At 28.6% G+C, this 230,686-nt stretch carries 212 protein-coding genes, 4 tRNA genes, 2 other RNA genes and 6 pseudogenes (2 of these 224 only partly in view); 76 read left to right on the top strand and 148 right to left on the bottom strand.

Annotated elements, in window-relative coordinates; all coding sequences use genetic code 11:
* Together psc1_RS03335 and psc1_RS03330 are read left to right on the top strand one after the other, a co-directional pair.
* Positions 1-600: the 3' portion of a replication-associated recombination protein A gene (locus tag psc1_RS03335; protein WP_023161211.1), read on the top strand. Its footprint begins 645 nt before the window's first position; the window shows 600 of its 1,245 coding nt (coding positions 646-1,245); its start codon lies off the left edge, out of view; it ends in the stop codon at positions 598-600.
* Between the two features lie 145 nt (positions 601-745).
* The gene (locus psc1_RS03330) at positions 746-1,678 is read left to right on the top strand and encodes a hypothetical protein (protein ID WP_373375590.1); all 933 of its coding nucleotides are present in this window, start codon (positions 746-748) and stop codon (positions 1,676-1,678) included.
* Positions 1,679-2,383: 705 nt separating this feature from the next.
* On the opposite strand, the gene rnpB is transcribed toward psc1_RS03330, so the two are convergent.
* The 3 genes from rnpB to psc1_RS03315 all read right to left on the bottom strand — a co-directional run bounded on the left by rnpB (position 2,384) and on the right by psc1_RS03315 (position 7,217).
* Positions 2,384-2,765: RNase P RNA component class B (gene rnpB / locus psc1_RS03325), an RNA gene on the bottom strand.
* 336 nt (positions 2,766-3,101) lie between these two features.
* Positions 3,102-3,776 carry a hypothetical protein gene (locus psc1_RS03320; RefSeq protein ID WP_373400974.1) on the bottom strand — a complete coding sequence of 225 codons (675 nt, stop codon included), beginning with the start codon at positions 3,774-3,776 and terminating at the stop codon, positions 3,102-3,104.
* An 831-nt stretch (positions 3,777-4,607) separates the two neighbouring features.
* A complete protein-coding gene (locus psc1_RS03315) occupies positions 4,608-7,217 on the bottom strand; it encodes a DUF2963 domain-containing protein (RefSeq protein WP_373375588.1) in 2,610 nt (869 codons plus the stop codon).
* 977 nt (positions 7,218-8,194) lie between these two features.
* Here psc1_RS03315 and ltrA (psc1_RS03310) point away from each other — a divergent pair.
* Positions 8,195-9,937, top strand: a complete 1,743-nt coding sequence (gene ltrA / locus psc1_RS03310; RefSeq protein WP_373375587.1) for a group II intron reverse transcriptase/maturase — start codon at positions 8,195-8,197, stop codon at positions 9,935-9,937.
* A 235-nt stretch (positions 9,938-10,172) separates the two neighbouring features.
* Here ltrA (psc1_RS03310) and dnaJ read toward each other — a convergent pair whose 3' ends face one another.
* The 4 genes from dnaJ to hrcA form a co-directional block, all read right to left on the bottom strand.
* Entirely contained in the window at positions 10,173-11,213 is a 1,041-nt protein-coding gene (dnaJ, locus tag psc1_RS03305) for a molecular chaperone DnaJ (protein WP_373375586.1), read from the bottom strand.
* A gap of 64 nt (positions 11,214-11,277) precedes the next feature.
* A complete protein-coding gene (gene dnaK, locus psc1_RS03300) occupies positions 11,278-13,119 on the bottom strand; it encodes a molecular chaperone DnaK (RefSeq protein ID WP_122225407.1) in 1,842 nt (613 codons plus the stop codon).
* On the bottom strand, positions 13,106-13,963 hold the full coding sequence (locus psc1_RS03295) for a nucleotide exchange factor GrpE (protein WP_373375584.1): 858 nt from the start codon (positions 13,961-13,963) through the stop codon (positions 13,106-13,108). Before psc1_RS03295 ends, dnaK begins: the two co-directional genes overlap by 14 nt.
* A 38-nt stretch (positions 13,964-14,001) precedes the next feature.
* Positions 14,002-15,024 (bottom strand): heat-inducible transcriptional repressor HrcA, encoded by a 1,023-nt coding sequence (gene hrcA, locus psc1_RS03290; protein ID WP_023161373.1) that lies wholly within the window; start codon positions 15,022-15,024, stop codon positions 14,002-14,004.
* A gap of 801 nt (positions 15,025-15,825) precedes the next feature.
* Here hrcA and psc1_RS03285 point away from each other — a divergent pair.
* From psc1_RS03285 to psc1_RS03245, 9 genes are all read left to right on the top strand, one after another.
* A complete protein-coding gene (locus tag psc1_RS03285; RefSeq protein ID WP_373375583.1) occupies positions 15,826-18,849 on the top strand; it encodes a cytadherence high molecular weight protein 2 in 3,024 nt (1,007 codons plus the stop codon).
* A 39-nt stretch (positions 18,850-18,888) separates the two neighbouring features.
* Positions 18,889-19,869 carry an oligopeptide/dipeptide ABC transporter ATP-binding protein gene (locus psc1_RS03280; protein ID WP_122225442.1) on the top strand — a complete coding sequence of 327 codons (981 nt, stop codon included), beginning with the start codon at positions 18,889-18,891 and terminating at the stop codon, positions 19,867-19,869.
* The gene (locus tag psc1_RS03275; RefSeq protein WP_373375582.1) at positions 19,866-20,669 is read left to right on the top strand and encodes an ABC transporter ATP-binding protein; all 804 of its coding nucleotides are present in this window, start codon (positions 19,866-19,868) and stop codon (positions 20,667-20,669) included. Before psc1_RS03280 ends, psc1_RS03275 begins: the two co-directional genes overlap by 4 nt.
* Positions 20,670-20,968: 299 nt before the next feature.
* Positions 20,969-22,513: an ABC transporter substrate-binding protein gene (locus tag psc1_RS03270; protein ID WP_373375581.1), complete on the top strand. Its 1,545-nt coding sequence runs from the start codon at positions 20,969-20,971 to the stop codon at positions 22,511-22,513.
* A gap of 415 nt (positions 22,514-22,928) precedes the next feature.
* Positions 22,929-23,861, top strand: coding sequence for an ABC transporter permease (locus tag psc1_RS03265; protein ID WP_373375580.1), 933 nt, complete (start codon positions 22,929-22,931; stop codon positions 23,859-23,861).
* Positions 23,862-23,891: 30 nt separating this feature from the next.
* A complete protein-coding gene (locus psc1_RS03260; RefSeq protein WP_373400972.1) occupies positions 23,892-24,755 on the top strand; it encodes an ABC transporter permease in 864 nt (287 codons plus the stop codon).
* Positions 24,756-25,222: 467 nt separating this feature from the next.
* Positions 25,223-27,115 carry a DUF6119 family protein gene (locus psc1_RS03255; protein WP_373375578.1) on the top strand — a complete coding sequence of 631 codons (1,893 nt, stop codon included), beginning with the start codon at positions 25,223-25,225 and terminating at the stop codon, positions 27,113-27,115.
* Positions 27,116-28,230: 1,115 nt separating this feature from the next.
* A complete protein-coding gene (locus psc1_RS03250) occupies positions 28,231-28,503 on the top strand; it encodes a hypothetical protein (protein WP_122225414.1) in 273 nt (90 codons plus the stop codon).
* 25 nt (positions 28,504-28,528) lie between these two features.
* A complete protein-coding gene (locus tag psc1_RS03245) occupies positions 28,529-29,146 on the top strand; it encodes a hypothetical protein (RefSeq protein ID WP_122225415.1) in 618 nt (205 codons plus the stop codon).
* On the opposite strand, the gene psc1_RS03240 is transcribed toward psc1_RS03245, so the two are convergent.
* Positions 29,039-29,737: a hypothetical protein gene (locus tag psc1_RS03240; protein WP_373400970.1), complete on the bottom strand. Its 699-nt coding sequence runs from the start codon at positions 29,735-29,737 to the stop codon at positions 29,039-29,041. The genes psc1_RS03245 and psc1_RS03240 overlap by 108 nt on opposite strands.
* 841 nt (positions 29,738-30,578) lie before the next feature.
* On the opposite strand from psc1_RS03240, the gene psc1_RS03235 reads away from it, so the two are divergent.
* From psc1_RS03235 to psc1_RS03205, 7 genes are all read left to right on the top strand, one after another.
* Positions 30,579-30,740 (top strand): hypothetical protein, encoded by a 162-nt coding sequence (locus psc1_RS03235; RefSeq protein WP_373375575.1) that lies wholly within the window; start codon positions 30,579-30,581, stop codon positions 30,738-30,740.
* A 714-nt stretch (positions 30,741-31,454) separates the two neighbouring features.
* Positions 31,455-31,721 (top strand): co-chaperone GroES, encoded by a 267-nt coding sequence (locus psc1_RS03230; RefSeq protein WP_023161416.1) that lies wholly within the window; start codon positions 31,455-31,457, stop codon positions 31,719-31,721.
* A gap of 28 nt (positions 31,722-31,749) precedes the next feature.
* Positions 31,750-33,354, top strand: coding sequence for a chaperonin GroEL (gene groL / locus psc1_RS03225; protein WP_373375574.1), 1,605 nt, complete (start codon positions 31,750-31,752; stop codon positions 33,352-33,354).
* Between the two features lie 141 nt (positions 33,355-33,495).
* Positions 33,496-33,975: a hypothetical protein gene (locus psc1_RS03220; protein WP_373375573.1), complete on the top strand. Its 480-nt coding sequence runs from the start codon at positions 33,496-33,498 to the stop codon at positions 33,973-33,975.
* A 287-nt stretch (positions 33,976-34,262) separates the two neighbouring features.
* Entirely contained in the window at positions 34,263-35,999 is a 1,737-nt protein-coding gene (locus psc1_RS03215) for a nitrilase-related carbon-nitrogen hydrolase (protein ID WP_023161419.1), read from the top strand.
* Positions 36,000-36,023: 24 nt separating this feature from the next.
* Positions 36,024-37,154, top strand: a complete 1,131-nt coding sequence (mnmA, locus tag psc1_RS03210) for a tRNA 2-thiouridine(34) synthase MnmA (RefSeq protein WP_023161420.1) — start codon at positions 36,024-36,026, stop codon at positions 37,152-37,154.
* Between the two features lie 40 nt (positions 37,155-37,194).
* Positions 37,195-39,396 carry a bifunctional (p)ppGpp synthetase/guanosine-3',5'-bis(diphosphate) 3'-pyrophosphohydrolase gene (locus psc1_RS03205; RefSeq protein WP_122225419.1) on the top strand — a complete coding sequence of 734 codons (2,202 nt, stop codon included), beginning with the start codon at positions 37,195-37,197 and terminating at the stop codon, positions 39,394-39,396.
* An 889-nt stretch (positions 39,397-40,285) separates the two neighbouring features.
* On the opposite strand, the gene psc1_RS03200 is transcribed toward psc1_RS03205, so the two are convergent.
* The 12 genes from psc1_RS03200 to psc1_RS03145 form a co-directional block, all read right to left on the bottom strand.
* Positions 40,286-41,395: a hypothetical protein gene (locus psc1_RS03200; RefSeq protein ID WP_373375572.1), complete on the bottom strand. Its 1,110-nt coding sequence runs from the start codon at positions 41,393-41,395 to the stop codon at positions 40,286-40,288.
* Between the two features lie 232 nt (positions 41,396-41,627).
* Positions 41,628-42,884, bottom strand: coding sequence for a serine hydroxymethyltransferase (gene glyA, locus psc1_RS03195; protein WP_023161446.1), 1,257 nt, complete (start codon positions 42,882-42,884; stop codon positions 41,628-41,630).
* A 23-nt stretch (positions 42,885-42,907) separates the two neighbouring features.
* Positions 42,908-43,930 carry an energy-coupling factor transporter transmembrane protein EcfT gene (locus psc1_RS03190; protein WP_373375571.1) on the bottom strand — a complete coding sequence of 341 codons (1,023 nt, stop codon included), beginning with the start codon at positions 43,928-43,930 and terminating at the stop codon, positions 42,908-42,910.
* Complete coding sequence (locus psc1_RS03185) at positions 43,927-44,787, bottom strand: ATP-binding cassette domain-containing protein (RefSeq protein ID WP_373375570.1); 861 nt, start codon at positions 44,785-44,787, stop codon at positions 43,927-43,929. The genes psc1_RS03190 and psc1_RS03185 overlap by 4 nt, the downstream gene beginning before the upstream one ends.
* Positions 44,763-45,569, bottom strand: coding sequence for an ATP-binding cassette domain-containing protein (locus psc1_RS03180; RefSeq protein ID WP_023161443.1), 807 nt, complete (start codon positions 45,567-45,569; stop codon positions 44,763-44,765). Before psc1_RS03180 ends, psc1_RS03185 begins: the two co-directional genes overlap by 25 nt.
* Before the next feature lie 37 nt (positions 45,570-45,606).
* Complete coding sequence (locus psc1_RS03175) at positions 45,607-47,292, bottom strand: M3 family oligoendopeptidase (RefSeq protein ID WP_023161442.1); 1,686 nt, start codon at positions 47,290-47,292, stop codon at positions 45,607-45,609.
* A 21-nt stretch (positions 47,293-47,313) separates the two neighbouring features.
* Entirely contained in the window at positions 47,314-47,955 is a 642-nt protein-coding gene (locus psc1_RS03170) for a hypothetical protein (RefSeq protein WP_373375569.1), read from the bottom strand.
* Positions 47,956-47,967: 12 nt separating this feature from the next.
* On the bottom strand, positions 47,968-48,636 hold the full coding sequence (locus psc1_RS03165) for a hypothetical protein (protein ID WP_023161440.1): 669 nt from the start codon (positions 48,634-48,636) through the stop codon (positions 47,968-47,970).
* 1,033 nt (positions 48,637-49,669) lie between these two features.
* Positions 49,670-52,222, bottom strand: coding sequence for a class 1b ribonucleoside-diphosphate reductase subunit alpha (gene nrdE / locus psc1_RS03160; RefSeq protein WP_023161439.1), 2,553 nt, complete (start codon positions 52,220-52,222; stop codon positions 49,670-49,672).
* 457 nt (positions 52,223-52,679) lie between these two features.
* On the bottom strand, positions 52,680-53,840 hold the full coding sequence (locus psc1_RS03155) for a restriction endonuclease subunit S (protein ID WP_122225423.1): 1,161 nt from the start codon (positions 53,838-53,840) through the stop codon (positions 52,680-52,682).
* Between the two features lie 101 nt (positions 53,841-53,941).
* A complete protein-coding gene (locus psc1_RS03150) occupies positions 53,942-55,525 on the bottom strand; it encodes a type I restriction-modification system subunit M (RefSeq protein ID WP_373375568.1) in 1,584 nt (527 codons plus the stop codon).
* A 9-nt stretch (positions 55,526-55,534) separates the two neighbouring features.
* Positions 55,535-58,678, bottom strand: coding sequence for a type I restriction endonuclease subunit R (locus tag psc1_RS03145; protein WP_373375567.1), 3,144 nt, complete (start codon positions 58,676-58,678; stop codon positions 55,535-55,537).
* 1,001 nt (positions 58,679-59,679) lie between these two features.
* Between psc1_RS03145 and psc1_RS03140 the strand changes: the two genes are divergently transcribed.
* On the top strand, positions 59,680-61,413 hold the full coding sequence (locus psc1_RS03140; protein ID WP_373375566.1) for a reverse transcriptase domain-containing protein: 1,734 nt from the start codon (positions 59,680-59,682) through the stop codon (positions 61,411-61,413).
* 680 nt (positions 61,414-62,093) lie between these two features.
* Here the strand turns inward: psc1_RS03140 and rplQ are convergent.
* The 44 genes and pseudogenes from rplQ to psc1_RS02920 form a co-directional block, all read right to left on the bottom strand.
* Positions 62,094-62,450: a 50S ribosomal protein L17 gene (gene rplQ, locus psc1_RS03135; protein ID WP_023161287.1), complete on the bottom strand. Its 357-nt coding sequence runs from the start codon at positions 62,448-62,450 to the stop codon at positions 62,094-62,096.
* Positions 62,451-62,477: 27 nt separating this feature from the next.
* Positions 62,478-63,461, bottom strand: a complete 984-nt coding sequence (locus psc1_RS03130; protein WP_023161286.1) for a DNA-directed RNA polymerase subunit alpha — start codon at positions 63,459-63,461, stop codon at positions 62,478-62,480.
* A 16-nt stretch (positions 63,462-63,477) separates the two neighbouring features.
* Entirely contained in the window at positions 63,478-63,864 is a 387-nt protein-coding gene (rpsK, locus tag psc1_RS03125; RefSeq protein ID WP_023161285.1) for a 30S ribosomal protein S11, read from the bottom strand.
* Between the two features lie 15 nt (positions 63,865-63,879).
* Positions 63,880-64,245 (bottom strand): 30S ribosomal protein S13, encoded by a 366-nt coding sequence (gene rpsM / locus psc1_RS03120; protein ID WP_023161284.1) that lies wholly within the window; start codon positions 64,243-64,245, stop codon positions 63,880-63,882.
* A gap of 12 nt (positions 64,246-64,257) precedes the next feature.
* Positions 64,258-64,374: a 50S ribosomal protein L36 gene (gene rpmJ, locus psc1_RS03115; RefSeq protein WP_012359035.1), complete on the bottom strand. Its 117-nt coding sequence runs from the start codon at positions 64,372-64,374 to the stop codon at positions 64,258-64,260.
* 11 nt (positions 64,375-64,385) lie between these two features.
* A complete protein-coding gene (gene infA, locus psc1_RS03110; RefSeq protein WP_023161283.1) occupies positions 64,386-64,604 on the bottom strand; it encodes a translation initiation factor IF-1 in 219 nt (72 codons plus the stop codon).
* Between the two features lie 39 nt (positions 64,605-64,643).
* Positions 64,644-65,384 carry a type I methionyl aminopeptidase gene (gene map / locus psc1_RS03105; RefSeq protein ID WP_023161282.1) on the bottom strand — a complete coding sequence of 247 codons (741 nt, stop codon included), beginning with the start codon at positions 65,382-65,384 and terminating at the stop codon, positions 64,644-64,646.
* Positions 65,381-66,034: an adenylate kinase gene (locus psc1_RS03100; protein WP_023161281.1), complete on the bottom strand. Its 654-nt coding sequence runs from the start codon at positions 66,032-66,034 to the stop codon at positions 65,381-65,383. Before psc1_RS03100 ends, map begins: the two co-directional genes overlap by 4 nt.
* A gap of 19 nt (positions 66,035-66,053) precedes the next feature.
* Positions 66,054-67,277 (bottom strand): preprotein translocase subunit SecY, encoded by a 1,224-nt coding sequence (gene secY, locus psc1_RS03095; RefSeq protein WP_023161280.1) that lies wholly within the window; start codon positions 67,275-67,277, stop codon positions 66,054-66,056.
* A gap of 1 nt (position 67,278) precedes the next feature.
* A complete protein-coding gene (rplO, locus tag psc1_RS03090; protein ID WP_023161279.1) occupies positions 67,279-67,716 on the bottom strand; it encodes a 50S ribosomal protein L15 in 438 nt (145 codons plus the stop codon).
* Positions 67,716-67,913: a 50S ribosomal protein L30 gene (rpmD, locus tag psc1_RS03085; protein ID WP_023161278.1), complete on the bottom strand. Its 198-nt coding sequence runs from the start codon at positions 67,911-67,913 to the stop codon at positions 67,716-67,718. Before rpmD ends, rplO begins: the two co-directional genes overlap by 1 nt.
* The gene (rpsE, locus tag psc1_RS03080) at positions 67,910-68,425 is read right to left on the bottom strand and encodes a 30S ribosomal protein S5 (RefSeq protein ID WP_023161277.1); all 516 of its coding nucleotides are present in this window, start codon (positions 68,423-68,425) and stop codon (positions 67,910-67,912) included. Before rpsE ends, rpmD begins: the two co-directional genes overlap by 4 nt.
* A 14-nt stretch (positions 68,426-68,439) precedes the next feature.
* Positions 68,440-68,793: a 50S ribosomal protein L18 gene (gene rplR / locus psc1_RS03075; protein WP_023161276.1), complete on the bottom strand. Its 354-nt coding sequence runs from the start codon at positions 68,791-68,793 to the stop codon at positions 68,440-68,442.
* Between the two features lie 19 nt (positions 68,794-68,812).
* Positions 68,813-69,358 carry a 50S ribosomal protein L6 gene (gene rplF, locus psc1_RS03070; RefSeq protein ID WP_023161275.1) on the bottom strand — a complete coding sequence of 182 codons (546 nt, stop codon included), beginning with the start codon at positions 69,356-69,358 and terminating at the stop codon, positions 68,813-68,815.
* A gap of 28 nt (positions 69,359-69,386) precedes the next feature.
* Positions 69,387-69,779 (bottom strand): 30S ribosomal protein S8, encoded by a 393-nt coding sequence (rpsH, locus tag psc1_RS03065; RefSeq protein ID WP_023161274.1) that lies wholly within the window; start codon positions 69,777-69,779, stop codon positions 69,387-69,389.
* Positions 69,780-69,794: 15 nt separating this feature from the next.
* Positions 69,795-70,064: a 30S ribosomal protein S14 gene (gene rpsN / locus psc1_RS03060; protein ID WP_023161273.1), complete on the bottom strand. Its 270-nt coding sequence runs from the start codon at positions 70,062-70,064 to the stop codon at positions 69,795-69,797.
* A 14-nt stretch (positions 70,065-70,078) separates the two neighbouring features.
* The gene (gene rplE, locus psc1_RS03055) at positions 70,079-70,627 is read right to left on the bottom strand and encodes a 50S ribosomal protein L5 (protein WP_023161272.1); all 549 of its coding nucleotides are present in this window, start codon (positions 70,625-70,627) and stop codon (positions 70,079-70,081) included.
* A gap of 15 nt (positions 70,628-70,642) precedes the next feature.
* Complete coding sequence (gene rplX / locus psc1_RS03050) at positions 70,643-70,990, bottom strand: 50S ribosomal protein L24 (RefSeq protein ID WP_023161271.1); 348 nt, start codon at positions 70,988-70,990, stop codon at positions 70,643-70,645.
* Between the two features lie 14 nt (positions 70,991-71,004).
* Complete coding sequence (gene rplN / locus psc1_RS03045; RefSeq protein WP_023161270.1) at positions 71,005-71,367, bottom strand: 50S ribosomal protein L14; 363 nt, start codon at positions 71,365-71,367, stop codon at positions 71,005-71,007.
* On the bottom strand, positions 71,364-71,630 hold the full coding sequence (rpsQ, locus tag psc1_RS03040) for a 30S ribosomal protein S17 (RefSeq protein ID WP_023161269.1): 267 nt from the start codon (positions 71,628-71,630) through the stop codon (positions 71,364-71,366). Before rpsQ ends, rplN begins: the two co-directional genes overlap by 4 nt.
* A 218-nt stretch (positions 71,631-71,848) precedes the next feature.
* A pseudogene (gene rpmC / locus psc1_RS03035) lies at positions 71,849-72,028 on the bottom strand (50S ribosomal protein L29); the annotation flags it as partial.
* Positions 72,025-72,447, bottom strand: coding sequence for a 50S ribosomal protein L16 (rplP, locus tag psc1_RS03030; RefSeq protein WP_023161267.1), 423 nt, complete (start codon positions 72,445-72,447; stop codon positions 72,025-72,027). The pseudogene rpmC and the gene rplP, both read right to left, overlap by 4 nt.
* Positions 72,425-73,175, bottom strand: a pseudogene (gene rpsC / locus psc1_RS03025) (30S ribosomal protein S3). The gene rplP and the pseudogene rpsC overlap by 23 nt, the downstream one beginning before the upstream one ends.
* Positions 73,159-73,542: a 50S ribosomal protein L22 gene (gene rplV / locus psc1_RS03020; RefSeq protein WP_023161265.1), complete on the bottom strand. Its 384-nt coding sequence runs from the start codon at positions 73,540-73,542 to the stop codon at positions 73,159-73,161. The pseudogene rpsC and the gene rplV overlap by 17 nt, the downstream one beginning before the upstream one ends.
* Before the next feature lie 20 nt (positions 73,543-73,562).
* Positions 73,563-73,844 carry a 30S ribosomal protein S19 gene (gene rpsS / locus psc1_RS03015; protein WP_023161264.1) on the bottom strand — a complete coding sequence of 94 codons (282 nt, stop codon included), beginning with the start codon at positions 73,842-73,844 and terminating at the stop codon, positions 73,563-73,565.
* 13 nt (positions 73,845-73,857) lie between these two features.
* On the bottom strand, positions 73,858-74,688 hold the full coding sequence (rplB, locus tag psc1_RS03010; protein WP_122225428.1) for a 50S ribosomal protein L2: 831 nt from the start codon (positions 74,686-74,688) through the stop codon (positions 73,858-73,860).
* A 28-nt stretch (positions 74,689-74,716) separates the two neighbouring features.
* Positions 74,717-75,007: a 50S ribosomal protein L23 gene (gene rplW, locus psc1_RS03005; protein WP_023161262.1), complete on the bottom strand. Its 291-nt coding sequence runs from the start codon at positions 75,005-75,007 to the stop codon at positions 74,717-74,719.
* Between the two features lie 3 nt (positions 75,008-75,010).
* On the bottom strand, positions 75,011-75,634 hold the full coding sequence (gene rplD, locus psc1_RS03000; protein ID WP_122225429.1) for a 50S ribosomal protein L4: 624 nt from the start codon (positions 75,632-75,634) through the stop codon (positions 75,011-75,013).
* Entirely contained in the window at positions 75,621-76,286 is a 666-nt protein-coding gene (gene rplC / locus psc1_RS02995) for a 50S ribosomal protein L3 (RefSeq protein ID WP_023161260.1), read from the bottom strand. Before rplC ends, rplD begins: the two co-directional genes overlap by 14 nt.
* An 84-nt stretch (positions 76,287-76,370) precedes the next feature.
* The gene (gene rpsJ, locus psc1_RS02990; RefSeq protein ID WP_023161259.1) at positions 76,371-76,688 is read right to left on the bottom strand and encodes a 30S ribosomal protein S10; all 318 of its coding nucleotides are present in this window, start codon (positions 76,686-76,688) and stop codon (positions 76,371-76,373) included.
* Positions 76,689-76,901: 213 nt separating this feature from the next.
* Positions 76,902-77,105 (bottom strand): 50S ribosomal protein L32, encoded by a 204-nt coding sequence (rpmF, locus tag psc1_RS02985; protein WP_023161258.1) that lies wholly within the window; start codon positions 77,103-77,105, stop codon positions 76,902-76,904.
* A gap of 708 nt (positions 77,106-77,813) precedes the next feature.
* Positions 77,814-77,885, bottom strand: a pseudogene (locus psc1_RS02980) (DUF2963 domain-containing protein); the annotation flags it as partial.
* 1,220 nt (positions 77,886-79,105) lie between these two features.
* Positions 79,106-80,368, bottom strand: a complete 1,263-nt coding sequence (gene obgE / locus psc1_RS02975; protein ID WP_122225431.1) for a GTPase ObgE — start codon at positions 80,366-80,368, stop codon at positions 79,106-79,108.
* A gap of 28 nt (positions 80,369-80,396) precedes the next feature.
* Entirely contained in the window at positions 80,397-80,678 is a 282-nt protein-coding gene (gene rpmA, locus psc1_RS02970; RefSeq protein ID WP_023161256.1) for a 50S ribosomal protein L27, read from the bottom strand.
* A 1-nt stretch (position 80,679) separates the two neighbouring features.
* Entirely contained in the window at positions 80,680-81,030 is a 351-nt protein-coding gene (locus psc1_RS02965) for a ribosomal-processing cysteine protease Prp (RefSeq protein ID WP_023161255.1), read from the bottom strand.
* An 8-nt stretch (positions 81,031-81,038) separates the two neighbouring features.
* On the bottom strand, positions 81,039-81,347 hold the full coding sequence (gene rplU / locus psc1_RS02960; RefSeq protein WP_023161254.1) for a 50S ribosomal protein L21: 309 nt from the start codon (positions 81,345-81,347) through the stop codon (positions 81,039-81,041).
* 212 nt (positions 81,348-81,559) lie between these two features.
* The gene (locus tag psc1_RS02955) at positions 81,560-82,510 is read right to left on the bottom strand and encodes a rhodanese-related sulfurtransferase (RefSeq protein ID WP_122225432.1); all 951 of its coding nucleotides are present in this window, start codon (positions 82,508-82,510) and stop codon (positions 81,560-81,562) included.
* A gap of 350 nt (positions 82,511-82,860) precedes the next feature.
* Complete coding sequence (gene serS, locus psc1_RS02950) at positions 82,861-84,132, bottom strand: serine--tRNA ligase (protein ID WP_023161252.1); 1,272 nt, start codon at positions 84,130-84,132, stop codon at positions 82,861-82,863.
* A gap of 60 nt (positions 84,133-84,192) precedes the next feature.
* Complete coding sequence (locus psc1_RS02945; protein WP_122225434.1) at positions 84,193-84,537, bottom strand: hypothetical protein; 345 nt, start codon at positions 84,535-84,537, stop codon at positions 84,193-84,195.
* A 147-nt stretch (positions 84,538-84,684) separates the two neighbouring features.
* Positions 84,685-84,888, bottom strand: coding sequence for a hypothetical protein (locus psc1_RS02940; protein WP_373375565.1), 204 nt, complete (start codon positions 84,886-84,888; stop codon positions 84,685-84,687).
* A 17-nt stretch (positions 84,889-84,905) separates the two neighbouring features.
* A complete protein-coding gene (gene rpsT / locus psc1_RS02935; RefSeq protein ID WP_023161250.1) occupies positions 84,906-85,169 on the bottom strand; it encodes a 30S ribosomal protein S20 in 264 nt (87 codons plus the stop codon).
* A 1,231-nt stretch (positions 85,170-86,400) separates the two neighbouring features.
* Positions 86,401-89,052, bottom strand: coding sequence for a hypothetical protein (locus psc1_RS02930; RefSeq protein WP_373375564.1), 2,652 nt, complete (start codon positions 89,050-89,052; stop codon positions 86,401-86,403).
* Between the two features lie 937 nt (positions 89,053-89,989).
* Positions 89,990-90,871 (bottom strand): deoxyribonuclease IV, encoded by an 882-nt coding sequence (locus psc1_RS02925; protein ID WP_023161531.1) that lies wholly within the window; start codon positions 90,869-90,871, stop codon positions 89,990-89,992.
* 42 nt (positions 90,872-90,913) lie between these two features.
* Positions 90,914-92,314 carry a DEAD/DEAH box helicase gene (locus tag psc1_RS02920; protein WP_373375563.1) on the bottom strand — a complete coding sequence of 467 codons (1,401 nt, stop codon included), beginning with the start codon at positions 92,312-92,314 and terminating at the stop codon, positions 90,914-90,916.
* Between the two features lie 206 nt (positions 92,315-92,520).
* Here psc1_RS02920 and psc1_RS02915 point away from each other — a divergent pair, with 206 nt between their 5' ends.
* Positions 92,521-92,709: a hypothetical protein gene (locus tag psc1_RS02915; RefSeq protein ID WP_122225546.1), complete on the top strand. Its 189-nt coding sequence runs from the start codon at positions 92,521-92,523 to the stop codon at positions 92,707-92,709.
* Between the two features lie 7 nt (positions 92,710-92,716).
* Here psc1_RS02915 and psc1_RS02910 read toward each other — a convergent pair whose 3' ends face one another.
* The 7 genes from psc1_RS02910 to ribF form a co-directional block, all read right to left on the bottom strand.
* Entirely contained in the window at positions 92,717-93,472 is a 756-nt protein-coding gene (locus psc1_RS02910; RefSeq protein ID WP_373375562.1) for an ABC transporter permease subunit, read from the bottom strand.
* A 40-nt stretch (positions 93,473-93,512) separates the two neighbouring features.
* Positions 93,513-93,770, bottom strand: coding sequence for a hypothetical protein (locus psc1_RS02905; RefSeq protein WP_373375561.1), 258 nt, complete (start codon positions 93,768-93,770; stop codon positions 93,513-93,515).
* A gap of 315 nt (positions 93,771-94,085) precedes the next feature.
* On the bottom strand, positions 94,086-95,801 hold the full coding sequence (locus tag psc1_RS02900) for an AAA family ATPase (protein ID WP_373375560.1): 1,716 nt from the start codon (positions 95,799-95,801) through the stop codon (positions 94,086-94,088).
* A gap of 91 nt (positions 95,802-95,892) precedes the next feature.
* On the bottom strand, positions 95,893-97,326 hold the full coding sequence (locus psc1_RS02895) for a hypothetical protein (RefSeq protein WP_373375559.1): 1,434 nt from the start codon (positions 97,324-97,326) through the stop codon (positions 95,893-95,895).
* Positions 97,327-97,559: 233 nt separating this feature from the next.
* Positions 97,560-97,796, bottom strand: coding sequence for a hypothetical protein (locus tag psc1_RS02890; RefSeq protein WP_023161499.1), 237 nt, complete (start codon positions 97,794-97,796; stop codon positions 97,560-97,562).
* A gap of 136 nt (positions 97,797-97,932) precedes the next feature.
* Positions 97,933-99,138: a hypothetical protein gene (locus tag psc1_RS02885; protein WP_373375558.1), complete on the bottom strand. Its 1,206-nt coding sequence runs from the start codon at positions 99,136-99,138 to the stop codon at positions 97,933-97,935.
* Positions 99,139-99,406: 268 nt separating this feature from the next.
* A complete protein-coding gene (ribF, locus tag psc1_RS02880; protein ID WP_023161497.1) occupies positions 99,407-100,306 on the bottom strand; it encodes a riboflavin biosynthesis protein RibF in 900 nt (299 codons plus the stop codon).
* A gap of 210 nt (positions 100,307-100,516) precedes the next feature.
* On the opposite strand from ribF, the gene uvrC reads away from it, so the two are divergent.
* Both uvrC and uvrB read left to right on the top strand, forming a co-directional pair.
* Positions 100,517-102,298 carry an excinuclease ABC subunit UvrC gene (gene uvrC, locus psc1_RS02875; RefSeq protein WP_373375557.1) on the top strand — a complete coding sequence of 594 codons (1,782 nt, stop codon included), beginning with the start codon at positions 100,517-100,519 and terminating at the stop codon, positions 102,296-102,298.
* Positions 102,299-102,328: 30 nt separating this feature from the next.
* Positions 102,329-104,299, top strand: a complete 1,971-nt coding sequence (gene uvrB, locus psc1_RS02870; protein WP_023161495.1) for an excinuclease ABC subunit UvrB — start codon at positions 102,329-102,331, stop codon at positions 104,297-104,299.
* A 620-nt stretch (positions 104,300-104,919) separates the two neighbouring features.
* On the opposite strand, the gene psc1_RS02865 is transcribed toward uvrB, so the two are convergent.
* From psc1_RS02865 to psc1_RS02820, 10 genes and pseudogenes are all read right to left on the bottom strand, one after another.
* Positions 104,920-105,249 carry an HIT family protein gene (locus psc1_RS02865; RefSeq protein WP_023161494.1) on the bottom strand — a complete coding sequence of 110 codons (330 nt, stop codon included), beginning with the start codon at positions 105,247-105,249 and terminating at the stop codon, positions 104,920-104,922.
* Positions 105,250-105,986: 737 nt separating this feature from the next.
* Positions 105,987-106,118 (bottom strand): annotated as a pseudogene (locus psc1_RS02860) (HIT domain-containing protein); the annotation flags it as partial.
* 90 nt (positions 106,119-106,208) lie between these two features.
* Positions 106,209-107,144, bottom strand: coding sequence for a ribonuclease HIII (rnhC, locus tag psc1_RS02855; protein ID WP_023161543.1), 936 nt, complete (start codon positions 107,142-107,144; stop codon positions 106,209-106,211).
* Positions 107,145-107,183: 39 nt separating this feature from the next.
* The gene (locus psc1_RS02850; protein WP_023161544.1) at positions 107,184-108,128 is read right to left on the bottom strand and encodes an HD domain-containing protein; all 945 of its coding nucleotides are present in this window, start codon (positions 108,126-108,128) and stop codon (positions 107,184-107,186) included.
* 48 nt (positions 108,129-108,176) lie between these two features.
* Positions 108,177-109,421: a tRNA adenylyl-/cytidylyl-transferase gene (locus tag psc1_RS02845; RefSeq protein ID WP_023161545.1), complete on the bottom strand. Its 1,245-nt coding sequence runs from the start codon at positions 109,419-109,421 to the stop codon at positions 108,177-108,179.
* Positions 109,422-109,532: 111 nt separating this feature from the next.
* Positions 109,533-109,994: a nucleoside deaminase gene (locus psc1_RS02840; RefSeq protein WP_122225550.1), complete on the bottom strand. Its 462-nt coding sequence runs from the start codon at positions 109,992-109,994 to the stop codon at positions 109,533-109,535.
* A gap of 25 nt (positions 109,995-110,019) precedes the next feature.
* Positions 110,020-110,625: a thymidine kinase gene (locus psc1_RS02835; protein WP_023161547.1), complete on the bottom strand. Its 606-nt coding sequence runs from the start codon at positions 110,623-110,625 to the stop codon at positions 110,020-110,022.
* Between the two features lie 47 nt (positions 110,626-110,672).
* Positions 110,673-110,897: a 50S ribosomal protein L31 gene (rpmE, locus tag psc1_RS02830; protein WP_023161548.1), complete on the bottom strand. Its 225-nt coding sequence runs from the start codon at positions 110,895-110,897 to the stop codon at positions 110,673-110,675.
* 55 nt (positions 110,898-110,952) lie between these two features.
* Positions 110,953-111,141 carry a 50S ribosomal protein L28 gene (gene rpmB, locus psc1_RS02825; protein ID WP_023161549.1) on the bottom strand — a complete coding sequence of 63 codons (189 nt, stop codon included), beginning with the start codon at positions 111,139-111,141 and terminating at the stop codon, positions 110,953-110,955.
* Positions 111,142-111,272: 131 nt separating this feature from the next.
* Positions 111,273-112,379: a hypothetical protein gene (locus psc1_RS02820; RefSeq protein WP_122225551.1), complete on the bottom strand. Its 1,107-nt coding sequence runs from the start codon at positions 112,377-112,379 to the stop codon at positions 111,273-111,275.
* A gap of 1,023 nt (positions 112,380-113,402) precedes the next feature.
* Between psc1_RS02820 and psc1_RS02815 the strand changes: the two genes are divergently transcribed.
* Complete coding sequence (locus psc1_RS02815; protein WP_373375556.1) at positions 113,403-115,091, top strand: DAK2 domain-containing protein; 1,689 nt, start codon at positions 113,403-113,405, stop codon at positions 115,089-115,091.
* 31 nt (positions 115,092-115,122) lie between these two features.
* Positions 115,123-115,208, top strand: a tRNA-Leu gene (locus psc1_RS02810).
* Positions 115,209-115,377: 169 nt separating this feature from the next.
* Here the strand turns inward: psc1_RS02810 and psc1_RS02805 are convergent.
* Positions 115,378-115,452, bottom strand: a tRNA-Gly gene (locus tag psc1_RS02805).
* A 20-nt stretch (positions 115,453-115,472) separates the two neighbouring features.
* Positions 115,473-115,546, bottom strand: a tRNA-Thr gene (locus psc1_RS02800).
* A gap of 213 nt (positions 115,547-115,759) precedes the next feature.
* Here psc1_RS02800 and psc1_RS02795 point away from each other — a divergent pair.
* Both psc1_RS02795 and ssrA read left to right on the top strand, forming a co-directional pair.
* Complete coding sequence (locus tag psc1_RS02795) at positions 115,760-115,984, top strand: cold-shock protein (RefSeq protein ID WP_023161199.1); 225 nt, start codon at positions 115,760-115,762, stop codon at positions 115,982-115,984.
* 61 nt (positions 115,985-116,045) lie between these two features.
* Positions 116,046-116,469, top strand: a transfer-messenger RNA (tmRNA) gene (gene ssrA / locus psc1_RS02790).
* 53 nt (positions 116,470-116,522) lie between these two features.
* Here ssrA and psc1_RS02785 read toward each other — a convergent pair.
* The 7 genes from psc1_RS02785 to psc1_RS02755 form a co-directional block, all read right to left on the bottom strand.
* Positions 116,523-117,335, bottom strand: coding sequence for a DnaA ATPase domain-containing protein (locus psc1_RS02785; protein ID WP_122225553.1), 813 nt, complete (start codon positions 117,333-117,335; stop codon positions 116,523-116,525).
* Positions 117,336-117,426: 91 nt separating this feature from the next.
* Positions 117,427-118,602: a DnaD domain protein gene (locus tag psc1_RS02780; protein ID WP_023161379.1), complete on the bottom strand. Its 1,176-nt coding sequence runs from the start codon at positions 118,600-118,602 to the stop codon at positions 117,427-117,429.
* Positions 118,603-118,648: 46 nt separating this feature from the next.
* Positions 118,649-119,467 (bottom strand): DNA-formamidopyrimidine glycosylase, encoded by an 819-nt coding sequence (gene mutM / locus psc1_RS02775; protein WP_023161378.1) that lies wholly within the window; start codon positions 119,465-119,467, stop codon positions 118,649-118,651.
* A 70-nt stretch (positions 119,468-119,537) separates the two neighbouring features.
* Positions 119,538-121,814: a 5'-3' exonuclease H3TH domain-containing protein gene (locus psc1_RS02770; RefSeq protein WP_373375555.1), complete on the bottom strand. Its 2,277-nt coding sequence runs from the start codon at positions 121,812-121,814 to the stop codon at positions 119,538-119,540.
* Positions 121,815-121,949: 135 nt separating this feature from the next.
* Entirely contained in the window at positions 121,950-123,311 is a 1,362-nt protein-coding gene (ffh, locus tag psc1_RS02765) for a signal recognition particle protein (protein WP_023161376.1), read from the bottom strand.
* Between the two features lie 66 nt (positions 123,312-123,377).
* A complete protein-coding gene (ftsY, locus tag psc1_RS02760; RefSeq protein ID WP_023161375.1) occupies positions 123,378-124,406 on the bottom strand; it encodes a signal recognition particle-docking protein FtsY in 1,029 nt (342 codons plus the stop codon).
* A 600-nt stretch (positions 124,407-125,006) separates the two neighbouring features.
* On the bottom strand, positions 125,007-125,627 hold the full coding sequence (locus psc1_RS02755; RefSeq protein WP_373375554.1) for an ABC transporter ATP-binding protein: 621 nt from the start codon (positions 125,625-125,627) through the stop codon (positions 125,007-125,009).
* A gap of 175 nt (positions 125,628-125,802) precedes the next feature.
* Here psc1_RS02755 and psc1_RS02750 point away from each other — a divergent pair, with 175 nt between their 5' ends.
* Entirely contained in the window at positions 125,803-125,934 is a 132-nt protein-coding gene (locus psc1_RS02750; protein WP_373375553.1) for a hypothetical protein, read from the top strand.
* Between the two features lie 1,165 nt (positions 125,935-127,099).
* Here psc1_RS02750 and psc1_RS02745 read toward each other — a convergent pair.
* On the bottom strand, positions 127,100-127,627 hold the full coding sequence (locus psc1_RS02745; RefSeq protein ID WP_023161616.1) for a hypothetical protein: 528 nt from the start codon (positions 127,625-127,627) through the stop codon (positions 127,100-127,102).
* Between the two features lie 644 nt (positions 127,628-128,271).
* On the opposite strand from psc1_RS02745, the gene psc1_RS02740 reads away from it, so the two are divergent.
* Positions 128,272-128,502, top strand: a complete 231-nt coding sequence (locus psc1_RS02740; protein ID WP_208936815.1) for a hypothetical protein — start codon at positions 128,272-128,274, stop codon at positions 128,500-128,502.
* A 971-nt stretch (positions 128,503-129,473) separates the two neighbouring features.
* Here psc1_RS02740 and psc1_RS02735 read toward each other — a convergent pair.
* The 27 genes from psc1_RS02735 to dnaB all read right to left on the bottom strand — a co-directional run bounded on the left by psc1_RS02735 (position 129,474) and on the right by dnaB (position 148,955).
* Positions 129,474-129,815 carry a hypothetical protein gene (locus tag psc1_RS02735; RefSeq protein ID WP_373375552.1) on the bottom strand — a complete coding sequence of 114 codons (342 nt, stop codon included), beginning with the start codon at positions 129,813-129,815 and terminating at the stop codon, positions 129,474-129,476.
* A 4-nt stretch (positions 129,816-129,819) separates the two neighbouring features.
* Positions 129,820-130,287 carry a Panacea domain-containing protein gene (locus psc1_RS02730; RefSeq protein ID WP_373400969.1) on the bottom strand — a complete coding sequence of 156 codons (468 nt, stop codon included), beginning with the start codon at positions 130,285-130,287 and terminating at the stop codon, positions 129,820-129,822.
* Between the two features lie 275 nt (positions 130,288-130,562).
* Entirely contained in the window at positions 130,563-131,732 is a 1,170-nt protein-coding gene (locus psc1_RS02725) for an IS3 family transposase (RefSeq protein ID WP_373375549.1), read from the bottom strand.
* A 219-nt stretch (positions 131,733-131,951) separates the two neighbouring features.
* A complete protein-coding gene (locus psc1_RS02720) occupies positions 131,952-132,920 on the bottom strand; it encodes an SVM family protein (protein ID WP_373375548.1) in 969 nt (322 codons plus the stop codon).
* Between the two features lie 24 nt (positions 132,921-132,944).
* Positions 132,945-133,748 (bottom strand): hypothetical protein, encoded by an 804-nt coding sequence (locus psc1_RS02715; protein ID WP_373375547.1) that lies wholly within the window; start codon positions 133,746-133,748, stop codon positions 132,945-132,947.
* Between the two features lie 87 nt (positions 133,749-133,835).
* On the bottom strand, positions 133,836-135,566 hold the full coding sequence (locus tag psc1_RS02710) for a hypothetical protein (RefSeq protein WP_373375546.1): 1,731 nt from the start codon (positions 135,564-135,566) through the stop codon (positions 133,836-133,838).
* Positions 135,567-135,595: 29 nt separating this feature from the next.
* Complete coding sequence (locus psc1_RS02705; protein ID WP_373375545.1) at positions 135,596-136,396, bottom strand: hypothetical protein; 801 nt, start codon at positions 136,394-136,396, stop codon at positions 135,596-135,598.
* Between the two features lie 151 nt (positions 136,397-136,547).
* Positions 136,548-138,686, bottom strand: coding sequence for an AAA family ATPase (locus tag psc1_RS02700; protein WP_373375544.1), 2,139 nt, complete (start codon positions 138,684-138,686; stop codon positions 136,548-136,550).
* Between the two features lie 117 nt (positions 138,687-138,803).
* Positions 138,804-139,436, bottom strand: coding sequence for a YqaJ viral recombinase family protein (locus psc1_RS02695; protein ID WP_373375543.1), 633 nt, complete (start codon positions 139,434-139,436; stop codon positions 138,804-138,806).
* Between the two features lie 5 nt (positions 139,437-139,441).
* Complete coding sequence (locus psc1_RS02690; protein ID WP_373375542.1) at positions 139,442-139,693, bottom strand: hypothetical protein; 252 nt, start codon at positions 139,691-139,693, stop codon at positions 139,442-139,444.
* Positions 139,686-140,129: a hypothetical protein gene (locus tag psc1_RS02685; RefSeq protein ID WP_122225582.1), complete on the bottom strand. Its 444-nt coding sequence runs from the start codon at positions 140,127-140,129 to the stop codon at positions 139,686-139,688. Before psc1_RS02685 ends, psc1_RS02690 begins: the two co-directional genes overlap by 8 nt.
* A 3-nt stretch (positions 140,130-140,132) precedes the next feature.
* The gene (locus psc1_RS02680; protein ID WP_122225581.1) at positions 140,133-140,321 is read right to left on the bottom strand and encodes a hypothetical protein; all 189 of its coding nucleotides are present in this window, start codon (positions 140,319-140,321) and stop codon (positions 140,133-140,135) included.
* A 297-nt stretch (positions 140,322-140,618) separates the two neighbouring features.
* Positions 140,619-140,816, bottom strand: coding sequence for a hypothetical protein (locus psc1_RS02675; RefSeq protein ID WP_122225579.1), 198 nt, complete (start codon positions 140,814-140,816; stop codon positions 140,619-140,621).
* A gap of 18 nt (positions 140,817-140,834) precedes the next feature.
* Positions 140,835-141,125 carry an HU family DNA-binding protein gene (locus psc1_RS02670; protein WP_122225578.1) on the bottom strand — a complete coding sequence of 97 codons (291 nt, stop codon included), beginning with the start codon at positions 141,123-141,125 and terminating at the stop codon, positions 140,835-140,837.
* Between the two features lie 37 nt (positions 141,126-141,162).
* Positions 141,163-141,468 carry a hypothetical protein gene (locus psc1_RS02665; RefSeq protein ID WP_023161306.1) on the bottom strand — a complete coding sequence of 102 codons (306 nt, stop codon included), beginning with the start codon at positions 141,466-141,468 and terminating at the stop codon, positions 141,163-141,165.
* A 63-nt stretch (positions 141,469-141,531) separates the two neighbouring features.
* Complete coding sequence (locus psc1_RS02660; RefSeq protein WP_122225577.1) at positions 141,532-141,840, bottom strand: DUF2963 domain-containing protein; 309 nt, start codon at positions 141,838-141,840, stop codon at positions 141,532-141,534.
* Positions 141,841-141,954: 114 nt separating this feature from the next.
* Positions 141,955-142,656, bottom strand: a complete 702-nt coding sequence (locus tag psc1_RS02655; RefSeq protein ID WP_373375541.1) for a DUF2963 domain-containing protein — start codon at positions 142,654-142,656, stop codon at positions 141,955-141,957.
* 18 nt (positions 142,657-142,674) lie between these two features.
* Positions 142,675-142,965, bottom strand: coding sequence for an HU family DNA-binding protein (locus psc1_RS02650; RefSeq protein WP_373375540.1), 291 nt, complete (start codon positions 142,963-142,965; stop codon positions 142,675-142,677).
* An 85-nt stretch (positions 142,966-143,050) separates the two neighbouring features.
* Positions 143,051-144,106 carry a DUF2963 domain-containing protein gene (locus tag psc1_RS02645; RefSeq protein ID WP_373400967.1) on the bottom strand — a complete coding sequence of 352 codons (1,056 nt, stop codon included), beginning with the start codon at positions 144,104-144,106 and terminating at the stop codon, positions 143,051-143,053.
* 85 nt (positions 144,107-144,191) lie between these two features.
* The gene (locus psc1_RS02640; protein WP_373375538.1) at positions 144,192-144,686 is read right to left on the bottom strand and encodes a DUF2963 domain-containing protein; all 495 of its coding nucleotides are present in this window, start codon (positions 144,684-144,686) and stop codon (positions 144,192-144,194) included.
* Entirely contained in the window at positions 144,686-145,393 is a 708-nt protein-coding gene (locus psc1_RS02635) for a DUF2963 domain-containing protein (protein WP_122225688.1), read from the bottom strand. The genes psc1_RS02640 and psc1_RS02635 overlap by 1 nt, the downstream gene beginning before the upstream one ends.
* Positions 145,394-145,411: 18 nt before the next feature.
* On the bottom strand, positions 145,412-145,702 hold the full coding sequence (locus psc1_RS02630) for an HU family DNA-binding protein (RefSeq protein ID WP_373375537.1): 291 nt from the start codon (positions 145,700-145,702) through the stop codon (positions 145,412-145,414).
* Positions 145,703-145,739: 37 nt separating this feature from the next.
* Positions 145,740-146,045: a hypothetical protein gene (locus psc1_RS02625; RefSeq protein WP_023161306.1), complete on the bottom strand. Its 306-nt coding sequence runs from the start codon at positions 146,043-146,045 to the stop codon at positions 145,740-145,742.
* A gap of 1 nt (position 146,046) precedes the next feature.
* Positions 146,047-146,355, bottom strand: coding sequence for a hypothetical protein (locus psc1_RS02620; protein WP_122225686.1), 309 nt, complete (start codon positions 146,353-146,355; stop codon positions 146,047-146,049).
* 22 nt (positions 146,356-146,377) lie between these two features.
* Positions 146,378-147,028: a dTMP kinase gene (gene tmk / locus psc1_RS02615; protein WP_023161182.1), complete on the bottom strand. Its 651-nt coding sequence runs from the start codon at positions 147,026-147,028 to the stop codon at positions 146,378-146,380.
* Complete coding sequence (locus psc1_RS02610; RefSeq protein WP_122225685.1) at positions 147,018-147,650, bottom strand: hypothetical protein; 633 nt, start codon at positions 147,648-147,650, stop codon at positions 147,018-147,020. Before psc1_RS02610 ends, tmk (psc1_RS02615) begins: the two co-directional genes overlap by 11 nt.
* A 15-nt stretch (positions 147,651-147,665) precedes the next feature.
* Positions 147,666-148,955, bottom strand: coding sequence for a replicative DNA helicase (dnaB, locus tag psc1_RS02605; RefSeq protein ID WP_373375536.1), 1,290 nt, complete (start codon positions 148,953-148,955; stop codon positions 147,666-147,668).
* A 1,064-nt stretch (positions 148,956-150,019) separates the two neighbouring features.
* On the opposite strand from dnaB, the gene psc1_RS02600 reads away from it, so the two are divergent.
* From psc1_RS02600 to psc1_RS02585, 4 genes are all read left to right on the top strand, one after another.
* Positions 150,020-150,163, top strand: coding sequence for a hypothetical protein (locus psc1_RS02600; RefSeq protein ID WP_161954767.1), 144 nt, complete (start codon positions 150,020-150,022; stop codon positions 150,161-150,163).
* Between the two features lie 771 nt (positions 150,164-150,934).
* Positions 150,935-151,480, top strand: coding sequence for a hypothetical protein (locus psc1_RS02595; RefSeq protein ID WP_373375535.1), 546 nt, complete (start codon positions 150,935-150,937; stop codon positions 151,478-151,480).
* A 126-nt stretch (positions 151,481-151,606) separates the two neighbouring features.
* Entirely contained in the window at positions 151,607-151,738 is a 132-nt protein-coding gene (locus tag psc1_RS02590; RefSeq protein ID WP_373375534.1) for a hypothetical protein, read from the top strand.
* Positions 151,739-151,757: 19 nt separating this feature from the next.
* Entirely contained in the window at positions 151,758-151,928 is a 171-nt protein-coding gene (locus tag psc1_RS02585; RefSeq protein ID WP_208936792.1) for a hypothetical protein, read from the top strand.
* Between the two features lie 443 nt (positions 151,929-152,371).
* Here the strand turns inward: psc1_RS02585 and psc1_RS02580 are convergent, their stop codons facing one another.
* From psc1_RS02580 to psc1_RS02555, 6 genes are all read right to left on the bottom strand, one after another.
* Positions 152,372-153,940 (bottom strand): ABC transporter substrate-binding protein/permease, encoded by a 1,569-nt coding sequence (locus psc1_RS02580; protein WP_023161239.1) that lies wholly within the window; start codon positions 153,938-153,940, stop codon positions 152,372-152,374.
* Positions 153,941-154,050: 110 nt separating this feature from the next.
* The gene (locus psc1_RS02575) at positions 154,051-154,791 is read right to left on the bottom strand and encodes an amino acid ABC transporter ATP-binding protein (protein ID WP_373375533.1); all 741 of its coding nucleotides are present in this window, start codon (positions 154,789-154,791) and stop codon (positions 154,051-154,053) included.
* Positions 154,784-155,497 carry an amino acid ABC transporter permease gene (locus psc1_RS02570; protein WP_373375532.1) on the bottom strand — a complete coding sequence of 238 codons (714 nt, stop codon included), beginning with the start codon at positions 155,495-155,497 and terminating at the stop codon, positions 154,784-154,786. Before psc1_RS02570 ends, psc1_RS02575 begins: the two co-directional genes overlap by 8 nt.
* A gap of 6 nt (positions 155,498-155,503) precedes the next feature.
* On the bottom strand, positions 155,504-156,397 hold the full coding sequence (locus tag psc1_RS02565; RefSeq protein WP_373375531.1) for a transporter substrate-binding domain-containing protein: 894 nt from the start codon (positions 156,395-156,397) through the stop codon (positions 155,504-155,506).
* A gap of 1,370 nt (positions 156,398-157,767) precedes the next feature.
* Complete coding sequence (locus tag psc1_RS02560) at positions 157,768-158,697, bottom strand: ABC transporter (protein WP_023161525.1); 930 nt, start codon at positions 158,695-158,697, stop codon at positions 157,768-157,770.
* Positions 158,698-158,743: 46 nt separating this feature from the next.
* A complete protein-coding gene (locus psc1_RS02555) occupies positions 158,744-159,622 on the bottom strand; it encodes a MetQ/NlpA family ABC transporter substrate-binding protein (RefSeq protein WP_122225532.1) in 879 nt (292 codons plus the stop codon).
* Positions 159,623-160,421: 799 nt separating this feature from the next.
* Between psc1_RS02555 and ltrA (psc1_RS02550) the strand changes: the two genes are divergently transcribed.
* From ltrA (psc1_RS02550) to sufU, 10 genes are all read left to right on the top strand, one after another.
* The gene (gene ltrA, locus psc1_RS02550; RefSeq protein WP_373375530.1) at positions 160,422-162,167 is read left to right on the top strand and encodes a group II intron reverse transcriptase/maturase; all 1,746 of its coding nucleotides are present in this window, start codon (positions 160,422-160,424) and stop codon (positions 162,165-162,167) included.
* 1,028 nt (positions 162,168-163,195) lie between these two features.
* Positions 163,196-164,824, top strand: coding sequence for a hypothetical protein (locus psc1_RS02545; protein WP_122225534.1), 1,629 nt, complete (start codon positions 163,196-163,198; stop codon positions 164,822-164,824).
* A 272-nt stretch (positions 164,825-165,096) separates the two neighbouring features.
* Positions 165,097-167,595: a preprotein translocase subunit SecA gene (gene secA / locus psc1_RS02540; RefSeq protein WP_373375529.1), complete on the top strand. Its 2,499-nt coding sequence runs from the start codon at positions 165,097-165,099 to the stop codon at positions 167,593-167,595.
* A gap of 3 nt (positions 167,596-167,598) precedes the next feature.
* Positions 167,599-168,711 (top strand): peptide chain release factor 2, encoded by a 1,113-nt coding sequence (prfB, locus tag psc1_RS02535; RefSeq protein ID WP_023161573.1) that lies wholly within the window; start codon positions 167,599-167,601, stop codon positions 168,709-168,711.
* A gap of 123 nt (positions 168,712-168,834) precedes the next feature.
* Positions 168,835-169,095: a 30S ribosomal protein S16 gene (rpsP, locus tag psc1_RS02530; protein ID WP_023161574.1), complete on the top strand. Its 261-nt coding sequence runs from the start codon at positions 168,835-168,837 to the stop codon at positions 169,093-169,095.
* 40 nt (positions 169,096-169,135) lie between these two features.
* The gene (gene trmD, locus psc1_RS02525) at positions 169,136-169,870 is read left to right on the top strand and encodes a tRNA (guanosine(37)-N1)-methyltransferase TrmD (protein ID WP_023161575.1); all 735 of its coding nucleotides are present in this window, start codon (positions 169,136-169,138) and stop codon (positions 169,868-169,870) included.
* Between the two features lie 22 nt (positions 169,871-169,892).
* Positions 169,893-170,249 carry a 50S ribosomal protein L19 gene (gene rplS / locus psc1_RS02520; protein ID WP_023161576.1) on the top strand — a complete coding sequence of 119 codons (357 nt, stop codon included), beginning with the start codon at positions 169,893-169,895 and terminating at the stop codon, positions 170,247-170,249.
* Between the two features lie 65 nt (positions 170,250-170,314).
* A complete protein-coding gene (tyrS, locus tag psc1_RS02515) occupies positions 170,315-171,559 on the top strand; it encodes a tyrosine--tRNA ligase (protein ID WP_373375528.1) in 1,245 nt (414 codons plus the stop codon).
* A 59-nt stretch (positions 171,560-171,618) separates the two neighbouring features.
* Positions 171,619-172,803 (top strand): aminotransferase class V-fold PLP-dependent enzyme, encoded by a 1,185-nt coding sequence (locus psc1_RS02510; RefSeq protein WP_122225536.1) that lies wholly within the window; start codon positions 171,619-171,621, stop codon positions 172,801-172,803.
* 20 nt (positions 172,804-172,823) lie between these two features.
* On the top strand, positions 172,824-173,252 hold the full coding sequence (gene sufU / locus psc1_RS02505; protein ID WP_023161539.1) for a Fe-S cluster assembly sulfur transfer protein SufU: 429 nt from the start codon (positions 172,824-172,826) through the stop codon (positions 173,250-173,252).
* Between the two features lie 40 nt (positions 173,253-173,292).
* Here the strand turns inward: sufU and trpS are convergent, their stop codons facing one another.
* The 4 genes from trpS to psc1_RS02485 form a co-directional block, all read right to left on the bottom strand.
* Positions 173,293-174,297: a tryptophan--tRNA ligase gene (gene trpS, locus psc1_RS02500; RefSeq protein ID WP_373375762.1), complete on the bottom strand. Its 1,005-nt coding sequence runs from the start codon at positions 174,295-174,297 to the stop codon at positions 173,293-173,295.
* The gene (locus tag psc1_RS02495) at positions 174,297-174,752 is read right to left on the bottom strand and encodes a hypothetical protein (RefSeq protein ID WP_373400965.1); all 456 of its coding nucleotides are present in this window, start codon (positions 174,750-174,752) and stop codon (positions 174,297-174,299) included. The genes trpS and psc1_RS02495 overlap by 1 nt, the downstream gene beginning before the upstream one ends.
* Before the next feature lie 25 nt (positions 174,753-174,777).
* Positions 174,778-179,334 (bottom strand): PolC-type DNA polymerase III, encoded by a 4,557-nt coding sequence (locus psc1_RS02490; RefSeq protein ID WP_373375526.1) that lies wholly within the window; start codon positions 179,332-179,334, stop codon positions 174,778-174,780.
* Between the two features lie 125 nt (positions 179,335-179,459).
* Positions 179,460-179,544: transfer RNA gene (locus tag psc1_RS02485), tRNA-Leu, on the bottom strand.
* Between the two features lie 1,491 nt (positions 179,545-181,035).
* Between psc1_RS02485 and psc1_RS02480 the strand changes: the two genes are divergently transcribed.
* Together psc1_RS02480 and psc1_RS02475 are read left to right on the top strand one after the other, a co-directional pair.
* A complete protein-coding gene (locus psc1_RS02480) occupies positions 181,036-181,656 on the top strand; it encodes a hypothetical protein (protein ID WP_373375525.1) in 621 nt (206 codons plus the stop codon).
* A gap of 257 nt (positions 181,657-181,913) precedes the next feature.
* Positions 181,914-182,534, top strand: a complete 621-nt coding sequence (locus psc1_RS02475; RefSeq protein ID WP_373375524.1) for a hypothetical protein — start codon at positions 181,914-181,916, stop codon at positions 182,532-182,534.
* Positions 182,535-182,601: 67 nt separating this feature from the next.
* On the opposite strand, the gene psc1_RS02470 is transcribed toward psc1_RS02475, so the two are convergent.
* Complete coding sequence (locus psc1_RS02470; RefSeq protein ID WP_373375523.1) at positions 182,602-182,844, bottom strand: hypothetical protein; 243 nt, start codon at positions 182,842-182,844, stop codon at positions 182,602-182,604.
* Positions 182,845-183,653: 809 nt separating this feature from the next.
* Here psc1_RS02470 and psc1_RS02465 point away from each other — a divergent pair.
* Positions 183,654-183,818: a hypothetical protein gene (locus psc1_RS02465; RefSeq protein WP_373375576.1), complete on the top strand. Its 165-nt coding sequence runs from the start codon at positions 183,654-183,656 to the stop codon at positions 183,816-183,818.
* A 29-nt stretch (positions 183,819-183,847) separates the two neighbouring features.
* Positions 183,848-184,327: a hypothetical protein gene (locus psc1_RS02460; RefSeq protein ID WP_373400964.1), complete on the top strand. Its 480-nt coding sequence runs from the start codon at positions 183,848-183,850 to the stop codon at positions 184,325-184,327.
* Between the two features lie 604 nt (positions 184,328-184,931).
* Here psc1_RS02460 and tsaB read toward each other — a convergent pair.
* From tsaB to psc1_RS02380, 16 genes and pseudogenes are all read right to left on the bottom strand, one after another.
* The gene (gene tsaB / locus psc1_RS02455) at positions 184,932-185,522 is read right to left on the bottom strand and encodes a tRNA (adenosine(37)-N6)-threonylcarbamoyltransferase complex dimerization subunit type 1 TsaB (protein WP_373375521.1); all 591 of its coding nucleotides are present in this window, start codon (positions 185,520-185,522) and stop codon (positions 184,932-184,934) included.
* Positions 185,523-185,539: 17 nt separating this feature from the next.
* Complete coding sequence (tsaE, locus tag psc1_RS02450) at positions 185,540-185,989, bottom strand: tRNA (adenosine(37)-N6)-threonylcarbamoyltransferase complex ATPase subunit type 1 TsaE (protein WP_023161324.1); 450 nt, start codon at positions 185,987-185,989, stop codon at positions 185,540-185,542.
* A gap of 30 nt (positions 185,990-186,019) precedes the next feature.
* Positions 186,020-188,509, bottom strand: coding sequence for a DNA gyrase subunit A (gyrA, locus tag psc1_RS02445; protein ID WP_023161323.1), 2,490 nt, complete (start codon positions 188,507-188,509; stop codon positions 186,020-186,022).
* A 63-nt stretch (positions 188,510-188,572) separates the two neighbouring features.
* The gene (locus psc1_RS02440) at positions 188,573-190,558 is read right to left on the bottom strand and encodes a DNA topoisomerase subunit B (protein WP_023161322.1); all 1,986 of its coding nucleotides are present in this window, start codon (positions 190,556-190,558) and stop codon (positions 188,573-188,575) included.
* Between the two features lie 244 nt (positions 190,559-190,802).
* Complete coding sequence (locus psc1_RS02435) at positions 190,803-191,246, bottom strand: class I SAM-dependent methyltransferase (protein WP_023161321.1); 444 nt, start codon at positions 191,244-191,246, stop codon at positions 190,803-190,805.
* A gap of 4 nt (positions 191,247-191,250) precedes the next feature.
* Positions 191,251-192,654, bottom strand: coding sequence for an RNA polymerase sigma factor RpoD (rpoD, locus tag psc1_RS02430; protein ID WP_023161320.1), 1,404 nt, complete (start codon positions 192,652-192,654; stop codon positions 191,251-191,253).
* A 59-nt stretch (positions 192,655-192,713) separates the two neighbouring features.
* On the bottom strand, positions 192,714-194,522 hold the full coding sequence (gene dnaG / locus psc1_RS02425; RefSeq protein WP_023161319.1) for a DNA primase: 1,809 nt from the start codon (positions 194,520-194,522) through the stop codon (positions 192,714-192,716).
* 4 nt (positions 194,523-194,526) lie between these two features.
* Positions 194,527-195,888, bottom strand: a complete 1,362-nt coding sequence (locus psc1_RS02420) for a glycine--tRNA ligase (protein ID WP_023161318.1) — start codon at positions 195,886-195,888, stop codon at positions 194,527-194,529.
* A 64-nt stretch (positions 195,889-195,952) separates the two neighbouring features.
* The gene (era, locus tag psc1_RS02415; protein WP_023161317.1) at positions 195,953-196,831 is read right to left on the bottom strand and encodes a GTPase Era; all 879 of its coding nucleotides are present in this window, start codon (positions 196,829-196,831) and stop codon (positions 195,953-195,955) included.
* An 8-nt stretch (positions 196,832-196,839) separates the two neighbouring features.
* The gene (ybeY, locus tag psc1_RS02410) at positions 196,840-197,295 is read right to left on the bottom strand and encodes an rRNA maturation RNase YbeY (RefSeq protein ID WP_023161316.1); all 456 of its coding nucleotides are present in this window, start codon (positions 197,293-197,295) and stop codon (positions 196,840-196,842) included.
* Between the two features lie 115 nt (positions 197,296-197,410).
* Positions 197,411-197,584, bottom strand: a complete 174-nt coding sequence (gene rpsU / locus psc1_RS02405; RefSeq protein ID WP_023161315.1) for a 30S ribosomal protein S21 — start codon at positions 197,582-197,584, stop codon at positions 197,411-197,413.
* A 175-nt stretch (positions 197,585-197,759) separates the two neighbouring features.
* Positions 197,760-198,347, bottom strand: a complete 588-nt coding sequence (locus tag psc1_RS02400) for a lambda-exonuclease family protein (RefSeq protein WP_373375520.1) — start codon at positions 198,345-198,347, stop codon at positions 197,760-197,762.
* Positions 198,348-198,514: 167 nt separating this feature from the next.
* Positions 198,515-198,760: a hypothetical protein gene (locus psc1_RS02395; protein ID WP_373375519.1), complete on the bottom strand. Its 246-nt coding sequence runs from the start codon at positions 198,758-198,760 to the stop codon at positions 198,515-198,517.
* A gap of 93 nt (positions 198,761-198,853) precedes the next feature.
* Positions 198,854-199,441: an SVM family protein gene (locus tag psc1_RS02390; RefSeq protein WP_023161309.1), complete on the bottom strand. Its 588-nt coding sequence runs from the start codon at positions 199,439-199,441 to the stop codon at positions 198,854-198,856.
* Positions 199,442-199,476: 35 nt separating this feature from the next.
* Positions 199,477-199,647 (bottom strand): annotated as a pseudogene (locus psc1_RS02385) (effector); the annotation flags it as partial.
* A gap of 431 nt (positions 199,648-200,078) precedes the next feature.
* Complete coding sequence (locus tag psc1_RS02380) at positions 200,079-201,143, bottom strand: IS3 family transposase (RefSeq protein WP_373400962.1); 1,065 nt, start codon at positions 201,141-201,143, stop codon at positions 200,079-200,081.
* Here psc1_RS02380 and psc1_RS02375 point away from each other — a divergent pair.
* The 28 genes and pseudogenes from psc1_RS02375 (at position 201,143) to psc1_RS02240 (ending at position 224,526) form a co-directional block, all read left to right on the top strand.
* Positions 201,143-201,313 carry a hypothetical protein gene (locus psc1_RS02375; RefSeq protein WP_373375517.1) on the top strand — a complete coding sequence of 57 codons (171 nt, stop codon included), beginning with the start codon at positions 201,143-201,145 and terminating at the stop codon, positions 201,311-201,313. The two genes, psc1_RS02380 and psc1_RS02375, sit on opposite strands and share 1 nt — an antisense overlap.
* A 254-nt stretch (positions 201,314-201,567) precedes the next feature.
* Positions 201,568-202,143, top strand: a complete 576-nt coding sequence (locus psc1_RS02370; RefSeq protein ID WP_373375516.1) for a DUF2963 domain-containing protein — start codon at positions 201,568-201,570, stop codon at positions 202,141-202,143.
* 30 nt (positions 202,144-202,173) lie between these two features.
* Positions 202,174-202,479: a hypothetical protein gene (locus psc1_RS02365; protein WP_373375515.1), complete on the top strand. Its 306-nt coding sequence runs from the start codon at positions 202,174-202,176 to the stop codon at positions 202,477-202,479.
* A 147-nt stretch (positions 202,480-202,626) separates the two neighbouring features.
* On the top strand, positions 202,627-202,929 hold the full coding sequence (locus psc1_RS02360; protein WP_122225438.1) for a hypothetical protein: 303 nt from the start codon (positions 202,627-202,629) through the stop codon (positions 202,927-202,929).
* Positions 202,930-203,241: 312 nt separating this feature from the next.
* The gene (locus tag psc1_RS02355) at positions 203,242-203,472 is read left to right on the top strand and encodes a DUF2963 domain-containing protein (protein ID WP_373375514.1); all 231 of its coding nucleotides are present in this window, start codon (positions 203,242-203,244) and stop codon (positions 203,470-203,472) included.
* A 25-nt stretch (positions 203,473-203,497) separates the two neighbouring features.
* A complete protein-coding gene (locus tag psc1_RS02350) occupies positions 203,498-203,692 on the top strand; it encodes a hypothetical protein (protein WP_122225440.1) in 195 nt (64 codons plus the stop codon).
* A complete protein-coding gene (locus psc1_RS02345) occupies positions 203,683-204,117 on the top strand; it encodes a hypothetical protein (RefSeq protein WP_122225441.1) in 435 nt (144 codons plus the stop codon). The genes psc1_RS02350 and psc1_RS02345 overlap by 10 nt, the downstream gene beginning before the upstream one ends.
* A gap of 22 nt (positions 204,118-204,139) precedes the next feature.
* On the top strand, positions 204,140-205,165 hold the full coding sequence (locus psc1_RS02340; protein ID WP_122225616.1) for a DNA primase: 1,026 nt from the start codon (positions 204,140-204,142) through the stop codon (positions 205,163-205,165).
* A gap of 10 nt (positions 205,166-205,175) precedes the next feature.
* On the top strand, positions 205,176-205,364 hold the full coding sequence (locus psc1_RS02335) for a hypothetical protein (protein WP_122225617.1): 189 nt from the start codon (positions 205,176-205,178) through the stop codon (positions 205,362-205,364).
* Between the two features lie 29 nt (positions 205,365-205,393).
* On the top strand, positions 205,394-206,656 hold the full coding sequence (locus psc1_RS02330) for a hypothetical protein (protein ID WP_373375513.1): 1,263 nt from the start codon (positions 205,394-205,396) through the stop codon (positions 206,654-206,656).
* A gap of 25 nt (positions 206,657-206,681) precedes the next feature.
* Positions 206,682-207,011, top strand: a complete 330-nt coding sequence (locus tag psc1_RS02325) for a hypothetical protein (RefSeq protein WP_122225619.1) — start codon at positions 206,682-206,684, stop codon at positions 207,009-207,011.
* 10 nt (positions 207,012-207,021) lie between these two features.
* The gene (locus psc1_RS02320) at positions 207,022-208,521 is read left to right on the top strand and encodes an RHS repeat domain-containing protein (protein ID WP_373375512.1); all 1,500 of its coding nucleotides are present in this window, start codon (positions 207,022-207,024) and stop codon (positions 208,519-208,521) included.
* On the top strand, positions 208,518-209,732 hold the full coding sequence (locus psc1_RS02315; RefSeq protein ID WP_373375511.1) for a collagen-like protein: 1,215 nt from the start codon (positions 208,518-208,520) through the stop codon (positions 209,730-209,732). Before psc1_RS02320 ends, psc1_RS02315 begins: the two co-directional genes overlap by 4 nt.
* A 186-nt stretch (positions 209,733-209,918) precedes the next feature.
* Positions 209,919-210,749, top strand: a complete 831-nt coding sequence (locus tag psc1_RS02310) for a hypothetical protein (RefSeq protein ID WP_373400961.1) — start codon at positions 209,919-209,921, stop codon at positions 210,747-210,749.
* A 133-nt stretch (positions 210,750-210,882) separates the two neighbouring features.
* Positions 210,883-213,657: a UvrD-helicase domain-containing protein gene (locus psc1_RS02305; RefSeq protein WP_373375509.1), complete on the top strand. Its 2,775-nt coding sequence runs from the start codon at positions 210,883-210,885 to the stop codon at positions 213,655-213,657.
* 568 nt (positions 213,658-214,225) lie between these two features.
* Positions 214,226-214,669: a hypothetical protein gene (locus psc1_RS02300; RefSeq protein ID WP_373375508.1), complete on the top strand. Its 444-nt coding sequence runs from the start codon at positions 214,226-214,228 to the stop codon at positions 214,667-214,669.
* A 128-nt stretch (positions 214,670-214,797) separates the two neighbouring features.
* On the top strand, positions 214,798-215,649 hold the full coding sequence (locus tag psc1_RS02295; protein WP_373375507.1) for a hypothetical protein: 852 nt from the start codon (positions 214,798-214,800) through the stop codon (positions 215,647-215,649).
* A 24-nt stretch (positions 215,650-215,673) separates the two neighbouring features.
* Positions 215,674-216,027, top strand: coding sequence for an SVM family protein (locus psc1_RS02290; protein ID WP_023161571.1), 354 nt, complete (start codon positions 215,674-215,676; stop codon positions 216,025-216,027).
* 414 nt (positions 216,028-216,441) lie between these two features.
* Positions 216,442-216,681 (top strand): hypothetical protein, encoded by a 240-nt coding sequence (locus tag psc1_RS02285; protein WP_122225337.1) that lies wholly within the window; start codon positions 216,442-216,444, stop codon positions 216,679-216,681.
* 265 nt (positions 216,682-216,946) lie between these two features.
* The gene (locus psc1_RS02280; protein ID WP_373375506.1) at positions 216,947-218,236 is read left to right on the top strand and encodes a hypothetical protein; all 1,290 of its coding nucleotides are present in this window, start codon (positions 216,947-216,949) and stop codon (positions 218,234-218,236) included.
* 175 nt (positions 218,237-218,411) lie between these two features.
* Complete coding sequence (locus psc1_RS02275) at positions 218,412-218,963, top strand: hypothetical protein (RefSeq protein ID WP_373375505.1); 552 nt, start codon at positions 218,412-218,414, stop codon at positions 218,961-218,963.
* 10 nt (positions 218,964-218,973) lie between these two features.
* Positions 218,974-219,163, top strand: a pseudogene (locus psc1_RS02270) (hypothetical protein); the annotation flags it as partial.
* Between the two features lie 19 nt (positions 219,164-219,182).
* Positions 219,183-219,443, top strand: a complete 261-nt coding sequence (locus psc1_RS02265) for an SVM family protein (protein ID WP_373375504.1) — start codon at positions 219,183-219,185, stop codon at positions 219,441-219,443.
* A gap of 266 nt (positions 219,444-219,709) precedes the next feature.
* Positions 219,710-219,853, top strand: coding sequence for a hypothetical protein (locus psc1_RS02260; RefSeq protein WP_373375503.1), 144 nt, complete (start codon positions 219,710-219,712; stop codon positions 219,851-219,853).
* Positions 219,854-219,972: 119 nt separating this feature from the next.
* Positions 219,973-220,254: a hypothetical protein gene (locus psc1_RS02255; protein ID WP_373375502.1), complete on the top strand. Its 282-nt coding sequence runs from the start codon at positions 219,973-219,975 to the stop codon at positions 220,252-220,254.
* Between the two features lie 75 nt (positions 220,255-220,329).
* A complete protein-coding gene (tmk, locus tag psc1_RS02250; protein ID WP_373375501.1) occupies positions 220,330-220,962 on the top strand; it encodes a dTMP kinase in 633 nt (210 codons plus the stop codon).
* A gap of 869 nt (positions 220,963-221,831) precedes the next feature.
* The gene (ltrA, locus tag psc1_RS02245) at positions 221,832-223,565 is read left to right on the top strand and encodes a group II intron reverse transcriptase/maturase (protein WP_373375500.1); all 1,734 of its coding nucleotides are present in this window, start codon (positions 221,832-221,834) and stop codon (positions 223,563-223,565) included.
* Positions 223,566-223,890: 325 nt separating this feature from the next.
* Positions 223,891-224,526, top strand: a complete 636-nt coding sequence (locus tag psc1_RS02240) for a hypothetical protein (RefSeq protein WP_122225662.1) — start codon at positions 223,891-223,893, stop codon at positions 224,524-224,526.
* 832 nt (positions 224,527-225,358) lie between these two features.
* Here the strand turns inward: psc1_RS02240 and psc1_RS02235 are convergent.
* The 3 genes from psc1_RS02235 to argS form a co-directional block, all read right to left on the bottom strand.
* Complete coding sequence (locus psc1_RS02235; RefSeq protein WP_373375499.1) at positions 225,359-226,177, bottom strand: hypothetical protein; 819 nt, start codon at positions 226,175-226,177, stop codon at positions 225,359-225,361.
* Positions 226,178-226,279: 102 nt separating this feature from the next.
* A complete protein-coding gene (locus psc1_RS02230) occupies positions 226,280-228,175 on the bottom strand; it encodes a hypothetical protein (RefSeq protein WP_373375498.1) in 1,896 nt (631 codons plus the stop codon).
* 493 nt (positions 228,176-228,668) lie between these two features.
* Positions 228,669-230,342 carry an arginine--tRNA ligase gene (argS, locus tag psc1_RS02225; RefSeq protein WP_122225562.1) on the bottom strand — a complete coding sequence of 558 codons (1,674 nt, stop codon included), beginning with the start codon at positions 230,340-230,342 and terminating at the stop codon, positions 228,669-228,671.
* A 336-nt stretch (positions 230,343-230,678) separates the two neighbouring features.
* On the opposite strand from argS, the gene psc1_RS02220 reads away from it, so the two are divergent.
* Positions 230,679-230,686: the 5' end (the start) of an rRNA adenine N-6-methyltransferase family protein gene (locus psc1_RS02220; RefSeq protein WP_373375497.1), read on the top strand. Its footprint extends 1,294 nt past the window's final position; the window shows 8 of its 1,302 coding nt (coding positions 1-8); its start codon is at positions 230,679-230,681; its stop codon lies off the right edge, out of view.

Raw genomic sequence — 230,686 nt, 5'->3', positions numbered from 1 at the left:
TTTTTCCCCTTTGCTAATTTGGTTAATTTCAAAGATGCAGATGAACATCATAACTTAAAATCAGCTTTGCAAAAATCAATTCGCGGTAGTGATGTTGATGCGGCTTTGCATTATTTTGTCAGATTATTACTAAGTGGCGACCATGAAGCGTTATTACGGAGAATGTTGATTACTGCTTATGAAGATGTGGGTTTAGCTAATCCTGCCGTTATTTTACATGTCAAAACTGCTATTGATGCTTTTCGTCAAATCGGATTACCAGAAGGTCGTATTCCGTTGGGTTTGGCAATTGTAGAAATGTGTTTGAGTGAAAAATCCAATAGTGCTTATTTAGCCACCAATCAAGCTTATAAAGATGTTTTAAACGGTAAAGTCCCGCCAATTCCTAGTCATTTACACGACACTAGTTATGCTTCGGCCAAAAAATTAAATAATGGGGTTGGTTATCGATATCCTCATCATTTCGAAAATGATTACGTCAAACAACAATATCTTCCGAAAGAATTGCAAGGATCGATTTATTACCGACCAAAATTACACAATGAATACGAAAAACGCATTAATGAGTTATATAAACGATTTAAACAAAATACTAAATGATGTTTTTAATAGATTATTATTCGTAACCAAAAAATAACAAAATAACTTGACTTTTGGAAGCAAAAAGATTACAATATATAACTGTAGGAATGTTTTTTCATCTCCTATGATTTAATATATTTTATAAGAAAGAATTCAAACAACAATGCAAGGAAACCGATTACGAGTTTCTCAAACATTCATTGTTTTTAATTTGTTAGTATTAATTTTTACCTTTTTTTTAAACAACATTAACCTATTCGCCCAAAGAACAATAAAATCAAGCGATAAGAAAAAAATAACTATAACAAACGATCAAAACCCTTTAAACAATGGTGTTTGGGTTAAAAAAAACGGTGAAGATTTCAAAGAAACTCAAGAACAACTTGATGCTTTAAATTTGCAAGATTTAAAAAAACTAAAAGATTTAACTCTCATATTTCCCCAAAACAAAAGACATATTGCAAAATTTAGATATTATAAACAAAATCAACAATTATCAAAAGAAGATATCATTAAAGCTTTAAATCAATTAATTAAAGATAACAATCTTTCAACAACGATTGAAGCAGATGATTTTCTAATAGAAAACAGCGCCTTTAAAGAAGTTTATTACGAAGATGACGAAGGAGAACAATGGGAAGGTCTTTTTAGAGTAGAAGATTTGATGGGTAATAGTCTTGAATTTACTTTCACCAAAGATATCTTGAATTTAGATGATATTATTGATAACACCGATTTAGGAGTTATTTCTATTAAAAAAGATATTAACCTTGAAGAAAGAAAAAACTTAGTTTATCAAGCAATTATAGCTAAAAATCCTAATTTAAAAGATAAATTTTTGCCTAAAGATTTCGAATTTGAACCTCAAAATAAAACTTTTAATCATATCCAAAACTCAATTAGTCAAATTGAACACAATGAATATGATGGCGAACTTTTATTAGAAATAAATTATCAAACCATAAAACAGATAAAATCAGAAACATTTAAGGTTTATAAAAACATCTTAATCGTTATTTCTTTTTTGGTGTTGACTTTAATCATTTTTCTTTTTAACCCAAAAAAAACAAAAAAACCAATAAATACAACATCTTAGCCAAATTATGTTTTTACAAAACACTAACAAAAAAATTTATCACAATAAAAAAAAGAATCCAAATTGTTTATTAACAGTTTGGATTTTTTTATTTATAGTTCTTTGGACAACAAAAAAAGCTTAAATTTTTAAGTTTTTGTGCTTTTGCAACGATGGAAAGTATTTTTTTATTTCTTATTTTAATTTTCGGTTTTTGCTAGTTTTTAACTTGTTTTTTTGATTATTTTTTGATTTTATCATGCTTTTGGTACTAATTTTGATTTGGATGCCCATTATTAAACTATTTAAAAAAATTTAATTTGAGTAATGTTTTTTGGTGTGATTTGGGCTTAGCTTTGATATTTTTGTAAGCATTAAAATGTATTTTGCATATCAGCAAGCAAAAAATCTCATAAACTAAAAAACTATTTTTTACCAATGGATGCTAATCGTTGATGTTGTAAAAGTGTTATTTTTGCAATTATCTAAACAATAATCTATTAATTAAATTTAGTAACAATTATGACAAATAAGAACCAATAGTTGCTTTTGTGATTAATTTTTTATTGTTTTTAATTAGATAACTTTTATATAAAAAATAAAATTTATTTACAGTTAAAAATGAGCAAAAAAGATAAAATTTGAGCCAAACTAAAAACAGTTTGACTTTTTTTAATATAAAAAATAAAAAAACTAATTAAGTATTCATAAAGAAAATTGGTCAATGTGCATAAGCCATGTTTTGTTCTTGTTAAAAACAAGTGTGATCATTTATCTTCTACTCAAAAAGTAGTGTAAAACTAATTTCATTTCATCGTTTTACATGCCCCTACCATTTTTTGGGTTGCTAGCTTGAGGGGTTTATCGCGTTTCACCTAATTATTTCTAATTAGCTCGTCTCTGTGACACTTTCAGTTTTTGTTTCATAGATTCAATAAGATAAATCCTTAGATATCAAAAAACGCCGTTACTTTTGAAACCAAAAATACTCTAAGTTATTTATTCCTTAGACACAAACACTACATACAATCGCAGCATGTGCTAGCATGGACTTTCCTAAGCTTAAAAAACAATTAATTTTTTCTTTAAACCTCAATCACCTTCCATTGACCTTCTTTATTTTATCAAATAATAACTATATTGATATAGTAAAAATAATGAATTAAAAAAAAGAAACAATAATAGCTGCTGTTATAAACAAAATCAAAGAAACCAATGATATTAAAATAATTTATAATGTAGAAGATGATTGGGAGGTTGGTTAGTTAGAAGGAGGCATTTTATGTGGTGCTAGAGTTTTTTAATTGTGTTGTTGTTAATTTTGTGTTTAATACTGTTGAAGTTTGTCAAGTTCTTTTAGTTTTTTTCTAATTTTTGATTTTAAATTTTTTTTAGAATGCAAAAACAATTAATTATTAAAAAAAAGAGACTTTAAAAGTCTCTTTTATTTTTGTTTTTTGGAATTATGAATGAATAATCCAATTAATACAGTTAAAGTAATAGTTAAAAAGATAGTTAAACAAATCAATATTGTTTTACTGTTGTTACTACTTTCTTCTGGTTTTGAAGTTCCTTCAGTTGTTTTAGTTTCTGGAGTTCCTTCAGTTGTTTTAGTTTCTGTATTTCCTACAGTTGTTTTAGTTTCTGTATTTCCTTCAGTTGTTTTAGTTTCTGGAGTTCCTTTATTTTCTTCTGCTTTTGGAGCTGTTTGATCTTCTGCTTTTGGAGCTGTTTGATCTTCTGCTTTTGGAGCTGTTTGATCTTCTGCTTTTGGAGCTGTTTGATCTTCTGCTTTTGGAGCTGTTTGATCTTCTGCTTTTGGAGCTGTTTGATCTTCTGCTTTTGGAGCTGTTTGATCTTCTGCTTTTGGAGCTGTTTGATCTTCTGCTTTTGGAGCTGTTTGATCTTCTGCTTTTGGAGCTGTTTGATCTTCTGCTTTTGGAGCTGTTTGATCTTCTGCTTTTGGAGCTGTTTGATCTTCTGCTTTTGGAGCTGTTTGATCTTCTGCTTTTGGAGCTGTTTGATCTTCTGCTTTTGGAGTTTCTAATTCAGTTTGGTCTGTTAGTCTATCATCAGAATGATTATCATTTTGCGCATGCACTATACTAAAAAAGAACATATTAAAAAAGAATAAAAAAAGAGGTAAAAGGCAACTTGTCAAAAATAAAAGTTGTCGCTTTTTGTTTTTAAAATTAGGCATAAAAAAATAATTTCTCCCTTGCAATTTATATTTTTAAAAATTAAAAAAAACAAAAAATGTAATCACTTTTTTTAGATGTTGCTAATCTTTGCCTACCTTTCCCAGTTTACCAACAATGAAAAAACAATCTCATTATTATTTCCATTATACATCACAAAAAAACAAGTTTTATGCTTGAAAAATGTTTTTTTATTTCATTTTAACTAGTTATTTTAGATTAGTATTGATTTTTAGTATTTTTTTAAATGAACTAATGTCTGCTTTGCTTTTTCATTTTTTTGTTTGTTGTTCTAAACCATTTGATTAAAAAATACTCCTTTCTTGTTTTTGACTTTAAAATATAGCACTACTATATTTACTATAATTATAACATCAAAATAAAAAAAATACAAATTAAACGCTTACCAAAACCCTATTTAATAAGTTTTTTTACTTGTTTTTATGATATTTTTTAGGTCTTTGAAATAACTTATTAAAATAAAAAAAGACTACCCTTTTAAGATAGTTTTTTTTATGAAATTACATTTAATAGTTGTTAGTGATTTCTATTTTTTTAATTTTGTAATTGATTTTAAAACCTTTATTGTGGTTTTTTTAAAATCATCTTACTTTACTTTTCTAATTGTGTTGTTGATTTTGAGTTTGTTAAGTTCTTTGAGTTTTTTTATAATTTTTTGATTTTAACAAAATCATTTTTTTAGAATACAAAAAAATTAATTATTAAAAAAAAGAGACTTTTAAAAGCCTCTTTTATTTTTGTTTTTTTTGTTTTTTGGAATTATGAATGAATAATCCAATTATTGATGAAATTACAATAATAATTAAAAAGACAGTTAAACAAATAAATGTTGTTTTGTTAACGTCATTTTTTTCTGTTTTTTGATTGTTTGTAGCTGGTTGATCTGTTGTGTCAGTTGCTGTATCTGGTGAAGTGGATTGAGGTGTTGTGTCAGTTGCTGTATCTGGTGAAGTGGATTGAGGTGGTGTGTGAGTTGATGCTAATTCTTTTTGAATTTCTGATATAATTTGTGATTTAATTTCTGATATAATTTGTGATTTTATTATATTTATTTGTTTTTCGGTTATTTGCCCTTGATCGCCCTTGTCTCCTTTTTCGCCTTGATCGCCCTTGTCTCCTTTGTCTCCTTTGTCTCCTTTGTCTCCTTTTTCACCTTTTGGTCCTGTTTCTCCTTGGATTCCTTGGTCTCCTCTTTCTCCTTGATCGCCTTTTTCACCTTGTGGGCCTCGTTCTCCTTGGATTCCTTGGTCTCCTCTTTCTCCTTGATCGCCCTTGTCTCCTTTTTCTCCTTGATCGCCCTTGTCGCCTTTTTCTCCTTGATCGCCTTTTTCACCTTGTGGGCCTCGTTCTCCTTGGTCTCCTTTTTCGCCTTGGTCTCCTTTTTCTCCTTGATCGCCCTTGTCTCCTTTTTCGCCTTGGTCGCCCTTGTCGCCTTTTTCTCCTTGTTCTCCTCTTTCTCCTTTTAGCAATTGTAATTCTTTGGATTTAGTTTGTGCTTCTACTGCTGCTATTCTTATTTGAGCTTCTTGAGTTTTTTGAGTTGCTTCTTTTGCTGCTTCTCTAACTATTTCTGGAGCTTTTGTTTTCTCTGAAGCTTTTGGAGGTCGTTCACTATCAAATTCGCCAGTGGATTTAAAATATTTTACCTTATCAATACTTCCTTCGGGTGTAAAATAAGTTGTTTTAGTTTTGCCAGTGGTTGATTTATGTTCTTCTATAGATTGAAGAGTTTTGCCGTCGGGGTGGTAATGAGTTTGTTTAACTTCTCTGCCAGTGTTTGGGTCAAAATCACTTATAAAATCAACTTTTATTCCGTCGGATTTAAAATTAGTTGTTTTAACTAGAATATCATTTTTTGGGTTAAATTCATTTATAGATTTAATTGTTTTTCCGTTAGGTCCAAAATTAGTTGTTTTAGCTAGTTTGCCGAATGAGTCAAAATCCTTTATAGAAATAATTGTTGTTTCGTCAGGTTGAAAATTAGTTGTTTTAGCTAGTTTGCCAGTGGTTGGGTTAAATTCATTTTTAATTATAGAATTAATTGTTCCGTCAGAGTTGTAGGTAGTTTGTCTAAAAGGGGTACCAGTGGTTTTGCTAAACTCAGTTATAGTATCAATTTTGTTGTTTCGGTGAAGAATAATTTTAGTAAATGTAGCTTCTACTTCGCCAGTAAAATCTTGATGTCTTACTTTTATTTTATTGCTCATCTGTTGATCAACAAGATTAATTTTGAATTTTTGTCGGTCTACTTGTCTTAAATCAGTATTTTTCTCTAACAATTTATTTATAATTATTTCAATTTGATTTGTATTTGTTATATTTAAATCTTCTAAATTGGTTTTTGTTAATTTTGTCTTTAATTCTTCGCTAAATGTAACTTCTACTTCACCAATAAAATTTGGATGTGTTATTTTTGCTTTGTCTTGGTTTTCAACAAATTGAACTGTTAATTTGGTTTTGTCTGTTAATTGAGTATTTTTATTTAACACTTTATCTTTAACTTTGCCTTCAGTTCTTGCATCTAAAGGCCCTAAATTAGTTATTTGTAATTTTGTGCCTAATGCTTTTTGAATACTAAATGAAACTTTTACTTTTCCCTGGAAATCATTAGATTTAACGTAGACATGTTTATTTGATGATCCACTAGTTGTAAATATCCTACCTGAGTTAGATGTTAAAGTATTTGAAACTACTTGTAAATCTTTATTTTTTAAATCAGGGTTCTTAGCTTTAATAGCTTTAATAATAGTTTCATTTAATGTGTTAGGTATTTTATCTAAATTAGTTTCTGTTAATTTTTGGCTTAATGCTGTTAAAGGTTCTTCTGACTCATCTTCAGCAAAATCGACATCAACATCCGTAATCTCTGTAATATCTCTTCCACTTGAGTTTGCACTAACCCCTGATGATAATGTGAAATAAAATGTGCATTCTCCTTGGTAATCATTAGATTTAACATTGACAGAATATTTAATTGATGGTCTTAGTTGTCCTATTTTCAATCCGCTTGTGTATCTTGAGTTTTGTTTTAATTCTCCTGAAAGTTCTAAATCTTTATCTTCTAAATTAGGGTGCTTTTTGCGAATAGCTGCAATAATAGTTTCATTTGATGTGTTAGGTATTTGACCTAAATCTTTATCATTTTTGTTATTTAAAATTGTGCTTAATTGGGGTCTATTATCAGCAGTTTCACTACTCCTACTAGGGCTACTATTAGAATTCCTACTAGGAGAGGGAGAATTCGATGCTCCATACACTGTAATAAAAAAGAATAAAAAAAGAGGTAAAAGGCAACTTGTCAAAAATAAAAGTTGTCGCTTTTTGTTTTTCAAATTAGGCATAAAAAAATAATTTCTCCCTTGCGATTTATATTTTTAAAAATTAAAAAAAGAAAAAATGTAATCGCTTTTTTTCGATGTTGCTAATTTAATGGGCTTTAAAAAAGCGATTAACCAATAAAGAAAAATCAATTTCATTATTACCTGATCATTATACATCAAAAAAAAAAAAAACCAAGTTTTATGCTTGACAAATGCCTTTTTATTTTAAATTAGTATTGATTTTTAGTATTTTTTTAAATGAGTTAATATCTGCTTTTTCATTTTTTTTTGTTTGTTATTGGTTACTTTCTTTTTGGATTTTAAAATAGTAATTTTTAAATATAATTAAATATAAATATAAAAAACTACTATACTTATAAGGGCGCCAAAGAGGCCTAAATATCGAGCTATCTAACCAATATGCCAGTGCCGATAAACACTGAATGGATATGGTCGGTCCGTTAAACGAAAGAATAATGGATTACAGCAGACTATAAAAGCGGATTGAGACGAAGTAGTTAGTCAAGAGGATACCGCCACCAAATTGTCCCATGGATAAGCCTGAAATGGTCTAAGAAGGAAAGCAGATGTAATCTTAGAACCTAATACGCAAACTACTGAAGCCGTATAGTCCAGAGTCTAACAGGATATATTATTTGTCTTGGTTAGTTTATCTAATTAACAGAAAGCCTGGAATCTCACCGACAGTCAGGAAAGACGTTAAAACATAAGCGGTTACTTCACCTAAAGGACAAAGGTAGATATTTAGAGTAACTTGGAGAATCCTAAAAGCTAGTTATTTAATTAACAAGTCAAGGAATAAATGCCGAGACGCTCAAGGATAAAGAAGCTATTTAATAGTCGTGGATAATTCAAAGTTAACATTGGAATATGCTAACACAATGACCCACCAGGGCGAAGGTTAATAACCTTTACAAGGCGAAAGTAGCTAGTAATTTACTATTTATTCACTGTAATCAAGGAAGGAGTTGATAAATATGTCAACAACTGTTTCAAATGAAACTAAGCTTTCGCGAACATTGAATAAGATCCTATATTGTTCTACAAATAACTATCCTCTAAAAAGAGAATTACAGCAAGGAATGAATAATCTACATAACACGTTAATTGCATTTAACAAAATTGCAACCAACAAAGGTGCGGGTACACCTGGAATTGATGGTAATACAATTGACAGTCTCAATCTTAAAAAATTAGAAAGATATCACAAGGAATACATCAGTAACAAGTACAATCCAAAGCCTGTTAAAAGAATATTCATTCCCAAAGACAACGATAAGGTTAGACCTCTTGGAATACCTACCATAAAAGATAGAATAGTCCAAAGAAGCCTTGAACAACTCTTAACTCCTTATCTTGAAAATCAATTCTTAGAATGGAGTTTTGGATTTAGAACTAAAAAATCCTGTCTTGATGCAATCAAACGCGTCAAACAGAGATTTAAGGGAATTGATTATATCATCAAAATTAACCTTAAAGGTTATTTTGACACAATCAATCATGAAACTCTTATGAAAACCTTGACGAAGTTTATACGCAAGAATAAAACTCTTTCAACCATTAACAAGTGGTTAAAAGCTGGGTTCATGAAAGATGGCATCAAATACGAATCTTTATCTGGTTCTCCACAAGGAGGAATCATCTCCCCATTACTTGCCAATGTATATTTACATTACATTGACATCAAAATGGACGAACTAATTAAAGAAGGAACACCAATAAGGAAAGCAAACCCAGGATATGGAAAAACATACCGTCAGGGAATGCATCATAAATTGGGGATTGATAGTCAAATTAACCTAAATCCAAAAACAAGAGTTGAATATATCCGATATGCCGATGATTTTATCATAGGAATTAAAGGGAAATATGACAAAGCTGAAACTATTAAAAACCAAGTGACTCAATGGCTAGAACAAGATTTAAAACTGACAGTTAGTAAAGATAAATCAAAAATTGTAAAAGCCAATAAGGGCACAAGGTTTCTATCCTACATGATTAGGGTAAATCCAACCAGTAGTAAACTCACCGAAAAAACCCACAAAAAATCCCTAAACGGTCGGGTACAAATCCAAGTTCCCAAAGCAAAAGCCAAGGAATATGGATATGAATACAATTGGTTAAGAAGAGGAAAGGTTAAGCATGATGAAACATTAGCAAATAGGGACGAATTAGAAATAATACGCACTTATAAGACAATCGTACGTGGAATCATCCAATACTTTTGTTTAGCTAACAATCTAAATGCATTAACCCATCTAACCTATCTAGCTGAGTATAGTTGTTTGAAAACTTTGGCAAGGAAACACAAAACGGCAATTGCCAAAGTGCGAAAAAAGTTTAATCGTAGCACAACTTGGTCAATTCCTTATTTAAACAAAGGGAAAACCAGATATGAGTCATGGATTGTTTACCCTTGGGATAAGATTAAGAAAATGCGTAGTTGTAAGAAAAATCCCGATATCATCATCAATCCTTATCTATTCCAAGGTCGTACGAATCTAACAGACCGCCTTAAAGCGGAAATATGTGAGAAATGCGGCAAAACAACCCAACTTCAAATCCATCACATTGGTACGGTTCGCAATGAAAACCGCAAAAGCGTGATGAATAAGAGTACAAAAGTGTTATGCATAGATTGTCATAGAAATATTACGAACCAACAAATGCATGATATCAGATTAAATAACAAAAGTAAAAGAACAAAAAAGAATAAATAGCTAATCAGCCGTAAGGCAAAATTAGTTCTCGAAAGAGAGTAAATTATGGAAAGCCGTATGCTTGGAAACTTGCTCGTACGGTTTGGACGGGGGCTGATTGTAAATAAAACAGCAAACGCAAATCGCTGAATAAGACGCAATTAATCTATCCGTATTAATTATACATCAAAAAAAAAAAAAACAAATCAAACTCTTAGTAAAATCATTTTACTAATTGTTTTCATTGTTTTTTAGTTTAATTATTTAATTGTAATAATTTTTGATAAAGTTTTTTTTCTTCCGAAGTAATTCTAGTAGGTGTTTTTAAATTAACAACTACATATTGATCACCTTTGCGATAAGAAGCATTCAGATAAGCAACCCCTTGATTTTTCATACGTAGTTTATTTCCTGATTGAATACCTGAAGGTATTTTTAAATTAACTTCACCATAAATAGTAGGAATTAACTTATTAACTCCTAAAACAGCTTCTGGTAAAGTAATAAAAATCTCTAAAATAATATCTTGTCCTTTTCTTATAAATACTTCATGAGAACGAATTTTAAAAATAACGTATAAATCACCTGCTTTTTTAGTTAAAGGAATAAAATTACCTTTACCACTAATTTGTAAAGACATTCCTTCTTCAATTCCTGCAGGTATTTTAAAACTAACTGACTGTTTTATTTTTTGGCGTTTTTGTCCGTGACAAGCATAACATTTATTTTTAATTTTTGAACCTTGTCCGCCACATCGAGGACATGTTTGTTGAGAACGAATATTACCTAAAAAGGTTCTTTGTTCAGTTATAATTTGGCCTAAACCGTTACAATAACTACATTCAACAATATCACTTGATAATAAAGCTCCTTTACCTTGACAAACTTGACAATCAGCTTCTACCATAATATCAATATTTTTAGAAGCCCCTAAAACTGAATCCATAAAACTGATTGTCATTTCAACTTTTTTATCATAATTAGCTTTTTTGTTACGCTTGCTAGTGCCAAAAAAATCTCCAAAAGAACTAAAAATGTCTTCTTCAAAACCTCCAAAACCAGAAAATCCTTGTGATCCTTGTGAATCGTGTCCAAAACGATCATAATTAGCTCTTTTGTTAGCATCACTCAAAACACTATAAGCTTCTTGAATTTCTTTAAACTTAGCTTCAGCATTAGTTTCTTTTGAAACGTCAGGATGATATTTTTTAGCAAGTCTAAGATAAGCTTTTTTAATTTCTGTAGGTGTTGCCTCTTTATTTAAACCCAAAATTTGATAATAATCTTTTTTTGTCATATTGTTGCTCCACCCCATAATTAAATCAAAGGGGTTTTACCCCTTTTTTAATTATTTTGATAGTTTATTTTTTTTCAAAATCTGCGTCTACCACTTCATCGACTTCATCTTTTTTATCAGAAGAAGCTGTTTTGTCTGAAGTGTTTGTTTTTTGTTGAGCTTGTTGAGCTTTTTGATAAGCTTTTACAGCGATATTTTGTGATTCTTTTGATAAACTAGCTGTTTTTTCTTTAATTAAAGCAATATCTTCGCCTTTTAAAGCAGTCTCTAATTCTTGGATTTCTTTTTCGATTTTTTCTTTTTCTTCGGAAGTTACTTCATCTTTTAAATCTTCTAAAGATTTTTTTGTTAAGAAAATCATATTATCAGCTTCGTTATGAACGTCAATTTTTTCTTTTTTAATACGATCAGCTTCAGCGTTTTCTTCTGCTTCTCGAATCATTTTTTTAATTTCTTCTTCGCTTAAACCACCACTACCTGAAATAGTAATTTTTTGTTCTTTTTGAGTACCTAAATCTTTAGCTTTAACAGAAACAATACCGTTTGCATCAATATCAAAAGTTACTTCAATTTGAGGAACTCCACGAGGAGCTGGTGGAATATCTGTTAAACGGAATTGTCCTAAAGTTTTGTTATCAGCTGCTAAAGGACGTTCCCCTTGTAAAACATGAATATCTACTGCTGATTGATTATCAGCTGCAGTGGAAAAGACTTGTTTTTGAGAAGTTGGAATTGTTGTATTTCTTTCAATCAACTTAGTAAAGACATTTCCCAAAGTTTCTATTCCTAAAGAAAGAGGAGTAACATCTAATAGTAAAATATCTTTAACATCTCCTGCTAAAATACCTCCTTGAATAGCAGCACCAATAGCAACTACTTCATCTGGGTTAATACTTTTATTAGGAGTTTTTTTCAATTCATTTTTCACTAAATCTTGAACAGCAGGAATACGAGTAGAACCACCAACTAAAAGAACTTGATCAATTTTTTCAACACTTAATTTTGCATCACTTAAAGCACGTTTTACTGGTACTAAACAACGGTCAACTAAATCTTTTGTTAATTCATTAAATTTAGCACGAGTCATATTATATTCTAAATGCAAAGGTCCTGCAGCACTCATAGTTAAGAAAGGTAAAGAAATTTGACTAGCAGTAACACCGCTTAATTCTTTTTTAGCTTTTTCAGCAACATCTTTTAAACGTTGCATCGCCATTTTGTCTTTGGATAAATCAACTCCATTATCTTTTTTAAATTCTTTAACTAAAAAATCAACAATTCTTAAGTCAAAATCATCACCACCTAAAGCGTTATCGCCTGCAGTAGAAAGCACTTCAAAAGTACCATCAGCTAAATTAAGAATAGAAACATCAAAAGTTCCGCCACCTAAGTCAAAAATTAAAATAGTTTGTTCTTTATTGGCTTTATCAACTCCATAAGCTAAGGCAGCAGCAGTTGGTTCATTAATAATACGTTTAACATCTAAACCAGCTATTTTACCAGCATCTTTAGTAGCTTGTCTTTGGGCATCATTAAAATAAGCAGGTACTGTAATAACAGCGCTACTTACTTCTGCTCCTAAATATTCTTCAGCTGTTTTTTTAAGATTAGATAAAATCATAGCACTAATTTCTTGCGGAGTATATTTTTTACCGTTAACATCAACAGTATAACTAGCTTCTCCCATGTGTCTTTTAATAGAACTAATTGTGTTAGGATTTGTAATCACTTGACGTTTAGCGATTTCTCCTACCATGATATCATTACCTTTAAAAGATACTACTGAAGGAGTTGTTCTTCCACCTTCAGCGTTAGGAATAACTTTTGCTTCTCCGCCATCCATGATAGCAACACAAGAATTAGTTGTTCCTAAGTCAATTCCAATAATTTTATTAGTTTTTGCCATTTTCATCACTCCATTCATTTACTTGAACCATTGCTGGTCTTAAAATTTTTTCTTTATATAAATAACCTTTTTGTAAAACCTTTAAATTAGTTTTATTAGGTTTTTTTCGATCAGAAATTGTTTCAATTGCATGATGCAAGGCAGGATCAAATATTTTATCTAATGCCTTAATTTCTTCGACTCCTTCGGTTTGTAAAACATTTTGAATTTGTTGCTGAATCATTCGAAAACCTGATAAATATTTTTTTAATAATTCGTTATCAGTTGAATATTCTAAAACTTTTTCTAATTGTTCTAAAGGCATCAATAAATCGCCAATAAAATTCATAGAAGCATATTTAACATCTTGGATATTTTGTTGTTTAGAACGTTTTTTAAAATTGATTAATTCAGCTTGATTTTTTAAAATTTGTTCATCAAACTCTTTTTTTTGTTGTTCTAATTGGAGTTTTAATTTATTGATTTCTTTTTCTAATTCTTTTTCTTGATTGTTTTCTTGATTATCGCAATTGCAGCAATTACAATTATTAGCTTGAGTTTGAGAATTAGATGTTTCTTTTTGTTTTAAATTTTTATTTTCTTTTTCTTTATTATTTTCTTGATTATCGCAATCACAACAATTACAACTATTAGCTTGAGTTTGAGAATTAGATGTTTCTTTTTGTTCTGATTGTTTTAATTCTTTTTCTTGATTATTTTCTTGATTATCGCAATTGCAGCAATTACAATTATTAGTTTTAAGATTGTCAGATTTATCAGCATTAATTTTTGATTCTGGTTGTTTTGGGATTTGGGTTTTGTCATTATTTTTTTCTGATGATTGTGTGTTTTTTTCGAAAAACATTTTGAACCTCTTTTCTAGATTAACATTCTAAATATTACTTATTCTTTGTTTAACTTCGATAAATGAACTGATAAATATTCTAAAAGGGGAATTATTTTCGGGTATTTCATCCAAGAAGGGCCTAAAATTGCAATTGTTCCTTTTTCCGAGGTGTTAATATCGAAAGGGATCGAAAGAATCATATAATCTTTGACAGGGGTTAATTGTAACTCATTCGAAAGTTTAAACGACAATCCTTCTTGATTGAGCATAATTTTGAGCAATTCTTTACGTTCTAAAAGGCTCATAAATTTTTTAATTAATTCGAGATTGCTAAATTCTTTTTTTTCAACCATTTTAGAAACGCCTGCAAAATACATATTCTTAGAAGCAAAACTACTAAAAGCTTCAATAAATAAGGCGATTAATTGCTCTTGAAAACGAATATATTTAGCAATGGTTTGTTTGACAAAATCGTTTTGGATAATCGCTACAGCTTCCGATAAATATTTTCCAGCAAGCAAATCACTGATAATTTTGACAACATCTTTTAAGTCATGGATGCTAATTTCTTTGGTTTGATCCAAAGAGATATTTTGATGTTGGACATTTCCTTTGTCAGTAATAATTAAAATTAAAGCTTGAACGTCACTTAAAGGAATAAAATCAATTTTTGTGATTTTACTACGATTAAAAACATCAGACCCAATTGCCATAGCAGTGTAACTAGTTAAATTATTTAACAAATTAAGTGCTTCTTTAATAACTTGGTCTTTGCCAAAACTTTTTTTTTGTACTACGCCATCAATCAAAGGAAACAAATTGGCTACATCGTTGTCTCTAGTTAATAAATGAGTCAAATAATAAGTATAGCCTTTAAACGAAGGGACTCTACCACTGGAAGTATGATTTTTTTTCAAAAACCCTTCTTGTTCTAATTGCATCATATCATAACGAACAGTAGCGCTACAAAATTTCATTTCTGTTAAATAAAGTAATGATTTAGAGCCTACTGGTTGTCCTTTTTGGGAATAGTTTTCAATGACAGCTTTTAAAATTAATTTTTTTCTATCTGAAAGCATAATCGACACCTCTTGGCACTCAAATTAACGATTGCCAATAATATTATATTCTTTTTTAATCATAATGTCAACTATATGTCAACTATTTTTTTAAATATCTTTTTTTGACTAGTTTTTTAAGTTGGTTTTTGGTTGTTTTTAGAAATTTTACTTTTAGTTTTTAAATCTAAGACATAAAAAGAGTTAGCAATTTAAGGCAAGCTAAAAAGGCTACCGAACCAAACAACAAAAAAATTAACTATAAAAGTTGATCTTCGTTGTTAAAAATAATTTAATTTGATATGACAGTTGATATAATATTCGGTTTTTAACACAATATTTTTTTAACATTATCAAAAAAACTAGAAAAAAACAAAATAACAATATGAAATCAATCTTTAATTCAACGAAAAGAACCCAAAATTAAAAATAGTACTGGCACTTGAAAAATAGTACAATTATTTATCTTTATTAAAAAAATTAAGGACTATATAGAACAACAATATCTGTTTTTCGTGTTTTAACACAAAACTTATATACTACATACATTTACGATAAGGTATAATAAGGCAAGTTGATCACAAATGTTTGTCGTTTGGTATCAAAATAATTAATAACCCTTTTTTTAGATACATTGATTATCGTTTAGAAAACTTATTTTTTGTTCTGGCAGTTATTTATTATTATTTGATGTTTTTGCTTTCAAAAGAAGTGTAATTATGATATACTAAAAGTAATGATACATGTTTTGAGAATCTAATTCTTTTAAAAATTTAAAAAAAATCAATTATTTCAAACTAAACTAGGATTAAAGGAAAATTTATGCTATTTTACAATAAATTGCTATCTTTGTTCAAAAAAAAGCGAGAAGAAAAAGATTTTTTTTCGCCTTTTTTGCAAGAATTTAAAAAAATATTGATGCAATTTAAACAATCAGCAATTAATGAATTTGATTCTCATAATAAACTTATTTATGACGAACAAACCTTGCAAACCGAGTACCAATCTTTAAAAAAAACTATTAATAAAAAATATTATAAAATGTTGCTTGTTTTCAATATCAAACTTACAAAATTAGTTCGTCACCAAAAAATTGTTTTACAACAAAAATTAAATAAAGAAACCAAAAAAACATCTTTTTTTCATCAAGAAATCAATTTACAAAAAATAAAAAATAAAGCCAAAATTAGTTATTTAATGAAAGCTTTTCAACGAGAAATTCAAAACATCAAAAAAAAATATCATCAGAAAGAAAAAAAAATTTTATCCCAAATAAGCCACAAAAACAAAGATATTGATGATTCATTAATTCATTTTGAACAACAAAAAAAGCAATTAGAAACTAAAAGAAAATCTGAGCATCAGTTGTTGCATCAAAATTTTTATACCACAGATTTTAATCTAAACCAAAAAAATAAAAACATCTATCAACAATTAGCTTTAGAATTAAAAACCATAGAAGTTAAAAAAAATAATAATTTAGCCAATATTGAGCAAATACATGCCCACAAAATGGAGCTATATCAAAAAAACATCAATAAAACCCATAAAATATATCAAATCAAATTAAACGATCACGATCAAGCCTTTGATGCAATTAAAGTCAAACACGAGCAAAAACAAACTTGGATAAAAACCCAAAAACAAATTTTTTTTCATAAGACAAGACCTATTTCTTTTTTGCATTCACCATTTGGTGGCCTTTATTTTCATTTGCCTGATTTAAACGCCCAAAAAGAAAAAAATAACCTTTATTATCAACACCAACAAAATGAATTATGGTTTTTAAAAGAAATAACTTTATGGAAAAAAAAATACAATTTAATTAATATCAACCATAAAAAAGCCATTAATTATTGGCGTTTAGAAAAACAAAAGCAAGAAGAAATTTATCAAAAATATCAAAACATTTTTAACCAAATTTATAGTTATCATACACAAAGAATCAATTATTTATTTGCTCAAAAAATAAACGATATCCAATTGCAAATAAAAACCTTCAAAACTATCTATGACAAAGATAATGCTATTTTTGATAACCAAAAAGATTATCAAGAAACTTTTTTTTCTTATCATCAAACCACTTTAACTTTAAGACGAGCCAACAATGATTTTCAAATGGAATATTATCGTGATTTTTTTCACAACCAAATAGCTTTTGAATTAAAAAATACAAGCATTATTTTACAATTGAAATTAGAAAAAATTAAAATACACTTAAATGATTTAATTAAAATCATAGATTTAAAAAAAGAAATTAGTTTTTTGGAAAATCAAATTAGTTATTATGAAACATTACAAGAAGATGATTTTATGGGTTATCAATTATATAGATCCAAAGACAAGCATTTTTTTTTGAAAGAACTTGATTTGCAAGAAGCATATATTCATTATCTTGCACAAAAACAACTTTTAAAACAACACCAGCTTTTAACGATTATTAAACAAATGCAAGATAAAAATTATCAAAAAACTACCATTTTAAAACACTTAAATCAAAAAATACTTGCTTTTAAGGCTTCTTTTGGTAATAAAATTTGTCTTTTAGAAGAAAATGTGCTTTTTGAGTTTCAACAAATGCTTAATTATGATATAATGAGTAATATAGAAACACAATTTACTCATTTTTGTTTTTTTCAAGAAAAAAAATATTTATTTAAAAAACAACAAATTTTAGATAAATTAGAAATTTTAGAACAACAAATCATTTTGTGCGACAAACAATTATCTTTTCTAAGTGAAAAAAGTCAAATTAAAAATATTAATGATAATTCTAAAGTTTTATGGCAGCAAGTTCCAGCACCTTTAGAACGAATTTATCACCAAATTAATCTTAAAAAGGAAAAATACAACAAACAAAGCAATTCTTTGTCTCAAAAAGAAATCAAAATAACTAATCATTATCATCAAAAAATAAAAAATTATACTCAAAAATATCAGCAAACAATTCATCAAATCCAAATATTACAACAAAAATTAGAAGTTTTGTGGAAACAATTGCCCTTTGACAATTATTTAATTCAATTGCACCCATTAATTGTTGTCAAAAAAATTTCTTCGTCATTTTTTTTCCAAACTTGGCAATGCATTTTCCAAAAAATTATGCAAGTTATGTTTTTTTTAAACTCTGATCAAAATAATTTTTGGCAAAAACATCAATCTTTTTTGAATTTTGGCATAAAACAAACACAAATTAAGCCTAAAAAACAATTCAGCAATCAAACTCAGATAGAACACATGTTAAAATTATTAGATATTTGGAACGAAAAAATATTTTATCAACAACGAAAAGTTTTGTTACAAAGTTTTAATCGAAAGAAAATCTACAAACAACAAGAATTAGAAAGAACCACTCATTTAATGAAGCAAAAAATTGAGTTGTTGAATGAAAACTTAAGCGATGCTCTAAGTAATTTAAAACATGTTTTTGACCAAAAACAAATGCATCTGCAAACAACATTGCATTTGTCGCAAAAAGAGTATTTGGAAAAAATGCAACAACAAAAGTTGTTTTTAGAAAACAAAAAAATAGCCATTAAACGAAAAAATAATGACATTTTTAAAAATTTTATTGCTAATAAAACAAAAATTTTAAAAATCTTTCATCAAAAAGAAAAAGATAATCAAAACCAAGTTGCCAAAATTAATCAAAAAATTAAAAATAGGCAAAATACTTTGTATCGAAACATTCAAACTTCTTTGTGGAAGCAAAAATTTAAAAACTTATTTTTGCAATGGTCCTTGTGGCGACAAAAATACAGAAAAACACAAGAAATTAATAGTCATTATAAAAAAATAAATAAGAAAATTAAACGAGAAATTGTCTTTGAAAAAAGCATTTCTTAAAACATGATTTGCATTTTTTGTTATCAAAAAGGAGAAAAAATGGCAGTTAAGAACCAAATTTTAATTGAAACTAAAAATTTATCAAAACACTTTGTAGTTAAAAAAAATTTTTTGCAAGAAGATACTTTGTTATACGCTAACCAAAACATCAATTTATCTATTTTTAAAGGTGAAACTTTGGCAGTTGTAGGGGGTTCTGGTTCTGGGAAATCCACTTTAGGACAAGTCCTTTTGCAATTACAAAAACCTTCTTCAGGGCACGTTTTTTATCACCAAAATAATACTATTAATATTGATTTAACTAAAATCAGCAACAAAGAAAAACGTTTTTTGCGTAAAGATTTACAAATTATTTTTCAAGATCCTTTTTCTTCGCTTGACCCTCTTTTTAAAATATCTGATATTATTGGCGAAGGTCTTTTGATTCATAAAATGGTTAAAAACAAAAAAGACCCTTTATATAAAAAAAAGGTTTTAGCGATTATGGAAAAATGTGGGGTTGACTTGTCTTTTTATGAACGCTATCCCCATCAATTATCAGGCGGCCAAAGACAAAGAATTGCTATTGCACGTGCTTTGATTCTTAAACCTAAATTTGTTGTTTGTGATGAAATAGTTTCTGCTTTAGATGTTTCAATTCAAGAACAAATCTTGCGTCTAGTTAATGATTTAAAAAAAGATTACAAGCTTACTTTTTTATTTATCACTCATGATTTAGGAGTTGCTCGTTATTTAAGTGATAGAATTTGTGTTATGTATTTAGGTAAAGTGATTGAAATTGCTAAAGTAGAAGATATTTTCCAAAACCCTTGTCATCCTTACACTAAGCAACTATTAAACGCTATTCCTAAATTAAAAACCCAAAATCAAGCTTTAAAGGAATATGAAGTCACTTACGAACAAAAAGACTTCCAGTTTTTATTTCAGACTGGGCAAGCAGATTTAGATTGGCATCAAGTTTCGCCTGATCATTTTGTTGCTTGTACTTTAAAAAATAATAAAGGAAAAACTAAAATATGAGTTTATTACAAATTAAAGACTTGCATACTTATTTTCAAACTCAAAAAGGGTTAATTAAAGCGGTTCGTGGAGTTTCTTTTGAAATTCAAAAAGGAAAAACCCTTGGCATAGTGGGAGAATCAGGAAGTGGTAAAAGTCAAACAGCGATGTCTATTTTGCAATTATTTGAAAAAAATCAAAAAATCTACCAAGGCAAGATTATTTTTGAACAAAAAATAATTTCTGAATTTAAAGAAAAAGAAATGCAAAAAATTCGTGGTAACAAAATAGCAATGATTTTTCAAGATCCAACCACTAGTTTGAACCCTGTTTTTAAAATTAAAAATCAAATTATAGAAGTTTTAATGTTGCACCGTAATATAAACAAAAATGAAGCTTATCAAAGAAGTTGTGAAATTTTAGAAAAAGTCAAAATACCTAATGTTAAAAGAATTATGGAATCTTATCCACATCAATTATCGGGCGGAATGTGTCAAAGAGTGATGATTGCGATGGCATTAGTTTGTCAACCTAAACTTTTAATTGCTGATGAAGCAACTACCGCTTTAGATGTAATTGTGCAAAAAGAAATTCTTAATTTAATTAAGGATTTGCAAAAAGAGCAAAATACTGCTGTTTTGTTTATCACTCATGATTTGGGAGTAGTCTCGCAAGTAGCTGATGATGTAATTGTAATGTATAAAGGTAAAGTAGTCGAAAGTGCTCCAACTCAACAAATTTTAACTAATCCGCAACATTCTTATACGAAAAATTTATTAGCTAATTTTTTGAAAACAGGGCTTAGTTATCAAAAAGTATAATAATCATGATAGTTGTAATGATTTTTTATTTAGAAAGAAGTTTTTAAAAAAACAGTAAATTTATCAAAATTTTTATCAATTATTCCCAAAATCAAAATATTTTTTTATTTTATTAAAAAATTAAATCTTCAAAATCTCCTTTTATCGTCAAAGATAACAAGTAAAATACTATTAAAATTATTTTGTCATGCATAAAACTTGTTTTTTATTTTTTTTTGGTGTATAATTATAATTAATAGTAAATTTCAAATTATTTCTAAAATTTGCTATTAGAGTTAAAAAAAGGAGCAAAAGAAAGTATGAATTTAACAAAATTCAAAAATTTTATTCAAAAAAATAAAAAACTATTAATTATAGCTAGTATTTTAGTTTTAGTGTTGTGTGGGATATTAGGATTTTTAATTTTTTTCCAAGAAAAAAAAGACACTAATCAACATGTTACTGAAGCTATTAATACTGATCTTCCAGGAATGGACCCAGGTAACAAAGACCACACTGGAAGTGTTAATGCAGATAGACTTTTTTGTGCAATACATGAAACCTTAATTTCTTTTGATCAAAATGGGAAAATACATCCTAAAGTAGCTTCAAAATGGGAAGAACAAGATAATGCTGTTATCTTTACTTTAAGAGATGATGTTTTGTTTAGTAATGAAAAAAAATTAACTGCTTCAGATATTAAATTTTCTTTTGAAAGAGCCAAAAACAAAGGCCATGATGAATATTTTTTTGAAAATATTGAGATTTTAGAAGATGGAAAAAAAATTCAACTTAAATTTGAATCTACTCCTATTTTTTTAATGGAAGCTATTTCTAAATTAAGAATTTTGAACCAAGCAGCTGTAGAAGCAAACGAACAAGAAGGTTTGAAAGTTGGTGCAGGACCTTTTAAATTCAAGGAATGGATCCCTGGAGATAAAATAGAATTAGAATTAAATGAAAACTATTATAAAAAAGAAGCTATTCAGGATAGTCCGAAAAAAATGACTTTTAAAATTATTCCTGACCCTGATACTGCTTTATTGCAATTAGGCGAAGGCAGTATTGATGCTGTTTTTGATTTTCCAGTAGATAAAATACAAAATGCTAAAAACCAAGAAGGAGTAAAAGTGGTAGAAAATAAAACTGCTAAATGTAGTTATTTATTTATGAATAACACTAAAACAAGTTTGGCAAAACGTAAGTTAATTGCAGCTGTTTTAAATATTCCTAAAATCATCGAAGAACTAGTTTTACCAGTGGAACAATTAAAAACTTTTGTGCCTGTCACTTCTATCGGTCATAATCCTGATATCCCGTCTCATTTTGTCCCGAATCAAATGGATGAAGTGAAAAGAAAAATTGAAGCTTTATCACAAGAAGATAAAGAAATAAAATTTGGCTTTTCTTTTAAAGAAAGTCAAGAAGTAATGAATAAAATCGCTGAACAATTAAGAAATGCTGGTTTTGCAGTTGAAACTGATAGACCAGATTTTAAATCATTTATTGCAAATGCCAAACAAGGGAATTATCATATGGCCTTTTTCTCAGATATGCATGAAATGTCATATGGTCATAAAGCCATGTTAGATTATATGTTCCCTGGTCAAACAATAGGAAGCAACCCGTCTCATATTCAACAAGACTCTGAGGTAACTTTACTTTTAAATGATGTCAAAGGGCAATTGAGTAAAGAAGATTATGTTTCCAAAGTGAAAAGACTGCAACAAATATTTCATGACCAAGTTTATGTAGTTCCTTTTTATACGCAAAATGCTTATTTCTTAACCAATGATAAAGTTACAAATTTTACTTGTGATAGCCTTACTAGAACTGATTTTACTCAAATTAGAAAAAGCAATTAAGTATTCAAATTATTAACTTTTTTTCCCGAAACCGGTTTCAACTATTAAGAGCAACTAAGCTACCTTGCTATACTTAAAATATAACCGGTTTGGGTAGGTAAAAACTTTATTAAGTATAATTAAAATATCACTTTTAGCATTCCAACTGTTATTTATTTTTGGGAATTTAAAAAATTATTTTTATTGCATCATTAGTTATTATCACAAATTAATTAAATGATTTTATTGATTATTATTTTTGATTTGTAATATTGTTTTTTTTTGGTTTTAACTATTTTACACCATTAAACTTTGGTTTGTTCGTTTTTTGTTGCGCTACAAACATCATTGTTTTTTTGTTATTCTGTGATAAACCATATCTTTTACTATTTAAAAAAACACCAAATTATATTCTAAATTTTTGAGGTACACTTTTTTGACGAAATATATTTTTAAAAAAATTTCTTATATTACCTTATTATTTATCACAGTGATATTTATCAGCTTTTTTATCTTGAAATTAATTCCTTGTGATCCTGTTTCTGCCATGTTTAGTCCAAGAAGTCCTACTAAAGAACAAAGGATTCAAAAAGAACAAGAATTAGGCCTTGACAAGCCTGTTCCAGAACAATTTTTGCTATATGTTAAAAATATTTTTTCAAAATGGGAATTTGGTAAGTCTTATTTTGGCAATAAAGATTCTGCTTTGAAATTGTTTGGTACAGCGTTTTTCTATACTTTTCAATTAGCTTTTTTGAGTTGTTTTTTTGGTTCTTTGTTAGGTGTTTTTTTTGGTGTTTTGGCAGCCTTTTATGTCGGCACTAAAAAAAGTTTTATCCTTGATTTTGTGGCTATGGTTTTAATTTCTGCTCCTACTTTTGTCATTGGTTTTTTTTTACAAATCATTTTAGCACATAAATTTAGACTTTTTCCTATCTCTGGCTTTGACACTTTTTCCCAAAAGATTTTGCCTGTGCTAACTTTATCTTTGGTAGTTAGTAGCTCGGTTTTTAAAACTACCCAAACAACTATGCTAGATTGTTTAGAACAACCCTATATTAAGGTTGCTTACGCTAAAGGACTTTCAAAATCTAAAATTATTTTTAAACATGCCTTAAAAAACGCTTTAATCCCGATTGTGGCTCATATTTGTTTGATTTTTAGTTTTTTAATCAGTGGTTCGTTCATTGTTGAAACTATTTACAACATTAAAGGCGTTGGAAACTTGGTGCTTCGTTCATTTGAAAACAGAGATTATCCTGTAATTCAATGTTGCATCATTTTATTAGCTTTATTTATTGCCATCTGGAATTTATTTTTGGATTTGATTTATGTTTGGCTAGATCCAAAAATCAATAAAAAAAGCTAAAAAGATGTTAGAAAGAAACTGTTATTAACTATGAAATATATTTCTAAAATGTTTATTAATTGCAAAACCACCTTAAAAACTTTAATCAAAAATAAAAATATTTGCTTTGGTAGTGTTTTTTTAATTCTTTTATGCCTTACTATTTGTGTGTGGCCTTATACCTCCTTTTATATTGACCCTTATAAGTCTTCTTTTGTCCGTTTGCAAAGTTTTAGTTTAAAACATTGGATGGGGACAGATTCTACCGGTTATGATTTGTTTGGGCGTGTGTTAGAAGGGGCTAAAATTTCTTTAACCATCAGCTTTTATGCTGTTGTTTTAGGTAGTTTTATTGGTAGTTTTTTAGGGATTATCTCGGGTTATTTTCGCGGGATAATTGATCATGTGATCAATTTTATCTGTGATATTTTAGTCATCTTTCCAGACATTATTTTAGCAATTGTGATTATGTTTTTTTTACAAGATAGCAAAAAATTATCGTTAGTAATTGCCTTAAGTATTTCTAATATCCCCAGCTTTATCCGCATTATCAGAGCTAATACTTTAAAAATTAAGCAAAAAGATTTTATCAAAGCTTCTAAAGCTTTGGGAGCCAATAATTTACGGATTATCGTTAAACACGTTATTCCTCATCTTTATGGTATCATAATTACTAGAATTACTATTGGGATGGCAACTGTAATTCTTAGTATTTCAGCATTAGGCTTTATGGGTTTAGGGCTTGATCCTACTAAGCCAGAATGGGGTAATATTTTAAGTTCTGAGAAAAGTAATATGCGTTTTCATTCTCATTTATTTTTTGGACCTTTCATTGTTATTCTTTTGACGAGTTTATCGTTTAATTTAATTGGTAAAGGTTTGATTCAGTTTTTTAATCCGAAAAAAGATAATTAAAATTTGATTGATAAAAAGAAAAGACTAACTTTTTAAGTTAGTCTTTTTTAATTACAAATACAAATAGTAAAGACAAAATAAAGGGAATTGCAAACAACACATAAAAAAAGCTAAACTGTTTGAGACAATTTAGCTTAAATTATTGGGTTTTTGCGGAATGAAAAAATATCATAAAAAAACAAGTAAAAACCTTATTAAATAAATTTTTGGTAAGCGTTAAACTTGTTTTTTTTGGATGTATAGTTATAATTAACAGTGGTTTTATAATTTTATTTTTAGTAATTGCTACCACTGGAATATAGGAAAGGAGTTTTTTTATTGATTATTATCATAAATAACAAAAAAGTGTTATAAAAAATGATGCATTATAAAGATCGCAACAAGATTATTATTGGTTTTACAATTATATTTTTAATTTTTATTAGTTTTTATTAACTATAATAAAATAAAGGTTAGGATTTGGAATATTGGACAAAAAATCAAAAGAAAAAAAATATTCTTTTAATGTTTTTTTGATTAAACCAGAGGAGGATAAAAAGGATAAAAAGCAATATTTGAAAAAGGAAGTTCAAGATCAATATAACTGTGCAACAGATAAAACTTCTTCAAAAAATATTTTTATTTTTTTCAAAAAACGAGATTGCAAAAAGAAATCATTTACTAAATGGTACGATTATTTTGTAACAACAAAAAAACAAAGAGAAGAAAATAACAAAAAAGAATGTAAATGCTGTTTAATATATGAAAGCGCTATTGTTTTTGTAGAAGGAAAAATAAATAAAAAAAAGTTTTTATTTGCAATAACTTTTGGCAGAGGGTTTAATGATTTAAAAAAAGACATTTTAACAAAAAATTTCGGTATAGTAATGGTTAAAAAAATAGTTGACCCTAATAAGATTAAAGAAGTAAATTATTTTTCTTTTAAAAATACTGAAGGTGTTTTTGAAAAAAAACAACAATTTTCCAAATTAATTCAAGTAAACGAATTTGTTTCTTATGAAGAAAATTCTCGTAGTGGTTTAAAAGAAATAAAAGGGGAAATACAAGAAGAAGAACCTTACAAATTGGAAGGTTTGGTAAGCGGAAAAGACAGTTTTAAATTCAATTCTGATAAAAAATTAGATCAATTAGTTCCTTTAATTAAATATATTTGGCAAATACATTTGAAAAGAAAAGAAAAAGAAGAATTCAAAAAAATTTGTGGTATATCTGAGGTGAAAAAAGATAAAATTGATTTTTATGATAATAAATTAATAAAAATGTTGATTAAAAAAATTAAAGAATATAATAACAAAAGTGGCTCAGAAGAATCAAACAATGAAATCGATGAATTAGCTATTGTTATTCCTGATTTTATCGAATATAACGATGAATATGCTATAGAATTGCGATATAATAAAAATAAAATAGTGGAGGAAGTTAATTTAGATAATTTAGATAAAATATTATCTACTTTTTTTTCACATTTTAAGGAAGAAATAAAAGAATTAGTTATTAATGAAGAGGAAAATAACGAAAATGATAAATTAATAGAAATGTTGATTCAAAAATTTGATGAATGTGAGGAAAAAGGAGGTGACTCAAATTTGAAGGACAACATTTTAGATTTTTTGAAAAAAAAATATAAATTAGTTATTAAAAAAGAAACAAACGTTGAAAACGATTATACTTTTTATAAATGTTTGAATTTTTGTTTTGTGAATGAGGGAAAAATAATCTCTTTATACGAAGGAAAATGGTATTTGCATAGTAATAGTTTAGAACAAATAGATAAACAGATTAAAAACCATTTTTTAGATGCGAATGCAACAGATGAAAAAAATAAAAAATATTTACTTCCTAGTTTTCAAACATTTAAAAATGAAAAAAAAGCAGTTCGTGAAGAAGATTATAATAAATGGGTTGTAGATAAAAAAGGCGAAAATTATTTTTTATTCGATCGAAAATGTATCAAGTTTAAAGACGAAGATAATTCTACATTTGAACTTTGTGATATATTGCAATATTATTCTGAAAATGAAAACCTAGACGAAATTATTTTACATCATGTTAAAAAATTTCATGGTTCAAGTTCTCTTTCGCATCTTTTTAATCAAGGACAAATTTTTATAAACATTTTATGTGATAGATATGAAGATTACAAAGAAAATATAAAAAGCAAAATATTAAAAATTTGTGAAGAAAACATAGGACAACAAATAATAGAATGTATAAATAAAAACGAAAGAATAAAAATAAAAACTGTATATCAAATAATTAAAACAAAAACCGAATTACCTATTTTTTCTAAGATTATTTTAAATGATGTATTAAAAAAAATGAATCATTTAGGTTTTGAGTTTTTTTATACTTTTATATAATGTTCATCCAAAAATAATCTAAATAATAATAAAAGAAAAAAGAAGAAGATAACAGGTAAATCTAAATAAATCACAGTTTATAACAGATAGATTAATTGCACCTTAATGGTTTTGGTTATTGATTAAATAACGTGCTATTCTCTGTCTTTTGAAGTGTGTATATAGATTAATTGCAACCTCAATAATTAGACTTATATAAGCCATATGTCTATACTACAATTCACCTCCCCGCTCAAATTCGTGCGAGTAAGATTTCCAAGCATTACGCTTTTCGCGAACTACGCAGATTTTCATCTATCAACATTAAATTTTTGAGGTTCTTAGGGTTATTGGAATTACTTTGTTTCATCTCCCAAACTGTAGTTTTTTATTTTGTAGCCTGTCAGTAGGTCTATTTTACTTACTTCATATTTTTTTTCAGTCAGTCTGCATTTGTTGAGGAACTTGCATCTGTTTCTATTCTGTTTTTTTGTCGAAGGTTTTCAATGACTTCTTTAATCTTATAAAGGTGGTTTGGACTGCACAATTTCATTAGTTTGCGTCCTAGATTTCATAATTACATTTGCTTTCTTTTCTTAGTCCATTTCAGGTTTATCCATGGGACAGTTTAGTTTCATTTCGTCTTGAACTTTCACTACTAACGGGGGTCTTAATTCGCTTTCATGGGTTGCTGTAATTTGTTATTCTTTCGAATAATTGACCGACCATATCCATTTAGCGTTTATCAGCGCTGGCTATTGGTTAGATAGCGCGATATTTAGGCATCTTTGGTACTTTTTTCTCTTGTAGTTATTCTTTAAGAAAAAAATTAACAAAAAGATATTTTAAATTAATAAAAAATATTTAAAAATGATTTTTTATAAACATAAAAAAATATTAATTGCCAACATTTTTAATTTATTAATAATTTTGAAAACAAAAAAATATAATAAAAAACAAGTAAAAACCTTATGAAATAAATTTTTGGTAAGCGTTAAACTTGTTTTTTTGAGGTATAATAACAATATAATTAAAAAAAAGAGAATTAAAAAATTAATAACAAAAAAAGTTCAGCACCAATCATTATAATTTTATTAATTTTAATAATTAGTGGTGGCATTGGTTTTTATTTTTGGATGCACAAAGCACCAAAACCAGAAACCGAATCAACCCCATCATCGACAACTGACACCAAAAAAACCTCAAATCAAAAAGCAATTGATGAATTAACTAAAACATACAACGAAAGTAGAAATTTTAAATTAAAATTAAAAACAGATTTAGAAAAAGAAATTAAATCTAAAGAAAAATATATTCAAGAATGTGATTTTGTTTTAAAATTTATTAAAGAAACACAACCTATTATTGAAATAAATATATTTAACGATCCACGCATGCGTAACCCCTAAATTCGATTCTATTCTTGAAGCCAAAATGGAAGAATATTTAGCGAAAAAAACAACTTTTTTAACCCAAGAAATTTCAATCCGCGTCGATGAAAAATTACAAGGACGTGAATTTAGTGTTTATGAATACTTCAATTTGCCAATCGAAAAAAAGAACGCACAAATAAAAAAACAAGGTTATTGGGATTTTGAAGACCTTGGTGAACGCGTTGACTATCAATCTTTTGTTAGAAAAACTTACCCATTGTGGCAAGAGTTCGTCTACAATATCAAAACAAAAGTACAAGAAGAAATCTCCACCAAACGCGCCAAAATCCAAAAACATGAAGAATCTTTAAATCATTTAGAAACAATTCATCAAAATAATTTAGCTATGATTAAAATTCCAAAAACCCCACAAACAACCCAGCCACAAACACCACATACACCAACTACAAACGGCACCCTAGCCCCCAAACCAGAAGAAACTGACACTACTTTGCTAAAACCAACCAACAAACCCAATGAAACACATAACCCAAACAAACAAAAAGCAGATTTAGAAATTAAAGAAGAAGAAAAACTTATCATCATCATCGAGTTGGTAATCGTAAAGGGTTTTAATCCCTGTCACCCCATCAGGCCAATATTGTTGCACGTGGGTTAATTGACCTAATTCGTTGTAACTATAGTTATATTTAAAATTATTACTATTTTGAGGGTTGTTTTCTTGTTTAACCATGATTTGTCCTAATAAGTTATATGTATATTTATAACTTCTGGCTTGGATTCCATCAGATTGATAACATTTTTTGTCAATAATTTGGCCGGCATAATTATAAATTAAATGACACTGATTAGCGTTAGTTCCATCTGGATTATAATATTGTAAAGAGGTGACTTTTCCGTCGTTATTATAAACATATTGTCGGTTGCCTTCTCTTTTGATCTCCGCTCGAGAGCCGTTAGAAAGATAATTTTGTTTTATTTTTGCTCCTCGTGGAAAAACATCAAAGATGATGTAATCATTGATAATCTGGGTGCTATTTTCTTTTGCGGTCAATTCTAGGTGGATGGTGCGAAGTTTTGTGTTTAATTTTTTTTTGGCTTTTTCGCGTTCTAAGGCAGTAGGATTGCTAGTTTTATTTTCTAATTGATAAATTGGTGCATTGACCCACCAAAACAAAGACCAAGTTATCAAAACCAAAAGAATCATTAAAATTAATTTAAAGTAAAAAAAGTATTTTTTGTTAGTCATTTAGTTCTTTCAAGGTGTTATTTGTAATAGTTACTATTACAATTTAATTATATAATTTTTTTCTCCCGATAATACTTGGATAATTAATAAAAGTAATTTTTTTCAACTACAAGAGTTAAAAAAGACTATCTTTGTAGATAGCCTTAATTTTTTGATGGACACAAAAATATCTTAAATTAGTTTTTTTTGTTTCACTTGATTGTATATTGTGAAAGTTTTTAGTTTTTTTGCGGTAATAAAAGTAATTTTTTCGTTTCTTATTTTAGGAGAATTAATAATTGAAATCATAGTGCCTTTTTTTTCAAATACAATTTAATACCCATAAATCAGTTTATCTACAGTCGCTTAGGTGGGAGTTTGAACTTTTTGTTTGTAGAATAAAAATGGCTTGAGTTTTAGTTTTTGTGCAAGTATTTAATGCTTCTTTTTTTGTTGGTAGTATCAATAATTCTAACATCATTGATTAATGATAAATTAGTTTAGTTTAAAATTATATTTAATGTTATTTAATTTAGGTTTTTACTTTCTTTACGCAAAAAAGCAATAGTTATCCTAGTTGCTTGAATCAAAATATTTAGCAGCAATGCTTTTCTGCTTGCCAGCCGCCAAATTAAAACTTATAAACGGTTAAAGTTATAGTCGAAATGCTTACGATAATAATTTGTTCTTTAATCCCCACCGGACCAAAAAACGAAACCACCTAAAAACAAAAAATAAATCCACAAAAAAACAAGCTAAATTGTTTATTAAATTAAAATAAACAGTTTAGCTTTTTTTGTTTTCTAAACTGTGGAAAGGAGAAAAAAATAATGAAAAATCAAATTGAAGAATTAGAAAAAATTTGCAAATCCTTACAGCCAAGGAGCGCGAAAACATAAATTATTCGAAAAAATTCGCACGTTGGGCGGAAGAATATAAATTCGAGGCACAAAAAGTCAAAATCAAGGCAAAAACAATAAAAACTAAAATAGAAGTATTAAAAAACCAATTAAACCAAGAATAAATAAAAATATCCAAAAAAGGGGTGCGCTGTTTCGTTTTTTTAGACAATTTTTTATTTTAAAATTGTTCTTTAAGACTAAAAAAAAGGTAATAATTTCATATCTTTTCAAACAAACAAATTATTAAAATTACAAATAAAAAGTGTCTAAACTTTTTTTCATAATTCTTTAGTTTCAAAAAATATTTTTTTAAATATTTTATCTTTACACTATATAGTTAGGTAAAAAAAGTGAAAAACTCGTCAACAAAATGAAAGAAAATGATATTTTTTTTAAATATTTTATCTTTACACTATATAGTTAGGTAAAAAAAGTGAAAAAAGTGCCAAGGAAATGAAATTAAAATTATTTTTTTACGCAATTATGATGTTTTTTGAAAAAAATGCGTAAAAAAGTGCGCTGTTTCGTTTTTTTAGACAATTGAACTATTTATTATTAAAATTATAAATATTGCACTTTTTTGCAAGTGATTTTTATATATTTGTAAAAACGGAGCAAAACATTCCAAAAACTAATAACAATCTAACAACACCTCAATTTAAATACATTTAAACACATGCCCAAGCTGCCTTAATTGTGGATTTCAAATGCTTGACAAATATAGCTATATTAAGTTATAATAGAATTGATTTGGCACTATCTTAATTTAAGTGCCAAAGTTATTTTTGACTTGCTTTTACTTAATAAAATTTTAATTCTAAAAAGGAGAATTTTAAATGCAAAAAAACATTATCCCTTTACATGATAACGTTGTTTTAAAATTAAAGATGGAAGAAACAACTACTCAAAGCGGTATTCTTTTAGCTTTAGCTGAAAAAGAAAAATCTTCGATCGGTATTATCATCGAAATCGGCTCTAAAGTTGAAGGACTAAAAAAAGATGACGAAGTGGTTTATAAAAGTTATTCTGGTAGCAAAATCACTTTAGGAGGACAAGAGTTTTTAATTGTTCCGGTCAAAGATATTTTAGCCAAAATCAGATAAAACAAAAAATTATAAGGAGTAAAATCAAATGAGTAAACAAATATTTTACGGCAAGGACGCAAGAAAAGCTTTGTTGCAAGGAGTTGATGCGATTGCCAACACTGTTAAAGTGACTTTAGGACCGAAAGGACGAAACGTTATTTTAGAAAAGCCTTATGAAAGTCCTGCGATTGTCAACGATGGCGTGTCAATTGCAAAAGAAATCGAATTAAAAAATCCTTACCAAAATATGGGAGCTAAATTAGTTTATGAAGTGGCAGCCAAAACTAACGATCGAGCAGGAGATGGTACTACGACAGCAACAGTATTAGCGCAAAGTATGATTCATCGTGGTTTTAAAGCGATTGACTCAGGAGCAAATCCGATGCTAGTTAAAGAAGGGATCGAACTTGCTGCTCAAACAGTTGCACAAAAACTTTTAACCAAATCCAAAAAAGTAGAAGGTCAAGAAGATATTCAAAATGTAGCCGCTATTTCTGCCGGTAGTGGAGAAATTGGTAAAATTATTGCTCAAGCGATGGAAAAAGTGGGCAAAAACGGCGTGATTAATGTCGATGAGTCCAAAAGTTTTGAAACCAATTTAGAAGTGGTACAAGGTTTGGAGTATGATAAAGGTTATGCTTCACCTTATTTTGTCTCCGACAGAGAAAGTATGACAATTGAATTAAATCAACCTTTAGTTTTAATAACTGATCATAAAATTAGCACGATCCAAGAAATTTTACCTCTTTTAGAAGGAGTGGTCAAAGAATCAAAAACTTTATTGATCATCGCTGAAGCAGTTGAAAACGAAGTTTTGGGAGTCTTAGTTGCTAATAAATTGAGAGGAACTTTTAATGTTGTAGTCACCAATGCCCCTGGTTTTGGCGATAACCAAAAAGAAATTTTACAAGATATCGCGATTTTAACGCAAGGAACTTTCATTTCCAAAGACCTTAATATGAAATTAACCAATGTTAAAACAAGCGATTTAGGCAACATTAACAAAGTTATTATCAAAAAAGATAACACTACTTTAGTAGGGGCTGCAACAAGTCAGGCTTTAGAACAACGCATTGCTTTGTTACAAACACAAATCAAAAATTCAACCGTTGATTATGAGACTAAAACCTTACAAGAAAGACTAGCCAAATTAACAGGCGGAATTGCTTTGATCAAGGTAGGAGCTACAACTGATACTGAATTAAAAGACAAAAAATTACGTTTAGAAGATGCTTTAAACGCTACTAAAGCGGCTATTACCGAAGGAACAGTTGTAGGCGGCGGTAAGGCATTAGTCGAAGTTTATCAAGAATTAAAAGACAATTTAGCTAGTGATAATAAAGAGGTACAAAAAGGGATTAATGTCGTTGTTGAAAGTCTTTTAACTCCGACTTATCAAATCGCTGAAAATGCTGGCTTTGATGGTGATCATATTGTTAGACAACAATTAAACCAAAAATTGAATTTTGGTTTTAATGCTAAAAGTGGTCAATACGTTGATTTATCGCAAGCAGGCATTATTGACCCTACTAAAGTCACTCGTCAAGCTATCTTAAATGCTGCTTCGATTTCGGCTTTGATGATTACGACCGAAGCTGCTGTTGTTAGTTTAAAAGACGATAAACAAAGTGATATGGGTATGTCAGAATAAAGTTTTTTTCTTTTCTTCTTTTTTTCTTTTTTCTTTTAATAATATGTTAGAATAATAGTAGGTTTTGGATGTTTTAAGTTATTTATTATTCTTTAAACACACCAAGACACTAATCAAAAGATATATAGAAAGGAAATAAAAATGCAAAACACAAAAAAATCTTTAGTTACTAAATTAACTACTTTATTTGTTGTTGCTTTTGTTAGTTTGTTTGCTGCGACTTCAGCTTTTGCTGCTTTCGGAGGTAAAGATTTACCAACAGGAACAGACACAAAAGAAGTTGCTATCAGCACAGATGATGTAACAAATCAAAATCAAAGTGAACTTGTAAAAGCTTTGAAAAAAATTGAAGCATTAAAAGATGTTACAGAAAAGGATTTTGATGCTGTATTAAGCACCGATAAAAGAGAGATAACTCTTAAATCTAAAGATGGCGGACAATTTAAAGCTGGTGAAATTAAAGTTAAACGCAGAGATCTTAATGATACAGAAAAAGCCGAAAAAGAAGCTGAAAAAGGTTCATTCTGGACATCAACTCTTTTTATCGTTCTTTACGTTGTAGCTGGTGTTTTAGTTGTAGCTGGAGTTGCTTTCTTTGTTATTAAAAAAAGAAGACAATAATTTTTTGTTTATATAATATTTCCAAAAAAAGCTAGATTAAATTCTGGCTTTTTTTCGTCTATACTTGTTCTTTTATTTAAAAATAAGTCATTATTAATTTAAAATAGTTTATTTTTATATAAAAATAAGGTATAACTTTTTACCAAGTATCTTAAAAAAATATATAATATATACAATGGTTTTATTTTTTTCATCAATAAAAAAACTAAAACCAGTCATAAAAAATTTTAGCAAGTTAAATGCAACTTGCTTAATTTATAAATAACTAAGGAAGCTAGAAAAAATAAATGTACAAAAACGGTTCAGTTAAAGTTCAATTATCAAGTCCCAATTTAACAGTGGGCAACCCTTTAAAAAATGCTTATAGCATCAATGAAGTACTTATGAAAAGTAAAGCAAGTTTCGTTGTTTTTCCGGAACTTTGTTTAAGTAGCTATACTGCTTCAGATCTTTTTTTTGAAACAACCTTCTTAAAAGAAAATTTATCCGCTCTAGCTTGGCTTTTGAAAAATAACACCTTTGCGGGGGTTTTTATTGTAGGAATGCCTTTAGCCTTGCATGAAGTTTTATTTAATGTGGCAGTCATCATTCAAAAAGATAAAATTTTAGGAATAGTGCCGAAAAAAACTATTCCTAATTATAAAGAATTTAGCGAAAAAAGATGGTTTCAATCAGGTAAAACCTGTGAATCGCAAGAAATTACCATTTTGGATCAAATAGTGCCTTTTGGTGATATTTTATTTATCAATTACAAATATGACGTTATTTTTGGCGTTGAGATTTGCCAAGATTTATGGACTGTTTTTTCTCCGAGCGACTTACTAACTTTAAACGGGGCTCATCTAATCTTTAACCTTTCTTCATCGACTGAGCATATAGGCAAAGTTGTGCCCCGACGAATCGCTGTTTTAGATCATTCTCGCAAACAAATCGGTGGTTATTTTTACACTTCGAGTGGGATTACTGAAATTTCGGAAGCAAATTTATTTTCCAATCACAAAATGGCAGCTGTGACTGGACAGATGATTGGTGAACTTGATTTATTTAACCAAAAAACCAGTTTAGTAGTTGATGTTGATCTTGATTTGATCAAATACCAAAGAAGGATTGATACTACTTATGGCGATCAAAGAATTGGACAAAATTTCCCTTTTTTAAAAGCTTTTTTTCAGATCCAAGAAAACGATGATTACGATTTTGAAAGACCCATCAGTCAAACACCTTTTATCAACAACGAAAGGTTATCGTATCAACTAAAATTAGCTAACGAAATTCAAACTTTGGCTTTGAAAACCAAATTAAATAATTGCGATTTCAAAATAGTGTTAGAGATGAATGAAAGTCTGAATAACTTTTTAAGTTTGAAAGTTGTTTGTCAGAGTTTAGCTCTTTTGCAAAAATCGTTGCAAGATTTAATAATTATTTTAAAACCACAAGCATTTACTAACCTAAATCATTATCAACTGTTAAAAGATTTTTTGCAAGAATATGGCATCAAAAATATTTATGAAAATAGTTTTCCAAACGACCAAAAACAACAAAAAGTCTTATTATTAGAAAGTGATAATTTTTCAGAACTTGCCTTGGGAAAAACTAGCACTCGCAATCATTACGATTATGTTTATAATGTAGTTTCTGGCTTGCCGAACGTCTTAATTAAGGAATTAAGCATGTATCACTTAGCTCAAGATTTTTGGTTCAATTACCCATTGTTAAAGGAAATATATATAGATAAAGCCCAAAATTTGCTGACAGAACAAAAGATTATTGAAGATTTTATTCTCTTGCATCATATCAAAAACGGCTTTGAGCCGCACAAAATCGCTTGGTTATTGCAAAAAGCTTTTCATTTTGAATTATCAAAAAGTCAAAAACTAGTAGAGACATGTTTAAAATTATTTCACCAAAGCCAATTTAAAAGACAAAATATGGCTCCAGGTCCAAAAATTTTAGAAAATAGTCTTTCTCCAAAAAGCGAATTGCGTTTACCGATCGACTTACAAAGGCAACTAAATGAGGTATAAAACAACAAAGAAACGAGGTAAAAATTGAAAAAAGTAGTAGTCGGTTTATCGGGTGGAGTTGACAGCGCAGTTGCTGCCTTACTTTTAAAACAACAAGGCTATGAGGTTGAAGCGGTTTTTATGCGTAATTGGGACAGCAATCTTAATTTTGATATCAAAGGTAATCCGACTTTAAACAATGATATTTGTTCACAAGAGTTAGATTATAATGACGCTTTAAAAGTATCTTTACAATTGGGTATCAAATTACATCGCATTGATTTTATCGAAGAATACTGGAAAAAAGTCTTTCTGTCTTTTATTGACGCTTTTAGCAACAATTTGACCCCTAACCCTGATATTTTATGTAATAACGAAATCAAATTTAAAGCTTTTATCGATTATGTGACAGATAAATTAAAACCAGATTATGTGGCGATGGGTCATTATGCCGATATTGTCACAAACCAAGACTTGACCAAAGCACTAGCTTGTGCCTTGGATCAAAAAAAAGATCAAACTTATTTTTTATCACAATTAACAACCTCGCAACTACAAAACATCATCTTTCCTTTAGCTAAACTAACCAAACCCGAAGTCAGACAAATCGCTTTAGATAATGGCTTGGTTAACGCTGTTAAAAAAGATTCAACCGGTATTTGTTTTATCGGAGAGAGAAACTTTGGCCAATTTTTAAGCAATTATATTCCAGCCCAAAAGGGAGAGATTCAAAGATTAGATGGCACTTTTCTTAAACACCATCGTGGTGTAATGTATTATACCATAGGACAACGCAAAAACTTAGGTTTAGGGGATGTGGCAAATGAAAAAGAGCCTTGGTTTGTGGTCGGCAAAAGCATCAAAACTAATATTTTGTATGTCGAACCAGGGGCAACACATCCTCATTTATATAGCGATAGGGCTAAAATTATTGATGTTGTCTGGCGCGGAAAAAAAGACAAAACTAAAATGCAAGCCAAAATGCGTTATCGTCAAACTAACAAAGACGTTACTTTAACTTGGCTCGATGAAACAACGTTAGAAATTGCTTATCCACAAAAAATCAAAGCGGTCACCCCAGGACAAATTTGTGCTTTTTATGATGATAATATTTGTTATGGGGCGGGGATGATTAAAGAAGTTTTCTATCACAATCAAAAACGCTTATATACGTAGTTCAAAAAAAACTTTTTAAAAAAACTAAAAAGAAGGTGATATGGTGACTAAAGATAATTTATTAGATGATTTGATGGATATTATTGCCAAAAATATTGGCGATGAAAAAATTTTAAATAATATTACTCAAGCTTATCTTTTTGCCAAAAAAAAACATAACAACCAGATGCGTTTAACAGGCGAACCTTATTTGACCCATCCTTGCGCAGTAACTAAAATTTTGGCACAATTAAACAGTGAACCGAACACTTTGATGGCAGGATTATTGCATGATGTGTTAGAAGATACACCTACTACGATAGAAGAATTAACTGAACTTTTCGGCCAAGATGTCGCTTATTTGGTTTATCGGGTGACTAAATTAACTGGTATTGCTTTTCACAAAAGTAAAGGACAAGCTGATAACCAACAAAAAATGTTTTTAGCGATGGCTTGTGATATCAGGGTAGTTATTATCAAAATTGCTGATCGATTACACAATATGCAAACTTTAGGAGCGATGCCGCGAGAAAAACAAATCCGTATCGCAAAAGAAACCTTAGAGATACATGCCCCTTTGACTCATCGTTTAGGGCTTTTCCAAATTAAATCCCAACTCGAAGATCTAGCCTTAAGATATAGTTTACCCGAAGAATACTATCGCATTTCGGACTTGATTAAGTTAAAAAAAGAGCAACGCGAACAATCAGTAGCAAATGTAATTAAAACCATCAAAACCATTTTTGCTAAACACCACCTTCAAAACGCAATCATAAAAGGACGCATCAAAAACATTTATAGCATCTATAAAAAAATTACCCAAAGGAAGGTGAAATTTGAAGAAATCTTTGATCTGTTAGCCATTCGGATTATTGTTGACAATGTTGATGAATGCTATCAATCTTTAGGAATTATTCATGGCTATTTTTCTCCATTGCCTTTAAGGTTTAAAGATTATATTGCCGTTCCTAAACCCAATCTTTATCAATCACTACATACAACTGTTTTAATGAAAGATGACTTTTTGTTTGAGATCCAAATTAGAACTAAAAAGATGGATGAAATAGCGGAAAAAGGAATTGCTGCTCACTGGGCTTATAAAGAAAATAAGGCTTATTCGCAAGAAGATAAGCAAATTGAAATTGCTAAAAAACTACGATGGTATCAAGAATTAGTCAAAATAACTAACGATTCACAAAATCATCCAGAAGAAACATCAAAAGAATTTGTAGATGCTATCAAAAATGATATTTTAAGTGATAATGTATATGTTTTTACTTCCAAACAAGAAGTCTTTGAGCTTCCCAAAGGTTCAACGCCGATTGACTTTGCTTTTCGGATTCATACCGAAGTTGGTAGCAAGATGATTGCAGCCATTATTAACGGTCAGATAGCCCCCCTTGATTACCAACTTAAAAATGGCGATATTATCAATATTAAGACCAATAAAAACCTTTTATCAGTTAACAAAGATTGGCTGAGGATTGTTAAAACTAGTCATGCCAAAAGAAAAATTAAAGCCTTTTTTAAAAAAGAGCAAAATGAAGTTGATTTAGCAGTCATTCAAAAGGGCAAAGACATTCTAGAAAAAGAATTAGCATTACATAAAATCGATATAGTGTTAGATCAAAACTTTATCCAAAAACATTTTGAACGTTACAACATCTCTTCTTTGAATGAATTTTATGAAGAAATTGGCAAAAAACAACTAAACATCAAAACCGTCATTAATAAAATATTATCTTTTACAACACAAAATACCAGTCAAGCTTATTTAGAAAAACAGATGGCAAGATCCAATCAAAAACTGACCCATCAAAATGACACCGGGATTATAATTGAAGGTTTGAAAAACCCACACTTAAAGTTAGCTAGTTGTTGTTCACCGGTTTGGGGCGATGAGGTCACTGGTTTTTTAACTAAAGGACGTGGAATTGTCATCCATCGTAAAGATTGTATTAACTTAAAAGCAGTTGATGATCAAAGAGTGATTCTAGCTACATGGACTTCGGCAACTAATGTTAAATATTCGGCTTGGATTTCTTTGATTGCCACTAGTAAAGATAATTTGACACAACAAGTAATTAATAAGATTAATGGTTTTAAAATTAGTATTTTAGAATTAAATGTTATCAATAATCAAAAATTAGAAACTATCATTAAATTACGTGTTTTGACAGCTAATATTAAAGAATTAAACACTTTGATTGTTAATTTATACAAGATTCCTCAGATTCATCAAATTCAAAGAGGTAATTATTAAAATAAGAGAGATTTTTTTAAGATTTTCTTTTTTTATATATAAAAGAAAAAAGAGACTTATGAAAGTCTCTTTTTATGCGAGAGGAGTTGGTCTTTTGGTGGTTTCTGATAACTAAAAAAGTACTACAATACACACCATCAACACTTAATTTAATCAATAAGTTAATAATAATATCAAAAGGAAAGAAAAAAGGTTGCTGCCTTAAACGTCTTGTTACTGAAATATTAGCTTCATTGTCCAATTATGTCAGTTGTTGTAACTTTTTTATTTGTAAATCAGGTTTGTTTTGCAGATTTTAGTTTGTAATTGTGTTTGAGTTAGTTTAGTGTCAAAATGAACTTAATTTTGTGTTTGCTAATGTTAACGGTCGGTTTAATTTTTATTCTTTACTAAAATCAGAAGAAGTAATAGTTTGTTGTGTTTTTTTAACCACTGTTTTTTTAATAAATCTTTTTTTGGTTTTTGCATCGTTTTTAAAGGCAACTCATCTAAATTTATGACAGTTAAGACGGTATTTAATTGAGGTTTAATTTGTTATTACTGTTTGAAAAAGTAAGTAAAACATAATCAAAAAAGCAATAAAAAGCAAAATAATAAATTAATTTATTTAATTTGTTAAAATTCGTTTTACTTGGTGATATGGTAATTGCTTTCTATTTTTTAAAAGTTAATAAAATATTGTATAGATAGAAAAAGAAAAATTTATCAAAGTTTCAAACAATACCTTTCCCCTTTTTTTGATTCACATTTTTTCTTGAAATTTTGAAAAATTTGTTTAAACATGTTTAATTTTTGAGAAAAAAAGTAAAAATACTATTATTTGAAAAGTATTATAGATCACAACAACAATCTTAAATTATCAAAAAAACTTTTTTTACAGTCTCCTTTTCTATCTAAAACCAGCCGCCTGAATTTCTTCTGAGGTAAAACCAACATCTTCTAAAGCTTGTTTGGTATACCCAGCTTGTCTAAACTCTGGCATTTCATCGAGTCTAAACCCCCCCTCTTTTATTGTTTGTAAGGAAAAACCTGCATTTTTGAATTCGTTAACATAAAAATAATCTTTTAATTGATGAATTGTAAAACCAGTATTTGTTAAATCTTTGACAGAATAGCCAAGTTTGATAAGGCTATAAAACGTTATACCTGCATCTTTTAATTCTTGGGCTGTATAGCCAGCCTCTTTTAAATCATACAGCGAAAAGCCATCCATTTGTAAAGTATTTATAGAATAATGATTTTTTAATTCTTGCAAGGAATAATTCATTTTTTTGAGTTGAAAAGCAGAAAAGCCAGCCTCTTTTAAGGCTGGTATATCATATCCAGCTTGTTTTAGTTTGTCTAAATGAACCCCTTCGTGGTGTAAAGTTTGAGCGCTATATCCAGCTTGTTTTAGATCGGCGACGGTGAAGCCTTCATTTATTAAAGCTTGGACGGCAAAATTTCCTTTTAGTTCTAGTAAGGTAAAACCAGCTAAAAGCATCTCTGAGGCGCTATATCCAGCTTGTTGTAATTCTTTGACAGTATAACTGTTTTTTAGTTCTAGTAAGGTAAAACCAGCCGTAATCATAGCTTGGAGTGAATAACCAACTGATTTTAATTCTTGGACTACACAACCGACATTTTTTAAATGTTTGACATCAAAACCTGCTTTTTGAAAATCAGATGGCAAAAAACCGACATTGATTAAATCTTTTAAAGTGGCGCCGAAATTTTGAAGTTCCGAGATGGTGGTATTTGGAAATCGATACCATTTGGTCAGGCCATTGGTTTTTGTGGTTTTGACTAATTGATGTTTTAAAAAATGATAATATTCTTTATCGCCGTTGTCGCGTATACCTTCATAAAGGTTGGTGGTTAAAGTGTAAAGTTTATTTTTTAATTTTTGGTTTTCTTTTTGAATATCTTTGGATTGTTGGAGAATATTAATTATTTTGTTTTGATTGTTTTGATGAGTTTGATAAAGATGATTACCGATTAAAAAAAAGACAAAAAACAAGCAACTACCATAAATTATAAAAGTTCTAAAAGGATGGCGTTTAGCTAACGTATTTTGATTAATAATTATTTTTTGCTCCCCTCGGAAAAAAATCAGCAGTAATTTTTGGTTTTGAAAGTTGATGACCTTTTGAGTCTACATAGATACATCATTACTATTATTAGTATATAATTTTTTTGTTTCTTTTGCTACACATAAAGTCAAATCGCAACTATATTTTTTTAAAAAATATTTACTTATTCGATTGATTAAAAGAGGTCATGAAAGTTAGTACTTCGGTTTTAAGTTTTTGCAAATGAACTTGATCATCAGCATGATTAATCACTTGATCAATCCATTCAGCGATTTGCATAAACTCTTTTTCTTTGAATCCTCTGGTAGTCATGGCAGGCGTTCCTAACCTAATTCCACTTGTTAACGTTGGGTTTTCTTGATCAAAGGGAATAGTATTTTTATTGACGATGATATTTATTTTTTCTAAAGCTTCAGCAATTTTGGCACCTGTCAAAGTTGGGTTTTTCTTTTTCAAATTAATCAAAAATAAATGATTATCAGTTCCATCGCTTACAATATGATAGCCTTTTGCTTGCAAAGAACTTGCAAAAGTTTGGGCGTTATTGATGACTTGTTGTTGATAATCTTTAAAGGCAGGACTTAAAGCTTCTTTGAAGGCAACTGCTTTAGCAGCGATTACATGCATCAAAGGTCCACCTTGAATTCCTGGAAAAACTGATCGATTAATTTTGGTAATAAGCTCTTCTTTGTTGGTTAAAATCAATCCTCCTCTCGGACCTCTAAGAGTTTTGTGGGTAGTTGAAGTTACGACATCTGCTTGATTAATTGGTGATGGATGTAAACCGCAAGCTACTAAACCTGCGATATGAGCGATATCAGCCATTAAATAAGCGTTAACTTCATTAGCAATTTCGCGGAATTTTTTAAAATTAATCTTTTTAGAATAAGCTGAATAGCCGGTAATAATTAATTTTGGTTTAATCTTTAAAGCCAATTTTCTGATTGCCTCATAATCAAGTTTTTCTGTTATTTTATCGACATTGTAAGAATAAGTGTCATAATTGATACCAGAAAAACTTAATTTATAACCATGAGTTAGATGACCGCCATCATTTAACGATAATCCTAAAATTTTGTCATGTGGTTGTAATAAAGCTTGAAAAACCGCCATATTAGCTTGAGAGCCTGAATGCGGTTGTACGTTGGCATATCGAACATTAAATAATTGGGTCACTCTTTGAATGGCTAAATTTTCAATTTGATCGACATTTTGACACCCACAATAATATCTTTTGTTTGGATAACCTTCGGCATATTTATTAGTTAAAATACTGCCTTGAGCCTCTAAAACGGCATTAGAGACAAAATTTTCTGAAGCAATTAATAAGATGTCTTTTTTTTGTCTTTTTTTTTCTGCTTCAATTAGATCAAAGATTTCTTGATCTTGAAATTCTAAACTTAGTTTTGTTTTCATGAAATAATATCATCCTTCTATTTTTATATTTTTAAATTTAATTTTTGGTTTATAAAGAAATTTAGACAAAACAATAGCAAAAAACTTGATATAATTAAAAAATCTCTTTTTTGTAAACGATAAACAATCATTTTGGTGCGTTTCGCTCCCAATACATAACCTCTAATTTCCATAGCATTAGATAAAATGATTGATCTTTTGAAAACTAAAACAAAGATAGGTACTAACAAAGATAAAAGATGATTGATTTTTTTAAAAATGTTTTTTTTATTTAAATCCATCCCTCTTGACATCTGGGCTTTTAAGATTTTATTAGTTTCTTGCAACAAAAAAGAGTTAGCCATAAAAACTAAAGATAACATCAAGGTAAAAGTTTCGACTGGTATTTTTAATTTTTTTAAAGGAGCCAAAAGTAATTCTATGCCGTCGTGTATTTCTTGAAAAGAAGCGATTTTATCGAATAAAAAAAAGAGCATTACAATCATCAAGAGCCGAAACATGATGAAAAAAATACGGAAAAAAGAAACTAATTTTAAGCAATAATAATTTTTTTTCGTTTCATCATTTAAAAAAGTAGGTAAAACAAAAAATAAAAATAATAAAAGCAGTAGATAAGATAATTGAAAGGGAGTTATTTTTTTAGTTATTTGATAAAAAATAAAACATAATACAAGCACTCCGAAAGCATAAATGTTATAATCAAATATTTGAATTTCAAATGTTAGCGGCAGATGAGAAGTATTTTTTTGCTGCAATTGCAATATTAAAGAAATTAAAAAGAAAAATCTCAAATGCTTAATTTTGGAGTAAAAATAAGCAAAAGTCAGTCCGAAACGAAAACAAAGCAAAAGTAAAGGCAAAAAGAAAGTCAAATAAAGAGCAATAATTTTTCCAATTTGGAAGTATGCTTTTTTTTCTGCTTGTTGGGTTACAGAAATATCGATCGGCAAACGAAGGACAAAAATCAATAACAAAATAAAAGTAATAATTTTTACCGAAGGATGAATTTTCTTAGTCAAAATTGGTTGTAAAGTTTCTTTTGTCATTGTAAAGACCTTAATTTTTTTAAATATTGCAATAAATCATCAAAACAATATTGCGGTTGAAAAGGGATGCCTAAGGTAGCATTTAGATGATGTAAAATTTTAAAAGTTTCTGGCAGGCCTAAATTAAAACTAGCAAAATCAGGGGTGCTTTCGAAAAAAGTTTTTTTGGAGCCGTCAAACATAATTTTACCTTGTTTTAAAGCTACTACCCTTTTGGCATAGCTAGCTACTAAATTCATATCGTGAGTAATCATGATAATAGTTTTACCAAGTTGATTTAAATTTTGCAAAAAATGCATAATACTGGTTTGACTGGATAAATCAAGGCCTCTAGTTGGTTCATCTAAGACTAAAATGTCAGGTTCCATCGCTAAAATACCTGCCAAAGCGACTTTTCTTTGTTGTCCATCACTAATTTGAAAAGGCGATTTGTGATATAATGTTGGTTTGATACCGATTGCATCTAATGTTTGGCTGGCTTTGGTTTGGGCGGCTTGCTGATTGTTTAAAAAATTTAAAGGAGCAAACATGACATCTTTTAAAATGGTAGCTTCAAAAAGTTGATATTCAGGAAACTGAAAAACTAAGCCTACTTTTTTTCTTAAAGCGGTTAAGAGGTTTTTTTTAGTTTTGGTGTTGATTTTTTGCCCAAAAATACTAATATTGCCATTATCTGTGGTTAATAAAGCGTTCATTAATTGTACCAAAGTAGACTTACCTGAACCAGTTTGTCCGACTAAAGCAATAAACTCATTTTTAGAAGCTATATTTAAGTCAATTTGCGACAAAGCCAGTGATGTTGGCGTATTGGTTTTTTTTGGATAATTAAAACTTACTTTTTCAAATTGTATTCCCATAAAACATCCTTTAATTTTTCCAAACTAACAGTCTTTTTTAAATTAGTATCTTTTGACAATTGATAATGAAGTTTTAAAGCTAAAGGGGGTTCAAAATGATATTTAGTTAAAAAAGCTTGGTTTTTAAAAAACACTTGCGGGCTTTCTTTTGCGATTAACTTACCTTTATCCAACACTATAATTTCATCACTTTTAGCAGCAAAATTAAGATTATGAGTGATTATGATTAATGTTTTATTTTGGATGTTTTTGATGATATTTTCGACTTCAATTGCCCCTTGTGGATCGAGAAAAGCAGTTACTTCATCAAAGACAATAATGTCTGGTTCCATCGCTAAAACTGAAGCAATGGCAACACGCTGTTTTTGTCCACCGGAAAGTTCAAAAACGTTTTGATCTAATAAATCTTTAACTCCAGTGATTAAAGCATATTTATTTATTTTTGCCATAATTTCATGGCGAGGTAAATTGTAATTTTCCAAACCAAAAGCAATATCTTCTCTGACAGTTAAACCTGTAAATTGATAATCAGGATTTTGAAAAACCATCCCTATTTGAGGACGAATTAAAGGCAAATTGTCATTATTAAGAGTCATTTGATTGATAGAAATTTCACCTTTTTGAGGAGTTAACAAACCTAACAAAATTTTTGCTAAAGTTGATTTACCTGAACCATTGTGTCCGATAATAGAAACCCATGAATTAGTTTTAATTGTTAAATTTAAATTTTGCAAAATGGGCTGATTTTCATAATAAAAACTTAAAGCTTTGATTTCTATCATATGTTCGAATAACTCTTTTCGTTGATTTTGTTTTTGTTTAATATTTGGTATCGTCACAGTTTTGTATAAAGTTAGTTAAAACTTCAACAATATTTTTTAAATGACTTTTATCAAAAGGACTTTTTAACCCGGTTTTTTGTAAAAGATTTAAAAAACTTTGTGATCCACCTAATTGACATAATTTAAGATAAATTTGCCAAGCTTGATTATAATCTTTTTGACTTAATGACCAAAGTTCAAGAGAACTAATTTGAGCTAGAGTGTAATCGATATAGTAAAAAGGGCTTGAAAAAATATGACTTTGTTTCAACCAAAAATTACCTTTTTCTAAAAAAGGATCGCCTTCGTAATTATATAGCAGTAGATATTGTTTTTCTAAATCGCGCCAAGTTTGCTTTCTTTGAGTTGGTGTCATTTCGGGATTTTGATAAATTTCATGTTGAAAATGATCGACCAAAGCGCCATAAAGTAAAAAATTAAGTGATTTTGTGAGATGTAAAAATTTATATTTTTCTTCGTCTGCACCAAAAAAATCTTTGATCCACGGGAAGGCTAAAAATTCCATTCCCATTGAACTAATTTCGGCAGCTTCCAAGGTGGGCCAACGATATTCAGGAATAAAATGACGACTTTGATACACTTGAAAAGCATGTCCAAATTCATGAGTTAAAACATCAATATCATGGCTGGTGCCATTAAAATTAGCAAAAATAAAAGGGGCTTTGAACTGAGGTAAATAGGTGCAATACCCACCCCCAGTTTTATTCGGTTTACTTTCTAAATCTAGAAGTTTTTTGTCTAATAAAAAATCAAAAAAAACAGCCGTTTGGGGCGAAATTTCGTGATACATTTTTTGGGCATGTCTTAATTTATCAGACAAGTTTCCTTGTGGTTTGGGGTTGCCTGTTAAAAAATGCAAAGTATCGTAACTTTCTAATTTAGAAACATTTAAACGCTTTTTTTTCCTAGTTTGAGTCATTTTAAAAAAAGGTAAAACATGTTTTAAAATATTTTGACGGTAAGTTTTGATTTGTTCAGGTGTGTAATCGGTTCTACCTAAAAGATCATAACCCAATTGGACAAAGTTTGTATACCCTAAAAGATGAGCCATTTTTGTTCTGATTTGTACTAATTCATTATAAATACGATCGTATTCTATTTCTTTTTGGGCAAAAAAATGAGAAATAGCTAGATGAGCTTCTTTTCTGATACTTCTTCGGGAAGACTCTAAAAAAGGCCCCATTTGACTTAAATTATAAAATTCTTGTTGAAACGAGACTAAAGGTTGAGAAATTAAATTTTGATATTCTGTTATTAAAGTGTTTTCTTGTTGTAATAAGGGAATAATTTTTGGATCAAAAGTTTTTAAAGCTAAATGGTTTTGTTGAAAAAATAATTCCCCAAACTCTTTTATTAACCCATAATAATGCTTGCTTTTAACTAGTTGTTCGATAAATTGATGATCTAAGGCTGTTATTAAAGGAGCATTTTTATCACAAAAAGCTTGCTCTTCTTTGTAAAAAGGGTCTTTGACATCTAAACTATTTCTAATACTTGCTAAGGTAAACATCGAATTGATATGATCTGAGATTTTGTGGAATTTACGAATGATTTTAATTTGTTCTGACAATGAAGATGATGAAAAAGATTGTATCATTGGCAAAACTTGTTTTTGAATTTGTTCAATATTGATTCTTTGATATTTAAAATCTTGAAATTGCATTGTGTTTTCCTTTCGGTGGATTTAAACATTTGCGATATTTAAATGATTTTGACTTTTTTGTTGGTTTTGGAATTGTTCCAATCTAGAAAATAATTTTTTTAAAATTAAAACTACTAGCAATGATGTTATTGACAAAAACGGTAACCGAATCAATAATGAAACCTTTAATATGTTTATAAACTTATAATTATATTGAGATTTATAATTAAATAAATCTATGCCAAAACGATATTTTAAGACTTGATGCCAACTGATAACTTGAAATAAAAACTGTGAAATAAGAATGACAATATAAAACTTTAGCAAATGATCTTCTTTTTTTAAAAGACAACTTGGAAGTAACACAAAACAAAGTACACAAACAAGTCCGGCAATAGGACTATAATTAGTTATTTTGTGTTTTGTAGTTATACAAAAAACAAGTGTTTCTGATAAAAAAGCACCCATACAAGCTAATATTTTTGAAACATAAAAAGACATAATTATTAAAGGCAAAAAAACTAAATAAGGAAGGTAGGATTTTGCAGGAATGGCGTAAAAAGAAATTCCATTAGAAATTTCATTGAAACATTTAGCTAAGACAACTGGAATATATGATAAAAAAGAGGCAAAGATGATTTGCCTTAAAAGTTCATTTTTATGATAAATATTTGGTTTTAACATAAATTTACTCGTTTATTTATTTTGTAAATAAATTTTAATTCTCGGATTTAAAAAACAAAGCAAAAACCCTACGATCAATAAATTAATGCAAACAGGAATAATATTGAAAGCTAAACACCAAAGATTAGGATTATCTAATGGAATAGGTAGAAAAGTGACATATTTGGAGTTGTTTTTGATTGTTTCAAACCAAATAAAACGTGAAGAGATAAATTTAAAAACTAAGACCACACTAAAAATCAGTATTATTTGAGTCCAAATTTTTTTATAATGTGTAATATGTTCTAAATTAGGTTTATAAAACAAACCCGATAGACTATAAGTTATATCGACTAAAAGATAATCTAAAAACACAGTGGCTATTATGTGAAATAAGTTAAAATTCATACTTTCCATATAACCGATTAAATTCCTAAAAAATAAGGCTTTTGATAAATGAAAACAAGCGTATAAAAAACAAAAAATAACACTATATTTTAACCCTAACAAAAAACCGATTAAAATCAAAGGAACAAGGGCGATTTTAAACCAAGAACCAATATTGCCACTAATTTTGGCGATTCCTAATTGATTGTAAAGTAATTCCAAAACGATTGCAAAGCCTAGCAACATTGAAGCTGTAACATATTTTTGCAAAGAAGACATAAAAATATTGGTTGCTTTGACTTGATTTGATGCCATAATTTATTATTTTTTCCTTTCTAAAAACAAAATCATGTTGATAGATGATTTGACTAAGAGTGTTATTTTATTGATTTCTGAAAGGAAAAGGTATAAATATAAAAATAACCATAATTATTATAACTTAATTTAAGTTGACTGAGGCATAAAAGGAAAAAGGAAAGAACAATCCTTTCTTTATTTTTAAAATGTTGCTCTTTTAATTGTTTAGCTAGTTTTTTCCAAATTAAATACTATCTTTACATTCGTTATAAACAAAATAGCTTCTTAAAATGAATCAGATAATACTTGCGATAACATAATTACAATAATTAAATTATTATAAAGATTGTTGAAAAATTTAAATCGATTTTTAATTTGTGTAATAATCAAAATAATAAATAGCAAAGATAATTTCAATATTTCAGAGTTTGTTCCAATAGTTTTTATCTAACTTTTTACACTCGACTTGCATTTTGGCTAGTTCTTTGTTTTTCTTTATAGATTTATTAGTAGGCAATTTAAGCCATAGATTAACTATTTTAAGGTTTATATTCATTTTTTTCTAAGTGAAAATATATTTAACTAAAAAAAGTAAGTGAGGTAAAAAAAATTTCAAGCCCAAAAAAAACTTGAAAAGGAGTGAAAAAATTTTTGGCTGGTGAAGCAAAACGCTATTAAGATGTCGCCGCTGCCAAAATTAGTAGTAACTAAAAGAAAATAAAAAAAGATTTTAATCTAGTTTTAGGTAATTTTTTTTTGTTTTAATTTTGTTACATCAAGGATTATAGCCAGAATGAAATAAAAACAAGAAAAAAATATAAATAAAGGCTCAAACAAGGTAAATGACAAACATTATGTTAGAATTTTGTACAAAATCTTTAAGCGGCGTTAATAAACACAAAAAGATAATAGAGGCATAAACGAAAGCATAAAAGCAAAAATAAAAAAAATAAATGTAATTTAGTTGTTTATTTTTTATTTTCATATTATATCTTTTAAAAAAAAGAAACTATCAATTAAGATAGTCCTTTTTTAAAAAAAGAGTAATTTTTTAAACACCGCAAGCTTCGCATTCATCAACTTTTAATTTTTGTGTTCTGGTGTAGTAAAGGGTTTTAATCCCTTTGTGATGAGCGTAAAGATAATATCTTTGCAATTCTCTAGTTGTAATGTCAGAAGTAATTCCTAATTCAAAAGAAATCCCTTGATCCACATGTTTTTGAGCAGTAGCAATGACATCAATTAATTTATATTTATTCATTTTATAAGCAGTAATGTACATAAAAGCAGCTTCTTTTAAACCTGGCATTGGACAATAGGTTTTAGAATTGCCATAAGTGCGTTCTTCAACTAATTGTTTTACAGGAGTTAAAGAAGGAGTTGTTCCCATAATATAACCAATTGAACCATTAGGTGCCACTGCTAATCGGTGCGAATTGAAAAGTCCATATTGTTTAACGTCTTTTTCCAATTGTTGCCAATCTTTTTGACTAGGTAAAGAAATTTTTGAAAAGATTTTTTTAATTTTTTGGGTTTTAGGTAAAATTTCGCCACGATTGCGAAAATAAGAACCATCTGCATAATGAGAATTTTGGAAACGATAAAATTTTTGACCTGTTTGACGGGCTTTATTGCAAGAATGCAACAAACTATAATAATTGATTGCATTAAAAAAAACATCTAATAAATCTTTGTTTTCTTCACTTCCAAAATCAATATAGTTTTTAACTAAAAAACTGTGATGTCCCATAATACCAAAACCAACACTGCGATTTAATCTATTAGCTTTAGCGACAGCAGGAACATAATCAATATTTGTTTTAGTAGAAACTGAATTCATTACTTCCATCGCCATAAAAACAGTTTCTTTAATGGTGTTATTATTAATCATGTTTTCCATATGACCTGATGATAAATTACAAGATACATCCATTCCAATTTGGTCTCCTTGAATGTGGTTATAATTAGCATAATGAGAAGTGATAGTTGGTTGGAGAATTTCAGTACATAAATTAGAAAACTTAATTTTTAAATCAAGTGGATTAGTTTTATTGACGTTATCGCAAAACATTAAATAAGGATAGCCTGACTCTCCTTGCATGTGTGCAATTAATTCTAATAATTGACGCGGATTAATTGCTTTTTTACGTACTTTAGGGTTTTTTACTAAAATATCATACCAATAATCCATATCAACTGCAATATCAGCAAAATTTTTCTTATATTCTAAAAAAACAGTGTGAGGGTAAAAAGTATACATAACTTCATTTTTTCGTGCTAATTCAATCATTTTATCAGGAATAATTACTCCCAAAGATAAAGTTTTGACACGAACATCTTCATCAGCATTTAGTTTTTTAGTGCTTAAAAAATCTTCAATATCAGCATGAAAAACATTTAAATATGTTGCCCCTGCGCCAGTACGTTGACCCATTTGATCGGCATAACGAAAACTATGATCCAACAATTTACAAACACCAACAACACCTTTACAAACGCCTTTTATTCCTTTGATAGATTCACCTTTGGCGCGTAAATTAGTAATATTAATAGAAACCCCGCCACCAATTTTAGAAAGTTGCATCGAAAATTCATTAATACGAGCGATGTCATTTAAAGAGTCGCTAGCTTCTAATAAAAAACAAGAAACAAATTCGCCACGATGTTTTTTGCCTGTGTTTAACAAAGTAGGGGTTGCTGGAGTAAAATCTTGATTAATTAAAGATTTAATTAAACCTTTAGCAATTTCAAAATTTCCTTGAGCGTGATATAAAGCGTTAACTGATAATCTGTCTTCATAAGTTTCTAAATAAAACTTTTTATCTCTAGTTTTTAAGGCATAATCATGATAAAACTTAAAAGCTCCCATAAAAGTAGAAAAACGAAATTTTTTTTGATAAGCGATTTGATAAATTGTTTTAATTTGATCATCGTTGTATTTACTTAAAAAAGTAGTTTCATAATATTCGTTAGTTTGTAAAAAATTTAATTTCTCTTTTAAAGTATCAAAACGTTTTAATTTTGGTTTTACTTCGTTTGATAAAAAACTTATTAAAGCTTCTTGGTCTTTATCTAAATCTTTAATATTCCCTTTTTCATCAATAATTTGATTGTTAAGAATAATCCAAGGTGGCAAAACTTTAGTTGGGTTAAAAGTTTTAATTGCTGGCTGGTGGGAAGTAAAATTATTTTGTGCCTGCAAAGAAGAAGGTTTTTTTGGTTCGTGATAAGAAGTAAGCCAGTCTTTTAAGAAATCTCTTTCTTCTTTTAAACCAGAGCCTTCAAATTTCAAAACTAAAGGAATGTTGTAAGTAGAAGCGATAATGTCGCCTGCTTTGCCATAGTTTGTGCCCCAAGTTTTATTTCCAGATACTGCAACGCCAATAACTTGCGAATTATTTTGTGCCAAAAAACTTTTCGCTTCTTCAGAAACTTCACCAAATTTAACACTACGAGTTAATAAAAAAAGCTTTTCATTAGGTTGAGAAGTTTTTTGATATTCTTTGATGTGGCAAAAAGCTAAATTAAGACTTTGAGCCATTTGATAAACTTGACCTTGCACAAGACCATCATAAACTACTTGGATTTTATTTTGTAATGACATAACGTAATAATTCTCCTTTTTTTGAATATTTCCGAAAATAACTTACAACCGAACTCCTTAAATAAAAGAGTTATTTGATAAAATTCCAACAACTAAATATACTCTTTTATTTAATTAGTTTTGTTCTATAATGCAAATTTATCATCTAATAATATTATATCAATTTTATAGGTTAGGATGATTTTAAATTTGCACTGTTATAAAAAAATTGTAAATAATTTTATTTTTAATACTTAAATAGGTTATAGTTTTAATAACTAGTTTTTTGGTTTTAAGATGGTTTTGTTTTTTAGTCTGGTAGTAATTTATGAGTTATTATTGTTAAAAAAGATAAAAAAAATACCCTTGAAAAAGGTATTTTTTATTTTAAGTTGTTTTTTTGGTATTAATAAAAAATTTATCTTTTTTTGATTCCATTTATATGGAAAAATAATTTTTTTGTTTTTAAAAGATTTGATTAAACAAACATTTGATGGAGATAATATTTTTTTTGGGTTTGATAAAGAGTCAATAATTCATTTTCTAATTTGATTTGTTGTTCTAGTAAAGATAAAAAATCAGCTATTTGGTTTTGATGTTCTAAATGAGGAGTAAGAGTAATTTTAAAATTAAGAAGCGTTGGTTTTTGAATGCCAGGAACAGAAGTTCCAGTTTTTAATTGTTGGAGTTGAGGTTCTTTCGCTTTTAACAGATAGTATAAATATAAGAGGTTAATTGAAACGGTACTATTAGGTTTGATATCTAGAAGAAAAGAATTATTGCTATACCACATTTTATCTTCATGATAAAAACATAACCCAATGCTACCTTTACGAATAATAGTAATAGCTGGTGGATCGGAATTATATTGATGATAATAACCTAAAGGATAAAGGCCGCCAGCTATAACTGGATAGGGATTGTTTTTCGTAGGTACAGGTGATAATTGTTTTTTGCTTAAAGGTTTACCAGTAATAATGTCTACTATCTCTTTTAAAGGAAGAAATTGACATGGAGTGGTTTTAAAGGCTTTGAATTTAAGTTGGGCAGTAATTAAGCGGTGGAGATAATATTTTTGTTGGGTTTGATAAAGGGTTAATATTTCATGTTCTAATTTAATTTGTTGTTCTAATAAAGATAAAAAAGTAGCGATTTGGTTTTGATGTTCTAAATAAGGAGTAAGAGTAATTTTAAAATTAAGAAGCGCTTGTTTTTGAATACCGGGAACAGAAGTTCCGGTTTTTAATTGTTTTAATTGCGGTTCTTTGGCTTTTAACAAATAGTATAAATATAAAAGGTTAAGAGAAAAGGAAGGATGAGGTTTGATTTTGAGAAGAAAAGAATTATTACTATACCACATTTTATCTTCATGATAAAAACATAACCCAACACTACCTTTACGAATAATAGTAATAGCTGGTGGATCCGAATTATATTGATGATAATAACCTAAAGGATAAAGGCCGCCAGCTATAACTGGATAGGGATTGTTTTTCGTAGGTACAGGAGATAATTGTTTTTTGCTTAAAGGTTTACCGGTAATAATATCTACTATCTCTTTTAAAGGAAGGGATTGACATGGAGTGGTTTTAAAGGCTTTAAAGCTTAAATGAGGGGTTTGAGGAGAGGAAGGATTCATTGTTAACTCCTTATAATTAATATTTTTAACAAACAACAAAAAAAGACTAGTTACTAAAAACAGTCTTTTAGATTAAAATAATTTTTTAATGTTAACAATTATTAGACTAATTCTTTTACATAAAGATTGATTTTGGCTTCTAATTGCTTTAACTCTTCTTTTTTGGATTGAATTTCTTTTGTAATTTGCTTAATGTCAATTTGTTCAAGTTCTTTTTGAGTTTCATTATTTTGAAGATAGCGATTAATACTTAAATTATAATTATTTTCTTTAATTTCGTCTAAAGAAGCTAAATAAGCAACTTGTTCTTGATTTTGACGTTGTTCATAAAGTTTTAAAATTGTTTGTATATTTTCTTTTGCAAGATAATTTTTTTTACCTTCTCTTTTGAATTCTTGGGAGGCATCAATAAACAAAATATGTTCATTTTTTTTACATTTGGTAAAAATAATAATACAAGTAGCAATGCTAGTCCCATAAAAAATATTTTCCGGTAAACTAATAATCGTATCAATATATTCTTTTTCAATTAAATGTTTTCTAATGAGATATTCGCTATTGCCTCTAAATAAAATACCATGAGGAACTACTACAGCGCATATACCATCGTCAGCTAATAAATATAACATATGTTGAATGAAAGCATAATCAGCAGCTTTAGCGGGAGCTAATTTTTCTACTCCTGAAAAACGTTCATCTTGTAATAAGTTTGAAGAAGGTTTCCATTTTAAACTATAAGGTGGATTAGCTACAATCACATCAAATTTTTGGTTCATATGTTCTTTATCGGGGTTTTTTAAAGTATCGCCATTTGCCAAATGACAATTCTCTAATTCAACAATATCACTATTTAAAATCATATTCATGCGGGCTAAATTATAAGTACTGAAATTAGAATCTTGACCATAAATGTTAATATATTCAATATTTTTTTTATTTTTAAGCTTCAATTCTTTGATGACTTTTAATAATAACGCCCCAGAGCCACAAGTAGGATCATAAATATTTTTAATTTTTTTAGTGGTTTTAAGAGTAACTAATCGTGCCATTAAAGTAGAAACCAAAGATGGAGTATAAAATTCACCGGCTTTTTTGCCGGCCGAAGCAGCGAATTCTCCAATTAAATATTCATAAATATCGCCTAAAACATTACTGCACAAACTTTTATAAGGACAAATATTATTGATTTGTGACATGATGGTCGTAAAAAGTTTATTTCTATCTTTTTCCATTTCGCCTAATTTAGTATCATAAAAATTAATATTAGTAAATAAATTATTAAAAATTTTTTTTGAAGCTTTACTTTGGGAAGAAGTATGAATACTTTGAAAAGCTTTATATAAATCTATAAAACTAAAATCTTTTTGCTTAGCTTTTTGAATTAAAGTAGACCACCAATATTGAGATTCTAAGAAAAAACCTAAATTTTTTAAAACGTCTGGCTTAAAAGTTGGTTTTTCTAGTTTGCTTTCGAAGTCTTTTTTATCATTTATTTTATATCTTTGCTCTAATAAATTTTCAAATTTTTCTGATAAATAACGAAAACATATAATAGGTAAAATATAATCTTTATATTCAATAGCTGTCATATTGCCTCTTAAATTATTTACCATTGACCACAAAGCTTTATATAAATCATTTTTTTGTTGATAATTATCCAAATTTGGTTCTTTTTGTTCTATCATTTGACCTTTTTATCCTTTTATTATCATTATTTTTTCTTTTTGAATAAAGTTTTTAATAAAATTTATTATTTTTTCTATCATTTGACCATTTAATTCCCATATTTCTTCCTTTTTTCCTCTTGTATATGCATCAAAAAAAGAAGAATTATTGTCTAAATAATTACGAATTTTTGTATGTTTAATGTAACCATAATATTTATAATCTTTAATTAATTCATCGATAAAAGTAACAAATTCTGGTTCTAAAGTAAATACATGACAAAAATCTTTTTTCTCTTGTTCTAATTGCTCTTCAACAAATTCATTCCATGTGGCATTAATATTATTGTTTTGAAAATATTTATGCAACATTTGCTTTTTTTCTTCTGGTACGTTCAAATCTTGAATATATTTTATTATTTCTTTTTCAGACATTTCGTTTTGATCTTTTAATCTTTTTAATCTTTTTAAAAAATTAAAATCAATAATTTCCGATGTAAAATCATCATCTGAATATGATGTTTGTTCGAAATTGGTATCGTCCTTAGTTTTTTCGTTTAGTGGTGGTGTTTGAGAACTCCAATAACCATTTATTTCAATCCAATCATCATCTTGAAAACTTAAAGTAGCTTTAGGATCGTTATTTTGATATAAATTATTATTTTGCACCGAAACAGATTTGAATTCGCTATTTTGATTATTAATCTTGAAAGATTTTAAAATTTTTTTTTCTGGATGATTACGATCGACAATATGAATAGCTTGATTTTCAATTTCATTACTAATAAATAAATGACTAAGATGTTTGGTTTTGGCTTTTAATTCTTGACCTGAATATATGCCTGGCTGTAATTCAGCTTGCTTTTGCCATTCTGATAATTGTCTTTTATATTTAGATTTTTTAGTAGGTTGAATACAATTTTTTTGAACTTCGATACGCATATCTTCATATTTTTGTTTAAATGCTTTAAATTGTTCTAAAGGCAAATGTTTATTAAAATCATTCCAATCAAATTCAGGCTTTTGGGTTTCGATGAATTCTTTAAAGTTTTGTAATTCTTTAAAAGCTTTTAAAAATTTTTTTTGTTGTTCGCAATCATCTAATTGTTCGGTAGCCATAGGATTTGGAGTTATTTGTAATAATTGTTGTATTCTTTGTTTCAATTTGGTTTCAATATCAACATTAAATTCTTGTTCACTTTGTATTATGTCTTTAAGTTGACTCTTTTGTTGGATAGCAAATAATTCAATAGCTTCATCGACATTTTTTTTAGTCGTTTGGTAACAAACTATTTTGCCTCTATCTTTACTAGGAGATGGACATACACGATTAACACGAGAAAAAGCTTGAATTAAAAAATGTTTTTCTAGTTGTCTATCGACATATAAAGTATTGGTGCGAGGAGAATCAAAACCAACTAAAAACATGTTTACAACAATTAAAAGATCAATTTCTTTCTTTTTGAATTTTTTAGCAAGATGACTAGCATAAGTTCGACTGTTAACTTTAGTGCCAAAAGTTTGATTATAATCGTTGATAATTTCTGCTAAATTTTTTTCATTTTTATGATTTTTTATTTGTTTTTGTTTGGTTGTGAAATTTAAATTATCTGTTTTATCCAAATCTTGAAGTTCAAGTTCATGAAAAATAGCAGCTATTTTAAAAGGAGGTTTTTTGTTTTTAAACAATTTATAATAAGACATTAAATCTTCTATTTTACTTACAGTCATTAAAGCGTTAAATTTAGCCTTATTAGTATTTTCATAATGTTTTTCTAAAATATCTGTGACAATTAGTTCATGATTAGATGTAATTTTATCATTGTTTTTAAGATAAAAGATTTCCCACGGAACAACATTATGATCTTTAATGGCGTTAATTAATAAATATTTATGACGACATTTCTCAAATAAATCATCAGTAGTTTTTAAATTAGCATTTTCTTGCTTTAAAATAGGTGTTCCTGTGAACCCTAAAAATTGTGCTCGAGGAAAAGATGATGTAATTTTTTGTCTCATTTCACCAGCTTGTGAACGATGACATTCATCAATAATAAAAATAATTTTCATATTTTTTAATTTATTCAAAACAGCATCTTTTTGTTGACAAAGAATATTTAATTTTTGAATAGTGGTAACAATTAAAGAATTACATCCTTTTTGAATAGTTTCTCTTAATTTTTTGGTATTTTCAATATCTTCTACTATATCGGCATTAAATTTATTAAATTCTTGAATGGTTTGTTCATCTAAATCTTTGCGGTCAACTAAAAAAAATATATATTTTTCTTCTAAATTTTCTTCTAAAATTTGACTTAATTTAAAAGAAGTAAGTGTTTTTCCTGACCCTGTAGCATGCCAAACATAACCATTATTATTAGTTTCTTCAACTAATTTCGTAAGTTTTTCGGCTGCATGAACTTGATAAGGTTTTAAAACAATTAATTTTTCTTCAGTTTCATTTAAAACAATAAAACGAGCAATCATTTTGCCTAAATGACATTTGTTTAAAAAAGAATCTACAAATTGATCTAAAGAATTAATAATTTCATTATTTTCTTTAGTCCAACTAAAAATTAATTCTTCAGATAAATCATCGGCTTTATTATTAACAAAATATTTAGTTGTATTTTTGTTAGAAATAACAAAAAGTTGAAGATAATTAAATAAACTTTTTAGACCTTCTGATTTATAATTTCTTTTAATTTGTTTAAAAGCTTTTCTATAATCTTCTCCTGGTTTTTTTAATTCCATCATAACTAGTGGCAAACCATTAATTAAAATAATAATATCATATCTAAAACTATTGTGATGATCTATTGATTCTGTTACTTGATTAGTGACTTGAAAATAATTAGAACACCATTTTTTGGTATCAAACAATCTTAAATTAATATAATTTTTTTCATCAGCATTTTGAATATCAATAGAATCTCTTAAACGTTGAGCACAATGAAAAACATCATTTTTTCTTTCTAATTCATACATTAATTGTTTAAATTGTTTATCTGTTATTTTTTTATTATTTAATGCATCTTTATTGAAATTTTCTATTTGGGTTCTAAAATTTTGTTCTAATTCCTCTTGATTATTGATTTTAATATATGAATAACCATTCTTCTTGCTTAATTGCTTAATAATTTCTTCTTCTAATATTTTTTCGTCTATAACCATTCTTAATTTTTTAACCTTTTTTAAATTTTTTAATAAAAAAATACAATTAAAAGACATTTCTTTTGTTACTATTTCGATTCTTTGAGGTGTTTTTAAACTTTAGAGGCTTTGTAATTTTGAAAAATTCTTTAAGACTATCGTTTTGTCTGCAAACCCAAAACAGAACCACCCAAAGAATCCTAATTTTGATAAAAATAGTCTTTTTTTTATTTTGATAAGATCATTAACTTTAAACTAATTTATTGATTTTTTCTTTATTAATAGTTTTTTGTTTTGGTATAATATTTAATTTTTGATTGGTTTTTGTGATTTTGGTTGCTTCTTTGTAACAACGATTTACTATTTTAAAGGGCGCCAAAGAGGCCTAAATATCGTGTTATCTAACCAATAGCCAGTGCCGATAAACACTGAATGGATACGTTCGGTTCGTTAAACGAAAGAATAACGGATTACAGCAGAATGTAAAAGCGCGATTGAGGGTCAGATAGTAGTGTGAACCCAAGAAGAAAGCGCAACCAAATTGTCCCATGGAAAAGCCTGAAATGGCCTAAGAAGACAAAGCAGATGTAATTAATAAACCTAACGGGTAAAACTACTGAAAGAATCCCCGTGAGTCCAAAGTCTAACAAGATATGTTTGAAGTCTTGGTTAGTTTATCTAATTAACAGAAAACTTGGAATCTCGCCAACCCCTCAGAAATACTACGGCAACGTATGAAACTGCACGGCTAAGTGTTGGCATACTTCACCTAAAGGACAAGGTAGATATTTAGAAGCAACTTGGATAATCCTAAAAGCAGTCATTAATTTAACAAAGTAGGAAATAAAAGCCCTACTGCTCAAGGATAAAGAAGCTATATAGTAGTCGCAGGAAATTCAAAGTGATGATTGGAATATCATCATGCACTGACCTGCCGTGGCGAAGGTTAACGACCTTTACAAGGCGAAAGTAGTTAGTCATTTATTGTTTATTCAATGTAATCGAGAAAGGAGTTGATATACGTGTCAACAATTGATTACAAATCTAAGCTCTCTCGAACATTGAATATAATTCAATATTGTTCAAAAAACAACTTAAAACTCAAAGATACATTACAATGGGGAATGAACAACATCGAAAACACCTTAGAGGCATTCAATGCGATTGCCAACAACAAAGGAGCAGGTACAAGTGGCGTTGACGGTCAAACCATAAATGGAATGACATTAAAAACAATAGATAAAATACACCATGAATACGTCAACGGCAAATACCATGCAACCCTAGTTAGAAGAGTTGTCATCCCAAAAAGCAACGGTAAAACTAGACCTTTGGGTATACCTACCATAAAGGATAGAATTATCCAAAAATCACTCGAACAACTCCTAACGCCATACTTCGAGGAAATATTCTCACCTCTAAGTTTTGGATTCAGGACTAATAAATCATGTCATGATGCAATAAAAGCAGTCAAAGCCAAATTTCAAGGCATCGACTACATAATAAAAATCGACATTGAAGGGTACTTTGATACCATCGATCACAACATCCTACACAAAATGTTAACCCAATACATCACAAAAAACAAAGTTCTAACCACAATCAATAATTGGTTAAAAGCTGGGATAATGAAAAACTGTATCAAGTTTAATACACTATCAGGCTCACCACAAGGTGGCATCATTTCACCTCTATTATCAAATATATACGCACATTACATTGATACAAAAATAGAAGAACTGGTAAAAATTGGAACACCTAAAAAGAAATGGAATCCTGAATATGAAAGATTACGCCGACTAGGACAACACAAAAACTCTAATGTAAATTCACAAATAAATATCAACCCAAACACTAGAGTTGAATACACACGATACGCAGATGATTTCATCATAGGAGTTGGAGGAAATTACAACAAAGCCCAACACATCATGGAACAAGTGATCAAATGGCTAACACAAGACTTAAACTTGAAAATAAGTAAAGATAAGTCAAAAATTGTGAAAGCCAACAAAGGAACAAAATTCTTATCATACATGGTAAAAGTAAACCCAACCAATAGTACTAAGGGTAATAAAACAACAAAGAACTCATTCAACGGGTGCACCAAAATCCAAGTTCCGAGACAAATAATCAAAGAATACGGACAAGAGTACAGTTGGACAAAAAGAGGAAAAATCAAACATGACGAATCACTCGCCAGCAGAGATAAATTAGAAATAATCAAAACCTACAAAACAATACTCAATGGAATTCTACACTATTTCTGCTACGGCAACAACATAGCAACACTAGGACACCTTGCATACATCGCAGAATACAGTTGTTTGAAAACACTGGCAAGAAAGGATAAAACCTCGATTGCCAGAGTTCGAAAGAAACACAAAATAAAATCCCAATGGGGCATCGAATATAAAGACAACAAAGGAAAGAACCATTGGGAATTATGGCCTAAATTCACTTGGGAAAACATCAAGAAAATGCGTAAATGGAATACAGAAAATGTAGACCAAAAACCAAACCCAATGATATACCAAGGTAGAACTAATCTAACCGATAGGTTAGCTGCCGAACAGTGCACAATTTGCGGACAAACATCAGAACTCGAATTACACCACACAAAAACACTCCGCAACACTAAAGGCAGAGCCATGAAAGACAAGAAGACAATTGTTTTATGTAGAACATGCCACAGGAAAAGAACAAACCAACAAATGCAGGACATACGTAAACACAACAAAACTAAAAACAGATAAACAAAACTAAAAACAGATAAACAAAACTAAGAACGATTGAATAAACAACTAGCTAGGGGCGACCCGAAACTAGTTCCCTAACAGGAATGAATGATGGAAAGCGTAGTGCTTGGAAACTTGCTCGCTACGTTTGGACGGGGGCTGATTGTAATACATACAATGGAAACGCAAATCCCATTGTTGAAACGCAATTAATCTATCCGTATTAGCTTCATTAATCGCTTTTTTATTAGAAAATTTTTGAATCTTGCGTTGGTTCTAATTAACTAATAATCTTTTGGCGATTTTATCATTTTTTTATAATACCTCAGATAATTATAATCAATAAATAAAAATTCCTTTCTTGTATTTTAGTAGTAGTCGTTACTAAAAATAAAACCACTATTAATTATAATTATACATCAAAAAAAAAAACAAGTTTAACGCTTACCAAAACTCCATTTAATAAGGTTTTTACTTGTTTTTTTTATGATATTTTTTTATTTTTAAAATTATTAGTTTTTAGGTCTTTGAAATAACTTATCCAAATAAACAAAAGACTACCCTTTTAAGATAGTCTTTTTTCATTATGATTGTCTAATTAGTTTTGTTGATATTGTAATAAGTTTCGTTTAGGCCTTTTTAGTACTCTATATAACAAAAAAAACTTCTTCAATAAATAAAAGAAGCTTATTTGATTATTAAATAAAAGCAATAATTGCCATCGGGGCTGCATCGCCACGACGTGGAACGGTTTTAATAACTCTAGTGTATCCGCCTTGACAATTGACGTATTGGGAAGCTATTTTTTGAAATAACTTTTGTAAAACAGTTGTCTCTTCATTGATTTTTTCATCGAAAAGATGTCTTGAGGCTTGACGTCTAGTGTGCAAGGTTCCTTTTTTAGCCAAAGTAACCATTTTATTAGCTAATTTTTGTAATTCCTTGGCTTTTGGTTCTGTTGTAATAATTTGTTCTTGGATAATTAAATCAGTCATTAAAGTTCTTAATAAAGCTCTTCTTTGTGATTTATTGCGTCCTAATTTGCTAAAAGACATAACAAGCAACTATCCTTTCTAATTTTATTATTTGTCCTCTTCGGTGCTGTGGTGGAGAGCTTCTTTTAGATAATCATTAAATTCTAAACCGTATTCAACAAATTTATCTTTTAATTCTTGGAAAGATTTACGACCTAAACTTTTTAGTTTCACCACTTCTTTTTCACTAAGTTTAACTAAAGCAGCAACTGTGTTAATGCCAGCCCTTTTAAGGCTATTAAAAAGTCTAACTGATAAGTCTAATTGTTCAATTTCTAAGTCAAGAACGTAATTATGAGCTTCTTCTTTAGTTTCGGGAATAAACTCAATATTAGCTACCTTTTGACTTAACTCAACTATCACATTGAAATGTTCTACTAAAATTTTAGCAGCAGTGACTAGGGCTTCTTTGGCAACTGCAGCTCCATTGGTAGTGATTTGAATAGTTAACTCATCTTTGTTTCCTAATTTTTTTTCAACTTGATAAGCTACATCTAAAACTGGGGTGAACAAAGAATCAATTGCGATAACACCAATTTGATTTTCGCTATGAATTTTATTGTCTTTAGCGCCCACATAACCAATCCCTTTCTTAATAGTAACTGTCATATGAAAGTTAATGTTATCTGAAATAGTAGCAATGTGATGTTTGGGGTTAATGATTGTAACGCCAGCAGGTAATTCAAAACAAGCAGCGGTAACTTTTTTTGGACCGGTTAGATTAATTTCTAATTGTTCTTCAAAATCATCTGATTCATCATCGACTTTAAAAACAATTTTTTTTAAGTTCAAAATGATAGTCATAACATCTTCATAAACACCAGGAATGGTAGTAAATTCTTGTTCTACCCCTTCAATTTTGACATTAACAATAGCAGCTCCAGGTAAAGAAGATAATAAAATCCTTCTTAAAGCGTTTCCAATGGTGATGCCATAACCTCTTTCTAAAGGTTGAATTATAAATTTGCCAGAAGTAAGGTTTTCATCTAGTTCTTCAACAAAAAAAGGTTTAATAAATTTAAGATTTTTCATAATTACTCCTTTTTTCTTATCCTCTCGGAGGTTTTGGGGGGCGACAACCATTGTGTGGAACTGCGGTTACGTCTTTGATGGCAGTAATTTCTAATCCTACTGCTTGCAAAGAACGAATAGCTGCTTCTCTACCTGGTCCAGGACCTGCAACGAAAGCTTCAATTTTAACCATTCCGTGTTCCATTGCGGATTTAGCTACTGCTTCGGCTGCTAATTGAGCTGCAAAAGGAGTTGATTTACGACTATTTTTAAAACCTAAGGCGCCAGCGCTACTCCAAGCGATAGCATTACCATAAACATCTGTAATAGTAATAATAGTGTTACTAAAAGTAGCATGAATATGAGCTATTCCCAAAGGAACATTTTTTTTAACTTTGCGTTTAATAGTTTTTTTTCTCGTCAATGTCTTTCTCCTTTGTTATTTTTTCTTTCCAGCAATCACTTTAGGTTTTTGTTTGATAGTATGAGCATTATTTCTGGTTTTTTGACCTCTAACAGGTAAACCTTTACGATGACGCAAGCCTCTATAAGCACCAATTTCCATCAAACGTTTAACATTAAGTGTAACTTCACGTCTAAGATCACCTTCAACAGTGTATTTAGTGATTTCACTTCTCAAAGAAGATAATTGCTGTTCTGTTAAATTTTTAGTTCTAATATCTTGATTGATATTTAATTCAGTTAAAATTTTTTGAGATAGTTTTTTGCCTAAGCCATAAATATAAGTTAAAGCAATGACTATTCTTTTATCACTAGGAATGTCTATCCCTGCAATTCGAGCCATAAAATTCTCCTTTTATCCTTGTCTTTGATTGTGTCTGCGATTTTTTTTATTAATAACATAAACTCGCCCTTTGCGACGAACAATGATATCATCTTCACTGCGTTTTTTTACTGATGCTTTAACTTTCATCATTTTTCTCCTTATTTAAAACGATATGTAATACGTGCGCTAGTTGGATCATATGGTGATAATTCAATTTTTACTTTATCACCAGGTAAAATACGTATATTGTTGATGCGTATTTTACCAGAAACATAAGCGGTAATCGTTTTTTTATTTGGAAGTTCTACTTTAAATTTAGTATTTGGCAATACTTCAACAATAATAGCTTCCGTTTCGATAATATTTATTTTGGACATTTAAATAATTCCTTTAATTCCTTAATTTAATTTCCGATATTAGGCTAAAATTTCATAACTTGAATTAGTTACTACTACTGTATGTTCAAAGTGAGCACTTAGGCTTTTATCGGTAGTTACAACAGTCCAATTGTCGACTAAAATTTCTATTTCCGGGCTTCCTAACGTTAGCATCGGTTCAACACAAAAAGTCATACCTTCTTTGAAGATAGCTCCTTGATGCGGTTGACCGAAATTTGGAATATAAGGTTCTTCGTGTAAAGATGTACCAATCCCGTGTCCAGTAAAATCTTTGACAATTCCTAAATTATGTTGATTGGCAAAAGTTTGAATAGCATAAGAAATATCAGAAAAATGATTGCCTGGTTTAATTTGGGTAAGTCCTTGCATTAAAGCGGTTTGTGTCAAAGTAATCAGTGGAGGAGTAAGAGTTTTATCGCCTACAAAATAGGTGCAAGCGCAATCGGCATAATAACCTTTATAATAGATTCCTAAATCTATTGTAATAATATCGCCTAGTTTTAAAATTGTTTTTGTAGTTGGGATGCCATGCACAACGACTTCGTTGACAGAAGTACAAATATGTTTCGGAAAACCATGGTAATTTTTAAAAGCAGAAGTGACATTATGTTTTAGATAAAAAGCTTTTGCCAAGGAATCAAGTTTTTGAGTTGTAGTCCCTGGAACAATAAAAGTTGCAAGCATTTTGTGGGTTTTTTGTAAAATTAATCCAGCGTGTTTCATCAAATTGATTTCGTGAGGGGTTTTAATAGAAATCATTTTTGCTCCGTTTCTAACACCTTTAGAATCAAATTAGTAACTTGACTGATATTTTGCATGCCATCAACTTCAAAAAGTTTATTTTTTTGACGATAATATTGTACTAAAGGTAAAGTTTCTTCTTTAAAGACTTTTAAACGTTTTAAAAAAGTGTCAGGTTTATCGTCTTGCCTTTGGATTAATTTTTGTCCGTCTTTATCACAAATTTCTGGTATTTTTGAAGGGTTGTTGTCAAGATGATAGACTTTGCCACAATTTGGACAAATTCTGCGACCAACAATTCGATTCATCAAATCTTGTGTGCCGGCGTTAAAATAAAAAACTTTAGTTAAAGTTAAATTTGATTTGGCAAAAAATTCTTCTAAAAAACAAGCTTGTAAAATGTTTCTCGGAAAACCATCTAATAAAAAATTCGACGAAATCGATGTTGTAGATAAATAATCGGCAACCATTTGATTAGTGATAGAATCAGGAACTAACTTCCCTTGAGCAATAAATTTTTTACTTTCTTTACCTAATTGGGTTTTTTCTTTAAAATTTTTGCGAAAAATATCACCTGTTGCAACATGATGCATTTTTAAAAGGTCTGATAAAAACGCCGCTTGAGTGCCTTTACCAATTCCTGGAGGTCCTAATAATATTAATATCATAGTTTTTTTGTCTACTGAATTAAAATAATTTTGCATATTCTTTTTGGTTAGCGGTAGTCATAATTCGTTGAATAGTTTCAATTGCAACACTAACGATAATTAGTAAACTAGTTCCTCCTAATTTCATATGTTTTAAATGAAAAACTTTATTCATCAAGTAAGGCATAGTGACGAGTGTAACTAAAAAAACAGCCCCTATAACGGTGATTTTGAACAAAAGAGAAGATAAGTATTTCGTTGTTTGTTCTCCTGGTCTAAAACCAACAATATAGGCATCTTGTTTGGATAAATGCTCGGAAATATCTTCAGGATTAACATTCATAAAAGTAGAGAAAAAAGAAAAAACAATAATTAATAAAATATGCAAGCTCAAAGCAAAATTAACGATGTCAATATTAGTTAAATAATTGACAAAATTCTCAAAACCTTGATTATTTTTAATTATTGGGATTAACATTTTGAAAGGTTGCATCAAGGCATTTGCCAAAATTACAGGCATTACTCCAGCAGTGTTAATTTTAAAAGGGATATAACTATTACTTTTTGATGGACTTTGATTGCGAGCGTATTGTACTGGTATTTTTAAAGAAGTAATTTGGACAATCACAGTTACAATTAAAAATAAAAGCAATACTAAGATAATTAAAATAAATTGTGTTAGCAATTTTGGGTCAAAATTGTTGGTAAATAAATTGTCGTAATAATTTTGTTTTATTTCTTTTAAAGAGTCAATTAAATTATTACTCATTGAGGCCATAATTAAAATAGAAGTTCCATTACCAATCCCTTGAGAGTTGATTAAATCAGCAAACCAAATTAAAATAGCACATCCAGCAGCGGCAATTAAAGGGATCAAAAAGCAAACTGCCAATGAATCACTTGTTTTTTGAATCATTCCAAAAGTTTGTCCAAAAACAAATAATAAAGCTAAAGCCCTAGTTAAAAGGTTAAGTTTACGTTTACCGATTTGGCCTTGTTCTTTCCACTCACGGCAAATAGGTAAAAGTTTTTGTAAAAATTGAACTACAATAGAAGCTGTAATATAAGGATAAATGCCTAAACCAAAAAGTTTTGATGGGGCAGCATCTATCAATCCTAAAATTTTTAAAAGTTTAAATTCTTTAGGAATAAAAGGCAAAGGCAAAGCAGAACCTAACTTAAAAAGAAAAATAATAAAAAAAGTAAATAAGATTTGAAAAATCAATTTTGGATTGCCTAAAATTAATTTTATTTTGCTTTTCATCTTAAATAACCTCTATTTTTCCACCAACTGCTAAAATACAAGCTTCCGCTTGACGAGAAAATTTAGAAGCTTTGATGACTAATCTTTTAGTTAAAGTCCCTTGAGCCAACACTTTAATACCAGCTAATTTATTTTTAATAATTTTTTGTTCTAATAACAACTGAGGAGTAATAATACTATCTTCTAAGAAATTTTGCAAAGTTTTTAAGTTAATAATAGCATATTTTTTTTGTGAAAAGTTATGAAATCCTCTTTTAGGAATTCTTTGAAAAAAAGGGATTTGCCCTCCTTCAAAACCAGGGCGAAGAGTTTTTCCTGAGCGAGCTAATTGACCTTTATGTCCTTTACCAGAAGTCTTACCAGTACCACTACCAGGACCACGACCTAAACGTTTAGTCGTTTTGCGAGCATTAAGAACGGGTTTGATGGTGTGTAACATTATGCTTCCTCCTTTGTATCAAAAACTTTTTGAACCGTAATAAGATGATTGATAGTTTTAATCATTCCATGGATGGCTGGATTGTCATCTTTGATTACTTGACTATTGATTTTTTTCAAACCTAAAGAATGAGCGGTTTTAATTTGATTACTGCGACAAGCAATCAAACTTTTAGTTAAAGTAATTTTTAGTTTCATTGTTCATTTTTTTCCAAAGTAAGACCTCTTAATTTGGCTACTTCTTCTTTTGTTCTTAAACTTTGTAATCCATCCATCACAGCTCTTATTATGTTAATTGAGGTACGAGAACCAAATGTTTTAGTCAAGACATCACTAATACCCACTAATTCTAAAATAGTTCTTGCAGCTGTTCCTCCAGCAACGATACCAGTACCTTTAGAAGCAGGTTTTAAAAAAAACTTAGAAGCTCCAAAACGACCAATAGTTTCGTGAGGAATAGTGGTTCCTACCAAAGGGATACGAACTAACTTTTTTTTAGCTTTTTCTAAAGCTTTTTTAATCGCTTCTAAAATATCTTGGGCTTTGGCGGTTGAAAAACCAATTTGCCCTTTTTTATCTCCGACTACTACTAACGCAGAAAAACGAAAACGACGTCCGCCTTTAACTACTTTAGTGATGCGATTAATTTTAACGACTTTTTCCTCGAAAGGAGATACTTTTTTTATAAATTCTTTTTTTATTGGTTTCATCTCGTTTTTCTCCCTTAAAACTGTAAGCCTGATTGACGACAAGCTTCAGCTAAAGCTTTTATTTTACCGTGGTACAAATAACCAGAGCTATCAAAGACGATGTGAGTAATTCCTTGAGCTAAAGCTTTTTGAGTGATTAAAGCACCAACTGCTTGAGCAGCTTTGATGTTTGAACCTAAAATATTAGTTTCTTTACTGTGAACACTGCATAAAGTATTTTTAGCATTATCATCAATTAATTGGACATAAATAAATTTATTAGATCTAAAAATATTTAAACGTGGACGTGAATTTGTGCCTTTAACGATTTTTCTGAGACGCAAATGACGTTTTTTGCGTAAAACATTTGAAGATTGTTTAGTTATCATGACTTATTTTTAGTCCTTTCTATTTTTTTTTAGCACTTTTACCAGCTTTTTGTCGAAAATATTGACCCACATAGCGAATACCTTTGCCTTTATAAGGTTCAGGTTTACGTAATTTAACTATTTTAGCAGCAAATTCTCCGACTAACTGTTTATCGATTCCTTTAATAACAATTTCTGTATTTTGATTAACTGTTACTTCTAAGTTATCAGGAATTGAAACGTTGACAGGGTGAGAAAAACCTAAAGATAAAATAATTTGTTGGTCTTTGATTGAAGCTCGGTAAGCTAATCCGACAATTTTTAAAGTTTTTTGGAAACCTTTACTGACTCCTTCAATCATATTAGCAAGCAAAGCTCTAGTGGTACCATGAATCTTTTTCATAAAAATTTCATCATTGGGACGAACAATTGCAATAACTTTATTTTCGTTAGTAATTTTTAATCGATAGTTAAATTGATATGCTAATTGCCCTTTAGGGCCTGAAACTTTAATAAAATTTCTGTCTTGAATATCAACTGTAACTGCATCGGAGATTTCAATTACTTTATTTCCTACACGTGACATAATTGTCTCCTTTAATTGTTTTGAGTTTTTACCAAATATAAGCTAAAACTTCGCCACCAACTCGAGAAAGACGCGCTTGAGCGTCAGTTAAAATCCCTTTAGAAGTAGACACTAAAGCAACGCCCAAACCATTTAGCACTTTAGGCATTTGTTCAGCGGTTGCATAAACTCTTAATCCTGGTTTAGAAACGCGTTTTAACCCTTTAATGACTTTTTCTTTGTTAGAAGCGTATTTTAAACTAACAATTATTTCTCGAGATGAATGAGGTAGATAAAAATCTTTAATAAAGCCTTCAGTTTTTAAAACTGATAAAATTTCTAATTTTAATTTTGAAGCAGGGATTAACACTTTTAAATGCGACATTTGATTAGCATTACGAATTCGTGTTAACATATCTGCAATCGGATCAGTCATAACCATGTTTTAGTCTCCTTTTTACCAACTAGTTTTTTTAACGCCCGGCAATTTTCCTTCGTGCGCTAACTGTCTAAATTTAATTCTAGAAATGCCAAATTTACGAATATATCCGCGTGGTCTACCATCGATAGAATCTCTATTTTTTAAACGGACAGGTGAGGCTTTAACAGGAATTTGAGATAAACCGACATAATCAGATTTTTTTTTAAGCTCTAAGCGTAATGCAGCATATTTTAAAACTAGTGCTCTTTGCTTAATATCTTTTGCTATTTTGGATTTTTTAGCCATAAACAATACTTCCTTTAATTTTTAAACGGCATACCATAAAGTTCTAATAGCTTTTTGGCTTGAACGTTGTTTTTGGCGGTAGTGACAATAATAATATCCATACCACGGATTTTTTTTACTTTATCAATGTTAATTTCGGGGAAAACGATTTGTTCTTTTAACCCTAAAGCATAATTGCCTCTGCCATCAAAAGATTTTCCTGAAATACCCCTAAAATCTCTTACACGAGGGAAAACAAGGCGAGTTAATTTATATAAAAAAGCTTCTTTACGAGCTCCTCTTAAAGTCACTTTTGCCCCGATTGGCATTCCTTCGCGTAATTTAAAATTAGAAATAGCTTTTTTAGCCTTAGTGATGACAGGACTTTGACCTGTTAATAACTTTAATTCTTCGACAACATCATCTAAAACTTTAACATTAAAAATAGCATCCCCTACACCCATATTAACAACTACTTTATCTATTTTGGGAACTTGCATTACTGTTTGATAATTGAAAGTTTCCATTAGGGTAGTAGTGATTTTTTTATGATCTAATTGGTATAAATTGTTTTCTTTTTTCATTTAATCAAACTCTCCTTAATTTAGATCATCTAGTTTATTGCCAGAAATTTTAGCAAAACGCACTTTTTTCCCCTCTTCAAAACAGATACCTATTTTAGTTGGTTTTTGAGTTGAAGGGTCAATTAAAGCGACGTTTGAAATGTGAATGGAAGCTTCTTGTTTAATTATGCTTCCTTGATCTTGATCTTTGGAAGGTGGTTGATGTTTAGTTTTAATATTAACCCCTTCAACAATAATTCTTTGTTTTTTGGTAAAAATTTTTAAAACTTTGCCTGTTTTAATTTTTTTTTGTCCGGATTCATCGATGAAAAAACGATCTTTTCCGGATAAAATAGCAACAGTTTCGCCTACTTTGATACGCATCCTTTGGTAACTCCTTATAAAACTAATTGAGCTAAAGAAACTATTTTTGGAAATTTCTTTTCGCTTAATTCACGAACTACTGGACCAAAAATACGAGTTCCAATAATATTTAAATCTTCTTTTAAAAGTACTAAGGCGTTGTCATCAAATTTTATATAAGAGCCGTTTTTACGTCTTAAACCTGTTTTTGAACGAACAATAACACCTTTTAGAACATCATGTTTCTTAACAGTTCCTGAACCAGATTTAACAGTTACAACTACAATATCACCAATGTTGGCATAACGACGACGAGTTCCACCTAAAATACCAATAACTAGAACTTCTTTAGCGCCACTATTGTCAGCAACAACTAACCTACTTTCTCGTTGTATCATTTTAGCTTCTCCTTTGTGTGAGTAAGAATTTTGAATAATCGAAATCTTTTAGTTTTAGATAAGGGTTTTGTTTCCATAAAGTTAACTAAATCACCAATTTTGGCAATTTGTTCTTCATCGTGAACATGGAATTTTTTCGATTGCTTCACTCTTTTACCATATAAAGGATCTTTTTTGTAAATATCAACAACAACAGTAATGGTTTTTTGCATTTTATCAGAAACTACTATTCCTGAAAATATTTTTCTAAAATTACGATTCATTAATTTTCCTCCTTGATGATTTCTTCGTTTTTGTCGGTATTAGTATCATCAGGTGATTGGATTTTTTTGTCTTCCGATTTAACATCAACTGACGGAAGAATATCTTTTGAAGGCTCTAAAACTTGATTATTAGTTTTAAGTTTAATTTTGGTTTTATGATTTTTTTGGGGTTTTTGGGAAGATAGGGCAATTAAAGTTGAGTTAATAAAATCAGTGTTTTGTTGTGTTAAGATAGTTTTCATGCGAGCAATGCTTTTTTTAAGTTTACGAATTTGAGCGGTATTGGTTAGTTTTCCTAGAGCCAATTGAAAACGCAAATCAAATAATTCCTGTTTTAAAGTTGCTACTTTGTTTTCTAAATCTTGTGAGTTCATTTTTAAAACATCTTTTATTTTCATACTTGAGTACCTTTTTTAATAATTTTGGTTTTAATTGGTAATTTATGAGAAGCCAATCTTAAAGCTTCTACTTCTATTTTTCCAGAATTAGAAGTATCTTTGACTTCAAATAAAATTTTACCAGTTTTAACAACTGCTACCCATTCTTCTGGCGACCCTTTACCAGAACCCATTCTTACTTCCAAAGGTTTTTTAGTTAAAGATAAATGAGGGAAAATATTGATCCAAACTTTCCCGGTTCTTTTCATATAACGAGTCATTGCAATACGAGCAGCTTCGATTTGTTTGTTAGTAACAAAAGCTCCTTCTTTAGCAATTAAGCCATAATTGCCATTAACAATGATGTTTTTCCCCTTAGCTTTGCCTTCGAAACTTACACGATGAGGACGACGATATTTAGTGCGTTTTGGCATCAACATAATTATTTACCTCCTTTAAAGTGACGAGGGTGTTTGGCAAATTTATTTTGCGAAACAAAAGGTTTACGAGTGTCTAGGATGGTTTGACCGGATAAAACTTCACCGTGAAAAATCCAGACTTTGATCCCTAAAACACCATAAGTGGTGTGTGCTTCGTAGGCAGCATAATCAATATCTGCTCTTAAAGTGTGCAAAGGAACACGACCTTCAGCATTGCCTTCGCTACGCGCTATTTCATTGCCATTAAGACGACCAGAAATTAAAATTTTAATCCCTTTAGCGCCAGATTTAAGGGCTCTTTGGATCGCCATTTTTTGAACACGACGAAATTTCATTCGGTTTTCTAATTGTTCAGCAATATTTTGTGCTACTAATAAAGCTATTTTATCTGGGATTTTAACTTCTATAATATTTAAGTTAATGTCTTTGCCAGTTAATGTTTTTAATTGCGCTACTATTTTATTGCGAGTTTCACCCTCTTTACCGATAATCATTCCTGGTTTGGCGGTATGAATTGAAATTGTGATCCGATTTTTGGTTTTTTCTTTTAAACGCTGTATTTCAATTTGACTAATAGCGCTTTTTTTACCAAATTGATTAATTATTTTGCGAATTAAAAATTCTTCTTTAATTAAAGCTGGTATTTCTTTGTCATTGACACACCATTGAGAATCCCAAGTTCTAATAATACCTAATCTTAAACCATTAGGATTAGTTTTTTGACCCACTGTTCGCCTCCTTTGATGTTTGCAAGTTTTTAGCAGCCACTACTAAAGTGATGTGACTAGTTCTTTTTTTAATCATATCACCAGACCCTTTAGCTCTCGGAAACATACGCTTTAAACGTATGCCTTCGTTGACAAAAACTTCTTTGACAAAAAGTTGTTCACGTTGTAATTTTAAATTATTTAAAGCATTTGCAACAGCACTATTTAAAAGTTTTAAAATAACGGGAGCAGCTACTTTAGGAGTAAAAGTTAAAATGGCTTGAGCTTGATCGATATTTTTTCCTCTAATTAAGTCAATCACTAAACGGGATTTTCGAGGGGCGATTGAAACTTTACGAACAATCGCTTTAGCGTTTTTAGTTTCCATAGTCATTCCTTCCCATTATTTTATTTTTTTTGAATTTTTTTGTCTTTTTTGTTATGTCCACGATAAGTGCGGGTAGGAGAAAACTCTCCTAATTTATGACCGACCATGTTTTCTGTAATGTAGACAGGAATATGTTCGCGTCCATTATAAACAGCGATTTTGTGACCTACAAAGACAGGAGTAATTGTGGAACTACGTGACCAAGTTTGAATCACTTTTTTATTTTTTAAATGTTTTTGTTTTTCTATTTTCGCCAATAAATGACTAGCGACAATAGGACCTTTTTTAATTGAACGTGGCATATGTATCTCCCGATTATTTTGTACGACGTCTAATGATTAAAGCATTAGATGCTTTTTTGCGATCACGAGTTTTAACACCGCGAGCTTTTTTACCCCAAGGAGTCATTGGCGATTTACGTCCAATTGGCGCTTTACCTTCTCCGCCGCCGTGAGGGTGATCATTTGGATTCATAGCAGAACCTCTAACTGTTGGTCGAATGCCTAAAAAACGTTTTTTCCCGGCTTTACCATAATTAATCAGTTTGTAAAATTCATTACCGATTTCACCAATAGTAGCACGACAAGTGCCGAGTACTTTACGAACTTCACTTGATTGTAAACGCAATAAGACATATTTATCTTCACGACTGATGATTTGTGCAGATGAACCAGCACTGCGGGCGATTTGTCCGCCTTTGCCTGGTTTTAATTCGATATTATGGATGGTTGTTCCTACTGGAATATTGATCAAAGGTAAGCAATTGCCTACTTTGATATCAGAATCTGATCCAGAGATGATTTTCATTCCAATTGTTAATCCTTTAGGGGCTAAAATGTATCTTTTTTCGCCATCAGCGTAAAAAATCAAAGCAATATTGGCGCTACGATTTGGATCGTATTCAATAGTGGTAACCTTGCCTGCAATATTATCTTTGTTTCTTTTAAAATCAATTAAACGATATTTTCTTTTAACACCACCACCACGATGCCTAACGGTTATTTTACCTTGATTATTGCGTCCAGCTTGATTTTGAAAAGGGACTAATAAACTTTTTTCAGGTGTTTGAGTAGTTAGTTCTGCAAAATTAGAAACACTCATGTTACGCAGTCCATTGGTGGTAGGTTTATATTTTTTGATCGCCATTATTTATACCTTTACCTTCTTTGTTTTTTTAATCGTTTGCCAATATATCAATTTTTTGTCCTGAAGCCACTTTGACAACGGCTTTTTTGTAACTAGCAGTGTAGCCTTCAAATCTACCTTTTCTTTTGAAACGCGGTAAAATGTTGCTAGTGTTCACCGACAAAACTTTTACTTGGAAAATGTGTTCTAAAGCTTTTTTAATTTCAATTTTGTTCGCTTTTTTAGACACTTTAAAAGTATATTTATTTTGTCTTTCGATTAATTTATTAGTTAACTCAGTGATAATCGGAGTTTTAATTAATTCGTAATATTTAGTCATAGTTTATTTTAAAACCTCCTCAAAATATGCGACAGTATCTAGTGTTAAGATTAGATTTTTACAATTAAGTATTTGATAAACACTAGTGTGAGCGGCTGTCTCTAAGGTGATAAAAGGTAAATTGCGAGTAGCTAAAGTTAATTTTTCAGTAAGCTTAGTTACTATAATTAAAGTTGTGGTTGTGATTTTTAATGATTGTAAAATTTGTTTAAAATCTTTAGTTTTGTGAGTTTCTAGGTTGAAATCATTAACTAAAATTAATTGTTTTTGTTGTGCTTGCAAAGATAAAGCTGATTTTAAGGCTAAATGACGCACTTTTTGGTTGACTTTAACTGAATAATCACGTGGAGAGGGTCCAAAAGCAACACCACCTCCGCGCCACAAAGGTGAACGAATAGAACCATGACGAGCTTTACCAGTCCCCTTTTGCTTCCAAGGTTTTTTACCTCCACCAGAAACTTTGGCACGTGTTTTAGCGGCGTGAGTCCCTTGTCTCATAGCAGCTCTTTGGGCATTAACAACATCATATAAGACTTGTTGATTAGGTTTAATATCAAAAATACGATTTTCTAATTCCTTAGTGGAAACTAAATTACCTGTTTGATCAATAATATTATATTTTGGCATGCATTTGCTCCTTAGTTAATTTTTTAACAGCAGATTTAATCATAACAAAACCTTTATTAGGTCCTGGAACGTTGCCTTTGATTAAAAACAAACTTTTATCATGATCAATAGAGACAATAACTAAGTTTTGGATAGTAACGGTTTTATGCCCCATTTGTCCTGGTAATTTCTTGCCTTTAATCTTGCCTTTAATAGGTCCCATAGAACCAGGACGACGATGGTAACGAGAACCGTGAGTTTCAGGGCCTCTACTTTGATTATGTCTTTTGACCGAACCTTGGAATCCTTTACCTTTTGAAGTTCCTGTCACATCAATAAAATCATCTACTTGAAATAAATTGCTAGTAATTTTATCACCTACTGCCAAATCGGATAACAAAGAGATGGCTTCTTTTTTGAATTTAATTTCTTGAATGAAGCGCTTAGGAGTTGTTGCAGCTTTTTTAAAATGTCCTAACATTGGCTTGGTTGTGATTTTTTCTCTTTTATCATCAAAACCTATTTGAGTAGCTGCATAACCATCAAGTTCAACATTTTTTTGCTGTAAAACAACATTAGCAGAAACTTCTACTATTGTTACTGGAATTAATTCTCCTTGTTTATTAAAAATTTGAGTCATTCCTATTTTTTTGCCTAAGATTCCTTGAGCCATTTCCTTCCTCTTTTCTATTTTTTTTACTTACAATAATTAATTTACAAATTTTATAAATGTTTTTAATAAAAACTGCTTGATATTTTATTTTTTTAATAAAATATCGATTGCAGGTGGTAAATTGATATGCATTAAAGATTCAATAGTTTTATTATTGGGGTTGATAATTTGAATTAAGCGTTTGTGAGTGCGACGTTCAAATTGTTCTCTAGAATCTTTATTTACAAAAGGGGAACGCAACACAGTAAAAACTTCTTTTTTAGTTGGAAGCGGGATTGGTCCTTCAATTTGTGCTCCAGTTTTGGTAACGATATCAATAATTTTTTTAGCAGCTTGATCAATTAAATGATGGTCATAAGCTCTTAAAAGTATTTTGATAATTTCTCTTTCTTTTTTGTTCACTAATATGCTCCTTTTTAAAATATATCCAATTACGATGTTTAAGATTTTCTACTTGTGTTTAACAAATATCTTCTAGACAACGGACATTGGTGTTTAGTTTTTTAATCAAAAAAATAAGTAAAAATAAGATTCAAAAGCACTTCATAAAGTTTTTTTGTTTCTTGATATTATTTTGATGATTACTAATTAAAAAATAAAATTATTTTGGTGATGTTAATTTAAATTGTTATTTTTAACTAGTTTATTGTTTTCAAAAAGAAGTTTCCCTTTGTAATAACCGCTATTTTTAGTCACTCGATGAGATAAAGTGAAGTTTTTTGTTTCTTGACAAACAACTAAAGCTGGATTACTTAGTTTATAATGGGTACGTCTTTTTCTTTTGGCAGTTTTACCGGTGCGTCTAAAAGGAACAGCCATTGTTTCATCCTTTCTTTTTTATCTTTTTTGTTTTTTGCATTGCAAAAACATCGTTTCAAAACTTAAAAATTAAAAAATAAAAAAATAATCAAGCTTAAATAATTAAAAATTTAATTTTAAACCTAAAAATATTTTAACTTAAAAAAGGTTTTTTGTCAACTTTAAAATAGCAAAAAAATGTTAAAAAGAAGTTTTTAAGTTATCAAAGTAATATCGAAGGTGTTTTAAGATAGTTTTAAAAAATTAACTAAATTTAAGTTGCGTTGCAAAATAACATCATTTGTTTAAGAAAAAATAAAATAAAAAACTTTCATCTGAAAGTTTAAAATTAAAAGATTAAATTTTAAAAGAAAGTAATTTAGTTGGCAGTTGTTTTAAATTTAAATATTGTAAATAATTGTCTAAATTGTAATTTTGAGTCATAAAAAAATCAAAAATACTTAAAACCAAAGAAAAAAAGTTTCTGAAGTACCGGTATGTCAAAACACTAACACACAAAAAAAATTTGTAAAATTAAAATATGTGTTTATTAAACCATTTATATTTTAACACGAAAAAATAAATCGCAACAAAAAAAGAAAAAAAGAACCAAAAAAGAAATACAAGATCTTTGTTTCCTGATATGTTTTTACTTTTTTAATAGTTTTTTTCGTCGAAGTGGTAATAAATGTCTTTAAACAAGTTTATTGGCGTCTGGATGGTAGGTAATCAATGTATTTTAACTTGTTTGCCAGTATCTTTATCATATTTAACTATAATATTAATAGTTTTTTCGTCGGAGTAGTACTGAGTTTTTTAATCATTTTGTCTGTTTTTTTTTTTTTTGATGATCATTTTAAAACTTAATTTAGTTTTTTCTCTTGGCTCTCTTTGATAATTTTTTTGATTATTAATTACGTTTAACACAATTTGTTTCCCTTTTTTTAGATAGATTTATTTAAAATAATTTTTTATTCTTTTTTTTCTGTGATTGCTATACTATTTTTCTTTTAGTTTTTGAATCTTAATTTTGATTTCTTGGATTTATCTTGTGCGTTTTTTGACTCATTTTGTGTATCTTTGATTCTCAGTTTTGTATTTTTGGACTTTTGTTTCTAGTTTTTTAATATTTTTGTTTCCCCTTTTGTCTTTCGTAATTTAGAAAAAAAGCTAAACTAATAAACAGTTTAGCTTGATTTTTTTATGGATTTATTTTTTGGTTTTAAGATGATTTTGTTTTTGGAGGTGGTCGTTTGTTTGATCGATAAAACTTTTTATAATGCTTTATATGTAACTTTTATTTATTTTTGTTAGTGTAAGTAATTGACATATAAAACATTTTGAATGGTTGTATTGCTCCTTTTTTATTGGCGTTTTTTAACTATTTAGCAAGTGACGCCACGTTATTTTTCTTCTCGTTTTGCCAAAAGAGATATAATAAATATTACTAATTTTTTGTCTTTTGATTCATGTTTTATGATGTCTTGCTAGTTTTCAATGTTTTTTTGTTTAAAAAAACAAGTTTAACGCTAGTTTTAAAAAATATAACTGGATTTTTTGGCAACTAAAAGAATAATGATGACATTTTTAACGCTCAAATACATATCGAAAAAAAGAAAATAACTTTAAATTTGTTCTGGAATTTCAAAATTTTTATCTTTAACTGCCACAGTGACAGTTGATTCTTTTTGTAAGAAAAAGAGCCAAAACAAAGGGGTAAAATAAAAAACTAAGAATAAAAAGAAATGTTTGCAAATGTCATTAGAATCAAAGAAAAGCAAAGTGGATAGAATTTTTATGTTTGTAGAGTCTACTATTTTAAGGATTTTTTTTGTTGTAAATAAAATTTATACCAAGTAAAAAGTTTGAAACAAAGATAAAGCGTTAAGACAATATAATAAGTGTTAATAATAAGTTTTTGTTTAATTTGACGCTTAGGGTTGTAATGTAAGATCATCAATGTGATTCATCCTTTCTTTAAAAGAAAGTTAAAAAATATTTGCTTAATAATAAGTTTTTAATTAAATAAAGTCGAATAAATAATCACAAATTTTAACTTGATCGCCTGGTTTGGCTCCTTGTTGTCTTAATGCTTCTTCGATACCAATTTTTTTTAATAAGCGGTCAAATCTTTTCACAGCTTCTTCATTGTTAAAGTTGGTGCGATGAAAAAAAAGTTCGACTTGGTTGCCGGTAATAACAAATTGTCTTTCGGCTTCTTTGGTGACGGTAAAAGTGTTTTTAGTGGTGTCCAAGTTATAAACTTTAAAATTATTGCTTTTTTCGGTTGTAAGAGGAGTTTTTTGCAATAAAGAACTCATTTCGTATTTTAATTTTTCAAGATTTTGAAAAGTAACTAAAGAAAGGGGTATGATGGGCTGATCGGGCAACTTAGTTTGTAAAGCAGCTAATTTTTGACTAGCATCTTTTAAATCAATCTTATTAGCTACAATGATTTGTTTTTTTTGTGTTAGTGAGGGATTGAATTGTTTTAATTCTTTGTTCAAAGTAATAAAATCATGATAGGGGTCAGAACTTTCCATGCTTATAATGTGAACTAAAACACGACATCTTTCAATATGTTTTAAAAACTGAATTCCTAACCCTTCTCCTAGGTGAGCGTTGGGAATTAAACCAGGTAAGTCAGCTACTACAAAATGAAAATCATCAACACCAACAACTCCTAAATGCGGTTGTAAAGTGGTGAAAGGATAAGGAGCTATTTTTGGTTGAGCTTTAGAAATGAAAGAAATTAAAGAGGACTTGCCAACACTAGGAAAACCTAATAAACCAATATCAGCTAAAACTTTAAGTTGAATTTTGATTTTAAGACGTTGTCCTAAATCACCTTTTTCAGCATAACTGGGCGCTTGATTTTTAAAAGTGGAAAGCGCTTTATTGCCTCGCCCGCCTTTGCCACCTTTGGCGATAACTAAAGTTTGTTTGTGGTGCAAAATTTCTCCCAAAAACTTACCTTCAATAGTATAAAAAACAGTTCCCAAAGGAACTTTAATATATAAATGAGGAGCGTTAGCGCCATTTTGATTTTTATTTTTGCCGTTAGCGCCGTGAAGAGCTTTGAGATGTTTTTGGTATTTGAGCTTTAATAAGGTAGTTTCTCCTTGTTCTCCTACAAAAATAACAGATCCACCATATCCACCAGAGCCGCCAGCAGGTCCGCCGAAAGCGACATATTTTTCTCGCCTGAAAGCAACAATACCATGACCGCCGTTGCCGGCAAAAACCTCATTAAAGGCTTCGTCAACAAAATGCAAACTAAACACCTTCTTTCATAAAATTGAGGTTAAAAAATTATTGAAGATAAACAGAGACTTTTTTACGGTTGCCTCTTTTTTTTTCGTATTTAATGATGCCACTAATTTTGGCAAACAAAGTGTCATCTCCACCAATGCCAACATTAGTGCCAGGATGAATTTTAGTTCCTCTTTGACGATAAATAATAGAGCCTGCTTTTGCAAATTGGCCATCAGATAGTTTAGCACCTAGTCTTTTGGAGTGAGAATCACGACCGTTTCTAGTGGAACCTGCTCCTTTTTTGGAGGCAAAAAGCTGAATTTTTAACTGTAATAACATTTTATTGAATCTCCTTTCTATTTGGGGTTTGAGATATTGATGATAATTTTTTGAAATGACTTGGATATTGAGTGCTTAAATTATCTAAACTGTACTTTAAATTTTTTAGCAAAAGAAACATATTGTTTTCTTTGAAAGTTTGGACTTCTAAATGAAAAAAGTTATCTTTCAAAATATAGGTGATATTTTTTTGAAATCCTAACATTTCTAAAGCATTAAGGGTAACAATAATGGCGGTTGAAACAGAAGCGCACACAATATCAAAACCTTTCGGAGCATATAAAGCATGTCCGGAAACTTCAGCAATAATAATATGATTATTTGCGTTTTTTTGAAAAAAATAGCTAATCATGTTAAAAACTATACAATTATTTTAGTAATTAAAAGTTTGGTGTAAGCTTGTCTATGACCTTGTTTAGAACGGTATTTTTTACGTTTTTTGAATTTAAAAACAATAATTTTTTTTGCACGGTCGTTTTTGATAACTTCAGCTTGAACTTTGGCATTAGGAACAAAAGGCTGTCCTAAAATAACTTTTTTTCCGCCGATAGCTAAAACTTCTTGAAATTCATAATTTTGTTGTGCTTCAACTGGTAATTTTTCGACAAACACTTCTTGTCCTTCGTAAACACGCAGTTGTTTTCCGCCGGTTTTAATGATTGCAAACATTTGATTGCCTCCTTTGAAAATGACATTTTCTTAAATATTTTAAGATTTTAAAAAATTTGACGTTGTGATGATCAAAAGAAATAATTTTATTTGATCGACTTTAAAAAGAGTTTTTGCTATTTTAACTTTCAATAAAATTCTTTTTTGAAATAATTAAGGAAAATTAAAAAGAAAAAACAATCAAATTATATTATAACATAACTATTAAGAAATTATTTTTTATTTTGTTCTAATTGTTGTTTCTTTTGTTTTAAAAGATATCGATTGCGAAGATTAAGACGACAATTTTGGCAACATGCCCCTAAATATTTGTGTTCATTATATTCATGACATAAAATTTGTTTGTTGCATTGAGGGTTGGAGCAATTAATATATCGTTCACAAGGTGTTTGGTCGAAATGATCTTTGCCGACAATAATATGTTCGGTTTGATTAACAAGAACAGCAATTCTTTGATCAAAAACATACATTTGACCATCCCACAAAGCTCCTTGAGTTTGAGGGTTTTGTCCGTAAGAAATAACACCGCCTTCTAATTGATAAACATCTTCAAAACCTTTTTTTTTAAGCAAAGAAGAAAATTTTTCACAACGAACACCACCAGTACAGTAAGTTAAAATCTTTTTGTTTTTTAATAATTCAGCGTTTTTTTCCACCCATTCAGGTAAATCGCGGAAGTGCTTAATGTTGGGGTTGTAAGCATTACGAAAATGCCCTAAATTATATTCATAATCGTTGCGAGCATCCAAAACAAGGGTATTTTCGTCTTGCATCATTTTTTTAAATTCTTCTGGCTTTAAATAAGTTCCTTTATCTTTTTGTAAATCAAGGGGAAAATTTAAATTAAGATTGACTATTTCCTTTTTTACTTTAACAGAAAGACGAGGGAAAAGATGTTTTTTAGCGGCATCAATTTTAAAAACGATGTCATTAAAACGAGGATCATTTTTTAAATTTTGCATATAGGTTTGCAGGTTGTCGGTTGTGCCTGATAAAGTACCATTAATTCCTTCCGGAGATACAATAATGCGCCCTAAAAGCCCTAAAGACCGACAATAATTAAACTGTTGTTTACGAAAAGTTTCGTAATCATCTATAGGGGTATATTGATAATACAAAATCACTTGATAAGAAATGTCTTGTGAATTGGCAAGGTTTGTCATAAAATGATTCATACCTCATTTCAATTTAATTTTAATAAAAAAAAGCAAATTTTTGAAAGTTAATTTAGTTTAAGATTTTTGCAAAAAAAAGATATGTGTTTTGGTTCTGTGAGTTATTTGTTTTATATTAATTTCGCTTTAGGAACAATTTTGAATCAAAACAAAAGACAAAAGAACATGCGACAGTAGTTTGATATTTTTGGATCTAAAATTATTTTGTTAAATCAAAATTTATCATCTTGAAAAAATCATTTAGAATACTTTTGATCAAAAGATTGCAACAATAAAAAGCCGAATCAAATATTTTTTTAATAAAAGATTCGACTTGATATGGAAAAAATCAACATTTATTATTTAATAATGTCAGTTCCTAAATAAGGAATTAAAACTTCAGGAACGCGAATAGTGCCATCTTGATTTTGATAATTTTCCAAAATAGCAATCATGGTGCGACCAATAGCAAGCCCAGAACCATTTAAGATATGTAAATATTCTTTTTTCTTGTTCTCGGGATTTAAAAATTTAATGTTGGCTCGACGAGCTTGAAAATTTTCCGAATTACTGATTGAACCAATTTCACGATAACTATTAGAACTAGGCAAAAAAACTTCTAAATCGTAAGTCTTAGCCATGCTAAAACCTAAATCACCAGTTGATAACACCACAACACGATAAGGGAGTTTTAAAAGATCTAAAACCGCTTGTGCATCATGTAACATTTGATCTAAAAAAAAATAAGAATCTTTTGGATTGCAAAACTGAATCAATTCAACTTTGTTAAATTGATGTTGACGAAAAATACCACGCGAATAAGCGCCAGCTGAACCAGCTTCTTGACGAAAAGCGGTGGTATAAGCCACGTATTTAAGCGGCAATGTTTGACTTTTTAAAACTTCATCACGATGTAAATTAATAGTTGGCACTTCAGCTGTTGGATTAAGATACCAATTATTTTTATGATGAGCTATTTGAAAAACTTCGTCAGCAAATTTAGGCAATTGTCCGGTTGCAAACATAGATTTTTCGTTGATTATATAAGGGGGGATGATTTCTTGATAACCTTTTTGACTGTGTAAATCCATCATAAACTGAATCAAAGCTCGTTCTAAACGTGCCCCTAGACCTTTACAAACAACAAAACGACTACCTGTAATTTTGGCAGCTCTTTGAAAATCTAAAATATCTAGTTTTTCTCCTAAAGTAACGTGATCTTGCGCTAGAAAATTAAATTTTGGAATAACGCCTTTGCGATATAATTCTTGATTGTCGGTTTCGTCTTTTCCAATTGGTAAGGTGTTATGAGGTAAATTAGGAGTATTGCTTAAAATCTCAAAAATTGCTTGTTCTATGGTTTTTAATTTTGTTTCTAATTGTTGTAATTCAGAACGTGCAAAAGTTTTTTGAGAAGTTAAAGGAAGATTTTTTGAAATCTTTGTTTGGTGGGCTATTTTTTTAGCAACTTGATTTTTATGACTTCTTAATTGCTGGATTTCCAAAAGTAAAGCTTTTCTTTGAGATGATAAAAAGGGGAGTTTTTGTAATTGAGTTACATCATAATTTCTTGTTTGCAATTTGACTATAACTGATGATAAATGATTAACTACAAAATTCAAATCTAACACGTAGCACTCCTTAAATTGATGAAAAACTGAGATTGAAAGGTAAATAAAAAGAAAGAGTTGTTATTTATTATTATTATTCCAAATCGAATTAAAAGTGTCTTTTATTTCTTGACTCATTTTTTGATTCACAACTTTTTTTAAAATGTTGTCATTTACAAATTCAAACCAAAAATGCAAAAATTTATCCTTAAGATCATTTTCTTCTTTAGTTTTATCAGCTTCTTCATTATTATCTGATTGTTTTTTTTTGCTTTCTTCTTGTTTTTCGTTGTGATTTGTTTCGTTTCTTTTTTGGTATTTTGGTTCATGGACAAGGCCTTGAAAATAAAACAAACAACCTAAAACAACTCCTACAACAAGTCCTAAAAGCAAATAAAAAAAATTAATAACTAATGTTTTTATCATTTAATCTCTTTCCCTTTTATTAGATTTATAATGATATAATATTAAAAATAAACAAATAAACAATTTAATTGACTAATGTTTGGAAATAATTACTTTTTGTTATAAATGAATTTGTTAAGTGAAAAAAAATCAAAATTTGGTTTAAGGTTATTTTTGGAATATTTTGTATATAGCGTCTCGGAAACGCCATATTAAAGCGCAAGCGACAGCTACAACAACGAAAATAGTTAAACAAATGAAAAGAGCTTTATTGCTTTTAGTAGTTGTTTTAACAACTTTAGTGGATTTAACAACTTTTTTACTTGTATTATTTTTATTAGGTTTGTTAGGTTTATTATTTTTATTTGCCATTTTTTTCTCCTTCTAATTTATTTGATGGAATTAACTAGTTTTTGTAAAACAGATTTATTTCTAGCAACAAAATTAAGATGATAGATTTTTTTGGAAGCGCCTTTGTCTAGTTTTTTGTAAGCTAAGTTTAAAAAATTTAATGCTTGCGTTTTGTCAGCGTTAGTGACTGCAATTTTAACTCGTTTGACGGTTGTTTTCACTGATGATTTAAAAGAAATGTTTCTAAGACGACGTTTTTCATCAGTTTTAATGCGTTTTTTTTGTTGTTTAATATTAGCCATGTATGAATTTAAAATCCTTTCTTTTGAATAATAATTTCATTATTAATTGTTATTAATAACTCTAATTAAAATTATATCAAAAGTAAAGAAAAAAAACAAGTTATTAATGACATAAAAAAATTAACTCTTTTTGTCGTAAGGGATAAGGGGGTTTTCAAAAAATAGTTTGGTTAATTGATTTTGGTGCAAAAAAAGTAGTAAAACATGCCACAGGAAAACAACAAATTAACAAATACATGACATATAATAAGACTAAACAAAGGAATCAATAAAGAACAGATTAGTATAAATAGCTAGTTAGGAACAATCCGAAATTAGTTTTTGAAAGGAAGCGAATTATAGAAAATTTAGTGTTTAGAAACTTGTTTGCTTCTTGCAGACGGAAGTAGATTGTAGTATGTGGTGTTTTTGCTGGTTCAGGGTGTGATTGTATCAGTTGATTTATGTTTGTAGGTATTTTTGGTTTGTTCTTGGTTTTTTTGTTTTTTTTAGTTGATTGGCTGAGGGCTGTGACGTGTGTGAGTGTGTAGTTAGTAGGTTGGTGGTGTTGTTGGGTGTAAAAATTTGTTTGTTTTTTTGTTATGAGGAGGGCAACTATCAATTATAGCTATTACAAGATTAGTTTTGGGATTAGCAGAAGTTTGTGTTGTATTTTTTGGCCACAATAAATAATTAATGAAGATAAGCGATAAGATTAAAAGTTAAAAAGACAATAGCATAAAATAATGGTGTCTGCTTTCTTTTTATAATTTAACTTTCTGCGTATAAAAAAATTAATTATCCTAGTCTTTGTTTTTTTTAAAAATGAAACTATGATTTAAACTTAACTATTAATTGTTATTATATACAAACAAAAGCAAAAAAATAAGTTTTATCATGAATAAAGTTAATTTTTAAGGTTATTTTTTCTTTTTGGTGGTATTATTTTGGGACGTGATTTGTTTTTTTGGTTTTAATTAGAAACAATAATAGCTGCTGTTATAAACAAAATCAAAGAAACTAATGATATTAAAATAATTTATAATGTAGAAGATGATTGGGAGGTTGGTTAGTTAGAAGGAGGCATTTTATGTGGTGCTAGAGTTTTTTAATTGTGTTGTTGTTAATTTTGTGTTTAATACTGTTGAAGTTTGTCAAGTTCTTTTAGTTTTTTTCTAATTTTTGATTTTAAATTTTTTTTAGAATGCAAAAACAATTAATTATTAAAAAAAAGAGACTTTAAAAGTCTCTTTTATTTTTGTTTTTTGGAATTATGAATGAATAATCCAATTAATACAGTTAAAGTAATAGTTAAAAAGATAGTTAAACAAATCAATATTGTTTTATTGTTGTTACTACTTTCTTCTGTGTTTTGATTGTTTGTAGGTGGTGTTTGAACTGATACTGGGTTTTGGGTTGGGTTTTCTACTGTTACATTAGTAAATACAACATTACCTTTTGCTTGAGTAGAATTTGGAGTCGCAGTAATAGTTGCTTTTTTGTTGGTAGTATCAAATTCAATTGTTGCATCAGTATTTACAGTTAATGAACCAGCTTGTTTTAAGAATTTATTTAAAGCATTTTGGTCTTTACTTGTAACTTCTGCTTGTGTAACAGTAATTGTTTCAGTTGTAGGTTTTGTGAAAGTGCTTAAATCTTGTTTTTCTACTGTTACATTAGTAAATACAACACTACCTTGTACTTTAGTAGAATTTGCAACAACAGCAAGGGTGGCTTTTCTTTCGTTAGCGTTAAATGTAATTGTTACATCAGTACCTACATTCAATGAACCATCTGTTTGTAATAACTTATTTACAGTCGCTTGGGTTGGATTTGTAGATTCTGCTTGTGTAACAGTAATTGTTTCAGTTGTAGGTTTTGTGAAAGTGCTTAAATCTTGTTTTTCTACTGTTACATTAGTAAATACAACACTACCTTTTGCTTGAGTAGAATTTGGAGTCGCAGTAATAGTTGCTTTTTTGTTGGTAGTATCAAATTCAATTGTTGCATCAGTATTTACAGTTAATGAACCAGCTTGTTTTAAGAATTTATTTAAAGCATTTTGGTCTTTACTTGTAACTTCTGCTTGTGTAACAGTAATTGTTTCAGTTGTAGGTTTTGTGAAAGTGCTTAAATCTTGTTTTTCTACTGTTACATTAGTAAATACAACATTATCACCTTGTGCTCTAGTAGAATTTGCAACAACAGCAAGGGTTGCTTTTCTTTCGTTAGCATTAAATGTAATTGTTACATCAGTATTTATAGTCAATGTGTCAGGTGTTTGTAAGAACTTATTTACAGTCGCTTGGGTTGGATTTGTAGATTCTGCTTGTGTAACAGTAATTGCTTGATCTGTTGGAGTTTTTGTGAAAGTGCTTAAATCTTGTTTTTCTACTGTTACATTAGTAAATACAACATTATCACCTTGTGCTCTAGTAGAATTTGCAACAACAGCAAGGGTTGCTTTTCTTTCGTTAGCATTAAATGTAATTGTTACATCAGTATTTATAGTCAATGTGTCAGGTGTTTGTAAGAACTTATTTACAGTCGCTTGGGTTGGATTTGTAGATTCTGCTTGTGTAACAGTAATTGCTTGATCTGTTGGAGTTTTTGTGAAAGTGCTTAAATCTTGTTTTTCTACTTTTACATTAGTAAATACAACACTACCTTTTGCTTGAGTAGAATTTGGAGTCGCAGTAATAGTTGCTTTTTTGTTGGTAGTATCAAATTCAATTGTTGCATCAGTATTTACAGTTAATGAACCAGCTTGTTTTAAGAATTTATTTAAAGCATTTTGGTCTTTACTTGTAACTTCTGCTTGTGTAACAGTAATTGTTTCAGTTGTAGGTTTTGTGAAAGTGCTTAAATCTTGTTTTTCTACTGTTACATTAGTAAATACAACACTACCTTGTGCTTTAGTAGAATTTGCAACAACAGCAAGGGTTGCTTTTCTTTCGTTAGCATTAAATGTAATTGTTACATCAGTATTTATAGTCAATGTGTCAGGTGTTTGTAAGAACTTATTTACAGTCGCTTGGGTTGGATTTGTAGATTCTGCTTGTGTAACAGTAATTGCTTTATTTTTATCATCGTGTGTGAAAGTGTTTAATTGTGGTTTTTCTACTGTTACATTAGTAAATACAACATTATCACCTTGTGCTCTAGTAGAATTTGCAACAACAGCAAGGGTTGCTTTTCTTTCGTTAGCATTAAATGTAATTGTTACATCAGTATTTATAGTCAATGTGTCAGGTGTTTGTAAGAACTTATTTACAGTCGCTTGGGTTGGATTTGTAGATTCTGCTTGTGTAACAGTAATTGCTTTATTTTTATCATCGTGTGTGAAAGTGTTTAATTGTGGTTTTTCTACTGTTACATTAGTAAATACAACATTATCACCTTGTGCTCTAGTAGAATTTGCAACAACAGCAAGGGTTGCTTTTCTTTCGTTAGCATTAAATGTAATTGTTACATCAGTACCTACAGTCAATGTGTCAGGTGTTTGTAAGAACTTATTTACAGTCGCTTGGGTTGGATTTGTAGATTCTGCTTGTGTAACAGTAATTGTTTCAGTTGTAGGTTTTGTGAAAGTGCTTAAATCTTGTTTTTCTACTGTTACATTAGTAAATACAACACTACCTTGTACTTTAGTAGAATCTGGAGCCGAAGCAAGGGTTGCTTTTCTTTCGTTAGCGTTAAATGTAATTGTTACATCAGTACCTACATTCAATGAACCATCTGTTTGTAATAACTTATTTACAGTCGCTTGGGTTGGATTTGTAGATTCTGCTTGTGTAACAGTAATTGCTTTATTTTTATCATCGTGTGTGAAAGTGCTTAATGCTTTTTTATATTCTGGCTTATAATAATGTTTAAGCGCATGCACTATATTAAAAAAGAACATATTAAAAAAGAATAAAAAAAGAGGTAAAAGGCAACTTGTCAAAAATAAAAGTTGTCGCTTTTTGTTTTTAAAATTAGGCATAAAAAAATAATTTCTCCCTTGCAATTTATATTTTTAAAAATTAAAAAAAACAAAAAATGTAATCACTTTTTTTAGATGTTGCTAATCTTTGCCTACCTTTCCCAGTTTACCAATAATGAAAAAACAATCTCATTATTATTTCCATTATACATCACAAAAAAAACAAGTTTTATGCTTGAAAAATGTTTTTTTATTTCATTTTAACTAGTTATTTTAGATTAGTATTGATTTTTAGTATTTTTTTAAATGAACTAACAATGTCTGCTTTTTTATCTTTCTGTCTGTTTATTGGTTACTTTCTTTTTTTGACTTTCAAATATAGTGATTTTTAAATATAAAATTAAAATATAAAAAATACTATATCAATTATAGACCAAAAAAACAAGTTTAACGCTTACCAAAACTCCATTTAATAAGGTTTTTACTTGTTTTTTATGATATTTTTTATTTTTAAAATTATTATTTTTTAGGTTTTTGAAAAATCATTTTTAAAATATCTTTTTGTTAATTTGAAAATTCATATAAAAAAAACTATCTTAAAATGATAGTCTTTTTTTCATTATGATTGTCTAATAGTTTTTTTGGAGTTGTCATAAGTTCCTTTATATGGATAGATCAATTGCTTCACCGATTTTTTTAAAGCGTACCGGTACCTTTTTTCATTCACTACTTTGTTTAATAGCTTTTATGAGTTGCTGTAATTTGTTATTCTTTCGAATAACTGACTTTATTAGTATGCTATTGAGGCTTTTTTGGCGCCTTGAATTTATTTATATTTTTTATAACAGTGCAAAAAAAAGACCAACTATAAAGTTATTCTTTTTTCAATAATATTTAATTTTTTTTGAAGTTCATTTTAATAAAACAAATTTTTTAGTTCAGGATTAAACCTTTTACTTTTAATCATTTTAATTTCTTCTAAATAAGGAGCTTGGCCGTTAATATAAGGGGTTTCTAAAATTTTTGGTATCTGCAAAAAAGCAGGATGATAGATAATTTGACTCAAAACCTTAAAGCCAATTTGACCAAAACCAATATTTTCATGGCGATCTTTGTGACTCTTGCAAGTGTTTTTAGAATCGTTGATGTGAATTGCAGAAATATTTTCAATCCCTAAAATGCTTTCAACATCTTCCCAAAAAGACATTAAATTATTTTTTAAATCATATCCAGCATCAAAAAGATGACAAGTATCAAGACAAAAAGAAATTCTTGTACGATTTTTAACTAAATTGCGGATTTGTCTAAGTTCTTCTAAGGTTTTCCCGATTTCAGTTCCTTTACCTGCCATTGTTTCTAAAGCAATTTTGATGTTTAAATCGCTTGTATTTTCTAAAATCAAATCTAACCCTTGAGCGACCCAAGTAATTGCTTGAGTAAGGTCACTTTTTAAAAAATTGCCCGAATGCAAAACCATTTTATTAATCTTCATAGCAGCAAAACGCCTTAATTCTGCTGTTAAAAATTCAACTGCAAAAGCTCTTTTTTGTGGATTGCTGTTAGCAAGATTAACAATATAAGGGGCATGACCAACGAAATTATTACAAGATAAATCATTGTCCAAAGACATTTTTAAAGCTTGATTAATTTGTAATTCGTCAAGTTGGGTTCTAATAGTATTTTGTGGGGCCCCACTATAAATCATTAAACTATTAGCTCCGTAAGATAAAGCTGTTTTGACAGCCCCTGCGTAATTATCTGGTTTTTTCATAGGAACATGACTTCCTAAAAGCAACATTTGCAATACTCCTTTGGTATGTTTTGATACATATTTTTAATTTTAGTGGCTTTTCTTATTGTTTTTTTTCGGTCTTGTAAGTTGGATTTTTTTTGGTAGTAGTTTGTGTGATGATTTAGTTTGTTTTTTGACTGAAAACGTAACAGATTGCAATCTTTTTTTGGGATAAAAAAGGTTATTTTTTAGTTGTTTTTGCTTGTAATTAGGCGTTACTTTAGGTTTAGTAGTTTTGCAATTTTTGGATTGAAGAAGAGATGAATTTTTTATTTGTTTGTTATTATATTTTTTTTGGGTTGTTGGGCGATCTTTGAAATTGATTTGGGAAATAGTTTTTTGTTGATTGTCTCTAAGTAAACTGTCTTTTCCTAACGCAATACTGTGAAAAACGACTCCCATATTAATTAATTTATTAATTTTTTCTTTTTGTTTGTTATCTTGAGGGTCATATAACACAATTACTTCGCCTTTTTTACCCATACGGGCAGTTCTTCCGCTGCGATGAAAGAAAAATTCTAATTGGGTCGGTAAATTATAATGGATCACACAAGAAGCATCAAAATCAATTCCTCGAGAGGCTAAATCGCTTGCAATAACGTATTGATATTTTAATTTATGGATCGCTTTTAATTCTTGTTTTCTTTGTTTTGTGTTCAAATTAGAATTATAATTCAATATCTTCAATTTATGATCGTTTAAGGCATGAAAGACTAATTCTTGTTCTTTTTTATCATTGATAAAAATCAAAGCTAAATAAGGATTTAATACTTTTGTGAGGCTAATTAATGTTTGCAGGCGACTAGTTTTAGTTTCTAACATAAAAAAAACGCATTTAGAACTACTTTGGTTACAAACGTCAATAAAGTTGGCTTTTCCAAAATAACGATTAATAAAAGGTTTCATTTGGGTAGTAATGGTTGCTGAAAATAATAAAATTTTTGCTTTAAGATGATTTACCAAAGGATCTAGGGTGGTTAAAAAAGCTTGATCGAACATCATATCGGCTTCATCTAAGACTAAATAAGAGACGTATTTTAAATTGATTTTTTTCAGTTTGAAAGCGTATTGTAAAATTTTGTCTGGGGTTGAAATAATTAAAGCAGGTTGTTTATTTGTTAGTTGTTCTAAAGTTTTTTGTTTATTCATCCCGCCATAAAAAATTTTGGTAAAGGGGCTTTTTTCGACTTGTTTTAACATTTCTAAAACTTGAAAAACTAAATCATTGGTAGGAACTAAAATAATGGCTTGTAATACGTTTTTATTAAAATCAATTTGACTTAACAAAGGCAAAAGATAAGCGTGTGTTTTACCAGTGCCAGTAGGGGCGATACCAACTAAATTGCCAGCTTTTTCAAAAGAGGCAAAAACTTCTTTTTGAATTGGTGTTAAGGATTTAAATTGTAGTTGGGCTATTTTTTTTTGAATATAGTTTTGTAATTGAGACATTTTTTTCTCCTTAGATCATATATATATATTATATCAACTAATCTTAGAATTTGTGTGTGTTTGATATAAATTGCCCCAATTATTAATTTTTTATTTCAGCTATTTTTACTTTTGTGAGAATAAAGTGGTTGAAAAAAGATTGCTTTTGGGTTAAAATAAAAGTAAGCTTTAAGCATGATTAAAAAAAAATAGAAGGAAAATAATTTATGGAACCGAAAAAAAATAAAAAAAACCTAAAAAAAACGAAAAGTCAACAAACTACACCTAACCCAAAGAAACTGCAACTAAATATTAAAATGTCGCATATTTTTGGTTGGTTTTTAATTATCTTATTATGTGTAGTCCCATTAGCTCCTTTGGTACAATTTTTATATGATTTATGCAAAAACAAATAATTATGCATTAAAAAAAGTCATTCTCATTACGAAAATGGCTTTTTTTGTTTATAGTGTTTATTTTTTTGACATCCAATAGTTTATAGGCAAAATAACTAATGGCATATTTTTTTCCATATTTGGTTATCAATTTATTAATCGTATTAGCGACAAATACTAACAATAAATAAATAATGCTAATTGTTAAATAAGGGGTGATTGTATCTCCATTAGTGGCGATATGTCTTTGTGCTTGCCAAACTAATCCAACTAATCCAATACTCGAAAATAAAGCAGTTTCTTTGATGTTGATAATAAATTGATGATAAATGGAAGGATAAGTTCTTTTGATACTTTGGGGAAAAATAATGTATTTAAAAACTTGTTGTTGGGTCATCCCTAAAGCGTGAGCGGCTTGGATTTGCCCTTGATCTAAGAATTTAATGTTATTTAACATAATGATAGCTAAATTAGCACCGGTGTTTAACATAATGACTATTAAAGCAACTGCAAAAATACCTTCGGTAATAATAAAAAAATCACTTTTAAATTGACTTTTGGCAATAATGGAGATAGAAAAATAAAACAATAGACTTTGAATTAAGACTGGCACTGCTTGGAAAAAACTAAAATAACCATCAATTAAATAAGCAAATGTTTTTTTAGTGAAACGCAAAAATTTATTTTGAATAAAGACATTCGGATCAATATATTTAATTTTTACTAATAATAAAGCTAATAGAAAGCCTAAAATAATTGCATCAACACTGACTACCAAAGACATTAACAATGGTTTACTGTAGGAAGGCAGGGTTTTTAAACAATTAAAAAAAATTATTCGATTTTACTTTATTTTGTAAATGTTTAAAACTTTTTTTAGCTTTATTCACGGCATTTGTGTAAAATTGTTGTTTTTCTTTTTTCGATAATGCATCTAAAACTTTTTTAACTCGTTTAAGCAATACTTCCTTTTTTTCGGTGGTTTCTTTTTTGAAAAAACACCTATTGGTTTGACTTTTTAATCTAATTGAAGTATTTCTAATAGATCGGTTGTTTTTTTGGTTTTTGCTATCATAAACCAAACACGTTCTAAAGGTTTTGAAATTGAGCTGTTCCGTTTTTTCATACAACTTTTAATTTTAAAATTACTCTTTAAGACTAAAAAATTAATTGATAATTTCATATCTTTTCAAACTAAAGAAATATTGTTTTCATTCAAAAAAAGTGTCTAAACTTTTGGAACAGGGCATCTTTTTTAAAATAAGGGGGTTAAAAAATTTTTACTGGTACCATTACTTGTTTATTTTCCATTCTTCTTAGTTTTTTAATGAGTAAATTTATTTGGAAATAATTTATGCTATTAATTGAATTATAAAGTATTAACTCTAATGAGGCAATTAGTCTTTTTTTCTTTGCTTCAAAGCAGAAAAATTAGTGTCCCAATTTGGATCAACTGATTTTAGAGTTTCAAGACTAGGATCTATAATATCACGATAAGCTTGCATTAAATCAACGATATCAATTGCCTCGCACGCACAACAATTTTCTAATGTTTTTACTAAGTCATCTTTTGATAATGATATTTGTCCCTTGTTGTGCGATTTAAATTTTTCATTGTTTTGATAATCTGTTTCATGATTCGGAAGGTTGCATTTTAGTTCTGTAACTGAATTGTCGCCTCGTTTTTTTCTCTCTTCTAAATCATTTAAAGCATTAATGTTTCTTCCAATAGATATATTATTAGCTGTTTCTACTAGTTTTGATAACACACGATAAGCTTTTTTGTAATGTTTAGTATTGTTATTTTCCCCTCTTGGTGGAGGTAAATTGTCTAGCGCCTTGTTAATTGTTTTTAATAAATATTGTTTGGCTTCTTTGGTAATAGGATGTTTGTTACTTTCAACAATGAATTTAAGTTGTTGTTCTCTTTCTTCCAAATTACCAGGCATTAATTCTAATTTCAAGGTAAAACGCGACATAATAGCTTCATCTATTTTAGAAAAATTATTAGTAGCACCCATAACAAAAATACGTGGTTGAGGTCCTTTTTCGTCTTGTCTTGGTTCTAATTCCACTTTAAATTGATTGACAACGTTATTAATATCTGAGCCATTGTTTATACCTTCTGGGGATAAAAAAACGTTTTCACATTCATCAATAAAAAGAATTACCCCACCTCTCCTTTTAGCTACTTCTCTGGCAAAAGCAAACAATTCTTTTACCATTTGAGGCCCATCACCAACATATTTTTGAGAAAAATCAGCGGCTTGTACTTCAATTAAATTCATTTTAGCTTCTTGTGCCACAGAACCTGCAAACACTGTTTTACCGCAACCTGGAGTACCATACATCATCATACCAGTAGGAAGACCAACCTTACCTCTATTATCATAAACTTCTGGATATTTAATATAATTTAAAAAAGGTTTCACGTTTTCTTTGGCTTGTGTTAACCCAACTAGATCTTTAAAATTAGGAAAATTCTTATAAGATTGTTCTTTAAAACCAAATTGTTCGCTGATTAAAAGATTTTCTTCTTGAACTTTACTTTCTTGTTGTGATTGACTATCAGGTGTTGGTACGTCATTCATTTGGGGTTGTTTGTTTTGATCGTCATCATTTTTATCAGTACTATTAACTGATTCTGTTGATTTATTTTCTTTAATTGTTTCTTTAATTATTTTTTTAATGTCTTCTTCTGGAATTTCTAAATCTTTGATTCCTTTAACGGAATTTTCTAAATCTTTGATTTGTTCCTCTAATTGATCATTTGATTGTAGTTTGTTTTCTTTAATTTGTTTTCCAATAGACATGTAGGCATATAGGGTCAACAATAAAGAACCAAACACCAACAAAAACAAAAAAACTAAGAACAAAAAAACATTATTGTTTTCCTTTGGTTTTTGGGACGCAGCAAGAACAGTATTAATTTGTGAAAACGGTTTAGTAATAGTAGTTACGGTAGTAGTTTCTGTAATAGTTACTGGCTCGTCTTTGACTGCTGTTTTTTCTTTTGGTTTATCGACTAGTTTAGTGCTTTTAGTAGTTTTTTCTTCTTTTGGGGTTTTTGTTTCTTCTAGTTTGGTGGTTTTTTTAGTTGATTTATTTCTCAAAAGTGGTTCCTCCTTTAAAAGTAGGCCTTAAAAAAACATTAACGTATCAAATTAAAAATAACTATAATAAAACGTTATCCAGTAGTTTGTGTTAGTCTTCATTTTCTTTAGGTTTATCTTGAACATTGTCTTTGTTTCCTGTTCTTATTGGAATTAGAATGGAATTAGATTGTTGTATTTGCGGGTTAGGATTAAGATTAGTAATTATAACATTTTTTATAGGTAAATCATTGGTTTGTAGATTTGGAACTTCTTTAATTTTTAAAGTTATCTGATTTTTATTTTTTTTTTGATCAGAGTTTGGAGATAAATTAGCATTATGTTCTTCAGCAAAATTTTTTTTCTTTCTTTCTATATATCCCTCAGATTCACTATCTGTGGCTAAAGGAGGAATGTTGTATGTTTTAGTCTGATGCGAATAAGAATAAGTTAGTGGGTCTAGGGGTTGATAAAGTTTTTTTTGCCCACAAACCACTATTTCTTTTGATAAGTTTTTTAATTTTTCGTTTAATTCTTCTTTTGATAAATTGAGTGATTTTTCTAATGATTCAAGATGAAGTTTATCTTCTTGTTTATTAAACCCCTTATTAAGTTCCTCTAAGTTAAAAAATTGATAAAAGTCTTTTTGGTCATTTTTTAAATGTTCTAAATAATAAAAGTTGGGCTTTGGCTTGTTTTTTAAAAATTCTTGTGATTCCCACAGCTCTAAAGGTTGGGACAAAGACAAACCTTTGGCAAATGATTTTAAGTATTTTTCTGGTTTATAAAGATAATGGTTTTGGTCTGTTAAATCAAAATCCAGAGTTAATTGTAATTCGTCTTGATTCAATTTAGTTATTCTTTGGTATTTTTGACTTTGCTCCTTAGTAAGTGATATGTCATTTTTCAAGTTCACTACAACTTCCAATGATAAAGGAGTGCCTTCATATTCAATTCTAGAAAATGAATATCGATATGAATCCTCAGAAAATAAATATTCCAACTTATGAGATTTCCAAAACCAATGAACTTCAGTATTTTTTTTTTTGTCTATCTTTATCGTCTTTTGTTGGTTTTGTTGGTCCGAATCTTTTTCTATCGTTTTTTCCTTCTCTTTATCATCCAAAAATTTAAAGTTAATATCAAAACATTCAGTGACTTCTATTGGTTCATTTTTTGGTTCATTTGATGTTTCTTTAGGAACTACAAACAACCGAGCTTTAAAATCAATGTAACAAGGCTTATCATTTGATGGCTGAAATGGTGTTTGTTTCTTATTAGAATTGTAAAGTTGGATTTTAAACAAATTGCAAAAGTGATTGGTGTTGATTTTGTCTTTATCTAAACTAACATCAATATAAATGAATTTAGGCGGCTCGATTAATTTAGTTGTTTTTTCAAATACTTGATTGAAAGGATTATTTTTGGATGGTATTGTGTGCGTAGTTGTTTGATTAGTGGTTAGATTAGTAATTTTGATAGTTTGAACTGGGGTATTTCTTTGTGGAGAAGATCGAATATTAGAATAATCAAAAGAGCCCGCCATCACGCATCTAACGCTTGCCAAAAACAAAAGTAACAAAATCAAGAAGGAAGCATATTTTCTTTTAGAAAAGTTAAGATCCAAGATCATAGCGGCCTCCTGTTAGATTTATCACCAGCCATTTTAAAAATAATAAGTGTTTGTTGGTGTTAGTTTTTTTGGAATTTTTGCACTTTTTTTTGTTAGTGTTTTTGTTTTGGGATTTTTGCGCTTGTGTTTGTTGATGTTAGTTTAGTTTAAACGATTGGTTTTGGTAATTGAGTTTGTATTTGCGCTAATATTTCTAAATGTTTTTCTAATTCATTATCGATTAAATTATAATGACGATTGCTGAAAGTACCAATTAAAAGAAATGACCAAAATTCACCTGATACAATTGTGTTTGTAGCAAAATTGTTAATTCTTTCTAAAATAGTTTTGATTCTAATAGAAATAACTTGTTTTAACATGTCATCTTTGGATTTTAATGCCATCAAAACCTTTTTGTTTCTACTTTTTTAGTTAACGAAAAGAATAATTATTCTTTTAAGAAGATTGCGAAAGGTGATGGCATTTCCAAAGTTGTTATTTTTATCTGCGTTAGTGTTTAAGTTTGGGTTTTAGTGCTTGTTAGCTGGCTTGTTGTATGATTGTTTCTTCTTTTGTTCTTACTTGTGGTTTTGTGTTTGTAATTTTAATTTTTCTTCCGCCAGTTGGACCAGATTCCACAGGAGGACGTTGATAGTCTTTATTTTCTAATTTAATATTTGCGGTGTCAAGTATTTTAGTGCCAGTTTGTGGGTTTCCTTTATCATCTGATAAATAAAAATCAATAGAAAGGGTTATTTCATTCTCGTAATTTTTATTAAAATCTTCTAGATATTGTGTATTATTTGTGTCGCTTTCATCTTTTATATCTTTTGCATTTTTCCATAAAGCAATTTTGACATCATCGTCTAGGGCTACTAGTTGTTGCAAAGAAACTAAGCACCAAATATCTACTGCTTGCAGCGTTTCAGGCGAATTATTGTCGTTTAAGATTTTTAAAGTATCAATGATTTTAGGGGGGTTAAGGACAGGATCCTTGTTTTCTTCTTTTTTCGAATAATCATTCCACTTGTTTAATGTTTGTGTAATTGTTGCTTTTGAGTCTTTGGTATCGAAAGGTATTTTAGGAAAAGCTTTTTCATTATTGATTTCAAAAACATCTTCTATGACATTGTTTTTATTGGATTTCTTTTTGCGGTTAGTTCTTAAATCTAACACCATGATATTTTCGGGTTTTTCGTTTTGATTGTTCCCATCTTTAGTCATAACTGTTGCTTGTAAATTAGACAGTTCAAGGTCATTGACATTGGTATCTGTTGCATTTTTTTCTTTTTTTAACAAAACCCGAGGAGTAATACCTAAATGAGGTGTTGTGCCTTTGTAACGGTTTATAAAATCATTCATGTCAGCAGGAGTTCCATTTTGTTTTTTTGGGTCTAGTTTAACTTCGATTACAGATTGCACCACATGTGCGTGTTTGTCATTTTCAAAAGTTGAATCACCCACTAAATCAGCAGGAAAGGGAGTACGCATGTTATCTGTGTACTTATTTTTATCTTTGGTAGTAAGTTCTTTCTCTTTACTTTTATCTGTCACTTTAAAAATGGATGAGTAATTAGAAATGCTTGCAAGTGGTGTTTTTTTCTCTATTTTGGTAGAAAAAGGCTTTTCTTCTGTGAGTTTCATTGCACCAAAAACTAAAAAACACATCACAACTAAAAGACCAAAAGATAAAAATAGTAAAATACGAGTTTGAGAAGTACTAAGTTTTTTGTAAAAATTAAACATTTAAAAACCACCTCTTTTATTTTTAAATTTTAAAAAATTAAGCAAACTTAAAAAAAAATACTGGCTAAAAGTTCGTTCGGACTAAAACCTAAACTAACTTTAGTTCTATTTTATCATATAAAGACAAAAATTGCAAATAAAATGTTAGATAAACATTAAACAAAAGTATTATAAAAAAAAGCCAAAGTTAAAATGGCTTTTGTTAGAATTAGTTTTTTTGTTGTTTACAAAATATTTATAAACAAAATACTACTTCGTACTTCTGTTTTTAAACATTGCTTTTTGCTAAGATAATATCTGCTTTGATTTGTTCTATTAACTCAGAAACATTAGCAAATTTTTTCTCAGCTCGCAAAAAAGCGATAAATTCGACTGTTATTGTTTTGCCATATAAATCTTTTTCAAAATCAAAAAGATGGACTTCTAAAAGTTTTTTGTTGCCACTATCAAAAGTCGGACGAACTCCTAAATTAGCAATACTACGATATTTTTTTCTTTTATAAGTTACTAACACAGCATAAACGCCTAATAGAGGCAAAAAGTAATTACTACAATCTAAATTGGCTGTGCGAAAGCCTAACTGTCTGCCTCTTTGTTGGCCTAAAATGACTTTACCTTGGATTAAATACGGTTTGCCCAAAGACAAATTAGCTTCTTTAATTTTGCCTTGGCTTAAAAGATTTTTGATATAAGTACTAGATACTTTTTGTTGGCCTTTCTTTGGTTTTACATAATCATCGATTAGACAAACTTCAAAATATTTTATTAAATCTTGATAATTACCTTGTTTTTGGTAGCCAAAGCGAGCTTCTTTGGTGATGATGACCCTTTTGACGTTATTTTGTTTCAATAACGCAATAAATCTATCTTTGGTTAAAAAAGTTAACTTTTTGGACCAACGCCACAAAAAAAGATAATCAAAACCTAAAAAACGATAAAAAGTTACTTTTTGGTCGTAAGAGGTTAAATAAAAATCTTTTTGATTTTGAAAAAAAGCTTTAGAATTGGGGATAAAATTAATTAAAGCGCTTTTGGTATCTTTAAAAGAAAGTACTTTTTGTAAAATTAGTTGATGGCCTAAATGTAGTCCGTCAAAATCACCAAAAGCCAAAGTTAAAGGGGGTAGATTATTAAAAGAGAAATGTGGGAAATTGTCAATTATTTTCATATTTTTTGTTTTTACTTTCTGAAAATTAAGAATTTTTGCCTTGATGAGGTATTAGTTGCTTTGTAAAAAGGGGTAAAAAAAAGCACTACTTTTATTCTAACACCTAAAAAGATGTTTTATAATCATTTTAAAAAATAAATGTTAGTTTTGATATAATAAAATTAATGAGGGTAGTCTAAAAACTAGTCACTAAGAAAGGTAGTGTTTAGAATGTGTAAGATGTTAGAAAAAATTAAAAATTTACCCTTAAATGCTGGTTGTTATTTGTTTAAAAACAAAAACGGAACTATTATTTATGTTGGCAAAGCAAAAAACTTAAAAAAGAGAGTCCAAAGTTATTTTATTAAAGGACACAACCAAAAAACAACCTTGTTAATTCAAGAAACAAAAGACTTTTTTTACATCATTACTAACACAGAACAAGAAGCTTTAATTTTAGAAGCTAATTTAATTAAAAAACACACCCCCAAATACAACTTTAAACTTTTAGATGACAAAACTTACCCTTATTTAGAAATTACCCAAGAAAAACATCCACAATTAAAAATTTCGCGTTTTAAAAAAATTCCTCCTGGAAAAATACTGTTTGGACCTTATCCAAGCCTTAAAAGTACTAAGATTACTTTAAAATTATTACACCTTTTTTATCCTTTAAAAAGGTGTCCTGCATCAACTAAAAAAGCTTGTTTTTATTTTTACATCAACCAATGTTTAGGGGCATGCAGCGGAAAAATAGTTGATTACGAACCTAATATCAAAGCAATTACTAACTTTTTAAAAGGCGATACTAATTTTATTTTAACTAAAATTAAAACTTTGATGCAAACAGCAAGCCAACAATTATTTTATGAAAAAGCACAAGAATACCGCGATATGATTACACATATTAAAAATACTACCAAAAAACAAATCATTAATCATCAAAAGTCAACTAATTACGATATTTTAGCCTACGCCTTCAATCAAGATCAAATTGCTATTCAAATCTTACAAATGCAACAAGGAAATATCACAGATTCTTATCACAGTGTTTTTTCTTATGTTGGTTATCCACAAGAACACATTCATACTTATCTTGCCTTTTATTACCAAAACAAACCCAAACCAGAGTTTATTATCACAGGCAAAAATAATCAAAACCAAAATTTTGCAAATGAGCTTCAACAACAAAAAGAAGCTATTTTATTTAATGTCAAATTATTAGAAAAAATTTTGAAAACTAAAATTATAGTCGCCCAAAAAGGCGATAAGCAAAAATTATATTTTTTGGCTTTAAAAAACGCTCAAAATAATTTATCACAAAATAACTTAATTTATCAAAGTCAAGAACAATTAACCCAACAAGCTTTAGATAAGTTAGCAGTTATTTTTAATCGTGATATCAAAAGGATTGATGTTTTTGACAATTCGCAATTATTTGGGCAAGCATTTGTTTCTTCAAGGATTGTTTTTGATAATTTTCATTTGGAAAAAAAACTGTATCGTACTTACCACATCAAAAACAATAACCCCAATGAATATCAAGCTTTTGAAGAAGTTTTGACTAGGAGTTATAACAAACAAGAAGCAAAACCAGATTTAATTTTAGTTGACGGTGGCTTTTTGCAATTACAAACTAGCTTTAAGGCCTTACATAAACTTAATATAGACATTGCTTTGGCAGCTTTACAGAAAAACAAGAAACATCAACTAGAATATCTAATTACCTCGCATGATAAAATTGCTTTGGTAAAAAAACCGCAATTATTTCGCTTTTTAAAACAACTAAGCGAAGAAGTCCACCGCTTTACTGTTAAATTTCATCGTAAAACTAAACATAAACTCGATTATCAAACCACTTTATCACAAATCAAAGGGATTGGATTGAAACGAAAAAAGGCTATCTTAACTCATTTTACCAATTTGGCGGAGTTGAAAAAAGCTTCTTGGCAAGATTTAAAAAAAATAGGGATTTCGAAAAAGATTTTTGAAGCTATCAAAAACAACCTTTAAAAAGCCACAGAAAGAGGTTTTTAAAATAAAATGAGTGTATTTAAATTACAAACTACCTTAAAACCGAGTGGCGATCAACCTCAAGCCATTCAAAAGTTAGTACAAGGGATTAAACAAGGTTTAAAAGAACAAATTCTTTTGGGAGCAACTGGAACTGGTAAAACTTTTACGATTGCAAACATTATCGAACATTTACAACAAAAAACTCTAATTATCGCCCACAACAAAACCTTAGCAGGGCAACTTTATAATGAATTAAAGGCAATGTTTCCCCATAATCAAGTCGAGTATTTCATTTCTTATTATGATTATTATCAGCCCGAAGCATATGTAGCTTCTAGCGATACTTATATTGAAAAAGATTCTAAAATTAATGATGAAATTGATCAACTAAGACATAATACCGTTGCTTCGTTGTTGAGTCGTAAAGATGTGATTGTAGTAGCTTCTGTTTCGTGTATTTATGGAGTAGGAGATCTAAAAGATTATCAAGCATCTACGTTACGCTTGCAAACGGGCGACAAATACGAAAGAAATGTTTTTTTAAAAAAATTAATAGAGCTCCAATTTCAAAGAAACGAAATTAACTTTGGCAGAGGCACTTTTCGGGTAAGAGGCGATATTGTTGAAATCATTCCATCTGCGAACAAAGAAATCGGGACAAGAATTGTTTTTTTTGGTAACGAAATCGAAAAAATACAACGGTTTGAAATATTAAATGGTAAGGTAATCGAAAATCTTGAATTTATTAATCTTTTGCCTGCTAGTCTTTATGCTATCAATACTTTCAAAATCAAAGAAAGCATTAGAAGAATTAAAGCTGAATTAAAAGAGCAGATCGCACATTTTAAAAAAGAAAATAATCTTTTAGCAGCACAAAAAATTAAAATGCGAACGACACATGACTTAGAAATGCTAGCCGAAATCGGACATTGTAATGGCGTGGAAAACTATTCTAGACATTTAGCTTTAAAGGAGCAAGGCCAACTGCCATCGACTTTAATGGATTTTTTTGGCAAAGAATTTTTAACTATCATTGATGAATCACATGTCACTATCCCACAAATCAAAGGAATGTATTTTGGTGATTTTTCGCGGAAATTAAATTTAGTTAATTATGGTTTTCGCCTTCCTAGTGCACTTGATAATAGACCTTTAAAATTCGATGAATTCACACAGAAAACAGATAAAATCATTTATCTATCAGCGACTCCAGGGGATTATGAACTGGCTCGTAAATTACCGATTATCGAACAAATTATCCGTCCTACTTTTGTCCTTGATCCAGAAATTGAAGTTAGAAACACAAAAAACCAAATCGATGATCTTTATTTTGAAATCAAAGCAAGAGCTAAAAAGAATCAAAGGGTTTTGATAACTACTTTAACTATTAACATGAGTGAAGATTTAACAACTTATCTTAAAAATTTAGGAGTTAAGGTGGCTTTTTTACATAGCGAAATCAAGTCTTTACAAAGGTTGACAATTTTAAATGATTTAAGATTAGGTAAATATGATTGTTTGGTAGGTGTTAATTTACTTAGAGAAGGATTAGATTTGCCTGAAGTGGCCTTAGTGGCTATTTTAGATGCAGATAAACAAGGTTTTTTAAGAAACGAAAGAAGCCTTATTCAGACTATCGGCAGAGCTGCTCGCAATATTGAAGGCAAAGTGATTATGTATGCTGATAAAACTAGTCATGCGATGGAGCTAGCGATTCAAGAAACTAACCGCAGAAGGCAAAAGCAAAAAGAATATAACCAAAAACATCAATTAATGCCTTTGGCTCTTAATAAAACTATTTTAAAGCCATTCGAATTACTATCCCAAGATAAAACACAAAAACAACAAATATTAAGCAGCCAACCAAAAGACATCAACAAAGAAATTAAAAGATTGACAAAATTGATGAAACAAGAAGCTAAAAAGCTTAATTTTCAAAAAGCAGCTTCATTGAGGGATTTGATTTTAGAATTAGAAAAAACAACCCAAAAAAACTAAATAAGAAAAACAGTTAAAAAACGAAATAAAAACAATTAATATAAAGGTTTAATTACTTGGATAATGTATGGCGTTTTATGATTTTTGCTGTTGCAAATTAACAAAGTGGCTATCTTATTTTCCTATATTTCATTTAAAGATGTTTAAATTTTTTAAAAACAGTAAATATTATTATAAATCTTAAAAATTCATTAGTAATATTTACTATTGAAAAAAAGAAACATGTAAGACAAAAACTTATAATCAAAGAAATTGTAGCAACTTTTAAAATTAAGCACAATCCATAACTTTATTTAAATAACTACTAAGGAAATAAAAAAATACTTTCAGATCAATTAAATATCTTACAAACATCTTAATTAATTGGTTTAAGGGATGATACCTAAATATTTTTGCATTAATAGTTAGTTTTAGTTATTGATAAACATTTCTTTAATTTTGCAAGGCAAAATAATATATAATAGATAAGTCATTTTATCGGAGTTTTAGTTTTATCGTTTAATAACTAAATTAATTAATTCCAATTAATACTTTTTTCTTTCAAATGTTTAAATAATAATTGAATCAAAAAAAGACCCACTGCAAAGTCGGTCTTTTTATTTTTTGAAAGAATAAAAAATTTATAAATTAGTTAAAATAGCTTGTTGAATCTTTTGATAATCAGAAGATGCCAAACTAGCAGCGTTATTTTTAAAAATAATGTTTATTTCTTTTTCATTAAACCGAGGAAGTAGGTGCACATGATAATGAAAAACCGTTTGTCCGGCGATTTTACCGTTATTATTTAATAAATTTATTCCTTGTAATTGGAAAGTTTTAATCAAAGCTTTACTAATTTGATGCACTATTTTAAATAAATGAATAAATACTTTTTCAGGTACTTCTTCGATGTTGCGATATTCTTGTTTATACGGATAGATGAATTGCGCCTCAACAGCTGGGATTGTCATTTAGACAAGCCATACTATAATATACTACAATCCGCCCCCGTCCAAACCGTGCAAGTAAGTTTCCAAGCACACGGCTTTCTACGAACTTTAGCAGACTTTTGTCTGTGGGCCTTCAACTTTTTATTCTTACTGCAGTTTATTACTTGTGTCTAATTGTGTTGTGTGGCTTTAAGTTTCGCTGACTTCTTTCGCCCTATGAAAGTCGTTAACTTTCGTCTTGAAAGGTCGATTGTCCTTATTATTCCAAATAAGGTTTTACTCCTCTGACTACTATGAAATCTCTTTATCCTTGAGCAGTAAGCTTTTAACTTTTAATAACTGCTTTTAGGATGATCCAAGTTACTCTAAATATCTACCCTGTCCTTTAGGTGAATTGACCGCGTCTTGTCGTTTAGTTTCTTACGTTTTGGAAAATTTTTTGACGGTCGGCGAGATTCCAGGTTTTTTCAATTGATAAACTAACCAAAACATAACCAATATTTTGTTAGACTCTGGACTGCAGGTTTCAGTAGTTTACCTGTCAGGTTTTGGTATTACATCTGCTTTTTTTCTTAGGCCATTGCAGGCTTATCCATGGGACAATTTGGTCGCGTTTCTTTTTGACTAACTACTTCGTCTCAATTCGCTTTTATGGTCTGCTGTAATCCGTTATTCTTTCGAATAACTGACCGACCATATCCTTACAACGTTTATCGCGTTGGTTGTTGGTTAGACAACAAGATATTTAGGCATCTTTGGCGCCCGGCAACAACCAAAGTATGACCCTTAGTCGCTTGGGTAATATCTAAAAAAGCAACCACTAAATCATCTTCGTATAAAAGATAACTAGGCAGCTCTTTTTTAATGATTTTAGTAAAAATAGTTGACATTTTTTAAACTATCCTTTCAATTTTTAATATTTTTTAAATTTATATTTACTAATAGCTATTAAAACAGACTGTCAATTTTTTATAACTTTGTTATAAATATTTTTTGTATTTGTGGGTCACGTTTTTAAAGTTACATTTAGCAATTTGAGTTAAAATCTTAGTTCCGTGTTTTTTGACGATTTTGGCGATTTGTTGATCAACAATAACACCTGCTCCTAGTCGCAATTTGCAAGATAAATGCTCGTTTAGTGTATTTATTTCTTGCAAAAAAACATATCTAGCGATAATGGAAGCTAAAGTAACGCTTAAATAATTTTGGTCGGCTTTGGTTTTAAAGTTGATGTTTGAGTAGATTTCTTTTTGGTCTTTTAAATAATTAAAATAATTAGTAGGAAAACAAAATTGATCTAAAATTACAGGCACTATTTTATTAATTTTTTCAAGAGTTTGGATAATAGCTATATTATGCAAAGAAGCTTTAATTTTGTTTAAGTTTTGTTTTGCGATGTTTTGATTATATTCGTTTGGTTTTATTATTGCAATAGATTTGGTGACATGGTCTAGAATCGAAGGAACAAAGGTCATAATTTTAGTATCATTCATTTGTTTTGATTCTAAGATAGAACCCATTTTTTTGAAAAAAGGAATCTTTTCGGGCGCTAAATAGACCGAACAAACTACTACCGGACCAAAAACATCGCCAGTTCCTACTTCATCAGAACCGATAGAAGAAGTATAATAAGAGTCTAGATTGGTTTTTTGTTGGTTCAAAATATTTGAAGCTACTTTTGTGTTTGTAGTTGAAAATTGAATATCTAATAAATTGATTAAAAAAAGTAGTTTACTTTCAATATTATTGCCTTGCAATAGTAAAGTTTGATTGTTGAAAGCTGTGATCATAGTTGCGTCTTCTAAGACGAAAAAAGCAACAGTTGAATTAAGGGAATTGGTTTGTAATTTTTTTTGGTAATGTTGTTTAAGTTTGGCAAATTGACTGGTAGTTAATTTTAAAGTTAAATTGGGCATTTTAAAGGGTTCCCCTTCGTTATTAATGTTTTATAACCATTATTTTTCATCTAAAAAAGATTTATAAAAACTATTTTTTTCTAAAACAGGAAGCGGTTCGGTAAAAGTTTGATTTTCGGTTTGTTGCAAGGCTTCTCCTAAGACAGTTAATTTAGCGTCGATATTGTCTAGATACCAAATTAAAAGCGCTTCTCCGATTTGTGGTTTTTTCGCTGAACCATATTCTAAAAGTCCGTGATGGGCGATTAAGATATGTTTTAAAAGTAAAATTTCTTCACTATCTTGGTATCCTAGCAACATAGCCTCACTTTGAACCTCGCTTGTAATCATAACAAGATGACCTAATAATTTGCCTTCTTTTGTGTAATTTTTTTTATTGAACTCAATTTCTTGAATTTTAGCCATATCGTGCAAAATAATCCCTGCATACAATAAATCTTGATTTAAAAAAGGATAAATTTTTAAAAGCGCTTCTGCCATCTTTAACATAGTTAAAGTATGATAACTGAGTCCTCCATAATAATTATGATGAATTTTTAAAGCGGCTTTGGAAATTAAAAAATTGTTTTTATGACGTAAATATAAGTTATTAGTTACTTGTTTTAAGATGTTGTTTTTAATTTGAGCTAGATAATTTTGTAAATCGATTGCAATAACTGCAAACGAAAGAGGGGAACATTGATAAAAACATTGAAAAGTATCATACAAGGTTTGCGGATCTAGGCTATTAATTGCCAAAGTAAAGTTTTGGTTCATAAAAATTAATTCTTGGTTTTTTAAAAGACAAATAGTTTCAAAACAATATATTTGGTCTTGTAAAGGTCTTTTAGAAACGTTGTTTAATTTAATATTGACATCACTTTTATCGGTTAATTGTAAAGTAATATTATAAAAATTAATGCCTTGATTGATGCTTGTGACTTTGCCAATGAAATGATTGATTTTGTCTTTTTCTTTGACAATTATAATTTTGTTAGTTGTCATATCGTCTCTCTTTTTTTCTTTATTATTATGTAATGAAGTTAATTTTTGTCAATTTACAATTTGATATTTATGGTTTTTGTTGTTGGTTATAAAATTTAGGATAAAATCCATTAACTTTTCTTTTTTGTTCAATATTTTACCACTCAAAACTTGTTTGATTAAAGCTTGTTTGATTTGTCTAATTGTTAGAACTGAGTTATTAGATATTTTGGGCAATATTTCTTGCCAATCAATTTGTAAGTCAGTCATTTTTTTTAAAGGCAAGTTATTATAAGTTTTTTTGATCTTGTTAATGTTTTTTGTAAAAAGGTTATTTATGGATAAATTGGATAAAAGATAATTGATTTTATAAGCCGATAGACAATTTGACAGTCCATATTTGAATAAATTAAAAGCTAGTTCTTGCAACAAATTACTACTTAAATGTTTTAATAATTGATATTTTTTCTTTTTTTTTCCAGAAACAGTCCAAAAGGAAAAGATATTGGGTTCCAAACAAAGCGCTACACTCCAAAAGATACTTTCTTCTAGGTTTTTTTTTATTTGGAGTTTTTTAGTGGTGTTATTATCTAAAGAGGCAAATAAGATAATAGCTTTTGTAATTGCTTTGAAAAACAAATGCGCTTTTGTTTGGATAATAGTTTGAAAGCTTGTTTGCCAATAAGGATAAGTCATGATTTTTTGGAGGTATTCATAAATTTTTGACAAAGAGATTTGCGTCAATAAATGAGTCTTCATTTGTAAGGCTTTTTGAGTGTTATTTTCTAACTTAAAGTTAAGTTTAGCTTGAAAATAAAAGGCTCTTATCATTCTTAAGGCATCAGTTTCAAAACTATTGTAAGGATTTGTAATGGTACGAAGGATTTTGCTTTCTAAATCTTTTTTTCCGTTGGTAAAATCCAAAATCTCGCCTTTTTGATCCATTAATAAAGCGTTAATAGTAAAATCTCGTCTTATTACATCTTTTTGCACTTCTTGGATAAAAAAAATTTCACTAGGGTGGCGATGATCTAAATAAGTGCCTTCTTTTCTGTAAGTAGTAATTTCAAAAGTAACTTGTTCAAAAATAATTTTGATAGTTCCATAATAAGCATGATTATTTGTTTGAAAAATAGCCTTAATTTCTTGTGGTAAGGCATTAGTAGTAATATCAATATCTTCTTTGGTTTCTATATTCAATAAATAATCTCTTACTGCTCCGCCGACAATAAAAGCTTCAAAATTGTGTTTTTTTAATATTTCAATGATTTTTTGCGCTTTTTGGATTTTTTTTTGATATTTTAGATTTGGCATATTTTATTTTATTTGCCCTTAATTTGAAGTTTGACAAGAATAACAATTATTTAAGATAAAAGACCATCAATGATGGCCTTTGAAATAGTGATTTATTTTTATGTTTTTAGATCAATCTTTTTTTCTTAATTGTTGAAAGAAGGTTTTTAAAAGATCTGAGCTTTCTTGAGCTAAAAAACCTGATTTGGCAATAACTTTATGAGGTAATGCAATTTTAAAAGAAGATATTAAACTATCAACACAACCAGTTTTATAATCGGGTGCTCCATAATATAAATATTTTACTCCAGCTTGTATTAAAGCGCCTGCACACATCAAGCAAGGTTCTAAGGTGACATAGACAGAAACATCATTTAAACGGCGATTTTTTAATTTTTTATTAGCTTTGATCAAGGCTAAAAATTCAGCGTGACCAAAAAAAAGGTTTTTTTCTTTCCGATTATTATGAGCGCGAGCAATAATTTTATTATTTAACACAACGACTGCTCCTATCGGAACTTCATCTTTGGAGTATGCCTTATAAGCTTCTTTTAAAGCTGCTTGCATGAAAAAAATATCTTTATTTTGCGTCATAAATCATTACAATATATCCATTTTATTAATTCTTAAATTCAATAATGGTTTTGTCAACATCTAATAATTCATGATGTTGTCGACTTCTTGGTTCGTGATTTTCTTTAGAACCTACTAAAATAATTGGATCGCTTTTTTTAGCTGGTTTTCCATTGATTAATCTTTGAGTTTTGGTTGCAGGTTTTCCGCTGACAGCACAAATAGCTGTTAATTTAGTAACAATGTCAGCTAACGCTAGTAAATAAGGCATCGGACCAAAAGGTTTTCTTTTAAAATCAAGATCCAAACCCGATAAGATAACTTGAATATTACGATTTGCCAAATAATCAACAATTGCAACAATATCATGATCTAAAAATTGAGCTTCATCGATGATAATTAAATCGGTTTTATCGGTTACAAAAGCAAGGATATCGCGACTTTTATCAATTAAAATAGCCGGAATGGTGTTGCGATTGTGAGAAACTATTTCTTCTTTGGAAGAATAACGATTATCGATGCGAGGCTTAAAAGATAAGATATTTTTATTGAGTTTCTCGGCTTGTTGACTACGTTTTATTAATGCCTCTGTTTTTCCTGCAAACATAGGGCCACAAATAACTTCAATAAAACCTTGTTCTTCTTTGGACATTATTTTTAAAAACTCCTCTATAAACCTGATTTTTATTTATTAATTATTTATTTTTTGCTGTTGTTTTTGTTTGATATTCCATAACGTTTGTTGAATTTATCAATTGGACCAGCAGCAACTACAAAAGTTTGTGCTCCGGTGTAAAAAGGATGACAATTAGAACAAGTTTCTATTTTAATGCCAGCAACTGTTGTCCCGATTTGATGTTTTTTATCGCAAGTTGCACAAGAAATTTCAATTGTTTGAAATTTAGGATGAATTTTAGTTTTCATATTTTGAGAAAAACTCCTTTGTTATTTTTTAAAAAATGAGTTAATTTTGGCAACTTTACGCTCTTTGCAATTTAAGTTTTTTTAAAGCTCTAGCAGAAATTTTGACTTTTTGTGTTTTGCCATTTTCGTCGATAATTCTGACATTTTGCAAATTGCTTTTCCAAGTTCTTCTAGTAGCATTCATAGCGTGACTACGACGATTACCAAAAAGAGTTGTTTTGCCAGTAATATAACATTTGCTCATATGCTATTCTCCTTTATATATATTTACGTAATTTTTACATATATTTTTATTATATCATAATATATTAAAGAAAAGAAATTATTTTTTGTTTCAATTGTTGAAGGTCTTTTTATCAGCTAGAAATTTTATAGTTAATTACGAGGGGCAAATATGTTAACAAATTCTTTAATTTTTTGCAGATGAAAATTGTTTGTTAAATCTAGATGATTGATAAAATTTATTAATTTTTCTAAATCATAACTTAGCTCAAAATATGGTACTTTTTGGGTAGTATTCGGTCGACTGTCATCGATAATTGTTTTGGTGGTTAATTGACAGGTGATTTTTGGTTGATTAACATTTTTAAGTTCAATCATTATCCCTTGTGACTTGTTGATGTATTTTTTTGCTAATTCAACGTATTTTTCAGCCCATTCGGTCAGATTTGGACCTTTATCTTCATAATCTTTTGCCTCTATCGCGTACCAATTGGCATCAAAAATGTGTTGTTGCGCTAGGGCAATGTATTTTTGTGCTTTTTTGGTGTATCTTTGCGCCTTGGCTGTTAGGGGCATATAATAGTAAAACTCATCACTAATTAACTTTAACCAATCAAAACTAACTTCTAAATTTTTAGTTATCATCCGAATATAAGGAGTTTTTGTTTTAACGTTGCTATTTAAAATATTGCTTATTTTTTGATTTTCTATGCTATTCAAAAAACAAGTGCTTTGATTCCAAAAACCATTGTCTCCTTCTATATCGCGCGTCATTAAAGCGGGTGAATTGCTGGGTTGATTAGTTTGAATAATCTGATAATTTGCCTTAGATACATACCAGTTATGTTTTTTTTTAACTTGCCCGTTTTCATATTCAAAATTATTCATATTTTCTCGTCCGTTAGTCCATCTAGTCGGATAAATGCTTAATTCGTATTTGTTCATAATATCATAAAAATCTTGGCGTAAAAAATAATTAGTTCGTCCAGTGTGATCTTTACCTTGGGGCTGCATCCCTTCGAAAAGTCTATATTCTCTAATAATATCTCCTTGAGTGTTTGTATATTGGACATATGGCTCTAAGACTTTAACCCGAAAGTTTGGTTGACTGACTTCAATGAGTTTGGTTTGTTCGTTTGTTTTAGTAGCTTTTTTTGCTCTAAAATGAGGATAAACACAAAACCTAGTTAAAAATAACGATAAGGCAATAATTGTAATTGCAATAATTCGACTTTTTTTAGGTAAGTTTGTGAAATGCATAATTTTTTATCTTCTTTCTAATTGTAAAAAACATAAGTTTTTACATCTATATTATACTATTTTTTATCAGAAAAAATCTTGAAAGAAAAAAGACTATAATTAATAGAGTCTATAAGAGATAATGGCATAAAGGTTAGTTATTTGGGTAAATCATTTAAGTTGTAATTGGTTATTGTAGTTGTATTTTTGTTAACGTAATATTTTACAATTAATTGTTTAGTGATTTTATCTGTTTGGTATTTATTTTATTTGGTTAGAAACTTTTTTTTATTGACATTAAAGTTGTGTCGTTAGTTTGGTATTAAGTTTGTTTGGTTTGTTGTTTTTTAGAATTATAATCGTATTTTGTAAACTGACTTATCAGGCAAAAAGTTAATAACTCTTACAAGGTGCAAGTAGCTAGTAATTTATTGTAAAAATAGTAAATTACGCAGGAACTGTCTTAATAATGACGACTAACTAGGAGCAATACCTAAAACTAGGTCAATACCTGATAAAGGTCAATTAAATTACAGAAAGCTGTGTGCTTAGAAACTTGTTTGCTACGTGCAAACAGAGACCAGATTGTAGTATGACTAAAAAATTGGTGAAGCACAATTTATCTATCTTTATTTTAGACCTATATTTCATTATACCGTATGCCGTTTTTTTGCAAAAAATAGTTCCAAAATTGATAATTGCAAGTAAAATACTGATATTATTTATCACAGTTTTGTTATAAAATAAAAATTCTAATTACATTATCTTTTTCATTTATTTTAATTTGAAAAAATTTTTTCATCCTTTTTGATAAAAATATTGCTCTTTTGTTATAACTACAAAAAATTAAAATATGTTATAATTAAAAGAGGTTCTTATTATTTTTATTTTCCTTATTTTTTGTTAAAAACCACCATTTTATTATTAAATTAATTTAATATCTAAAACATTATATCAACTTTATTTGACATCATTTTCTATCAAATAAATTTAATCTAAACATTTAATTCAAATATTTTACAATTTGAAAGAAAGGTCGAAAATATGCACAAAAACGAAATTATTGCTAACATTGACGGTATACTTTTTAAAAATATGATTATCAATGGAGCTATCAATTTACAAAATAATTATCACAAAATCGATAATTTAAATGTTTTTCCAGTTCCTGACAGAGATACAGGCACTAACATGAAAATTACTATGATGTCAGGAGTAGCATCCATTAAAGATTTACAAAGTAATTCAATCGTTGAAGTTTCACAAGTTTTATCTAAGGCTTTGCTGATGGGCGCCAAAGGTAATTCAGGAGTGATTTTATCTCAGTTTTTTGCAGGAATGGCAGATAATTTTATTAAATTACAAAAAAGTTCCATCAATCTTGAAGAGTTTATTCAATCTTTACAAAGTGGCTATCAAAAAGCTTATCGATCCATTATTAAACCAACAGAAGGAACTATTTTAACTGTTTTTCGTGAGTCAGTTAACAAAACTATTCAACAAAAAGATGAGTTTCGATCTGTTGTTGATGTGGTAGAAAGTTTTTTAACTAATGCCCAAGCTACATTAGCTCAAACTACTAATTTATTACCAGTTTTAAAAAAAGCTGGTGTCGTTGATAGTGGTGGAGCTGGTTTTGTAGAAATTTTAAAAGGGGTTTTATATTTTCTCAAAGAAGATCAAATGATCGAAATGCAAGATTTATCTTTGCAAACACAAGCCGCAGCTTATCATATTCATAATTTAGGGCAAGTTAATATTAAATATATTTATTGCACTGAATATGTTTTCAAATTGAAAAATATTCAAAATTTGGATTTAGACAAGTTAAAAAGCTATTTGTTAACCAAAGGTGATTCTTTAGTTTTGGCGCAAGATCAAGAAATTTTAAAAATACATATCCACACCAACAAACCTGGTGCTATTTTGGAAAAACTTTTAGAAAATGGCGATTTACAAGTTAGCAAAATTGATAACATGAAAGAACAACATCAAAAAATTATCAACGAAAATCAAGTTGCTGACGATAAAACTATAGTTTCTCAAGTTATGACGTCTAAAAAAAATCAATATTCTTTGATTGTGTTTGCTCAAGATGCTAAAATTAAGAAGTTATTAGTTGATTTTAAAATTGATCACATTATCAATCCATCTTATTTTGTTAAGGAAGAATTGCTGCAATTAATTGCTAAAATTGACGCTTTACACATCATTATTTTACCTAATAACTTAGAAATATTTAACGATTTGACTAAAAGCATAATCCCTGCCAACCCAGAGCAAAAAATTATTATTTTACCAACTAAAAATATCGCTCAAACATACAGCGCACTTTTATCTTTTGATCAATCATTAGATTGGAATCAAAATCAAGAAATTATTGAAAAAAATATCAAAAATATTCAAACAGGTGAAATTATTGCCACCAATCCATCTACTAAAAATCAAAGCCAAAATATTGCTATCGACATTACAAAACAAAGTTATTTATCGATTTGTGAAGGTAAAATAATAGCCACCAAACCAAACAAATATGAAGCCATTAGTGCTCTTTTGAAAAAAATGATTAAACCTTATCAAAGTTTTTTAACTATTTTTTATAATGCTTCTTTGGCAGATACTGACGAATTAGCTAAAATTGAACAATATTTAGAAAAAAACTACGATCATTTGGAATTAGAAATAATTGAAAATGCTCACGGAAGTGCCCCTTATATTGTATCTTTAGAATAAAAATGTTCTTATGGATCATTTTTATATTTTCGCGGATATGACGGAATGGTAGACGTGCATGCTTGAGGGGCATGTAAGAGTTTTCTTGTGTGAGTTCGAATCTCATTATCCGCACCAAAAATGAAATTTTAAAAATAAAAGCAATCTTTTGTAATTTTAAAAGACTGCTTTTATATATTATATTTTGAGAAAAATTATATGCATTTATAAAATATTTTAAGTGATTACAAAAACTAAAAAATAATAAAATTTTTTATAAATTCATATAATGTATTATTTTTCGATGTGGAGCGGGTGAGGGGAATCGAACCCCCGTCTCATGCTTGGCAAGCACGTATAATAACCACTATACGACACCCACAACCTTAGAATTTACCAATTTGGTGCCCTTAACAAGAATTGAACTTGTATTTTAGCATTACCATTGCTATGTTCTGCCATTAAACTATAAGGGCTTAACATCTTTTATTATAACACGAATTTTATTATTATTCAAACTTTTGATAAAAAAATATTTTTTTAACGTAATTTTCCAACAAAAAGAAACAAAAAAACAAAAAAAGTGAAAAAAACAAGCAAAAAAGATTGACTAAAAAAATAAATGAGTTATAATAGTTATTAGGTTATCAAACCGAAATATTTTAAAAAATAAGGAGTTATTAACAATTATGCAAGATAAAAAACAACAAGGAACATGTAGATGGTTTTCCCAAAATAAAGGATATGGTTTTATCGTTTCTTCTGCAGGAAAAGACATTTTTGTTCATTATAGTTCTATTCAAACTGAAGTTCTTGGCAGAAAAACATTAAATGAAAACGATAGAGTTGAATTCAGTGTTAAAGAAGGTGACCGCGGAGTTCAAGCAGTAGATGTTGTTGTAATTAATGAATAATACTAATCGACTAACAAAAAAAGGAAATATCCTTTTTTTGTTGCGCTAAACGCGTTAATATGGGGATGTTTTTGGATTTGCCAGGGTCATCAAAATTTATATGGCATATCTTGGTTACGCAAGTAAAAACGTCGAGGTTTATAATAACCGGAAAACATAACAAAACTAAAACAGCATCAACTCCACTTGTTCAAAGTTGGAGTCCAGCTTCATTCAGTACTTCTACATTTTCACAATTAGCTTTTGCTTAAAAAAAATAGCAAAACCCAAACTTAAATTAGCTTAAGATTTAAGCTAGGATAATAAAAGTAAGCTTGCTACAATAGTTTGTCTTTGGCTTTTGCTAGCAATTCAAACAAAGACTAATAATTTATTTTTTTGTTTATTTATAAATAAATTATAAAACCCTTAAAATAAACTAAATATGTAGAGCATATAAATGAAAATGGTCTTGTACATGGGTTCGAGTCCCATCATCTCCACCAAAAAAACTAGCGATTATTTTTCCCAAAAAGAATTTTTTAATTAAAAAGCATCATTAAGAAGTTTCTTTTTTGGAAAAATCATAAAATTGAGTTAATTCATTGATTTTGTCGATAATTTTATGAACTCTAATATAATTGTTGTCGTTAATGCTACCCATTAAATGTTTGTCTAATTGTAAAAAATTATAATTACTACTAATAAAAAAAGGTAACTTTTTTTCTGCTCGATAATATAAAAGAGGCAATAAGATTTCATCACGAAACCAAGGAGACATATTTTCAGCTCCAAAATCATCTAAAAACAAACAATTGACTGTTTTTAATTGTTCAAACCTTGTTTCTAACGAGTTATTGTACATAAAACTTTTAAATTTACGGATTAAGTTGGGCATAAACAAAAACATTACAGAAATTTGTTGTTTTAATAATTGTTGGGCCAAAGTTTTTAAAAAGAAAGTTTTACCTGTCTTAAAAGAACCATAAAGGTAAAAGCCTTTATCTATTTTCCCATTCTTTTTAGTTATTTTTTGCATTTCTTTGAATACTTTTTGTTTATTTTTGTTATCAATTATTAATTTATCGAAAGAATAATTTTGCAAATCTAATTCACTATCAAATAAAGCGTTTGTTTTTTGAAAATCTTCTTGAAATTGTATTTTGGTAGATTTTTCAGTGGGAACCCAGACAACCCTCATAAAAGGGTCTGTTTTTAACTCTTGGCGATAACCGTCTTGGCTTTCCTTTGATTTATTTTTATAATAATAGTAGTAAGTCAATAAATCATCGTCAGCAATTTTTAAATTTTTTGTTTCTGGATTTTGGGTAAGTATTTTTCTGATTTGTGTTTTAATGTCTGGCAAATTCATTTTTATCTCCTTTTGCAAAAATAAGATGTTTTTGTTTTATTTTTTATTTTCTTTGCTAAAACTTTAAAAATTAAATTTTATAAAAGGCAGTTTATGATTGCCATTTTTTTTTAACTTCATCTATCCAAGTAGGCTTATTTTGGCTTGCCTTAGGATTATTAATTTTGGCTTGTTGTGTTTTATCTTCTATCAAAAAATCATAAGCTGTTTCTGTATCAACAATCCCTTTTTGTGCCCACGATTTTAAGGTTTTTTCCAAATAAATTACATTTAAAGGCAACACGCCATCGCGATATCTTAAAATATAAATCAATAATGCGTTGACTAAACCTATTTCGAAATCATTTCTTTCTAATAATTGGAAAACAATATCACTTGCCATTGTTTGGATGTTTTTTTGACAATAATCTTGAATAATTCTTTGCGTGGAGTTGCTTTGTTTTAAGTAAGCAATTGTTGCTTCTTCATCGTCTTGTAATTTTTTAGAGGCAATAATTTGCTGATTAATATTGTTTTTATGATGATATTTTTTAACATTTAAACGCAATTTTGATAAATCAATATCATTTGGATTAGGAAAGCTTTTTTGATAAATTTCTGCTATTTGTTCAGGTTTTAAATCATAAACTAAACTTACTTTTTGGATAAAATCGATTGTTTTTTGTTCTATCAAAGAAGGTTTTTTAAAACGGTCTGGTAAATGGGTTAAAAACAGTTCATAATCAAAATTAGTCTTAGAAAAACTTTTTCCTAAATTACTAATAGATTTTTTTTGGTTAAATTCTTTATTGAAGTTAATTTTTTGGAATTGGTAGATATCATCGAATTTTTTGCTAACATCTTTTAGTTCTTTTAAGTTGATATTTGTTTGCAAAAAATGACTTTGTAAGTGAAAATAATGTTTTTCTCCGATTTCGCTTAACAAAAAATCACTTAAAAGAGGATCTTGTAAAAAATCATTACCCTTAAAAGGAGCAATCAAAAAATAAATTTTTTTCTTTTGGTTAACGTTTTGGTAAGTAGCTAATAAATTAAGAGCTTCTAATTTTTCTTTATTTTCGATAAAAATATTTGTAGTAACGCCAGCAAGATCTAATAAAAATCGATGTTCATATTCAAAATCATGTTTTAAAGACAAAAAAATATAATAAAACCCTAAAGCTTGGGCCCCAATTAATGGTTGATAAAGTAAATTGAGTGTTTTATGGTCTTCTAACGACAAAGAAATTTGGTTTTCTATTTTAAACAAAGTAAAGCAATCGGACATAATTTAATCTCCTTTTGAAATATCTTAATAAATGTCTATTTGATGTTTATTGCGTATGTTTTTGACACAAAGGACAAAAATAAGTGCCTCTTCCACCAACTTTAATTTTAATAATTTTAGTTTTACAATTAAAGCAAGGATAATTTTGTTTGCTGTGCACTAAAAGACTATTTTGAAAAGTTCCTTGAATTCCTTGTTGCGACTCATAAGTACTTATGGTTGTTCCTCCCAATTGGATAGCTGTTTTTAAGACTTTTTTAGAAATAGTCAAAATTGTTTGCGCTTGTTGAATGTTTAAAGTGCAAGCTTTAGTTTCGGGATGTAATTTAGCTAAAAATAACACTTCGTTAACATAAATATTGCCTAATCCTGAAATGATGTTTTGATTTAATAAAACCGTTTTTAAGGCAGTTTTGGTTTTTATTATTTTGCGATAAAAAGTCATCAAATCAATTTCAAAAGGGTCTAAAGCTAGTTTATAAAGATTTGTTTTGGTTAAAAAATCTTTTTGGTGATGCACTTCAAATCTACCAAATTTGCGAAAATCATAATATCTTAAAGAAGTATTATCATTGAAGAATAAAACAAAATGTTCATGTTTTTCGTGCTTTTTTTGGCGTGGTTGGATAAATAATTTCCCTTCCATCCTCAAATGACCTATTAAAACTAAATTTTTAGTTAAAAAAAATAATAAAAATTTTCCCTTTCTTTGAATGTCTAAAATATTTTTACCTTCTATTTGTTTAAAGGCAACAATGTTTTTGATAATAGGTTTATAAAAAATTTTAGTGTTGATAATTTGTTTATTTATGAGTTGTTTTTTCAAAACGTTAACAATAATCTGGACTTCAGGCAATTCTGGCATAATTTTTTACTCCTTGTCTGGCGTTAAGTTCGCTAAGAAAGTGATTTTTTGTCTTTTTATTAAATTTATTTTATATACTTAATTGATTTATCTTGATACTTAAAAAAGGATTACAATGTTGAGACACTAAATCTATCTTTTTGTTTAGGTTGTGATTTAAAAAAAGATCTGTCAAGTTTTTGTCTTTATAGTTTTGTTTCAAATTACGAAATAATTGTAAAATAGCTATTTTTTGAAGATCTAAAATATTTTCTTGCAAAAAAAACCACAAGATAAACAAATGATTATTTTTATTTTCTGCTATTTGTGTCAAATCAACAAACACTTTTCTTTTTAATAAAGTTTCTAAATGTTGATTTTGTTTGAATTCAGTTAACAACTTATTTGTATAATCTAGTATTTCGCTATTAATTGTAAAATATTGATCGATTAATGTTTTAGCAGAAACAAAATCAATATTTAATTCTTGAGCAATTTGAGAAATAATATTTTGATGAGGATCAATTGTTTTTTGGTCTATATCAATTTTATCTTTTTCATTTTTTTGAACCACTTTTACCTTAAAAAAAGTTAATTTTTCTTGGTCTTGAGTATTTTGATTGCCAAATTTAAAAAAATCTTTAATTGGATGGATATTTCCTAAAGTGGCTAATGTTTTTAATGTTATTATAGGAAAAGCTGTTAAGTGTGAATTATTATTGTTTGTTAAAAATTTTGTCAAAGTGGGATCTAAAAGATAATGTTTTTGACTAAGTAAAATATCTTTAGGTGTGAAGTGTGTTGTTTTTTCTTTGTAGCTTTCTAAAGATATTTCATATTCTAATTGAGCCAAAACTGAGGCTAAAGGCAATTCTATTTCTTGGAACAAAAATAACTGTTTTTGTAATTTTAGCTGGTTTATAATATTTTTTTTAGTTTGGCTTAGTAAAAAAGCTTTCAAAGACAAACTTTTTTCTAAATTGTCAATTTGTTCCAAAAGATTTGTTAATTGGCTATTGTTTAAAAGATCTATTTTGTTAAGAATGTGAATAAATTCAAGACTTTCTAAAGGGAAAAGAAGGTAAGAGGCTGATAAAAGATCAAAATTGATTCCAGCAATTGCTTTTCCTTGTTGTTTTAAAAAAAGCTGTGTTTTTTGGGAGTTAAAAACATTTTTTTGATAAAGAGGGTCTTTGAGATAATTTTCAAAAAGTTTATTATTTAAAGCTATGTTAGTTTCTATAAAAAAATTATCATTTTGGTTTCGTCCAGCAAATCCAATCCCAATCAAAGAACTTCTTGTTTTAATATAAGTATTATTATTTTCAAATTCAAAATAAAAAGTCCAAATTTGATCGTGTTTGATTTGTTTTATAATTTTATTTAAATCATCATTTGTTTTAATGGTTTGATAAACAAAGTTGTTTTTAGTTTGTTGTTTGTACTCGTTTGTTTTGTTGTTTTGGACAACTTTTGACCCTTGAACTTCTTTTTCGAAATAAGCATGTTTAGTAATTTTAAGTCTTCTAAAATCCATTTCTTCATAAAAAGCTTTAATTTTTTGATAAGAACATGCTTGCATTTGGGTTTGATTAAATTCAAATGGCAAAGGGACTTCAACTTCGATTGTTGTCAATATTTTACTTAACTTCAAGTCTTTTTCCGAATTTTTAATTTGCTCTTTTAAACGTGGTTTTATTTGGTCTAAGCAAATAAGTAAATTATTTAGATTATCGTAAGTTTGTAGCAATTTTTGAGCCGTTTTTGGTCCAATTCCTACCACCCCTTTGATGTTATCGGAAGGATCGCCGATTAAAGCTTTATAATCGATCATTTGATATTCTTTTAACCCGTATTCTTCTAATAAAGTTTGTGGATCAAAACATTTAATTTCTTTCAAGCCTTTTTTGATGAGACAAACCGTGATATTTGCATCTACTAATTGCAATAAATCTTGATCACTTGAATAAATAAACACTTTTTTATTTTTTTTGCTAGCTTTCTTAGCCAAAGTGCCGATAATATCATCTGCTTCATATTCTGGTTGATAATGATGTTTTACCCCGATTAAAGTTAAGTATTGCTTAATCAAAGGGATTTGACTGATTAATTCAGAAGGAGTAATGGGTCTTCCTTTTTTGTAATCATCGTATATTTGATGTCTTTTAGTTAGATGATGCGTATCAAAAGCAACTAAGATGTACTCTTTGGTTTGTTGCAAAATATGTTCAAACATTTTAATAAAAGCCAGCAAAGCATTAGTATAAACACCTTTTTTATTTTGTAAAAGTGGTTTTTCTTTATTTGCTGTTGCGTGATAAGCCCTAAATAGCAGTGAATTTCCATCAACTAAAACTAGATGTTTCATTTTTTTCTCCTAGTTTATTTAAATTCTTAAAAATTTTAATATTTGTCAAAATGAAATTTTAATATTAAAAAAAGAAAGTTACAAAAACTTTCTTCGAATATGTTTGTTTTATTGTCTTTGATGAATTTTGTTTTTTTATTTTAGATTATTAAAAAAAGACAAAGGATCATCTTGTAATTTGGAAAGATCTTGGTCATCAAAATTTTTCATTTGTTTAGCTAGTTTTTTTTGTTGTTCTAAAAGATTCATTAATTGACTGACATCGCTTAATTTATTCCCAGAACCTGCAGCAATCCGACTTCTTCTTCTGCTACTCGAAGCAATTAGTTGCGGATTTTTTCTTTCTTTTTCAGTCATACTCTGGATTAAAACTTCAAATTTTTTTAAACTATCGTTGTTTATACTAGCATTGAGGGTTTTTATTTTATTACCCAAACCAGGAATAAAACTTAATATTTTACTAAAAGATCCCATTTTTTTTAAGGTTTTTAATTGTTTTTGAAAATCATAATAGTTATAATTATTGTCGAAAAATCTATCTATCATTTTTTTGCCTTGATCAGGGTTAATATTCTGAGTCACTGTTTCGATCAAAGTTAAAACATCGCCCATTCCCAAAAGTCGTGATGCCATTCTATCGGGGTTAAATGGTTCTAAGGAATCAATTGTTTCTGAGGAGGAAATAAATTTTAAAGGTAGTTTTGTCATAACTCTAACAGACAACGAAGCCCCTCCTTTAGTATCGGCATCCATTTTAGTTAAAATGATACCAGTAGCACCTAGTTGCTCATGAAAAGACTTAGCATTTTGAGCTGATTGTTGACCTGTAAGGGCGTCGATGACTAATAAAACTTCAGAAGGGTTGCATTGGGATTTGATGTTTTGTAACTCTTGCATCATGTTTTGATCTATTGTTAATCGACCGGCAGTATCGATGATGACAGCATCATATCCTTTTGCTTTCGCATAATTTATCCCTTCATCAATGATATTGTTGACTGGAATATCTTTTTTTGAAAAAACATCAATGTTAATTTGCTTCCCTATGGTTTTTAATTGTTCGATTGCTCCTGGTCGGTAAATATCGCAGGCAATTAACAATACTTTTTTATTGTTTTTTTTTCTTAACCAAAGGGCTAATTTCCCTGCGGTAGTAGTTTTTCCGCTACCTTGTAAACCTATTAGCATCATAGTTGTTATTTGAGGTTCAGGGTTTAATATTAAATCAGCTCGGGTAGAACCTAAAAGTTGTGTTAAAGTTTCGTTAATTATTTTAATGATGTGTTCTTTTGGGGTTAGACCTTTTAATACTTCTTGTTTTGAGGCTCTTTGTTCAATTAGATCATGAAATTTATCTATTACCTTGATATTAACATCAGCTTCGATCAAAGATAGGCGAATATCTTGCATGATATTTGTAATATCGTTAGCTTCAATAATGGTTTTTCCTTTGATTTTATTGATGATTTTTTGTAAACCTTCTCCTAATATGCTCATTTTGATATTTTACTCCTTTTTTTCTTTGCTTTAATGTTATTAATGTGTTAAAATCACTTTTTTAATTTATTGTAAAACGTGCGCAGGGAAAAAATTTTTAAATAAATGAAAAAGGTAGTTTTTGATATCAAATTCCACCAGGTCTTCTACTTTTTCCCCTAAGCCAATATATTTAGTCTGTAATTGATATAAATGCTTAATTGAAAAGACAATCCCACCTTTAGAAGTTCCGTCAAGTTTGGTTAAAATAACCCCAGTTAAACTAACTGCTTCGTTAAATATTTTGACTTGATTGAGGGCATTTTGTCCTGTGTTGGCATCTAAAACTAAAAAAGATTGCAAATTCGCTAAAGGCAAGTGTTTTAAAATAACTCTTTTGATTTTGGCTAATTCTTGCATGAGGTTAGTTTTGTTTTGCAACCTTCCTGCAGTATCGCACAACACAATATCATAATTATTTTTTTTGGCTAATTGCAACCCTTCAAAAATAACACTTGATGGGCTGTTTGAACCCATTTTATAAAAAACTTCAATTTCGGTATGATTGCCCCAAATTTTTAATTGTTCAATTGCTCCTGCACGAAAAGTGTCGCCTGCAATCAAAAGAACTTTTTTGCCTTCTTGTTTTAATTTAGCAGCCATTTTGGCAATAGTAGTTGTTTTTCCAACTCCATTAACCCCCACAAATAAATACATTTTAGGATTTTTTTCGTTTTTGGGTTCTTGATATAACTTGTTTTTATTTGTTATCTCATCATTTTGGTTTTGAGATTCGTCTAAGTGTTTTTTTGTTTCTTTTTGATACAAGTCAAACATCTTTTCTATAATAATGGCTGGTAAAAGTTGTGCTTCTTTGATGTTTTTTTCATTAAGATGAATTTTGATGGCTTGCATTAAAAAAAGAGTCGTTTTAATACCGAAATCACTTTCGATTAGTAGGTTTTCTAAAGACGACAATAAAGATTGATGAATATCTTTGGATTCTTTTAAAAGAGTTTCAAAGTTGGCAAAATGATCTTTTGTTTTTTGCAAACCTAATTGATATTTATCGTTATTTTTGTTCTGAAAAAATTTCTTTTTAAACCATTGAAACATTTTAAAACTCCATCTTATAAGAATAATATACAAAAGTTAATTAAAAAATCTTACTTAATTATTATATAATAAAAAGTACTTCTTTTAAGGTTAATTTGTTATCTTATAAAATTTTATTTTCCTAATTACTTAGTAAAATTAAATACTACCATATTTAATTTTTTTTAAGTATAATAAAATTAATCAATAATTTTTATCATCAATGTTGGTTAAAAATATTCGGAATTTTTAGTAATTTTGATAGACATCAAAGATTAAAGTTTTATTCAGACTCCCAAAAAAATGCTTTTTTTCAATATAGAAAACAATATCATTTGCTTACCTAAATTATTAAGCCTTTATAAAACCTATTTTCAAAGATTATATTTAACCTAACAAAAAAACCAACTCGTAAAAGCTGGTTTTTTTTCATATATTAGATTTTTAATTAATTTAGAGTTGAATCTTGCAATAGTTGCTTAGTGTAAGCGTGTTTAGTGTTTTTAAAAACTTCTTCTATGTTTCCTTGTTCAACTAAAAAACCACAATGCATCACAGCTAAACGGTCGCAAAAATATCTAACTATTGCTAAATCATGAGAAATAAAAATAATTGTTAATCCTAAATGTTTTTTAAATCATTTAAAAGATTGATTATTTGGGCTTGAATAGAGACATCTAAAGCAGAAACAGGTTCATCAGCAATAATAATTTTTGGTTTTACAATTAAAGCTCTTGCAATAACAATCCGTTGTTTTTGTCCTCCAGAAAATTCATGAGGAAAGCGGGATAAATCGCTTTCTTTTAAACCCACTAAATGAATTATTTCTTTTATTTTCGCATGTATTTCTTGTTTACTATATTTTTTTTGAACTATTAACCCTTCAGCAATTAAATCATAAACAATCATTTTAGGGTTTAAAGATGCATCACAGTTTTGAAAAATTATCTGCACTTCTTGGAATCTTGATTTATCTTTATTATTTGCAATATTTTTTTTATAACCTTGTTCAATTAAGTATTTTTTTGGATTATTAAAATAAAAAACTTGGCCTTTACTACTTTTAAGAATACCTGCTATAATTTTTCCTAAAGTGCTTTTACCACTTCCAGATTCGCCTACTAATCCAAAACTTTCTCCTTTACAAATTTGCAAAGAAATACCTTTTAATCCTTCAAATTTATTAGTAAATATTTTACCAATATCTTTTATTTCTAAAATTAAATCTCTTTTTTTAATCAAAATATTTTCCTTCTTTTCTAAGTTTTAAAATTAAACAGTGCCCTGTTCCAAAAGTTTAGACACTTTTTATTTTTTAAAAATTTTTTAAGACTAACTATTAAGTTAGTCTTTTTTTATTTTCAAGACTAAAATAATTTTCATATCTTTTCTAAAAACGTTTTTAGAAAGGATTCAAATGTTAAGACAAAATTTATTTAAAGAATTTTTAAAAAATCAAAAGAATTTAGAAATTCGTAATCAATTCTTTTTTTATAACACTTCAGGTTTCAAACAAAGTATCATGATATATGAGAAAATGGTAAATTAATAGATTTTGGTAACAAAAAATATGTTATTGAAAAAAACAACAAACTTTATTAGACGTCAAAGAGTCTTAAATATCGTGTTATTTAACTAATGCCAACTCCAATAAACTCTGAATGGATTTAGTCAGTCATTCATTTGAAAGAATACATGATTACAGCAAACCATAAAAACGGATTGAGACGAATTAGTAGTTAAGTTAAGAGGATTTTGCAACCAAATTATTCCATGGATAAACCTGAAATGTCCTAAGAAGAAAAGCTAGCAGATCAAACTACTGAAAGAACCCCGGTAAGTCTAGAGTTTAACAAGGTATTAACTAGTCCTTGGTTAGTTTATCAACTAAGCAAAACCTAGAATTACTAATTCAACGAGAAATCAAAATCCAAAAGATTTAAGGTAGATATTTAGAGTAACTTGAATAATCTTAAAAGCAGTTATTAAACTATTAAATTAGCAAAATACTATCGCTCAAGGTTCGGAATATTAGGGCTTTTAATAGGTGGTTTATTTATTTTATTAGGTGAATATGGAGAGAGTAAATTATGGAAAGCTTAGTGCTTGAAACTTGTTTGTGTAGTTTTTGGCAAGAATCGTTTCTCCTAAACAGTAGAAAGACAAGTTCTATTTTCAAAATACAATTACTTTATCTTCGTTATTATATAATGTATCATTGCACGGTTCTTCATAAAAATATGAAGAACCATTTTTTTGTAGTTATTAGTGATTCAGTGATTTTTTTATTTGTTATTTTTTGAAATTGCTTTTCTATGATTTGTTTTTTTGTTTTTTTTTAAGGTGTTATAAAAAATATTTAATTTTAGTCGCCTTTTGTTTTATCTTTTTTATTTCTTAATTTTAAAATCAATTGAAAAAATTAACATTTTTTAAAATACCTTATTAATTTTGTTAATGCTTTGAGGTCTTGCAACGTTAGTTTAAAATTAATAATTTTTATTATTATTAACTTTATTAATTATGATTCATATTTTATTGAAGATAATTTTTTTTAATTAATAAAAAAACTCTTATTTTAACCCAAACAATAAAATGAAAAATTTAAATTTATAAAGATTTATTTCAATAAACGTCAATATTTATTTGCGATAATGAATCAAATTATTTTAAATAACAACCGAGATTTATTCGTAATTTTTTGATTTTAATAACTACTTTAAACATTGATTTGAAAAAAATGAAATGATAGATGCCATATTTAATTTGTTAGGTTTCATTAATCCTTTTTTATTTAATTGAATAAAATGATTTTTATACCAAATCATTAGTTTTTGATAAATTGTAAAATTGAAATTATTTTTGATTTTATTGGAATTAATTTTTTGAAAGGCTATTTGATACCAAGATAAATTATTTTCATAAGGCAGAAATTGTTTGATTTCCCATTGAATACAACATTCTAAAATCAAAAAAAAATTTGTTTCTATTTCTTTATAAGCAATATTATGACTATAAAAAGAATGAAAAGTATTTACGTAATGACCCCTTTTATTCATTTCTAAAATCCATTTATTAAAAGATAAATTAAAATAATTTCTTCCCATATCTAAAAAAGGTTGCATCCCTTGATTTTTAATATTTTTATTTAAACAATAATCATACATTCCAAATTCTTTTCTTAAAGCACATAATGATAAATCAGGAGCATATTGATATAATTCGTATGGTAATATTCTCATTTGTATACTTTCTTTTTTATTTTTTTAATAAAAAAATTATCAAAATTATTTGATATTTTTGAACTAAAATTCTCTATTTTATTTTACAATAATAGTTGATATTTTTTATAAATTTTTATTAATAAAAAGTAATTTTATTCACTTTTAAAAAGAAAAAATAGGGCGCCAAAGTATTTTTAACCAGCAAATAGAGTCGTTGATAATACACTGTTATAAAAAAATTGTAAATAAATGCCACCGGACCAAAAAACAAAACTACAATTTATGTATTCGGACAGTTCAATTAACTTTGTAAAGAATTATTAATTTAAAATTTAATGCGCTTCAAAGACTAACCTTTAACAAAGTTAGTTTTTTTGGTTTGACATTTAAACTAAGGTTTATAAACATCTTCTTATTAACAAAAAAAATCACAAAATCATTAAATTAAAATCCAAACTCCCATAAGCAAGGACAGCTAAACTGGCAATCAAAATTCATTTTAAAAATACTCATAAAAAACCAACAAAAACATTTTAAATTCATTTTACCAGTCAAAAAAGTTGTTTTTTTGATATATATTATAAATATAGTAATCTTTTAGTTGAGGTAAATTACTATAAAATAAGGTTATCAAAAAATTAAAAAAGAGAAGTTTGCTAAAAATGAATTATCCAAACTCTAATTATCCGGATCGAAACCCAAATTACCCGAGCTATCTGCAACCACCTAAAAATTCCAAAACACCATTAATTATCATTGGTATAGTTATTGCTGTTATCATTTTTGTTGTTGTTATAACTTTAATACTTATCCAAAAAAAAACTAACGAGCAAAACCAATCAAAGACGCTCAGAAACACCAGACAGACAACCAAACACACCAATCTACAATAAATTTCTCTGGGCGCCAAAGAGGCCTAAATATCGAGCTATCTAACCAATAGCTAACGCCGATAAACACTGAATGGATATAGTCGGTCAGTTATTCGAAAGAATAACAAATTACAGCAACTCATAAAAGCGAATTGAGGGTCAGTTAGTAGTGAGAACCCAAGAAGAAATGCCATCAAATGTTCCATGGATAAGGCTGAAATGACCTAAGAAGACAAAGCAGATGTAATTCGTTAACCTAACGGGTAAAACTACTGAAAGAACTCCCGAATGTCCAGAGTCTAACAAGATATGAGTTTTGTCTTGGTTAGTTTATCTAATTAACAGAAAACCTGGAATTGATAAGCTCCACGAAAATAGAACCAGTTGAGAGCAACAATTTTATCGAAAAAAAATATGATTTTTTTCGAAAAACCAAATTGCTTATTAATTACTATTATTATATCATGAAAACAGTTTTTTAAACAACAAAACGAAAATAAAACAATAATATTTATTATTTTTTAAATTTTATATCAAATGACAAGTTTTATTTTATAATAGTATAATATATGTATATATATAATATAAGAAGAAATAAAACTCTTTAAAAGTTTTATTTCTTCTTATATATTTAACTCATATATATTATACTATTAAAATAATATACTTGTAACACTAAAATACAAATAAAATTATTTTTTTACGTAATTATGTAAGAAATACTATTTTTATAATATTAAAATCAAAATAATAGCTTTTAAAGAGATTGAAAATTATTATTTGAAGGGCCACCCCATACAAACACACCCCAAAACGTCATATAGGGACAAAATAATGTGTTTTAAGGGTATTTGAGGTTTTGTTTTGTGATAAATAGTTAAATAAGGAAAGCGACGTTCAACGTCGCTGGGGAAATGGTTTTTTTATTTAAAAATAAAAAAAAGACACTCGATTAAATGAGGGTCTTAATTTTTTTAGATTTATTAAATAAATTAATATAATTCATGTTTAGGATCAAAACCCAGAATATAAAAAATATTATTTAATTTTAAACCTAATAAACGACTTTGTTTTGTAGTTTTTAATTGATAAACTGTTTCACCTTCTGCAAGTTTTGCAATTTTTTTAAAACCTTCGTTAATAAGTTTATGTTCTTTAACTTCATGAAAATGAAAATCGCTATTTATGACGCTTTGAAAACTATTATGTTGTATAGGTTTGTCTAAAGGATAAAGAATATCTTCAAAAAATTGTAAAATTTTAAAACGTTTAAAATTTTTATAAGGTGCATATTTTTTAACAAAGGAATAACGAAATTTAGTTTTTGAACTCATCAGATTACTTTATTTTTTTGAAATTTTTTGTAAAATAATTTTTTATTATTTCGTTTTTAATAACATTTTTAGACCAATCTTCGTTATTATCCCAAGCCGATCGCCAAGGAGCTTCTTGATGCGTCAAATTAGATAAACTAGTAGCTGCTTTATTTCCATATAATTCTATTATTCTATCGATTAAAACACGATGATTGTTTGTTAAGTTTTTTTCTTCTCCTTTTTTAGCTCCGCGACAAATTGGTTTATAGGTATAACGTTTAAATTCATTATATAAATTAGGAAAAACAGGCCCGTGAAGCCATGCTTCGATTGGTTCATTAAAAATTGGTTGATTATTTTCAACTAAATATTTAGCATATGTATAATAAGTTAATTTTTGTAATTTCATATTTGTGATGGCACTCTTATTTTTTTTAATAATATAATTGGCGACATCAAAAATAGTGATTTCATTATTTTGATTATTCATAATTTTCTCCTTTTTAAAATGAATTTATCTACTGTTAGTATATCATGAAAATATTTTATTGCAACATTAAAAATAAAAAAGAATTAAAATAATTGTTTTTAAGGTGTTTCAAATTTATTGTTTGAAGTAAACCTCAAAAAAATATATAAAACGTCATTAAGGGGCAAAATAATTCGTTTTAGAACTATTTTGGTTCCAAATTAAATAACCAAAATAGTTTAGTTATAAAAAAACTACACAAATTGCCCTCCATCAAAGAGGGCTTATTATTTAATTTAATTTTTAAGATTTTTATTTTTATATTCTAAAGGTGATAAATAATTTAAAACTTTCATTTTGCGATAAATATTATAATACCTAATGTAATCACTAATGATTTCTTCAATTTGTAATTCATTTAATTTTTGCATCTTTTCATAATGGATGGTTTCGCGTTTCATGTTGGCCCAAAATGATTCCATACATGCATTATCAGTTGGCATACCTTTTGCCGAATAGCTAGCGATTAAATTATTTTCTTTTAAATTAGCTTTATACCTTTTAGAAGTATAAACACTTCCTCTATCACAATGGATAACGCAAGGATTTGTTAATTTAGGTATGCATTTCAAAGTATCAATCACAAAATTAACATCAGCAACCTTAGAAATGTTAAATCCTATAATTTCTCGGTTAAATAAATCTAAAATTACTGAAACAAATATTTTTTTATTTTTCGGCCCAAAAGTAATATAAGTAATATCAGTACATAATTTTTCAAAAGGTATTGTTGCGTGATAATTATTTTGTATTAAATTTTTTAAATTATTTTCTTTTTGAACCGATAAATCATAATAATATTGAGGTTTTCGTTGAATCCTTTGTGATAACAAACCAAATTTATGCATCATTTTTAAAACGGTTTTAGGATTGATTTTGAATTTAAGTTCAATTAATTTTTGATGAACTATGCGATATCCAAGGCGTCTTTTTCTTTTGCCATCAGTAGTAATATATGAATTTTGTTTACATATTTGAAATAAGGCTTTTTCTAAGTCATTGTGCGGTCTCGGATGATTACTTTGTTCTATCCACTTATAATAACTATTTTTAGAAATACTTAACCATTTAGTTAATTGATTCAATGAAATGTCATCTTTATATTCATTAATAATTTCTAAATACAATTTTCTATTCTTTTTCAAACTAGCATTAACTTTTATTTTGATTTTTCTTTTAATCAAATTAATTTCATTTTCTGATTCTTTCTCTTTTGATTCTTTGTCAAAATAAGATGCACCATATAATTTATATAACCAAACCCATTTATAAATTTGACTACGATTTTTAATTTTAAATTTTTCTTGAATTTCTTTACATTTTTTCCCTTCCTGTTTCAAAACAACAGCCTTTAATTTAGTATCCAAAGAATATGATTTTAATTTCTTCTCCATTTCTAAGCTCATTTCCGTTTTGTTAACATATCCTTAATTTTTAAGTTGCTATTGTTAAAAAAAACTGTTTATTGATGTATTTTGCATTAAAAAAAAATAACAATAAACCTTCCTAAAAAGATTTTATTGTTGTTTTAAAGAAGTTTATTTATTTTCTTTTGTAAATTTGTTTGTCAATTATAAAAAAATAAAGCTAGAGTTATTTTTTAAATTCTAATTTTTATTATTTCTTTAAAAATGAAAAATTTTTTTATATAATGAATCTAAAATTCCTGAATAAGTATTTATTTTTTGTTCTAAAGTTATTATTTTTTTTTGATATTTTATTTTTTCGTTTTCTAATTCTGCTTTTAATAACTTTAATTTATTTTTTAATTGATTGATTTCCTCTTCTTTGAGAGATAATTGAACTTCAAAATTAACTTTTTCTTGGTTGATATCAGTTTTTAAAGTGTTAATTTCTGAATTTAGTTGTTTTTTTTCTTCTTTTGATAAATTAATTTGCTCGATTAATTGTTGCTTTTTTGATTCAACCTCGGCCTGTTTTTGATTAATTTCATGCTCTAATTTATTTAAATCTTTTTTATTTGAAGATAATTGGTTTTCTAATTGTGATTTTTGGTTTTGCAATAAATTTAATTGATTATTTATTTTACCTATTTCTTTTTTTTGAAATTTTATCTCTAGATGATTATAAATTTGTTTATTTATATCTTTTATATTTTTTGTTTCATTGATTTTAGAATTTAAATTTAATGGTTTTTTTAACCAAAAAATATACATATTTGAAGCGCCATTTCCCATTTGAATCAAATCTTCTAAGGTGTATTTATCATCCATTTTATCTCTAATTCCTTTATCAAACACAACACACAATAATTTAACAGGTTTTTGTTGGATTATCCAATAATATGGTGGTTTAATCATCCAACTAAGTTCATGTTGAGTGTTTGTTCCATTATAGCATGGATATTCTAAAGTTAAAGAAGTAAAACATTCAAAATAATTATTATTTATTACATAATATGATATATCTTCTACTTTTTCTAGAAAAATATCGTGAATTTGCATATTTGTTTTTGTGGGAATATCTTCAATATTAATTGCCATAATTTTATGACTATTAGTAATTAAAAATAATCCTAAACCAATAAATAAAATTATTTTAAAAAAAATACTCTCTTTTTTTAATTTAAACATTAATATTTCTCGCTTTCTAATTATTTATTTCTCTTTTGTATTAAATTTTTGGGTGTATAGGGTTATATAACCTTGTTTGGGGTTGAAGTGGAGGTAGTAGGTTTTGTTTATGAAGTGGAGATTGTTTTCGTCTCTTTTGTTTGAAATGCAGTTTACTTCATCCATGAAAAAGTCTTTATCTTCTTCGAGTAACCATTTAGGGCCTTTGTAGTTAAGTTCTATGTAGTGATTCGATGGGTCTACAATCATTTTGTCATTAAATTGTGAGTCTTTGTCTTTGTTTTTTGTGTGGAAACAAACAAAATTATCTACTGTTAAATTTCCATCATACCAATTGTCAAATGGGTTTTTGACGAATGGCGCGAGGTCGGTTGGTTCGTGTGAGTAGTGGTGTCCGCGTCCAAGGCCGTTTAATCCGTAGAAGGTGTAAGTTCTTTTAATCACGGGAGTACCTTCGATTTTAACACCTTTAAACCAATATTCTAATTCGTTGCTTTTTTTTAATTTATGATTTTCATCATCGTATGCATATCTTATACCTTTGGCTTCAAACCATTCATCATGTGTTTCTATTTTGGTGGTGGGGATAGGGTAAATTTTTGGTTTTGTTTTGGTGATATCATATTTTATATCTAAAAACAAAAACACTCCAAAAGCAAGAACTATAATAGACATCATGACATAATAAACAATCAAAGCTGTCTTTATATTGACTTTTTTAATCCTGTTTGTATTTTCTCGTTTTTGAATAAACCAAATCCATAAAGGGATTAATCCAAAAATAATACCCAAAATACCTATAATAGTTAATATCTTAAATAACTCCATTCTAATCTTGATTCCTTTTTTTATTATTTGAACTTATCATCATTTTAACACAAATATAACAATAATGCAAAAAAATATGCATTATTGTTACCACCCAAACCATTTAGAGAATGTAGACCATTTTGATGCAACAGCTGTGGCACCACCTAAAGCTGCCCCAGCAAGTCCACCAACAACAGTTCCAACAGGCCCAAGAACAGAACCAACTGAGGCACCAAAAACAGCCCCTGATTTAACTGCAACTGTTGTTGAAATAACTGCCCCTGTTCTTTCTACTCCTTCTTGCCAAGCGCTTTGTTTGGTGGTTAGTTGTTGGGATTTGTTGGTTAATTGTGATTGTGTGGTTTCTAAATCGAGGATTTGTTTATCTAACTTCTCTTTCATTGCTTTATGTGCGTCTTGTTCGGCTTTCAATTGTTCTTTTAGTTTATCGATTTCATGTTGTAATTCTTTGTTGACGAATCCTAATGAACCGCTTGCGCCCTCAAGTCCTGCAATTGCTCCTTCTAGTTGTTGGATTTTGATTGCTTGTTGTTTGAAAGTTTCCATGTTGGCTTCAATTTCAGCAGTTAGTTTCATAATTTGTTCTGCTTGTTCTTGGATGGTTTGTTGTAGTTGGGCTATTTCTTCATCTTTTTGTTTGATTATTTCTTGGAGTTGGGTTTCGTTGGCTTCTAGAGTGTTGATTTTACTTTTTAAGTCTTTGATTTGAGTTTGTTTATTGTTTAATTGATTAACTAATGATTTGTTTTCATTACCGTTTTTAACCAATTCACCTTGAATTTCTTTGATTTCTTTTTCTAGTTGTTCGTTTTCGATTTTAGATGTGTTTAGTTGTTCTTGAATTTTGTTTAAATCGTTAGTATATTTTTCTTTTAGGTTTTTGTTTTCCAATTTTAAAGTATCTATTTCATTTCTAAATCCTTGTTCTTTAATTTCTAGTTGTTGGATTTCGTTTTTAAAGGCTTTGATGTGAGTTTCTTTGTTGTTTAATTCTTGTTGTAGTTTATTTGCATTTTCGTTGTTTTTTGCAATTTGTTCTTTTAGGTTTTGGGTTTCAGTTTCTAGTTCTAAAACCATTTTTTTGTAATTATCTATTTGTTTTTGGATTTCTTCCAAAGTTTTTACGTGTTGTTCTCTTAGACTTGTTGTTTCATCTTGTTTTTGGGTTAATAGTTGTTTTAGATTAGCTTCATTTTGTTTTAATTGTTCGATTTCTTCTTCTTTGAGAGATAATTGAACTTCAAATTTAACCTTTTCTTGGTTAATATCAGTTTTTAAGTTATTGATTTCTGAATTTAGTTGTTGTTTTTCTTCATTTGATAAGTTAATTTGACTGATTAATTGTTGTTCTTTGAGGTTTAGTTGTTCTTCTTTTTGGTTAATTTGTTGTTGGAGTTTTTCTAAGTCTTGTTTATTTGAAGATAATTGGTTTTCTAATTGTGATGTTTGAGTTTGTAATTGTTCGATTTCTTTGTGTTTGTTTTCGGTATTTTGGATTTGTTGGTTTAAATCATTTTGTATATTGTTAATTTCTTGTTGCAATTTATTTTTTTCTTCATCAGTTAATTCTTGATTATCTGTTAATTCTTTTTGCTTTGATTTAAGTTGATTATCTAAATTATCTCTTTGATTTTTGAGGTTTAATATCTCTAATTGTTGAGCTTGTAAATTGGCTTCAAGATAATTTTTTTCGTTCTCCAACTTTTTAGTTTTTGCTTTTTCTTGTTGAATTAACTCCTCAACTTGTTTCTGCATTTCAGGATTTAATAAATTTCTTTTATGTTCTTCTTTTTCTTTATGAATTGGTTGTTGCATATTTAGTTGAGGAGTTTGGGGGTTATTAGTTAATTCAGTTGATTTGTTTGTTTTTTTTTTTTTTGAGATTCCATTTGTTGGGGTTCGTCGTTATTGTTTGTTTCTATCGCCTCTTCGTGGTGTTGTGTGAGAGTGTTTGGGTTTATTTGCGGGTTTTCGTTTTTATTTTCTAGTTGTTGAGGTGGGGAGTTGTTAGTTGGTGGGGTTTGGGGTGTTTTATCTGTTAATGAAGTTATTGATACATAAGTGATAGTTGCAACTAAAACCAAACTTCCGATTAAAGGTCCTACAAATGGGATGAAACAACATGCAGCTGCAAGTAGACATCCGCCTATTAGCCATAAAATTTTTGAAACGGTAGAAGAATGTTGAGGACTAATTCCTATTTTTTCTAATGCTTCTGCGGTTTTGTCATTTATGTTATGACAGGCATCTTTTAAATTTTTAAATGCTCCGCCAAATTTTGAAGCTAATTCAGGGAAGAATTTAAAAAGAACCCAACAAATACCAACTCCAATTAATAAGATAGGCAATAATACGATAATTGCTTTTACTAATATTTTAATTATTTTTACAAACCAATTATCTTGTTTTTGTTGAGTTTCTACAATTATTTTTGTAGGTTGTGGGGGGGTGGTTTTGGTAATTGGTTTTGTGTGAGTTTTTGGGGTTGGTTTAGTAATTATTGTTGGATTTTTTTTAATTATAGTTGGTTTGGTGGTTGTTTTTTTAGCTGTTTTTTTTGGTTTTTTGATTTTTCGAGGGATAACTTTTTTAGAAGTTATCGCCTTTGGTTTGGTTTTTTTGGTTTTAATTATTTTTTTTGCCATATTAATTCCTCGCTTTCTTTACTTTATTTATTTCTCTTTTTCTAGTTGTTCTTTGATTTGTTTGATTTCTTCTTCTTGTTTTTCTTTAATTTTTTCAATTTTTTGGAGTTTAATTTCTAAGATAGCTACTTTCACTGGTTTATTATTTTCTTCATTTTTTTGTGTTGTGTTTTTGGGTGTATAGGGTTATATAACCTTGTTTGGGGTTGAAGTGGAGGTAGTAGGTTTTGTTTATGAAGTGGAGATTGTTTTCGTCTCTTTTGTTTGAAATGCAGTTTACTTCATCCATGAAAAAGTCTTTATCTTCTTCGAGTAACCATTTAGGGCCTTTGTAGTTAAGTTCTATGTAGTGATTCGATGGGTCTACAATCATTTTGTCATTAAATTGTGAGTCTTTGTCTTTGTTTTTTGTGTGGAAACAAACAAAATTATCTACTGTTAAATTTCCATCATACCAATTGTCAAATGGGTTTTTGACGAATGGTGCAAGGTCGGTTGGTTCGTGTTCGGGGTGGTTTCCGCGTCCAAGGCCGTTTAAGCTATAAAAAACATATTTTTTTTCTACTTTTGTTTCGTCTTTTGTAGGTTTTAGGTGTTTTAATAGGCCTTGTTTCCATGCTGCATATTGGCCTTCGCATTCTTTTCTGCGTTTATCAATATCGGTTATATCTTTTTTGATTCCTTGTTGTATATCTATCATTTCATCTAAGTCAGATGGTAACATTACTTCATGATTCTTATTTTCGGATTTAAATCTTTTGGTTTTGGTATAGGCATCTTTGATGATGGTGGTTAAATCACGGTTAGAATAGTTTTTGCCTTTACATCTATTAGCGATTTCATTTAAATGTAGATAAGTGTGATAACTGATTTTATAAGGAGTGATTAAGAATTTTAAAAAACCTTCTATTTCTTCATCTTGCATTAAATCAATTTTTATTTCTTTAGAAAATCTACTTCTTAGGGCTTTGTCGATTTTGTTTAAATGGTTAGTTGCTCCCATTAAAACTATTTTTTTGTTACTACTATTAAAACCATCTAATTTATCTAATAAAGTATTGATAACATTGACTCCTCCTGAAGAAATATTGGCATCCTCACGATTTTCTAATCCTTCGATTTCATCAATAAAGATAATTGTTTTATCATATGATTCTGCTTCTTGCCAAACTTTCTCCACTTCTTTTTCTCCTTCACCGATGTATTTTTGGCGGAATTTAGAAGGAATTAAATTAATAAAGTGAACGTTAGCTTCACCACAAAGGGCTTTCATTAAATGTGTTTTTCCTGTTCCTGGAGGACCATATAATAAGTATCCTTTTGGTTTGATTTGGTCGTAGTTGACTAAATCATCGTCATCATCTTTAAAATAACAAATTAAATCTTTTAGTTCTTCTTTTTCTCTTTCCATCCCATATACATCTTTGAATGTGACTTTCTTTTTTTCAAGTTTGGGTGTATTTGGGTTTTTAATTATTTCAATTTCGGTTTGTAATTGTTTAATTTGTTTTTTAAATTGAATTAATTGACCGTCTAAGAATAAATCATAACTTTTTAAGTTTTGGATTTCTTGAGGGTTATCCTGATTTTTAATTATTTGTTCTTTTATTAATTCCTTGTTTGCGTTATTGTAATTAATTGCTTTTTGTAAGATGTTGATTTTTTCATAAATATCTTTAAAATTGGTAGTTTTATTTATTTCTAATTGAGTTGTTTGGATTGTGTTTTGGTTGGTTAATTGAGATTGTGTGATTTCTACTCGTTTTTTAGTTAGAGGTTTTGTTTCATTATTGATGTTATCGCGTTTTTGGGTTTTGTTGGTTATTTCTTGTTTTATTTTGTTTATTTCAGTTTCTAATTTGGATTTTTGTTCGTCGGTTAAGTTAGTTTGTTTGTTGTTTAATTGGTTTGTTTTTTCTTCTAATTGGTTATTGAGAGTATTTATTTCTTGATTTAAAGTATTTATTTTTGTTAAATTAGAATTAATTTTTTGGGATAAAATGTTGTCTTCTTCTTTGAGTTTTTTTGAATTTTCTATATTTTTTTGATTGATTGATTCTAGTTCTTGTAAACGAGTTTGAATTTGACTAAGTGCTTCTTTTTCTTTTGGGTTTAATTCTTTGTTATTTTGTTTTTCCTCTCCGTGTTGTTGTGTGTGGGTGTTTTGTGTGGGATTTTGGTTGGTGTTGGAGTTGGATGGTGATTTGGTTAATCCAACAATAAATAAAACAAATAGAATTAAACTAAATATTGCTAAAAAACTAAGATATATTTTGGTTGAAAGTTTCATATTTTCTCCTTTCTTTTAATAATTGTTTATTTTATAACGATAAGTGATGTATAATGAGTCGACTTTTGTTTTGGAGGGGCCTTAATGGCTAATATTTTGAGTCTATTGTTTTATATTTTATTTTGTTTTAGTTAATTTTTTTAAATAAGTTGTTTGTGATAATTCTTGTTTGGCTTTGTTTAAAATATTTAAATATTTTTTACTATCAGCAATCATTTTAGAGATAAAGTTATTATTTTGGTAAATGCGGACCACATGGTATTTTATGTCATTAAAATAAACCAAAAAGTAAGCAAATTTAGCTTGACTACAATATAATTGGCATTGAACTTGGGCCCAGTAGTTAATGGGAACTTCTTTATTTGAAAAAAAGCCGTTCCAAGATGTGGATGTTTTATTGTTTTCATCCACATAAGGGCATTTAATTTCTAATAAAATATTTGTTTTAGAATTATAACCATCAAGAGAGGCTGAAAACATTTTTGTTTTATCGTCGGTAAAAATGGTATCAGGAAAATTTAGGTTAGTGGTTTTTTCAAAGAAACTACGTGCTAGGGGTTCAGTTTTATTACCGTGTTCGGTGTATTTGTTAGAAGTAAAAGTTGTTCCAAAGATTTTGTCGTGTACCAATTGTTCTAATGTTCTGAATTTATCGTTTCCAGTGATACTTCCTATTTCAGATGCATTTATGTATTTTTTACGGTGTTGGTACCATAATTTAGTACGTTGATTTAAGGTTTTGATTTGCATAATTATTATTCTTTTTCTATTTCTTTGTTATTTAATTCAATTGGTTTTTGTTTTGGATTAAATGGATTATTGTTTTCGGTTTTAGTGTTTAATTGGTTGATTGATTCTAGTTCTTGTAATCTTTTTTTGATTTCTTTTGTTTCTTGGGGTTGAGAATGTTGAAAAAGAGAGAAGAATAGTTTTTTAAAAAGAAACATCAAAGCAGTTGTAAACAAACAACCAATTAAAAAACCAATAGTAAAATTTAGGTCATTCATTTTCGTTGTCCTTTCTAAGGTTTGATTGATTGTTATTTTGTGATTTTAACAATTTTTTTCTTTCTTTTTTATCTTTCCAATGAGAAACTTTTATTTTTTGTTGGGAAATTTGGGATTTAAGTTTTTCTTGGTTTTCGTTGATTTTATCTAATTTTTTTATTAATTGTTGTTCTAAGTATGCTTGTTTGGCGTTTTTGATTTCTAAGTTTTGGAGTTTTTTGTTAGGGAAAAAGAGGCCCATTATGATGTCTTTAAAAAAGATAATAATATTTGTAATTAATTTAAAAACTGGTTTAAAACCTGTGACGATAAGTATGGTGAAAAGAGTTGTTTGAATTGCATCGGTTCTTCGTTCTAAGATTTCAATTGTTGTAAATCCTTTTGTATAATTGAGGAAGTAATTTGTAATGTTTGTTAAAATTGTAAAAATAAACATGGTTTATTGCCTTTCTTTTTGTTTTAAAAATATAAAAAAATAATAAATAACAAACATAACTATGCTAAAGAAGTTTGTTGTTGAAATAATAAGCATTTGTAAAGTTGGGTAATAACACATAATTACTACACTTATTAGAAATGCAATTATTTGCGTTAATAAACTCATTAATGCGATTTTTAAAGTTTCCATTTTTTTAATTCTCCTTTTATTGATTTTTTTGTTTTTTTCTTTTTGGGTTTTTGTAATCGGTCTTGGAAATAGGTTCCACGATATGCTTCAATCATTCCATCACTCATATTTTTTCGCCTCTTCAAGTATGTAAAAAAGGATAATATTTATTATTAAAATTAAAGACGTTATAGATACCAGTGTTATTTTGTTTATAGTTTCTGGGCTTAATTTAAAATAATTAAATATTTTGTAAGTTAAAAATGGTGTTATTATTGGAAATGCAGTAAATAATATAACTTTTAAAATTTTAGTCATTTATTTTTCCTCCTTTGGGTTTATTGAAATTAATATAAAAAATAAAATATTTTGTAACAAAATTGCAAATATTGTAATGTGGAATATAGCTTTTGCACTTAATTCAAAATAATTAATTATTTTGAAAAGAAAAAATGCACTTAATACGGAGTATATGGCGATTACAAAAATAGGTAATGAAGGGTTTTTTAATTTCATATTATTCTCCTTTGTTTTTTAATTTAATTCTAGTTTTTTAACTGCATCTTTGATGGTTTTAGATGGTTTGAAAGTTACTACTGTTTTGGCAGGTATTTTTAGTTTTTTTCCAGTTTTAGGATTTCTTCCTATATGGGCTTTTCTTGATTTTAAGATGAATTTACCGATTTTAGAGGATAAAACAACTTCCGCGTTGTTTGTGATTGCTTTAATTATTGCATTCTCGAATGAGTTGTAAAATTCTTCGGTTTGGGTTATTGAGGTTTTGTTGGCTAAAGCTATTTTTTTAATTAATTCTTTTTTTGTCATATTTGGTTTTCTCCTTATTTATTTGGTTTTGGTTTTTTTAAATTTCATAATCTAAATCTCGAAAATGTTTGTCATCTAGCTTGTATTCTTCTTTAATTAATTCTTCTAAAAACTCTTTTTTTGTTTCAATTATTGTTTTGAACTCTTGAAGTTTTTTATCTAAATTATTAATGAACTCGCAAAAAGTTTCTGACATATTCATTTTAGTTTCGCATAAAGTTTCATAAAGGGTTTCGAAACCTCTACCGCCTCCGTTTAAAGAATCAAGTGTATTTTCAAATTCAATATAACGTTTCAGTTTTTTGGTAAATACTTCATTTTTTAATAATTCGTCTGTTTTCATTTTATTTTATTTCTCCTTTTATTTGGTTTGGTTTTTTTGGTCTATATTTGGGTTTGGTTGGGTTTAAAAGTTAATGATATCACTAATTGTTCCGTCGGGGTGGTAAAAAGTTTGTTTAACTAGTTCGCCAGTGGATGGATCAAATTCACTTATATAATCAACAGTTGTTCCATCGGGGTTGAAATGTGTTTTTTTAACTATTTTGCCAGTGTTTGGGTCAGATTCATTTATACAATCAATAGTTTTTCCGTCGGATCGGTAAAATATTTTTTTAATTTTTTTGCCAGTGGATGGGTCAAATTCACTTATATAATAAATAGTTGTTCCGTCGGATCGGTAATTAATTGTTTGATATTCTTTTGCTTTTTGCATTTTTTTAATTCTCCTTTGATTATTTATTGTTTTTAGTTTTGGGTTTTAATTTGCTGCGGTCCTTGAAGTAAGTCCCGCGGTCAATTTCAGTCATGGCGTCGCTCATATGATTTTTTATTCTCCTTTTATTTGGTTATTTATATTTTTTTGTTCGGTTTTGACAAGTTTGCTTGATTGGGTGTGGGTTTTTAGGAATTTTCCTGTTTTGGGGTCGAATTCGTAGATGTCCCAAATTGTTTTGCCATCTTTTTGGAATGAGAAGTCTTTGATTTTAATGCCAGTTTGAGGGTCGTATTCAATTATAGAATGAATTCTTACGCCGTCGGGGTGGTATGTAGTTGTTTTGATTTTATTACCAGTTTTAGGGTCGTATTCTAGGATCAACTCAATTCCTACGCCGTCGGGTTTAAAATAAGTGTCTTTGATTCGATTACCAGTTTGAGGGTCGCGTTCTGCAATCCAATCAATTCTTACGCCGTCGGGGTGGAATTTAGTTGTTTTAACTAGTTCACTAGTGTCTTGATCATATTCATATATAAAATCAATCTTTTTTCCATCATGTTGATAATGAATTTTTTTACGTCCATATTTATTGATATATTGTTTTTTGGTGGTTTTCGTTGTCCTTTGATTTGGGTTTATTGAAATTAATATAAAAAATAAAATATTTTGTAACAAAATTGCAAATATTGTAATGTGGAATATAGCTTTTGCACTTAATTCAAAATAATTAATTATTTTGAAAAGAAAAAATGCACTTAATACGGAGTATATGGCGATTACAAAAATAGGTAATGAAGGGTTTTTTAATTTCATATTATTCTCCTTTGTTTTTTAATTTAATTCTAGTTTTTTAACTGCATCTTTGATGGGTTTAGAAAGTTTGAAAGTTACTACTGTTTTGGCTGGTATTTTTATTTTTTTGCCTGTTTGAGGGTTTCGTCCTATATGGGCTTTTCTTGATTTTAAGATGAATTTACCGATTTTAGAGGATAAAACAACTTCCGCGTTGTTTGTGATTGCTTTAATTATTGCATTCTCGAATGAGTTGTAAAATTCTTCGGTTTGGGTTATTGAGGTTTTGTTGGCTAAAGCTATTTTTTTAATTAATTCTTTTTTTGTCATATTTGGTTTTCTCCTTTGTTTATTTGTTTTTTTGTATTTTTTGGTTTTGTTGGTAGGTTGTTGAGTTTTTTTAAGTGTGATATTATTATTGATCGCAATATTCACAATTGCATTCGTGGTCGTCATCATCTTCATCATATTCTTCAATAGATCTAATTGAGCCATCGGGGTTGTAAAAGATGTCTTTGATAATTTTGCCAGTTTCGGGGTTGAATTCTTCGATGTAATCAATTGTTTGGCCGTCGGATCGGTAATCAGTTTTTTTGATTTTATTACCAGTTTCGGGGTTGAATTCTTCAATCCAATCAATTCCTACGCCGTCGAATTTGAATTCAGTTTTTTTGATTTTATTACCAGTTTCGGGGTTGAATTCTTCGATGTAATCAATTGTTTGGCCGTCGGATCGGAATTTAGTTTTGTTGATTTTATTACCAGTTTTAGGGTCGTATTCGCGGATGTAGTCAATTGTTTTGCCGTCGGATTTGAATTCGGTTTGTTTGGTTGGGTGTCCTGTTTGTGGGTCGTATTCGTTGATGTACCAAATTTTTTTGCCGTCGGGGTGGTAATATGTCGTTTTGATTAGTTCGCCAGTTTTTGGGTTGAATTCTCGGATCCACTTAATTCCTACGCCGTCGGGGTGGTATGTAGTTGTTTTGATTTCATTACCAGTTTTTGGGTCGTATTCGCGGATGTAGTCAATTGTTTTGCCGTCGGATTTGAATTCGGTTTGTTTGGTTGGGTGTCCTGTTTGTGGGTCGTATTCGTTGATGTACCAAATTGTTTTGCCGTCGGGTTGGTAATTAATTGTTTTAACTAGTTCGCCAGTGGATGGGTTAAATTCACTTATAAAATCAATCTTTTTTCCGTCGTCTTGGTATGTAGTTTCTTTAATTTTTTTGCCAGTGGATGGGTTAAATTCATATATAAAATTAATAGTTTTTCCGTGGGGGCGGTAATGAGTGTGTTTAATTGTTTTGCCAGTGGATGGGTCAAATTCAATTATATAATCAACAGTTGTTCCATCTTGTTGAAAAATAGTGGCTTTAACTTGTTTGCCAGTGGATGGGTTAAATTCAATTATAGATTTAATTGTTCCGTCGGGTTGGTAATTAATTGTTTGATATTCTTTTGCTTTTTGCATTTTTTTAATTCTCCTTTGATTATTTGTTTTTTTGTATTTTTTGGTTTTGTTGGTAGGTTGTTGAGTTTTTTTAAGTGTGATATTATTATTGATCGCAATATTCACAATTGCATTCGTGGTCGTCATCATCTTCATCATATTCTTCAATAGATCTAATTGAGCCATCGGGGTTGTAAAAGATGTCTTTGATAATTTTGCCAGTTTCGGGGTTGAATTCTTCGATGTAATCAATTGTTTGGCCGTCGGATTTGAATTCGGTTTGTTTGGTTTTATTGCCAGTTTGAGGGTCGTATTCTTCAATCCAATCAATTCCTACGCCGTCGGGGTGGAATTCAGTTTTTTTGATTTTATTACCAGTTTCGGGGTTGAATTCTTCGATGTAATCAATTGTTTGGCCGTCGGATTTGAATTCGGTTTGTTTGGTTGGGTGTCCTGTTTGTGGGTCGTATTCGTTGATGTACCAAATTGTTTTGCCGTCGGGGTTGTATTGGGTTTGTTTGATTAGTTGGTTGTTTTGGTTAAGTTCAACAACAACTCTATATCCGTATTTGTCAGTAGTTTCTTTGATTATATTTTTCATTATTTGGTTCTCCTTTTTATTTGGTTATTTATATTTTTTTGTTCGGTTTTGACAAGTTTGCTTGATTGGGTGTGGGTTTTTAGGAATTTTCCTGTTTTGGGGTCGAATTCGCAGATGTCCCAAATTGTTTTGCCATCTTTTTGGAATGAGAAGTCTTTGATTTTAATGCCAGTTTGAGGGTCGTATTCAATTATAGAATGAATTCTTACGCCGTCGGGGTGGAATTCAGTTTTTTTGATTTTATTACCAGTTTTAGGGTCGTATTCTAGGATCAACTCAATTCCTACGCCGTCGGGGTTAAAATAAGTGTCTTTGATTCGATTACCAGTTTGAGGGTCGCGTTCTGCAATCCAATCAATTCTTACGCCGTCGGATCGGAATTTAGTTGTTTTAACTAGTTCACTAGTGACTTTATCGTATTCATTTATATAATCAATCGTTGTTCCATCATGTTGATAATGAATTTTTTTACGTCCATATTTATTGATATATTGTTTTTTGGTGGTTTTCGTTGTCCTTTGATTTGGGTTTATTGAAATTAATATAAAAAATAAAATATTTTGTAACAAAATTGCAAATATTGTAATGTGGAATATAGCTTTTGCACTTAATTCAAAATAATTAATTATTTTGAAAAGAAAAAATGCACTTAATACGGAGTATATGGCGATTACAAAAATAGGTAATGAAGGGTTTTTTAATTTCATATTATTCTCCTTTGTTTTTTAATTTAATTCTAGTTTTTTAACTGCATCTTTGATGGTTTTAGATGGTTTGAAAGTTACTACTGTTTTGGCAGGTATTTTTAGTTTTTTTCCAGTTTTAGGATTTCTTCCTATGTGGGCTTTTCTTGATTTTAAGATGAATTTGCCAATTTGAGGTGATAAAACTACTTCTTCATAAGTAGTGATTGCCTCATTCAAAGCAAATTCAAATGAGTTATAAAATTCCTCAGTTTTTGTGATTGAGGTTTCATTTACTTCAGCTATTTTTCTAATTAATTCTTTTTTTGTCATTTTTTGGGTTCTCCTTATTTATTTGGTTTTGGTTTTTTTAAATTTCATAATCTAAATCTCGAAAATGTTTGTCATCTAGCTTGTATTCTTCTTTAATTAATTCTTCTAAAAACTCTTTTTTTGTTTCAATTATTGTTTTGAACTCTTGAAGTTTTTTATCTAAATTATTAATGAACTCGCAAAAAGTTTCTGACATATTCATTTTAGTTTCGCATAAAGTTTCATAAAGGGTTTCGAAACCTCTACCGCCTCCGTTTAAAGAATCAAGTGTATTTTCAAATTCAATATAACGTTTCAGTTTTTTGGTAAATACTTCATTTTTTAATAATTCGTCTGTTTTCATTTTATTTTATTTCCCCTTTTATTTTGGTTTTTTCTTTTTTGAGTTGTTGGATTTTATCTTTGTATTCTTGGGCTTCTGCTGTTCGTTTTCGTGCTTGCGTTTCATATTCTTTGGCCGCAACTGAAAACATTTGTGCTAATGCTGGGTGTTTTTTTGGTTTTATTGTGTATTTTTTTTCTTTTGTTCTGAATTGTTGAGCTTCTGTTGTGATATTTTGTGACATTTTTATTAACGCTTGTGATGACGCTTCGTATTCTTTTATTTTTGCTTCTAATTCTTTGATTTGTTTTTCAATGTCTTTTTTAGTCATTTTTTTACTTTCCTTTAAGTATTTAGAATATTTGTTTAATGGTTAAAATTTTAATTATTTGTTTTAAAATTTTATTTTTAGATTGTGTTGCATTAATTAAAAAACTATTGCAATTTTCTTGTTTGCAATTTGGATTATTACAGTATTTGTGTTGGTTTAAGTAATTTTTGCGAACATTTTGAAAATAAATTAAGGGTTTTTGTTCGATTGGGTCTAATTTGTGATTGGTTTGAATTTGTTTTCTTTTTAATCCTATTTTTGGGTTGATATCTAGATATATGGTTAAATTAGGTTTGATTAAAAAATGATTTATAATTTTTGAAGTTAACATTTTGTCGCCATAATCAAGGTTTATATCGTCACTTTGATAAGCAAAAGTAGAATCATACCAACGGTCAACTAAAACAATATAACTTTTTAATAAACCAGGAATAATGAGCTCTTCTTGGGTTTGGAGCATATTAGTTAAACTAAGTAAAAATCTAGTATTAGGTGATAAATTTGATTGATTTAAAAATAAATTTCTAATTTGTTTACCGATTGAAGAGCTTCCTAACCCTTGACACAAAATTACTTTTTTGTGTTGATTTTTTAAATATTTTTTTAATTGTTTAATTAAAGTAGTTTTTCCGCTGCCATCTAAGCCTTCAAAAACGATTAATTTATTTGTCATTTGAGTGCACCATTTTTTTAATTAAAGTAATTGGTGAAAAAGAGATGAATTGGTTAGTAAGTAAGGTTTGTAAGAATTGATTTGCATTGTTAGAAAATAGATTAATGACTTGATTTATGCCTTGAACTTTGCCATTTGCAATTTTGTTGTTTAATCTTTGGGATTCAATGGTATTGTTAGTTAATAAATAGAATTCAAAACGCGTATCTAGTTTTTTTAATTGTTGGGCTTCGACAATTGTTTGTTTGTATCGGTCTCGCAGGGATGTTTTGAAGTTAAAAGCGATGATTCTTTTTGTTTTCGTAAATAACACTAAATCGAATTTAATGTCGGGGATGAAGAATAAATAAGCTTGAGGGTATAAGTTTGTGATTCCTTTGTTGTTTAGATAAAGCAAAATTAAGTATTCATTGATTTTACCGCGGATTGCTTTTTGACTTTGGGAGTTATAGTTGTTAATTTCTAGATATTTATTTAGATTATTGTGAGATTCTAACATATATTCATTAAAAGGTTTAATAAAGAAAGATGGTTGACATATTTGTTTAGTTATGTAAACACATGAAGTTTGATAATTAAAAACATTAATATTTTTGAAATGTAAATTAGTTAATTGATTCATTTGATTATTTCCTTTTTATTTTAAAACTTCAAATTTTTGAATTTGTTTATAAAAATTGAAATTACATTCTCCTAATTGTCCGCTGCGGTTTTTGGCGATAATTAAGTTAGTATGTGGATTGTTATCTGGTTTTTGATAATAACTTTCACGATGTAAAAACATTACAACATCAGCATCTTGTTCGATAGTACCTGAATCTCTTAAATCCGATAATTGAGGCGCTTTGACTTCTCTAAGGTTGGTAGCGCGATTCATTTGACTTAAAGCTATAATTGAAATATTTAGTTCACTTGCTAGTTTTTTGAGTTCGCGTGAAATCACGGCTGTTGCTTGATAGGTATTAAAATTTTGGTCTTCTTTTAATAAATGGAGGTAATCAATAAAAACAACATCAAGTCCTTTGGTGTATTTCATTTGGCGACATTTGTTTTTAATATCTTCAATTTTGTTATTTCTATCGTCATCAATTAAAATATTTAATTTAGTTAACTCAAACTCTGCCTTAGCCAATTCAAATCTATCTTCTTTATTTAATATTTTGCGTTGAAGTTTATTTAAAGGGATTTGTGATGTTGATGAAAGCATCCTAATACCCAATTCTTCTGCTGTCATTTCTAAACTAAAAATTACTGCGGTTTGGTTTTTTTGGTTTTTATGAAATATTTGTGTAATGTTTGTAACTAGATTTAACATAAAAGCGGTTTTACCCATTCCAGTTCTTGCGCCTAAAATAATTAATTGTTTATTTTTAAACCCAGAAATTAATTCATCAAGGTTATCAAAACCTGTTTTGATTCCTATAAGTTGGTTATCTTCGTTATCAGTAATAATATTTTGGCGAAGGGAAGGGATTAAGGTTTTTGTAGAAATAAAAGGTGATTTAGTATTTTGGATAAATCCCTCAACTTGTTTTTTTACTGTTTGTAAATAATTATGAATATTTTTAGTTTTTGATAATTCAACAGGTAAATGTTTGATTAAATCTAATAAATCAGTTTTAAGGCTGTTTTCTTTGATTAAATCAATATAGGTTTCTAAATGTTGAGTTGAAGGCGTCATTTCGGCTAATTCAATTAAATAGTCCATTCCTCCTATTTTATATAAATTATTATTAGTTTCTAAAGTAGAACTAATAGAAACGTAATCAATCTCGCGATTTAGTTTTTTGAGGTGTTTCATTGCCTCGAATATATATCGATGTTTGGTTTCATTAAAGTTTCGAGTTTCAAGCAAATTTTTAACAGCATCAATTTTTTCTGGGTTTAAAAGCAAAGTACCTAATAAGGCACGTTCGGCTTCAATCATTTTTTCTCCTTTTTTAAGTTTGGGTACAAAAAAAATATCCAAACTGTTTATTTTTAATTAATAAACAGTTTGGATATTTTGTGGCTTTTAACTGGTTCAGTTTTTTTGGGGCAGTCTAAATTCGCCAACCCCTCAGAAATTCTGCGAAAACGTATGAGACTGCATGGTTAAGTGATTGGCCTACTTCACCTAAAGGACAAGGTAGATATTTAGAGCAACTTGGAGAATCCTAAAGGTAGTTATTAAATTAACAGATAAGGGTTAAAAGCCTTATTGCCCAAGGATAAAGAGACTTTTTAGTAGTCAGAGGAGAAAAACTTTATTTGGAATAATAAAGACAATCGACCTCTCAGGAGAAAGGTTAACGACCTTTATAGGGCGAAAGAAGTCAGCGAATTTCGCAAACAAGCAGAATTGATAGATGAATGCAGGTTCCCCAACAAGCATAGACGAAATACAGGCGATAATGCGGAGGGAGTAAAGTAGCCCTGTTTCCAAACAGGTCCAGATAAAAAGCTACCATAGATAGACTGCAAATTGGGGGATAAAACAGCTAAGCATGCCAAAGGCCTATGTCACAGATAAAAGTCTGCGGAAGTTCGTGGAAAGCCGTGTGCTTGGAAACTTGCTCGCACGGTTTGGGCAGGGGCGGATTGTTGTAGTATATTATAGTATGGCTCGTCTAAAATGACAATCCCACCTATTGAGGCGCAATTCATCTATCTGCATTATTAAAACCTTATTTAACTTATCAAACACATGAAGGAGATATTATTAGAGCATATAGACTGTTTTCTAATATGATACTTACCAAAGCAGACCATGCAGAAAGAATTAATTTTTTTAAACGTCTAAGATTTCTAAAACATGATAAACCAATACGAACTTACCGGTTTTCTTACATGTTGGATTAATGGCTGCAAAAACTTATATAATTTTAAATATGAAAACAGGCAAATTAAAAAAACATAACTAGTATGCATCTAAGGGAGCAAATTATTAGATTATTCAAACTCATTAACCCAGCAATTTACCTGTTTTCATGACGTATGATATAGAAGAAAATGGTAGTTTTTGGAATCAAAACACTTGTTTTTTTGAATACTGCCGCAAACATTGATGTTTTTAATATTTTAAATAGCAATATCAAAAATAACCCTTCTTACATTCGTTTTGTGACTAAAAATTTAGAAGTAGAATTTGATTGATTAAAATTAATCGCTTGTGAGTTTCAAGAATTTATGCCAACAACTGCCAAGGTGCAACACAAGACACAGCCGAGGTGCAAGAATTAACAGATGCGGCACAAAAATACAAAGAAGAGACACAAATATATTTAAACAAGATTAAAAAACTAAAAAAAGAAATAGAAAAACTAAAAGACTAATTAAATCAAAGAATAAATTATCCAAAAAAGGGAAACAAATTATGAAAAAAAATATTAAACATCAAATTAAAGAAGGTACCGGTACGTCACCCAAAAAACAGTAATTAATTATCAAACTAACTCCACTAAACAAGTCCCTTATTGTGAAGTAAATTATGATTTATTTGAATTAATAACCTTTATTAACAAATTAGATTTAAGCAATAAGCCTCACTTACAAAAAATCAGACAATTTGTCAATGATTTTACAGGAAAAAGTAATAAAAGTAATACCCCACCGACATTAATACAAAATAATGATTTTATGTAAAAACAAACTCAAACCAAAACAAAACAAAAACCCAAAAAAAACAACTACCAAAACTCCAAAAGAAAGGAGGCACAAAATAAAACTTTCAAAAAAAACAACCAATTCTAAGATCCTCATTTGCGAGGGTCTTTTTTTTACCCACATAAAAAAATAATTTCTAACCGAAAAAAGCAAGTTAATGTCTTAGAAAAAGACAATTAAAAAACCATTTTTAAGCATTAACTGTGTTTTTTTTTTTTTTGAGATATAATAACGATATAATTTAGAAAGGAAATAAAAAAAATGAAGACCAAATTAACTAAGAAACAAAAAATTATCATTATCATTACAACTTTTTTATTATTTGTCGTTGGTTTATTTTTAATTTTAAAATTAATTCACAAACCAACAGCTACACCACCAATTGAAAAAACATTTACTTACGATAACAATCAAACCTACGAACAAAACTTAGAAAATTGGAAAAACCAATGTTATTTCAAAGCTGGAACCACATATACAGCAAAAGAAATTAGAGAAAAATTAGGCAGAAGCGACAGAACAGTTTATTGTTTAGATGATGGCGGGGTTGGATGGTACAATGATTATCAATTTAATTTGTTTTCAACCGAAGAAGACAACTTTAAACTTCATTATGCATATAATACAGGTTGGGGTTGGTTCCTTGATAAATGGTATTTTTATTTACCAGGAACAAGCCGCCCTGGCTATAATTCGTCTTCCGACCGAGGAAAAAGCCTTTTGTTGGGAAGATCAGGCAGCAACTTTTCAATCAGATTCCACACCTACGTCGACACCACCCCACCACCAACAAAACCAAATAATTAATTTAATTTATAATTTTAGACCTTCAAACGAAGGTCTTTTTTCATACCCAACCCAAAACACACTAAACCCATCAAAGACCCTCATCCCAAGGGTCTTTTTTTTACACCAAAAGAGCCACTTTCCAAAGTGGCTTTTAATTTTAAAACAACAAAAAAACACCACACACACCACGCACGGCACTTAGCCAAACAACAAGGAAACAATCAAAACAACCAAAAAAAACAAAACACAACAAAAAAACAAACCAAAAAAATATAAAAAAAAGAGAATTAAAAAAATGACACCAAAAAAAATTACTAAAACCTATTATAATTTTAATATTTTTAATAATTGCCATCAGTTGGTTTTGGGTTGTCAATTTATTTTTAAAACAGATAAGTTTTTAGAAATTCCTAACCCAATATCCCTCACGCACCACTACCACAAAGAAGAAGAAAAAGGCAACTAGAGTGTTATAAATTTTCGATTTTTAGGAAATAATTTGATTAAAATAACAAAAAAAGTCAAACTGTTTTTTTAATTAACAATTTGGCTTGATATTTTATTTAAGATAAGTTTTTTTTGAATGTGTGCTTAGTAGTTAGTAATGTAAAAAACTTAAAAAAAGAGAGTAAAGGCAGTTAGTTTGGGGTTTTTGGGTTTAAAATGTTTTTAAAAGTCTTTTATGAAACAATGAAATAATTAATAAAATCTATTTATTAGCTAGCAGCAAATAAAAAAGGTTTTGCAAAAGTTTTTTAATCAATAATTTAGCTTGATATTTTTAGCAATAGCAACATTGACTTTTATTTTTGGAATTCAGTTAATGATGTTCTTTGTTTTTATTTTGATAGTTAATTATTAAATGTAAAAAAGAGACTTTAATGTGGCAAAAACTATATCAAACCACACTTATCTTTTTAGTGCTTGTCTTTTTTCTAGTTTTTTTAAACCATAAAAAGCTATGGCGGTTAAAAACAGATAAATGATTATAGGGATGAAAAAAACATTGATATTCAAGATCGCTCCTCTAATTTGAGAAGTTGCATTAACAAGTTCAAACACTCCAATTACCCCAAACACACAACTATCTTTGGTATTGTTGATAAATTCGTTGTAAATACGTAATAAAGAAGTGTGTATCACCTGCGGCAAAACCACTTTTTTAAAGATTTGTTTGTCAGTCATCCCCAAAGCCAAACCAGCTTCGATTTGACCAGGGTCAAAGAATTGCAGATTTTTTAACATCGTTTCTGCCAGATAAGCAGCAGAGTTAAAAGAAATTACAATCAAGCCTCCTTGAAAAGGCGTCAACCAACCAAAGTACCCAGTGCTTTTCAGACCGTAATAAAAAAGCATCGCTTGAACCATCATCGGTATACTTTTAATAGTAAAAATATAAGCATCGATAATTAATTTTAAATATTTATGAAAATATTGTCGCCAAATGTCTTTTTTAAGTTTTCTTTTAGGCAATCCCTTGGCATAGACCAACAACAAGGCCAGAAAAAAAGCCCCCATAGTCCCTAAGCAAGCCATTTTAAAGGTCATCATTAAACCTTGCAAATACAATGATCTATATTGTTTAAATACGTCCCATAAGTTTTTGTGATTATCATTGTGGTTTTGCGATGCTTTTTGGATGGCTTCTTCCAATAATTTGTTTGAAAAATCTTTGTTTATTTTTATATTTTTCAAAGCTTCATTGACCTTTTGTAAAAGAGTTTGATTTTTTTGATTCAAAGCAAAGCGAGATTGCAATAATTCGCTGTTATTTTGTTCTAATAATTGTTGGGTTATTTCTGTGTTTATGCTTGGAATTGTCTTTCCTTTGTTGTCAAATTGGTTTAAAAAAAAGTCAGCCAGAAAAGATTCGGCGATAAATCCATCGATGTCATTAGCTAAAAAAGAGATCTCTAAGTCGTTATAACTTGAAAAAGGTCTACTAAAATCACTTATTTTAGCAATACTGTTGGCATAAGAAGAACCATTTTGAAAACCAATTTTCAAATTTTTTAAATCCTGTAATTCTTTAATTTCTTTTGACTTGGTTAAAATCATTTTAACTTCAAAAAAACAATAAGGTTCAGAAAAGGCAACCTCTTTTTCGCGTGCTTTCGTTTTGGAAAGTCCTGCAATCACTAATTGTATTTCGTTATTTTGTAAAGCCGGAATCAAACCATCAAAACTAATCTTTTTAATCACCAAATGACGGTCTAGATTTTTAGCTAACAGTTGGGCAATAGTAATATCATAACCCACCGCATAGCCACTTTGTCCTTGAATCGGATAAGTATCTTCTTGATTGTTTTGGCTTGTTAAATAACCTAAAGGCAAATATTCTAGCTCCATACCAACAATTAAATCTTCTTTTGAATCTTTTTTTTCATTAAAAGGGATTGTAAAATCAAGATCAGCCCATAAAACGAAGAACAACGTTAATAAATAAAGTAAAATGATAATTAAATGACTTCGTTTCATGTTTGAATTTCCTTTTTGTTGTTTTGGTTAAAAGAAAAACCCCCTTAAATGCAAACTAGTAAGAGGATTGAAGTGAAAAATGATTTTTAAATAATTGGTTTTAGTTGTTTTTACTTACTAAAAGACGCTTCTTTAAGAAAAGCTTGAAGTTTTTTGTTTTTGGGAGCATGAAGAATTTGTTGTGGCGTTCCTTCTTCTAAAATCACGCCATCAGCCATAAAAACAATGCGATCAGATATTTTTTGGGCAAAAGCGATTTCGTGAGTGACTAAAACAATAGTGATAGCTTCTTTGGTTAAAGCAGTCATGATATCAAGCACTTCTTTAGTTAGTTGAGGGTCTAAGGAAGCGGTTGGTTCATCGAATAAAATCACAGAAGGACTCATACATAAAGCTCTTGCAATAGCAACTCGTTGTTTTTGGCCGCCTGAAAGAGTTTGAATGTTTTGTGTCATTATCTCTTCTAAGCCAACAGCTTTTAAGTGTGTGGCTGCAATTGTTTCTGCTTCGGTTTGAGATTTCCCTAAAACTTCGGTCAATGCTAAACTACAATTTTTTAAAACGTTTTTATGTTCAAAAAGATTGAAATGTTGGAAAACCATACCTACTTGACGGCGTAATACAGTCGGGTTGTATTGTGAGTCTAAGATATTATCGCCGTTAAATAAAATAGCCCCTGCATCAGTTTCTTCTAATAAATTTAGACACCTAAGGAGAGACGATTTGCCCGCCCCAGAAGATCCTATAATAGTAATGGTTTCGTTTTTTTTGATGTTTAAGTTAATATCTTTTAAAATAATGCGATTACCAAAACTTTTTTGAAGGTTTTTAATTTCAAAAATATTATGCATTTTTATTTCCTAATTTAATTTCTAATTTTTTTAAGACAAAAGTAGCAAGACCAACTAAGGCTAAATAAATGAGAGAGACGTTGAAAAAAACAATAGTGTAACTAGAAAAAGTTCTTATGCTTTTAGCAGCTCCAAATAATTCTATCAAACCGATGACACCAAAAACACAACTATCTTTGACGTTGACAATAAATTCGTTAATGATACGTAATAAAGATCTTTGGACTACTTGAGGTAAAACGACCTTTTTTAAAGTTTGTCTAGGGGTCATACCCAAAGATAAAGCAGCTTCAATTTGTCCGCGGTCAAAAAATTCTAAATTTTTTAACATCGCTTCAGCAATGTAGGCAGTGGAATTAAAAGTAATCACAATGAAACCGCCCCAAAAAGGGGTTAGCCATTTAAAATAACCAGTGCTTGTCAAACCATAATAAAAAAGCATGGCTTGTACCATCATAGGTACGCTTTTGATGATAAAAATATAAGCATTAACAATCGTATTCAAACTTTTAAAGAAATATTTGGTAACTGTTTTAATTCTTTTAGAATTTTGAGGTAATCCTTTGAATAACAGCAAAAACCAACTAAGGATAAACGCGCCAATCGTACCGAAAACAGATAATAAAAAAGTTATTTTAAAACCTTCATAATAAATGTTTCCATATTTAGATAAATTATTAAAGCAGTTGTAAATAAATTTCAACATGATCTTTTAATTAATTTCTCTTTCACGTCTTGTATATTCAACTATTTTTTCAATAGCTTGCTTCATCCAATTGGTTTGATTGGTTGGTTGGTCTAAACCAGTAGCTGTTATTGCTTCATTTACTTGTTGTAATAATGTAGTATTGTTTTTTTTAACTCCAATACTTAAAGGTTCGGAAGAAAAATCAAAACCTGGAATTACTAAGCTTTGAGCTATATCTGGATTTTGTTTTAAAAAAAATTGGGCTGGAGCTAATTCAGCAATATATCCATCGATTGCGTCTGTTTTCAAAGCCTCTTCCAAAGCAGTATAACTGTCATAATTAGGTTTAAGAGTTTCAAAATTACTAGTTATTGCGTTATGTGTAGTGTAAGTGGTGCCTTGTTGCGCTTCAATCCTAACATTTTTTAAATCAGCTAAATTTGTGGCGTTTAAACTTTTTTTAAAGATTACTTGCACAGTTGGGGTTAAATAAGCTTTACTAAAATCAGCTTCATCTTTTCTTCCAGCAGTAGCAGTCATTCCAGCAATGATTAAATCAATTTCTCCATTTTGCAAAGCTGGAATTAATCCATCAAACGCAATCTTTTTAATAACTAAACGACGTTTTAATTTAGTTGCTATTTTTTGAGCCACTAACACATCATAACCATAAGCATGCAAAGATGTGCTTCCGTCAACCGGACAAGTATCTTCTTTCGCACTTGCAAAAGCCCCATTAAAAGGCCAATAATCAACTTCCATTCCAACTGTAAGTTTTTCTTGTGATTGCGAACTTTTGCTTTCAAAATAGCCTTTTTTCCAGCAAATTCCAAGCACTATTGCCAATAATAAAATCAAACTACTAACAGTAGCTAAAATAGTTTTTTGTCTTTTATTAAGATTGTTTAAATAATTCAATTAATGGTTTCCTCTTTCTTTCTTTTTTTTGATACTGAGCTATTAAGTGATTTATTATTATCATTAAAAAAAGCAAAAAAATTTTAATGATATTTTAATTTTAACATAATTTATAAAAAAAGAAGATTATTTTTTAAAATAATCTTGTTTTTATGAATTTTATTTTTTGAGTTTTACTCAAAGTAAAATGAAAAAATTCAATGATTTTTCCTTATGTTCATAACTAAAATAACTTCCAATAGACATAACTATAAAAACAAAGAAAAGCGACCAGTATGTCAAAACATTACCGCATGAAAACGATATTATAAAATATTTATAGTTTAACATGAAAAAATGAATTACAACAAAAAATACAAGAATCATAATAAGATTCTTTTTATATAAATGAATTAAAGGTACCAAAGAGGCCTAAAAACCAAAATAGCCAGAAACCCCAATCAAAACCTTTTCTTTAAGTAGATATAGTCGTTCAGTTATTTGAAAAAATAACAAATTACAGCAACTCATAAAAGCGGGTTGAAACAAAATAGTTAGTCAAAATAATTCCACACAACCAAATTGTCTAAAAGATAAGTCTGTAATGTCCTAAAAAGACAAAACAGCTGTAATAATTTCGCCTATCGAGCAAAAAGCTACCAAAAAAACTCCCGAAAGAAAAACATCTAACAAGATTGTAGTTTTATCTGAGTTAGTTTATCAATTGAAAAAACCTGAAAATCTTGTCGACAGTCATAAAAGATAAGAAAAACTCAGAACACGCCTTATGGGCACCTATATATCAGTGACGTCATAAAAAACATAAGTAATAATCTCACCTAACAAACTAGATAAATATTTAGAGTAACTTAGACAATCCTAAAAATAGTTATTAAATTAACAAGTCAAAAAATAAACGCCGAGACGTTCAAGAATAAAGAAGTTATTTAGTAGTCAAAAAATTAAAACCTTATTTGGAATAATAAGGACAATCGACTTTCTGCGATAAAACTTAACAACCTTTATAAGATAAAAGAAGTCAGTAAACTACCAACAAACAGTATGTAGATTTCCTAACAAACATATTTGCAATCAAAGAGGTGATAATGTAAAAGAAGTAAAACAAACCTAAAAATGGGTTTCCAAAATAAAAAAAACTGCAATTTAAGGGATAAAACAAAGTGATTCTAACAACCCTAAGAACCTCAAAAATTTAATGTTGACTAATAAAAATCTGCAAAGTTTGTAGAAAGCCGTGTGCTTCGAAACTTGCTCCACTTCATTCGAACGATGGGCGAATCATAGTAGACTTTAAAAAAACGGCAAAAGGCAATTGATCTATCCGTATAAAAAAAGAAAAAAGTTTCTATTTTAAATAGTTTTTTAAGAAATCAATATGCACAAAAAAAATCTTTTTTGAAATTGCATTTTAAAATATCTTCTTTCAATTGTTCTGGATTATTAATCATAATATAATCTTTATCTATTTGACCACCTTCTTTGAATTGAATTTCTTTAACTTCTTCTTTTTGTAAAAATTCTTTTACAACATTAGTTTTAACATCATTTTTGTTATCTTTTCTAGAAGTTAATATAATTGCGTAAGAAGTAAAAGCGATATCTGAAGGTTCATGTTCTTCTTTTTCGCCTACCCCAATAGAACCAATTCTTTTAAAATTAGGATTATTTTTCATTAAACCTGGACAATTAATAGCTAAATCATATTTTTTATAATCGCTAAACAATTCTGCTACTCTAATAATATTATTTGTTTTAATAAAAACAAAATCATAAATATTTTTAATATGATCTAAATTTAGATCATAACCTTTTTGTTTAATAACTTCGTCATCTATTTGAATTAAATTTAATTTTTTTAATAACAAAAGAGAACGAGAAAAGTCACAAGGCGCAGTAAAAATGTCATTAAAAGGCGCAAATAAAACTCTTAAACCCATATGTTTTTTAACATCTTCTAAAGTTTTTAAATTTAATTCATTTTTATTATTAATATATAAACCATACTTAGGATGAAAAAAAGGAACAATAAATTCTAATTTTTTTTGATTTTGGCAATTTATAAATTCATTATAAGCTGTCATAGTATGAAAATTATTAGAAATAGTAACATCTACGATACCTTGAACCAAAGCATCATTACAAGATGTTTGAAATTTATCTCTTAATTGTTGTTCTGAAAAAACTTCTAATTCAAAGTCTTCTTGAATTAAATTTTTAGCTTTTTGTAGAGTTTTAAAAGTAGATGAAAAAGGAGTAGCTATTTTAATTATTTTTTTTCTTTTCTCGATACGTGAATTCATATTTTTTATTATATACTTTCCTTGATTTTTAAATAAACCAGAATATTTACATTAACCAATTTTTAATAATTCTTTGTTTTAAAGCATCAGGATTTTCAATCATAACATAATCTTTTTCTTCGTTATTATTATTGTTTTGATTTACGTGAAATTCTTTAATTGCTGGGTTTTTCAAAATCTGTTTTGTTATTTGAATTTCTTCACTGTTTTCGTTATTTTTTCTACAAGCTAAAGCTATTGCATAAGATTCTACTAATTCATCTGTAGGTTCTTTATCATTGTCGATATTAGAGCCTATTCTTATAAAATCATCATTATATTTCATAAAAGCGGGCCAATTAGCCATTAAATCAAATTGATCAGGATTTTGTTCAAATTGATGAGGAATTTGAGAAGTTTTCAAAAATTCTAATCTATAAGGGTTTTTAATATCAGAAAAATTCAAACTTAATTTTTTTGTCTTAATAATAGAATCTTGAATTTGAATAAGATTTAAATTTTTTAACAATAAAAGTGAACGCGAAGTATCACAAGGTTCTATATAAGAAAAAGCCACAGCCAACAACACTTTTAAATTTTTATGTTTTTTGACTTCGTCTAAATTCCAAAGTTTTTTTGAATTTTTTTTATTACAATATAAACCGTATTTAGAATGGTAAAAAGGTTGTACGTAAGCTAAAGTTTCTTTGTTCTGCGATTTTAAACATTTATTAAAATTTTTTAAAACATGCACATTAGCATAAATAAGACCATCAACCGTTCCGTTTATAAGTAGTTCGCCACTTTCTTCAGTGAAATTAGTTTTAATAACTTGAAGATCTATGCCCTGCGAAGCATATAATTCCTTTGCTTTATTTAAAGTATTTATAACACTTTGAATAGGGCTAGCTATTTTAATTATTTTTTTTTTACAAAAACAATTCATATTATTTTAAACTTCTCCTTATTTTTTTTAATAAAATAAAAAATAATTACAAAAATAAATATTTTTTTATTTAAGTCAAATTATTTAACTATATTTTCAAAATTTTAAAAACATTATTTTTTTATAACATTGCACTTTATAACTTTTCATATTATAAATAAAATTATCAAATAAACAAATCTGGGCGCCAAAGAGGCCTAAATATCGAGCTATCTAACCAATAGCCAGTGCCGATAAACACTGAATGGATATGGTCGGTCCGTTAAACGAAAGAATAATGGATTACAGCAGACCATAAAAGCGGATTGAGACGAAGTAGTTAGTCAAGAGGATACCGCCACCAAATTGTCCCATGGATAAGCCTGAAATGGTCTAAGAAGGAAAGCAGATGTAATCTTAGAACCTAATACGCAAACTACTGAAGCCGTATAGTCCAGAGTCTAACAGGATATATTATTTGTCTTGGTTAGTTTATCTAATTAACAGAAAGCCTGGAATCTCACCGACAGTCAGGAAAGACGTTAAAACATAAGCGGTTACTTCACCTAAAGGACAAAGGTAGATATTTAGAGTAACTTGGAGAATCCTAAAAGCTAGTTATTTAATTAACAAGTCAAGGAATAAATGCCGAGACGCTCAAGGATAAAGAAGCTATTTAATAGTCGTGGATAATTCAAAGTTAACATTGGAATATGCTAACAAAATGACCCACCAGGGCGAAGGTTAATAACCTTTACAAGGCGAAAGTAGCTAGTAATTTACTATTTATTCACTGTAATCAAGGAAGGAGTTGATAAATATGTCAACAACTGTTTCAAATGAAACTAAGCTTTCGCGAACATTGAATAAGATCCTATATTGTTCTACAAATAACTATCCTCTAAAAAGAGAATTACAGCAAGGAATGAATAATCTACATAACACGTTAATTGCATTTAACAAAATTGCAACCAACAAAGGTGCGGGTACACCTGGAATTGATGGTAATACAATTGACAGTCTCAATCTTAAAAAATTAGAAAGATATCACAAGGAATACATCAGTAACAAGTACAATCCAAAGCCTGTTAAAAGAATATTCATTCCCAAAGACAACGATAAGGTTAGACCTCTTGGAATACCTACCATAAAAGATAGAATAGTCCAAAGAAGCCTTGAACAACTCTTAACTCCTTATCTTGAAAATCAATTCTTAGAATGGAGTTTTGGATTTAGAACCAAAAAATCCTGTCTTGATGCAATCAAACGCGTCAAACAGAGATTTAAGGGAATTGATTATATCATCAAAATTGACCTTAAAGGTTATTTTGACACAATCAATCATGAAACTCTTATGAAAACCTTGACGAAGTTTATACGCAAGAATAAAACTCTTTCAACCATTAACAAGTGGTTAAAAGCTGGGTTCATGAAAGATGGCATCAAATACGAATCTTTATCTGGTTCTCCACAAGGAGGAATCATCTCCCCATTACTTGCCAATGTATATTTACATTACATTGACATCAAAATGGACGAACTAATTAAAGAAGGAACACCAATAAGGAAAGCAAACCCAGGATATGGAAAAACATACCGTCAGGGAATGCATCATAAATTGGGGATTGATAGTCAAATTAACCTAAATCCAAAAACAAGAGTTGAATATATCCGATATGCCGATGATTTTATCATAGGAATTAAAGGGAAATATGACAAAGCTGAAACTATTAAAAACCAAGTGACTCAATGGCTAGAACAAGATTTAAAACTGACAGTTAGTAAAGATAAATCAAAAATTGTAAAAGCCAATAAGGGCACAAGGTTTCTATCCTACATGATTAGGGTAAATCCAACCAGTAGTAAACTCACCGAAAAAACCCACAAAAAATCCCTAAACGGTCGGGTACAAATCCAAGTTCCCAAAGCAAAAGCCAAGGAATATGGATATGAATACAATTGGTTAAGAAGAGGAAAGGTTAAGCATGATGAAACATTAGCAAATAGGGACGAATTAGAAATAATACGCACTTATAAGACAATCGTACGTGGAATCATCCAATACTTTTGTTTAGCTAACAATCTAAATGCATTAACCCATCTAACCTATCTAGCTGAGTATAGTTGTTTGAAAACTTTGGCAAGGAAACACAAAACGGCAATTGCCAAAGTGCGAAAAAAGTTTAATCGTAGCACAACTTGGTCAATTCCTTATTTAAACAAAGGGAAAACCAGATATGAGTCATGGATTGTTTACCCTTGGGATAAGATTAAGAAAATGCGTAGTTGTAAGAAAAATCCCGATATCATCATCAATCCTTATCTATTCCAAGGTCGTACGAATCTAACAGACCGCCTTAAAGCGGAAATATGTGAGAAATGCGGCAAAACAACCCAACTTCAAATCCATCACATTGGTACGGTTCGCAATGAAAACCGCAAAAGCGTGATGAATAAGAGTACAAAAGTGTTATGCATAGATTGTCATAGAAATATTACGAACCAACAAATGCATGATATCAGATTAAATAACAAAATAAAAGAACAAAAAAGAATAAATAGCTAATCAGCCGTAAGGCAAAATTAGTTCTCGAAAGGGAGTAAATTATGGAAAGCCGTATGCTTGGAAACTTGCTCGTACGGTTTGGACGGGGGCTGATTGTAATACATACAATGGAAACACAAATCCCATTGTTGAAACGCAATTAATCTATCCGTATAAATTAATATTATTAGAATCAAAAATTTTGAAAATATAGTATCATCATTTGAATGAAATCAAAAAATTTCTTTATTCAAAAAAATTTTTTCGAATAAAGATAAAAAAAGTCCATTAAATGTTCTTCGTTTATTTATGTTATTTTTGATAATAAACGTAAAAATTAAAAATAATAAAATATTCTTACATTTCCGATTATAACAAAAACAAAAGCAAAAAACAAGGATAAAATATATAAAATATATAAAATATATAAAATATATAAAATATATAAAATATATAAAAATAAATAACAAAAACATTTACAGTTATAGTTTTTTTATAACGCCTTCAACTAACCATATCAATTCAATGTTTATCGACACTGGTTATTGGTTAGATAGCATGATATTTAGGTTTTTTCGGTGTCCTTTAAATTTATATTAATTGTTATTGTGATTACTGCAATTATAGGAATTTTAACAACAAATTAGTTATTACATCACTTTGTTTTTTAGCCTTATTTTAGAGATTATCTATATTAGAATTTGCTTATATTTATCGTATTATTTATAATTCTTTCGACTCAATCCGCTCCTAGAATTTACTGTAATTATTTATTCTATTTTTTCATTTAGATAACCGATTTTATATTGTCAAAGATTTTTACTACTTTGGCAAATGGTTAATTTAGTTAATAATAGCATCTTTACTACCCTAAAACAATGTAAATATGTCAAATTTTGAAAAAAATTAAAATATAGGCAAAAACTTACTATTTTAGTTTAGATAAAATCTATAATGAGTTATAATAATAATGTGTTTGTTTTTAACTATGAACTAAATGAAAAATATTCGTAGAATATTAAATGTATAAACAATAGAAATGTTTTAAAATGGGTTTTAATATTTATGCCAAAAAACGTTATATTTACTTTATTCTAATGTTTTTGATTACTTTATTATTTGCAATAATTTCTGCTTTTAATTTTTTTTATGTAGATAATCTAACAAATGAATCAGTTTCTATAAGTCAAATTTTAAAACCAGAAGAAAAAATGATTTGTCTTGATAAAAAATTAGAAAAGCCAAATTTAGAACTTGAAGCAAATTCAAACTTTCAGCTAAAAAATTTAGAAAAAAGTAAAGATGATATCGATCAAAAAATAATTAACGAAATCAAGAACTTTAAAAAAAAAGGAATTAGTGTTTACGAACTCAAACAAAAAGGCTATACCGCTTGTCAATTAAAAAAAGCTAAATTTTGTGCTAAACAATTAAAACAAGGAGGTTTTAGTATACAAGAGTTAAGATTGGCTGAATACCAAACAAAAGCTTTGAAAAAAGCCGGTTACACTCCTCACGAAATGATCGAAACAGGATATACTCCTAAAGATTTGAAAAACGTTTATACCCCAAAAGAACTGATCGAACTTAAACTTGATAATAAAATTTTTCAGCAAATCGGTTATCAAGCCAAAGATTTCAAAAAACACTTTGTTGAATTGAGTGAATTAGAACAAAATGGCTACACTATTTTTAATTTAATTCAAATCGGATATACCCCTTTAGAACTAAGGTTCAAATATACAATTAATAGAATTAAATTAGAAGCTGGTCTTAATCTTTTACAATTAAAAAAAGCTGGCTTCAGTGTTAAAGAACTAATGCTTTATCTTGGTGTTGGCCCGCAAGAATTACATGATGCAGGTTTTAGTGCAATACAATTCAGATATGCTTTATTTCCGCTATATGGTTTCAAAGCGATCGGTTATACTCCGCAAGAATTACATGATGCAAATTTTAGTGCGCGCGACTTAAAAGAAATGGGTTTTAGTTTGGCTGAATTAAAACTAGCTTCATATTCAATCAAAGAATTATTAAAAGAGGCTAATTTCAGTTTACAAGAATTTCGAGAAACCGGTTATACTCCGCAAGAATTAAATCAATATGGTATTTCTATCTTACAATTAAAAGAAGCTGGTTATTTAATTGAAGAATTAAAAAATCTACGTTTTACTGCTCAAGAATTAATCGAAGCTGGTTATACGCTTGATGAATTAAAAGAAAAAGGATTTTCTTTGGAACAACTTTTATTTGCTGGAGTAAAAATTAAAGACTTAATGAATGCCAACTACACTCTCCAAGATTTTAAAAACGCTGGTTGTACCATTAAAGAATTAAAAGAAGCCGGTTTTACAATTCATGAATTAATTCAATTACCGAACATAGGTTTAGAGTTAAGAGAACTTAAAATTACTCCTCAAAAATGCTTAAACCTTAATTGTTCGTCAAAATTAATCCAAGAGTTTGGGTATTCGTCACCAGAACTAAAACGAATAGGACTTTCATTTAACATTGCTCGCGATGGTTTTATTAAAAATATTACCCAATTTGATCCGAAAACTGGCAACAAAATTAGAACTAACTTTTTTGATAGTTCGCACAAAACTTGTTTGATTGATGTTTATGACACTTTAGGTAAACTTTCTAAAACTTATAAACCTAACAAAAATATAAAATAATCGAAAAAAAGGGCAAAATGAAAACTTAATTTTTATAAATTGAAAAAATTATTAGTATTATTTGGTTGTTTTTTTAAAAATTGTTCCTTTTGACATTAAAAAAGGTATAATGTTATTGATGTTTATTTTTTTTAATTTTTTTCTTTATCTTTTCTTGAGAAAAAAAATTAAAAAAATTGACTAAGTGATTAAATCATGAGTTAATTAAGAGTTAATTTTGAAAAATATTTAAATTAAAAGAAAAAAAATAAAAAAAAGGAATTAAAATCATTATGTTTAATTTTTTAAAAAAAATATTTAATTCTTCTAAATCATCCTTAAGAAAAGCTAGAGTGATAGCCAACAAAGTCCAAAATCTAAGTGAAAAAATGTCTTTATTGCAAGATAGTGATTTTGTTATTAAAACTAATGAATTCAAAGAAAGATATCAAAAAGGAGAAAGTTTAAACCAATTATTACCTGAAGCTTATGCTTTAGCTAGGGAAGCTGCTAAAAGAGTAACAGGACTAACACCTTATTATGTCCAAATCTTAGGAGCTATTATTTTACATCAAGGCAATATTGCCGAAATGAAAACTGGGGAAGGTAAAACTTTGACTGCTGTTATGCCTGCTTATCTTAATGCTTTAAGTGGAGAACCGGTTCACATTGTAACAGTGAATGAATATTTAGCCAAAAGAGAATTCGAAGGTAATATTGGTGAAGTTTTTCGTTTTTTAGGTCTTTCGGTTGGACTTAACATTAAAGATAGTGATAACAAAGAGAAACAAAAAGCTTACTTATGTGACATCCTTTATGCTACTAATTCCGAACTTGGATTTGATTATTTAAGAGACAATATGGAAATTGAAGCTGACAACTTAGTGATGAAACGACCTTATAGTTACGCTATCGTCGATGAAGTAGATTCTATTTTAATCGATGAAGCGCGTACACCTTTAATCATTTCTCAAAGCGTAAAAGAAACTAAAAATTTATATAAAGAAGCTCAGCGTTTTGTAAAAACTCTCAAAAGCCAACATTATTTGGTTGAATTAGAAAGCAAAACAATTGAATTAACTGAAGAAGGTATCAATAAAGCCGAACTTTTTTTTCAAATTGAAAACTTATATAATGTCGAGCATGCCTCACTTCTTCATCATATCAAAAACGCCTTAAAAGCTTTTTTTACGATGCATAAAAATAAAGACTATTTAGTAGATAATAATCAAGTTTTAATTATCGATCAATTCACTGGACGAGTTTTAAGAGGACGTCAATTTAGTGATGGTTTGCACCAAGCTTTAGAAGCTAAGGAAGGAGTTTTAATCAAAGAAGAAACTTCTATTGGAGCAACTATCACCTACCAAAATTTTTTCCGTCTTTATCGTAAATTATCTGGAATGACAGGAACTGCTAAAACCGAAGAGGATGAATTTAGAGATATTTATAATATGGAAGTCATCGAAATTCCTACTAACGTTCCTATGATTCGGATTGATGAACCAGATTTTATTTTTATTTCAATGAAAGAAAAATATGATGCTTTAATTGAAGAAGTATTAGAAAGACATAAAACAGGACAACCAATCTTAATTGGAGCAACTACGGTTGAAGTTTCTGAAATTATTTCCAAAAAACTTAAAAAACATTTAATCAAACACGAAATCCTTAATGCCAAAAACCATTTTAAAGAAGCTGATATTATCGCCAAAGCTGGATTAAAAAACTCAGTTACAATAGCTACCAATATGGCAGGAAGAGGAACTGATATTCGCTTAGGTGAAGGCGTTGTTGAATTAGGAGGTTTGGCGGTTTTAGGAACAGAAAGACATGAATCAAGAAGAATTGATAACCAATTAAGAGGACGTGCCGGTCGTCAAGGAGATCCTGGTTATTCTCGCTTTTTTATTTCCAGCGAAGACGAACTAGCTCAAAGATTTGGTGGAAATAGAATAGAAAAAATTATTTCTTTTTTGCAACAAATTAATACTAATGATAAAAAAACCTCTTCTAAAATGGTAACTAAATTTTTTACCAAAATCCAAAAAAAAGTCGAATCTTCCAATTTTGATTATCGGAAATATCTGTTAAAATACGACGATATTTTACGAATTCAAAGAGAAATTATCTACGGTCAAAGAAAAGACATTCTAAATAGCCTTGAACCAGAAAAAATAGCTTTTAATTTGGTTGAAAAAACTATTAATCAAGCTATGCTTCCTTATTTTTCCAATCAAAAAAACCCTAATCAAGCCGAAGATTTAATTCTTTTTTTAGAGAAAAACTTTTTTGCAAAAAATACTTTTGATTTAAAAGAAATACAAGCGATATTTAATAATTCTAAAAATAAAAGTTTAGTTGAATTTAAAAAACACTTATTAGATAAAATTACTGTTATTTTTGAAAACCAAAAAGCTGTTTTCGCAAAAGAAGAGGAACAAAATCAATATTTTGCTCAAGCTCTAAGATGGATTATGTTAAAAATAATCGATACTCATTATAAACGTCATATTAATGATATGAGTATTTTAAGGCAAGGAATTGGCTTTGTTAGTTACGGACAACAAGATTCTTTCATTGAGTACCAAAAAGAAGGACAAATCTTTTTCAATAAAATGATTCATCAAATAGCTACAGATATCACTACTACGGTTTTAAAATTTTCTTTTGAGCAAAGTTTCCAAAAAATGCCAAAAGAACAAAAAATAATTTTAAATGATAGCAGTTCAGACAAAAATATCACCAAAAAAAGAAGAAAAGTGCGCGTTACTAAAAAACCTTGGAATTAATTTATGGAAAAATACGAAATTAATCAAAAATTAGAAAACATTTCCCAAAACCTTAAAGATTTAAAAACCGCTCTTAATTTAACCAAAACTAATCAAACTTTGCAAAAACTTAACGACTTGATGCAAAAGCCATCTTTTTGGAATGACCCCCAAAAAGCAATTAAAATTAACCAAAAATTTAATGACTTGCAAGAAAAAAAAGATATTTTAACCACTTTAGAAAATAATTATCAAGATTTAGTAACTTTTTTTAATTTAGAAGATGACCAAAATAATGAAACTGCTTTTTTAGAAGAAGAATTAAAAAACCTAGCCCAAGCAGTTTCGGATTTTAAAATTAAAATTTTTTTAAATCAACCATATGATAATGATAATGCTATTTTAATTTTTCACCCTGGAGCAGGCGGAACCGAATCGCAAGATTGGTGCGAAATGCTGTTTCGCATGTATCAAAAATACGCAATCAAAAAGAATTTTAAAACAGAAATCCTTGATTATCAATCTGGAGATGAAGCTGGGATTAAATCGGCTACTTTATTAGTCAAAGGCGATTTTGCTTACGGTTATCTAAAGGCTGAAAAAGGAGTACATCGCTTAGTTAGGGTTTCTCCTTTTGATTCTAATGCCAAACGACACACTTCTTTTGTTTCTTGTGATGTGTTACCTGAAATCAAAGATGAAATTAAGATTAATGTCAAACCAGAAGATTTAAAAATCGATGTCTTTAGAAGTAGTGGCGCTGGCGGACAACACGTCAACACGACCGATTCAGCAGTAAGAATTACCCATTTACCAACCGGATTAGTTGTTGGTTGTCAAAATGAACGAAGTCAAATTAAAAACCGTGAAAAAGCTTTACAAATGTTAAAAACCAAGTTATTTCAATTAGCTTTGAAAGAACAAAAAGAAGAAACCGTTAAACAATTCCAAAGCGATCAAAAAGAAATTGGCTGGGGTTCACAAATTAGAAGTTATGTTTTTCATCCTTATAAAATGGTCAAAGACCACCGCACTAATCAAGAAAATTTTCAATTAGAGCAAGTAATGGATGGCAATCTTGATGATTTTATTAACGGTTATTTAACTAAGATCCCTATAAATAAAATTAGTTTTTAAAAATTGAAAAAATAATAAAAAAGCTTGACAATTAACATTTTTTATGTAATAATATTTAGTAAGAAATTGTTAATTTCAAAAATTAATTCAAATTAAAAAAATGAAAGTAGGTTATTATTAATAATGGCTATTAAAATGCGTTTACAACGTTTTGGAGTACACAAAAGACCTTTTTATAGGGTTGTTGCTAGCGAGTCTAGAAACGCTAGAGATGGTAAATTTTTAGAAATTTTAGGCACTTATGACACTATTTTAAACATTATCAAATTAGATCACAATAAAATTCAAAAATGGCTATCAGACGGCGCTCAAATGACAAAAACAGTAAAAAAAATATTAAAAAAAGATAAATTTGTCACAAACTCTCAAAGCACTGAAAAATAAATTTTTTAACTTATCAACATAACGAAAGTAACGTTAAATTATGATTATCGAAATTATAACCATTTTTCCTCTCTTTTTTAAAAGTTTTTGTGATAATTCTATCATCAAAAGAGCTTTAGAAAAAAACAAAGTGCAAATAAAGATACATGATTTAAGAAAATACAGCGTTAATAAACATCATCAAGTAGATGATTGTATTTATGGAGGAGGAGCTGGAATGTTGCTTTCTTTTCCTCCTTTTTTTGATTGTCTTCAAAAAATTAAATCTCCTAAAAGCAAAGTTATTTTATTATCACCTCAAGGAATAATTTTTAATCAATCGCAAGCAACTGATTTTGCTTTAAAAGAGTCTCATTTAATTATTTTATGTGGTAACTATGAAGGGATTGATGCAAGAATTTTAAAATACGTCGATCAAGAAATTTCAATAGGTGATTATGTTTTGACCGGAGGAGAGATTGCTGCAACTGTTGTAGTTGATGCTATTGTGCGCCTTCTTCCTGGGGTTATTAATCAAGAATCTTATCTTTCTGATTCACACCAACAAGGATTGTTAAAATTTCCTCAATACACAAGACCACAAAGTTACCAAAACCAAGAAGTTCCTTCGGTTTTATTATCTGGTAATCATGAAAAAATAAGGATTTGGCGAGAAAAAGAAAGTTTAAGAATTACTTTACAAAAAAGACCAGATCTTTTGAAAAAAAAACAATTAAGTTCAAAAGAAAAAGAAATTTTAAAAGAAATTAAGCAAGAATTACAAAACATTTCCTAAAATAAACCAAAGGAGAAAAAACATGTCTCAATTAAAAGGACAAAGTTTAATAGAATCAGTTAACCAACATCAACTTAAAGAAATACCTTTTTTTAAAGCTGGAGATATTGTTCAAGTTTTTATTAAAATCGATGAAGGGAATCGCAAAAGAGTTCAAATCTTTGAAGGTTTAGTCATCAAACGTCAAGGCAGATTGATGTCAGAAACTTTTACTGTTAGAAAAATATTTGCCGGAGTAGGGGTTGAACTTACTTTTCCTGTGCACTCCCCTAATAACGAAAAAATAGAAGTGGTTCGTCGTGGAATTGTTCGTCGTGCTAAGTTGCATTACGTTCGTAACCTGTCTTCTAAAGCTTCTCGTATTAAAGAAAAAAGATAACTTTTTTCAAATTTATTAAAACATATTTTTAATACTTACCATTATAAAACAGGGGGAGATTTTAAATGTCTTTTTATGAAGAATTAAAGTGGCGAAATTTAATTAAAGATTGCAACAATGAAGAAGAATTAAAACAGCTTTTAGATCATGGAAAAATTAAATTTTATTGTGGTTTTGATCCAACTGCTGATTCTTTAACTGTCGGTCATTTAGTTCAAATAACAATGATATTGTTATTACAACAACAAGGACATTTACCTGTTATTTTAGTTGGTGGAGCTACTGGTTTAATTGGCGATCCGAAAGAAACAGAAGAAAGAAAATTATTATCTTTAGAAAAGTCATTAAAAAACGCTCAAAGCATTGAAAAACAATTCAAAGCAATTTTATCTGATCAAAGAATAGAATTTGTCAACAATTATGAATGGCTTTCTAAATTAGATGTAATTACTTTTTTAAGAAAATATGGTAAACTTTTTAACCTTAATTATATGCTAGCAAAACAAACGGTAGCTAAAAGATTATCTTCTGGTATTTCTTTCACTGAATTCACTTATATGATTTTACAATCCCTAGATTATTACTATTTATATAAAAATCACGGTGTGCAGTTGCAATTAGGTGGATCTGATCAATGGGGCAACATTACAAGTGGTTTAGAATTGATTAGAAAATTAGAAGTAAAACATAATGCTTTTGGCATCAGTACTCCTCTTTTGTTAAATGCTAACGGCACTAAATTTGGCAAAAGCGAACAAGGTGTCTTGTGGTTAAATCCCGAAAAAACTTCTCCTTATGAGATTTATCAATATTTTTTAAATGTTGGTGATGCAGAAATTATTAATTATTTAAAAACCCTCACTTTGATTTCAAAAAAAGAAATTTTAGAACTAGAAAAACAAACCTTGCAAAATCCTCAAAAACGTTTAGGCCAAATGGCTTTAGCTAAAAACATCATTAATTTAATTTATTCTCCGAAAGTTTTACAAGATTGTCTAAAAACTAACGAATTATTATTTTCTAACAAAAAAAAGGTTTTAATGCAAGAAGATTTTCTTTTGTTAGAAAAAACTTTATTTTGTTATTCGACTCAATTAGATTCTATTTTCTTAGTTGATGCTTTGGTTAAAACAAAATTAACGACTTCAAAAAGTGAAGCACGTGAGTTTATCAAAAAAGGTAATATTAAAATCTTTAACCAACAGATAAAAAATCCTGACTACCTAATCACCAAAGAAACTACTTTATTTAATAAATACATACTTTTGAAAAAAAGTAAAAAAAACAATGCTTTGATTTTTTTTAATTAATTGAAGCATTTTTTTAATTTATTTTAATATTTTTTTCAAATAAAGAAGGTTTAATAATAATGTCAACAAACCCTTTTCGCTCTCTTTTTCCGCTTCTTGTAACTAATCCTAAGCTTGTTTATTTCGATAATGCAGCTACCTCTTTGAAACCTAAAAAAGTCATAGATGAATTAACTTCTTTTTATAATGATAACGGCATGAGCAATAAATCTTTTCAAAATACTTTACTATTAGATGAAACAAGAAAAAAAACCGCTAAATTTCTTAATTCTTCGTCTGAAGAAATTATCTTTACCAAAGGAACAACCGATGCGCTTAATTTGTTAGCGCAAAGTCTAGGCGAAACACTCCAAGAAGGTGATGAAATCATTACGTCAGAATTGGAACATAATTCTTCGATTTTACCTTGGGTACAACAATCTAAGATTAAAAAAGCCAAAATTAAGTTTATTCCTTTAAATGATCAAAACGAAATCACTGTAAAAAATTTTGCCAAAGTTTTAAGTGATAAAACTAAGATAGTAGCTTTAACTCATGTTTCTAATTTATTAGGGTATACCACTCCAATCAAAGAAATAACCTCTTTAGCTCATCAAAAAAATGCTTTAGTTATTTTAGATGCTGCTCAGTCTGTTGCTCACATGCTAATAGACGTCAAAGCTTTAGATGTTGATTTTTTAGCTTTTTCAACTCATAAATTATATGGTCCTTTTGGAGTAGGAGTTTTATTTGGTAAAAAAAATCTTTTAAAGAAATTAAAACCAACTTTTTTTGGTGGCAATTCGATTCAAGAATTTTCTTTAAAAAAGATTGCTTTTGCCGATTCTCCTTATAAATTTGAATCAGGAACGCTTAATATTTCAAGCATTATTGCTTTTAAAAAAGCTTTGGAAATGATTGAAGAAATTGGCTTTCAAGCAATTCAAACATTAGAAAAACAAATTCATCAAAAAATGATGCAAGAGTTACAGAAACTTCCTCAAATAACAATTTATAATCCCCAAGCTGAAAATATTATCACTTTTAATTTGCATAAAATTCATGCCCATGATGTTGAATCTTTTTTAGCTCAAGAAAATATTTATATAAGAACCGGCAGATGTTGTGCTTTTTTAACTGCCAAAAAAATAAAACAATCTAGTGTAGTGCGTATTTCTATAGGAATACATAACAATGAAGAAGATGTTGATATTTTTATTGAAAATTTAAAAAAAGTTCAAGCTTTTTTTATGACAGTTTCTTAAAAATTAAAAAGGGGAGTAAGATGTTAGAGACAAATAAATTATATCGTGATTTAATCATGAAACATTATCAAAACCCCCATAATTGGGGTTTGTCTAAAGATGATGATTTTATCAGTTTATCTTATAAAAATGCTTCTTGCGGGGATTCAATTATTTTACAAATTAAACTTTTAGATCAAAAATTAGTAGATATTAAATACGAAACTCAATCTTGTGCTATTTGCAAGGCTTCAGCTTCTTTAATGTCGATTTACTTAAAAAATAATTCCATTAAGGAAGGTTTGACTAAAATCAATAATTTTTTAAATATGATTAATAACGAATTCTTAGATGAACTACAAATGGAAAAAGATTTATTATTGTTTAAACAATTTAGTCATTTCCCAGGAAGAAGAACTTGTATTTTGCTCCCTTGGAAAGCTTTGCAAAAAATAATTATCAATAATTAAACAAAAGACCACTTTGAAAGTGGTCTTATTTTTTTAGCTTTTAAACTCTAGCAATTCCTAGTTTTTTTTGTACTTTTTTGATTTTTTCAGATGCAATCAAGCGAGCTTTTGTAGCTCCAGCTTGTAAAATTATATCTAATTGAGGACTATCAATTAATTGATAGAATTTTTGTTGTAAGGGGATTATAAATTCTATAATCGACTCATAAACTTTATCTTTTAAATCTTTATAAGAAGATGATTGAAATTCTTTTTCAACTTCTAAAACACTAGCTTGCCTTAAGGAGGCATAGATAGTTAAAAAATTTGAAATACTGGGCTTATTTTGTGGATCATATTTAATTATTTTTTCAGAATCAGTCACAGCTTGAGCAATTTTTTTCTTAATTGTTTTAGGATCATCTAAAAGTAAAATATAATTTTTATTATTTTCGTTATCGCTTTTACTCATTTTTTTTAAAGGATTTTGTAAAGCTTTAATTTTAGTCCCCAAAGAATTAAAAAATGGTTCGGGCACTGTAAAAGTGTCTCCATATAAACGATTAAACCTAATAGCTATTTTTTTAGTTAGTTCTAAGTGTTGTTTTTGATCTTGACCGATTGGTACTAAATTGGCATCATAAATTAAGATATCAGCCGCCATCAATGTCGGATAGGTAAATAAAGAAGTCCTAATGGCATCATTATTTTGTTGACTTTTTTCTTTATATTGAATCATTCTTTGAAGTTCACCAAAATAAGCATTGCATTCCAAAAGATAACCTAAATAAGGGTGTTCAATGATTTCTGATTGGACAAATAAATTTATTTTGTCTGGCTCTAAACCTGAGGCCAAATAAAGAGCTGCTACTTTTTTGATTTCTCTTTTTAGTTTTTCTGGTTCTTGATAAAAAGTAAGAGCATGTAGATCAGCAATAAAAAGATAAAACTCAAAGTTTTTAAAATTTTTTTGCAATTGGAGCAAAGGTTGTAAAACGCCGATATAGTTGCCTAAAGTTAAATCCGCTGTTGGTTTTATTCCTGATACTAATCTTTTTTTTTGGATCAACCCAAATTCCTCCCTTTTTTGTGTTTACTTTTAAAAAAGATTGTTAAAAAATTAATAAAGATGTTTTTATTAACTTTAGAGCGACTACGGAAATCTTCTTTAGTGACGTGTTTTTCTTGTTTGGCTTCTACGATTTTATTAGCCGCAATCACCCCTAAGCCATCAAGACAAAGTAAAGGCATTCTCAAACAATTATGATTTTCTATTTGAAAAACATCAATATCTGATTTGTTAAAATCGACACTTAAAAATTTAAAGCCACGTTGCAACATTTCTTTAGCAATTTTAAGAGTATTAATTAAAATTTCATCTTTAGCTTTGATTTGTTTATTTGCTTTTAATTTATTTAAAGCCTCTATTTTTTTAGTGACAGCAACAACATCATTGCTGATCATAATTTTATGATCAAATTGTTCTGCGCGTTTAGAAAAATAACCACTATAAAACAGCAATGGCGCATGCACTTTGAACCAAATTTTATAAAGAATCTAAAAGATTTTCTTGTTTGATTTGTTCAAAGATGTTTTTATTAACTTTAGAGCGACTACGGAAATCTTCTTTAGTGAAAAGTTTTTCTTGTCTGGCTTCTACGATTTTATTAGCCGCAATCACCCCTAAGCCATCAAGACAAAGTAAAGGCATTCTCAAACAATTATGATTTTCTATTTGAAAAACATCAATATCTGATTTGTTAAAATCGACACTTAAAAATTTAAAGCCACGTTGCAACATTTCTTTAGCAATTTTAAGAGTATTAATTAAAATTTCATCTTTAGCTTTGATTTGTTTATTTGCTTTTAATTTATTTAAAGCCTCTATTTTTTTAGTGACAGCAACAACATCATTGCTGATCATAATTTTATGATCAAATTGTTCTGCGCGTTTGGAAAAATAACCACTATAAAACAGCAATGGCGCATGCACTTTGAACCAAGCAATTCTTAAAGCCATAATCACATAAGCAGTCGCATGAGCTTTCGGGAATAAATATTTGATTTTTTCAGCTGAATCAATATACCAATCTTCAACTTTTCCTTGCATCAGTGATTTATAGTTTTGCCATTTTTCGATATCACTTTGCGGTTTACCTTTACGAATGAATTCCATAATGTCAAAGGCTTTTAAAGGTTCGATGCCTTTTTCTTGTAAATGCAACATAATATCATCACGACACCCAATAATATTATCAAAAGATATTTTTTTATTTTTGTATTTCTCAAAATCACCAGTCTGACTAATAATATCTTTAGCGTTTTGATTCCAAACATCAGTTCCATGAGAAAGACCAGAAATTTTAACTAAATCAGCAAAATTAATAAAATTTTTATGATTTTTTTTGATATCTTTTAACATTTGCTTGACAAAAATAGTTCCAAATTCTGGAATCCCTAAAGAATCAATCGTAATTATTTCATTTTGATAAGAAGTTATTTTAAGATCTTCGGAAAATAATTTATAAATTTGACGATCATCTAAAGGAATATCTTGAGCTTTATCAAAAGGGAATTTATTTGGATTTAATTTTACATAATCCATCAAAAACTTAATCATCATAGGATCATCATGGCCTAAAATATCTAATTTAAATAAATTATTCTCAAATGAATGATAGTCAAAATGAGTAGTTTTCCATTGGGAATTAACATCATTAGCTGGAAATTGAATTGGAGTGATTTCATAAATATTGTGATTAGGTGGAACGATGACAATTCCGCCTGGATGTTGCCCAGTAGAACGTTTTACCCCTTCAATCTTGCTTGTGATTTGCAATATTTTTTGTTTTCGCCAATTTCTTTGGGTTTCTTCAATAAAACCCATGACATAACCATAAGCATTTCTTTTTGCGATTGTTTGAATGGTTCCAGCTCGAAAAGCATTATTTTCACCCATCAAACTCTTGATATAATTATGGGCTTGCATTTGATAATCACCTGCAAAATTAAGATCAATATCGGGAGTTTTGTTGCCTTCAAACCCTAAAAAGGTTTCAAAAGGAATATCATGACCATCTTTTTTCAAAGGAGTTTGACATTTAGGACAATCTTTATTTTCCAAATCATAGCCTGAAAAAACTTTATCTAAGGCTTCGTTGTAACTTTGTTCTTCCAAAAGGCCATATTTAATTTTTTCTTCTGGGTTTAACTTAACAATGGTGTGTTTACAATTAGGACAACGATAATGCGGTTTTAAGGGGTTAACTTCAGTAATCTCTAACATGGTAGCCACCAAAGAAGAACCGATAGAACCTCTAGAACCTACCAAATAACCATCATCTAAAGATTTTTTAACTAATAAATGCGATAAATAATAAATAGGAGCAATTTCTTGATTACTTTTTGTGTCGTTTACGTCACCAATAATGTTTTGTAATTCTTGTTTTAATCTTTCTTGAATCAAAGGGTGCGGGTTAGAACCGTATAAATTTTTAACTTTTATATCAATCAAACGTTTAAGTTCTTTTTTAATACTCGGTATATGCAAGGTTTTTTTAAAAGCATCATCTTTTAGCGAAAATAACTCTTCATTGAAGGCTTTAATTCTTTTAATTTTATTATTAAGTAAATGGGTGTTATCGATTACAATTTCTTGCGCCAAAACATCATCTTTTAAAAAACTAAAAGCATCAAGCATTTCTTGAGTAGTTAAAAGATGGTTATCAGGCAAATTATGATTGCTGTATTTAGATAATCGGTGCAGACCGCCTCCTACTTGTTTAGCACTGATATAAATTTGACGATAATCTTTTTCCCAAGGATGAATATAATGAACATCTCCGGTTGCAATAACAATTTTATTTTGTTTTTTTGCTTCTTCAATTATTTTAATCAAAGTTGATTGAATAATTTGTTCCCCTTTAACACCTAATTCAAAAATTAAATGTTTATAGGCTTGAGGCGGTTGAACTTCAATATAATCATAAAAAGAGATGGCTTCTTCTAATTTTTGGTTATTACCATTTAAAGCTATATCAAAAATATCACTATTGTAACAGCCACTTCCAATCAGAAGTCCTTTTCTATATTTTATCAAACTCGTTTTTAAAACTCTTGGAGTTTTATAAAATCCATTTGTCAAAGCCATACTTAAAAGTTCAAAAAGATTGCGATAACCTTTTTGATTAGCTGCTAAAATGTTGATATGATAGGGTCTTTGATATTTAAGGTCAATTGGCTCTTTTAACTCCGAAAAATTAGTAATGATTAAATTTTTAGGATCTTTTTTAGGGTCTGATAATTGATCTATCATTTTGATAAAAACTTCAGCCGTTGCGTTAGAATCACTTAAAGCACGGTGGTGGCTTTCCATTTTGACTTTAAAAACACTAGCTATCCTTTTTAAAGAAAAATATTTTAAAAATTCACTAAAATATCGTTGCGATAGTGGTAATGTGTCGATAATTGGTTGTGGCATATACTCTAAATTAAGTTCTTTGATTTTTTCTTTCAAAAAAGTTATATCAAAATTAGCATTATGAGCCACTAACACACAATCTTTAATAAATTCTAGAAAAGTAGGCAGCACTTGATCGATTGTTTTTTTGCCTACCAACATTTCATCTGTAATATTGGTGATATTAATAATAGTGGAAGTTAATTTTTCTTGTGGATTAATTAAAACTTGAAATTCGTCAATTTTTTTACCTTTTTTAATTTTGACTCCTGCAATTTCAATAATTTTGTCACGAACACCACTAAGACCTGTTGTTTCTAAATCAAATACAACATAGGTTGCTTCTTTTAAATTAAAATCTTGTGTTAAATTATCTTCGATTTGATTAGTAATATAAATCGGTTTTTCTGAAACAAAATCAAGTTCAACCCCATAAATCGGTTTGATCTTCTTATCTTTGGTAAATTCGTAAATTTCGGGATAAGAATAAATACCATCATGATCGGTAAAAGCAATAGCTTTATGACCCCATGCAACTGCTGTTTGTAAATATTCTTTAGCGCTATTAATTGCATCTAGATTCGACATTTTGGTGTGAGTGTGAAATTCAATTCTTTTTTTACCTGCAAACCCATGATCTTTTCTAACTGGAAACAAAGAAGATTCATCTAAAATAGTGATATCTTTTTGATGGAAAAACAAATGGACATCGTCCCAAACGCTATATTGAACTTTGGCTTTAATTTGAATTTTTTGATGCATTTTAATATTGTAATTTAATAATTCTTCTTTTTTTTCTTTTGTCACTCTAGATTTAATTAAAATAGCATCTCTGTCTTCGATCGAAAAGCCATTATTTTCTTCCAAAACACAACTAAAATAAAATTCTTTCCAATTGTATTTACGGAAATTACTTTCTGAAATTAGTTGTGATAAAAGTCCTTCAATTATAAAAGTTTGTTTTGGGTATTTGTAGTCAAAATCGTTAAATTCTTCTTTAGATTTAGGAATATCTTTAATCTTTAGCATTTTTTGTTCATCTTTAAAATTAAAATCGTTTTTAACAAATGTTTGGTAGGTGTTTGGTGGTTTTATTGTTGCTTGTTTTTGAGCAGTTTTGATTTTATTATCTTTTATTAAAATAAAATCGTTTTTTAAACCATAAAAAGAACTAAAAAATTCTTTTAAAAGGGGGAGTTTCTTTTTTAAAACCGAAAACATTTCAGTATCAACAAAAATGACAAATTTTTCGTTTTGAAATTGAATCTGATAATTATCATTTTCAAAAAACTCTAAATCCAAATATTTTTGTTTCAATTTAGCTTGCAGAAGAATGAAACGATAATAACTTTCGGCCAAAGAATCTAAATAATCAAAATTTTTAAAATCGAGACAATAATCAATTGAAATAATGTTTTGGTATTCTGCTGAAATATGATTTTGATATTTGGTTGTAATAAAAAGTTTTAATTTTTGTAAAAAAATCGATAAATCAGAGATCAAAGGTAAGTTTTGAAAACTAATATGTAAAATCCATTTATCTTCGCGACTCACAATTGAAACTTTTGTTAATTGCGGATTTTGAAAATGGTTTTGATCAAAGCTATTTTCTTTGATGAATTGTTGAAATAAATCAATAGACACGCAAATACCACCTAGGCTAATTTTGTTAAAATATAAAACATTTTGCTTGCAAAAAAGATAAAATAAATAAAAAACCACGTGAATCCCATGTGGTTTTTTATTTATTGTTTTTAAAATAATTGTTATGGTACTGATGATCGGACTCGAACCGACATGAGGATTACTCGCTTGATTTTGAGTCAAGTGCGTCTACCATTTCGCCACATCAGCAGTAAATAATATCATATTACTTATATATTATATCAAGAAATTTGATTTATGGGCTTTTTTTTCACAAGAAAACAAAAAAATTTTCGAACTAACAAAAAAAAGAAAATAAAAGAGTTTTTAAAAATTATTAAATAAAAAAAGAGTATTGAAGATGCCTCAATATCGCAGTTATCTAGCTAATATAGTTAGCGCCGATAAACACTAAATGGATATGGTAGGTCAATTATTCGAACATAATAACGGATTACAACAACTCATAAAAGTAGATTGAAACTAGTTAATAGCAAAAATCAGCATGATTTTGTGACCAAATTGTTTCACAGATAAAAGCCTGCAATGGCCTAAGCAAAAAAAACAGATGTAATTAGAAAGCCTAATGCGTAAACTACTGACACGACCAGTCCAGAGTCTAATAAGATATTTCTTGAGTTTTGGTTAGTTTATCAACTAAGCAAAAAAACTAGAATCTCACCGACCGTCAGAAAAAAATACAACAAAATCCAAACGGTCAGTTTGGCTAAAAGACAGGGTAGATATTTAGAGCAACTTGGGAGAGTCCTAAAGGTAGTTATTAAATTAACAGATAAGGGTTAAAAGCCTTATTGCCCAATGATAAAGAGACTTTTTAGTAGTCAGAGGAGTAAAACTTTATTTGGAATAATAAGAAGAATCGACTTTCCAGGACTAAATTGACCACCCTTCATAGAGTAAAAACTTCAACAAACAAAATAAAGTTTGCTGCAAATACAGACTCACAAAGAAAAAATCATATTAAAAGAAGTAAAGTAGAATTAATTAATAAGTTACAAAATAAAAAACTACAATTTGGGGGATAAAACAACTAAGCGTTGAAAAATTTAATGTTTGACAGACAAAAATTTGCCAAAGTTTAAAAAAAGACGTGCGTTTAGAAACTTGCCTGCTACGTTTGGATAAAATCTGATTGCAGCATAGACTTATAAACACACAAACTATTAAAGCACAATTTATCTATCCATATACTACACTCTAAAGGAGTTTAAGATAGTTTAAATGATTTAAAAAAAATTGATGATTTTTTAATTTTAAAAGCCAAAGGGTTAATTATTTTTTTAAATCTTAAAAACAAAAAAACAACCAAAAAGGATAACATGCCCCAAAAAAGAGCCAAAAAAAGAAATTAGAAAAAATTAAGTGTAAAAATAAGCAAAAACGACAAAAGAAAAATAGAAAAAGATAAAGAAAAATAGGTAAATTGAAAAATTTAGAGACAAAAAACTTCACAGAGTAAATCTTGAGTTTTTTACATATTGTATAAGTGTATATTTAATCATTTGATAAGTTTTGATTGACAAAAAACTTATTATGGCTAATTTGTTTATGCAAACAACAAGAAACAAAGAGAAAAATATTAAATTTTGTTTCATCAAAGAATATTTTTTTTGTTAAAATATAATTACAGGATGAAATAGTGCTATAATTGTAAATTTTTAAAATTAGGAGGTTTTATAATTGTTAAAAAAGTTTAATTTTAAACGCAATTATTTAATTGTTTTGATGTTAATTATCTTGTCGTTTGGTAATTTATTCTTCATATCTGGACAAAGGGTTTGGGGTAAAAATAATAATAATGATAATAACCCAAAAAAAACATTAGCGCAAACAGATTGGTTCGAAAATTCTTCAGCAAAAGTAGAAGACTCATTACTTATTTTAGAAAATATAACAAATTCTTTAACTGAAAAAACTAATTTACTAACTTCTAAAGTGATTGAATCAATAAATGAAAACTTTATAGCTTCCTTTCAAGACACAGCACAAAGAAGACTTATTAAAAAATGGATAACGCTTTTAATTGAAGATGTTTTAGGAGTTAATCGATGGTCTGAAGTTGCGGTTACCAATTTTCCAGCAAGACCTCGAGATGGAAATTGGATGAAAGACGCTTTAAAAATGATTGTAAAAAATATCTTTATAACAGCTAAAGCTGCTATTGCAAAATTACAAAGTCCAACATGTAAATTTTTAAACGATCATGCCACAGAAGCAAAAATTATAGAATTTATCGATAGTGATTTAATTTCTCTTTGGGGCAATCCATCAACACCACCTGCCGCACCCCCAACACCATAAATTTAATGATTTCTTGATTTTCTTTTTTTAATACTGCAAAAAAACAAAAAAACTATCTATGGATATATTATTCATTGTTTCAAACGATAGGTAGTTTTTTTATTATATTATTTTAATTCATTTTGTGAAGCATTTATATTTACAAAATCAAAAAAAACAGTTATAATAAGTATAAGGCTTGTTTGTTTAAATTGATGAGTCTATAAAAATATAATGATTTTTTCAAAAAATCAAATAATAAGAAAGGAATTACAAAAATGAAAGATACAAAAAAGAAAAAAATAATTTTAGGAGTAAGTGCAACATTAATAGTTGCAGGAATTATTGGTTTAGTGTGGTGGCTTTGTTTTAATGGAACTGCATTAAGCACTGTCTTTGCTGAAAATCAAAGAGATTTAGGTGAAATAGATGCAAGAAATGAAGAAAATGTTAAAGATGCAGTTTTGAAAAAAACATTTGAGCCAGAGTTAAAAGCTGAACAAAAAAAGAAAGAAAAATTCACAATTATTTTAGATACTGATGCTACCAAAAACCAAGCAAAAGTAAAACATGAAGATTTTACTGGTGAAGTAGAAGTTACATTTACTGTGAGAACTGCTCCTGCTGCATCAACTCCAGCTACATCAACGAAACAAGATTTAAGCAATTTCACAAAACCTACAACTGAAACAATTACTGTTACACAAGCAGAAGTTACAACTCAAACCCAAGACACTTTAAATAAATTCTTAAAACAAGATGGTTCATTAACTGTAGGTACTGATGTAACAATTACATTTAATGTTGAAGGCAGTAACAAAAAAGCAACTATTACTGCGAAAACAGATTCTACTAAAGCAAAAGGTAATGTTGTATTTACTAATGTAACAAAACAATAGTAAATAACACAACTTTAAAGAATAATTAAGATATTTTTATTTTCATCAATACCAAAATTAAGGCTATCTACAAAGATAGTCTTTTTTTGTTTCCCCTTTTTTGGATATTTTTATTTATTCTTGGTTTAATTGGTTTTTTTAATGCTTCTATTTTAGTTTTTATTGTTTTTTCCTTGATTTTGACTTTTTGTGCCTCGAATTTATATTCTTCCGCCCAACGTGCGAATTTTTTCGAATAATTTATGTTTTCGCGCTCCTTGGCTGTAAGGATTTGCAAATTTTTTTCTAATTCTTCAATTTGATTTTTCATTATTTTTTTCTCCTTTCCACAGTTTAGAAAACAAAAAAAGCTAAACTGTTTATTTTAATTTAATAAACAATTTAGCTTGTTTTTTTGTGGATTTATTTTTTGTTTTTAGGTGGTTTCGTTTTTTGGTCCGGTGGGGATTAAAGAACAAATTATTATCGTAAGCATTTCGACTATAACTTTAACCGTTTATAAGTTTTAATTTGGCGGCTGGCAAGCAGAAAAGCATTGCTGCTAAATATTTTGATTCAAGCAACTAGGATAACTATTGCTTTTTTGCGTAAAGAAAGTAAAAACCTAAATTAAATAACATTAAATATAATTTTAAACTAAACTAATTTATCATTAATCAATGATGTTAGAATTATTGATACTACCAACAAAAAAAGAAGCATTAAATACTTGCACAAAAACTAAAACTCAAGCCATTTTTATTCTACAAACAAAAAGTTCAAACTCCCACCTAAGCGACTGTAGATAAACTGATTTATGGGTATTAAATTGTATTTGAAAAAAAAGGCACTATGATTTCAATTATTAATTCTCCTAAAATAAGAAACGAAAAAATTACTTTTATTACCGCAAAAAAACTAAAAACTTTCACAATATACAATCAAGTGAAACAAAAAAAACTAATTTAAGATATTTTTGTGTCCATCAAAAAATTAAGGCTATCTACAAAGATAGTCTTTTTTAACTCTTGTAGTTGAAAAAAATTACTTTTATTAATTATCCAAGTATTATCGGGAGAAAAAAATTATATAATTAAATTGTAATAGTAACTATTACAAATAACACTTTGAAAGAACTAAATGACTAACAAAAAATACTTTTTTTACTTTAAATTAATTTTAATGATTCTTTTGGTTTTGATAACTTGGTCTTTGTTTTGGTGGGTCAATGCACCAATTTATCAATTAGAAAATAAAACTAGCAATCCTACTGCCTTAGAACGCGAAAAAGCCAAAAAAAATTAAACACAAAACTTCGCACCATCCACCTAGAATTGACCGCAAAAGAAAATAGCACCCAGATTATCAATGATTACATCATCTTTGATGTTTTTCCACGAGGAGCAAAAATAAAACAAAATTATCTTTCTAACGGCTCTCGAGCGGAGATCAAAAGAGAAGGCAACCGACAATATGTTTATAATAACGACGGAAAAGTCACCTCTTTACAATATTATAATCCAGATGGAACTAACGCTAATCAGTGTCATTTAATTTATAATTATGCCGGCCAAATTATTGACAAAAAATGTTATCAATCTGATGGAATCCAAGCCAGAAGTTATAAATATACATATAACTTACTAGGACAAATCATTGTTAAACAAGAATACAACCCTCAAAATAGTAATAATTTTAAATATAACTATAGTTACAACGAATTAGGTCAATTAACCCACGTGCAACAATATTGGCCTGATGGGGTGACAGGGATTAAAACTCTTTACGATTACCAACTCGATGATGATATTTAAGCAATTATGATTACTCAAAAATGAAACAAAAAAAGATAATTGCTAAAAACAATTTAAAGCCAATTGCTTTTTTTATCTCTTAAAAAAACATTTACAAACTCACTATTGCACAAAAGTTAAAAAAATGATACCTTGAAGTTTGTTTTATGGCATTGCTAATTATTATGTTAAGTTGCGATAAATCCAAAAAATAAATTAAATTGCAACAAAAACAAAAAAACTACCATCACTTAAAAAAATATGGGTCTGTCTACTAAAAATAGACGACCCGAAAACAAAAATTTAATCAAAAAAATAAGCTTCGTTGTTTTGATTTAACACATCAAAAAAAACCGCTTATATCCAAATTGTTTTATTATAAAGCAGTTTGGTTTTTTTATTATCTAACAACAAACAAAAAGAGGGGTAAGCCAAAATAAGTAATAAGGGTTTTTTTAAAAAAGCAAATTGCAAAAAAAAGCTAAACCATTCAGATAATAAATGACTTAGCTTTCGAATTTATTATTTACCAAATCTAGATAATTTTTATACCTTTTCCAAAATGGATACAAAAAAAGCTAAACTGTTAATTTAGCTTATCGTTGGTTATAAGGGATAAAAAAAATTAATTATCTTTTTTTAAATCTCGTTCTGCTTGAGTTTGGACTAGATAATTAGGAACTAATTGATGGGGATTTGCGACCAAAGTCATAAATTGATAAATGTTATTAAGAGCAATTTTAACAGTTTCGGGGGCAATTAATAAATGCTTGTCATATGTTTTCAAAAAGTCAGCCTTATAACGTTCTTCTTTTAAAACAATTTGGTTATTTTTGAGACTCAAAGCAAAAAAAGAATCATTGCGAGCATCGATTAAAGGAGTTAATTTTTGATAAAGATAACCGCTAGTTAACAAAAGTAAACTACTAATTTGATATAAAGGAATTTGAAGCACAAAAGCAAGCATTTTAGCTGTTAGAACAGCAACCCTAGTGCCTGTATAAGAGCCAGGCCCTACTCCGACTACCAAAAGATCAATTTCTTGTAAGGTGATTTTATTAGCTTGTAAAACTGCATCAATCGAAGGAATGATAGTCGCTACATGGTCGCGGTCAATTAGTTTTTGTTGTAAAGTTTTGATTTGGTTGTCTTGACTTAAAACAACTATTTGACTTTTAGTAGAAGTGTCTAAAATTAAAATGTTTTTTTTAGTCATGATTATCTAATCTTTTCTTAAATATTATTAATTTTAGCTTTTTGCTGGATGATAATTTGACGTTTTTTTTCGTTTAAGGAATTAATTTTGACTAAAACATCAAAATCAGGAAAATAATTGCTACAATCTTTTAGAAATTCAACGATTAAAAAATCTGGTTTGACAAAGTTTTCTAATAACTCTTCCAAAAACTCACATTCCAAGGTGGCACGATATAAATCGAGGTGATAAATATTTCGTAGGCTGGTAAAATAAGTTTTTACGATGACAAAAGTAGGACTATTAACGATTTGTTTTACCCCCAAAGAACTGATTAAACCTTTAGCAAAGGCAGTTTTTCCAGAACCTAAGGTTCCTTGCAACAAAATAATAGTTTTATCAGTTCTTGGAGTTAGTTTTTGTCCAAGCCAAAAGCCTAGTTTTTTAGTTTCTAAAAAAGAATGGGTGATTGTTTCTAAATGGATCATCTTTTGATTTTTTTACCAAGATAAAAAAAATTAATCGTTAATTTGGAAAGCATCTTTGTTTTTAAATACCGACGCTACCGAAACTGCTTTATGACCTGCTTTTAATTTGATGATTTTAGTCCCTTGAGTTACTTTATTTTTAGTTTTTTTAATTTCTTCGATTGACATTCTAACTACTTGTCCTTTGTCAGAAGAAATCATTAGTTCTTCATTGGGGACAACTAACTTAATAGTGATTAATCTACCTTTTTCTTCGCTGAATTTGATCGTTTTAGAACCTTTACCATTACGTGATTGAATTCGGTATTGACTGACATCGGTGATTTTACCAAAACCGTTTTCAGTCATGACTAAAATACTTTGATCTTTTGAATTTTTATCAAAAAGAGCTGAACCAACTAAAAATTCTTTTTCACCTAAACACATGCCTATGACACCCATGCTATTGCGACTAGTTTTTCTCGTATCTGTTTCATTGAAGCAAATAGCGTTACCGTTGTTAGAAGCTAACACAATCCCACATTTGCCGTTGGTTTTGTTAACTGTTAAAACTTCATCGCCCTCTTTTAAGCGAATGGCAATTAATCCTTTAGGTTTGATATTGCGATATTCTTTTAAAAGAGTTTTTTTGACTATTCCTTTTTTAGTAGAAAAGAATAAATATTCTTCTTCTTGGTCGAATCTTTTGACACTGGTAAAAGAAGTTAAAAATTCGCCTTTTTCTAACGCGATTAAGTTAACTAAATGCGTTCCTTTGGTGGTTCGAGAAGTTAAAGGAATGTGGTAGCCTTTTAATTGATAAACTTTACCTTTGTTAGTGAAAAACAAAAGATAATGATGGGTCGAAGTAGTGGTGCAATGTTCTATTAAATCTTCTTCGTAGATTTTTATTCCAGTAACACCTTGTCCGCCTCTTTTTTGTTGTTTATAAGTGTCAACATCAACACTTTTGATATAACCTTCGTTAGTAATCGTCACTACAATCGTTTTTTCTTCAATCAAATCTTCGTCTTTGACATCCAAAGAAGCATCAAAATTAAGAACAGTTTTTCTTTCGTCTTGATATTTCTTTTTAATTTCTAACAATTCTTTTTCTAAGATTTTTTCTTTTTTAGTTTGAGAATCGATAATACTTTGACATTCTAAAATTTCTTGCGTTAAGTTAGCTTCTTCGGTGATTAATTTTTGCGTTTCTTGGTTGGCAAGTTTTTGTAAACTCATTTCTAAGATAGCTTTGCTTTGGATTTCGTCAAAACGATATTGAGACATTAAATTTTGTTGGGCTTCTTTGATGTCTGCTGAACTTTTAATTAATCTAATTGCAGTATCGATGTCTTTTAAGATAGTTAACAAAGCAACGACTAAATGCTTTCTAGCATTAGCTTTTTTCAGTTCGAAGGTTTTTTGACGGTTAATGACGTGTATACGGAAATCAAAAAAAGCTTCTAAAATTTGTTTTAAAGAAACTAATTGCGGTTTTCGATTGACTAAAGCAACCATGTTAATACCAAAAGAAACTCTTAGTTGAGAGTATTTATACAATTTATTTAAAATAATTTTAGCATTAACATCTCTTTTTAACTCGATGACTATTTTCATCCCTTTGCGACTAGATTCGTCTCTTAGGTCAGTAATACCTTCGACAGTTTTATTTTTAACTAACAGGGCTATTTTTTCGATTAAATCGCTTTTTTTCACTTGATAAGGGATTTCGGTAATCACAATCGAAGATTTGCCTCTTTCTTCTACAATATGAGATCTAGCTTTCAGGATGACGGATCCTCTACCGGTTTTATAAGCGCTTTCTAGATTTTTTAAACCTAAAAGTTCACCACCGGTAGGGAAATCAGGGCCTTTGATATGTTGCATTAGTTGATTGATAGAAATATTTTTATTATGGATATAACTAATAATGCCATCTATAACTTCGCCTAAATTATGGGTAGGTATTTTAGTCGCCATCCCAACAGCAATCCCAGTTGCTCCATTAATTAATAAATTAGGTAAAGCGGTAGGCAATACTAAAGGCTCTTTTTCGCTGCCGTCATAATTGTCAACAAAATCGATCGTTTCTTTGTCGATATTTTTGATTAATTCCATCGCAATTTTAGCCATTTTAACTTCGGTGTAACGCATAGCAGCGGCTTTATCGCCATCGATAGAACCAAAATTACCATGGCCATCAACCAAAGGATAACGATAGCTAAAATCTTGTGCCATCCTTACCATAGCTTCATAAATACTAGAGTCACCATGGGGGTGATATTTCCCCATGACATCACCTACAACACGAGCGGCTTTTTTGTAACTGGAATGACTATAAACACCTAATTCTTTCATTCCGTATAAAATACGTCTTTGAACAGGTTTTAAGCCATCTTTAATGTCCGGTAAAGCTCGAGAAACAATAACACTCATTGCATAGCTTAAAAAAGATTTTCGCATTTCTTCGCTAAGGTTAACTTCTTCGATATTTTCTTGATTCAAAACATCTTTTTCTAATTTGGAATTTTGATCCATCTGTCTTTAACCTCTTTATTTTTTTATAAACATAACCTTAATTAAAGGTTTTATGATAATAATTTAAACATCCAAATCAGCTTCTAGGGCTTTGTTTAAAATAAATTGTTTTCTTGGCAAAACCTTTTTACCCATTAAAGTATTAAAAGTTTTATCAGCCTCTTTGATGGCTTCTTCTTCACTTAAAGCATTTAAGGCATCTTTTAAAGAAGCTTTTAAAAGGGTTCTAGTGGCTGGATTCATAGTAGTTTCCCAAAGTTGATTTGGATTCATCTCGCCTAGACCTTTATATCTTTGAAAACCATCTTGGATATTTTTTTTAGTGGCAAAATCAATTTTGGCTTGTTCTTCGTAAAAATAATTAATGTTTTTGCCTTTTTGATACTTGTATAAAGGAGGTCTAGCAAAATAAATATAACCTTTATCAATTAAAACTCTAAAATTCCTAAAGAAAAAAGTCAACAGTAAAGTTCTAATGTGAGCACCATCAACGTCAGCATCGGTCATAATAATGATTTTATGATAACGGATTTTATCAAGATTTAGCTCTTTAGATTTGCCAATATTAATACCTATTCCGATTGCCTGTATTAAGGATTTAATTTCTTTGTTGGTGAGAATTTTAGCAGATTGGGTTTTTTCCACGTTCAATACTTTTCCTCTCAAAGGAAGGATGGCTTGGAAACGCGAATCTCTACCTTGTTTGGCAGAACCGCCAGCAGAATCTCCTTCAACAATATACAATTCAGAAATTTGTGGGTCTTTGCTGCGACAATCGGCTAATTTAGAGGCAAAACCTAAAGAATCGAGAGGTTTATTTCTAGCAATTTCGCGCGCTCTTTTAGCAGATAATCTGGCATTGGCAGAAAGTAAGCATTTATCGATAATTTTTTTAGCATCAGTTGGATTTTCTACTAAAAATCTTTCCAAAAACTCGCCAAAAATTTGCGAAATAATCGATCTTACTTCGGTATTGCCTAATTTAGCTTTGGTTTGTCCTTCGAATTGGGGATTTTGATATTTCAAAGAAATAATAGCTGTAATTCCTTCCAAAATATCTTCACTCAACAAACTTTCATCTTTTTTTAACAAATTGAATTCCTTAGCGTATTTGGATAAATTTCTGTTTAAAGCTAATTTAAATCCTTCTTCATGAGTTCCACCTTCGTGGGTGTGGATATTGTTAACAAAAGAATAAATTTTTTGCGTTTGGGTGTAATTGTAAATATTTGGATTATCTTCTTGTTTGTTTTCCTCACTGTTGTCGGTGGTGTATTCAAAAACGATTTCTAAAGTTAAATTAGTATTTTCTTTTTCCAAATAAAAAACTTCATGAAAAGGTTTTTGCTTGTGAGTTTGGTTGATGAATTGAAGATAGTCTTGCAATCCTGATTCATGATAAAAACTAAAAATAACCGGTTCATCTGTTCTGCGATCGATTAAATTTAGTTTAAGTCCTTTGTTTAAGAAAGATAATTGTTGCAATCTTTCTTTTAAAGTTTTTAAATTATAAACCGTGGTTTCTTTGAAGATCGAAGGATCGGCTAAAAATTTAATCACAGTTCCTTTGCGGTTGGTTTTACCAATGATTTCTAAAGGACTGACAGCTATACCTTGTTCGTATTTTTGATAATGAATTTTTTTATCTAAATGAATTTCGACAGTAAACCAACTTGATAAAGCATTAACAACCGAAGCTCCTACGCCGTGTAAACCACCAGAAACTTTATAAGAAGAACTGTCAAATTTTCCCCCAGCGTGCAAAGTGGTTAAAATAGTTTCAACCGCTGGTTTACCTGTTTTGGGATGGATATCTACCGGAATACCTCTGCCATTATCAGTCACGCTAATAACTTCTCCGGGTAAAATTTCTAAAGTAATTTCATTAGCATAACCAGCCAAAGCTTCATCGATCGAATTATCAATGATTTCCCAAACTAAATGATGTAATCCTTTGGCAGAAGTTGAGCCAATATACATTCCCGGTCTTTTACGAACCGCTTCTAAACCTTCTAAAATTTGAATACTATCTGCATTATAATTTTTCAAAAGAATTATTTGCGCCTCCCTTTGTTAGTTTATTTGAAAATATTAGATAAAAAGATATAAAAACATAAGTATTTTATAAATCTAATCTATAAAGATTATAACATAAAAGAAGAAATCATGAGCTAAATAAGCCTTTTAGTGTGTTTTTTTGCCTGTTAATGGAGTATTTTAGCTATATTTAGTCTCAAAAGATAAAAAAAGACTATCTTACGATAGCCTTTGATAATTTGCATATTTTTAAGAATTAATTGATACCGGTGATTTTTAAAAAAGAATAAAAAAATTTATCAAATAAATAATATTCTGCTAAAGTGGTGAAATGATTTTCCGAGAGCCACTGCTTTAAATATTTTTGCTTGCTTTGAGCCCCTAACACAAAATGTTTGCTTTTGTTAGGAGCTTGCTCTAATATTTTAATAATGGTATGTGTGCCTAGTCCACAAATTAAAGCTAAATCAAAATCTTGATCGATCTTGGCAAAACCATCACTTAAATAAAAAGTAACTGGGTAATTTTGTAAGTTTTTTTGAGATTGTAACAACGGCTTACTTCTTAAATCGCTTGCAATAGCTTTTTGGATATAACCTTTTTGGAAGGCTTTTTTTAAGACTAAACCATGATCGGTGCCGATATCTAAAACAGTGTTATAACCTTTAGTTAAAGAGGCAATAAAGGGGATGCGCTTCATGGTTTTATTTTTGGTTGTGATAGAGGCTTTTTAATTTACTTTGTTTAGCTGGTGTTCGTAGACGTCTTAAAGCTTTTGATTCGATTTGACGAATTCTTTCACGAGTGACGCCTAATAAATTACCAATTTCTTCTAAAGTGTGAGTTTTTCCGTTGAACAAGCCATAACGTAACTTTAAAACTTTTTCTTCGCGATCAGTTAAAGTATTTTTTAAAACCTCATCTAAAAGTTTTTGGGTTACTTCTGTCATCATATAATCGTGGGGAGATAAAATATTAGGATCGGAAATAAAATCACCCAAAGAGGTTTCATCTTCTTTGTTTTCTCTGGGTGGAGCTTCTAAGGAGATGGGGTTTTTTTCGATATATTGAATGCTTCTTAATTTTGTAACTGGAATTTCCATTTTGTCGGCTAATTCTTCGACTGTTGGTTTTTTCTTTAATTCTTGGGTTAATTTGCGAGTACAAAGTGCCATTTTGTTAATAGTTTCAACAATGTGAACAGGAATACGGATGGTTCTAGCTTGATCGGCGATGGCGCGTGTAATTGCTTGACGAATCCACCACGTCGCATAAGTGGATAATTTAAAACCTTTTTGATAATCAAATTTATCAACGGCACGCATTAAGCCCATATTACCTTCTTGAATCAGGTCTAAAAACAAAATACCTCGTCCGATGTAACGCTTGGCGATAGAAACAACCAAACGATAATTAGATTCAACTAAACTATCTTTGGCTAATTGGGCTTGTTGAATTTTAAATTCTAAATCTTTGATTTCTTGTTCAGTTAAAATAATTTCTTGGGCTTTGAACTGATCCATAAGTTGCCTAGCTTTTTTACCAACAAAAACAGCGATCGATCTTTTTAATTCTTCGCTTGAAGAAAGCAAGGAAATACGGCCAATTTCTTTTAAATACATACGTACAGAATCATCCATTTTAATGTCAGAAGTAATTTTGGTGATATCTTCTTTAATGAATTCATCATCTTCTTCGTCTAAATCAATTTCTAACTCGTCTATGCTTGTGTCATCATCTAAATCTAGAACTGTTTTTTTTGGTTTTTTCATAAAATTATTGTCAAATTTGAATTCTTGATCGTTATCTTGATCGTTATCTTGATCGTCGTTTTGATCATATTCCTTATTATCAATTTTATTATCGGTAGTATCTAAATATGATTTTGCTTGATCCATTATATTTTGGTTTTTGACAGCATGTTTGTCAGATGTTAAAGCAACACTAGAAACAACACAAATGCCTTGATTATTTAACTCTTGCTCGATTTGTTGAAATGTGATTGGCAAATCTTGTTCTTTCAGTAAAGCATTGATTGTTTGAGAAGTGATGGTCTTTTGAATGCCAGCTTTATCGTTTAAGGTTTTAATGATGTCTTGAAAATTCATTTTTAATACCCCTTTTTTTAAATTATTTTCTACTACATGCTTTTTTAAATAGCGAATGACTAGATTTTATTTTCTATTTCTAACATTAATAAGTAATTAAACTTGCCATTAATGACATCAAGGCGTTGTTGTTTTATTCTTTTTAATTGTTTTTGTAAATTAATTATTTTTTCTGCCAGTTCTTTTTTTTCCTTTTTTTGGAATTCAATAAGTGGTTTTAAGCTTATTTTTAACCGATCAATAGCTTCTTGAAGTTCTTGGATTTTTTTGTTAATTTTTTTCATTTGCAGTTCTTGTTCAAAGAATGTTTGTTCCAAAAGGGTTTTATTTTTGAAAAAATGGTGGTTTTTAATTTCTGATAACAAAACATTAGTAGCTTCGTTGTGACTTTTAGATTCGAAATAAGACCAAGGAATTGCTTGAAGATGAGGATTTTTGTTATAATATTCTTTAATTTTGGCAACAAAATAAATAACAGCAAGATCCGAATAAATTGAGGCATCATCAAAGGTTTGATAATTTTTTTCAAAAAAACTTCTATTATTGATAAATTCAATTAAAACATGAGTCTCAAAATCAAATTTTTTATAATTGATATGGTTTTGGGTTGGAGTAGGAACACTTGCAATAGTTTCGTTGATGGTTAAATTGATAAATAATTGATATTTGGTTTGTAAATATTCTTGATAAACCATCTTAGAAGCAAAATCTGCGCCTTGTAATAAAGCTTTTAACTCGTTTTCGATTTTTTTACGATTATTAAAATTAAGTTTTTGACAAATAAGATCTATTTTTAAAGTTAAAAAAGCTTTTATGTGATCGGTTAATAATTGGCGATATTTAGATGCTCCTTGAATTTGGATATACTCATCAGGGTCTAGCTTGTCAGGTAATTCAAGGATTTTAACATCCATTTGATGTTTATGTAAAGTTGATCCAACCTCTAAGGCTGCTTTTTTTCCAGCGGTATCTCCATCATAAGCAATCACAATTTGGTTAGTTAGTTTTTTCAAAAGTGTGATATGTTTTTCAGTTAGATTGGTACCCATAGTGGCAACAACATTTTTTACCCCCGCCTGAAAGGAAGCTATAACATCGAAAAAACCTTCATGCAAGATGATAGTTTCTTTTTTTTTGATTTCCGCTTGGTTTTCAAAAAATTGATATAACACTTCACCTTTTTTAAAAAGCACCGTTTCCGGACTATTTAAGTATTTAGGGGTTTGATCGCCTAAACTGCGACTAGAAAAAGCAATGACTTGTCCATGTGGAGAAGTGATCGGAAAGATCAATCGACTTTGAAAAAAATCATAATATTTTCCTGTTTCTTCATTTTGATTAACTAAACTTAAAGTTTTTAAATCTTGATAACTAAATTTAGTTTCTTCGGTTAAAAAACGCGATAAAAGAGAAAATTTAGGAGCATAACCTAACTTAAAGTGGGCAATAGTTGCTTCATCTAAACCTCTTTTGGTTAGATATTCTAAAGCTTGTTTATTATGTTTTAATTGATGACAAAAAAAATCTTGCGTTTCTTGCATGATTTTATGCAAATGAGCGTATTTATGAGTTGATTTGGTAAGCAACAAAGAAGTCAATCCTAAGCGAGCTGCCAACTGATTAAGCGCCTCATTAAAAGAAATATTTTTAATACTTTTGTAAAAAAAGATTGGGTCGCCGCCCTTTTTGCAAGACATACATACAGCAATATTTTTTTCAGGAGAAACCGAAAAAGAAGGGCTTTTTTCCTCATGAAAAGGACATAGTCCCATATAATTTTTGCCAGATTTTTTTAATTGAACAAATTCTTGCACTAATTCAACTATCGAAGTTTGTTTGTTAACATCTTTAATTAATTGTTTTTGCATTGTTTTATTTTAACATTATTTGAGATAAAATAAAATTTTTCACTTCTTCTAGGGTCATAGTTTCTTGTTGTAAAGTATCACGATTTCTTAAAGTGACTGTGTCATGTTGAAGTGTTTTATCATCAACCGTTAAACAAAAAGGAGTGCCTATCATATCTTGTCTGCGATATCTTTTACCAATACTTTGAGTATCATCATAACAAACATCAAAATATTTCATAAAATAATTTTGTATTTCTTGCGCTTTTGAGGAATGTTCCTTTTTTATTAAAGGTAAAATGGCTAATTTGTAAGGCGCTAAAAAGGGATGGAAAGTCAAAACTTGTCTAGGTGTTTTTTGTACTGTGGTATCTTCGTGATAATTATTAACTAAAAAAGCTAAAAACAATCTTTCTACCCCCAAAGAAGGTTCGATTACATACGGAAAATATCTTTTTTTGGTCGCTTCATCAAAATAAGTTAGATCTTTTTTAGAATGGTTATGATGATTTTTTAAATCAAAATCAGTTCTAGAAGCAATCCCCCAAAGTTCATCAAAACCCCAAGGAAATTTAAATAAAATATCGGTTGTTTTATCTGAATAATGACTTAGCTCTTCTGTTTTGTGATTTTTCAAAGTTAAATTTTCTTTTTTTATACCTAAATTAACTAAAAAATCATACATAAAATTTTTCCAATATTCAAACCATTTATTTTGTGTTCCAGGTTGACAAAAAAATTCTAGTTCCATTTGTTCAAATTCGCAAGTCCGAAAAATAAAGTTTCCGGGTGTAACTTCGTTTCGAAAAACTTTGCCGATTTGACAAACCCCGAAAGGAATTTTTTTGCGAGTTGTTTTTAAAATATTTTTAAATTGGATAAAGATGCCTTGAGCAGTTTCAGGTCTTAAATAAACTGGTTTTGAGTTTTTTAAAACTACTCCTTGATGGGTTTGAAAAAGCATATTAAAAGGTTTAATGGCAGTCCAATTAGACGTTCCTAAAACTTTATTTTTTACTAAATATTGATGCATTTGTTCATAAGACCAAGTGGTTATGTCAATGCCAGGTTCATGAGCTTCAATAAGTTTATCAGCCCTAAATCTTTTATTATTATCTTTATTTTCTGTTAACGGATCAGAAAAAGAATCAAGGTGGCTAGAACTACGCCAAACCGAAGAATTAAGCAAAATAGAGCTATCTAATAAAATATTATGATTTTGTTCTTGGACAAACTTTTGTAGCCAAGCTTTTTTTATATTATTTTTCAATAAACTACCTAACGATCCATAATCCCAGCTATTAGCAAGTCCGCCATAAATTTCGCTACCTGCAAAAATAAAACCAGTTTGTTTGGCTAAGGTAATAATTTTTTCCAAAGTATTCATCAACAAAGCTCCTTTTATTTCGGTTGGTTATTATTTTTAATATAACACAATCTAAAAAAATGGTTTAATAGCCAAAACGGTTTAATAATTCTTTTTGATTGCGCCAATTGGGTTGTACTTTGACCCATAAGTTGATATGACTTTTGATATTGAGATAAGTATTTAATTCTTGACGAGCATGAGTACCGATTTCTTTTAATTTGGAACCTTGCGCCCCGATTAAAATTTGTTTTTGAGAACGTCTTTCAACCAAAATTAAAACCCAGATTTCTAATTGATCTTTGCCTAATTTTTGTATTTTTTCAATCACAACCGCCGCTGCATGAGGGATTTCTTCGTGTACATAATAAAGGATTTTTTCTCTGATGATTTCAGCCATTAAAAACTCTTTTTTTTGGTTAGTGACAGTTTCTTGGGGGTAATAAGGAACACCTTCTGAAATATTTTGATAAAGATTATCTTTTAATTGTTGGATGTTTTTGGCATTAAGGGCAGAAAGGGGGACGATAATTTGAAAGGGAAAATGATTTAAATAGCTTAAAATGATAGCATCAATTTGACTTTTGCTTTTCAAAGAGTCTATTTTGTTAATCACTAAAAAAACGGGTTTCTTTTTTTTGAAAATTAAGGTTAATAAAGGCTTTTCTTTTGGTTGATAAAACGCGTCTGTGACAAATAAAATCACATCCACATCATTAATACTTTGGAAAGCGATTTGATTCATTTTTTGATTCAATAAAAATTTATATTGATTGATTCCTGGGGTATCGACAAAAATATATTGAGCGTTAGGTTCATGACAAATACCTATAATTTTATTACGAGTAGTTTGTGGTTTATGACTAGTAATAGCTATTTTTTGTTTGATTAAAGCATTTAAAAGGGTTGATTTGCCGACATTCGGACGCCCTAAAATAGCGATAAAACCAGATTTAAAACTCATATAAAACCTCAATTTTCTATTTTTTGACTGCTTAATTTTTGAAGGTTAATTTTTTTTAAAATTTGTTCTTGTAAGTAAATCATTTCTTGAAATTCTTCGTCATTGCGGTGTTGATGACCTTTGAGATGTAAAAACCCATGGACTGCTAAAAAAGCAACTTCCCGCTCTAAACTATGGGCTAATTGCAAAGCTTGTACTTGGGCTTGCTCAAAGCAAATAAAAATATCTCCCAAAGAATCATCTTCTTCTAAATGTTTTTCAAAAAAAAAGTTGTTAGGGAAGGATAAAACATCTGTGATAATATTTTTTTTACGAAAAAAGGCATTAAGTTGTTGTATTTTTTTTTGGGTGACAAAAATAAGATGTAATTGCTTCTTTTCTTCGATGGTATGAAATAATTGAGTTAATAGTTGTTGATAAGAATCAAGCTGAAAAGAAGTGTGATTATGAATTTGAATTTTCATTTTATTTCCTAATTAATTTTTGCAAACAGACATAATTTTAAAAAATGAATATGAAAAAAAGTAAAAAAAGCAACTCTTTTCAAGTAGCTTTTTTTTATTTTTTATTAATTGAAAATTAACGTTTTTTACTATGTAAACTTTTTTGACGAATTTTTCTTTGCGCACTAGGTTTAATATAGTGTTTTTTGCGACGTGATTCAGCTAAAACACCGGATTTAGCAACTTCACGTTTAAAACGACGCAAGGTTTCATCAATAGTTTCACCTTTGCGGAAAAAAGTTTTTGGCATTAATACTCGCCCCCTTTCCATAAATGATTTTTAATTCAAACAACCAACATGCCAATAAAATAAAACAAGATGACTAATTACATTATATCTTTTTTTATTTCTTTTGTCAACTTTTGTATTTGATATTCACTTTTTTATCTTTTTTAAATTATATCATATTTTGATTTGATGTAGACTATAATTGAAGCTCTGCTCGGATTTTTTTAGTCTTTTTTAATAATTGAAAAAAATCACTACATTGTCGAATCATATCTTTGATAAAATCATTGTTTTTTTCAACTATCTTAATTTTATTAGTTTGATCGTTTTGATAAACCGAAAAATAAGCTTTAATCGCTTGGGAACAATATATTTGTGCTTGGATTTGGGCATAATAAAAAAGAGGGATTTTATCTTCTTGGAAAAAATTTTGCCAAGTAAAAGTTATCAACGACACAGGACATTTTATCTCTAATAAAGTTTGCTTGTCTTCGTCCCAACCATCCAAAGAGGCGGACATAAAATTTTTAACAAAAACCTTAGGTTGAAAATTAAATTGTTTGGTTTGGTTGAAAAAAGCTCGTGCTTGCGGTTCTAAAAGGCGACCGTGTTGCATCGCTTGATTATCTTCGATCTTGATATCAAAAACCTTTTTTTTTAATAATTGTTCTTTTGTTTCAAAAGGGTTAAGCCCCATGATGATAGCCACTTCTGAGGCATTGATGTAATTTTTGCGATGGTTGTACCAATCTAAGGTATTTTGTTCTAATTCAATATGTTTCATAATCGACTTTTCCCTTATCCCCAATTTTTTTCACTAACCTTATTATAAACTAAAAAAAGTTTTAGAAAGCAATAAAGTAAATATTGATTTCCATTTTAAAACAATAACTACATTTAAGGTTTTAAACAATAAAAAAATTAATCGGTTAAAAGAGTTAGTCTTGAATTTTAGTGAATTTTAAGCAATAAGAAAACTAACTGTGTTCTGATTGTGGGGTTAAGGCCGTGCGTGGTTAAATGTTGGTAAAATTGAACCACTATTCCTTGTTTTAGTTGGTGAATACTTAGTTTGACGGCGAAAAGATAGAATTTAATGACATAATAAATGGTGATAATTGGAAGAAATGAAAGTAAGATAATGATAAAAAAAATGAAATTACTGGGTAAAAATTGAAAGATTTTTTTAATTAACATGGTTTTTTGTTTCCTTTCCAAGTGTGTGGGTGTTGTGAAATAAAAAAAGACCCTGAAAAGGGTCTTGGTTTGTGATTAAAAAAATTAATTATTTTAACGTCTTTGAGAAGAACGATTACGAGATAAATTAATTCGAGGCATAGGTGATTGATTTCTTATTTGTTCTAATATTGTATTTATATTTTCTTGATTTTGATTTATTCTAATTTGTGTATTTCTTAAAAGATTAATTTGTTCTTCTGAAGCATAAAGAGGTATGTTATTGATAATTGTTGTCATTTCTTGCATTAATAATGAATGTATTCTTTCTAATTCTGTTATTTCATTATTTAAAATTAAATTTATAGTTATTTGTTGTTGAATATCTAAGTGTCTTTGTTGAGTTGTAATAATTTGTTGATGTATTAATTCTAGTTGATCAAATAAAAGTTTTTTTTCTGTTTCTGATACTTGATGTTCAAAAGCATTAATAACTTCTTGTGTTTTTGTTTGTTGAGAAACTAATAAATTTTGATAATTTCTATATTCTTCTAAAGAATTATAAACATTCTCGCTTGTTCCAACGTTATTATTATTATTATTCATCGCCATCATTTGCTTATTATTAAAAATAAATATTAATCCTAAGAAAGAGTACAAACAAAAACTTATTATTTTAAATTGATTTTGTAATTTAAACATTAATTAAATCTCCTTTTATTTTTATTCTTTTTTTATCACCAGTCAGAGCTGGTTCTTTTATTATATGCGTCTTCTTTGGCTTTATCGTTATTGTGTTTATCTTGGTAAAGTGATAAAGTTTTGCGGACAGGGTTAAAGTGGAGGTTAAAATTAGTTAATTTGAAATTAGAGTCGGAAACATGTGCACAGCCAAGGTAGTAGTCTTGGTACCGGTACGTCAAAACACTACCACTTGGAAACAAATTTATGAGCCAAATATGTGTTTATTAAACTACCTATATTTTAACATAAAAAAAATACAAAGCAACAAAAAAAACAACAAAAAATGATTTTTTTTAAAAAAAGAAAAAAACAATACCAGAATCAAAATCAGATATTTTATAATATATTATTTTATATTAATTTTTAATAATAATATTATATAAAGATTCTGATTCTGATGTTTAATATATAATATATAGTAATACCAGAATCAAAATCAGATTATATAAAATTATAACTTAATTTTTTTTATTTGTCAAATGTTTTGCTTATTTTGTTAAATTATATATATTTTTTATCATTATAAAAAAAACCATCACAAAATGCCCTTCTAGGTTGAAGGGTTAATAATTATAGGTTTATTGGTAATAACGTCTCATTTTTTTCGTTGGGGTTTAATAATAAATGGTTTTAAATCAGGGTTTTTTTGATAATAATTTTTATATTCAAGGGGCGCCATCCCATCTAACACTTGCATTTCACGTTCATAGTTATAAAAATGAATATATGAAGTAATAATTTCTTTCACTTTGTCAAAACTTAAATCTTTTTTCCTAATTAAATTAATAGTCTCGCGTTTAAAATTAGACCAAAAGTCCTCTATACATGCGTTATTTGATGGTGTGCCTTTTTTGGAAAAACTAGCAATCATGCCTTTATCTTTAACCGCTGTCATGTATTCTTTGGAGGTGTAAACGGTGCCCTGATCGCTGTGATGAATACAACCATTAGAAAAAGGTATTTTTGATAATGTTTGCATAACAAAATTAATGTCTTGTTTTTGAGATAAATTAAAGCTAATTATTTCTCTTGTATGTAAATCTAAAATAGCTGATAAATAAACCTTAGCGCCGTTTGGCATAATAATATAAGTAATGTCAGTACAAATCTTTTGTAAAGGTTTTGAGGCGTAAAAATTATTATTTAATTTATTTTGAAATGTGATTTTTCTTTGTTCGGCTTTGACTTGAAAATGTTTTGACTTGGTTTTTTGCATCCGTGATAACAAGTTTAATTTATTCATAATTTTTAAAACTGTTAAGCGTGATACTTTAAAGCCTGCTTTTTTCATTTTAAACCAAATACGACGGTATCCTAATCTCATAATAGGGATATGGTTTGCCACAAAAGCGTATTGATAACACATTTTATAAATGGCTTTTTCTAAGGGTTGATTAGTGGCGAATTTTTTATTTTGCAAAAGCCACCGATAATAAGTGCTTTTATGTATTTGTAGTTTTTTTAATATTTGATTAAGAGACAAAGATTGAGAGTATTTTTGAATGATTTTTAAGTAAAAATCGCGTTTTTCAAGGCGGTTTTTGAATAGTTTTGTCGTTTCTTTCTTTAAAGCTTGTAATAAGTCCTCATCTTCTTGTATTAATAGGTAATAATAGGAAATAATTTGACTATGGCTATTAATAAGGAAAGGAGTTTGCAATGCAATTTGATAAAAGTTTAGTTGTTACTGTTTTATCTTTTTTAGGTATTGGTGTAATTGGTTTTATGGTTGCTATTAAGCTTGATTGGGTTTCTTTGGATAAAGAAAAAATCAACGATACAGTAGGAAAAACTGTTTTAAACGATCAACAAAAAAATAATAATAAATAAATTAATATTGGAAGCCTACGAAAATAAATTAAGAAGGAGGTATTAGATGACTTTTAAGGAAATTACTGTTTGTGTTGCTGTTGTTGCTGGTTTTATTGGATTAGCAGTTTGGCAAGGTTTTGCAAAATTACATTTTTAAAAAAAACGGGACAATCGTTTTTAAATGACACTTGTTTAAAAAAAAAGAAAAAACTACTAATAACAAAAAAAACAGGAAAATAATTTTTCCTTTTTTTTTACTGTGAGGAAAAGAAATGATAGAAAAAGAAATATTTTATTTAAATAAAGAAAAAAACAAAATTGATTATATAAAAGAATATGACAAGGAAACACAAAAATTATTTAAAATATTTTATTATTGTTTTGATGGTAAAACTATTATGTTTATAAATGAATATGACGAAGAAACGCAAATGTTGATTAAAGAAACTAATTATTATTTTATGAAGGAAAAAATACATTATATTTCTAAATATGAATATAACAAAAAGCTTTGTATTAATGTAAAGATTAAAGATATTTTTTTTCTTTTGGATGGTAAAACTATTAATTATATAAAAGAATATGACAAAGAAGAGCAAAGATTAATTAGGTATATTAAATATTATACTAACGGACAAATTGAATGTATACAAGAATATTTAACTCCTGAGACAACATGCTTTCCAAATACTGAGCCACAAATATTAATTAAAGAGACTTTTTATAGAGATGATGGTAAAACTATTCATCTTATAAAAGAATATGACAAAGGAGACAGAGGAAAAGACACATTAATTAAAATTATTGATGAAAAAGTTTGTTGTCAATGTTTACTTAAATATTCGTAAAAACAAAAAAATTATTGTGAGAGAAAATAAATGAAAGTTCGTTTAGGTGATTTTTTTATAATTTCTATTATTTTTATTGTTTTTTTAGTTTTTTTAGGTTTTTTATCTTTTCCTGATTTTAAATCAATAGAAATTATAAAATACGTTGATAAACCAATAGAAGTTATAAAAGAAATTGAAAAACCTATTGAAACTATAAAAGAGGTTGAAAAGGTAATTGAAAAACCAGTAGAAGTAATAAAATATGTTGATAGAGAAATAATAAAATATCTAGATAAACATATTAATTTAACTGAGGAACAAAAAATAGAATTATTAACAAAAAAAATGAGTTAATAGACTATAATTTTAAATATTATTTATATAAAGATGATATAAGACGTTATTTTAAATATAAATACGGAATATAAAAAAATAATATATTTCATCTATCCTTTTTAAAGAATAGATGAAACAAAAAAAAGAAAAGGAATATTAAAAAAAATGAATACTTTTATTGTTATGTTTAGTGTTTTGTTTTTAGTTGTTTTATTTGGTTTTTTAATTCATGAACTTTTTTTTAAAAGAAAAGGAGAAAAACAGCAGTCAGTAGAAAGAATCAAAGAACTTAAAAACAAAATTAAAGAATCTCACAATTTAAGAGCTAAACTAGCAAAAGACATTATAGCTTTTAGTGATGAAATACAACTTATTAAAGATAATCTTTTAAAAGAAATTGATTCTAACAGCGATGAAAACAAAAAAATACAAGAAATTAAAAATATTATTATATCTAAAAAGAAATAATACAAAATAAAGAAAAAGGAAAAATTAAAATATGACTAAATTAAGTAAAATTATATCTCAATTTAAAGACCAGTTATTAAAAGAAAAAAATAAGAATGATAATCAGGAAAAGAAAAAAAATAAATAATTTTAAAAAGATGTTTCATCTACGTCTTTATAGTGTATCTAGGTCTTTTTTGTCCTTATTTTTCTTTTAAGTTTCTTTTTAACCTTTCTTATCTTAAAAGAAATATTATCATCTATAAGGCTTAATTGATGCTAGATATACTATAAAGGCGTAGGTGAGATTAAAAAAAAGCAAAGGAAAAAAAAATGTTAAATAAAAAAAATTATTACCAATTTAACAATTCTATTTATGATTATTCTATTTATGAATATAATTCCCAAGGCCAAACAATCAAAAAAACTAATTGTAATTTTGATGGTTCTATCTGTAATTATTCTATTTTTGAATATAACACCCAAGGCCAACTAACCAAAATTACTAATTATAAACCTGATGGTTCAATATTAGATTATATAATTTATGAATATTTGAACTAATAAAATTAAAAAAAAGGAGGTTTAAATGACTTTTTTAGAATTAGAGGAAAACTTAAAGAAAATTAAATTAGAAATTGAACAACAAACAAAAAGATTTGTTGAATGTAAAGATAGAAATATTAAATATGAAATTGAAACTAAACTTGATTATTTAACAAGAAAATATAACCATTATCTAATAAAGAAAGTTAATTTAAACGCGTTAAGACTATGCAAATAGAACAAATACAAGTTTTAAAGGGTTTAGTTTTCTTACTTTTTTGTCTTGCTGCTTTTTTTGGTTATAAGTGGTTTTGTATTTATAACGGCATTTGTAGAAAAGAATTAAAAGTTGTAATAAGAGCTCTTAAAAGTGGAACATTAACCGATAAAGAGAGTGGTATACTTGCGCGCGAGGTTTTAAAATTATTAAATTACCGTCAAATCTATAAACAAGACATTTATAAGTTTTTAAATGAATTAAACGAAATAGAAGGGTTTATGGATGAAGACATAATAAATAATGAAGATGACAAGATAGAAGCTGAATTTACTTCTGCAACTCCTGTCAATCCTGACAAACGTAAAGAAAAATTAAAAGCTTTAATAGATAGTATAAAAAAAGATTCTAAGAAAGATGATAAAGAGGAAAACACCCCTTTTTAAAAAAAAAGTTTAAGAGGTTAATATGTTAATATCAAGAGAAAAAAAAGAATATGTAAAAAAAAACACCCCTGTTCTTTCTTTAATTCAAACTCTTTTGCCTAGTTTAGAAATTAAAAAGAAAGGTAAAAATTATTTTTCACATTGTCCTTTTCATAATGAAAAAACTGCTTCCTTTTGTATATCATCCGAAAAAAACATTGCAGTTTGCATGGGTTGTAAAGTGGGAGGTGATGTAATTACAATATTGCAAATAACAAAAAAAATTGATTTTTTAACTGCTTTTAGTATCCTTGCTAAACCTTTGAATGTAGAAGTACCAATTTTACAAATTAAAAATAACACTTTTTTAAATGTTTTTAAAGAGGTTATGAATTATTATCGGTTTGTATTAAAGTATGATAAAAAAGGTTTAAGTCATTTGTTGGATTCAAGAAAATTAACACTTGACACTGTTTTAAGATTTAAGTTAGGTCTTGCACCTTCTAAATCAGTTTTATATGATTTGTTTATAGTTCAAGAAAAAATGAATATACTAGATTTTTTAAAAACTGGTTTGATTTATAAAAAAAATAATGTTTATCATGATTTTTTTACTAATTGCTTTGTTTTTCCTGTTTTTAATGCCAAGCAAGAAATAATTACTTTGTTTGGTTATAATCCAACCAATAAAAAAACTAAATATTGTTTTTTACCAAATACAACAAAAAAGTTTTTATATGGTTTTTATCCGTCAAAAAAAAAATTAGTTTTAACTGAAGGGGCGTTTGATGTGATGCAAGCTTACCAACAAGGAATACCTGCATTAGGACTTTTAAGTTGTGGGTTGACAAAACAACAATTACAAATTATTATTAAAAATTATAATAATGTTTATGTTTGCCTAGATGGAGACAGGGCAGGACGAATTGGCGCTTATAATTGTATGTATCAATTATTAATCCATAATATCAAAGCAATAGAGGTTAGATTACCTAATGGCTTTGACTTAGATTTATTTTTAAAAGAAAATCCAAAAACTAAACTAAATGATTATTTAGTAAAAATGTAAGGAGGGTTAAATGGATAAAAAACCAACTTTAAAAGAACAACTAACAACACAAATTAAAGACAAAATAAGTAAAATACAAATGACTAAAAAAATGACAAATCTTAATTATAAGAGGCAAATTACTTTTTACAAGCAAATATCAAACTGTTTAGAACCAAAAATTAAAATAAAAAAAATTAGAAAAAATGGCAAAAAGTAATGCAATCGGAGTTTTCTTTTTAATTTTAATTGGTTGTTTTTTTAATCTTTATTCCTAGACAAAAAGAATATAATTATAATTATAAAGAAATTGCGACACCTAATTTTTTAATACCTGCTTTACCTTCAATTGAAAGTCCTTGCATGGAGGCTATCAAAATAAAAAAGAAATTATTAAAGGAACTAAAAATCCCTGTTCCTGATTACCTTTTAGCAAAATTAACTGATTGTTTAAGTATTCCTTTGTTTGATAAAGAATTAGCAGGCTTGCTTCATGAAATGCCTGAGGGATTAAGTGTTTTAACATTCCCAGAAAAAAAATATAATACTGCTGATGGGATAATTTTACATATTAATACTTTAGTAGCACAGCAGTTAAAAAATCTAGGATTTATGCCTATCGATTTAAATAAAAATGTTTTTGATATTAGAGCGTTAAGAATAGTATACAGTTTAGATGATTTTTATACTTCTGATTATACTTTTGATGAATTATTTAGTTATCAAAAAAACGCATTAATTCCTATGTTTAATGTCGTTGACATTTTAGAAAGTAAAAATTATAGTATTGATGCTTTGCTACATTCAGGCCTAGACCCATATTTAATTTATAAAGCTTTTAACGTTAAATATCATAAAGATTTAATAGAAATTATGTATGGAAAAACACAACAATATAATGAAACAGTAAAAGAATTATTGCAAAAAGTACAACCATTAAAAGCCAATTTTAAAAAAGTATTTAGGGTAGAAAAATTAATTAACAGTTCTTTATCTTTAAAACAGTTAATTAAATTAGGTTATAGGTATGATGATTTTCATTATGCAGGCATTACAGCCCTTCATTTAGTAGCAATGGGAGTTAAGGCCGATACTTTTAGAAAATTAGGAATTATTGACCCTTTGGACTTTTTAGAAAAATATCCTTATGATGGTATGAATTATGAAATACTTACTAAAATTGGTTATTCTATGTCAAGACCTCCATTAGGAATGTTGGTTGGTTCCCAATTTTTAGAATTAATGAACCCTTTTGAAGGAAAACGATTTGATTTAACAACTGCAAAAGAAATAATGTTTTATTATACTAGGGAAGAAATTGATACTTTTTATGATGGTTTATTTTCAGTGTTAAACGGTGTGCTTGTGGGTGCAGGTACTATATTAGGCATTGGTGCTGTTGGTGTTGCTGTTCCTGCGTTAGTTTCAGGTATTGCAACTGTTGAGACTGCTAGCGTGGTTGCCCCTCTTGCTTCATTTATTACTTTGTTTGATAAAATACCGAAACCATAAAATATAAAAAAAAGGAGATAAAATTATGTCTAATCTATTTTTAATTAGTTTAATTGTTTGTTTATTAGTTTTAATAGTATTTTTAATGATTGGTTATTTATATTTATTTAACAAAGGAACTGATAAACAAAGTATTTATGATTTTAAATTAAATCAAAAGAAAATTAAGGATGCAAGAGAACAAATAAAAAAATTAAAGTTAGTAATTGATTCTTGCAAAGAACAAAACGAAGCTATGATAAAAGCTTTTGAAGATATTATAGCTGGAAATGAAAACGACGAAGAAGAAGAAAGAGAAACTAAAAATGAAAACAACAAAAAAACAAAAATTATTTTGATTGATAAAAAAAAATAAGGAGTATTTAATGTACTTAAAAAAAAGATATTTTTTACTCCTTTTTTTTCTTTTTATTCCTTTGTTTTTTACTAGCGTATTTGCTACAAATAATGTTAAAAGTGTAAAAGATAAAAAAATTTATTACAAACCCAACAACACTATTTATTTTTATTCTATTTATGAATATAACACCCAAGGTCAACTAATCAAAAAAACTTTCTACAACCTCGATGGCTCTATTGATTTTTATTTTATTTATGAATACAACACCCAAGGTCAACTAATCAAAAAAACTTGTTACAACCCCGATGGCTCTATTGAAGGTTATTTAATTTATGAATACAACGCCCAAGGTCAATTAATCAAATCCGATGGCTCTATTGAAAATTATTTTATTTATGAATACAACACCCAAGGTCAACTAATCAAACAAACTACCTACAACTCCGATGGCTCTATTAATCATTATTTTATTTATGAATACAACACCCAAAACGAAAAAATTAAAAGAACGATTTTTCGTTTATGTGATTCGTTTTTTTTTAGAGAATTATTTGATTTTAAAATTGAATATAAACAAATAGAACTAAAACCCATAAAAGAGCCTAGATTTACAAGAGAACTTAAAAGACCCGCTTTTATTAATGATTTTTTAGATAAAATACTAATGAAAAAAAATAAAGTTATGTTTAAATACATTCTTGATTTTAAACTACATTTTAACCAATTTTTAAGTCTTATTAGTGATTTTTTTACTAATTGTTTTTGTTCTTTAAGAAGTACTTTTTGTGGTAAAAAAGTCGGATGGCTTTATTATTTTGATTATATTTATGATAAAATGATTACTGTATTTAATTCTGTAAAAAACTTTTTTGTTGATATAGTAAAAGAACCAAACAAGCCATATGACAAAATGACAGATTATGAGAAACAAATACATAATGAAAATAAAAACTATGTAAAAAAATATTTACATGCTCCATGGCAAATAATAATAGATATTATTAAGTTTTTATGTTCTATTGTAGTTTGGATTTTTAGCATGTTTAAAGGAATATATGAAATGATAACAGGCTTGTTTAGTAATAATGGTTTATTTAATAAAGAAGGTTTATCATCTAAATTAAAAAGTACAAAATATTTAGATGTCTTAGGAGCTGGTGCTACTGGTATTAGTTTAACTGCTGGTGCTTCACTTTTTGCTGGTGCTGTTATGTCTAAATTAAGCGGTGGCAATTTTTCATTAGATTTTGAAAAATCAGGAAACACTGTTAAGGAATGCACTTTGATAGTTGCAAAAGGCCTATTAGTAGCTCATACCTATATGTTAAAGTTCGTTTCATTTACATTTTCATTTTTAATGAAATTAATATTATTTTTCTTAAATTATGTAGTACTTTTATTTATACATTTATTTAGATTATTAACACAAGTATTTAAATTAACCCCTTTTATTTTACAATATATAGATAAAGCAATAAAGCTTATCTTTTGGATGATATTTTACCATTGTGAGGAGAATATATGAAATTAATAAGATATAAATTATTACCTTTTATCATAACCTGTTTTGTATTAGTTATAGCTATTATTTATGCTGGCTCTTATTTCTATGAATACCACCAAAAAAAAGAGGATTTTTTAAAAGGTTTCCAAGGAGAAAGAGGAGAAAGAGGAGACAAAGGAGAGACAGGAGACAAAGGACCACAAGGACCAACAGGAGCACAAGGACCAATAGGACCGAAAGGACCAATAGGATCACAAGGACCAATAGGACCAATAGGACCAATAGGACCAGCAGGACCACAAGGACCACAAGGACCACAAGGACCACAAGGACCAGCAGGACAACCAACACATCAATCTCTATTATTAGAACCTTATTTAATGTATCGAACCTCTGAGGGTGATATTATTAGAGAATATAGAGTTTTTCCTAATATGGTACCAACCCAAAAAGACCATGCAGGTAGAACAAATTATTTTGAACTTCAAGACTTTGAAAACATGATGAATAAATATGACCTTAAAACTTTCCCTACACGTTGGACTAATGGCCGTGAGAACTTAAATAACTTAGAATATGAAAACGGACAAGAAAAGATAAAGCATGATTGGAAAGTATCAAAAGCTAATTACAATCTAATTCAAACCAATCAACCAAATAACACCCCTGAAATGATGACAAAATATAGACGAGGAGACAATGGTTTTTGGAATCAGAGTAATTGTTTTTTGACTACCGTACGAAACATTGACATTTCTGATATTTTAAATAGAAATATCAAAAATAACACCCCTTACATTCGTTTTGTGACTAAAAACTTAGAAGTAGAGTTTGATTGGTTGACATTAATTGCTTGTGAATTTAAAGAGTTTATGCCATTAACAGCCGAGGCGCAACAACACGCAGAAGAAGCACAACAATACACAGCTTTGGCGCAACGATACACAGATAGTGCGAAACGATACACAGCCGATGCGCAACAAAACATAGCTATGGCGCAACAAACAATCCAACAACTACAATCAATTAACCAACCTAAAAACATTACTATTAACTTAACAAAGAAAACAGTAAATGATTATAAAACTAACTCCACTAAACAAGTCCCTTACTTTGAATTAATTTATGATTTAGACGAATTAGTAAACTTTATTAACACATTAGATTTAAGCAACAATTCACACTTACAAAAAGTAAAACAATTTGTAAATAATTTTGCTAAAAAAACCTAACAACCCATCAAATCTTCTAACAGTTCCACATGATGTCATAGTTTAATGTAAAAAAAACTCAATATAAATAACTCAATTAGACTCTCATATTGAGAGTCTTTTTGAATCTCAAATTATTTTACAATATATAGATAAAGCAATAAAGCTTATCTTTTGGATGATATTTTACCATTGTGAGGAGAATATATGAAATTAATAAGATATAAATTATTACCTTTTATCATAACCTGTTTTGTATTAGTTATAGCTATTATTTATGCTGGCTTTTATTTCTATGAATACCACCAAAAACAAGAGGATTTTTTAAAAGGTTTGCAAGGAGAAAGAGGAGACAAAGGAGAGATAGGAGACAAAGGAGAGACAGGACCACAAGGACCACAAGGACCAGCAGGACAACCAACACCACCAATCAACAATCAATCTCTATTATTAGAACCTTCAAAAGGAAGAACAACACTAATAGCTGATAAAAAAATAACCAGAAAAGCTTGGCACAAACCCAACAACACTATTGATTATTGGTCTATTTATGAATATAACTCCCAAAACCAAATCAAGGCAAAATATGGAAAAGGAGTTTATCAAATCTATGAATACAACACCCAAGGTCAACTAATCAAAAATACTTTCTACAACTCCAAAGATGGCTCTATTAATCGTTATTACATTTATGAATACAACATCCAAAGAACTAAAAAAACTTGTTACAAGCCCGACGGTTCTATTTGTTTTTGGTCTATTTATGAATACAACCCCCAAGGCCACCTAACTAAAAAAATTAGTTATAATTCTGACTTCAACATTGTTTATTGTTATGATCTTTATAAATGCAATAACCAAGGCCAAAAAATCGAAAAAAAATATGTGTATGGCGCTGATGCCTCTGCTTCTCCTTTTGGTTCTTGGAGATATGAATACAACGCTCAAGGCCAACTAACCAAAAAAATTGATTTTGGGACTTACGGTTTTAACGGCGGAATTTCTGACGTTTGTTATACTTGTGAATATTCAAATTAAAAATTTAGACTAGTTTTATATCTAGTCTTTTTTTTGAACCCTCTTTTAATATAAAATATTAAACAACTATTTTAACCCCCTTTTAACCCCCTTTAAACCCCCTTTAAAGACGTTTTAGAAAGGAAATAATAAAATGATATTAAACAAAGAACAACAAGCAGCTATTAATGATGACAGTCAAGTTTACTTTTTACAAGCAGGAGCAGGTACTGGCAAAACTACAACATTAATAGCAAAACATCGTAATGAGGTACTTTTATCAGATAAAAGAATGTTAATAACTAGTTTTACAAGACATGTAATAGAAAATATAGAAGCTCAAATTAATTTTTGTGGTTATACTGAATATAAGACCATTCATGGTTTAGCTTTAAAAGTAATAAGTTATTATTATTATCTTAAAGAAAAAGGTAGCTTTGAAATAGAATCTAATAGCGATTATTTGATTAAAAAAACTATACTTAAAATATTTAAAGATAAAAACTATTTAGCTACTAAAAAAAAAGTAGATGATTTATTAAAACAAATAAAAAAAATAAACAAAGGTATTTTAGAAAGCAATGATGATGTAATAGAAAATGACAAAAAAAAAGACAAAGAAGAAGACAAAGAAGAAGACAAAGAAGAAAGAAAACTTACATTAAATGAATTGTACGAAAGTATTAGAAAAGAACAAAAAGAAAAAAATGCTTTTACTTTTGATGAGTTAATTTATTTAGCTACAAAGCTCTTAGAACGAGATTTTTCTTTAAGAGATTATTTTAGCTCTTTATATGATTATATTTTTATTGATGAGTTTCAAGATTTAACAATAAATCAACTTAACTTAATAGTTTATTTAAACTTTAAAAAAAATAAAGGTTTTTTTGTAGGAGATTTTAACCAACAAATTAATAGCTTTCAAGGCTCTGACCTAAATTATAGTAAAGATTTTTTAAAATTAATTAATGCTAAGTATGGCTGTCTTAAAGAAAATTATAGAAACCCGAAAGTTATTCTTGACTCATCAAATAATTTAATTGAACAAAAATTGTCTTTAAATAATAGGGAGCAAGGCGAATTATTACATGAAACGTTTAGTACTGAACAAAAAGAATTAGATTATATTTTTGATAAAATAAAAATAATGTTAAAATGTGGAATTAAAGAAGAACAAATAGCAGTGATAGCACCACAAAGAGCTATTTATACTAAATTATTAAGAGAAGTACAAAAATCAGGTCTTTTTAATATTAGATTTGCAACGATTCATCGTGTTAAAGGTTTAGAATATGATTATGTTTTTTTAATGGGATGTGAAGATACTTATTTTAAATATGATAATATGGAACATAAAAGATTATTTTATGTAGCTATGACACGAGCAAAAAAACGACTTATTTTAAGTACAGTTTATAATAGAAAAAATTATTATTTTTATTATGCTATGTTGCCTAAGCAAGAAAAAATAAAACAATTATTGCATCAAGAAGAAATACAAAAATTAAGTTTAGATAAGTTAAGCCAAGTAGGATTAAAAAAATTAGGTTTTGATTCTTATTCTTTTTCTTTATTAAAACAAATGTCATTATTTAATTTGTCGCAAGATTTATTAAAAAAATTAGATGTTCTAGATTTATGTCAAGACGAATTAAAAGCTGTTTTAATGCAAGATAAAGAAATTAAATTTTTGTTAAAAAAACAGTGTATAGAGTTGTTGATTAAAAATGTTTTAGGTGATTTTGTAATTGAATATATGAAAGCTTTGATACCTGTTAAAAGTAAAGCTTGTTATTATTTAACTGACATTAAAATAAAGGATGGTATAAAGGCTTATTTAGTTAAAGAGATTCTAAATGTTAATTTAGGTCTAAATGATGTTACAATTTCAAAAACAGTTAAAGATGAAATAGAAAAGTTAAAAGATGATTATTTAAGTTTATATTCTAGTTCTAAGAGTGATGATTATTTTAGAAAGTTTTATTCTGCTTTGGTTTATAGTAAAGAAACTGACAACGGCCTTTTTATTAAGCGTCAAAATCTAGGTTATAATTTATGGCGAATTAATATGGAATATCAACTTTTTAGAATCAAAAAGAAACATATAGAAGTTAAAGATGGTTTAGATTATGATTCAAAAAGTAAAGATAAAAAAAAGGATGATAAAAGATATATTATTAAAAGCAAAAAAAACGCCTATGAAAAATTAATTTATAATTTTAAAGATGCTAAATGTGTCTCTTTTGTTTCTTTTAATCTATCAGATAAAAATACTGATGGCTCGGATTCAAAAGATAGAAACAATATTGATAAATTATCTTTGATTTATAGAGAGTTTATAAAAGCAATAAGGGAGATTGTAGGTTTTGAGTTTAAGCATTTTAGAATCTATGAATTAACTCAAAAAGGTAATCTACATTATCATTGTATTTTTGATTTTGACGTAATGGAAAAATTAGGATATGATGACTATTGTTTAAAGAATAATAAAGATTATCAATTTTATTATGGTTCTGTTCCTGCGGGTTTTACATTATACCGTGTAAAAGGAAAAAAACCAATTCCTATCTTTAATAAAATATTTGCAAAAATTGTTGCAAAACATTTTCCAAACTTAAAAAAAATGTCTCCGATTCCACAAGGGATTAAAGTATATAAAAAGATAACTAATAAAATAAGTCACATTATTTCTAATTTTAAAAAGATAAACAAAAAAACTATAATGTGTTATAACAAGGTGGAGGCAAATATATCTTTTATAAAATTAGTTTCTGAGTACGTGACAAAATACACAACTAAAAATGAGAATAAGAATAATCAAAAAGAATTAAAAAAACAACTAGATAACAGGGATGAAAAACAAGAATCTTTACTTGATAAGTTAATAAAGATTTTTAGAAAGAAAAAAAAGACGTTTATTTGTTTTTAGTCGTAATTGTAGACAAATACCGATTAAAAAAGAAATTAAACATTATTTTAAAGATATAAACTTACCTGACAAACATTTAAATAGTTTAAATGTTTATGATTTTAAAAGTAAAAAGGTAAGCTACGACCATCCTTTGAAAAAGATAGTTAAATATAAAAAGATAAAAAATAGCCTATATTTAAGCTTTTATTATTCATCAACTCCTTGCTATGAAAAAAGTAGAGAAAAATTAATTAAGACATTAACAAATGTCTATCAAATACAAAGGCGCATTATAAAAGCGCCTCCGGAGATAAAAAAATTAGCTCGTAATTATAATGTTAACTTTTTTAGCATTTTAAATTACTTACAAAACCAATAAAAAGATAAGTGATTATCTTATTAAACTAACCAGTTTTAATTAAAACTGGCTTTTTGTGTTGATTTTTTTTATTTTTATGTTGCATTTTTTCTAAAAATGTTATAATAAAAGTAAGCTTAGTTAATAATCTGAGTCAATTTTTGAAAAAATATAGAAAAAATAAAAAATGACAATCCTTTTATTTAACCTATATTTTTAAAAAAACCTTTGATATTTCCTATATTATTACCTCTTTTCTTTTCTTGTATTGATCGCGATAAAGACAAACTTGATGCCGATTACAAAGACTACGAAAAGAAAAAAGAAGAATATAAAAATAATTTAGAATCCGACAAAACCATCAAGGAATATGGCCAATCAAGAGAATTAGTTAAAAACATCGCAAGAAGGGAAGAATCCATAATCGATGAATATCAAAAAATCACCGACGAATTAACAGCTAAACATGAAGAAGTTTCAGATACTGGGAAATTGTGTCTAAAAAAATCTGAATTAGAACAAGAACTCGAAGAATTAAACGTAGAAATCGAAAACGCAAAAGAAGAATTAAAAAATAAATCTCCAAACTACAATCGCGCTCAACAAAGATTAAAAGAAAAACAAAAACAAAAACAACATGCTAAATTTTTTCAACCGATTACCAATAAATAATTTTTAACAAAAAAAGCAAGTTAATGTCTTAGAAAAAGACAATTAAAAAACCATTTTTAAGCATAAAACTTGTTTTTTTTTTTTTTGAGGTATAATAACAATATAATTAAAAAAAGGAGAATTAAAAAATGAATAACAAAAAAAGTTCAGCACCAATCATTATAATTTTATTAATTTTAATAATTAGTGGTGGCGTTGGTTTTTATTTTTGGATGAACCAAACACCAAATCCCGAAATCCCACAAACCACCCAGCAACCCAGACCAAACCCAAACACACCTCACACACACCCCACGCACGGCACCTCAGCCCTCAAACCAGAAAAAGGTGAAGAAGAATTAAACGAAACCAAAACAGAAGAACCCCAAGACCAATCAACCCAACCTAAATTCACAATCACACAAGCTAATTTTGACAAAGTAAAAGAATATATATTTTCAGAAACTGATGACAAAAAAATATTACCAACCGACCTTTCCGACACTGCAAAAACCGAAATTGAAAAAATTAAAAGAAGTTGGAAAAATTCATTAAGTTTTTTAAAAGAAGAACAAAATAGAATTGATAAAGAAAATAAAACATGCGATGAACATAACGCCAAAATCCAAGAAATAAAATCGCAATACCCATCATTAAAATCTCAAAAAGAACAATTAGTCCAAGAAAAAACCAAAAAAGATAAAGAAATTGCCAAAAAACAAGAAGAAAAACTCGCCTCACCTGATGATAAAATTAGACTAAAAGCCGAAATCTCTAAATTACAAGACGAACGACTTGAAGTAGTTGGCGAAATTGACGACATTAAAGTTAAAATCGGAAAATTAGAATCCGATCAAGAAATGTACGAAGATATGTTATCAAGCGCCAAAAGTTACAAAAAAATATTAGAAGACCGATTTAAAAATACTAAAAAAGATTTTCAAAACCAAATTATAACTTCACTTAACGCCCTCTACCAAATCACCTCAACTGAGGAATAAATAAAGTAAAAGGAGATTTAATTAATGTTAAAATTAAAAAAACAATTTAAAATAATAAATGTTTGTTTGTTTATTTTCTTGGGATTATTATTTATCGTTAACAATACAAAAGTAATGGCAATGAATAATAATGAAGCTGGAACTAGTAATGCTCCGTCAATAGAAGAAATAATTGTTAATATAAAAAATAAAATTCGTGAAAATGCAAGCAAAAAAGTTAATGTAGAAAAAGAAATATCACAAGAAAGAAATAATCGAAATAATCTTCAAAAAATTGAAAATCTTACTAAAATATTAACAAATTTGACAAAATTAATTAATAATCAAAAAGAACAACTGAAAATATATAAAACACTTTTAAAATCTTTAAATGATTAAAAAAATCAATATAATAAATTCAACCAAAAAACCAATTAGTAAATTATAAAAAAATACCCAAAACAAAGGAGAATTAAAAAAATGCAAAAAGCAAAACACGATTACAAACCGAAATTGATGTTTTAAATCAACAAACATCAGAACTAGCTAAACAAATTGGTAATGTTAAATTAGAAATCAAAAAACTAGAATACAATAAAAAAATGTATGAAAATATGTTGATTAATGCTAATAAATTAATAAAATCCAATGAAAGAAACCTTAAATATTTTGAAAAAGATTGCAATGAACAAATTATTTCTATGCTTGATTCGTTTTTCAACATAATACCATAAAAAAAAGATACATAAAAGACCCATTTAGGGTCTTTTTTTTATATTGATAACAAACAAACCAAAAGAAAGGAGACAAAACATGTTAAAAAAATTATCTAAAAAACTAATCAAAAACGAAGTAGATCTTTTTGGATTTCTACTTTTAGGAATGTTTACAATCACTACTTTGTTTTTAGGAATTATAGATATGATTAAATCTAGTTCATTTTTTAACCCATTTACCCAAAAAGATGTTATAATTTTGCTTTTAATTACAATCATATTTAGAGAATTATCTAATCATATAGATCGTGAAAAAATCCAGTTGTCATTTAAATAAACCACTAAAACCCAAAAGAAAGGAGGTACTTTCATGACAAAAACAACTAAAATTCCCTTTATCTAAATATTTAATCATTATTTTATCCATCATTCTTTTTAACTTATCTTCTTCTATCTCCGCTTATTCTTTCTTTCATCGCCAAACAAAATCAACCATTAAATTATCTGACAACCAAACTCTCCAACAAGAATGGTTAAATACCCAGCCAAAATTAAAAAGATACGATCTTAACATTCTTTCAAAAAAAGATATCCCAAAGTTAATGGAATTATTTAATGTTAATGGAGTTTGGTTGTACGACCCAGGCGGAACACCCCCAGGTTATAATTCACATACTCACAAGCAAGTAGGTTCTTGGTACTTTAAAAACCCGCCAAAAGGTTTGTTAGGTGTTTATTTCAAGGCACGTGATAATCCTTTTAACGAAAAATATCCACACAGAGACCATCAATACACCCTTGACGACCTTTTAAAATACGAAATCGCCATCGAAGAAGCATTTGTATTTTGGGATGCCAATGTCATCACACCAACCAACCCCCCCAAAATCCATTTAATAGCACAAGATATTTATGTAGGCCAATCTAAAGAAGAAGCTATTAACAAATATTTAATATCAAATCAAATAACCAATCACACAAAAGTAATTAACCCATATTGTTATAACACCACTCACAACACTGGTATTGTAATTCCTTTACCAACCTCATCATACAACTCTCACACAATCGACACCATTTATTTTGATGCTGGTATAAGAATCATGCCAGAAAACACCCCTAACAAAACCTACACAATCAATGACCTATTAAAACTATCAAACGGCGCAAAAAACATTTATCTTTTTACATTCAACACCAAAAAATACATAAAAACAATCACCTTACCAGACAATATAGACCCATACACTGCCATTCGCGATTGGAAAAGGGATAATAATTTATTCAATTATCCACCACTAGTCAAAGAAAATGGTTTTATAACTAAAAGATTAGATGAAACTCAAACCTCCAATCAAAAACTTAAAAATGGCGACAAATTAGAGGGGGAAGCTTGCTCTAAAGCTATAATAGTTTCACAACAATTCGAAACTAATGACACAATTTATATTGTTTCATGCGGTAATCACAGTTTTGTATATCAATTATTGCAACGATATAACCAAGATTTAACAAATTGGAAAAACCAATGTTATTTCAAAGCTGGAACCACATATACAGCAAAAGAAATTAGAGAAAAATTAGGCAGAACCGACCTCACAGTTTTTTGTTTAGATGGCAGTGGGGTTGATTGGTTCAATATTTCTGAAGCGAGCTTGCGCCCAACCAAAGAAAACAACTTTAAACTTCATTATGCATATAATACAGGTTGGGGTTGGCTCTATGACACTTGGTGGTTTTATTTACCAGGAACAAGCCGCCCTTTTTGGAATGACGGCTGGGACCCAGGAAAAAGCCTTTGGTTGGGAAGTTCAATCCACAACAATTCATTCAAATTCAACACCTACGTCGACACCACCCCACCACCAAAAAAACCAAAAGAACTAGAATAAAGACCTTTTCCAAAGGTCTTTTTTTTACCCACATAAAAAAATAATTTCTAACCGAAAAAAGCAAGTTAATGTCTTAGAAAAAGCCAATTAAAAAACCATTTTTAAGCATTAACTGTGTTTTTTTTATTTTTTTGAGATATAATAACGATATAACTTATCAAAGGAAATAAAAAAAATGAAGACCAAATTAACTAAGAAACAAAAAATTATCATTATCATTACAACTTTTTTATTATTTGTCGTTGGTTTATTTTTAATTTTTAATTTTTTTCAAAAACCAACAGCTACACCACCAATTGAAAAAACATTTACTTCCGATAACACTCAATCTTACGAACAAAACTTAGAAAATTGGAAAAAACAATGTTTTTTCAAAGCTGGAACCACATATACAGCAAAAGAAATTATAGACAAAATAGGCAGAAGCGACGTAACAGTTTATTGTTTAGATGGTAGTGGGGTTGATTCGTCTTATAATTCTGAAGCGAGCTTGCGCCCAACCAAAGAAAACAACTTTAAACTTTATTATGCATATACTACAGGTTGGGGTGGGTTGTTTGACGATTTGTATTTTTATTTACCAGGAACAAGCCGCCCTGTTTGGAATGGGGGCTGGGACCCAGGAAAAAGCCTTTGGTTGGGAAGTTCAATCCACAACAATTCATTCAAATTCAACACCTACGTCGACACCACCCCGCCACCACCAAAACCAGAAGAACTAGAATAATTTTTAACTAAAATGCCCTAAATGGTTACTCGAAGAAGACAAAGACTTTTTCATGGATGAAGTTAATTGCCCTACAAATAAAAAAAGATGAAGATAATCATGTTATATGTAAAACCTACTACCTTCACTTCAACCCCAAACAAGCCTACATCACCTTATACACCCAAAAACATAACACAAAGAATGAAGAAAATAAATAAAAAAAGAAAAGAGAAAAAAATGTTAATTTTTAGATTAAAAAAACAATTACATTTATTACCAATAGTTTTATTTAGTTTTTTAGGAATATTTTTAATCACTAATAATCCAGTTATGGCAATGGAAAAAAACAAACCCCTTCAAACGTTTTATAACATTGAAACCAACAATGTTAGAATAAATCAAAATAAACCCATAAAAATTAGTTATTATGTTAAAGATAAAAATTTATCATTAGAAGATATGGCAAAAAACATAAATATAATAAATAAAATAAAATAATCCCAGTTAAAAAAATAATTTAATATATATTTAATACAAATATTAACAACCCGTAAAAACCAAAAACCCACAATACCTTTAAAACGCATTATTTTACCTCTTAATGACGTTTTAATAAGTTCTTTGAACAGATAAATTGTATTTTTAAAACGTTTTAAAGACCAATATTTTGAATAAACAAATATTAAGCAAAACAAATCATAACCAAGACTCTCTTTATGAGAGTCTTTTTTTTATATCCAAAATAAAATTAAAGGAGAATTAAAATGGATAAAAATAGAATAAAAATAGTTAACAAAAATTTTAAACATTTTCATAATATTTTCAATCGCCTCATTTCGAAATATTATTATAGAAACGCCAAAACATTACAAAAAATGGAAAATATAGCTTATTTATTAACAGTTTAGAGTTAATATACTCTCAAACCCCAAAAAAACAATTATTTTTTCATTATAAAAATTGGGACGAAAGTTATTCCACGTTCAGTTTTGAAATTTACGATAATAATTTCATCATTCGTGGGAAAATGGCAGTTTTTTATTTAGAAGATAAAGAAGACATTATTCCCATAATTGAATTAAGCCAACAAGAAATTGGTTTTTTTACTGATTTTAATATACTTATTTTTTTAGATCGAACTGAAAAATTTTGGGACGCAAACTTGAATACAACCATTCAAGAATTAAACAAAGGAAAACAATTTTTGACTCAATCAATCGGAAGTGATGTTGTAATTTTAAAATATGACTCATCCCCCAATTTTAAAACATTAATTTATTCCTTGCATTTCCCTATTTTTAAAAACTAAAACAAACCCTAATTTAGACCTTCAAATTGAAGGTCTTTTTTTATGCCCAAATTAAGATTAAAAGGAGAAACAATCATGAAATTAATTATATTCGAAGGACTTGACGGCAGTGGAAAAACAAGTCTAATAAAAAGCATCAAACGTGAATTAAAAAAACAAGGCAAAGAAGTGATTGTTATTCGCGGATTAGGAAGTTCAACAATTGGCGAATCTATACGTGAAACATTTTTAACACACAACAAATTACACAATTTAACTAGATATTTTTTAAGTTTTGCCAACATGATCCAAACCCAAGAAGAACTCATCAAACCCCACTTAAAAACCCCTAAAATCATTTTAGTTGATCGTTGGTTAGGCTCTAATTTTGCATATCGTGTATATCCTAATCAAATTGATAAAAAATATTATCTTTTTAACAATTTAACTAAATTTTTTATCAAACCAAATTTGACTGTTTATTTAAAAATCGACCCACAAATAGGGTTAAACCGCAAAGTAAATCAAACTAATCACACACTCGATGTCATTGAATCAAGCCCATTGTCATATTTTTATCAAGTAGAAAAAGGTTTTCAAGAATTTTTAAAACGAAAAAACCTAGGTCCTCAAATTGTTTTAAAAGTGATGGAAGCTAAAAATTCCAACTTCAACACAAACCAAATAATCAAAAAAATAGGAGAAATACCAAATGGCAATAATCACTAAGAAACAATGCCAAAACGGCAATCTATATATCCATTATAGCAACGGTAAAATAAAAACTATTAAAAAAGATGGAACCATCCGATGGCGTACCAAAAAAATTAAATTTAAAACCCCAAAAAGACTCTTTAATTAGAGTCTTTTTTTATTTAGAAAGGAAATTAATCAAATGAATCAATTAACTAATTTACATTTCAAAAATATTAATGTTTTTAATCACCAAACTTCATGTGTTAACATCACTAAACAAATAAGGGCGCCAAAGAGGCCTAAATATCGAGCTATCTAACCAATATGCCAGTGCCGATAAACACTGAATGGATATGGTCGGTCCGTTAAACGAAAGAATAATGGATTACAGCAGACCATAAAAGCGGATTGAGACGAAGTAGTTAGTCAAGAGGATACCGCCACCAAATTGTCCCATGGATAAGCCTGAAATGGTCTAAGAAGGAAAGCAGATGTAATCTTAGAACCTAATACGCAAACTACTGAAGCCGTATAGTCCAGAGTCTAACAGGATATATTATTTGTCTTGGTTAGTTTATCTAATTAACAGAAAGCCTGGAATCTCACCGACAGTCAGGAAAGACGTTAAAACATAAGCGGTTACTTCACCTAAAGGACAAAGGTAGATATTTAGAGTAACTTGGAGAATCCTAAAAGCTAGTTATTTAATTAACAAGTCAAGGAATAAATGCCGAGACGCTCAAGGATAAAGAAGCTATTTAATAGTCGTGGATAATTCAAAGTTAACATTGGAATATGCTAACACAATGACCCACCAGGGCGAAGGTTAATAACCTTTACAAGGCGAAAGTAGCTAGTAATTTACTATTTATTCACTGTAATCAAGGAAGGAGTTGATAAATATGTCAACAACTGTTTCAAATGAAACTAAGCTTTCGCGAACATTGAATAAGATCCTATATTGTTCTACAAATAACTATCCTCTAAAAAGAGAATTACAGCAAGGAATGAATAATCTACATAACACGTTAATTGCATTTAACAAAATTGCAACCAACAAAGGTGCGGGTACACCTGGAATTGATGGTAATACAATTGACAGTCTCAATCTTAAAAAATTAGAAAGATATCACAAGGAATACATCAGTAACAAGTACAATCCAAAGCCTGTTAAAAGAATATTCATTCCCAAAGACAACGATAAGGTTAGACCTCTTGGAATACCTACCATAAAAGATAGAATAGTCCAAAGAAGCCTTGAACAACTCTTAACTCCTTATCTTGAAAATCAATTCTTAGAATGGAGTTTTGGATTTAGAACCAAAAAATCCTGTCTTGATGCAATCAAACGCGTCAAACAGAGATTTAAGGGAATTGATTATATCATCAAAATTGACCTTAAAGGTTATTTTGACACAATCAATCATGAAACTCTTATGAAAACCTTGACGAAGTTTATACGCAAGAATAAAACTCTTTCAACCATTAACAAGTGGTTAAAAGCTGGGTTCATGAAAGATGGCATCAAATACGAATCTTTATCTGGTTCTCCACAAGGAGGAATCATCTCCCCATTACTTGCCAATGTATATTTACATTACATTGACATCAAAATGGACGAACTAATTAAAGAAGGAACACCAATAAGGAAAGCAAACCCAGGATATGGAAAAACATACCGTCAGGGAATGCATCATAAATTGGGGATTGATAGTCAAATTAACCTAAATCCAAAAACAAGAGTTGAATATATCCGATATGCCGATGATTTTATCATAGGAATTAAAGGGAAATATGACAAAGCTGAAACTATTAAAAACCAAGTGACTCAATGGCTAGAACAAGATTTAAAACTGACAGTTAGTAAAGATAAATCAAAAATTGTAAAAGCCAATAAGGGCACAAGGTTTCTATCCTACATGATTAGGGTAAATCCAACCAGTAGTAAACTCACCGAAAAAACCCACAAAAAATCCCTAAACGGTCGGGTACAAATCCAAGTTCCCAAAGCAAAAGCCAAGGAATATGGATATGAATACAATTGGTTAAGAAGAGGAAAGGTTAAGCATGATGAAACATTAGCAAATAGGGACGAATTAGAAATAATACGCACTTATAAGACAATCGTACGTGGAATCATCCAATACTTTTGTTTAGCTAACAATCTAAATGCATTAACCCATCTAACCTATCTAGCTGAGTATAGTTGTTTGAAAACTTTGGCAAGGAAACACAAAACGGCAATTGCCAAAGTGCGAAAAAAGTTTAATCGTAACTCAACTTGGTCAATTCCTTATCTAAACAAAGGGAAAGCCAGATATGAGTCATGGATTGTTTACCCTTGGGATAAGATTAAGAAAATGCGTAGTTGTAAGAAAAATCCCGATATCATCATCAATCCTTATCTATTCCAAGGTCGTACGAATCTAACAGACCGCCTTAAAGCGGAAATATGTGAGAAATGCGGCAAAACAACCCAACTTCAAATCCATCACGTTGGTACGGTTCGCAATGAAAACCGCAAAAGCGTGATGAATAAGAGTACAAAGGTGTTATGCATGGATTGTCATAGAAATATTACGAACCAACAAATGCATGATATCAGATTAAATAACAAAAATAAAAGAACAAGATAGAATAAATAGCTAATCAGCCGTAAGGCAAAATTAGTTCTCGAAAGAGAGTAAATTATGGAAAGCCGTATGCTTGGAAACTTGCTCGTACGGTTTGGACGGGGGCTGATTGTAAATAAAACAGCAAACGCAAATCGCTGAATAAGACGCAATTAATCTATCCGTATAATTATTACTTTTTTTCACCAACATATTACAACTCGCACATAAACACATTAACACGCCCCTATAAACGCGTATATACCCCCTAAATTTCGCGATTTTATTTTAGCAAATTAGGGGTTTTTTATTTTTATAACAATAAACCAACTAAAAAAGGAGAAAAAAAATGAAAAACGACACAAACCAAGAAATTAGAATCGGAGGTTGGGAAACAAAATCAACCCCCGACGACTTAGTTCAAATTAAAAACTTTTTACAAACAATAAAACAAGAATTATTAAATATTACGATTGTTTCACATTCTAAAAAGAAAAACACCTATCAACAAGCTAATTACCGCCCCAAAAACCAAACTCTCTTTGTCGACCCTCAAATCTTAGAAGAAATCAAAAAGTATAGAATAGAAATAATCAAAAATCGATCTCCCGAAAACGATAACAACATAATAACACTCACTAACCCCACAACACCCCTTAAAAGCCAAAATAATACCCTTAAAACGCATTTTCCTATATTCCAAATTAATTATCACAACAAACAAAAAGACTACATTAAAGAATTAATTGGGAAAATTGATGTCAATAAATTAGAAACTTTACAATTATATCAATTAGACCCTCAAAAGCTGGATAAATACAATAACCCCATCAACACAAACTATAAAAAAGGGCTAAACATCATCTATTATCGAGAAGAAGATTTAAAATACATTAAATTATTTTTAATCAAATCAAAACAGGGCTATCGGGTTAAAAAGATGCGCCCCGATTATAAAAGATATTTAACAAAAGAAAAATCATAAAAATTTATTTTAACTCATCATTTTATCATCATTCACTCATCATTTTATCATCATTTGCCTCATCTAATTTCCTTGTAACAAACAAACATTTTTAAGGAGTGATATTTTATATATTATATCGATAATGATAATGATACTCGATATTTGATATTATCGTTGTATCTTTTATCTATCATTATTATTTATCGATATATAAATAACTTCCCATTTTCCCTTTCCATTATTAAAGAGAGATTTTTTAAATCCAAACCAACAAAAAGCCCTCAACGCGCTGAAGCGCTAACAAAATTTATAAGTATACACAAATAAAAGAAAAAAGACGAAAAAGAAAGACCCCCCCATTTCCGCGTCTCCCCCCCTTTTTTTTAGAATGAATTGCGTTTTCAAGCAAAACTTCTTTAAAATAAAATAATTTAGAGTTATAATAATTAATATATGAAAAAAATATAAAAGGTCAATTGGTATTTCAATCATGAAAAATGAAAAATTAAAACAAAAAATTAAATCATTCATCTCCTTCTCAATATTCTCAAAATCTTAGATAAATAATTTATTTAAAATATTTAACCTTGAAAAAAGGTTACCCTTCTACGCATTTTTTTCAAAAAACATCATAATTGCGTAAAAAAATAATTTTAATTTCATTTCCTTGGCACTTTTTTCACTTTTTTTACCTAACTATATAGTGTAAAGATAAAATATTTAAAAAAATATCTTTTGAAACTAAAGAATTATTAAAAAGCTTTAGACGCTTTTTACAATTAATAAAAATATTTCTTTAGTTTGAAAAGATATGAAATTATTACCTTTTTTTTAGCCTTAAAGAACAATTTTAAAATAAAAAATTGTCTAAAAAAACGAAACAGCGCACTTCTTCTTCGCCAGTAAAATCTGAATGTTTTACTTTTGCTTTGTTTTGGGTAGCGTCAGTATCTAAAGTAATTGTGAATTTGTTTTGTTCTACTGTTTTTAAATCAGTATTTTTAGTTAACACTGCATCTTTAATTGCAGCTTGAGTTCTTGCATCTAAAGCACCTAATTGTGTTATTGTTAATTTTTTGTCTAATGCTTCTTTAATACTAAATGTAACTACTACATCACCATCAAAATTTGGATGTGTTACTGTTGCTTTATTTTGGGTAGCATCAGTATCTAAAGTAATTGTGAATTTGGTTTTGTCTACTTGTGTTAAATTATTAGCATTTGTACTTAACACTGCAGCTTTAACTGCATCTTGGGTTCTTGCATCTAAAGCACCTAATTCTTTTACTGTTAATTTTGTGCTTAATTGTGGTTTTTCTACTGTTACATTATTAAATACAACACTACTACCACTTTGTGCTTTTGAATTTGCAGTCGCAGTAAGGGTTGCTTTTTTGTTATCGTTAGCATTAAATGTAATTGTTGCATCAGTATTTAAAGTCAATGAACCATCTTGTTTTAAGAATTTATTTAAAGTTGCTTGGGTTTTGTTTATAGTTTCTGCTTGTGTAACAGTAATTGTTTCAGTTGTAGATTTTGTGAAAGTGCTTAATTGTTGTTTTGCTGCAGCATTTACAAAAAAATTATTATGCAAAAACAAAAAAGAAATAAAAAAAGACAATAAAAATAATTTTATTATTTTAAAAAAGCGTTTTTTTCTTAAATGCATTTTCAAATAAACCTTTCTTATAAGTTTTTAACTTAAATAAAATGGTTTTTAAAAGAACCAAAAAACCACTTAAAGCGTACCGGTACTAGACCGGTACCGTTTTTATTTTTTAACTTTTTGAAAACAATAATATCCAGAACCTAAACTTAAAAAAGTTAAAACAATTCCTAAAGTCCACCATAATCCGGCAAGTGATGATTTTTCTTCTTGTTTTTTATCAGATTCTTTTACTTCAGCTTTAGAATCTGTTTCTACTTTGTCTTGAGAATCAGCTAGTTTTTCATCATCTTTTGGTTTTTTAGTTTCTGCTTCATCAGCTACTTTAACTGTTTCATCAGTTGTTTTAGTTTCTGTATTTCCTTTATTTTCTTCTGGTTTTGAAGTTTCTTCAGTTACTGCTGGGTTTTTAGTTTCTGTATTTCCTTCAGTTTTTTGAGTTTCTGTATTTCCTTCAATTTTTTGAGTTTCTGCTTCTTTAGTTTTTTGAGCTTCTAATTCTTTAGCTTTTTGAGCTTCTGCTTCTGGAGCTGTTACAACTGGTTTAGCTGTTTGAGCTTCTGATTCTTTAGCTTTTTGAGCTCCTGCTTCATCGGTTGGTTTTTCATCATCAGCTGGTTTTTTAACTGTTTCATCAGCTACTTTTTTAGTTCCTGCTTCATCAGTTGGTTTTTTAACTGTTTCATCAGTTACTTTTTGAGCTGCTGCTTCTTCTGATGGTTTTGAATCTACTTTGTTGTCAGCTGGTGTTTCATCATCAGCTGGTGTTTCATCAGCTAGTTTGTTGTCAGCTGGTGAAGTTTTTCCTGCATTTAGTTGTCCTGATGCGTTAGTGTCTCCATTTGATTGTTGTGTTGCGTTAGTGTCTGCATTTGGTTGTCTGTTGTCAGTTGTTGCAGTTGGTGCAGTTGTTGCGTTAGCATCTACAACTGGTGCAGTTGGTTGAGCTACTTTTACATTAGTAAATACAACACTACCTTGTGCTTTAGTAGAATTTGGAGCCGCAGTAATAGTTGCTGTTTTTTTGTTGTCAACATCATTAAATGTAATTGTTACATCATTATTTACAGTTAATGAACCAGCTTTTTTTAAGAATTTATTTAAAGTGTCTTGGGTTGGATTTGTAACGTCTGCTTGTGTAACAGTAATTTTTTTAGTTGTAAGTTTTGTGAAAGTATTTAATGCTTTTTTAACGCTAAATGTAACTTTTATTGTACCAGTTAATTCTGAATGTGTTATTTTTGCTTTTGTTGCTCTGTTTCTTACACCAACAAATTGAACTGTTAATTTGTCTCTGTCTGCTGCTTTTAAATCAGGATTTTTAGTTAACACTGCATCTTTAACTTTGTCTTCAGTTCTTGCATCTAAAGCACCTAATTGTTTTGTTTGTAATTTTTGGCTTAATGCTGCTGGAGGTGTTGTGTTAGTGCCTGCAGTTGCTGGATGTGTTGTGTTAGTTCCTGCATTAGGAGCTGTTGGGTTTGAAGTTTTTTCAGTTACTGTTGGGTTTGAAATTCCTTCATTTCCTTCTGGTTTTGAAGTTTCTACAGTTTTTTTAGCTTCTTTTATTTCAGTTTTAGTTTCTTCAACTACTTTTTCTTGAAAATCAGCTTGATTTTCGGCTTTAGGTTCTTTAGCTAATCTATCTGCTGCTTGTCTAGCTGCTTCTTCTTGTTCTTTAGCTATTATTTCTGAAACTTGTTCAACCTCTTCTTGTGTTGGATCTCGCATAACCATTCGGTCAGTATTTGGATCAAATTCACTTATAGATTCAATTGTTCCATCATCTCGGCGCTTAGTTTTTTTAGTTGTATCAATGTCTTGTCCGGTTGATCCCGCATTTGGTTTAACTGTTTGAGGTTTTTCAGAATTATCTCTTTCGGGATTATTTGATGGATTATCTGCAAAAATAATATTATTATGCAAAAGTAAAAAAAGAAATAAAAAAGACAATAAAAATAATTTTATTATTTTAAAAAAGCGTTTTTTTCTTAAATGCATTTTAAAGTAAACCTTTCTTATAAATTTTTTTAAAGAAACACAAAACCAATAAAGAATAAAAAAATATTTTGGCTATTATTTTTTAAATACTCGTACCTCCCTATTCTTTATTTAAAACATAATAGTAATTTTTAAAATAAAACTACTATTAATTTTAATTATAACACCAAAAAAAACAAGTTTTACACTTATCAAATCTTTATTTCATAAGGTTTTTACTTGTTTTTTTATGATATTTTTTTATTTTTAAAATTATTAATAAATTAAAAATGTAGGTAATCAATGTTTTTTTGTTGTTTATGGAAAATCATTTTTGAAATATCTTTTTGTTAATTTTAAGTGTCATATAAAAATAAAAAAAAGACTATCACAAAAGATAATCTTTTTTTTCATTATGATTGAAATGTTAATATTTTAGTATATTTTTACTTCTTTAATAGTTTTGCCTTCTTGGTATTTAGTTATTTTAACTAGCGTGGATAACCAAAAAAAATTACATATTTTCTAAAAAAGGCACTCCCAAAATTCTTAGACTTTCTTGAAGAACAATTAGAACAGCTTTCACCAACAAAAGGTTAGTGTTTTTAATTGTTTCTTTAGTAGATAAAATTTTTTCTTGTGCATATAAACCATTAATATTTTGAGTTAATTTGATAATATATCTTGATAAAATACTTGGCATTTTATCTTGTTGACTTTTTTCCAAAATAGAAGGGAATTGACTTAATAATTTAATTAAAACAAAATAATGATTTTGTTGATATATTGTTTCATCAATTAAACTAAGATCTATTTTTTCTTTTTTTAAAAGCGAATTAAGGCGAGCAGCTGTATATTGTAAATAAGGACCTGTTTGACCTTTAAATTTTAAAATATTTTCAAGATTAAAATCGATATCTAAATGCCTATCGTTTTTTAAATCATTAAAAATAATAGCTCCAACAGCGATTTTTTGAGCAATTTTTTCTGAGCAAGATAAAGAAGGGTTTTTTTCTTGAATTATTTTTTGTGCTAAATTAGTTGCTTGTTTAATGATATCTATCAATGTAGTAAATTTATGATGTCTTGTTGACATTTTTTTGCCATTCATCAAAACTAGACCAAAATTAATATTTTCTATTTTAACATCCCAATATCCCATTTTTTGAATAACTTGAGCTAATTGTTGAAAATAAAGTTTTTGTTCGTTTCCTACTACATATAAAATAGTTTGACAATGATAAGTTTCGTAACGATATTTAAAAGCGGCTAAATCTCTAGTTAAATATAAAGTACTACCATTAGTTTTTTGAATCAAGCCAGGAGGCAATTGATCTAGTTGTATTAATAACATTTGATCTTCTTGTTTTATCATATTTTTTTCTTTTAATTCTTTTAAAAGGTCTTCTGTTTTATCGTTATAAAAAGATTCTCCTAAAAAATAATCGAAAGAAATTCCTAAAATATTATAAATTTTTAAAAATTCGCGCAAAGAAACATCACGAAAATAATTCCATAGTTTAAGATATTCTTGCTTTTGTTTTTCTAATTGCAAAAAAGCTTCATTAGCTTCATCGTTTAGTGTTTTATCTTCTAAAGCTTTTTGATGAAAAAGAAGATAAAGTTTTTGTAATTCGTTAATTGGATCTTTTAAAATTTTTTCTTCTTGTCCCCATTTTTGATAAGCAACAATCATTTTACCAAATTGAGTACCCCAATCTCCTAAATGATTAATTCCTATGACTTTAAAACCTAATTTTTGATAAATATTTTTTAAAGAATTGCCAATAACAGTAGAGCGAAGATGACCTACAGAAAAATTTTTAGCGATATTGGGAGAAGAATAGTCAATCACTACTGTTTGTTGATTGGGTTTTTGACTGCCATAATTACTTTGTAGTTCGTTGATTTGCAATAAAAGAGTTTTTGCTAAAAGCCCTCTTTTTAGTTTGATATTTAGAAAACCATTTAGAAAAGTTATTTGGTCGATTTCTTGTATAATAATTAATTCTTTTTTAATGCTATCAAAAAGTAAAGCAGGCTTAGAATTTTTTCTTTTAGCATAAGTAAACAAGGGTAAGGAAAAATCAAACTCTTTGCTTTCTGTTTGAACTTGTAAAAAAATCTCTTGACATAAAGTCTGTTTAATGACAGTTTGTATTTTGTTCTTAATAGAATCTAGCGTCATTTTGATAGCCCCTTTTTGACTGATTAACATAAAATTAGTATAAATATTTTAGTATAAGAGCTTTTTTCTAAGGAAAAAAAGTAGAAACATTATTTATAAATATTATAATTTTATTATATCATGTTTTTATTAAATTGTTGCAATAACTTTATTTTTTGTTTTGAATAAAGTAACAGAAAAAAAATTTAATCTTTTTTATAGTCATTTGAGGTATAATTAATAACAGTAATATGTTTTTATACATCAAACAATTAATATTACTAAAATTAGTTTAAACAACAATAGTATTTTTTTATTAATTCAAAATTTACAAAGGAAGAAAAAAAGGAATTATTTATGAAAAA

Origin of the sequence: Candidatus Phytoplasma solani, assembly GCF_041729705.1 — a bacterium.
GTDB lineage: Bacteria > Bacillota_I > Bacilli_A > Acholeplasmatales > Acholeplasmataceae > Phytoplasma > Phytoplasma solani.
Note: the sequence above shows the minus strand (reverse complement) of the source record. Positions and strands in the feature narration are given on the sequence as shown.

Bases quoted from the DNA above. Each gene is read 5' to 3' on its own strand.
- psc1_RS02745 (WP_023161616.1), bottom strand. From the start codon at position 127,627: ATGAGAATATTACCATACGAATTATATCAATATGCTCCTGATTTATCA.
- psc1_RS02740 (WP_208936815.1), top strand. From the start codon at position 128,272: ATGAATTATCCAAACTCTAATTATCCGGATCGAAACCCAAATTACCCG.
- psc1_RS02635 (WP_122225688.1), bottom strand. From the start codon at position 145,393: ATGAAATTAAAAAACCCTTCATTACCTATTTTTGTAATCGCCATATAC.
- psc1_RS02850 (WP_023161544.1), bottom strand. From the start codon at position 108,128: ATGACAACTAACAAAATTATAATTGTCAAAGAAAAAGACAAAATCAAT.
- psc1_RS02560 (WP_023161525.1), bottom strand. From the start codon at position 158,697: ATGAATTCACGTATCGAGAAAAGAAAAAAAATAATTAAAATAGCTACT.
- psc1_RS02570 (WP_373375532.1), bottom strand. From the start codon at position 155,497: ATGTTGAAATTTATTTACAACTGCTTTAATAATTTATCTAAATATGGA.
- uvrC (WP_373375557.1), top strand. From the start codon at position 100,517: ATGTGTAAGATGTTAGAAAAAATTAAAAATTTACCCTTAAATGCTGGT.
- psc1_RS03205 (WP_122225419.1), top strand. From the start codon at position 37,195: ATGGTGACTAAAGATAATTTATTAGATGATTTGATGGATATTATTGCC.
- psc1_RS02390 (WP_023161309.1), bottom strand. From the start codon at position 199,441: ATGTTTAAATTACAAAATCAATTTAAAATAATAAGTTTTTGTTTGTAC.
- psc1_RS03250 (WP_122225414.1), top strand. From the start codon at position 28,231: ATGCACAAAGCACCAAAACCAGAAACCGAATCAACCCCATCATCGACA.
- psc1_RS02355 (WP_373375514.1), top strand. From the start codon at position 203,242: ATGTTAAATAAAAAAAATTATTACCAATTTAACAATTCTATTTATGAT.
- rplS (WP_023161576.1), top strand. From the start codon at position 169,893: ATGTCTCAATTAAAAGGACAAAGTTTAATAGAATCAGTTAACCAACAT.
- rpsS (WP_023161264.1), bottom strand. From the start codon at position 73,844: ATGCCACGTTCAATTAAAAAAGGTCCTATTGTCGCTAGTCATTTATTG.
- psc1_RS02730 (WP_373400969.1), bottom strand. From the start codon at position 130,287: ATGAATAATCAAAATAATGAAATCACTATTTTTGATGTCGCCAATTAT.
- rpoD (WP_023161320.1), bottom strand. From the start codon at position 192,654: ATGAATTTTCAAGACATCATTAAAACCTTAAACGATAAAGCTGGCATT.
- psc1_RS02545 (WP_122225534.1), top strand. From the start codon at position 163,196: ATGGGTTTTAATATTTATGCCAAAAAACGTTATATTTACTTTATTCTA.
- rplD (WP_122225429.1), bottom strand. From the start codon at position 75,634: ATGCCAAAATATAATATTATTGATCAAACAGGTAATTTAGTTTCCACT.
- psc1_RS02835 (WP_023161547.1), bottom strand. From the start codon at position 110,625: ATGTCCAAAGAAGAACAAGGTTTTATTGAAGTTATTTGTGGCCCTATG.
- psc1_RS02295 (WP_373375507.1), top strand. From the start codon at position 214,798: ATGAATAACAAAAAAAGTTCAGCACCAATCATTATAATTTTATTAATT.
- psc1_RS02770 (WP_373375555.1), bottom strand. From the start codon at position 121,814: ATGAAACATCTAGTTTTAGTTGATGGAAATTCACTGCTATTTAGGGCT.
- rpsP (WP_023161574.1), top strand. From the start codon at position 168,835: ATGGCTATTAAAATGCGTTTACAACGTTTTGGAGTACACAAAAGACCT.
- psc1_RS03170 (WP_373375569.1), bottom strand. From the start codon at position 47,955: ATGTTAAAACCAAATATTTATCATAAAAATGAACTTTTAAGGCAAATC.
- psc1_RS02395 (WP_373375519.1), bottom strand. From the start codon at position 198,760: ATGTTAATTAAAAAAATCTTTCAATTTTTACCCAGTAATTTCATTTTT.
- rpmE (WP_023161548.1), bottom strand. From the start codon at position 110,897: ATGAAAACTAAAATTCATCCTAAATTTCAAACAATTGAAATTTCTTGT.
- psc1_RS03180 (WP_023161443.1), bottom strand. From the start codon at position 45,569: ATGATAGAAATCAAAGCTTTAAGTTTTTATTATGAAAATCAGCCCATT.
- gyrA (WP_023161323.1), bottom strand. From the start codon at position 188,509: ATGGATCAAAATTCCAAATTAGAAAAAGATGTTTTGAATCAAGAAAAT.
- dnaK (WP_122225407.1), bottom strand. From the start codon at position 13,119: ATGGCAAAAACTAATAAAATTATTGGAATTGACTTAGGAACAACTAAT.
- rplC (WP_023161260.1), bottom strand. From the start codon at position 76,286: ATGGCTCAAGGAATCTTAGGCAAAAAAATAGGAATGACTCAAATTTTT.
- psc1_RS02595 (WP_373375535.1), top strand. From the start codon at position 150,935: ATGAAGACCAAATTAACTAAGAAACAAAAAATTATCATTATCATTACA.
- psc1_RS02360 (WP_122225438.1), top strand. From the start codon at position 202,627: ATGAATACTTTTATTGTTATGTTTAGTGTTTTGTTTTTAGTTGTTTTA.
- rpmD (WP_023161278.1), bottom strand. From the start codon at position 67,913: ATGAAACTAAAAATTACTTTAACTAAAAGTTTGATTGCTTGTCGCAGT.
- rnhC (WP_023161543.1), bottom strand. From the start codon at position 107,144: ATGCCCAATTTAACTTTAAAATTAACTACCAGTCAATTTGCCAAACTT.
- psc1_RS02925 (WP_023161531.1), bottom strand. From the start codon at position 90,871: ATGTTGCTTTTAGGAAGTCATGTTCCTATGAAAAAACCAGATAATTAC.
- ftsY (WP_023161375.1), bottom strand. From the start codon at position 124,406: ATGTTTCAATGGTTTAAAAAGAAATTTTTTCAGAACAAAAATAACGAT.
- rplE (WP_023161272.1), bottom strand. From the start codon at position 70,627: ATGAAAAAAGAAAACAATTTATACCAATTAGATCATAAAAAAATCACT.
- psc1_RS02915 (WP_122225546.1), top strand. From the start codon at position 92,521: ATGGAACCGAAAAAAAATAAAAAAAACCTAAAAAAAACGAAAAGTCAA.
- psc1_RS02620 (WP_122225686.1), bottom strand. From the start codon at position 146,355: ATGACTAAAAAAGACATTGAAAAACAAATCAAAGAATTAGAAGCAAAA.
- psc1_RS02305 (WP_373375509.1), top strand. From the start codon at position 210,883: ATGATATTAAACAAAGAACAACAAGCAGCTATTAATGATGACAGTCAA.
- psc1_RS02840 (WP_122225550.1), bottom strand. From the start codon at position 109,994: ATGACGCAAAATAAAGATATTTTTTTCATGCAAGCAGCTTTAAAAGAA.
- psc1_RS02815 (WP_373375556.1), top strand. From the start codon at position 113,403: ATGCACAAAAACGAAATTATTGCTAACATTGACGGTATACTTTTTAAA.
- psc1_RS02255 (WP_373375502.1), top strand. From the start codon at position 219,973: ATGGCAGTTTTTTATTTAGAAGATAAAGAAGACATTATTCCCATAATT.
- psc1_RS03100 (WP_023161281.1), bottom strand. From the start codon at position 66,034: ATGATATTAATATTATTAGGACCTCCAGGAATTGGTAAAGGCACTCAA.
- rplR (WP_023161276.1), bottom strand. From the start codon at position 68,793: ATGATAACTAAACAATCTTCAAATGTTTTACGCAAAAAACGTCATTTG.
- map (WP_023161282.1), bottom strand. From the start codon at position 65,384: ATGATTTCTATTAAAACCCCTCACGAAATCAATTTGATGAAACACGCT.
- psc1_RS02785 (WP_122225553.1), bottom strand. From the start codon at position 117,335: ATGAATTTGCCAGACATTAAAACACAAATCAGAAAAATACTTACCCAA.
- groL (WP_373375574.1), top strand. From the start codon at position 31,750: ATGAGTAAACAAATATTTTACGGCAAGGACGCAAGAAAAGCTTTGTTG.
- rpsM (WP_023161284.1), bottom strand. From the start codon at position 64,245: ATGGCTCGAATTGCAGGGATAGACATTCCTAGTGATAAAAGAATAGTC.
- psc1_RS02310 (WP_373400961.1), top strand. From the start codon at position 209,919: ATGAAATTAATAAGATATAAATTATTACCTTTTATCATAACCTGTTTT.
- psc1_RS03330 (WP_373375590.1), top strand. From the start codon at position 746: ATGCAAGGAAACCGATTACGAGTTTCTCAAACATTCATTGTTTTTAAT.
- tmk (WP_023161182.1), bottom strand. From the start codon at position 147,028: ATGACAAATAAATTAATCGTTTTTGAAGGCTTAGATGGCAGCGGAAAA.
- psc1_RS03245 (WP_122225415.1), top strand. From the start codon at position 28,529: ATGGAAGAATATTTAGCGAAAAAAACAACTTTTTTAACCCAAGAAATT.
- psc1_RS03320 (WP_373400974.1), bottom strand. From the start codon at position 3,776: ATGTTCTTTTTTAGTATAGTGCATGCGCAAAATGATAATCATTCTGAT.
- tsaE (WP_023161324.1), bottom strand. From the start codon at position 185,989: ATGATCCATTTAGAAACAATCACCCATTCTTTTTTAGAAACTAAAAAA.
- era (WP_023161317.1), bottom strand. From the start codon at position 196,831: ATGAGTTTTAAATCTGGTTTTATCGCTATTTTAGGGCGTCCGAATGTC.
- psc1_RS02260 (WP_373375503.1), top strand. From the start codon at position 219,710: ATGGATAAAAATAGAATAAAAATAGTTAACAAAAATTTTAAACATTTT.
- psc1_RS02575 (WP_373375533.1), bottom strand. From the start codon at position 154,791: ATGCATAATATTTTTGAAATTAAAAACCTTCAAAAAAGTTTTGGTAAT.
- psc1_RS02690 (WP_373375542.1), bottom strand. From the start codon at position 139,693: ATGAATGACCTAAATTTTACTATTGGTTTTTTAATTGGTTGTTTGTTT.
- rpsN (WP_023161273.1), bottom strand. From the start codon at position 70,064: ATGGCTAAAAAATCCAAAATAGCAAAAGATATTAAGCAAAGAGCACTA.
- psc1_RS02750 (WP_373375553.1), top strand. From the start codon at position 125,803: ATGTTAAGACAAAATTTATTTAAAGAATTTTTAAAAAATCAAAAGAAT.
- rpsT (WP_023161250.1), bottom strand. From the start codon at position 85,169: ATGGCTAATATTAAACAACAAAAAAAACGCATTAAAACTGATGAAAAA.
- psc1_RS02795 (WP_023161199.1), top strand. From the start codon at position 115,760: ATGCAAGATAAAAAACAACAAGGAACATGTAGATGGTTTTCCCAAAAT.
- rpsE (WP_023161277.1), bottom strand. From the start codon at position 68,425: ATGAAACCAATAAAAAAAGAATTTATAAAAAAAGTATCTCCTTTCGAG.
- psc1_RS02585 (WP_208936792.1), top strand. From the start codon at position 151,758: ATGACACCAAAAAAAATTACTAAAACCTATTATAATTTTAATATTTTT.
- psc1_RS02555 (WP_122225532.1), bottom strand. From the start codon at position 159,622: ATGAATTGTTTTTGTAAAAAAAAAATAATTAAAATAGCTAGCCCTATT.
- psc1_RS03145 (WP_373375567.1), bottom strand. From the start codon at position 58,678: ATGGTTATAGACGAAAAAATATTAGAAGAAGAAATTATTAAGCAATTA.
- psc1_RS02965 (WP_023161255.1), bottom strand. From the start codon at position 81,030: ATGATTAGCTATTTTTTTCAAAAAAACGCAAATAATCATATTATTATT.
- psc1_RS02735 (WP_373375552.1), bottom strand. From the start codon at position 129,815: ATGAGTTCAAAAACTAAATTTCGTTATTCCTTTGTTAAAAAATATGCA.
- psc1_RS02365 (WP_373375515.1), top strand. From the start codon at position 202,174: ATGAAAGTTCGTTTAGGTGATTTTTTTATAATTTCTATTATTTTTATT.
- psc1_RS02285 (WP_122225337.1), top strand. From the start codon at position 216,442: ATGTTAAAAAAATTATCTAAAAAACTAATCAAAAACGAAGTAGATCTT.
- nrdE (WP_023161439.1), bottom strand. From the start codon at position 52,222: ATGTCATTACAAAATAAAATCCAAGTAGTTTATGATGGTCTTGTGCAA.
- ffh (WP_023161376.1), bottom strand. From the start codon at position 123,311: ATGAGCATATTAGGAGAAGGTTTACAAAAAATCATCAATAAAATCAAA.
- psc1_RS02280 (WP_373375506.1), top strand. From the start codon at position 216,947: ATGGAATTATTTAATGTTAATGGAGTTTGGTTGTACGACCCAGGCGGA.
- rplU (WP_023161254.1), bottom strand. From the start codon at position 81,347: ATGTTTGCAATCATTAAAACCGGCGGAAAACAACTGCGTGTTTACGAA.
- psc1_RS02630 (WP_373375537.1), bottom strand. From the start codon at position 145,702: ATGACAAAAAAAGAATTAATTAGAAAAATAGCTGAAGTAAATGAAACC.
- ribF (WP_023161497.1), bottom strand. From the start codon at position 100,306: ATGAAAATAATTGACAATTTCCCACATTTCTCTTTTAATAATCTACCC.
- psc1_RS02660 (WP_122225577.1), bottom strand. From the start codon at position 141,840: ATGCAAAAAGCAAAAGAATATCAAACAATTAATTACCGATCCGACGGA.
- rplN (WP_023161270.1), bottom strand. From the start codon at position 71,367: ATGATACAACGAGAAAGTAGGTTAGTTGTTGCTGACAATAGTGGCGCT.
- psc1_RS03315 (WP_373375588.1), bottom strand. From the start codon at position 7,217: ATGCCTAATTTGAAAAACAAAAAGCGACAACTTTTATTTTTGACAAGT.
- psc1_RS03190 (WP_373375571.1), bottom strand. From the start codon at position 43,930: ATGACAAAAGAAACTTTACAACCAATTTTGACTAAGAAAATTCATCCT.
- psc1_RS02470 (WP_373375523.1), bottom strand. From the start codon at position 182,844: ATGAAAAATCAAATTGAAGAATTAGAAAAAAATTTGCAAATCCTTACA.
- psc1_RS02885 (WP_373375558.1), bottom strand. From the start codon at position 99,138: ATGTTTAATTTTTACAAAAAACTTAGTACTTCTCAAACTCGTATTTTA.
- mutM (WP_023161378.1), bottom strand. From the start codon at position 119,467: ATGCCAGAATTGCCTGAAGTCCAGATTATTGTTAACGTTTTGAAAAAA.
- psc1_RS02645 (WP_373400967.1), bottom strand. From the start codon at position 144,106: ATGCAAAAAGCAAAAGAATATCAAACAATTAATTACCAACCCGACGGA.
- psc1_RS03295 (WP_373375584.1), bottom strand. From the start codon at position 13,963: ATGTTTTTCGAAAAAAACACACAATCATCAGAAAAAAATAATGACAAA.
- psc1_RS02345 (WP_122225441.1), top strand. From the start codon at position 203,683: ATGCAAATAGAACAAATACAAGTTTTAAAGGGTTTAGTTTTCTTACTT.
- psc1_RS02655 (WP_373375541.1), bottom strand. From the start codon at position 142,656: ATGAAATTAAAAAACCCTTCATTACCTATTTTTGTAATCGCCATATAC.
- ltrA (WP_373375500.1), top strand. From the start codon at position 221,832: ATGTCAACAACTGTTTCAAATGAAACTAAGCTTTCGCGAACATTGAAT.
- argS (WP_122225562.1), bottom strand. From the start codon at position 230,342: ATGACGCTAGATTCTATTAAGAACAAAATACAAACTGTCATTAAACAG.
- psc1_RS03270 (WP_373375581.1), top strand. From the start codon at position 20,969: ATGAATTTAACAAAATTCAAAAATTTTATTCAAAAAAATAAAAAACTA.
- trmD (WP_023161575.1), top strand. From the start codon at position 169,136: ATGATTATCGAAATTATAACCATTTTTCCTCTCTTTTTTAAAAGTTTT.
- psc1_RS02350 (WP_122225440.1), top strand. From the start codon at position 203,498: ATGACTTTTTTAGAATTAGAGGAAAACTTAAAGAAAATTAAATTAGAA.
- psc1_RS03220 (WP_373375573.1), top strand. From the start codon at position 33,496: ATGCAAAACACAAAAAAATCTTTAGTTACTAAATTAACTACTTTATTT.
- glyA (WP_023161446.1), bottom strand. From the start codon at position 42,884: ATGAAAACAAAACTAAGTTTAGAATTTCAAGATCAAGAAATCTTTGAT.
- rpmA (WP_023161256.1), bottom strand. From the start codon at position 80,678: ATGTTATTACAGTTAAAAATTCAGCTTTTTGCCTCCAAAAAAGGAGCA.
- secY (WP_023161280.1), bottom strand. From the start codon at position 67,277: ATGAAAAGCAAAATAAAATTAATTTTAGGCAATCCAAAATTGATTTTT.
- prfB (WP_023161573.1), top strand. From the start codon at position 167,599: ATGGAAAAATACGAAATTAATCAAAAATTAGAAAACATTTCCCAAAAC.
- psc1_RS02315 (WP_373375511.1), top strand. From the start codon at position 208,518: ATGAAATTAATAAGATATAAATTATTACCTTTTATCATAACCTGTTTT.
- psc1_RS02705 (WP_373375545.1), bottom strand. From the start codon at position 136,396: ATGGCAAAAAAAATAATTAAAACCAAAAAAACCAAACCAAAGGCGATA.
- dnaJ (WP_373375586.1), bottom strand. From the start codon at position 11,213: ATGACAAAAAAAGATTATTATCAAATTTTGGGTTTAAATAAAGAGGCA.
- psc1_RS02780 (WP_023161379.1), bottom strand. From the start codon at position 118,602: ATGTCCGATTGCTTTACTTTGTTTAAAATAGAAAACCAAATTTCTTTG.
- tmk (WP_373375501.1), top strand. From the start codon at position 220,330: ATGAAATTAATTATATTCGAAGGACTTGACGGCAGTGGAAAAACAAGT.
- psc1_RS02400 (WP_373375520.1), bottom strand. From the start codon at position 198,347: ATGAAACATATTGAATTAGAACAAAATACCTTAGATTGGTACAACCAT.
- rplB (WP_122225428.1), bottom strand. From the start codon at position 74,688: ATGGCGATCAAAAAATATAAACCTACCACCAATGGACTGCGTAACATG.
- rplP (WP_023161267.1), bottom strand. From the start codon at position 72,447: ATGTTGATGCCAAAACGCACTAAATATCGTCGTCCTCATCGTGTAAGT.
- psc1_RS03240 (WP_373400970.1), bottom strand. From the start codon at position 29,737: ATGACTAACAAAAAATACTTTTTTTACTTTAAATTAATTTTAATGATT.
- psc1_RS02650 (WP_373375540.1), bottom strand. From the start codon at position 142,965: ATGACAAAAAAAGAATTAATTAAAAAAATAGCTTTAGCCAACAAAACC.
- psc1_RS02695 (WP_373375543.1), bottom strand. From the start codon at position 139,436: ATGCAAATCAAAACCTTAAATCAACGTACTAAATTATGGTACCAACAC.
- psc1_RS02920 (WP_373375563.1), bottom strand. From the start codon at position 92,314: ATGTCTCAATTACAAAACTATATTCAAAAAAAAATAGCCCAACTACAA.
- psc1_RS02465 (WP_373375576.1), top strand. From the start codon at position 183,654: ATGACTAACAAAAAATACTTTTTTTACTTTAAATTAATTTTAATGATT.
- psc1_RS02510 (WP_122225536.1), top strand. From the start codon at position 171,619: ATGTCAACAAACCCTTTTCGCTCTCTTTTTCCGCTTCTTGTAACTAAT.
- psc1_RS02625 (WP_023161306.1), bottom strand. From the start codon at position 146,045: ATGAAAACAGACGAATTATTAAAAAATGAAGTATTTACCAAAAAACTG.
- psc1_RS03155 (WP_122225423.1), bottom strand. From the start codon at position 53,840: ATGAATCCTTCCTCTCCTCAAACCCCTCATTTAAGCTTTAAAGCCTTT.
- psc1_RS03285 (WP_373375583.1), top strand. From the start codon at position 15,826: ATGCTATTTTACAATAAATTGCTATCTTTGTTCAAAAAAAAGCGAGAA.
- rplO (WP_023161279.1), bottom strand. From the start codon at position 67,716: ATGTTACACACCATCAAACCCGTTCTTAATGCTCGCAAAACGACTAAA.
- psc1_RS02710 (WP_373375546.1), bottom strand. From the start codon at position 135,566: ATGCAACAACCAATTCATAAAGAAAAAGAAGAACATAAAAGAAATTTA.
- psc1_RS02700 (WP_373375544.1), bottom strand. From the start codon at position 138,686: ATGAAACTTTCAACCAAAATATATCTTAGTTTTTTAGCAATATTTAGT.
- psc1_RS02670 (WP_122225578.1), bottom strand. From the start codon at position 141,125: ATGACAAAAAAAGAATTAATTAAAAAAATAGCTTTAGCCAACAAAACC.
- psc1_RS02335 (WP_122225617.1), top strand. From the start codon at position 205,176: ATGGATAAAAAACCAACTTTAAAAGAACAACTAACAACACAAATTAAA.
- psc1_RS02375 (WP_373375517.1), top strand. From the start codon at position 201,143: ATGCAATTTGATAAAAGTTTAGTTGTTACTGTTTTATCTTTTTTAGGT.
- ybeY (WP_023161316.1), bottom strand. From the start codon at position 197,295: ATGAAAATTCAAATTCATAATCACACTTCTTTTCAGCTTGATTCTTAT.
- psc1_RS02675 (WP_122225579.1), bottom strand. From the start codon at position 140,816: ATGAAATTAAAAAACCCTTCATTACCTATTTTTGTAATCGCCATATAC.
- ltrA (WP_373375530.1), top strand. From the start codon at position 160,422: ATGTCAACAACTGTTTCAAATGAAACTAAGCTTTCGCGAACATTGAAT.
- psc1_RS02340 (WP_122225616.1), top strand. From the start codon at position 204,140: ATGTTAATATCAAGAGAAAAAAAAGAATATGTAAAAAAAAACACCCCT.
- psc1_RS02945 (WP_122225434.1), bottom strand. From the start codon at position 84,537: ATGATAAAAACATTAGTTATTAATTTTTTTTATTTGCTTTTAGGACTT.
- psc1_RS02420 (WP_023161318.1), bottom strand. From the start codon at position 195,888: ATGAATACTTTGGAAAAAATTATTACCTTAGCCAAACAAACTGGTTTT.
- psc1_RS02320 (WP_373375512.1), top strand. From the start codon at position 207,022: ATGTACTTAAAAAAAAGATATTTTTTACTCCTTTTTTTTCTTTTTATT.
- psc1_RS02230 (WP_373375498.1), bottom strand. From the start codon at position 228,175: ATGCATTTAAGAAAAAAACGCTTTTTTAAAATAATAAAATTATTTTTA.
- psc1_RS02865 (WP_023161494.1), bottom strand. From the start codon at position 105,249: ATGACAATCCCAGCTGTTGAGGCGCAATTCATCTATCCGTATAAACAA.
- rpmF (WP_023161258.1), bottom strand. From the start codon at position 77,105: ATGGCTGTTCCTTTTAGACGCACCGGTAAAACTGCCAAAAGAAAAAGA.
- psc1_RS03165 (WP_023161440.1), bottom strand. From the start codon at position 48,636: ATGGCATCAAATCAAGTCAAAGCAACCAATATTTTTATGTCTTCTTTG.
- rpsU (WP_023161315.1), bottom strand. From the start codon at position 197,584: ATGCCAAAAACTTTTTTCCGCAAAGGTGAAACTATTGATGAAACCTTG.
- psc1_RS02895 (WP_373375559.1), bottom strand. From the start codon at position 97,326: ATGGCGGGCTCTTTTGATTATTCTAATATTCGATCTTCTCCACAAAGA.
- psc1_RS02955 (WP_122225432.1), bottom strand. From the start codon at position 82,510: ATGACAAACCTTGCCAATTCACAAGACATTTCTTATCAAGTGATTTTG.
- psc1_RS02715 (WP_373375547.1), bottom strand. From the start codon at position 133,748: ATGGAGTTATTTAAGATATTAACTATTATAGGTATTTTGGGTATTATT.
- sufU (WP_023161539.1), top strand. From the start codon at position 172,824: ATGTTAGAGACAAATAAATTATATCGTGATTTAATCATGAAACATTAT.
- dnaB (WP_373375536.1), bottom strand. From the start codon at position 148,955: ATGATTGAAGCCGAACGTGCCTTATTAGGTACTTTGCTTTTAAACCCA.
- tyrS (WP_373375528.1), top strand. From the start codon at position 170,315: ATGTCTTTTTATGAAGAATTAAAGTGGCGAAATTTAATTAAAGATTGC.
- psc1_RS02435 (WP_023161321.1), bottom strand. From the start codon at position 191,246: ATGAAGCGCATCCCCTTTATTGCCTCTTTAACTAAAGGTTATAACACT.
- uvrB (WP_023161495.1), top strand. From the start codon at position 102,329: ATGAGTGTATTTAAATTACAAACTACCTTAAAACCGAGTGGCGATCAA.
- rpsQ (WP_023161269.1), bottom strand. From the start codon at position 71,630: ATGAATCGTAATTTTAGAAAAATATTTTCAGGAATAGTAGTTTCTGAT.
- psc1_RS02720 (WP_373375548.1), bottom strand. From the start codon at position 132,920: ATGTTTAAATTAAAAAAAGAGAGTATTTTTTTTAAAATAATTTTATTT.
- rplX (WP_023161271.1), bottom strand. From the start codon at position 70,990: ATGCGTATCAAAGTAGGCGAAACTGTTGCTATTTTATCCGGAAAAGAT.
- psc1_RS03230 (WP_023161416.1), top strand. From the start codon at position 31,455: ATGCAAAAAAACATTATCCCTTTACATGATAACGTTGTTTTAAAATTA.
- tsaB (WP_373375521.1), bottom strand. From the start codon at position 185,522: ATGACTAAAAAAAACATTTTAATTTTAGACACTTCTACTAAAAGTCAA.
- psc1_RS02680 (WP_122225581.1), bottom strand. From the start codon at position 140,321: ATGGAAACTTTAAAAATCGCATTAATGAGTTTATTAACGCAAATAATT.
- psc1_RS02940 (WP_373375565.1), bottom strand. From the start codon at position 84,888: ATGGCAAATAAAAATAATAAACCTAACAAACCTAATAAAAATAATACA.
- psc1_RS02275 (WP_373375505.1), top strand. From the start codon at position 218,412: ATGAAGACCAAATTAACTAAGAAACAAAAAATTATCATTATCATTACA.
- infA (WP_023161283.1), bottom strand. From the start codon at position 64,604: ATGTCCAAAATAAATATTATCGAAACGGAAGCTATTATTGTTGAAGTA.
- psc1_RS02235 (WP_373375499.1), bottom strand. From the start codon at position 226,177: ATGCATTTAAGAAAAAAACGCTTTTTTAAAATAATAAAATTATTTTTA.
- psc1_RS02910 (WP_373375562.1), bottom strand. From the start codon at position 93,472: ATGTCTTTGGTAGTCAGTGTTGATGCAATTATTTTAGGCTTTCTATTA.
- psc1_RS02640 (WP_373375538.1), bottom strand. From the start codon at position 144,686: ATGAAAAATATAATCAAAGAAACTACTGACAAATACGGATATAGAGTT.
- psc1_RS03215 (WP_023161419.1), top strand. From the start codon at position 34,263: ATGTACAAAAACGGTTCAGTTAAAGTTCAATTATCAAGTCCCAATTTA.
- psc1_RS02725 (WP_373375549.1), bottom strand. From the start codon at position 131,732: ATGAGCTTAGAAATGGAGAAGAAATTAAAATCATATTCTTTGGATACT.
- psc1_RS02685 (WP_122225582.1), bottom strand. From the start codon at position 140,129: ATGTTTATTTTTACAATTTTAACAAACATTACAAATTACTTCCTCAAT.
- rpmJ (WP_012359035.1), bottom strand. From the start codon at position 64,374: ATGAAAGTTAAAGCATCAGTAAAAAAACGCAGTGAAGATGATATCATT.
- psc1_RS02600 (WP_161954767.1), top strand. From the start codon at position 150,020: ATGGTAGTTTTTGGAATCAAAACACTTGTTTTTTTGAATACTGCCGCA.
- psc1_RS03260 (WP_373400972.1), top strand. From the start codon at position 23,892: ATGAAATATATTTCTAAAATGTTTATTAATTGCAAAACCACCTTAAAA.
- psc1_RS02665 (WP_023161306.1), bottom strand. From the start codon at position 141,468: ATGAAAACAGACGAATTATTAAAAAATGAAGTATTTACCAAAAAACTG.
- psc1_RS03150 (WP_373375568.1), bottom strand. From the start codon at position 55,525: ATGATAGAACAAAAAGAACCAAATTTGGATAATTATCAACAAAAAAAT.
- psc1_RS02610 (WP_122225685.1), bottom strand. From the start codon at position 147,650: ATGAATCAATTAACTAATTTACATTTCAAAAATATTAATGTTTTTAAT.
- psc1_RS02325 (WP_122225619.1), top strand. From the start codon at position 206,682: ATGTCTAATCTATTTTTAATTAGTTTAATTGTTTGTTTATTAGTTTTA.
- psc1_RS02370 (WP_373375516.1), top strand. From the start codon at position 201,568: ATGATAGAAAAAGAAATATTTTATTTAAATAAAGAAAAAAACAAAATT.
- psc1_RS02265 (WP_373375504.1), top strand. From the start codon at position 219,183: ATGTTAATTTTTAGATTAAAAAAACAATTACATTTATTACCAATAGTT.
- rpmB (WP_023161549.1), bottom strand. From the start codon at position 111,141: ATGAGCAAATGTTATATTACTGGCAAAACAACTCTTTTTGGTAATCGT.
- psc1_RS03275 (WP_373375582.1), top strand. From the start codon at position 19,866: ATGAGTTTATTACAAATTAAAGACTTGCATACTTATTTTCAAACTCAA.
- psc1_RS03130 (WP_023161286.1), bottom strand. From the start codon at position 63,461: ATGAAAAATCTTAAATTTATTAAACCTTTTTTTGTTGAAGAACTAGAT.
- psc1_RS02845 (WP_023161545.1), bottom strand. From the start codon at position 109,421: ATGCCAAATCTAAAATATCAAAAAAAAATCCAAAAAGCGCAAAAAATC.
- psc1_RS02580 (WP_023161239.1), bottom strand. From the start codon at position 153,940: ATGAAACGAAGTCATTTAATTATCATTTTACTTTATTTATTAACGTTG.
- rplF (WP_023161275.1), bottom strand. From the start codon at position 69,358: ATGTCACGTGTAGGAAATAAAGTAATTGAAATCTCCGATGCAGTTACA.
- secA (WP_373375529.1), top strand. From the start codon at position 165,097: ATGTTTAATTTTTTAAAAAAAATATTTAATTCTTCTAAATCATCCTTA.
- psc1_RS02240 (WP_122225662.1), top strand. From the start codon at position 223,891: ATGAAAAACGACACAAACCAAGAAATTAGAATCGGAGGTTGGGAAACA.
- psc1_RS02290 (WP_023161571.1), top strand. From the start codon at position 215,674: ATGTTAAAATTAAAAAAACAATTTAAAATAATAAATGTTTGTTTGTTT.
- rplW (WP_023161262.1), bottom strand. From the start codon at position 75,007: ATGACTAAATATTACGAATTAATTAAAACTCCGATTATCACTGAGTTA.
- dnaG (WP_023161319.1), bottom strand. From the start codon at position 194,522: ATGCAAAAACAATTAATTAAAGATGTTAACAAACAAACTTCGATAGTT.
- rpsH (WP_023161274.1), bottom strand. From the start codon at position 69,779: ATGGTTATGACTGATCCGATTGCAGATATGTTAACACGAATTCGTAAT.
- ltrA (WP_373375587.1), top strand. From the start codon at position 8,195: ATGTCAACAACTGTTTCAAATGAAACTAAGCTTTCGCGAACATTGAAT.
- rplQ (WP_023161287.1), bottom strand. From the start codon at position 62,450: ATGTCTTTTAGCAAATTAGGACGCAATAAATCACAAAGAAGAGCTTTA.
- psc1_RS02930 (WP_373375564.1), bottom strand. From the start codon at position 89,052: ATGTTCTTTTTTAATATAGTGCATGCGCTTAAACATTATTATAAGCCA.
- psc1_RS02820 (WP_122225551.1), bottom strand. From the start codon at position 112,379: ATGCATTTCACAAACTTACCTAAAAAAAGTCGAATTATTGCAATTACA.
- hrcA (WP_023161373.1), bottom strand. From the start codon at position 15,024: ATGCTTTCAGATAGAAAAAAATTAATTTTAAAAGCTGTCATTGAAAAC.
- psc1_RS03175 (WP_023161442.1), bottom strand. From the start codon at position 47,292: ATGCAATTTCAAGATTTTAAATATCAAAGAATCAATATTGAACAAATT.
- rplV (WP_023161265.1), bottom strand. From the start codon at position 73,542: ATGGAAACTAAAAACGCTAAAGCGATTGTTCGTAAAGTTTCAATCGCC.
- psc1_RS03280 (WP_122225442.1), top strand. From the start codon at position 18,889: ATGGCAGTTAAGAACCAAATTTTAATTGAAACTAAAAATTTATCAAAA.
- psc1_RS02890 (WP_023161499.1), bottom strand. From the start codon at position 97,796: ATGGCATTAAAATCCAAAGATGACATGTTAAAACAAGTTATTTCTATT.
- psc1_RS02475 (WP_373375524.1), top strand. From the start codon at position 181,914: ATGAAAGATACAAAAAAGAAAAAAATAATTTTAGGAGTAAGTGCAACA.
- psc1_RS03185 (WP_373375570.1), bottom strand. From the start codon at position 44,787: ATGGGAATACAATTTGAAAAAGTAAGTTTTAATTATCCAAAAAAAACC.